At 67.2% G+C, this 230686-nt stretch carries 202 protein-coding genes and 1 riboswitch (1 of these 203 cut by a window edge); of the genes, 88 read left to right on the top strand and 114 right to left on the bottom strand.

The annotated features are described in order from the left end of the window. Positions 1-767, bottom strand: the 5' portion of a protein-coding gene (locus AC5P56_RS16030; protein WP_262093374.1) for an ATP-binding protein. Its footprint begins 2833 nt before the window's first position; 767 of the gene's 3600 nt are visible here — the first part of the coding sequence; its start codon is at positions 765-767; its stop codon lies beyond the left edge, outside the window. A gap of 75 nt (positions 768-842) precedes the next feature. Between AC5P56_RS16030 and AC5P56_RS16025 the strand changes: the two genes are divergently transcribed. The 7 genes from AC5P56_RS16025 (at position 843) to pnuC (ending at position 9661) form a co-directional block, all read left to right on the top strand. Further along, a complete protein-coding gene (locus AC5P56_RS16025; protein ID WP_495231797.1) occupies positions 843-1481 on the top strand; it encodes a response regulator in 639 nt (212 codons plus the stop codon). A 375-nt stretch (positions 1482-1856) separates the two neighbouring features. Next, positions 1857-2627, top strand: coding sequence for a hypothetical protein (locus tag AC5P56_RS16020; protein ID WP_262093377.1), 771 nt, complete (start codon positions 1857-1859; stop codon positions 2625-2627). A gap of 112 nt (positions 2628-2739) precedes the next feature. Further along, positions 2740-4728: a peptidoglycan-binding protein gene (locus tag AC5P56_RS16015; RefSeq protein ID WP_032959398.1), complete on the top strand. Its 1989-nt coding sequence runs from the start codon at positions 2740-2742 to the stop codon at positions 4726-4728. A gap of 247 nt (positions 4729-4975) precedes the next feature. After that, positions 4976-5383, top strand: a complete 408-nt coding sequence (locus AC5P56_RS16010) for a glycine zipper 2TM domain-containing protein (RefSeq protein ID WP_014645533.1) — start codon at positions 4976-4978, stop codon at positions 5381-5383. Between the two features lie 121 nt (positions 5384-5504). Continuing rightward, on the top strand, positions 5505-6629 hold the full coding sequence (locus AC5P56_RS16005; protein WP_053494681.1) for a phosphotransferase enzyme family protein: 1125 nt from the start codon (positions 5505-5507) through the stop codon (positions 6627-6629). A 98-nt stretch (positions 6630-6727) separates the two neighbouring features. Continuing rightward, a riboswitch (TPP riboswitch) is annotated at positions 6728-6823 on the top strand. A gap of 70 nt (positions 6824-6893) precedes the next feature. After that, the gene (locus tag AC5P56_RS16000) at positions 6894-9083 is read left to right on the top strand and encodes a TonB-dependent receptor (protein WP_227864430.1); all 2190 of its coding nucleotides are present in this window, start codon (positions 6894-6896) and stop codon (positions 9081-9083) included. Between the two features lie 8 nt (positions 9084-9091). Beyond that, positions 9092-9661 (top strand): nicotinamide riboside transporter PnuC, encoded by a 570-nt coding sequence (gene pnuC / locus AC5P56_RS15995; RefSeq protein ID WP_046427881.1) that lies wholly within the window; start codon positions 9092-9094, stop codon positions 9659-9661. A 106-nt stretch (positions 9662-9767) separates the two neighbouring features. On the opposite strand, the gene AC5P56_RS15990 is transcribed toward pnuC, so the two are convergent. From AC5P56_RS15990 to AC5P56_RS15965, 6 genes are all read right to left on the bottom strand, one after another. Then, the gene (locus AC5P56_RS15990; RefSeq protein WP_046427870.1) at positions 9768-10187 is read right to left on the bottom strand and encodes a hypothetical protein; all 420 of its coding nucleotides are present in this window, start codon (positions 10185-10187) and stop codon (positions 9768-9770) included. A gap of 119 nt (positions 10188-10306) precedes the next feature. Next, entirely contained in the window at positions 10307-10612 is a 306-nt protein-coding gene (locus AC5P56_RS15985) for a hypothetical protein (RefSeq protein ID WP_180834766.1), read from the bottom strand. A 69-nt stretch (positions 10613-10681) separates the two neighbouring features. Beyond that, positions 10682-11656, bottom strand: a complete 975-nt coding sequence (locus AC5P56_RS15980) for a Dyp-type peroxidase (RefSeq protein ID WP_495231796.1) — start codon at positions 11654-11656, stop codon at positions 10682-10684. Positions 11657-11779: 123 nt separating this feature from the next. Continuing rightward, positions 11780-12148 (bottom strand): VOC family protein, encoded by a 369-nt coding sequence (locus AC5P56_RS15975; protein ID WP_032959386.1) that lies wholly within the window; start codon positions 12146-12148, stop codon positions 11780-11782. Between the two features lie 68 nt (positions 12149-12216). Further along, the gene (locus tag AC5P56_RS15970; RefSeq protein WP_262093382.1) at positions 12217-12984 is read right to left on the bottom strand and encodes a helix-turn-helix transcriptional regulator; all 768 of its coding nucleotides are present in this window, start codon (positions 12982-12984) and stop codon (positions 12217-12219) included. Positions 12985-13107: 123 nt separating this feature from the next. After that, the gene (locus tag AC5P56_RS15965; protein WP_005411880.1) at positions 13108-13683 is read right to left on the bottom strand and encodes an OmpO family porin; all 576 of its coding nucleotides are present in this window, start codon (positions 13681-13683) and stop codon (positions 13108-13110) included. Between the two features lie 161 nt (positions 13684-13844). Here AC5P56_RS15965 and AC5P56_RS15960 point away from each other — a divergent pair, with 161 nt between their 5' ends. The 4 genes from AC5P56_RS15960 (at position 13845) to AC5P56_RS15945 (ending at position 16705) form a co-directional block, all read left to right on the top strand. Continuing rightward, a complete protein-coding gene (locus AC5P56_RS15960; protein WP_495231795.1) occupies positions 13845-14849 on the top strand; it encodes a DUF2268 domain-containing putative Zn-dependent protease in 1005 nt (334 codons plus the stop codon). A gap of 211 nt (positions 14850-15060) precedes the next feature. Beyond that, complete coding sequence (locus AC5P56_RS15955; RefSeq protein ID WP_010487149.1) at positions 15061-15333, top strand: hypothetical protein; 273 nt, start codon at positions 15061-15063, stop codon at positions 15331-15333. A gap of 167 nt (positions 15334-15500) precedes the next feature. Further along, positions 15501-16187, top strand: a complete 687-nt coding sequence (locus AC5P56_RS15950) for a L,D-transpeptidase (protein WP_014645514.1) — start codon at positions 15501-15503, stop codon at positions 16185-16187. A 185-nt stretch (positions 16188-16372) separates the two neighbouring features. Next, positions 16373-16705: a hypothetical protein gene (locus tag AC5P56_RS15945; RefSeq protein WP_227864434.1), complete on the top strand. Its 333-nt coding sequence runs from the start codon at positions 16373-16375 to the stop codon at positions 16703-16705. Between the two features lie 28 nt (positions 16706-16733). Here the strand turns inward: AC5P56_RS15945 and arsH are convergent, their stop codons facing one another. Further along, positions 16734-17462 carry an arsenical resistance protein ArsH gene (gene arsH / locus AC5P56_RS15940; RefSeq protein WP_049441739.1) on the bottom strand — a complete coding sequence of 243 codons (729 nt, stop codon included), beginning with the start codon at positions 17460-17462 and terminating at the stop codon, positions 16734-16736. Positions 17463-17479: 17 nt separating this feature from the next. Between arsH and AC5P56_RS15935 the strand changes: the two genes are divergently transcribed. From AC5P56_RS15935 to AC5P56_RS15920, 4 genes are all read left to right on the top strand, one after another. Further along, complete coding sequence (locus AC5P56_RS15935; protein ID WP_014645511.1) at positions 17480-17809, top strand: ArsR/SmtB family transcription factor; 330 nt, start codon at positions 17480-17482, stop codon at positions 17807-17809. Between the two features lie 37 nt (positions 17810-17846). Continuing rightward, positions 17847-18350, top strand: a complete 504-nt coding sequence (locus tag AC5P56_RS15930; RefSeq protein WP_495231794.1) for an arsenate reductase ArsC — start codon at positions 17847-17849, stop codon at positions 18348-18350. 13 nt (positions 18351-18363) lie between these two features. Further along, a complete protein-coding gene (gene arsB, locus AC5P56_RS15925; protein ID WP_014645509.1) occupies positions 18364-19395 on the top strand; it encodes an ACR3 family arsenite efflux transporter in 1032 nt (343 codons plus the stop codon). A 486-nt stretch (positions 19396-19881) separates the two neighbouring features. Continuing rightward, positions 19882-20256: a hypothetical protein gene (locus AC5P56_RS15920; protein WP_495231793.1), complete on the top strand. Its 375-nt coding sequence runs from the start codon at positions 19882-19884 to the stop codon at positions 20254-20256. A gap of 60 nt (positions 20257-20316) precedes the next feature. Here AC5P56_RS15920 and AC5P56_RS15915 read toward each other — a convergent pair whose 3' ends face one another. After that, positions 20317-20982, bottom strand: coding sequence for an Ivy family c-type lysozyme inhibitor (locus AC5P56_RS15915; protein WP_495231792.1), 666 nt, complete (start codon positions 20980-20982; stop codon positions 20317-20319). 135 nt (positions 20983-21117) lie between these two features. Here AC5P56_RS15915 and AC5P56_RS15910 point away from each other — a divergent pair, with 135 nt between their 5' ends. After that, positions 21118-21573: a YybH family protein gene (locus tag AC5P56_RS15910; RefSeq protein WP_495231799.1), complete on the top strand. Its 456-nt coding sequence runs from the start codon at positions 21118-21120 to the stop codon at positions 21571-21573. Between the two features lie 124 nt (positions 21574-21697). Here AC5P56_RS15910 and AC5P56_RS15905 read toward each other — a convergent pair whose 3' ends face one another. The 5 genes from AC5P56_RS15905 to AC5P56_RS15885 all read right to left on the bottom strand — a co-directional run bounded on the left by AC5P56_RS15905 (position 21698) and on the right by AC5P56_RS15885 (position 24782). Continuing rightward, positions 21698-22723 carry an NAD(P)H-dependent glycerol-3-phosphate dehydrogenase gene (locus tag AC5P56_RS15905; protein WP_005420929.1) on the bottom strand — a complete coding sequence of 342 codons (1026 nt, stop codon included), beginning with the start codon at positions 22721-22723 and terminating at the stop codon, positions 21698-21700. Between the two features lie 20 nt (positions 22724-22743). Beyond that, complete coding sequence (gene secB, locus AC5P56_RS15900; protein ID WP_005407596.1) at positions 22744-23262, bottom strand: protein-export chaperone SecB; 519 nt, start codon at positions 23260-23262, stop codon at positions 22744-22746. A gap of 99 nt (positions 23263-23361) precedes the next feature. Further along, the gene (locus AC5P56_RS15895; protein ID WP_014645505.1) at positions 23362-23799 is read right to left on the bottom strand and encodes a rhodanese-like domain-containing protein; all 438 of its coding nucleotides are present in this window, start codon (positions 23797-23799) and stop codon (positions 23362-23364) included. A gap of 57 nt (positions 23800-23856) precedes the next feature. Further along, positions 23857-24282, bottom strand: coding sequence for a hypothetical protein (locus AC5P56_RS15890; RefSeq protein ID WP_014035526.1), 426 nt, complete (start codon positions 24280-24282; stop codon positions 23857-23859). A gap of 32 nt (positions 24283-24314) precedes the next feature. Beyond that, positions 24315-24782, bottom strand: coding sequence for a YiiD C-terminal domain-containing protein (locus tag AC5P56_RS15885; RefSeq protein ID WP_005407593.1), 468 nt, complete (start codon positions 24780-24782; stop codon positions 24315-24317). Between the two features lie 35 nt (positions 24783-24817). Here AC5P56_RS15885 and AC5P56_RS15880 point away from each other — a divergent pair, with 35 nt between their 5' ends. From AC5P56_RS15880 to AC5P56_RS15870, 3 genes are all read left to right on the top strand, one after another. Further along, the gene (locus AC5P56_RS15880) at positions 24818-25627 is read left to right on the top strand and encodes a uroporphyrinogen-III synthase (protein WP_014645504.1); all 810 of its coding nucleotides are present in this window, start codon (positions 24818-24820) and stop codon (positions 25625-25627) included. Between the two features lie 104 nt (positions 25628-25731). Continuing rightward, positions 25732-26709: a uroporphyrinogen-III C-methyltransferase gene (locus AC5P56_RS15875; RefSeq protein WP_032959352.1), complete on the top strand. Its 978-nt coding sequence runs from the start codon at positions 25732-25734 to the stop codon at positions 26707-26709. A 6-nt stretch (positions 26710-26715) separates the two neighbouring features. Further along, on the top strand, positions 26716-28011 hold the full coding sequence (locus tag AC5P56_RS15870; protein ID WP_049418860.1) for a heme biosynthesis HemY N-terminal domain-containing protein: 1296 nt from the start codon (positions 26716-26718) through the stop codon (positions 28009-28011). A 226-nt stretch (positions 28012-28237) separates the two neighbouring features. On the opposite strand, the gene AC5P56_RS15865 is transcribed toward AC5P56_RS15870, so the two are convergent. Next, positions 28238-29533, bottom strand: coding sequence for an acetyl-CoA C-acetyltransferase (locus AC5P56_RS15865; protein WP_111206060.1), 1296 nt, complete (start codon positions 29531-29533; stop codon positions 28238-28240). A 93-nt stretch (positions 29534-29626) separates the two neighbouring features. Between AC5P56_RS15865 and AC5P56_RS15860 the strand changes: the two genes are divergently transcribed. Further along, positions 29627-30514, top strand: coding sequence for a hypothetical protein (locus tag AC5P56_RS15860; protein ID WP_495231791.1), 888 nt, complete (start codon positions 29627-29629; stop codon positions 30512-30514). Between the two features lie 111 nt (positions 30515-30625). Here AC5P56_RS15860 and AC5P56_RS15855 read toward each other — a convergent pair whose 3' ends face one another. The 14 genes from AC5P56_RS15855 to glnA all read right to left on the bottom strand — a co-directional run bounded on the left by AC5P56_RS15855 (position 30626) and on the right by glnA (position 45289). Continuing rightward, positions 30626-31252: a superoxide dismutase family protein gene (locus AC5P56_RS15855; protein ID WP_495231790.1), complete on the bottom strand. Its 627-nt coding sequence runs from the start codon at positions 31250-31252 to the stop codon at positions 30626-30628. Positions 31253-31284: 32 nt separating this feature from the next. Next, on the bottom strand, positions 31285-31854 hold the full coding sequence (locus AC5P56_RS15850) for a superoxide dismutase family protein (RefSeq protein WP_495231789.1): 570 nt from the start codon (positions 31852-31854) through the stop codon (positions 31285-31287). 93 nt (positions 31855-31947) lie between these two features. After that, entirely contained in the window at positions 31948-33396 is a 1449-nt protein-coding gene (ntrC, locus tag AC5P56_RS15845; protein WP_014645497.1) for a nitrogen regulation protein NR(I), read from the bottom strand. Further along, positions 33389-34450: a two-component system sensor histidine kinase NtrB gene (locus AC5P56_RS15840; protein WP_032959394.1), complete on the bottom strand. Its 1062-nt coding sequence runs from the start codon at positions 34448-34450 to the stop codon at positions 33389-33391. The genes ntrC and AC5P56_RS15840 overlap by 8 nt, the downstream gene beginning before the upstream one ends. Positions 34451-34565: 115 nt before the next feature. Continuing rightward, a complete protein-coding gene (locus AC5P56_RS15835) occupies positions 34566-36611 on the bottom strand; it encodes a TonB-dependent receptor (protein WP_262093394.1) in 2046 nt (681 codons plus the stop codon). 103 nt (positions 36612-36714) lie between these two features. Continuing rightward, positions 36715-37029, bottom strand: a complete 315-nt coding sequence (locus AC5P56_RS15830; RefSeq protein ID WP_005411860.1) for a hypothetical protein — start codon at positions 37027-37029, stop codon at positions 36715-36717. A gap of 108 nt (positions 37030-37137) precedes the next feature. Then, a complete protein-coding gene (gene mltA, locus AC5P56_RS15825) occupies positions 37138-38304 on the bottom strand; it encodes a murein transglycosylase A (RefSeq protein ID WP_032959393.1) in 1167 nt (388 codons plus the stop codon). Between the two features lie 67 nt (positions 38305-38371). After that, a complete protein-coding gene (locus AC5P56_RS15820; protein ID WP_262093395.1) occupies positions 38372-39118 on the bottom strand; it encodes an N-acetylmuramoyl-L-alanine amidase in 747 nt (248 codons plus the stop codon). A gap of 462 nt (positions 39119-39580) precedes the next feature. Next, on the bottom strand, positions 39581-40048 hold the full coding sequence (locus tag AC5P56_RS15815) for a hypothetical protein (protein ID WP_262093397.1): 468 nt from the start codon (positions 40046-40048) through the stop codon (positions 39581-39583). Continuing rightward, the gene (locus tag AC5P56_RS15810) at positions 40045-40422 is read right to left on the bottom strand and encodes a VENN motif pre-toxin domain-containing protein (RefSeq protein ID WP_053495712.1); all 378 of its coding nucleotides are present in this window, start codon (positions 40420-40422) and stop codon (positions 40045-40047) included. The genes AC5P56_RS15815 and AC5P56_RS15810 overlap by 4 nt, the downstream gene beginning before the upstream one ends. Before the next feature lie 563 nt (positions 40423-40985). Continuing rightward, positions 40986-41519, bottom strand: a complete 534-nt coding sequence (locus AC5P56_RS15805) for a hypothetical protein (RefSeq protein ID WP_126411577.1) — start codon at positions 41517-41519, stop codon at positions 40986-40988. A gap of 247 nt (positions 41520-41766) precedes the next feature. Beyond that, the gene (gene amt, locus AC5P56_RS15800) at positions 41767-43197 is read right to left on the bottom strand and encodes an ammonium transporter (RefSeq protein WP_014645492.1); all 1431 of its coding nucleotides are present in this window, start codon (positions 43195-43197) and stop codon (positions 41767-41769) included. Positions 43198-43219: 22 nt separating this feature from the next. Next, a complete protein-coding gene (locus AC5P56_RS15795) occupies positions 43220-43558 on the bottom strand; it encodes a P-II family nitrogen regulator (protein ID WP_004134334.1) in 339 nt (112 codons plus the stop codon). A 321-nt stretch (positions 43559-43879) separates the two neighbouring features. Beyond that, a complete protein-coding gene (gene glnA / locus AC5P56_RS15790; RefSeq protein WP_014645491.1) occupies positions 43880-45289 on the bottom strand; it encodes a type I glutamate--ammonia ligase in 1410 nt (469 codons plus the stop codon). A 222-nt stretch (positions 45290-45511) separates the two neighbouring features. Between glnA and AC5P56_RS15785 the strand changes: the two genes are divergently transcribed. The 3 genes from AC5P56_RS15785 to AC5P56_RS15775 all read left to right on the top strand — a co-directional run bounded on the left by AC5P56_RS15785 (position 45512) and on the right by AC5P56_RS15775 (position 47820). Beyond that, positions 45512-46306 carry an undecaprenyl-diphosphate phosphatase gene (locus tag AC5P56_RS15785; protein ID WP_012478726.1) on the top strand — a complete coding sequence of 265 codons (795 nt, stop codon included), beginning with the start codon at positions 45512-45514 and terminating at the stop codon, positions 46304-46306. A 73-nt stretch (positions 46307-46379) separates the two neighbouring features. Continuing rightward, on the top strand, positions 46380-47207 hold the full coding sequence (locus tag AC5P56_RS15780; RefSeq protein ID WP_049420290.1) for an META and DUF4377 domain-containing protein: 828 nt from the start codon (positions 46380-46382) through the stop codon (positions 47205-47207). A gap of 79 nt (positions 47208-47286) precedes the next feature. Next, positions 47287-47820: an NADPH-dependent FMN reductase gene (locus AC5P56_RS15775; RefSeq protein WP_046427768.1), complete on the top strand. Its 534-nt coding sequence runs from the start codon at positions 47287-47289 to the stop codon at positions 47818-47820. Positions 47821-47921: 101 nt separating this feature from the next. Here AC5P56_RS15775 and AC5P56_RS15770 read toward each other — a convergent pair whose 3' ends face one another. The 9 genes from AC5P56_RS15770 to AC5P56_RS15730 form a co-directional block, all read right to left on the bottom strand. After that, a complete protein-coding gene (locus AC5P56_RS15770) occupies positions 47922-48533 on the bottom strand; it encodes a YbhB/YbcL family Raf kinase inhibitor-like protein (protein WP_032961630.1) in 612 nt (203 codons plus the stop codon). Positions 48534-48543: 10 nt separating this feature from the next. Next, complete coding sequence (locus AC5P56_RS15765; RefSeq protein WP_032961627.1) at positions 48544-50613, bottom strand: tetratricopeptide repeat protein; 2070 nt, start codon at positions 50611-50613, stop codon at positions 48544-48546. Positions 50614-50669: 56 nt separating this feature from the next. Further along, positions 50670-51659 (bottom strand): YheT family hydrolase, encoded by a 990-nt coding sequence (locus tag AC5P56_RS15760; protein WP_046427777.1) that lies wholly within the window; start codon positions 51657-51659, stop codon positions 50670-50672. Between the two features lie 52 nt (positions 51660-51711). Continuing rightward, positions 51712-52503, bottom strand: a complete 792-nt coding sequence (locus AC5P56_RS15755; RefSeq protein ID WP_032961622.1) for a lysophospholipid acyltransferase family protein — start codon at positions 52501-52503, stop codon at positions 51712-51714. A 118-nt stretch (positions 52504-52621) separates the two neighbouring features. Continuing rightward, entirely contained in the window at positions 52622-53056 is a 435-nt protein-coding gene (locus AC5P56_RS15750) for a hotdog fold thioesterase (protein WP_014035502.1), read from the bottom strand. Between the two features lie 10 nt (positions 53057-53066). Beyond that, positions 53067-55124, bottom strand: coding sequence for a phospholipase D family protein (locus AC5P56_RS15745; protein ID WP_075075903.1), 2058 nt, complete (start codon positions 55122-55124; stop codon positions 53067-53069). Continuing rightward, a complete protein-coding gene (locus AC5P56_RS15740; protein WP_014645483.1) occupies positions 55121-55738 on the bottom strand; it encodes a YceI family protein in 618 nt (205 codons plus the stop codon). The genes AC5P56_RS15745 and AC5P56_RS15740 overlap by 4 nt, the downstream gene beginning before the upstream one ends. A gap of 4 nt (positions 55739-55742) precedes the next feature. Further along, positions 55743-56219: a SixA phosphatase family protein gene (locus AC5P56_RS15735; protein WP_014035499.1), complete on the bottom strand. Its 477-nt coding sequence runs from the start codon at positions 56217-56219 to the stop codon at positions 55743-55745. Between the two features lie 49 nt (positions 56220-56268). Beyond that, the gene (locus tag AC5P56_RS15730; protein WP_262093401.1) at positions 56269-56898 is read right to left on the bottom strand and encodes a nucleotide-binding protein; all 630 of its coding nucleotides are present in this window, start codon (positions 56896-56898) and stop codon (positions 56269-56271) included. Between the two features lie 123 nt (positions 56899-57021). On the opposite strand from AC5P56_RS15730, the gene AC5P56_RS15725 reads away from it, so the two are divergent. Further along, positions 57022-58506 (top strand): AAA family ATPase, encoded by a 1485-nt coding sequence (locus AC5P56_RS15725; protein ID WP_014645482.1) that lies wholly within the window; start codon positions 57022-57024, stop codon positions 58504-58506. Positions 58507-58978: 472 nt separating this feature from the next. On the opposite strand, the gene AC5P56_RS15720 is transcribed toward AC5P56_RS15725, so the two are convergent. After that, entirely contained in the window at positions 58979-59614 is a 636-nt protein-coding gene (locus tag AC5P56_RS15720; RefSeq protein ID WP_046427754.1) for a tetratricopeptide repeat protein, read from the bottom strand. A gap of 169 nt (positions 59615-59783) precedes the next feature. Between AC5P56_RS15720 and AC5P56_RS15715 the strand changes: the two genes are divergently transcribed. Then, positions 59784-63470, top strand: coding sequence for an indolepyruvate ferredoxin oxidoreductase family protein (locus tag AC5P56_RS15715; RefSeq protein ID WP_495231788.1), 3687 nt, complete (start codon positions 59784-59786; stop codon positions 63468-63470). A gap of 73 nt (positions 63471-63543) precedes the next feature. Here the strand turns inward: AC5P56_RS15715 and AC5P56_RS15710 are convergent, their stop codons facing one another. Then, positions 63544-64158: a DUF938 domain-containing protein gene (locus AC5P56_RS15710; RefSeq protein ID WP_032961616.1), complete on the bottom strand. Its 615-nt coding sequence runs from the start codon at positions 64156-64158 to the stop codon at positions 63544-63546. Positions 64159-64924: 766 nt separating this feature from the next. Between AC5P56_RS15710 and AC5P56_RS15705 the strand changes: the two genes are divergently transcribed. From AC5P56_RS15705 to AC5P56_RS15665, 9 genes are read left to right on the top strand one after another with little or no spacing between them, the layout of a single operon-like run. After that, a complete protein-coding gene (locus AC5P56_RS15705; protein ID WP_032957606.1) occupies positions 64925-66556 on the top strand; it encodes a TldD/PmbA family protein in 1632 nt (543 codons plus the stop codon). Between the two features lie 30 nt (positions 66557-66586). Continuing rightward, positions 66587-68221: a TldD/PmbA family protein gene (locus AC5P56_RS15700; protein WP_014645477.1), complete on the top strand. Its 1635-nt coding sequence runs from the start codon at positions 66587-66589 to the stop codon at positions 68219-68221. Between the two features lie 21 nt (positions 68222-68242). Further along, entirely contained in the window at positions 68243-69577 is a 1335-nt protein-coding gene (locus tag AC5P56_RS15695; RefSeq protein ID WP_014645476.1) for a TldD/PmbA family protein, read from the top strand. Continuing rightward, on the top strand, positions 69577-70284 hold the full coding sequence (locus tag AC5P56_RS15690; RefSeq protein ID WP_495231787.1) for a DUF4159 domain-containing protein: 708 nt from the start codon (positions 69577-69579) through the stop codon (positions 70282-70284). Before AC5P56_RS15695 ends, AC5P56_RS15690 begins: the two co-directional genes overlap by 1 nt. 16 nt (positions 70285-70300) lie before the next feature. Further along, positions 70301-71284 (top strand): AAA family ATPase, encoded by a 984-nt coding sequence (locus AC5P56_RS15685; RefSeq protein ID WP_014645475.1) that lies wholly within the window; start codon positions 70301-70303, stop codon positions 71282-71284. Positions 71285-71291: 7 nt separating this feature from the next. Then, positions 71292-72188 carry a DUF58 domain-containing protein gene (locus tag AC5P56_RS15680; RefSeq protein WP_046427741.1) on the top strand — a complete coding sequence of 299 codons (897 nt, stop codon included), beginning with the start codon at positions 71292-71294 and terminating at the stop codon, positions 72186-72188. Then, positions 72185-73306, top strand: a complete 1122-nt coding sequence (locus AC5P56_RS15675) for a BatA domain-containing protein (protein WP_495231786.1) — start codon at positions 72185-72187, stop codon at positions 73304-73306. Before AC5P56_RS15680 ends, AC5P56_RS15675 begins: the two co-directional genes overlap by 4 nt. Next, on the top strand, positions 73303-75471 hold the full coding sequence (locus AC5P56_RS15670; protein WP_495231785.1) for a hypothetical protein: 2169 nt from the start codon (positions 73303-73305) through the stop codon (positions 75469-75471). The genes AC5P56_RS15675 and AC5P56_RS15670 overlap by 4 nt, the downstream gene beginning before the upstream one ends. Then, complete coding sequence (locus tag AC5P56_RS15665) at positions 75468-77276, top strand: hypothetical protein (RefSeq protein WP_495231784.1); 1809 nt, start codon at positions 75468-75470, stop codon at positions 77274-77276. Before AC5P56_RS15670 ends, AC5P56_RS15665 begins: the two co-directional genes overlap by 4 nt. A 58-nt stretch (positions 77277-77334) precedes the next feature. On the opposite strand, the gene AC5P56_RS15660 is transcribed toward AC5P56_RS15665, so the two are convergent. Both AC5P56_RS15660 and AC5P56_RS15655 read right to left on the bottom strand, forming a co-directional pair. After that, entirely contained in the window at positions 77335-78009 is a 675-nt protein-coding gene (locus AC5P56_RS15660) for a hypothetical protein (RefSeq protein ID WP_014645470.1), read from the bottom strand. Positions 78010-78049: 40 nt separating this feature from the next. Next, positions 78050-78568: a hypothetical protein gene (locus AC5P56_RS15655; RefSeq protein ID WP_032957598.1), complete on the bottom strand. Its 519-nt coding sequence runs from the start codon at positions 78566-78568 to the stop codon at positions 78050-78052. 212 nt (positions 78569-78780) lie between these two features. On the opposite strand from AC5P56_RS15655, the gene AC5P56_RS15650 reads away from it, so the two are divergent. From AC5P56_RS15650 to AC5P56_RS15640, 3 genes are all read left to right on the top strand, one after another. Continuing rightward, positions 78781-81270 carry a DEAD/DEAH box helicase gene (locus tag AC5P56_RS15650; RefSeq protein ID WP_126411570.1) on the top strand — a complete coding sequence of 830 codons (2490 nt, stop codon included), beginning with the start codon at positions 78781-78783 and terminating at the stop codon, positions 81268-81270. Continuing rightward, positions 81267-82289: a ribonuclease H-like domain-containing protein gene (locus AC5P56_RS15645; RefSeq protein WP_495231783.1), complete on the top strand. Its 1023-nt coding sequence runs from the start codon at positions 81267-81269 to the stop codon at positions 82287-82289. The genes AC5P56_RS15650 and AC5P56_RS15645 overlap by 4 nt, the downstream gene beginning before the upstream one ends. A 78-nt stretch (positions 82290-82367) precedes the next feature. Beyond that, the gene (locus AC5P56_RS15640; protein WP_495231782.1) at positions 82368-82688 is read left to right on the top strand and encodes an I78 family peptidase inhibitor; all 321 of its coding nucleotides are present in this window, start codon (positions 82368-82370) and stop codon (positions 82686-82688) included. A gap of 66 nt (positions 82689-82754) precedes the next feature. Here AC5P56_RS15640 and AC5P56_RS15635 read toward each other — a convergent pair whose 3' ends face one another. From AC5P56_RS15635 to AC5P56_RS15615, 5 genes are all read right to left on the bottom strand, one after another. Next, positions 82755-84743: a M56 family metallopeptidase gene (locus tag AC5P56_RS15635; RefSeq protein WP_495231781.1), complete on the bottom strand. Its 1989-nt coding sequence runs from the start codon at positions 84741-84743 to the stop codon at positions 82755-82757. Between the two features lie 3 nt (positions 84744-84746). Continuing rightward, positions 84747-85133: a BlaI/MecI/CopY family transcriptional regulator gene (locus tag AC5P56_RS15630; protein ID WP_014645465.1), complete on the bottom strand. Its 387-nt coding sequence runs from the start codon at positions 85131-85133 to the stop codon at positions 84747-84749. Positions 85134-86209: 1076 nt separating this feature from the next. Beyond that, positions 86210-87553 carry a hypothetical protein gene (locus AC5P56_RS15625; RefSeq protein WP_495231780.1) on the bottom strand — a complete coding sequence of 448 codons (1344 nt, stop codon included), beginning with the start codon at positions 87551-87553 and terminating at the stop codon, positions 86210-86212. After that, positions 87550-88710, bottom strand: a complete 1161-nt coding sequence (locus AC5P56_RS15620) for an ATP-binding domain-containing protein (protein ID WP_495231779.1) — start codon at positions 88708-88710, stop codon at positions 87550-87552. Before AC5P56_RS15620 ends, AC5P56_RS15625 begins: the two co-directional genes overlap by 4 nt. Positions 88711-88712: 2 nt before the next feature. Beyond that, entirely contained in the window at positions 88713-90068 is a 1356-nt protein-coding gene (locus tag AC5P56_RS15615; protein ID WP_495231778.1) for a serine/threonine protein kinase, read from the bottom strand. Positions 90069-91115: 1047 nt separating this feature from the next. On the opposite strand from AC5P56_RS15615, the gene AC5P56_RS15610 reads away from it, so the two are divergent. After that, positions 91116-92237, top strand: coding sequence for a serine hydrolase domain-containing protein (locus tag AC5P56_RS15610; RefSeq protein ID WP_495231798.1), 1122 nt, complete (start codon positions 91116-91118; stop codon positions 92235-92237). Here AC5P56_RS15610 and AC5P56_RS15605 read toward each other — a convergent pair. The 3 genes from AC5P56_RS15605 to AC5P56_RS15595 form a co-directional block, all read right to left on the bottom strand. Further along, positions 92172-92984 carry a hypothetical protein gene (locus AC5P56_RS15605; RefSeq protein ID WP_075075917.1) on the bottom strand — a complete coding sequence of 271 codons (813 nt, stop codon included), beginning with the start codon at positions 92982-92984 and terminating at the stop codon, positions 92172-92174. The genes AC5P56_RS15610 and AC5P56_RS15605 overlap by 66 nt on opposite strands. A gap of 3 nt (positions 92985-92987) precedes the next feature. Next, positions 92988-94403, bottom strand: a complete 1416-nt coding sequence (locus AC5P56_RS15600) for an XVIPCD domain-containing protein (RefSeq protein ID WP_495231777.1) — start codon at positions 94401-94403, stop codon at positions 92988-92990. A gap of 114 nt (positions 94404-94517) precedes the next feature. After that, positions 94518-95624 (bottom strand): SDR family oxidoreductase, encoded by a 1107-nt coding sequence (locus tag AC5P56_RS15595; protein ID WP_495231776.1) that lies wholly within the window; start codon positions 95622-95624, stop codon positions 94518-94520. A 217-nt stretch (positions 95625-95841) separates the two neighbouring features. Between AC5P56_RS15595 and AC5P56_RS15590 the strand changes: the two genes are divergently transcribed. Next, positions 95842-96150 carry a putative periplasmic lipoprotein gene (locus tag AC5P56_RS15590; protein WP_049442524.1) on the top strand — a complete coding sequence of 103 codons (309 nt, stop codon included), beginning with the start codon at positions 95842-95844 and terminating at the stop codon, positions 96148-96150. Here AC5P56_RS15590 and AC5P56_RS15585 read toward each other — a convergent pair. After that, positions 96138-97196 carry a DNA topoisomerase IB gene (locus AC5P56_RS15585; protein WP_014645460.1) on the bottom strand — a complete coding sequence of 353 codons (1059 nt, stop codon included), beginning with the start codon at positions 97194-97196 and terminating at the stop codon, positions 96138-96140. The two genes, AC5P56_RS15590 and AC5P56_RS15585, sit on opposite strands and share 13 nt — an antisense overlap. 111 nt (positions 97197-97307) lie before the next feature. On the opposite strand from AC5P56_RS15585, the gene AC5P56_RS15580 reads away from it, so the two are divergent. The 3 genes from AC5P56_RS15580 to AC5P56_RS15570 all read left to right on the top strand — a co-directional run bounded on the left by AC5P56_RS15580 (position 97308) and on the right by AC5P56_RS15570 (position 103833). Next, on the top strand, positions 97308-97697 hold the full coding sequence (locus tag AC5P56_RS15580) for an I78 family peptidase inhibitor (protein WP_014035471.1): 390 nt from the start codon (positions 97308-97310) through the stop codon (positions 97695-97697). A gap of 174 nt (positions 97698-97871) precedes the next feature. Next, positions 97872-102326, top strand: coding sequence for a glutamate synthase large subunit (gltB, locus tag AC5P56_RS15575; RefSeq protein ID WP_495231775.1), 4455 nt, complete (start codon positions 97872-97874; stop codon positions 102324-102326). Positions 102327-102387: 61 nt separating this feature from the next. Beyond that, positions 102388-103833: an FAD-dependent oxidoreductase gene (locus tag AC5P56_RS15570; RefSeq protein WP_032962391.1), complete on the top strand. Its 1446-nt coding sequence runs from the start codon at positions 102388-102390 to the stop codon at positions 103831-103833. Here the strand turns inward: AC5P56_RS15570 and AC5P56_RS15565 are convergent. Then, positions 103819-106227: an ATP-binding protein gene (locus AC5P56_RS15565; protein ID WP_053496117.1), complete on the bottom strand. Its 2409-nt coding sequence runs from the start codon at positions 106225-106227 to the stop codon at positions 103819-103821. The two genes, AC5P56_RS15570 and AC5P56_RS15565, sit on opposite strands and share 15 nt — an antisense overlap. Positions 106228-106393: 166 nt before the next feature. On the opposite strand from AC5P56_RS15565, the gene AC5P56_RS15560 reads away from it, so the two are divergent. Then, a complete protein-coding gene (locus AC5P56_RS15560) occupies positions 106394-107260 on the top strand; it encodes a methylglyoxal synthase (RefSeq protein ID WP_049404244.1) in 867 nt (288 codons plus the stop codon). A 321-nt stretch (positions 107261-107581) separates the two neighbouring features. Here AC5P56_RS15560 and AC5P56_RS15555 read toward each other — a convergent pair whose 3' ends face one another. From AC5P56_RS15555 to ttcA, 3 genes are read right to left on the bottom strand one after another with little or no spacing between them, the layout of a single operon-like run. Then, positions 107582-108361, bottom strand: a complete 780-nt coding sequence (locus tag AC5P56_RS15555) for a M48 family metallopeptidase (RefSeq protein WP_032962385.1) — start codon at positions 108359-108361, stop codon at positions 107582-107584. Positions 108362-108420: 59 nt separating this feature from the next. Beyond that, positions 108421-109326 (bottom strand): recombination-associated protein RdgC, encoded by a 906-nt coding sequence (locus AC5P56_RS15550; RefSeq protein WP_005411825.1) that lies wholly within the window; start codon positions 109324-109326, stop codon positions 108421-108423. A 36-nt stretch (positions 109327-109362) separates the two neighbouring features. Continuing rightward, positions 109363-110283 carry a tRNA 2-thiocytidine(32) synthetase TtcA gene (gene ttcA / locus AC5P56_RS15545; protein WP_032962383.1) on the bottom strand — a complete coding sequence of 307 codons (921 nt, stop codon included), beginning with the start codon at positions 110281-110283 and terminating at the stop codon, positions 109363-109365. Between the two features lie 91 nt (positions 110284-110374). Here ttcA and AC5P56_RS15540 point away from each other — a divergent pair, with 91 nt between their 5' ends. Beyond that, positions 110375-110578 carry a YdcH family protein gene (locus AC5P56_RS15540; protein ID WP_032962381.1) on the top strand — a complete coding sequence of 68 codons (204 nt, stop codon included), beginning with the start codon at positions 110375-110377 and terminating at the stop codon, positions 110576-110578. 100 nt (positions 110579-110678) lie between these two features. Here AC5P56_RS15540 and plsB read toward each other — a convergent pair whose 3' ends face one another. The 5 genes from plsB to AC5P56_RS15515 form a co-directional block, all read right to left on the bottom strand. Continuing rightward, on the bottom strand, positions 110679-113315 hold the full coding sequence (gene plsB, locus AC5P56_RS15535) for a glycerol-3-phosphate 1-O-acyltransferase PlsB (protein ID WP_032962379.1): 2637 nt from the start codon (positions 113313-113315) through the stop codon (positions 110679-110681). Further along, positions 113315-114268 carry a hypothetical protein gene (locus AC5P56_RS15530; RefSeq protein ID WP_014645453.1) on the bottom strand — a complete coding sequence of 318 codons (954 nt, stop codon included), beginning with the start codon at positions 114266-114268 and terminating at the stop codon, positions 113315-113317. Before AC5P56_RS15530 ends, plsB begins: the two co-directional genes overlap by 1 nt. A gap of 316 nt (positions 114269-114584) precedes the next feature. Continuing rightward, positions 114585-115406 carry a S1 family peptidase gene (locus tag AC5P56_RS15525; RefSeq protein ID WP_032962376.1) on the bottom strand — a complete coding sequence of 274 codons (822 nt, stop codon included), beginning with the start codon at positions 115404-115406 and terminating at the stop codon, positions 114585-114587. 218 nt (positions 115407-115624) lie between these two features. Further along, positions 115625-116350: an orotidine-5'-phosphate decarboxylase gene (pyrF, locus tag AC5P56_RS15520; protein WP_049442530.1), complete on the bottom strand. Its 726-nt coding sequence runs from the start codon at positions 116348-116350 to the stop codon at positions 115625-115627. Further along, entirely contained in the window at positions 116347-117270 is a 924-nt protein-coding gene (locus AC5P56_RS15515; protein ID WP_032962372.1) for a 5'-nucleotidase, lipoprotein e(P4) family, read from the bottom strand. The genes pyrF and AC5P56_RS15515 overlap by 4 nt, the downstream gene beginning before the upstream one ends. A 101-nt stretch (positions 117271-117371) precedes the next feature. Between AC5P56_RS15515 and AC5P56_RS15510 the strand changes: the two genes are divergently transcribed. Continuing rightward, the gene (locus AC5P56_RS15510; protein WP_046427683.1) at positions 117372-118022 is read left to right on the top strand and encodes a YceH family protein; all 651 of its coding nucleotides are present in this window, start codon (positions 117372-117374) and stop codon (positions 118020-118022) included. A 131-nt stretch (positions 118023-118153) separates the two neighbouring features. On the opposite strand, the gene AC5P56_RS15505 is transcribed toward AC5P56_RS15510, so the two are convergent. Both AC5P56_RS15505 and AC5P56_RS15500 read right to left on the bottom strand, forming a co-directional pair. Continuing rightward, the gene (locus tag AC5P56_RS15505; protein WP_032962369.1) at positions 118154-118678 is read right to left on the bottom strand and encodes a GNAT family N-acetyltransferase; all 525 of its coding nucleotides are present in this window, start codon (positions 118676-118678) and stop codon (positions 118154-118156) included. An 84-nt stretch (positions 118679-118762) separates the two neighbouring features. Continuing rightward, entirely contained in the window at positions 118763-120739 is a 1977-nt protein-coding gene (locus AC5P56_RS15500; RefSeq protein ID WP_288496449.1) for a UvrD-helicase domain-containing protein, read from the bottom strand. Positions 120740-120838: 99 nt separating this feature from the next. On the opposite strand from AC5P56_RS15500, the gene AC5P56_RS15495 reads away from it, so the two are divergent. The 3 genes from AC5P56_RS15495 (at position 120839) to AC5P56_RS15485 (ending at position 122908) form a co-directional block, all read left to right on the top strand. After that, positions 120839-121510, top strand: a complete 672-nt coding sequence (locus AC5P56_RS15495) for an SEL1-like repeat protein (protein ID WP_014645443.1) — start codon at positions 120839-120841, stop codon at positions 121508-121510. A gap of 198 nt (positions 121511-121708) precedes the next feature. Then, on the top strand, positions 121709-122278 hold the full coding sequence (locus AC5P56_RS15490; RefSeq protein WP_014645442.1) for an SEL1-like repeat protein: 570 nt from the start codon (positions 121709-121711) through the stop codon (positions 122276-122278). A gap of 9 nt (positions 122279-122287) precedes the next feature. After that, positions 122288-122908 carry a thymidine kinase gene (locus tag AC5P56_RS15485; RefSeq protein ID WP_008264720.1) on the top strand — a complete coding sequence of 207 codons (621 nt, stop codon included), beginning with the start codon at positions 122288-122290 and terminating at the stop codon, positions 122906-122908. Between the two features lie 530 nt (positions 122909-123438). On the opposite strand, the gene AC5P56_RS15480 is transcribed toward AC5P56_RS15485, so the two are convergent. The 5 genes from AC5P56_RS15480 to AC5P56_RS15460 form a co-directional block, all read right to left on the bottom strand. After that, complete coding sequence (locus tag AC5P56_RS15480) at positions 123439-125043, bottom strand: OpgD/OpgG family glucan biosynthesis protein (protein WP_014645440.1); 1605 nt, start codon at positions 125041-125043, stop codon at positions 123439-123441. Positions 125044-125148: 105 nt separating this feature from the next. Then, positions 125149-125961: a bifunctional DNA-formamidopyrimidine glycosylase/DNA-(apurinic or apyrimidinic site) lyase gene (gene mutM, locus AC5P56_RS15475; protein WP_288496446.1), complete on the bottom strand. Its 813-nt coding sequence runs from the start codon at positions 125959-125961 to the stop codon at positions 125149-125151. Between the two features lie 76 nt (positions 125962-126037). Next, positions 126038-126856 carry a hypothetical protein gene (locus AC5P56_RS15470; RefSeq protein WP_423179714.1) on the bottom strand — a complete coding sequence of 273 codons (819 nt, stop codon included), beginning with the start codon at positions 126854-126856 and terminating at the stop codon, positions 126038-126040. 198 nt (positions 126857-127054) lie between these two features. Next, on the bottom strand, positions 127055-127387 hold the full coding sequence (locus AC5P56_RS15465; protein ID WP_014645437.1) for an EF-hand domain-containing protein: 333 nt from the start codon (positions 127385-127387) through the stop codon (positions 127055-127057). Then, positions 127384-128586: a DesA family fatty acid desaturase gene (locus tag AC5P56_RS15460; protein WP_014645436.1), complete on the bottom strand. Its 1203-nt coding sequence runs from the start codon at positions 128584-128586 to the stop codon at positions 127384-127386. The genes AC5P56_RS15465 and AC5P56_RS15460 overlap by 4 nt, the downstream gene beginning before the upstream one ends. Before the next feature lie 151 nt (positions 128587-128737). Between AC5P56_RS15460 and AC5P56_RS15455 the strand changes: the two genes are divergently transcribed. Beyond that, the gene (locus AC5P56_RS15455) at positions 128738-129559 is read left to right on the top strand and encodes an ABC transporter ATP-binding protein (RefSeq protein WP_423179715.1); all 822 of its coding nucleotides are present in this window, start codon (positions 128738-128740) and stop codon (positions 129557-129559) included. A gap of 130 nt (positions 129560-129689) precedes the next feature. Here the strand turns inward: AC5P56_RS15455 and AC5P56_RS15450 are convergent, their stop codons facing one another. After that, a complete protein-coding gene (locus tag AC5P56_RS15450) occupies positions 129690-130892 on the bottom strand; it encodes a DUF4785 domain-containing protein (protein WP_046427650.1) in 1203 nt (400 codons plus the stop codon). Positions 130893-130903: 11 nt separating this feature from the next. Then, on the bottom strand, positions 130904-131782 hold the full coding sequence (locus AC5P56_RS15445; RefSeq protein WP_032962353.1) for a hypothetical protein: 879 nt from the start codon (positions 131780-131782) through the stop codon (positions 130904-130906). Positions 131783-132040: 258 nt separating this feature from the next. On the opposite strand from AC5P56_RS15445, the gene AC5P56_RS15440 reads away from it, so the two are divergent. Continuing rightward, entirely contained in the window at positions 132041-132880 is an 840-nt protein-coding gene (locus AC5P56_RS15440) for an acid phosphatase (RefSeq protein WP_049408886.1), read from the top strand. 133 nt (positions 132881-133013) lie between these two features. Here AC5P56_RS15440 and AC5P56_RS15435 read toward each other — a convergent pair whose 3' ends face one another. Next, positions 133014-135284: a TonB-dependent receptor gene (locus AC5P56_RS15435; protein WP_014645431.1), complete on the bottom strand. Its 2271-nt coding sequence runs from the start codon at positions 135282-135284 to the stop codon at positions 133014-133016. A 157-nt stretch (positions 135285-135441) separates the two neighbouring features. Between AC5P56_RS15435 and AC5P56_RS15430 the strand changes: the two genes are divergently transcribed. Together AC5P56_RS15430 and AC5P56_RS15425 are read left to right on the top strand one after the other, a co-directional pair. Beyond that, positions 135442-136461, top strand: a complete 1020-nt coding sequence (locus AC5P56_RS15430; protein WP_014645430.1) for a TIGR00266 family protein — start codon at positions 135442-135444, stop codon at positions 136459-136461. A gap of 203 nt (positions 136462-136664) precedes the next feature. Further along, positions 136665-137657, top strand: a complete 993-nt coding sequence (locus tag AC5P56_RS15425) for a patatin-like phospholipase family protein (RefSeq protein ID WP_032958418.1) — start codon at positions 136665-136667, stop codon at positions 137655-137657. Positions 137658-137696: 39 nt separating this feature from the next. Here AC5P56_RS15425 and AC5P56_RS15420 read toward each other — a convergent pair whose 3' ends face one another. After that, positions 137697-138182, bottom strand: coding sequence for an Lrp/AsnC family transcriptional regulator (locus AC5P56_RS15420; protein ID WP_049446786.1), 486 nt, complete (start codon positions 138180-138182; stop codon positions 137697-137699). Positions 138183-138307: 125 nt separating this feature from the next. Here AC5P56_RS15420 and phhA point away from each other — a divergent pair, with 125 nt between their 5' ends. Continuing rightward, positions 138308-139201, top strand: a complete 894-nt coding sequence (gene phhA, locus AC5P56_RS15415) for a phenylalanine 4-monooxygenase (protein ID WP_288496444.1) — start codon at positions 138308-138310, stop codon at positions 139199-139201. Positions 139202-139307: 106 nt separating this feature from the next. Here the strand turns inward: phhA and AC5P56_RS15410 are convergent, their stop codons facing one another. Then, complete coding sequence (locus AC5P56_RS15410; protein ID WP_134808379.1) at positions 139308-140363, bottom strand: LacI family DNA-binding transcriptional regulator; 1056 nt, start codon at positions 140361-140363, stop codon at positions 139308-139310. Positions 140364-140603: 240 nt separating this feature from the next. Here AC5P56_RS15410 and AC5P56_RS15405 point away from each other — a divergent pair, with 240 nt between their 5' ends. The 4 genes from AC5P56_RS15405 to AC5P56_RS15390 all read left to right on the top strand — a co-directional run bounded on the left by AC5P56_RS15405 (position 140604) and on the right by AC5P56_RS15390 (position 143595). Further along, positions 140604-141194, top strand: coding sequence for a cysteine dioxygenase family protein (locus AC5P56_RS15405; protein ID WP_014645425.1), 591 nt, complete (start codon positions 140604-140606; stop codon positions 141192-141194). A gap of 117 nt (positions 141195-141311) precedes the next feature. Next, positions 141312-141950, top strand: coding sequence for a bifunctional 4-hydroxy-2-oxoglutarate aldolase/2-dehydro-3-deoxy-phosphogluconate aldolase (gene eda, locus AC5P56_RS15400; RefSeq protein WP_014645424.1), 639 nt, complete (start codon positions 141312-141314; stop codon positions 141948-141950). A gap of 96 nt (positions 141951-142046) precedes the next feature. Further along, a complete protein-coding gene (gene adhP / locus AC5P56_RS15395) occupies positions 142047-143075 on the top strand; it encodes an alcohol dehydrogenase AdhP (protein ID WP_014645423.1) in 1029 nt (342 codons plus the stop codon). Between the two features lie 127 nt (positions 143076-143202). Then, complete coding sequence (locus AC5P56_RS15390) at positions 143203-143595, top strand: hypothetical protein (protein WP_014645422.1); 393 nt, start codon at positions 143203-143205, stop codon at positions 143593-143595. Positions 143596-143670: 75 nt separating this feature from the next. On the opposite strand, the gene ligD is transcribed toward AC5P56_RS15390, so the two are convergent. The 3 genes from ligD to AC5P56_RS15375 all read right to left on the bottom strand — a co-directional run bounded on the left by ligD (position 143671) and on the right by AC5P56_RS15375 (position 147650). After that, positions 143671-146163, bottom strand: coding sequence for a DNA ligase D (gene ligD, locus AC5P56_RS15385; RefSeq protein ID WP_014645421.1), 2493 nt, complete (start codon positions 146161-146163; stop codon positions 143671-143673). 3 nt (positions 146164-146166) lie between these two features. Next, positions 146167-147087 (bottom strand): non-homologous end joining protein Ku, encoded by a 921-nt coding sequence (gene ku, locus AC5P56_RS15380; RefSeq protein ID WP_032958403.1) that lies wholly within the window; start codon positions 147085-147087, stop codon positions 146167-146169. Positions 147088-147251: 164 nt separating this feature from the next. Then, the gene (locus AC5P56_RS15375; RefSeq protein ID WP_014035432.1) at positions 147252-147650 is read right to left on the bottom strand and encodes a hypothetical protein; all 399 of its coding nucleotides are present in this window, start codon (positions 147648-147650) and stop codon (positions 147252-147254) included. A 145-nt stretch (positions 147651-147795) separates the two neighbouring features. Between AC5P56_RS15375 and AC5P56_RS15370 the strand changes: the two genes are divergently transcribed. Then, a complete protein-coding gene (locus AC5P56_RS15370) occupies positions 147796-148140 on the top strand; it encodes a hypothetical protein (protein WP_014645419.1) in 345 nt (114 codons plus the stop codon). Between the two features lie 79 nt (positions 148141-148219). On the opposite strand, the gene AC5P56_RS15365 is transcribed toward AC5P56_RS15370, so the two are convergent. After that, a complete protein-coding gene (locus AC5P56_RS15365) occupies positions 148220-150313 on the bottom strand; it encodes a TonB-dependent receptor family protein (protein ID WP_262224393.1) in 2094 nt (697 codons plus the stop codon). A 171-nt stretch (positions 150314-150484) separates the two neighbouring features. Between AC5P56_RS15365 and AC5P56_RS15360 the strand changes: the two genes are divergently transcribed. From AC5P56_RS15360 to AC5P56_RS15350, 3 genes are all read left to right on the top strand, one after another. Beyond that, positions 150485-151687: an amino acid aminotransferase gene (locus tag AC5P56_RS15360; RefSeq protein ID WP_495231774.1), complete on the top strand. Its 1203-nt coding sequence runs from the start codon at positions 150485-150487 to the stop codon at positions 151685-151687. 259 nt (positions 151688-151946) lie between these two features. Next, complete coding sequence (locus AC5P56_RS15355) at positions 151947-152963, top strand: class 1 fructose-bisphosphatase (RefSeq protein ID WP_032957939.1); 1017 nt, start codon at positions 151947-151949, stop codon at positions 152961-152963. Between the two features lie 108 nt (positions 152964-153071). After that, positions 153072-153779: a 2OG-Fe(II) oxygenase gene (locus AC5P56_RS15350; RefSeq protein WP_032957940.1), complete on the top strand. Its 708-nt coding sequence runs from the start codon at positions 153072-153074 to the stop codon at positions 153777-153779. A gap of 56 nt (positions 153780-153835) precedes the next feature. Here the strand turns inward: AC5P56_RS15350 and AC5P56_RS15345 are convergent, their stop codons facing one another. The 15 genes from AC5P56_RS15345 to dnaA all read right to left on the bottom strand — a co-directional run bounded on the left by AC5P56_RS15345 (position 153836) and on the right by dnaA (position 170825). Then, complete coding sequence (locus AC5P56_RS15345) at positions 153836-154927, bottom strand: PA0069 family radical SAM protein (RefSeq protein WP_241887643.1); 1092 nt, start codon at positions 154925-154927, stop codon at positions 153836-153838. A gap of 142 nt (positions 154928-155069) precedes the next feature. After that, the gene (locus tag AC5P56_RS15340; protein WP_495231773.1) at positions 155070-155813 is read right to left on the bottom strand and encodes a pyridoxine 5'-phosphate synthase; all 744 of its coding nucleotides are present in this window, start codon (positions 155811-155813) and stop codon (positions 155070-155072) included. A gap of 9 nt (positions 155814-155822) precedes the next feature. Then, complete coding sequence (locus tag AC5P56_RS15335; RefSeq protein WP_014645412.1) at positions 155823-156092, bottom strand: hypothetical protein; 270 nt, start codon at positions 156090-156092, stop codon at positions 155823-155825. A 40-nt stretch (positions 156093-156132) separates the two neighbouring features. After that, positions 156133-157593, bottom strand: coding sequence for a cardiolipin synthase (cls, locus tag AC5P56_RS15330; protein WP_032957944.1), 1461 nt, complete (start codon positions 157591-157593; stop codon positions 156133-156135). Between the two features lie 173 nt (positions 157594-157766). Next, positions 157767-158180 (bottom strand): ExbD/TolR family protein, encoded by a 414-nt coding sequence (locus AC5P56_RS15325; RefSeq protein WP_005411740.1) that lies wholly within the window; start codon positions 158178-158180, stop codon positions 157767-157769. A 3-nt stretch (positions 158181-158183) separates the two neighbouring features. Beyond that, positions 158184-158609: an ExbD/TolR family protein gene (locus AC5P56_RS15320; protein WP_005421196.1), complete on the bottom strand. Its 426-nt coding sequence runs from the start codon at positions 158607-158609 to the stop codon at positions 158184-158186. Between the two features lie 61 nt (positions 158610-158670). Further along, positions 158671-159432 carry a TonB-system energizer ExbB gene (gene exbB, locus AC5P56_RS15315; protein ID WP_005411738.1) on the bottom strand — a complete coding sequence of 254 codons (762 nt, stop codon included), beginning with the start codon at positions 159430-159432 and terminating at the stop codon, positions 158671-158673. Positions 159433-159526: 94 nt separating this feature from the next. After that, a complete protein-coding gene (locus AC5P56_RS15310; RefSeq protein WP_049408447.1) occupies positions 159527-160195 on the bottom strand; it encodes an energy transducer TonB in 669 nt (222 codons plus the stop codon). 143 nt (positions 160196-160338) lie between these two features. Then, positions 160339-161532, bottom strand: a complete 1194-nt coding sequence (locus AC5P56_RS15305; RefSeq protein ID WP_495231772.1) for a tetratricopeptide repeat protein — start codon at positions 161530-161532, stop codon at positions 160339-160341. 132 nt (positions 161533-161664) lie between these two features. Next, entirely contained in the window at positions 161665-162471 is an 807-nt protein-coding gene (locus AC5P56_RS15300) for a M48 family metallopeptidase (protein ID WP_014645409.1), read from the bottom strand. 71 nt (positions 162472-162542) lie between these two features. Then, positions 162543-163391, bottom strand: a complete 849-nt coding sequence (locus AC5P56_RS15295; protein ID WP_046433405.1) for a CPBP family intramembrane glutamic endopeptidase — start codon at positions 163389-163391, stop codon at positions 162543-162545. Positions 163392-163458: 67 nt separating this feature from the next. Next, positions 163459-165918 carry a DNA topoisomerase (ATP-hydrolyzing) subunit B gene (gyrB, locus tag AC5P56_RS15290; RefSeq protein ID WP_014645407.1) on the bottom strand — a complete coding sequence of 820 codons (2460 nt, stop codon included), beginning with the start codon at positions 165916-165918 and terminating at the stop codon, positions 163459-163461. A 112-nt stretch (positions 165919-166030) separates the two neighbouring features. After that, positions 166031-167125, bottom strand: coding sequence for a DNA replication/repair protein RecF (gene recF, locus AC5P56_RS15285; protein ID WP_014645406.1), 1095 nt, complete (start codon positions 167123-167125; stop codon positions 166031-166033). Between the two features lie 992 nt (positions 167126-168117). After that, entirely contained in the window at positions 168118-169218 is a 1101-nt protein-coding gene (dnaN, locus tag AC5P56_RS15280) for a DNA polymerase III subunit beta (protein WP_100554271.1), read from the bottom strand. A gap of 275 nt (positions 169219-169493) precedes the next feature. Then, complete coding sequence (gene dnaA, locus AC5P56_RS15275) at positions 169494-170825, bottom strand: chromosomal replication initiator protein DnaA (RefSeq protein ID WP_014645405.1); 1332 nt, start codon at positions 170823-170825, stop codon at positions 169494-169496. A 255-nt stretch (positions 170826-171080) separates the two neighbouring features. Between dnaA and rpmH the strand changes: the two genes are divergently transcribed. From rpmH to AC5P56_RS15245, 6 genes are all read left to right on the top strand, one after another. Next, positions 171081-171221, top strand: coding sequence for a 50S ribosomal protein L34 (rpmH, locus tag AC5P56_RS15270; protein ID WP_005411729.1), 141 nt, complete (start codon positions 171081-171083; stop codon positions 171219-171221). 5 nt (positions 171222-171226) lie between these two features. Then, positions 171227-171721, top strand: coding sequence for a ribonuclease P protein component (gene rnpA, locus AC5P56_RS15265; RefSeq protein WP_080053031.1), 495 nt, complete (start codon positions 171227-171229; stop codon positions 171719-171721). Next, the gene (yidC, locus tag AC5P56_RS15260) at positions 171721-173436 is read left to right on the top strand and encodes a membrane protein insertase YidC (protein WP_014648955.1); all 1716 of its coding nucleotides are present in this window, start codon (positions 171721-171723) and stop codon (positions 173434-173436) included. Before rnpA ends, yidC begins: the two co-directional genes overlap by 1 nt. A 115-nt stretch (positions 173437-173551) precedes the next feature. Further along, a complete protein-coding gene (locus tag AC5P56_RS15255; RefSeq protein WP_053494814.1) occupies positions 173552-176224 on the top strand; it encodes a polysaccharide deacetylase family protein in 2673 nt (890 codons plus the stop codon). Between the two features lie 3 nt (positions 176225-176227). Next, complete coding sequence (gene mnmE, locus AC5P56_RS15250; RefSeq protein WP_288496434.1) at positions 176228-177577, top strand: tRNA uridine-5-carboxymethylaminomethyl(34) synthesis GTPase MnmE; 1350 nt, start codon at positions 176228-176230, stop codon at positions 177575-177577. Positions 177578-177714: 137 nt separating this feature from the next. Next, on the top strand, positions 177715-178821 hold the full coding sequence (locus tag AC5P56_RS15245) for a glycerophosphodiester phosphodiesterase (RefSeq protein ID WP_197605461.1): 1107 nt from the start codon (positions 177715-177717) through the stop codon (positions 178819-178821). 153 nt (positions 178822-178974) lie between these two features. Here AC5P56_RS15245 and AC5P56_RS15240 read toward each other — a convergent pair whose 3' ends face one another. Together AC5P56_RS15240 and AC5P56_RS15235 are read right to left on the bottom strand one after the other, a co-directional pair. After that, positions 178975-179745 (bottom strand): rhomboid family intramembrane serine protease, encoded by a 771-nt coding sequence (locus AC5P56_RS15240; RefSeq protein WP_032958447.1) that lies wholly within the window; start codon positions 179743-179745, stop codon positions 178975-178977. A gap of 106 nt (positions 179746-179851) precedes the next feature. Continuing rightward, a complete protein-coding gene (locus AC5P56_RS15235; protein WP_014648950.1) occupies positions 179852-180814 on the bottom strand; it encodes a TerC family protein in 963 nt (320 codons plus the stop codon). 386 nt (positions 180815-181200) lie between these two features. Here AC5P56_RS15235 and AC5P56_RS15230 point away from each other — a divergent pair, with 386 nt between their 5' ends. Continuing rightward, entirely contained in the window at positions 181201-182370 is a 1170-nt protein-coding gene (locus AC5P56_RS15230; protein WP_014648949.1) for a class I SAM-dependent rRNA methyltransferase, read from the top strand. 135 nt (positions 182371-182505) lie between these two features. Next, positions 182506-183747 carry a dipeptidase gene (locus AC5P56_RS15225; RefSeq protein ID WP_049442541.1) on the top strand — a complete coding sequence of 414 codons (1242 nt, stop codon included), beginning with the start codon at positions 182506-182508 and terminating at the stop codon, positions 183745-183747. 82 nt (positions 183748-183829) lie between these two features. Here AC5P56_RS15225 and AC5P56_RS15220 read toward each other — a convergent pair whose 3' ends face one another. Together AC5P56_RS15220 and AC5P56_RS15215 are read right to left on the bottom strand one after the other, a co-directional pair. Further along, complete coding sequence (locus AC5P56_RS15220) at positions 183830-185257, bottom strand: amino acid permease (protein ID WP_049442542.1); 1428 nt, start codon at positions 185255-185257, stop codon at positions 183830-183832. 175 nt (positions 185258-185432) lie between these two features. Next, positions 185433-186428, bottom strand: coding sequence for an aldo/keto reductase (locus tag AC5P56_RS15215; RefSeq protein WP_126411549.1), 996 nt, complete (start codon positions 186426-186428; stop codon positions 185433-185435). A 121-nt stretch (positions 186429-186549) separates the two neighbouring features. Here AC5P56_RS15215 and AC5P56_RS15210 point away from each other — a divergent pair, with 121 nt between their 5' ends. Continuing rightward, a complete protein-coding gene (locus tag AC5P56_RS15210) occupies positions 186550-187452 on the top strand; it encodes a LysR family transcriptional regulator (protein WP_032958441.1) in 903 nt (300 codons plus the stop codon). Between the two features lie 23 nt (positions 187453-187475). On the opposite strand, the gene AC5P56_RS15205 is transcribed toward AC5P56_RS15210, so the two are convergent. Genes AC5P56_RS15205 through AC5P56_RS15195 form a run of 3 tightly spaced genes read right to left on the bottom strand, consistent with a single transcriptional unit; the run spans position 187476 to position 189526 of the window. Next, complete coding sequence (locus AC5P56_RS15205; protein ID WP_288496428.1) at positions 187476-187913, bottom strand: hypothetical protein; 438 nt, start codon at positions 187911-187913, stop codon at positions 187476-187478. Next, positions 187910-188539 (bottom strand): leucine efflux protein LeuE, encoded by a 630-nt coding sequence (gene leuE / locus AC5P56_RS15200; protein WP_005411716.1) that lies wholly within the window; start codon positions 188537-188539, stop codon positions 187910-187912. The genes AC5P56_RS15205 and leuE overlap by 4 nt, the downstream gene beginning before the upstream one ends. 15 nt (positions 188540-188554) lie before the next feature. Beyond that, positions 188555-189526, bottom strand: coding sequence for a LysR family transcriptional regulator (locus AC5P56_RS15195; protein WP_288496427.1), 972 nt, complete (start codon positions 189524-189526; stop codon positions 188555-188557). A 91-nt stretch (positions 189527-189617) separates the two neighbouring features. Between AC5P56_RS15195 and AC5P56_RS15190 the strand changes: the two genes are divergently transcribed. After that, a complete protein-coding gene (locus tag AC5P56_RS15190) occupies positions 189618-190625 on the top strand; it encodes a zinc-binding alcohol dehydrogenase family protein (protein ID WP_014648942.1) in 1008 nt (335 codons plus the stop codon). Between the two features lie 67 nt (positions 190626-190692). Here the strand turns inward: AC5P56_RS15190 and AC5P56_RS15185 are convergent, their stop codons facing one another. Next, positions 190693-191298 carry a glutathione S-transferase family protein gene (locus AC5P56_RS15185; RefSeq protein ID WP_111205872.1) on the bottom strand — a complete coding sequence of 202 codons (606 nt, stop codon included), beginning with the start codon at positions 191296-191298 and terminating at the stop codon, positions 190693-190695. Between the two features lie 55 nt (positions 191299-191353). On the opposite strand from AC5P56_RS15185, the gene AC5P56_RS15180 reads away from it, so the two are divergent. From AC5P56_RS15180 to AC5P56_RS15170, 3 genes are all read left to right on the top strand, one after another. Further along, complete coding sequence (locus AC5P56_RS15180; protein WP_069118218.1) at positions 191354-192922, top strand: DNA recombination protein RmuC; 1569 nt, start codon at positions 191354-191356, stop codon at positions 192920-192922. Between the two features lie 61 nt (positions 192923-192983). Then, complete coding sequence (locus tag AC5P56_RS15175; protein ID WP_423179725.1) at positions 192984-193373, top strand: hypothetical protein; 390 nt, start codon at positions 192984-192986, stop codon at positions 193371-193373. Positions 193374-193499: 126 nt separating this feature from the next. Continuing rightward, positions 193500-194045 carry a glutathione peroxidase gene (locus AC5P56_RS15170; RefSeq protein ID WP_014648938.1) on the top strand — a complete coding sequence of 182 codons (546 nt, stop codon included), beginning with the start codon at positions 193500-193502 and terminating at the stop codon, positions 194043-194045. 84 nt (positions 194046-194129) lie between these two features. Here AC5P56_RS15170 and AC5P56_RS15165 read toward each other — a convergent pair whose 3' ends face one another. From AC5P56_RS15165 to AC5P56_RS15140, 6 genes are read right to left on the bottom strand one after another with little or no spacing between them, the layout of a single operon-like run. After that, positions 194130-195140 carry an MlaA family lipoprotein gene (locus AC5P56_RS15165; RefSeq protein ID WP_049442549.1) on the bottom strand — a complete coding sequence of 337 codons (1011 nt, stop codon included), beginning with the start codon at positions 195138-195140 and terminating at the stop codon, positions 194130-194132. A 1-nt stretch (position 195141) separates the two neighbouring features. Further along, entirely contained in the window at positions 195142-195453 is a 312-nt protein-coding gene (locus AC5P56_RS15160; protein ID WP_049442550.1) for an STAS domain-containing protein, read from the bottom strand. Beyond that, positions 195443-196111, bottom strand: a complete 669-nt coding sequence (locus tag AC5P56_RS15155; protein ID WP_014648935.1) for an MlaC/ttg2D family ABC transporter substrate-binding protein — start codon at positions 196109-196111, stop codon at positions 195443-195445. The genes AC5P56_RS15160 and AC5P56_RS15155 overlap by 11 nt, the downstream gene beginning before the upstream one ends. Beyond that, the gene (gene mlaD / locus AC5P56_RS15150; protein ID WP_014039020.1) at positions 196108-196632 is read right to left on the bottom strand and encodes an outer membrane lipid asymmetry maintenance protein MlaD; all 525 of its coding nucleotides are present in this window, start codon (positions 196630-196632) and stop codon (positions 196108-196110) included. The genes AC5P56_RS15155 and mlaD overlap by 4 nt, the downstream gene beginning before the upstream one ends. A 59-nt stretch (positions 196633-196691) precedes the next feature. After that, positions 196692-197441, bottom strand: coding sequence for an MlaE family lipid ABC transporter permease subunit (locus tag AC5P56_RS15145; protein WP_005414955.1), 750 nt, complete (start codon positions 197439-197441; stop codon positions 196692-196694). Next, positions 197441-198229, bottom strand: coding sequence for an ABC transporter ATP-binding protein (locus AC5P56_RS15140; protein ID WP_014648934.1), 789 nt, complete (start codon positions 198227-198229; stop codon positions 197441-197443). Before AC5P56_RS15140 ends, AC5P56_RS15145 begins: the two co-directional genes overlap by 1 nt. 189 nt (positions 198230-198418) lie before the next feature. Between AC5P56_RS15140 and recC the strand changes: the two genes are divergently transcribed. Genes recC through recD form a run of 3 tightly spaced genes read left to right on the top strand, consistent with a single transcriptional unit; the run spans position 198419 to position 207314 of the window. Beyond that, positions 198419-201763 (top strand): exodeoxyribonuclease V subunit gamma, encoded by a 3345-nt coding sequence (recC, locus tag AC5P56_RS15135; protein WP_126411547.1) that lies wholly within the window; start codon positions 198419-198421, stop codon positions 201761-201763. Further along, the gene (gene recB, locus AC5P56_RS15130) at positions 201760-205437 is read left to right on the top strand and encodes an exodeoxyribonuclease V subunit beta (protein WP_197606689.1); all 3678 of its coding nucleotides are present in this window, start codon (positions 201760-201762) and stop codon (positions 205435-205437) included. The genes recC and recB overlap by 4 nt, the downstream gene beginning before the upstream one ends. Further along, on the top strand, positions 205434-207314 hold the full coding sequence (gene recD, locus AC5P56_RS15125) for an exodeoxyribonuclease V subunit alpha (RefSeq protein ID WP_197574247.1): 1881 nt from the start codon (positions 205434-205436) through the stop codon (positions 207312-207314). The genes recB and recD overlap by 4 nt, the downstream gene beginning before the upstream one ends. A gap of 220 nt (positions 207315-207534) precedes the next feature. Here recD and AC5P56_RS15120 read toward each other — a convergent pair whose 3' ends face one another. From AC5P56_RS15120 to AC5P56_RS15095, 6 genes are all read right to left on the bottom strand, one after another. After that, complete coding sequence (locus AC5P56_RS15120) at positions 207535-207933, bottom strand: hypothetical protein (protein ID WP_049405551.1); 399 nt, start codon at positions 207931-207933, stop codon at positions 207535-207537. A 94-nt stretch (positions 207934-208027) separates the two neighbouring features. Continuing rightward, complete coding sequence (locus AC5P56_RS15115) at positions 208028-210067, bottom strand: FUSC family protein (RefSeq protein WP_014648929.1); 2040 nt, start codon at positions 210065-210067, stop codon at positions 208028-208030. A 3-nt stretch (positions 210068-210070) separates the two neighbouring features. Further along, entirely contained in the window at positions 210071-211531 is a 1461-nt protein-coding gene (locus tag AC5P56_RS15110; protein WP_100450825.1) for an efflux transporter outer membrane subunit, read from the bottom strand. Beyond that, entirely contained in the window at positions 211528-212445 is a 918-nt protein-coding gene (locus tag AC5P56_RS15105; RefSeq protein WP_049442557.1) for an efflux RND transporter periplasmic adaptor subunit, read from the bottom strand. Before AC5P56_RS15105 ends, AC5P56_RS15110 begins: the two co-directional genes overlap by 4 nt. Continuing rightward, positions 212442-212651, bottom strand: a complete 210-nt coding sequence (locus AC5P56_RS15100) for a DUF1656 domain-containing protein (RefSeq protein ID WP_134809457.1) — start codon at positions 212649-212651, stop codon at positions 212442-212444. Before AC5P56_RS15100 ends, AC5P56_RS15105 begins: the two co-directional genes overlap by 4 nt. Before the next feature lie 113 nt (positions 212652-212764). Next, positions 212765-213220: a MarR family winged helix-turn-helix transcriptional regulator gene (locus AC5P56_RS15095; RefSeq protein ID WP_012481667.1), complete on the bottom strand. Its 456-nt coding sequence runs from the start codon at positions 213218-213220 to the stop codon at positions 212765-212767. A gap of 696 nt (positions 213221-213916) precedes the next feature. Here AC5P56_RS15095 and folE point away from each other — a divergent pair. The 4 genes from folE (at position 213917) to AC5P56_RS15075 (ending at position 220195) form a co-directional block, all read left to right on the top strand. After that, positions 213917-214528: a GTP cyclohydrolase I FolE gene (gene folE / locus AC5P56_RS15090; protein WP_134809454.1), complete on the top strand. Its 612-nt coding sequence runs from the start codon at positions 213917-213919 to the stop codon at positions 214526-214528. Positions 214529-214640: 112 nt separating this feature from the next. After that, on the top strand, positions 214641-216110 hold the full coding sequence (locus AC5P56_RS15085; RefSeq protein WP_032960145.1) for a DUF3375 domain-containing protein: 1470 nt from the start codon (positions 214641-214643) through the stop codon (positions 216108-216110). Continuing rightward, positions 216097-216798 (top strand): DUF4194 domain-containing protein, encoded by a 702-nt coding sequence (locus AC5P56_RS15080; RefSeq protein ID WP_005421303.1) that lies wholly within the window; start codon positions 216097-216099, stop codon positions 216796-216798. The genes AC5P56_RS15085 and AC5P56_RS15080 overlap by 14 nt, the downstream gene beginning before the upstream one ends. A 16-nt stretch (positions 216799-216814) precedes the next feature. After that, positions 216815-220195 (top strand): ATP-binding protein, encoded by a 3381-nt coding sequence (locus AC5P56_RS15075; protein WP_032960149.1) that lies wholly within the window; start codon positions 216815-216817, stop codon positions 220193-220195. Positions 220196-220349: 154 nt separating this feature from the next. On the opposite strand, the gene AC5P56_RS15070 is transcribed toward AC5P56_RS15075, so the two are convergent. Continuing rightward, on the bottom strand, positions 220350-221129 hold the full coding sequence (locus AC5P56_RS15070; protein ID WP_032960169.1) for a sulfite exporter TauE/SafE family protein: 780 nt from the start codon (positions 221127-221129) through the stop codon (positions 220350-220352). 102 nt (positions 221130-221231) lie between these two features. Between AC5P56_RS15070 and AC5P56_RS15065 the strand changes: the two genes are divergently transcribed. Further along, positions 221232-221624 (top strand): YchJ family metal-binding protein, encoded by a 393-nt coding sequence (locus AC5P56_RS15065; protein ID WP_049442558.1) that lies wholly within the window; start codon positions 221232-221234, stop codon positions 221622-221624. Between the two features lie 3 nt (positions 221625-221627). Here the strand turns inward: AC5P56_RS15065 and AC5P56_RS15060 are convergent, their stop codons facing one another. Further along, positions 221628-222908, bottom strand: coding sequence for a diguanylate cyclase (locus AC5P56_RS15060; protein WP_049442559.1), 1281 nt, complete (start codon positions 222906-222908; stop codon positions 221628-221630). 151 nt (positions 222909-223059) lie between these two features. Between AC5P56_RS15060 and egtB the strand changes: the two genes are divergently transcribed. From egtB to AC5P56_RS15030, 6 genes are all read left to right on the top strand, one after another. Beyond that, positions 223060-224331 carry an ergothioneine biosynthesis protein EgtB gene (gene egtB / locus AC5P56_RS15055; RefSeq protein WP_049442560.1) on the top strand — a complete coding sequence of 424 codons (1272 nt, stop codon included), beginning with the start codon at positions 223060-223062 and terminating at the stop codon, positions 224329-224331. Further along, positions 224328-225302: an L-histidine N(alpha)-methyltransferase gene (gene egtD / locus AC5P56_RS15050; RefSeq protein WP_142235475.1), complete on the top strand. Its 975-nt coding sequence runs from the start codon at positions 224328-224330 to the stop codon at positions 225300-225302. Before egtB ends, egtD begins: the two co-directional genes overlap by 4 nt. 83 nt (positions 225303-225385) lie before the next feature. After that, complete coding sequence (locus AC5P56_RS15045; RefSeq protein WP_014648917.1) at positions 225386-226633, top strand: lytic murein transglycosylase; 1248 nt, start codon at positions 225386-225388, stop codon at positions 226631-226633. A 61-nt stretch (positions 226634-226694) separates the two neighbouring features. Next, a complete protein-coding gene (locus tag AC5P56_RS15040; protein WP_049442562.1) occupies positions 226695-227585 on the top strand; it encodes an aldose epimerase family protein in 891 nt (296 codons plus the stop codon). Positions 227586-227611: 26 nt separating this feature from the next. Continuing rightward, positions 227612-228382: a GYF domain-containing protein gene (locus AC5P56_RS15035; protein ID WP_032960164.1), complete on the top strand. Its 771-nt coding sequence runs from the start codon at positions 227612-227614 to the stop codon at positions 228380-228382. 71 nt (positions 228383-228453) lie between these two features. Continuing rightward, the gene (locus AC5P56_RS15030; RefSeq protein ID WP_014648914.1) at positions 228454-228999 is read left to right on the top strand and encodes a DUF2628 domain-containing protein; all 546 of its coding nucleotides are present in this window, start codon (positions 228454-228456) and stop codon (positions 228997-228999) included. A gap of 23 nt (positions 229000-229022) precedes the next feature. Here the strand turns inward: AC5P56_RS15030 and AC5P56_RS15025 are convergent, their stop codons facing one another. Next, complete coding sequence (locus tag AC5P56_RS15025; RefSeq protein ID WP_032960167.1) at positions 229023-230210, bottom strand: benzoate/H(+) symporter BenE family transporter; 1188 nt, start codon at positions 230208-230210, stop codon at positions 229023-229025. Positions 230211-230686: the final 476 nt, after the last annotated feature.

Here is a 230686-nt window from a genome sequence, read left to right as displayed (position 1 = left end):
TCACGCTGGGCCTGGCTGGTGGCCGCCAGCGCCAGGTCCAGGGCTTCAGCCAGGGGTTGCTTGCTGTTGGGAATGCCGAAGTGCAGCCGTTCAGGGGGCAGGTCGCTGGGCCGCAACAGCGCCACGCCCTGCAGGCGCCGGCTGGCAATCAGCTCGGTGGCGACAAAGGCATTGCCGATGTAGACGTCGGCCTTGTCGTCTCTGACCATCTGCAATGCGCTCAACGTGTCGTTTACGACAAGCTGGCGGGCACGCGGGAATCGGGCGCGCACCTGCGGACCGGTCAGGAAATCCTGCTCGACCACCACCCGCAGACCCTCCAGGTCGGGCATGTCGGAGGCACGCAGGTCGTCCGGCCGGCCCACCAGGGCCAGCGGCGCTTCGCTGTAGGCCGCGGTATAGACCATGCAGCGGGTGCGGTCGGCACTGAGGCCGACATTCATCACCACGTCGATCTCGCCACGACATGCCGCATCCAGCACGGATGTCCAGTCCGGATAGCGGCGCGCCTCGACCTTCATGCCGAGCTGGCGTGCAAGATGCGACAGGTAGTCCGGTCCCAGACCGACCTGCTGGCCGTCACGGAGGGACTCGAACGGCGGCCAACCGCTGTCATACTGCCCGACAACGATGGTCGGATGCGCCACCAGGTATTCGCGCTGCAACGGGCTGAGCGGCAGCAGCCCAGGGGCCGGCTGTGCCTGGGCCACGGGCAGGGCCAGCACCGCCAGCAGCAGGAGCAGCCCGCGAACAGCCCACCTACGCATCTGCGTCGATCTCCTAGAATCCTGCCAGGGACCGCGATGGTCGCGGCCCGGCGTGCCCGATGGCCATACTAGAGCATGAGCTTGCGCATCATCATCGCAGACGATCACCCGGTGGTCCGCATCGGTACCCGCGCCGTCATCGAGTCGAGCGGCGTGGGCCGCGTGGTCGGCGAGGCCGACAGCGCGCAGGCGCTGATGACCCTGCTCGCCAACCAGCCCTGTGACCTGCTGGTCACCGACTACTCCATGCCGGGCAGCCCGCAGGCCGATGGCTTCGCCATGATCGGCATGATCCGCCGCCGGCATCCGGACCTGCCGGTGCTGATGCTCAGCGTCTCCAGCAACCTGGCGATCCTGCGCATGGTGCTCGACAGTGGCGTGCTCGGTCTGGTCGAGAAGAGTTCGTCAATGGACGAGCTGCCGCAGGCCATCCAGTCGGTGTACCGCGGCCAGCCCTACATCAGCCGCAGCCTGCGCGAGCGGGTGGACGCGGCCGGCAGCTGGCGCATGCGCGAGGGCGACGGCAAGCCGTTGTCACCACGCGAAGTGGAGGTGCTGCGACTGCTCGGCACCGGCATGACGGTGAAGGAGATTTCGCTGCAGCTGCACAAGAGCGTCAGCACCATCAGCCGGCAGAAGGGCGACGCCATGCTCAAGCTGGGGTTGAAGGGCGACGCCGAATTGTTCGACTACCTGCGTGATGGCAAGATCTGAGACGCACTTCACATCACAGACCCGGCTGCCGCCCCCCTCTTTGACGGCCTGCGGATCTGTGCCAAGATGGACAGGCATGAGTTCTCAATGCGAGGTCGAAGGAATCGACCGGCTCATGTCCTCGCTCCCGTCCGTGGTGGATGGGGTGCGGCTTCCTGCCGGCCGTCTGGCCCGGCAACGCTGACCATGGAGAGGCGCATGCAGTCCCCCCCCGAGCTACGTTGGACCCTGCCGTTGCGGCCCCTGCGCGCATTCGCGGCATGCCTGCTCGTCTCTCTTTCCGCTGCCGCCTGCAGCGCCGCCGATCCGGCCCCCTCGTCCTCCCAGCCTGCGCCTGCGCAGGCTGCCAAAGCGCCCCGACAGGATGTTGCCCCGATGCAGAACCCCTCCCCCGATGCCGCCGTCACCCCGCCCGACGCGCCGACCGTGATGTATTTCATCTACCAGGTGGATGGCGACGGTGCGACGTCCTATGAGGTCCAGAACGGCAGCGTGGCGACCTTCTGGTTCGGCCACCGCTTCACCCTGGACGGCACCACCTACTACACCGGCTTTTCCTGGGATACCCGCGAGCATTACGGCAAGCCGGGCGAACAGCAGCCGGCCGGCCCCGACGACCGCGCCAATCTGGCCGAGGCCACCTTCGTACTGGCCGGCGGCGACGCGAAGAAGCCGTGGAAGTTCCGCGGCCAGGAATGGACCATCGGTGCGCTCGGCGCCTACGACAAGGCCGACGACGTCGATACCCGGCGCAAGCCGATCGAACACCGCACCGCCGACGGCCGCCTGCTGCTGGCGGTGCCGACCAGCAGCTTCGACCGCGGCATCAGCAGCAGCGGCTACGCCCTGCTGCTGTTCAACCCCAAGCGCAGCGAGGACGACCTGGACAGCAAGGTCTGGCGCTACGTCGGCTCGGTGCGCACCGGCGAAGACAACAGCGCGGCCTGCGACGACGGCAACGTGATGCCGTGCACCGACAGCGATGGCGAACTGGCCTTCGTGGCCGATGGCAACGGCCTGCCGCAGCTGACCGTGACCTTCAAGGGCACCACCATCGAAGCCCCGGGCAAGGCCCGCGCGCTGGGTGCCGGCGACACCGTGCACTACCGCTTCGACAGCAAGGCCCAGCAGTACATCGCGCCCTGATTTCCATCCGCCGCAGGCGGGTTACCTGTTGACCGACATGTTCTTGACTCACGGATGAGTCCGGTTGGCGATTCGCGGCATCGGCCGCTCCATCAACCCCGAGGAAAACGTCATGGCACAGCATGACTACAGCAAAAAGGAAGTCCTGGACATCGTCGAGCAGGTCGCCCGGCAGAAGGGCATCCCGGTCGATGACTTCATGCGCTTCGCGCACATCGAGACCGGCGGCACCTTCAACGAGCGCGCCCACAACACCTCGACCGGCGCCAAAGGCCTGTTCCAGTTCGTGCCCGGCTCGGCCCGCCAATACCACCTGACCGGCCACGAATTCGACCCGACCCGCAACACCGAAGCCGCCGCGCAGATGTACCAGGACAACCTGGGCTCGATGGCGCGCCGCAATGAGCGCACCGGCCACCCGTACCTGTCCGGCGGCGACACGCCGACCGGCCTGGACCTGTACCTGGCCCACCAGCAGGGCAGCGCCGGCTATGGCTCGGTGCAGACCGCGATCGCCACCGGCACCTTCGGCGTGGTCCGCAACGGCCATGGCGAAGAGATCAACATGCGCCGCAACGTGCTCAACCAGATCGGGTCCGATGCCAAGGCGCTGACCGGCCACACCCTGGCCGAAATGCGTGGCATGAACGACGGCGACCTGGCGCGGACCTTCTCCAGCTACTACATCCACAAGTACGCAGCGATCAGCATCCCGGAAAAGCACATCACGCCGCAGACCGTGGCACCGGGCCAGGCCCAGGCTCCAGGCACACCTGCGCAGACCGCCGCAGTGGGTGCCGCTGCGGCCACGCTGGCGGCGACCGCAACGGCTCCTGCTGCGCCGAAGCCGGGCATCGAACTGCACGCCGCGTACGACGCTGGCGTGAAGTACGACGATGTGAAGTACGCCATCAACATCCCGGGCCACGCGCTGTACGTGCCGGGCAAGACCGGCAAGAACGTGGACCAGGGCTACATCGATTGCTCCGGCTGGGTCGGCACCCTGCAGAACCGGACCATGGACGAGATCAACCAGAAGGCCGGGCACGCTGTCTTCAGCAAGGCCGACCGCATCGACCTGGGCAACCTCGGTTCCGGCGGCATCGTGCACAAGGCCGTCGAACAATCCGGCGTGCTGCTCGAGCGCGACGCCATCCTCAAGCCCGGTGCGCTGAAGGAAGGCATGGTCATCGGCCTGGATACGGCCAGGACCCGCCACGAGCACTGGAATGGCATCGACCACATCGTGATGGTGGTGCGCGACCCGAACACCGACAAGCTGCTGATCAGCCAGTCCACCGGCAGCAAGGGCGTGCACACCATGCCGGTGGAGGATTACCTCAAGCAGGTGAAGGACCACCCGCACTGGAAGCTGTTCGCGTCGGACCCGTTGTCCAAGGCGCGCGACCTGCTGGAAAGCCGCACCCAATCGCATGAGCAGACCCAGGGCAAGCCTGCGGCCGAACACAAGGCCGCTGCCGCCCCGCACGCCGAGCTGTACAAGCCGGGCGCGCACAGCGAGGGCGTGCGCAAGGTGCAGGAGCAGCTGGGCCACCTCGGCTATGCCGGGGCCGACGGCAAGCCGCTGGCCGAGGACGGCCGCTTCGGCCGCAATACCGAAGCGGCGGTACGCCAGCTGCAGAAGGACAACGGGCTGGTTGCCGACGGCATCGTCGGTGCAAAGACGCTGGATGCGATCAAGGAGGCCCGCGAGCGCCCGCTGCTGAACGACGAGCGGCACCCGCGCAATCCGATGTACCTGCAGGCCACCGAAGGCCTGGAGCGGATGCCGGCGGGCACCTTCAAGGACCGCCACGCGCTGGAAAGCGCCGCAGCGGCCCTGACCAGGGAGGCGCATGCCGCCGGCCTGCAGCGCATCGACGCGGTGGTGCCCAGCCCGAACGGTGAGCGCCTGTTCGCCGTGCAGGGCACGGTCGGTGACCCGGCGGCCAGCCGCGTTGCGGTGGAAACCCGCACCGCCAGCGAGCAGAGCATGGCGCTCAGCAGCGGCGCGGTGCAGGGCGCGCCGAACGTGCTGCACCAGCAGCAGGACGCGCAGCAGGAACAGACCCGCCAGGCGCAGAAGGCCATGGGCGTCTGAGCCCGCAGCGCCTTGCAGACCGGGAGGGGCCGCGCGATGCGCGGCCCTTTCCCTTTCTGCCAGCTGAGCGGTAAAAGCCACTTTCAGCCTTGCTTCATGCCGCCTGACGCTAGATGAATGCGCAAGCCGCCCGGTAGGCCAGGCAATGTTCCGGCAATGTCGGAACGCCAGCGTGGTCTCCACGGCAGCCGGGGCGCCCCGCGCCCTCCCTGCCCAGCGTGGCATGCACCTCACAGGAGAACCGAACATGCTCAGTACTTCCACACTCAGCTTCCGTGGTCTGGCGATGGCCCTGGCACTGGTTGCCGGTGTCGCCGTGGTCAGCGATGCCAGCGCGATGTCGAGGAAGGACAAGCGCACCCTGGTCGGCGCCGTGGTCGGTGGCGTGGCCGGCAACCTGCTGTCCAACGGCGACCCTGCGGCCACCGTCGGCGGTGCCGTGGCCGGCGGCGCGATCGGCAACCTGACCACCTCCGACCGCCGCGACCGCCGTTACTACGACAATCGCCGTTACGACGACCGCTACGATCGCCGTTACGACCGTGGCTACTACCGCAGTGGCTACTACGACCGTGGCGATGACCGCCGCTGGCAGCGTGAGCGTTACTACGACAACCGCTACTACCACGACCGCGGCCGCCATCGCGGCTGGTAAGCAGCGCCGACATACCGATGACGCGGAGACGGGCGGGTCGATGACCCGCCCGTTTGCGTTGGCCACGCGCATGGCGTTGAATGCGCAGCCTTGGATGTGACTTTCCCGATCGGACTGTGGCATGACGTCTTCCTCCCACCGCGTGCAGGGCCTCAACAACGACGAGGTCGCTGCCGACTGGCCACCGATCAGCGCGGCGGACATCGCGTGGCTGAGTACGCGTTACCCGCAGCTGGGCGGGCACAGCCAACCGCGCTGGCACAGCCCGCGGCCGCTGTCTGCCGCCGCCATCGTCGACGGCACGCGCGGCGCGGTGTTCATCAAGCGCCACCACCACAGCGTGCGCAGCGCGGCCTGTCTGGAAGAAGAACACCACTTCATCGCCCATCTCGCCGCCGCCGGCGTGCCAGTGGTGCAGGTGCTGCCGGCCACCGATGGCCACACTGCGGTCGAACACGGCGAATGGACGTTTGAACTGCACGATGTCGGCGTGGGCGACGACCTGTATCGCGACGCGGTGTCGTGGTCGCTGTTGACCGATGTCGCGCAGGCCCGCGAAGCAGGGCGCACGCTCGCACAGCTGCACCGTGCCGCCGCCAGCTACCACGCGCCCCAGCGCAGCACCCATCTGCTGGTGGCGCGCGACGACCTGATCCGTGCCGACGATCCGATCGCCGCCATCAAGGCAGGACTGGATGAACGTCCCGGGCTGGCACGCTATCTCGCGCGCATTCCATGGGAAGCACAGCTGCAGCGCGACGTGCTGCCGTGGCACGCCGGCCTGGCCGAGCGCCTGCGCGCCGAGCCCCGGCTGTGGGCGCACAACGACTGGCATGTCTCCAACCTGCTGTGGCGCAACGGCGAGGTCAGCACCGTGCTGGATTTCGGCCTGGCGTCGCCCACCAGCGCGCTGTTCGACCTCGCCACCGCGATCGAGCGCAACGCAGTGGCGTGGCTGGAACTGGAGCGCGGCATGGAGGCGGTGCGCATCGATATCGCGCTGGCCCTGCTCGACGGCTACCGCGAGGTGCTGCCGTTGTCGGCGGCACGCGTGCACCTGCTGGCCGACCTGCTGCCAATGGTCCATTTCGACTTCGCACTGTCCGAAGTGGAGTACTTCGAAGGTGTCACCCGCTCAACCGCGAATGCCGACGTGGCCTGGCAGCCCTTCATGCTGGGCCATCCGGCGTGGTTCCACAGCGCGCCGGGGCGGGCACTGCTGCAGGCCCTGCACGCCGTCGCGTGATCCGGTTGACGCAGCGTTGCGGTCAGATCCCTTTCCGCAGGAAAGGGATCTGACCCCGGCTGGCGCTCGCAAATCCGTACCATTTGTAGTGAAATGGTCACCTGAAGCGGGGGTGCCTGGATCTGCCAGGCTGAGAGAGTCCCTTGGAACCTGATCCGGTTTGCACCGGCGTAGGGAGCTTTGAGCCGCAGCCACACCCCCATCATGGGCCGGTGCACCTGCGCGCCGTCGCTTCGTCTCCCTTGTTGTCCGAAGACGAACCGAATGAACCGCTGCCTGCGCCCCACCCTGCTCTCACTCGCCCTCTGCGCCGCGCTGCCGCTGCATGCCAGCGAGGCCGAGGCCACCACCGATGCGGCTGCCACTGGTGCCGAACGCTCGCCGACCGAACTGGCGGCGGTGCGCGTGGAGGCCGGCAAGCCGAAGGCCGATACCTCGCGCGTGAATGCCTTCGGCGGCGGTTCGTGGAAGGACACGCCGGCTTCGGTGAACGTGCTCGAGCGCGACTATCTCGAACGTCGCCAGGTACGTTCGCTGTCCGAGCTGGCCAGCAACGATGCCTCGCTGGGTGATGCGTATGCACCTGTGGGCTACTACCAGAACATCGCCATCCGCGGCTTCGCGCTGGACGCCGCCACCGGCTACCGCTTCAACGGGCTGTCCATCGCCGGCGAGCAACGCTTGGCGCTGGAGAACGTGCAGTCGGTCGAGATCCTCAAGGGTGAAGCCGGCCTGGCGGCAGGGGTGATGGCGCCGGGCGGGATCATCAACTACATCGGCAAGCGCCCGGCTGAAGTACGCACCGCCACGCTCGGCACCGATTCGGAAGGCTCACGCTACGTCGCCGTCGATGTCGGCCACTGGATCACCCCGCGTTTCGGCCTGCGCCTGAATGCCGCATGGGACTCCAGCAATTCCTACGTCGCGCACGCCGATGGCCGCCGCAACTTCTACTCGCTGGCCGCCGACTGGCTGATCGGCGAGCGCGGCAAGCTGGAAGTGGATGCCAACTACCAGACCAGCTCGCAGCGCTCGGTGTCCGGCTACCAGCTGCTGGGCGCGCGTGACCTGCCGCGCGGTGTCGACCGCGAGCACCTGCTCGGCTACCAGCCGTGGCAGCGCCCGGTGGATATCGCCAGCACCAACATCACCGCGCTGCATACCTACGACTTCAACGATGCCTGGCAGTCGCGCGTCTCGGTCGGCCACAGCCGCTCGGTGATCGATGACAACGTCGCCTTCGCCTACGGCTGCTACTACGCCGTGCAGTGCGCCGATGGCAGCGTGCCAGGCAACTACTTCGCGCCCAACGGCGACTACGATGTCTACGACTACCGCAGCCCGGACGACACCCGCCGCAACCAGCAGGCCCGTGCCGAGCTGCGTGGCCACTTCGAGACCGGCAGCGTCGGCCATCAGCTGACCCTCGGTGCCGACTACTTCCGCCGCACCGTGGACAAGCGCCCGAGCGTCAACGAGTACGTCGGCACCAGCAACATCCACGACCCGCAGGTGCCCGTGTTCGCGCCGTCGCCGAAGATGCCCGGCCCCTCCGCACGACGCCTGGACAGCCGCCAGACCGCGTTCTTCGCGCTGGACCGGATGAGCTTTGGCGATGACTGGCAGTGGTTGGCCGGTGGCCGCTTCGTGCGCCTGGACGAGCGTGCCTACGACAAGCGTGGCGTTCCGCAGCGGCACAGCCGCCTGTCGCGGTTCCTGCCGCAGACCGCGGTGGTGTGGAAGGCCACCGATCAGCTCAACGCCTATGCCAGCTACGTGCGCGGCATTTCGCTGGGACAGGAAGCGCCGTTCTGGACCAGCAATGCCGACACTTTCCTGCCGTCGGTGCAGTCGCGGCAGCTGGAAGTGGGCGTGAAGTACGTGCCGGTCGAAGCACTGACCTTGGGCGCGGCGGTGTTCCGCATCTCGCAGCCGTACCAGTACGCCAGGCCCGACAGCAGCGACGTCGGCTACACCTTCGTCGAGGAAGGCACGCAGACCCACACCGGCCTGGAGCTGACCGCCAACGGCCAGCTGACCGACACACTGCAGATCGTGGCCAGCGCCAGCGTGCTGCAGGCGCGCGCGCGCGACACCGGCACGCCGGCCTATGAAGGCCATCAGCTGGTGAACGTGCCGAAGGTACGCGCCAGCGTGCACATGGCCTACGCGCTGCCGTTCGTGCAGGGCCTGGACGTGACCGGTGGCTGGCGCTATGCCGGTGCCAACGTGGCACGCGCCGACGGTGGCGTGCGCGCGCCGGACTACTCGGTGTTCGATGCCGGCCTGCGCTTCCAGCATCGCCTGCACGAACGCGCGGTGACCTGGAACCTGTCGGTGGACAACGTATTCAACCGCTTCTACTGGCGCGATACCGGCAGCAGCGGCGGTGACTACTACCTGTTCCCCGGTGCACCGCGACAGGCCCGCCTGTCGGTGACGTTCGCGCTGTGAGCGGTGTGATGCTCGAGTGGACCGCCGCGCTGTGCAGCATCCTCGGCGTCTGGCTGATGGCCAGGCGCCGGCTGTCGGCATGGCCGGTGGGCCTGCTGTCGGTGGCGCTGTATGGCCTGGTGTTCGCCGAGGCCAAGCTGTACTCGGACACCCTGCTGCAGGTCGCCTTCGGTGGCTTCCTGGTCTATGGCTGGCTCAACTGGCGGCAGCACGCCGCCGATGAGGGCAGCATCCGCATCGTGCCACTGGCACGCGGCACGCTGCTGCGCGACCTGGCCTTCGGCCTGTGCGGTGGCGTGGCGCTGGGTGCGGCCATGCACACCTTCACCGATGCCGCGCTGCCCTGGCTGGACGCGATGCTGACCGCGCTGAGCCTGGTCGGCCAGTGGTGGCAGGCACGCCGCCACGTGGCCTGCTGGTGGGTGTGGATCGCGGTGGACGTGGTCTATGTGGGTGCGTACCTGTTCAAGTCGCTGCACGTGACCGCGGCACTGTACGTGTTCTTCCTCGGCCTGGCCGTGTTCGGCCTGCGCGCATGGAGCGCCGCCGCGCGTGAACCGCAGGTGGCAACGCGGTAGCGCCACGCCATGCGCGGCCGGGCTACCGGTAGTCGCCAACCTGGGTTGGTGCGCGCCTGCCGACCAAGGTCGGCATCTACCCACCACATCCACGCATGGCGTGGATCTACTTCGGCTCCAGCAACAGGCCCAGGCGCAGCGGTTGGCGCATGTCGGCCGGCGGTGCCGCCTGCAACGGCGCGGCCTGCAGCGTCGCGCGCAGGTCGGCGTCGACCTGGGCATCGCCCAGGCTGTCGAATTCCAGTTTCGAAATACGGCCATCCGCCGCGATCCACACGCTCACCGGTAGCGGCGTCGGCGTGTCAGCGTGTGCCTGCAGCCATTCCAGCACGCGCTGTGCCTGCGGATCGTGCTCCTGCTGCAGGCGCTGCTGCAGCTGGCCTCCCACGGAGGCGGCGTAGGCCATCCAGTGCGCAGGGGCTTCCTGTGCGGACACTGCGGCACTCCCCAGTGCCAACGCGCCGAATACTGCAGCCAGAGGCCGCCACCAGCGGCGCATGCCGGTCCTGTTCCCTGCCATGGCCATCACCTGCCTCCTGCGCTCCCATCCAGCGCGCCATGGTCGGCGCCCTAGATGACAGGCAGATGGCGGCCGGCGATGGCCCGGCGCTTCGAGCTTGCCCGATTGCGAGGGATTGCCTTCGATCAGTCCAGACAAGCCTTCAGATCATCACGTGTCCAGCCGGTGAGGCCTGCACCCTTCCAGTAGCGTGCAGACGTACCAGTCGGGACAGGGGCAAGCTCGACAATGGCAATCACCCCATGGTTCACAGGGTTGTCGATGACAATGCGCTGCCCGGATTCAGTGGGCAGCACGCGCACGACCTTGTTGCGTTGTGTCCACGTCTGGGACAGGCAGACGGTGACCTGCTGTACCGATTTCGAAGAAGCAAATGACTCGGGTGCTTGTTCAAGCAGACCAGGTGCTGTCGAACAGCCGGCGATGCCCATGAACAATGCCGCCAGGAATGGGGCTCTCAAGACAGACATACGTCCTCCAGATGCATACGCGTGCGTTGATCACTCGCCCAGGTCGGCCAGCACTTTGCGCGAGGGCGCGAAGAAGGTCACGCCGGTGGTGGCGGTGGAGAAGTCGAGGATGCGGTCGTGCAGCGGTGCAGGATTACCGATGAACATGCGCTCGAGCATCTTCTCGATCACCCACAGGCGGCGCGTGTAGCCGATGAAGTAGGTGCCGTACTCGCCGCGGCCAGGGTTGGCGAACGGCATGTTGTCGCGCAGGATCTCGTGCTCGCCGTCGGCATCCTCGATGGTGCATAGCGTCTTGTGCGATTTCTGCTCATCGGCCGGCGCATCATCCAGCTCGATGTTGTCGTGCTTGGTACGGCCGATGATCGCCTCCTGCGCCTCGGTCTTCTGCGCGCGCCAGGCATCGAGGTTGTGCAGGTACTTCTGCACCACCACGTAACTGCCGCCGGCATGTTCCGGGTCTTCCTCACCCACGATCGTGGCTTCCGGCAACGACAGCCCTTCTGGATTGGCCGTGCCATCGACGAAGTCGAGCAGGTCGCGGCCATCGAAGTAGCGGAAACCGGCGACATCATCGACCGTTTCCACCGCGTCACCGAAGGCCATCAGCAGGTTGCGCTCGAACGCCACGATCAGGTCCATGGTGCGTGCGCGGATGTGGTACAGCAGGTCACCGGGCGTGGACACGGCGGTGTGGGTCGCACCCTTGATCTCGCGGAACGGCTTCAGCTCGCGTGGCGGCGTGGAGCCTACCAGCGGCTGCCACACGCGATGGCCAATGGCAACGTTGCAGGTGAAGGTGCGCTCGATCTCGCGGATGGCGGTGTTCTTGATCAGATCGTCGGTACTGGCCAGCACCTCGCGCGCCTTGGCGATCGACGCCTCGTCATCCTTCACCTTCAGCACCAGGAACGCCGCCGAATGGGTGAGCGGCGCAGTGATCTGCTGCGGCTCGTTGTCGAGCGTGTGGTTGACGGCGGTGATCGGTGCGGGCTGGGAGTTCACGGCGGTTCCTGCTGGCTTGAGGCGGACGCATCGCGTGTGGCGATGTGCGGGCGATCATAGCGGAACCGCCTGACCGGGGACGGAGCGGTTCTCGTTCCGTCCACCAGCGAAGGTACGAAGACCTCAGTCCACATCACTCCAGACCGCCAGTTCGTAGCCATCCAGATCGCGGAAGTGGAAGCGGCGGCCCCCGGGAAAGGCGAACACCGCCTGCACCACTTCGCCACCGGCGGCGACCACGCGCTGCTGTGCGTCGGCCAGGTCCGCGCAGTACAGGATCACCAGCGGTCCTCCGTGAGCACGCAACGGCGCGTCAGACACGAAGCCGCCCTTCAGCCGGCCATCGTCGAACTCGGTGTAGGACGGACCATAGTCGGTGAACTGCCAGCCGAACACCTCGCCGTAGAAGCGTTTGCTGCGGGCGATGTCGGCGACGTTGAATTCGATGTTGTCGATGCGGCGTTCGGCTTCGTGGGTAGCTTCGTGGCTCATGAGGTTGCTCCGTGATTGGAACCCCAGCTTCGGTCAGCGCGGCGCTGCGATCTTGAACGAAACGGCCATCAGTGGCCCCACTCCAGGCGCAGTTCGCTGGCGGTCATGCCAGTCAGCTCGCGCGCCTCGCGGCTGAGATGGGCCTGGTCGGCATAGCCGGCATCAGCGGCCAGCATCGCCAACGAATGCTGTGGCAGCGCGCGACTCTGGCGCAGGAAACGTTGCAGCCGCAGGATCCGCTCCAGCGTCTTGGCGCCGTAGCCGAACTGCGACTGGCTGAAACGCCGCAGGCTGCGCGGGCTCAGGCCCAACTGCGCCGCCAGCGTATCCAGCGTGGCATTACCCGCGGCGAGCGCTTGGAACAGGACATGGGCGCGCTGCGCCGGCGTATCGAGCGCGGCCGCACCCATGTGCTGTTGCAGGCAGTGCGCCATTCGCTGCAGGCGCTGTGCAGGCGCGGTGTCGCCGATGGAGGCCGCCGCCTTGTTCGCCCACGCGCCCTTCAGATCAGCCAGTGGCACGGCCTGGCCGATGATCCCGGCCAAAGGCAGGCCCAGCGCGGCCAATGCCTGGCCGGGGCGGAAGCGTGCGCCCAGCACCTGCGCACCGGGTGCCAGCGCCGGGTGCGCGGCCACACGGTCCGGGCCGACGACGAACAGCGCACCGTCGCGCCAGAGGATATCCACGCAGCCATCGGGCAATACGGTGATGTGCCCATCGGCATCGGCAGGAAGCTGGCTCTGCCACAGCTGGCCAAAGTGGCCGCGCAGCGGCGCAGGCGTCAGATGTTCCTGGTAGGTCGTGCCGGTGCCTGCAAGAGAGGAAGGGTCGCCCATGCCGCATTGTGGCGCCACGGGGCCCATAAAAGTGAAGCCCGGCGCGAGGCCGGGCTTCGGTTGGCGTGTGGGAGAGAGAGAGAGTCACACGCCAGCACAACACGCACTAACGACAGGCGTTTGTTACCAGGTGAAGCGCGGGCCCACGAACCACTCGCGGTCGCCGGCCTTGGCCAGCTTCACTTCGCCACTCAGGCCCCAGTTCTGGTTGAACTTGGCGGTGGCGCCGACGCGGCCGTAGAACTCGCCGTCCGGGTTGATGCCGTGCTTCTTGGTGTAGTCCTCGTAGCCGGCCATCACGTAGCCTTCCACGTACGGGTTGAACGCGGTGCGCACGCCGACTTCGGTCGAATAGCCGTTGAAGTCCAGGCCATGCTTCATGTCGAACTTCTGGTACGCAACGCGGGCCACCAGGTCGGTGTTCGGTGCGATGCCGTAGTTGTAGCCGGCACCGATGCGCCACTGGTCGACGTCATTCTTGAACTTGTCGGTCTCCTGCGCGCTGTAGTCGCCGAAGATGTGGAAGTTCGGGTGCACCGCCACGGAACCCTTCACCTTCCAGCCATCGGCGTCGCCGCCCTTGGCATCGGTGTTCACGTAGCCGCCTTCAACGTAGTTGTACGACAGGCCGTCGGTTGCCGATGCAGCGAACGGCAGGGCAGCCAGGAGACCCAGGGCGAGCAGCGAATTCTTGTTCATCGGGACACACCTTTAATTATTTTGGTTTCGTCGGCCGCCTCCCGGGAGGGGGAGAGAGAGGAGGCGGTCGACAGGTGTGAATTATCCGTTAGGGGGTCTAATCGACCCTGAATATTGAACTGACTGGTGTATAAATAAGGCTGGCGTTCAGGGAACTCCACATGCAGCACGCGTCCGTCGCATCACTGCTGTTTCCGCCCCATGCGCGCCGCGCGGTGCGGGTGCTGCTGCTCGTCGCCCTTCCGATGATGCAGCTGCCAGCCAACGCGGCCGAGCGCGCCCAACCTTCTGCACGCATCGTGGTACAGACAGACGATGTCACGCGTTTCTTCAGCGTGCTGGATGCCACTGGAGGAAAACCCAGTGCCGAAGACCTGCAGCGCGGCTATCTGGACACCGGCACGGAGGCATTGCGCAGCTTCACCGACAGCCGCATCGGATCAATGGAGCGTTTGGCCAGGGCCATCCAGGACAAGCCGGCGTTGTTCGCCAGGGCGCGGACCTGTGCAGCGGCATTGCCGGCGATCCGCGCGCGGGTTGCCGACGCACTCGATCGGTTGGGCACGCTGCTCCCCACTGCACGTTTTCCTCCGGTCACCGTGCTGGTCGGGCGGGGTAACAGCGGCGGCGTCACCACCGAAGATGGTGTGGTGATCGGACTGGAAGCACTGTGCAACGCCGACTGGATGCAGCCTGACGTCGGCGATCGTTTCGTGCACCTGATCGCCCATGAGTACGTGCACGTGCAACAGCCCGGTGCGAGCGTCGATGTCACGCAGCCCACCCTGCTCTATCAGACGTTGCTTGAAGGCGGCGCCGAGTACGTGGGTGAACTGATCTCGGGGCAACCGGCCAACGCGCATCTGCGTCGCTGGGCCCAGGGCCGCGAATGTGCGCTGGAGCGCGCGTTCGTACAGGACAGTGGGGGCACCGATCTTTCGAAGTGGCTGTACAACGGCCCCGGCGATGAAGCACGACGTGGAGATCTCGGATACTGGGTCGGCTACCGCATCGCGCGCAGCTATGTTTCCCGCGCGCCAGACAGGACCAGGGCCATCGCCACGCTGCTGGATGTGCGGCCCGACACCGCCGCGACCGTGTTCGAGGCGAGTGGATGGACGCCTGCCTGCACTGCTGCCAAAGGCATGGAAACGCAAGTGCTGTGAGAGCCGCTTCATACTGATGAATTGGCGACCTTGAACAGGCACAAGGCACGCCGCCGACGTAGATCAGCTCGCCTCATCCCGCTTGTTAATCCTGGGTCAGAAGCCGGCTTCACAGTGCTTCCACGTATTCAAATTCCAGCTGAAAGCGCTTGGTAGCGGCGGGAACAAACGCCGCTATATTCCAGCTTCCCCAGACGAAGGAGGGAGTGCAATGAACCTGAACCCGCAACACATGAAGACGGCCCGCGCACTTGCTGTAGCGCTCATCGCCACCGTAAGCCTTGGCGCCTGCGCCTCATACAAGAACGAGTTTGCAACCATCAACTCGCGTCTCGATCAGCTCGACGTCAAGGTGCAGGGTGCTGCGCAGAGCGCGGAGTCCGCCAACCAGTCCGCACAGCAGGCCAATCAGCGCCTGGACCAGATCGAAGGTCGCGTGCAGCAGCTTGAAAGGGCACCTGCCGGCCGCAAGCCGCGCGGGTAATCGCTCCCTCACCTTTTGAATTGATCCACCTCTGTATCGGGTGTATCGGGGACCCAGTGGCCTTCGCCGGCCACTGGCATCCTTCCACCCACGATTGCATTGCAAGGAGCCGTCCCATTCGTACTTCCCCCTCCCCTGCACGCCGCGCCCTCCATGCCTCCCTGGCCATGGCACTGGCCGTTGCGTGCAGCGGCGTAGCCAACGCCAGGGACAAGGACGCACCTGCACCATCGGTCGCCGCCGTTGATGAACTTCCGCCCGACCAGAGCGTGTCCGAGACAGTGATCGAGCTGGCCGGCTGGGTGGTCGCCAGCAAGGACAACCAGGGCTATCCGTTTGCGGTCATGGACAAGGCGGCGGCGCAGGTTCTGGTCTTCGGCGGTGACGGCAAGCTGCGCGGCGCCGCACCGGCGCTGTTTGGGTCGGCGATCGGCGACCATTCCGCACCGGGCGTCGCCAAGCTCGCACTGAGCGCGATTCCCGGCCACGACCGCACCACGCCTGCCGGCCGCTTCATTGGCGGTTACGGCCCGTCCGACGATGCCGGACGCGTGCTGTGGGTGGACTACGATTCCGCCGTGTCGATGCACCCGCTGCCGCCGGGCAGCCCGAAGGAAAAGCGCGCCGAGCGGTTGGCATCGCCCTCGCCGGACGACAACCGCGTCACCCACGGCTGCATCAATGTCTCGCCCGCGTTCTACGAGCAGATCGTGCAGTCCACGTTCGAGAAGGGCGGTGTGTTCTACATCCTGCCGGACAAGGATTCGATCGCGAAGACGTTCCCGGAGTTCGCGCAGAGCCGTGCCGTCACAGATGGCAACCAAAAGAAGACCGCACAGCACGCTGGCGAGTAGTGCGTTTGTGCGTCCGCCCTGGGCGTTGTGGGCACATGCCGCCCGCCGGGCGGCTGCGATGCACAGTCTGCTCATGGAGAGTCGCCTGCGTGTGAGGCGTGGTGCCCCCGAGGCCCGGCACGCTGGCATACTGCGCCCGTAGACGATCCTGCGAGGCAATGTCTGCCTCGTCCATGAGGCCGCCGGTGGACCCACTCTTCCAGTTTCTGCTGAGCACGATGGGAGGCGTATTCGTCTTCCTGTTCTTCGTGGCGCGCGACTACCTGCGTGGCTTGGGGTGGCTGCTCGGTTCCTGGGATCCGAACATGGGGCACGCGACCGAAGATGCGCTCATTTCGAAGGCCAATCGCAGCGCCTTGCTGATTGCGGCGGTGCTTCTGGCGTGGGCCTTCATGGGCCCTTCTCCCTACCGCCGCAACTGGGAAATCGAAGTAATGGGCATCGGCACCGGCATGTTGCTGGCCTATGTGGTGATCATCCGCCTTGCAGCTTCAAGGGTGAAGAGGCTGCTTGGGTGAGCGTGCCTCACATCGGCACCAATGAGGATCAGGAAGCCGTAGCCTCTGCAGCCCGCGCCAATGCCGCGGCGTGGGCGTCGCCCTTCCGCTCGCTGTAACGGTCTACCAGGTAGTCCGACCGGCCCCGCGTCAGCAGCGTGAACTTCACCAGCTCTTCCATCACATCCACCACCCGATCGTAGTACGGCGAGGGCTTCATCCGGCCGTCGTCATCGAATTCCTGCCAGGCCTTGGCCACCGACGACTGGTTGGGGATGGTCAGCATGCGCATCCAACGACCAAGCACGCGCAACGCGTTGACCGTGTTGAACGACTGCGAGCCGCCGCTCACCTGCATCACCGCCAACGTCCTGCCCTGCGTGGGCCGCACGCTGCCATCTTCCAGCGGCAACCAGTCGATCTGGTTCTTGAACACGCCGGTGACCGTGCCATGCCGCTCGGGGCTGACCCATACCTGGCCTTCCGACCACTGCGACCATTCGCGCAGTCGCTGCACTTCAGGGTGGTGCGGGTCCACGCTGTCCAGCATCGGCAGCGCATGCGGATCGAACACCCGGGTTTCGCACCCCAGATGGCGCAGCAGTCGCTCGGCTTCCAGCGCCAGCTTGCGGCTGAACGACTGGGGCCGCAGCGAGCCGTAGAGCAGGAGGATGCGCGGCGGCCCCAGATCTGCCGCGGCGAGCTGGTGATGATTGGGCTGGGGCAATGACGATTCCACCAGGTTGGGCAGGTCCAGGCTTGTGATTGGCTCATTCATTCGATTATTCTAGAAATATGGAAACATCGAATGCAATCTCCGCCCTGACCGCCCTCGGTCATGCCACCCGCCTGGCTGCCTTCCGCCTGCTGGTGGAGGCCGGCCCGGCAGGGCGCATGGCGGGCGACATCGCTACGGCCCTGCAGGTGCCGCCGGCCACGCTCAGCTTCCATCTGAAGGAGCTGGTGCAGGCCGGGCTGGTGGAGAGCGAGAACCAGGGCCGAAACGTCTGCTATCGGGCCAACTTCGATGCCATGAACGGCTTGATCGAGTACCTCACGCACAACTGTTGCGCGGGCTCACCCAGCAACCAGTGCGTCCCCGCCGAACCCGCCTGCAAGTGCTGATACCGCACACGACCCACCCCATCGAAGCGATTGCCACATGACCCGCAATGTCCTGTTCCTCTGCACCGGCAACAGCGCGCGCAGCGTGCTGGCTGAAGCCACCCTGCGCGCCTGGGACAGCGATCGCTTCAGGGCATTCAGTGCGGGCAGCCAGCCCACCGGCCAGGTCAATCCGTTCGCGCTGGCACAACTGCATGCCGAAGGAATGCCCGTTGAAGGGCTGCGCAGCAAATCATGGGACGAGTTCGTGGATGCAGCGCCCATGGACCTGGTCATCACCGTGTGTGATGCGGCCGCTGCCGAAGCTTGCCCAGTGGTGTTCGGTGACTTCATCCGCAGCCATTGGGGCCTGCCCGATCCGGCCGCCGTGGCAGGCAGCGATGCCGACAAGGCCGCAGCCTTCGCGCTGGCCCATGCCATCGTGAAAGTGCGGCTGCGTGCGCTGCTCGCACTGCCCGAATCGGTGTGGTCCGAACGCGAAGCGCTGCAGCACGCGCTGGACCGGATCGGCCAGCTGTTGCCGACCGACGGCGCGCAGTGACGGTGCCACTGCCATGAGCCTGTTCGAGCGACACCTGACGCTGTGGGTTGTGCTGTGCATTGCGATGGGCACGCTGCTGGGCCACGTCCTGCCCGGTGCCTTCGCGGTGCTGGCGTCCGCCGAAGTGGCCAAGGTCAATCTGCCGGTTGCGGTGCTGATCTGGCTGATGATCATCCCGATGCTGCTGAAGGTCGACTTCCGCGCGATGCGCCAGTTGCAGCAACACTGGAAGGGCATCGGGGTAACACTGTTCATCAACTGGGCGGTCAAGCCGTTCTCGATGGCGCTGCTGGGCTGGCTGTTCCTGCGCCATGCCTTCGCCGACTGGCTGCCCGCAGCACAGATCGACAGCTACATCGCCGGGCTGATCCTGCTGGCAGCCGCACCCTGCACCGCCATGGTGTTCGTGTGGAGCAACCTGTGCCGCGGTGATGCCAACTTCACCCTGAGCCAAGTGGCGTTGAACGACGCGATCATGGTGGTTGCCTACGCGCCGGTGGTTGCACTGCTGCTCGGCCTGTCGGCGATCACCGTACCGTGGGATACGCTGTTGCTGTCCGTTGGTCTCTACATCGTGGTGCCGGTGCTGGCTGCTGCACTGCTGCGGCACTGGATCCTTTTGCGCAGCGGCGAGGCGGGCCTGCAACTCACGCTTCGAAGGTTGGGGCCGCTGTCCCTGTCCGCGCTGCTGCTGACGCTGGTGGTGCTGTTCGGGTTCCAGGGCCAGCAGATCGTGAAGCAACCGCTGGTAATCGCGCTGATTGCCGTGCCGATCCTGATCCAGGTCTATTTCACCTCGGGCCTGGCCTACCTGCTCAACCGTCGGCTGGGCGTGGCACATTGCGTGGCCGGCCCGTCAGCGCTTATTGGTGCCAGCAACTTCTTCGAACTGGCGGTGGCGACTGCGGTGGGACTGTTCGGCGTGCATTCCGGGGCGGCGCTGGCGACGGTGGTGGGCGTGCTGATCGAGGTGCCGGTCATGCTGTCCGTGGTGCGCATCGTCAACCGTACTCAGGCGTGGTACGAAAGACCCCAAGAGCGCTGACAACCAGAGTGGGGCGAGTTCGATTTACGTTCTTCGCTCCGCACTGTCGTCATCGGCTTGGTGGGGTACCCATATCCCTGTCATCAAGTTCGAACCATGTCGCATATTCCCCATGCTGCTACGGCCGTTGCGGCGCCTGCGTCTGCGACGACTTAACAGCATGCAAGAATGCTGAAAGCGTCTTTGATCGAACGCTGTTTGCAACTCGTCTGATTGGCGTTTCGCAGCGACGGCGGTACAGATGGCGTGCCACCGGAAAAAGGTGGCCGGGCCTCGAAAACCCGTGGCAATGCGTACGTTGTATGCGCCTGCCCGTCGGCGTCACCCAGTGTGGCGCCGGCGGGCAATTCGTCTGCCGACTATGGCGGGCGGAGCGTGGAGGCCTTGTGCCTGCCGGCCTTGTACGCACTGTCCCGGTTTTCGAGCCACGTCTCCGCCCGCCACCTTTGCGTGGCGGCTACCGTCTGTCCTGCACGGGGCACTGCCATGACATCACCGGACTTCCCACGCCTGCATCCGCATCGCTCATCCGCCACTGGCGGTGGGCCGCCAGAGCACGCGGCTGCGACCGATCCGAATGCCTTCATCGCCACGCTTCACCGCATCGGCAAAGGCGCGGCCGCCGACGGCCAGCCCTGGCCAGAGCGTCACCAGATGCCGGGCCGCTGCATGGCGCTGGCCGATGCGGACTGTGCACTGGCCGGCCAACGCGTGACGCTGGAGCTGCTGCTGGCGGCCGAGCGCGTGCGTCAGAACGGCACGGAGGCCGAGTACGTGGGCGACCGGGTGATGGAAGGGCTGATCCTGGCGTGCCTGACCATGAACGCACAGGCCAGCGCGCGTATGCGCCCGGAAGGGTGACGCGGGCGACAACGCCCGCGATTCCGCCGGGTAGGATTCGGCGCTGCGGAGCGCGTCACATCACTCGCAGAGCGCGCTGTCTTCTTTCAACGCGGCATCCTGCAGTGGCTGGCGCTGTTCGATCTGCGCACGTTGTTCCGCCGTCGGCTCGCCCAGCCACCACACACGACAGCGCGCGGTAAGACGGCCGACCATCCTCGCTTCCGTCGGCGAATACAGCATCGCCAACGCGGTGCCGGGGCAGTCGTGGGCCTGGCAGGCGGTATAGAACCACCACGGCTCGCCCTGCAGCACCAGCGGCTCACCAGGACCGCTGGGCCCGCTCAACAGGCGTTCGCGCAGCGATGGAATCTCCCTGTCAGCGGATTCGGCTGCGGCTGTGTCCTTCATCAGGGCGTTGAACGCGGCCAGCACCTTCGGGTCCTTGCGGCCGCAGTCGTCCACGGTATTGCCGCCCACCAGGGTGAAGAAATGCGTCGCCAGCGGGTTGTCCACGCAGGTGAGTTCGCCGCCGGCACTCGGGTCTTGCGGTTCGCCTTCGTTGTCCCACACCGAGGGATCCACGCCATCTTCGATGGATGGCGCCTTCTCGCCCACCGTTGCCGTGGCCGCAGGTGCTTCTGTGGCCGGTGCTGGTGCGGCTGGTGCTGCATCGGGTGCCGGTGCCTGCCCGCAGGCGGCCAGCAATGCGACCGTCAGTGCCATCCCTGTGATTCGAATCTTCATTCCCCGTCCTTGTCTGATCTGCGCTGCATCCACCAAATCGGCGGCCGCGTGATTCTAACCAGCACCGTGCCAGGATGCGTTCGTAGCGTCCCGTCATCGCCTGGAGCCGGACGCATGCGCCGTACACGACTCGCCATGATCTTCTGCAGTGCCCTGCGGCTGGCATCGTCGGCAATCGCCCACGATGCAGAAGGCGCGAAGCCTGCACGGCCTCTCCCGGGCGCAGCCCTGCCCGCACCGCTGGAGCGCGTACTACGCGATTACGAGCGGGCGTGGCGCTCGGCTGATGCCAAGGCATTGGCTGCGCTGTTTGCCGAGGATGGTCTTGTACTGCAGAGCAACCAGCCGCCGGTGCGCGGCCGCAGTGCGATCGAGGCCGCGTATGCCGGTCAGGGCAGCAGTCCGTTGCGGCTGCGTGTCTTGGCGTATGCGGTGGAGGGGAATACGGGCTACATCATTGGTGCGTATCGCTACGGCAGCAACGAGGGGGACACCGGCAAGTTCACGCTGACGCTGAAGCGCGTGGGCGACGGGCCGTGGTTGATCTTCTCGGACATGGACAACACCAGCGCGCCGCCACGGGCGCGGTGATTGCCGCCGTCGGGCGCCAACCAAGGTTGGCAGCTACCAGAAGCGGGTTCGGCAGTAGATCCACGCCATGCGTGGATGGCTCGCGCACATAAAAAACCCCGGCACGTGGCCGGGGTTTTTCGATTCACTTGAACAGCGTGTCCGGGTATTCCGGTTTCTGTTCCCGCGCCAGCAGTGCGCGCAGGCCTTCTTCCGGGGTCTGCTCGCCGTGCAGCACGGCACGCACGCCGTCGGAGATCGGCAGGTCGATGCCATGGCGGCGTGCCTGTCGCATCACTTCGTCGGCGGTCTGCACCGACTCGACCACCTGGCCGATTTCGCGCACGGCATCCTGCAGCGTCTGGCCACGGCCCAGGGCCAAGCCCAGGCGACGGTTGCGCGACAGGTCACCGGTGCAGGTCAGCACCAGATCGCCCAGGCCGGCCAAGCCCATCAGCGTTTCCGGCTTGGCGCCGATCGCCGCAGCCAGGCGCAGCATTTCATTGAGACCGCGGGTGATCAGGCCGGCACGGGCGTTGAGGCCCAGCTGCATGCCATCGGCCACGCCGGTGGCCACCGCCAGCACGTTCTTCATCGCACCGCCCAGCTCGGCACCGACCATGTCGTCGCCGGTGTAGGCGCGGAACGCCGGGCCATGCATCGCCTCGGCCACCGTCTGCGCGAACTCGGGCACGTCGCCGTGCACGGTGATCGCGGTGGGCAGGCCCTGGGTTACTTCCTTGGCGAACGATGGCCCGGTGACGACGGCCAGCGGCACGTCCTCGCCCAGCACTTCGCGCGCCACTTCATGCAGGAAACGGCCCGAACCGGGTTCGAAGCCCTTGGTGGCCCAGGCCACGCCGGCACCGGCCGGACGCAGCGGCGCCAGCGCGCGCACGGTTTCACCGAAGGCATGCGACGGGGTCACCACCAGGATCCAGGCCGCGCCTTCCACCGCCGACGCCAGGTCGGTGGTGGCACGCAGGCTGTCCGGCAGCGGGATGCCCGGCAGGTAACGCGGGTTCTCGTGGCGCTGGTCGATGGCCTCGACCACGGCAGCGTCGCGCCCCCACAGCACGGTCGGATGACCGTGCCGTGCGAGCAGGCTGGCCAGCGCGGTTCCCCAGGAACCGGCGCCCAGCACGGCGATCTTGTCAGCGGGAGTGCTCATCCGTGACGTCGCGGCAGGAATCAGGCGTTGCCAGCCGGCTCGGAGTCAGCCAGCGACGGTGCGTCGCCCTGCTCCTGGCGCTGGCGCAGGGTTTCTGCGTACAGGCCTTCGAAGTTGATCGGCTGCAGGAAGAACGGCGGGAAGCCGCCGGCCTGGATCAGGTCGCTGATCAGCTGGCGCACGTACGGGAACAGGATGTTCGGGCACTGGGTGCCAAGCAGCACGTCGATCGACTGCGGGTCCAGGCCGACCAGGCCGAACACGCCGGCCTGCTTCACTTCGGCCACGTAGGCGGTGCGCTCACCGGCCTGGCAGGTCAGGGTCACGGCCAGCACGACTTCGAAGGCGTTCTCACCCAGGCGCTGCACCTGCTGGTTCAGGTTCAGCTGCAGCTCCGGCTGCACCTGATCATTGAAGATGGTCGGGGCGTTCGGCGACTCGAAGGAGACGTCCTTGACGTAGATCTTCTCGACGGTGAAAGCGGGGCCGGTGGCGGCATCGACCGGCGCAGCAGCGCCGTTGGTGATCTCTTCGGACATTTCCAGTAACTCCAATGAATGCAATGAAAACGATGGTCGAATTACTGCGATGGGGGCGGGATCAGGCCCATACAAGGCCGGATCCGCCACCTGCGGCAATCAGTTGCGGCCCTTGACCAGCGGCAGCTCGGCCTGCTGCCAGGCGGGAATGCCGCCGTCGAGCACGTAGACCTTCTCGAAGCCGGCCTTCTTCAGCGCCTTGGCGGCGGTTTCCGAGGCGTTGCCGCTGCGGCACACCAGCACCACCGGCGACTGCTTGGCGTTGGCCACCAGCTTGTGGTCCGGGCCGAAGGCACTGGCCTGGGCGTTGCGGCTGCCGGCAATGTGGCCCTTCTCGAAGTCACCGCTGGCCGACAGGTCGACCACCACCGTGCCGCCCGCGTTGATCAGCTGGGTCAGTTCGGCGGGCTTGATGCCCTTGAAGCCCCGGAACAGGCGGCGGATCTCGGTGACGATGATGGCCACGGTCAGGCCGACCAGGGCCGCGGACAGCATCGGGTTTCGGCCTGCAAAGGCCAGCAACTCTTCGTAATTCACTCAGGTCACGGGTCGATTAAGCGGGCGCCGATTGTCGCACAAGCCGGACGCGGCCCGTCACTGCCCCTTCCACAGGTCCGGCAGGCCGGCGGTCTGCCACCAGCGCTTGGCTTCCGGGTCCCAGCGCCAGCGCTCGACCACGACCACCGTGCGCTCGGCCTGGGTGTTCTGGTTGATCACCCCGATTTCGACCCGCCGCTCGACCAGTCCCCCGTCCAGTGAGGCACTGCTGCGCTCGCGGTAGGACGACACGCGCAGCTGCGCGTAACGGTTGAGCTCGAACTCGGTGGGCGGCTTTTCCTTGCGCAGCTTGGGGTCGAGGTAGCCGATGGCATCGTCCATGCTGCCCCAGCGGATGGTCGCCCCGTAGGCGATCTGGGTCTCTTCCAGCAGCTTGCGCTGCTTGCGGCTGAGGTCGTCGGCCGAGGCCACGGCACTGGCCAGCAGCAGGGAACAGATCAGGAACTGGATCAGGCGGCGCATCAGTGGTTTCCCCAGAACGTCAGCCTGCCATCCTACCCTTTGGCGAAGGCAACGAAGCGACCGCTGAATTCGGCGGCGGGCTTGCCATCGGCGCCGGGCTGGGTGGCGATGATGCTGATGCGGGCCTTGCGGCGCTGCCGGAAGGTGTTCAGGAAGGCATCCCAGCCGGTGGCCTCGGCCGCTTCGGCGTGGGCGTGCAGGTCTTCGTAGACCGGGGCCAGGTAGCGCAGGTTGCTGTCGGCCACGTAGACCTCGGCATCGTGGCCGGCCAGGCGCAGGCGCAGGCTGACCAGCGCCCAGCCGGACAGGGTCAGCACCGAGGCCAGGCTGCCGCCGAAGGCGTTGCCCTTGTCGTTGACGTTGGCGGCCAGCGGCGCGGTGATGCGCAGCACGCCATCGGCATAGCCGTCGAGCTGGATCTGCATGGCGCGCACCGCCGGCATGCAGTCCAGCACGTCCTGCAGGGCGGCCAACGAGGAAGTCAGGGCATCAACGGACATCGGAGCAGCGACCACGACAACGAAGGGCCCGCATAATGCAGGCAATGGCCGACCATACGATACCCACTGGCGCCACCCGTTCCGGCGCGCGCTGGACCCTGATCTCGCTGCGCCCGCGGGGCCAGAATGTGGCGCTGCGCCGCGCCGTTGCTGGGCTGGGCGGGGATGTCCTGGCCCTGGCGCCCTGGCGCCTGCAGCGCCTGCATGGCACGCCTGTGGTGCGTCAGCTGCAACGCGCGCTGAACTGCGATCGGGTGGTGTTCACCAGCCCGGCCGCCGTGACCGCGGCCGCCACCCTGCTGCCGCTGGCCGAGGCCCAGCGCAGCCCGTGGCTGACCGTCGGCGAAGGCACCGCGCGCGCATTGCGGGCACACGGCATCACCGAGGTGCACGCGCCGCAGCGGATGGACAGTGAAGGCCTGCTGGCGCTGCCGGTGCTGGCTGACGTACAGGGCCTGCGCATCGGCCTGGTGACCGCGCCCGGCGGGCGTGGCCTGATTGCCGCGCAGCTCCAGGCGGCCGGCGCCACAATCGAACGTGCCGACATCTACCAGCGTCGCCTTCTGCACCTGCCGCCCCGTGCGCTGGCCCGATTGGCGCATTCAGCGCAGCCGTGGATGCTGGCGGTGAGCAGTGGCGAAGCGCTGCAGCATTTCTGGCAGCAGCTTCCGCCGCCCTTGCAGCAGCGTCTGCAGGCGCACGCGACTGCCGTGGTGGCCAGTGATCGCCTCGGCGAACAGGCCCGGGCACTGGGCCTGCAGCATGTCGTGCGCGCGGCAGGCCCCACCAGCGCGCAGCTGGTGGCGGCCGCACACGCCACGCTCACCGTCCCGGCAGCGACCTGAACAGGGACGTGGGTCACGCTTGCCGCTGTCGTCGGCAACAGTGATGCTGTGCACAACGCGGCCTGCCGGCCCCCGACCGGCGACGTTGCCGACAAGGAAGCCCGATGAACGACACTCCGCCCGTTTCCCCGCCCCGTCGACCCGTGCGCTGGCTGCTGCCGCTGGCCGGTGTGGTCGTGCTCGGCGTGGGCGGCTATGCCGGCTGGTATGTCTGGCAACAGCAACAGAACGAACAGGCAGCGCAGGCACAGACCACGGCTGTCCAGCTGAAGGGCCTGGAGGCCACGCTGGATGCGCTGCGTCGTGACCAGCGCGCGACCAGCCAGCGCCTGCAGGACGCGGCCGCCACCAACCGCGTGCTGCGCGACGAGATGCTGGGCCTTTCCCAGCGCAGCGCATTGCTGGAAGAGAACCTGGCCAAGCTGGCCGACAGCGCCAACCAGGGCCGCCAGGCGGTACAGCGCGATGAGGCCGAACTGCTGCTGACCCAGGCCGCGCAGCGCCTGAACTACGCCGACGATGTGGAAGGCGCACGCCGGTTGTACGCCCAGGCCGCGACGGCACTGGCCGAACTGCCCGACAGTGATGGCCTGAACCTGCGTCAGGCGCTGGTGCAGGAGCGCGAGGCACTGGATGCGCTCGGCAGCGGCCCACGCGTGCAGTCGCTGCAGCGTCTGGATGCTGTGGGCAGGGCACTGCAGGGCCTGCCTTCGCAGATCACCGGCACAACCGGCAGCAGCACCGCCAAACCCTGGTGGCAGGCAGCTCTGGCGCCGTTCGTGGACATCACCCCGAGCCGCCAGAACGGCCCGCTGACCGCCGCCGAACAGCGCAATGCCGACGACGCGCTGCAGCTGGAACTGACATTGGCACGTGCGGCAATCGAGCGCGGCGACCGCGCGGGGCGCAATACCGCATTGGACCGCGTGGAGCACTGGGCACAGCGGCGCTGGCCGGATTCACCAGCCCTGCGCGCGCAACGTGCTGAACTGAAGGCCTTGCGCGAACTGCCGCTGCAGGCCAACGACGCTGTCCTTGGCAGCACCCTGCAACAACTGCGCACCCAGACCGACCGGAGGTAAGCCCGCATGAAACCCCTGCAATCCCTGGTCGTGCTGTTGCTGGCCGTGGCCATCGGCGTGGTCGCTGCGCAATGGCTCGGCGCCGATGACCTGAACCGCTTCGGCGAAGTGACCCTGCGCTACGGCGGCTACGACTACCACAGCAACCTGCCGAAGGTGGCGCTGCTGGCAGTGATCGCGGTGCTGGTGCTATGGCTGCTGTGGAGCCTGATCGCCGCACCGTTCCGCGCCTGGGGCCGCTACCGCCGCAAACAGGGCCGGGTGCGCCTGATCGACGGCCTGCAGGCCTATGAGCACGGCCAGTGGCAGCGTGCCGAGAAACTGCTGGACGGTGCCGCCAAGGATCCGGAAGTGAGCGCGGTGGCGCTGGCCAACGCCGTGCGCAGCGCGCAGGCACGTGCCGACGGCCCGGCTGGCGAGGCGCTGCTGCAGCGCCTGGGCGAAAGTGATGCCACCCTGCAGGCGCTGCTGCGCGCCGAACAGCTGCTGGCGCGCGATCTGCCGGTGGATGCGATCAACGCATTGGACGTAGCGGCGATCCAGCCGCTGCCGCCACGTGGCCTGTGGCTGCGCACCGAGGCACTGGCACAGGCCGGCCGCGCCCACGAGGCGTATGGCCAGCTGGGTGCACTGCGCCAGAGCAAGGTGCTGCCGGCCGAGGCCAGCAGTGAACTGGAAGCACGCCTGGCTGCACAAGCGCTGCTGGAAGCGGCCGACGTCAACGCACTGGCCGCGCAGTGGGAAGCCACGCCGAAGGCACTGCGACCGACTCCGGACGTGGTTGGCGCCTATGCCAGCCGCGCGGTGGCGCTGGACTGGGACGAGCCGGCGCTGCTGGCGCTGGAACAGGCCCTGGACCAGCGCTGGGATGACGAACTGGTGGCGCTGTATGGCCGTCTGCCGGCCGAGCGCCTGGCTACCCGCCAGGCCAACCTCGCACGTTGGCGCAACGTGCATGACGGCTCGGCCGCGTTGCGCCTGGCGCAGGGCCGCGTGGCCCTGGCCCAGCAGCAGTGGGAGGCCGCCGATGCGTTCCTGCACGAGGCCATCGCCGCGGGCGCCGGTGCACCGGCGTGGGAAGCGCTGGGTGAACTGTTCGCCCAGCGTGGCGAACACGCGCTGGCCGCGCAGTGCCTGGCCAATGCGCTGCGCCTGCAGCGCGGCGAGGACAGCGTGGCGCTGGTGCGCGGCGGCGAGACGCCACTGCGTGCCACGGTGGAAGAACAGCCGCTCGCGGTGCAGCCGCCGGTGTATGACGCCAACGAAGAGCGCGACGAATTCGGTAATCCGCGGTTGCCGTGACCGCTGCTGAAATAGGCCGACCAACGGTCGGCACCCACAGGAGCAAAAAACGCCGCCCAATGGGCGGCGTTTTCATGTGCGGGACCCGTTAGTCGCCAACCCTGGTTGGCGCGTGGCCTTTCCGAGCGATGCCGTTTCACGGCCGACCAAGGTCGGCATCTACCACAGCAGATCCAGCACGCATTTTTGGTAGTCGCCAACCTTGGTTGGCGCGCGGTCGCAGCGATCAGCGTTCGACGATCGCCACCACGCCCATGCCGCCGGCGGTGCAGATCGACACCAGCGCGCGACCACCGCCGCGTTCGGCCAGCTGCTTGGCGGCGGTGGCGATGACGCGGGCGCCGGTGGCGGCGAACGGATGACCGGTGGCCAGCGACGAACCCAGCAGGTTGATCTTGTCCGGGTCGATGCGGCCCAGCGGTGCGTCCAGCCCCAGGCGGTTGCGGCAGTAATCCTCGCTCTCCCACGCACGCAGGGTGCACAGCACCTGCGCGGCGAAGGCTTCGTGGATCTCGTAGATGTCGAAGTCCTGCAGGGTCAGGCCATTACGCTTGAGCATCTCCGGCACCGCGATGGTCGGCGCCATAAGCAGGCCTTCGCCATGCACGAAGTCCACCGCAGAGACATGCGCGTCGCGCAGGTAGGCCTGCGGCTCATGGCCGTGCGCGCGCGCCCACTCTTCGCTGGCCAGCAGTACCGCAGCGGCACCGTCGGTCAGCGGGGTGGAATTGGCGGCGGTCAGCGTGCCACGGCCGGAAACCTTGTCGAACGCCGGCTTCAGCGTGGCCAGCTTTTCCAGCGAGGTATCCGGGCGCAGGATGTTGTCACGCTCGACGCCACGGAACGGTGCGATCAGGTCGTTGAAGAAGCCACGCTCATAGGCGGCGGCCAGCTTCTTGTGCGAGGACACCGCCCACTCATCCTGCGAGTCGCGCGAGATGTTCCATTCCTTGGCCATGTCCTCGCAGTGGTCGCCCATGCTCTTGCCGGTGCGCGGCTCGGCCACGCCCGGGAACTCGGGCTTGAGCTCGGAGAACTTGAAGCCGGAAGTGAGCGCGCGGATCTTGTCGCCAGTGCTCTTGGCGCGGTTGGCGGCCAGCAGGCGCGCGCGCAGCTTCTTGCCGTAGACGATCGGCACGTCGGAGGTGGTGTCCGAACCGCCGCCGATGCCCGATTCGATCTGGCCCAGCGCGATCTTGTTGGCGACAGTGATGATGCTGTCCAGCGAGGTGCCGCAGGCGCGCTGCAGGGTGATGCCCGGGGTCAGCGGCGACAGGCCGGAGGACAGCGTGGCTTCACGGCCCAGGTTCCAGTCGCTGGAGTGCTTGATCACCGCACCCATCGCCACTTCACCCAGTTGCTGGCCGTGCAGGCCGAACCGTTCGACCAGCGCGCCCAGCGTACGGACCGACATGCCGAGGTTGCCGACATCCGAATACGCGGTGTTCTGGCGGCAGAACGGAATGCGGACGCCACCGAGGATGGCGACGGGACGAGCGTTGGGCATGGAGATACCTGGCATGGATGAGGGTGTCTGCAACATGGCCTGCACGGCGGAGCAGGCATAATGGAGCCAAGTGTAGCTGCCGCCCTGTGATGGGCCAACCGTGGAACCATGAGCAAACCCGACCCCGCGATGAATGCCCTTGGCGTGCTGGCCCTGGAACTGGCCGGCGGCGAAATCCCCCGCCAGGCGGTGCTCAGCGCTGAACAGGCCGGTGAACTGGCCGAACGCGTCGGCCGTGACCTTTCCAAGCTGGTGCCGCAGGTGGCCGAGCTGGACCTGGTGTTCGCGGCCGCCCATTTCGACCCGGCCGAAGTACTGCGCCCGGGCTGGCCGATCCATCGCCGCCTGGAAGAACTGCAGATGCGTGCCCCGGGCCGCAACCAGGGCCCGCGCCTGCTGGCCTTCGGCACCGATGCCGCAGGCGATGTGCCGCTGCCGTTCCAGGCCGATGCGACCCTGGTGGGGGGCGGCCTGCGCGTGGTGCCGTTCCTGCTGACCGGCAGCGACGTGGCCACCACCAACGCGGTGGCCAATGCGCTGGAAGAAACACTGCTGGCCAACGGCATGGCGCATGCCGACACCGCGTTGATGGCACAGAACAGCTTCGGTGCCCGCATCGAACACGCGCGCTATTTCACCGCGAACGACCTGGCCGCGATGATGTCGATGCAGTACGACAACCAGGGCTTGGCGGCGCTGTGGCCGCTGATCGAGACCGCGATCATGGCGCCGGGCGAAGACGAGTGGCTCAATGCCGCGCCCGAGCCGCTGCTGCGCTATACCCATGGCGAGGCACGCATGGCGCTGTTCGATCCGGCCGGTTGGTGCGCGTACTACAACCACAGCAAGAACGATTGCGACCGCCTGCAGGGCATCTACGAGCAGTTCCTGATGCGCCAGCGGCAGATGGCCGCGGTGCTGGAAGCGCACGGCGTGCCGGTGCTGTTCGTGCACTGCGAGGCCGGGCAGGACGCGCGCGAGCTGCTGGCGCGCTGAAGACGGGTAGTGCCGGCCGCTGGCCGGCAACGTCCGGATCTGCGATTGCCGGCTAGCGGCCGGCACTACCGATAATGAAGAACGCCGGCTTGCGCCGGCGTTCCTTGATTCTTACGGGGCGTTCTGGATCACCGCACACGCCAGGCGTGCGCCGGCGTTGCCGGTCGGCTGGGTCTTGTAGTCGTCCGCATCGGCGTGGACGATCAGGCCGCGGCCGATGATGTCGAAGTCATCACCCTTGCCGATGTTGACATTGCTCGACACCGGGCCGTCGATGGTGGCCACTCCCTTGTCGTCGGCCTTGATGTTGGGCATGTCGCCGCCGTGGTGCGGATCGGTGGCGACGTTGCCGTGATCCTGCTTGCCCGGGTTGAAGTGGCCGCCGGCGCTCATGCCGTCCGGCGCGCTGCAGTCGCCCTTCTCGTGGATGTGGAAGCCGTGCTCGCTGCCCGGCTTCAGGCCAGTGATCTGGCCGGTCACGTGGACCTTGCCATCAACCACCTTGAAGGTGACGCTGCCCTTGGTCTCGTTGCCCTGGGTCGGTGCCAGTTCGGCGGTGGCCGAGGCATCGGCAGCCGGTGCAGCCGCCGGGGCTGGCGTTGCGGCCGGTTCGGTGGTGGCGCCGTCAGCCGGCGCGGCCGGCGGAGTCTCAGTCTGCGGCGCGGCGGGCTGCTGGTTACAGGCCGCCAGGCCCAGCGCGGCGATGGCCGCAAACAGCGAAGTGTGGATCAGACGCATTGGAATCTCTCCCTGGATGTTGCCTGCAGTGATCAGCGGACGACCCGGATCACGCCACAGGCGATGCGGACGCCGGCATTGCCGGCGGGCTGGCTGCGATAGTCGTCGGCGTTGGCATGCACGACCAGTGCACGTCCGGCGATATCGGTGGCGGCGCCTCCGCCAAGGGTAACGCCCTTGAGGTGGATATCGACGTTGGCGCGGCCCTGGGCATCGGCACGCAGGTTGTCCATGTCGCCCAGGTGGTGCTTGCCGGTGCCGGCGCGGCCATGCGCGGCGCCACCGGGATTGAAGTGGTTGCCGGCGCTGCTGCCATCCACCGCGCTGCAGTCGCCACGCTCGTGGATGTGGAAACCGGCCTGCTGCAACGGCTGCAGGCCACCGATCAGGCCGGTGATGTGGATACCGCCGGGCTCCACCATCAGTGCGATGCGGCCACTGACGATGCTGGCCGAGGCCGGCGACAGATTGGCCTCGCCCTGCTTCGCTGCGCTGACCACGGTGGGCGGCGGCGGGGTGGGCTCGGTCTTCTTCGGCGCGCTGCCACAGGCAGACAGCAGCACGGCGGCGGACAACGGCAGGATGGCAAAGGACAGACGCATCGAAGACTCCTTGCAGGTGACACTAAGCATTGCATCGTCCATGAACGATCAACGGTTCGGCAAGCGGGCGCGAGGATCGCGTGCAGGGACCGTTCAATGGCCCCCGCGGCGGCGCCCGGCGCCCAGCTTGCGGGTAAGGGTATTGCGGCCGAGGCCGAGGCGGGCAGCGGCTTCGGCGCGGCGACCGTGGGTGATCTGCAGCGCAGCCTCCAGCAGGGCATGGTCGACCCGCTCGCGCACCTGCGCGTGCAGCCCTTCCACGCCTTCGGCCAGCTGACGGCGCGCCCATTCGGCCAGCAGCGCTTCCCATTGGCCCGGATCGGCTGCGCTGGCGCTGTTGCGGCGGCCGCGCGCGCGGTTCAGCGCGGTATCGACATCGGCCACGCCGATGGTGTCGGCGGCGGCCAGCGCGGCCATCCGCCAGCACACGTTCTCCAGTTCGCGCACGTTGCCCGGCCAGTCGTGTTCGCGCAGCGCCTGCAGAGCCGCGGCGGTGAGGCGCTTCGGCGGCGTATCCAGCCTGCGTGCGGCGGCGGCCAGGAACGTGCTGGCCAGTTGCGCGATGTCCTCGCGGCGCTCGCGCAGCGGCGGCAACTGCAGGCGCACCACGTCCAGGCGATGCAGCAGATCGGCGCGGAACTTGCCCTGCGCGACCAGGCCTTCCAGATCCTGGTGGGTGGCGGCCACCACGCGCACATCGACGCGGATCAGCTCGCGGCCACCGACGCGGAAGAACTCACCCTGCGCCAGCACACGCAGCAGGCGGGTCTGCAGCGGCAACGGCATGTCGCCGATCTCATCCAGGAACAGCGTGCCGCCGTTGGCCTGCTCGAAGCGGCCGACATGACGGCGCTGCGCACCGGTGAAGGCGCCAGCTTCGTGGCCGAACAGCTCGCTCTCCAGCAGTTCGGCCGGGATCGCGGCGGTATTGAGCGCGACGAACGGGCCCTGCGCACGCGGCGATTCGCGGTGCAGCGCATTGGCCACCAGCTCCTTGCCGGTGCCGGTCTCGCCGGTGATCAGCACCGCCAGCGGTGCCTGCGCCAGGCGACCGATGGCGCGGAACAGCGCACGCATCGGGGGGGTATCGCCCACCAGTTGCGGCGGCTGGTCGCCGGGCGTTTCGGCGGCGGGGCTGGGGGCGGCCAGCGCGGGCGCCACGGCCGGCAGCACACGCTGCGCCAGCGCCACGGCATCGTCCAGGTCGAACGGCTTGGACAGGAATTCATGCGCGCCCCCGCGGAACGCACCGGCGGTGCTGGCGACATCGGTATAGGCCGACATCACCACCACCGGCAGCTGCGGCAACGCGGCCTTGAGCTTGTCCAGCAGTACCAGGCCATCGTCGCCGGGCATGCGCACATCGGTGAACAGCAGCGCCGGTGGCGGGCCCGCGCTCAACGCCTGCAGGGCGGGAGCGGCACTGTCGAAATCAACGACCTGGTACCCCGCCTCGCGCAGCGCGGTGCACAGTACGAAGCGCACCGCACGATCGTCGTCGACCACCCAGATGCGCTGTGCGGTGGTGGGGGACTCAGACATCGCGCGGGGCCTCCTCGGCAGGAGCGGCGCCGTTGCCGATCGGCAACAGCAGGGTGAACACGGTATGGCCCGGACGCGAGCGGTAGGTGAGCGTGCCGCGATGCTCGCGCGCGACCTGCTGGGCCAGTGCCAGGCCCAGCCCGGTGCCTTCGGCACGGCCACTGACCAGCGGCAGGAACAGGTGTTCGGCCAGCTCCTCGGGCACGCCACGGCCGTCGTCGGCGATTTCCAGGCGCAAGGCCAACGTGTGCAACTGCTCGGCGATGCGCACCCCATGCTCCACGCGGGTGCGCAGGGTGATGCTGCCGGCACCGGCCTGGATCGCGTTGCGCACCAGGTTCCACACCGCCTGGGTGAGGCGGTCGGCGTCGCCGTGGAATTCGGGAATGCTGGGGTCGTAGTCGCGCTGCAGGCGTACCGCCCAGCCGGCCTCGTTCTCGGCCAGGCGCAGCACACGTTCCAGCGCGGCATGGATGTTCAGTTCCGCATGCGGCGCGGCCGGGGCCGGCGACAGCAGCTGGTCGAGAAGGCCGTTGAGGCGCTCGATCTCCGAGCCGATCAGTTCGATCAGCTCACGTTCGCTGGCGTCGCGCTGCGCCGCGCGGCGGGCCAGCAGCTGGGCCGCGCCCTTCAGCCCGGCCAGCGGGTTGCGCAGCTCGTGGGCCAGGCCCTTCAGCGCCGCGCTGAGCGCACTGGGCAGCGCCTGGGTTGGGTCCAGCCCGGGGAATTCATCGACCGGATGCGCCTCCAGCAGCCAGCCACCATCGTCGCGGCGGCTCATCCAGCCCTCGGCGAAGCGCGGCGCCTCGCCGGGCACCGCCAGCGCCAGCCGGTTCAGGCGCAGGCTGTCGCGCTCATCGCGGGCCAGGAAATGGGCAAGTGCCTCGCCCTGCACTTCCAGTGCGGCCAATGGCCGACCCAGCAGGCGCCGGACGCTGACGCCCAGCCAGCGGGCGAAGGCCGGATTGCAGCCGGCAATGCAGCCATCGGCCCCGGCCCAGGCCAGCGGCGTGCCCAGGGCATCAAGGGACGGCGGGGGTGCGGGGTCGGACATTGCACCAATGTAGTGCAAAACGCGGGGTTCGGGGTCAGAGCCCTTTCCTGGCGGAAAGGGATCTGACCCCTGCTGCAGGTCGAGCACGCTCGACCATTGCCAGATGCGTGGCCGGCTACAGCTTCATGTTGAGGCCGACGAATACGCTGCGGCCCGGCGCCGGCGAGAACATCGGGCGGGCGCTGTCCCAGAAGAAGCTGTCGTACCAGGCGTAGGCGTACTGGCGGCCGGTGACGTTCTTCAGTTGCAGGTCCACGCTGAAACGCGGGGTGAGCTGATAGGCAGCACTGAGGTCGAGCACGGCGAAGCCACCGAACTTGCCGGCCACGTTGCGCTCCTCAAGGTAGTAGTCGCCCTGCGCGCGTGCCTGCAGGCCGAGGCGCAGCGCGTCGCTGGCGCGGTAGTCCACACCCAGATTGCTGATGTGGCGCGGGGTGGCGGCCACTTCGCGGCCGTGCAGGGAGATGCCGGCATCGCGGTCGTCGCGGGTGATCTTCGCTTCCTGGTAGGCGTGCGACGCCCATACCGTCCAGTCATCGCCCAGCTGCAGGCTCAACTGCGCATCCACGCCGCGCCGGCGGGTCTTGCCCAGGGTGACCGTGGTGCCGGTGGCAGGCATGTTGGATACCTCGTTTTCCGCGTCCTGCTGCCACACCGCCAGGCGCGCCTGGGCGCCCTGGAACGGCTGGAACTTCAGGCCCAGCTCCATGCCCGTATTGGTGGACGGCTGCATCGGCGCCTGCCCCGGGGTGAGGTAGGCCGGTGCGGTGGACCCGGTCAGCACCTGGAAGGTGCGGCCCCAGTTGGCGTAGACGTGGGTGGTCTGGCCCAGGCTGTGGATGATGCTCAGCTTGGGCTGGCCGATGCTGCCGTAATCCTGCAGCCGGGCGGTGATGCCGTTCATCAGGTGCGTGCTGCCACTGAAGCGATCGATACGATAGGCCGGCACGATCTTCCACGCCTCGGCGGGCTGGTAGATCGCCTGCACGTAGGCGCCCCAGTTGTCGAAGCTGTGGCGGTCGTCGTTCTGCACGCGCGCCGGCGGCTGGCTGTAATCGGTCGGTTCGGCGTAGGCATAGCGCTCGCGGATATAGCCGTTGTCCTGCTGCTCGTAGTTCAGGCCGCCCTCGACAGTAAGCGTGGAGCTGGCCTGCCAGGTCAGCGTGCTGAGCAGGCCAGTCTGGCGTTCATCCCACACGCGGCGCTGGCGCGGCAGGTTGCCGGTGGGCAGGTCGCTGAAGGTCACGCGGCGGTCGTCTTCATAGCGGTTGTAGTAGAGCCGCGTGCCGAAGGTGAGTGCGTCGGACAGCTTCAGGTCGACGTGCGCGGCGATCTGGCGCATGTCGCGGTCATCGCCGTCGTTGCCGTTGCGCAGCTCGCTGCCACGGCGGTGCGTGCGCAGTTCCTCGGCGGTCATGAAGCCCGGTTCGTCGGCCTCATGGTGGTAGGCGCGCGCGGTCAGGCCCACGCGCAGCCCTTCGTCCAGCGTGCCGAAGAACCACTTGCCGCCCAGCGAGTACTTCCTGGAGGTGTCGTGGTCGCGATAACCATCGCTGGCCTGGGTGCCGACAAAGTAGTTCTGCGCGAAGCCATTGGCTTCGCGGCCAATCGCCAGCTGCGCATCACGGGTGTTGTAGCTGCCGTAGGCCAGGCGCGCATCGGTGTAGCTGCCGCCCTGGCGCGTACCGAAGTTCACGTTGCCGCCGATGTTGTGCAGGCCATAGCGCGGATCGTTGGTACCACGCACTACTTCGATGTAGCTGATGTCCAGCGGGAACAGCATGTCGATGAAGCGCTGGTTGCCGCTGTTGACGTTGCTGGGGATGCCGTCGATGAGGGTCTTGATGGCATTGAGGTAGCCCTCGCCGTTGAAGGCGCGGAAGCTGACCTTGCCCGATTCGGCACCCTGCCGGGTTTCGGTGAGCTGGATGCCGGGCATCTGCCCGAGCAGTTCCCAGCTGTGCGAAACGTTGCTGTTTTCGATCTGGTCTGCACCCAGCACGTCCACCGAGGTCAGCACCTGGTGCGCACTGAGCTGGCCTTCGCCGTGCTGGTGCACCTGCACCTTGCCGAGGGTGAGCGCGGCATCGGCGGCCTGTGCGAAAGCTTCAGGGGCGAACGGCGCGGCCGCCAGGGCGGCCACAAGGGTGGGAGTCTTCATGGGAAGGGGCGGTTACGGTGAAATGTAATTATATAACATTTCACATGCCCGCTTTTGCAGCGTCGAGCAAGGCTCGGCGCTACAAGGGCGGGAGCCGGGAGGATTACACCGGGTAGCCGGTGGCTTCCCGTGCCTTCTTCCAGGCGGCTTCGAATTCACGCGCGGAGATTTCGTCGTCCTCGTCGAAATCCAGGAACGACACCGGCTGGTCGGCCAGCAGGAAACGGTCATCGCTGTGGGCGTGCTCGTCGGCCCAGACCATCTTGGTGCCGTAGATTTCCACCTGCCGCACGATCTTGTCGCCGCGCGCTTCCATCAGCACGTTGCCCTTGCCCAGGCCCGATTCGGCCCAGTGCTTGTAGTACTTCTTTGCGGCGGATTTCGCGCCGGGTTTTGCGTTGTGCTTTGCGTAGGTCATTGCAGGGGTCCTGGCCGCAGGCGCGGCCGGAAAGTTCGGAATGGCGCCATTATCAGGCATCCGGGGCCAGAGCCCTTTCCTTTGGAAAGGGATCCGCCCCCTGCTGGTTCAGTTCGGCAGGGGCACGCCCTTCGGCCACAGCATCCAGATGTTGCCCTTCTGCTTCATGTCGCCGGCCAGCTTGCCGGCGGCATCGCCACTGCCCCAGTACAGGTCCGCGCGCACCTCGCCGGCGATGGCGCCGCCGGTGTCCTGCGCAGCCACCGGGCGTACCACGGGCGTGCCATCGGGGCGCGTGGTCGACAGCCACAGCAGGCTGCCCAGCGGCACCACGGTACGGTCTACCGCCACGCTGTAGCCCGCGGTGAGCGGCACGTTCAGTGAACCACGCGGGCCTTCCGGGCTGTCCGGATTGCGCACGAAGAACACATAGCTGGGGTTGCTGCGCAGCAGTTCCGGCACGCGCGCGGGATTGGCCCGGGCCCAGGCGCGGATCGCATCCATGGTGACGTCTTCCTTCTTCAGCTGGCCCTGGTCCACCAGCCAGCGACCGATGGCGCGGTAGGGGTGGCCGTTCTGTTCCGCATAGGCCAGCCGTACCTGCTTGCCATCGGCCAGGCGCACGCGGCCGGACCCCTGGATCTGCAGCAGCTGCAGGTCCATCGGATCGGTCAGCCAGGCCAGCACCGGCGCCTTGGCGCCCTTGGCCGCGATGGTACCGGCGTCGTCATAGGGCTTGAGCACCTTGCCTTCGACGCGCCCGCGCAGGCGCTTGCCCTTCAGTTCCGGGTAGAGGCTGTCCAGCTGCACCACCACCAGATCATCCGGCGTGCCGTAGACCGGCACCGTCGCCTTGTCGGTGCGGGTCAGGCTGCCGGGGTAGATCGGCTCGTAGTAGCCGGTGATCAATCCGTCGGCCTGATGGCCACCGGCACGCAGCGCATAGGCATCGAGGTCGCGCTGCAGGAACTGGCGGATCGCGGCCGGGTTCTTGTCTGACACCGCTGCGGCGGTGGCGCAGGGCTTGGCCCAGACAGCGTCGTTTTTCAGGCGGGCGCAGCTGCTGCGCCAAGCCACGAAGCCGGCCTGCAGATCGCTGTCCGAGACCGCTGGCAGGGCTTTCCAGCCGACCTTGGCGTAGGTGGCCGCCGGCGGCGAGGTCGGCGTGGGCGCTTCGGAGCCCGTGCGGGGAGCGGTGGTGGCGCAACCGGCGAGCACGGCCGCTGCCAGCAGGGTCCAGTGCTTGCGCTTGAAGAAGGTGGCGGAATCGATCATGCCGCCATGGTGGCGGGCCGGCCGCTGGGCGGCAACCCAGCGCGGGGCCAAGCGTTCATGCGCGGAGTCACGGCGTCTGCAGCAGCAGCGAGTGCAGGATGCGGGCGTCCTCGGCATCCAGCGTCTTCGGCAGGTCGTCGCGGCCACGGAAGCGGCGGTGGAACGCAGCGACGGTGGCGTCGCGGTTGTCGAGCGGATAGCCGAAGCGGGCCAGCGCATTCCACGCGTCGAATCCTTCCGGTGCCGCGCCGTCGGCCGCGCGCGGCCACACGCCGAAGCCGGCCTCGGCCAACTGCTGCCATGGGAAGAAGCGGCTCGGATCCTGCTTGCGCGTCGGCGCCAGGTCGGCATGGCCGATCACCTGGCGCGGCGGGATGTTCAGGCGCGTGGTGAGATCGCGCAGCAGCACGATCAGCGATTCGATCTGTGCCGCACTGAACGGGCTGCGGCCATCGTTGTCGAGCTCGATACCGATCGAAGCCGAATTGAGATCGGTGATGGTGCCCCAGCGCCCGGCGCCGGCGTGCCAGGCACGGCGCTCATCAGCCACCAGCTGGTAACGATGGCCATCGGCGCCGATCAGGTAGTGCGCACTGACCGGCCCACCGCTGTTGGCCGTGCGCAACGTATGCAGGCTCTGCTGCACCGATTTCTGCTCGGTGTGGTGGATGACGATGATGACCGGGGTGCGCGCGTTCTGGTTGGGTGATGGGACCCAGGTGGCGAGCGGGTTGTACTGCACAGGCGCGGTGGCGGTGCAGGCCGAAAGGGCCAGGGCCAGCAGTGTGGAAGCCAGAAGGCGGGGGCTGATCATGGACGAATTGTAACCATGACTGCAGCCGTGGTTCTTCGCTTCGTCCGGATCGCTGGAGAACTGGGGAGCTGTCATGCAAAAAACTCAATAACGCCCCCACCTCATGCCCAAATCTCAAACTCCAATTTGAATAGCCAAACGCCCAAGTTCCTCATCACCTACCTTCAATCCTCGAAACGGACCCAGCCATGCCGCCGAATCGATTCCAACACCGTGGACACGTGAACCCAGGGAACAACCGTCATAACAACTTAAACAAAATGATTCATCAACGGCCCCTCAGATCCCGCCAGTGGCCGATTTGGTCAATCCCTCCGCGCCCGCATTGCGAAGAAATCTACCTTGGCGCGTCACCACTGCTTCGACCGGTGACATACAGACTGGCAACACCGTCAAGCCGAGCAACTTCATCGAGGCGGCCGTTAACCCCAACTTCCATTGAACAAGCAACCGCCCAGAACCCTATGCCCTCACCTTCCTAACCGACTTCACCCACTCAGCCCAGACAGAGGAATCATCAAGACAACCGGAATCACCTAGAGGCGACATAAGGCGAACAACAACTTCGAACAGCGGAAGATCCTCACCAGATCGATCAAAAATCGACTCAAGGAATACCATCATTACCGAGAACGCATCCAGCAACGCCAAGTACTCGCCCGACGAATTAATTTGTGCGCTACAAAATTCAGAATTAAGAGCACTCCCCACGGTGACAACCTCTGCAAATGCATCACACCAGTCATCCCACATTGCCGGATCGTTGGGCAAGCCATTCGCCCATAGAAATGACCCTCCCGAAGATAACAGGTCAACAAGAGTGTCCTGCCCCTCCCCCCTCTCCATATACTTCTGAAGGAACACGCACATCAATACATATGCAGCCTGAACGGAAATTCTTCCAGCATCTTTCACATCACTAGCACTCATTTCGTGACCTTCTTTTGCTCCGACAGCCCGCCCGCCAGTGCGCCAACTGCCTGCGACAACGCCAGCACCATCTCTTTCTGCTCCGGGCTCAGCTTGGAGGGGTCTCCGCCGGTCAATGTATTAGTCAGTACCTTCGCGGCCAACTCGCCGCCGGCCGCGGACACGGCTCCGGTTCCCGCACTGCCACCATCGGCTTCCGCCAGCAGCGCACCCAACACCGCATGCGACAGCAGTTGCAGAGTCGCATTGGGGTCGCTGCCTTGGTTCGGGTCAAGCGTGCTGCCGATGAAGTGAGCGGCATAGGGCGCCAGTGCATTGGACGCGGCCTGACCAGCGCCCTGTCCCGCCACACCGCCCACCAGCGCCGTCGTCACTGCGTTCAGTGCACGGTTGTACTCATCGATGCCCCCTACTTCCCCGCGCCGCTGTATGCCTGGCTATTTGCCGCCGCCACCTTGCTGCGCACAGGCACCCGATTCCATCGCCCTCAGTCACAAGGCCGTGTTGACCTTCATCATTCGTCCAATCCGCGGCCAGATCAACATGTAGAAGGCACCCACGGCCAACCCGATGAAAAGCATGATGCCAGCGCGCCTGGGAGCCCACCCAAACCAAAAGGAAGGACTGGTCCAGACCTTTATCCAAGCGCCAGGAGAGAAGGCACCCTCGAACGCGAGCCACGCCAACAAGGCACAGATTGGTGCAGCTACAACATAACGAGCTTTGAACCGCGGAAGAAACTTGTCCACAAGCATAACCCCGGGCACACCGAAGATGAGGCCCAACACAGCGGCTATGGCGCAAACCAGCGATGTGAAAATTGCAGCCTGCGAAAAGCTGCCTATCCGAGAACTCAGCGGAATGCCTATGAATAGAGCCGCTCCAAGCACGGAGCTGGCAATCACAGACACAATCTTTGCCTCCAACTCACGCTCACTCACTGGCAGATCTCCACCATCTTTCCATCAGAGCCCCGGTAGCTCATGCATTTCTGCCTTGAGGGAAAAGTACTCCAAGGCCACCGCAACTTGCCAACTTCGCCACCAGTATCGCGCGTATTGGAGCTCCACACTTGGCCCACCAATTCGAGTTGAACATTGGACGCGAACCCGTACCCCAGCCTCTGGTTGAGACTGAGAGTCCACCGAATCCATCCGGAAGCACCTGTCGGATCACAAAGCCCGGATCCAATGCATGTGCTCCAGGCACCGTGATGTTGATCAGACTGCTGGTGCTCGGATCGACGATCGATGCTGGAAAGCCCCAGCTCCGGAGGCAGGCCGTAGGAGAGTCGCCACAGACCGGAGGAAAGGCAGCGATAGGTGAGCTCCACAGCGAAGCTCCAGTGTTCTCGATCTCCTGCGCCGGCCAAACTACGCACCAGCGCATGCGGACTGTAGTCGTCCAGGGTCAGCAGGTAGACATACCATTCGATGTCTTCCATCACTGCTGCGGAAGTCGCCTGGATCACGCCTACTCCGTTCTGTAGTCCATCGAGGTCGTTGGAGGCGTGTACACGCCCACCTGCAGACAGCCATTGGAGCAGGAACGGTAGAGCCACGCCATGCGTGGATGGGCTACCCGCTGTGCCGACCAACGGTCGGCACCCACCAGAGCAGACCCAGACCCCGTGCCAAGCAAGCTTGGCACCTACCAGAACAAGGACAGTGGAAGTGCCGACCAACGGTCGGCACCCACCACGTCAGTGCGCCGCCACGTCAGGCCTCGTAGGCGGACTCGCCGTGCGAAGTCACATCCAGGCCGGTGCGCTCTGCTTCTTCGGTCACGCGCAGGCCGACCACGACCTTGACCACCAGCAGGATGACCGCGGTCATCACCGCCGACCACACCACGGTCAGGCCGACGCTGACCACCTGCACCCAGACCTGATGGGCGATATCCAGATCGGCCTTTGTGCCGCCCAGCGACTGCGCACTGAACACGCCGGTGAGGATCGCGCCGACGATGCCGCCGACACCATGCACACCGAACACGTCGGCGGTGTCGTCCACCTTCAGCAGGCGCTTCAGGCCGGTCACGCCCCACACGCAGACCACGCCAGCGACAAAACCGATCACGATCGCGCCAAGCGGCCCGACGGTGCCACAGGCCGGGGTGATGCCGACCAGACCGGCCACCGCACCCGACGCAGCGCCCAGCGCCGACGGCTTGCCCTTGCCGATCGCCTCCACCAGCGTCCAGCCAAGCACGGCGGCAGCCGTGGCCAGCACGGTGTTGAGGAAGGCCAGCGAGGCCACGGTGTCGGCCGCTGCTGCCGAGCCGGCGTTGAAGCCGAACCAGCCCACCCACAGCAGCATCGCGCCGATGTAGGTAAACGGCACATTGTGCGGCTTCAGCGCGGTCTGGCCATAGCCCAGGCGCTTGCCGACGAACCACGCGCCGACCAGGCCGGCGACGCCCGCGTTGATGTGCACCACGGTACCGCCGGCGAAGTCGATGGCACCCAGCTCACCCAGGTAGCCGCCACCCCAGACGATATGTGCCATCGGGATGTAGCTGAGGGTGAACCACAGCGCCGAGAACAGCAGCACCGCGCGGAACTTGATGCGCTCGGCGAAGGCACCGACGATCAGCGCGGTGGTGATGCCGGCAAAGGTCGACTGGAACGCGACGAACAGATAGTCCGGCAGGCCCTTGATCGGCGTGTTGCCCACCGACTCCGGGGTGAAGCCCTTGAGGAAGGCGAATTCGGTGAACGAGCCGAAGAACGGATTGCCGGCGCTGAACACCGCGCTGTAGCCATAGGCCACCCACAGCAGCAGCACCAGCGAGAACACCACCAGGATCTGGCTGAGCACCGACAGCACATTCTTCGAACGCACCAGGCCGCCGTAGAACAGGGCCAGGCCCGGTACCACCATCAACAGCACCAGCAGGGTCGAGGTGAGCATCCAGGCGACGTCGCCACGATCATAGGCGGCGGCCGCTTCGGCCACGGCCGGCGCCGCGGCGGTGGCGGCCGCATCGTGCAGCGGCTCGACCGCCACGCTTTCGCTCGGCAACGGCGATACCTGGGCCTGGGCATGGGCGCTGCCCGGCCAGGCACCGGCGGCCAGTGCGCTGAGCAGCATCAACAGGCACACCAGATGGAACCGGGCTTGCCACCCGGTGAGAAGGCGCATCTTCATGGGGGGAATCTCCGGAAGGGGGTTACAGCGCGTCGGCACCGATTTCGCCGGTGCGGATGCGGATGACCTGTTCGACGGCGGTGACGAAAATCTTGCCGTCACCGATCTTGCCGGTGCCTGCCGACGACTGGATCGCTTCGATCACCGCGTCGGCACGCTCGTCGGTGACCACCGTTTCGATCTTGATCTTGGGCAGGAAATCGACGACGTACTCGGCGCCGCGATACAGCTCGGTGTGGCCCTTCTGGCGACCGAAACCTTTCACTTCGGTCACGGTGATGCCCGACACGCCTGCATCGGACAGGGCCTCGCGGACCTCGTCGAGCTTGAACGGTCGGATGATGGCGGAGATCAGTTTCATGCGCATGTCCCGAGGGTGGATGGGGCCAGCGCGCCAGCGCGCGTTGGCATCAGGCAACCACGGGTCATCAGGATGATGACCGTGGCTGTTGCACCGGACACGTACAGGGCCGGGACGGCCGTGCCTCTCTCCTTGCACGACCGACGCGGGAGGGAGGGCGGCCCTGGTCGCGTATCCGGTCTCTCTCTTGCCCCTGGATAGGGATCAGCGCCCATTCGTAAACGAATGGGATCCGACCCCGATCTGACCGCGGCTCCCCAGCCGCGAAAACGGAAGCGATGGCGGCGGGTGGGAGGGGGAACCCACCGCCATCGCATCCGGTCAGCTGGCGTAGTACAGCTGGTATTCCAGCGGGTGGGTGGCCGCGCGGAACTTGGTCACTTCCTGCATCTTCAGCGCGATGTAGCCGTCGATGAAGTCATCGCTCATCACGCCGCCGGCCTTCAGGAACTCGCGGTCCTTGTCCAGCGCTTCCAGCGCCTGGTCCAGCGAGGAGCAGACCTGCGGGATCAGCTTCTCTTCCTCCGGCGGCAGGTCGTACAGGTCCTTGTCGCTCGGTGCACCCGGGTCGATCTGGTTCTTGATGCCGTCCAGGCCGGCCATCATCAGTGCGGTGAAGGTCAGGTAGCCGGACTGGATCGGGTCCGGGAAGCGCATTTCGATGCGGCGCGCCTTCGGGTTGGACACCCACGGAATGCGGCACGAGGCCGAACGGTTGCGGGCCGAGTAGGCCAGCATCACCGGCGCCTCGAAGCCCGGCACCAGGCGCTTGTAGCTGTTGGTGCCCGAGTTGGCGAAGGCATTGATGGCCTTGGCGTGCTTGAAGATGCCGCCGATGTACCACAGCGCCAGCTGGCTCAGGCCACCGTAGCCGTCACCGGAGAACAGGTTGGTGCCGCCCTTGGACAGCGACTGGTGCACGTGCATGCCGCTGCCGTTGTCGCCCACGATCGGCTTGGGCATGAAGGTGACGGTCTTGCCGTTGCGGTGCGCGACGTTCTTGATCACGTACTTCATGCGCAGCAGTTCATCGGCCTTCTGCACCAGGGTGCTGAACTTGGTGCCGATCTCGCACTGGCCGGCGGTGGCCACTTCGTGGTGCTGCACTTCCACTTCGATACCGACCTGTTCCAGGGTCTTGCACATCTCGGCGCGCAGGTCGTGCAGGGTGTCGGTCGGCGGCACGGGGAAGTAGCCGCCCTTCACGCCCGGACGGTAGCCGCTGTTGGCGCCGTCGTACTTGGCGCCGCTGTTCCAGGCGGCTTCTTCGGAATCGACCTTGAAGAAGGTGTTGCCCATTTCATTGGCGAAACGGACCGAGTCGAAGATGAAGAACTCCGGCTCCGGGCCGAAGAACGCGGTTTCGGCGATGCCGGAGGACTTCAGGTAGGCCTCGGCGCGCTTGGCGATGCCGCGCGGGCAGCGGCCGTACGGCTGCATGGTGGCCGGATCGAGGATGTCGCAGCTGATCACGATGGTCGGATCTGCGTAGAACGGGTCGACGTAGGCGCTGGTGGTGTCGGGCAGCAGGACCATGTCCGATTCGTTGATGCCCTTCCAGCCGGCGATCGAGCTGCCGTCGAACATCTTGCCTTCTTCGAACAGCGACGGTTCGACAATGCTGACCGGGAAGGTGACGTGCTGCTCGACGCCACGCATATCCACGAAACGCAGATCGACGAACTCGATCTGGTTGTCCTTGATCAGCTTCTCAACGTTTTCCACGGACATCGGTACGACCTCGGATGGGGATGAATGCCTGCTGAGGTAGAGCAACGACCGTGCCAACTTTTCCCTGGCCGCAAGTCATTGATTTCAAAAAGGGCGCTCCGTGGCGGTGCAGAACGGTGCGCACCAAACGGGTGCACCCGCCACCAGACGCACCCGTTTGGTGCGGCAGGGATCGTCTATCCTCTCGACCTTCTTCCTTCCGCCGCGCGTCACGCACCGTCCATGTCCGACCTGCTCTCCGCCCTGCTGCTGGGCATCCTCGAAGGCTTGACCGAATTCCTGCCGATCTCCAGCACCGGCCACCTGCTCATCGCCCAGCACTGGCTGGGTGCCCGCTCGGACTTCTTCAACATCGTCATCCAGGCCGGCGCGATCGTGGCCGTGGTGCTGGTGTTCCGCCAGCGCCTGCTGCAGCTGGCCACCGGCTTCAACCAGCGCGGGAACCGTGAGTACGTGTTCAAGCTGGGCGCCGCCTTCCTGGTCACCGCCGTGGTCGGCCTGGTGGTGCGCAAGGCCGGCTGGTCGCTGCCGGAGACGGTCAGCCCGGTGGCCTGGGCATTGATCATCGGTGGTGTCTGGATGCTGCTGGTGGAGGCCTACACCGCGCGCCTGCCCGACCGCGACCAGGTGACCTGGACGGTGGCGATCGGCGTGGGCCTGGCACAGGTCGTGGCCGGCGTGTTCCCCGGCACCTCGCGCTCGGCCTCGGCGATCTTCCTGGCCATGCTGCTGGGCCTGAGCCGCCGCGCCGCCGCCGCCGAGTTCGTGTTCCTGGTCGGCATTCCCACCATGTTCGCCGCCAGCGCCTACACCTTCCTGGAAATGGCCAAGGCCGGGCAGCTGGGCAGCGAGGACTGGGCCGACGTGGGCGTGGCCTTCCTTGCCGCGGCCATCACCGGCTTCGTCGTAGTGAAGTGGCTGATGGGCTACATCAAGTCGCACAGGTTCACCGCCTTCGCGATCTACCGCATCGCACTGGGCGCGGCGCTGCTGCTGTGGTTGCCCTCCGGCAGCTGAACAGCGCCGGGGTACGGTAACCCCGTTGCCGGCCCCACCCCGTTTCCCCCACGGTTCCCCAAGGAGAATCACCATGAACCGCAAGCTCACCCTGCTCCTCCCGCTGGCCCTGATGGCCGCCTGCAGCCAGACCCCGGCCCCGGCCGGCACCGGCGGCGACGACGTGGCCCCGGCCGCGGCCAAGGCAGCAGACCAGCAGACGCTGGCGCACCTGGATGCGCAGCGCCTGCAGAGCCAGCACTGGCTGCTGCAGCAGGCCACCGGCGCCGACGGCAAGCGCATCGACGCGCTGTTCGCCCGCGAAGACAAGCCGGTCACCCTGGACTTCGCAGATGGCCGACTGTCGGTCAGCAACACCTGCAACCGCATGGGCGGCGGCTACACCCTGGCCGACGGCAAGCTGACGGTCAGCGCGATGGCCTCGACCATGATGGCCTGCACCGACAAGGCGCTGATGGCGCTGGACGAAGCCGTGTCGAGCCGCCTGCAGGGCGAGCTGAAGGCCGAGCAGGATGCCGATGGCAAGCTGACGCTGACCAACGCCAAGGGCGACGTGCTGGTGTTCAACCCGGAGCCGACCGCTGAAACCCGCTACGGCGGCGCCGGCGAAACCGTGTTCCTGGAAGTGGCCGCCAAGACGCAGAAGTGCTCGCACCCGCTGATCCCGGACTACCAGTGCCTGCAGGTGCGCGAAGTGAAGTTCGACGACAAGGGCCTGAAGCAGGGTGAGCCGGGCAAGTTCGAGAACTTCTACGGCACCATCGAGGGCTACACCCACGAAGACGGCGTGCGCAACGTGGTGCGCGTGAAGCGCTACGAAGTGAAGAACCCGCCGGCCGATGCGCCGTCGCAGGCGTACGTGCTGGACATGGTGGTCGAGTCGGCCATCGAGAAGAAGTAAATAAACAGAAGGGCGGCCACGAGGTCGCCCTTCTACGTTCTGTAGCGTCGACGCAGCCCCACGTGCCAGCCTTGCCACGATGAAGATTCTCGCCATATCCGGCAGCGCGCGCCGGCAGTCGACCAACACCGCTCTGCTGGTGGCCCTGAAAACCATCGCGCCGCCCGGCATGGAGATCGAGGTCTACGCCGGGGTCGGCGAACTTCCGGTGTTCTCCCCCGATCTGGAAGGCACCGATGAACCCTGCAGCGTGACGCGCTTCAAGGCGGCCATCGCCCGCAGCGACGGTGTGCTGGTGTGCAGCCCTGAATACGTGCGTGGCATTCCCGGCGGATTGAAGAATGCGATCGACTGGCTCGTATCCGGCGACCAGATCGTCGGTCGGCCCATTGCGTTAGTGCATGCGTCCCATCGTGGCGAGGACATGCTGCAGGCACTTCGCGCGGTGCTGTCCACGGTCAGTGCCGCGTTCAGTACAACACTGTTCCTGCGTGTACCGGTGCTGGGCCTGGAACCGGAGGAGATCTTCGAGGTGCTTCAGTCGGAAGTGCATCGCGCCGAAGCGGATGCGTTCCTGGCAGGGTTTGCTGTTTACTGCAGGTCCATTGCGTAGCAGAAGCAGCCGAGCATGGGCTCGGCCCTACAAGGCAAAGTCGAGCATGGCTCGACTCTGCAGAAAGCAAAACCGGGCATGCCCCGGCCCTACAAGGGCTCTCAGCCCAGCGCCGGGTTCAACGTGTAGGTGCCGTGCAGTGCCGCTTCGGCGAGCACGTGGCCGTGCATGGCGCGGTAGGCGTCGGCGGCGGTGAAGCGTGCCGGCAGCTGCAGCGATGCCACGTCCAGCGCGAACACGCGGAAGAAGTAGTGGTGCAGGCGTTCGTCGTTGAACGGCGGGTACGGGCCGTCATAGCCCAGGTAGTCACCGGCCATGTCCGGATTGCCTGCGAACCAGCCGGTGAAGTCGTTCAGGCCCTGGCGGCTGCCGGCCGGGCCGGCCGGTTTGGACTTGCCCTTCACCACGAAGCCGTCGCTGCAGCTGCCTGCGGCGATCTCGCGCACCGAGGCCGGAATGTCGGCCATTACCCAATGCACGAAATCACAGCGCGGCTGGTCGCGCGGCACGCTCATGTCGGTGCGGCCGACCGTCTCCGGCACGGTCGGCACGTCCGGATCGACACACACCAGCAGGAACGAACGGGTGCCCTCCGGCACATCGCTCCAGGCCAGGTGCGGATTGCGGTCCGGTGCGAAGCCCGCGGCATCGCCGGCGGCGAATTCGCGGTCGATCGGAGCACCGTTGGTCAGGCTGTGGCTGCTCAGTTGCATCGGCGTGTCCTCACTCTTCCGGGTAACCCAGGCGCACCGCGATCGGGGTGAGCTTGGCGAAGGCGGCGCTCATCACGTCGCGGTAGTTGCGCCAGTGGCCCGGCGGGAAGCGCGGCGCACCCAGTTGCGCGGCTGGCGGCATCGGCCGCTCGAACAGGCGGCCCAGCAGTTCGGCCATCGCCTGCGGATCGTTGCCGATCTGGTCGATGCGCAGCAGCACCTGCGGGTACAGATCGTCCTCGTGCAGGGCGGCGACCTGGGCCAGCGCGCGCGCCAGCCATTCGCTGGCTTCGGCCAGCGAGGTCATTGCCAGCGGTGCGGCGGCACCGTAGGCCACCCAGTCCAGCAGCATGTCGCGCGGATCGCGCAGCACCACCAGCAGGCGGCCCTGCGGCAGCTGCGGGCGCAGCGCCCACAGCAGCGCGTTGTCCCACCACAGCAGCCAGTCGATGATCGCGTCGTCCTGCACGCCGCGCGACGGCAGCTGTTCGCGCCAGCGCTGCACCAGCCGCTCCGGGGTCAGCACGCCCGAGGCAAGGTCCTGCAGCGTGTGGTAGTTCTGGAACGCGTCGTCGGGTGCGTTGGAGGTATAGCGGTCGCTGCGCAGCACCGGGCTGGCGGCGGCCAGGCCGGTCGCCACGCGCTCCACGCCCGAACCCGGCGCGCCCCACAGGAAGATCGGCGCGGAAGTGGCATCACCGTCGATCTCGCCCTTGTCCGGCCAGCTCGGCGGCGCCTTGGCCTGCGGCGGCAGCGGCAGGCGCTGCGGTGCCTGGTCGGCCTGCAGTGCCAGCCAGGTCTGCAGCGCGTCTTCGTGCTGCCCGGCGCGATCCTGGATCTCACCCAGCCAGGTGCGCAGGTCGGCGCGGTGGCCTTCCGGTGCCATGTCGATCAGCGCCTGCACGCGGGCGACCGCGGCGGCCGGATCGCGCTGCAGCAGGCCTTCGACCAGGCGGGTTTCGCCGCTGACGCGGCCCGGTTCGAGGTTGACGATGCGCTCGGCGATCGCTTCGGCCTGGGCGTGTTCGCCCACCATGTCGTGCAGGCGCAGGCGCGCTTCCAGCGCCGGCAGGTGGCCCGGCATCGCGTCCATCCAGCGCTCGACCGTGGCGGCGGCGGTGGCACTGCCGACCTCTTCCACCGCCAGGCGTGCCAGCCACAGGTCGTGCAGCTGCGGGTGCTGCTCCAGGGCGGCATCCAGGCGTGCGCGGGCCTCGTCTTCGCGGCCCAGGCGCTGCCAGGACATCAGCAGCAACTGCAGTACGTCGCGGTCGTCAGGCAGCGATTCCAGCAACGGCAGCAGGTGCTCCAGCGCCTGCAGCGGCTGGCCGCTGCGCAGTGCCAGTTCGCCGGCCAGGCGGCGCATCGATGGCGTATCCAGGCCCTGCTGCTGCAGCGCAATCTGCATCGCTTCGGCGGCAGCGTCCAGGTTGCCCTGGCGCATGGCCAGCTGCACCACCAGGCCATGCAGCGAGGCGATGGTCGGGTTCAGTTCCAGCACGCGGCGGAACGCCTGCTCGGCGAAGGCCAGCATGTTCTTGCCCAGGTAGGCGAAGCCCAGTGCGTAGAGCACGCGAATGTCGTTGGGCTGGGCCTGGTTGGCGGCCGACAGCAGCGTCAGCGCGCGATCGGCATCATCGCGGCGCAGCGCGATCATGCCGTCGATGGTCAGCAGTTCCGGGTGGTCCGGTTCGACACGCGAGGCCAGGGTGGACAGGCGCTGCGCTTCATCGAAATCGTTGCGGCCGATCGCCAGGTGGGCCTGCATCAGGTAGGCAGCGAAGGCGTTCGGGTCCAGCCCGGTGGTGCGCGTCAGTGCTTCGCCAGCGCCGTCGAACTGGCGCAGGGCCAGCAGCAGGCCGGCGTGCTGCAGGTGCAGCTGGGCATTGTCCGGGGCCAGCTGCAGCGCCTGCTGCAGGGCCTCCATCGCGTCCTCGGCCTTGCCCTGCTGCTGCAGCGCAAGCGCCAGCCAGCGGTGGGCCTCGGCCTGGCCGGGTTCATCACGGGTCCACGCCTGGGCCAGCTGCACGGCCTGGTCGGCCTCGTTCTGGCGCAACGCTTGGATGATCTGGTCTTGCATGGCGGTCCGGTTCAAGGGCAAACCCGCATTGTAGCGGCCTGCGCGCCCGTGCCGGTTCAGCCTTGCAGCACGCGCTGCAGGCGCTGCGCCACCCAGCGCTCGGAGAAGCCGTCACCGCGCCAGTTTTCCAGGAAGCCACAGTGGCCGCCCCAGCAGGCGGTTTCCAGGTGCGCGTTGCGCGGCAGCTGCCAGTCGCTGAAGGTCGCGTACGGGATCACCGGGTCGTCCTGTGCCATCAGGATGTCGGCCGGCACCTGCAGCGAGGACAGGCGATCGCCGGCAATCGAGTAGCCGTCGAAATAGGCCTGCAACGAGCCGAAACTGGTGTGGCGCTCGACCAGCCAGGCGGTCAACGCGCGGATGTCCAGCTTCAGCACGCGGTCGTCGCAGTCGCTCAGTTCGGGGAACAGGTCGCGCTTGCGCCGCAACGAACCGGCCCACTTGCGCCGGAAGTACCAGTCGTACATTGCCGGGCCGTTCTCGATGCTCTCCATGGTCAGCGCCGGGTCCAGCACCGGGCATACCGAGGCGACGCGCAGCAGCGGCACGCCGGCCGCCGGCGCACGCAGGGCCAGGCGCAGCACGAAGTTGCCGCCCAGCGAGTAGCCGGCGGCCACCAGCGGCAGCTGCGGCCAGCGCTGGGCGATATCGCCTGCGGCATGCACCACTTCGTCGATCAGGTTGGAGTGGAAGATGCCGGGGTTGAGGTGATGGGTATTGCCGTGGTCGCGGAAATTCAGCCGCACCACGTCGAAGCCCTGTTCGAGCATGCGCGCGGCCGCCATGCGCATGTAGCTGGATTCGGCACTGCCTTCCCAGCCATGCAGCAGCAGGGCCATGCCCTTGGGTTCGCGGCCTTCGACATGGCTGTGCCAGCCCTGCAGGCGCACGCCGTCGCCGCCGTCGAGGATCAGTTCTTCGCTGATCGCGCCGGTCGCGGCCAGCAGCAGCAGGCCGCGCTGCAGGCGCATGCGGCTGGAGCTGAGCATCGACTGCAGGTGCGGATTGCGCAGCCAGCGCGGTGGCTGGTAGTCAGCCGCGTGCAGCGTCGGCGTGCCGGCGTCCAGGACGGGTGGCGGGATCAGGGCCACCGCACCCTCACTGCGTGCTCATGGCCGCCACGATGCGCGCGCGCGACGTCTCCGCGATGCGCCGACGGCCTTCCAGGTCCTGCGCACCGATCGGTGCCAGGAAATGCACTTCCGCACGCCGCGCCGGCTCACCGAGCAGGCGCAGGAAATTGGCGAAGAAACTCTCGCCGGGGCCGAACGCGACAATGGTCTGCGCGTCGCCCTTGAGCCCGTACACCAGAGCCACCGGCTGCACCGGCACGCCGGTCTCAACCGCCGCCTGGAAGATGCGGGCATGGAACGGGCCCACTTCGTGGCCACCGCGGGTACGCCCTTCGGGGAACACGCCCACTGCCTTGCCTTCGCGCAGGCGATCGGCCATCACCTGCATCACGCCACCGAGCGATTCGGTGTTGCCGCGCTGGTGGAAGATGGTCTGCCCGCGCGCGGCCAGCCACCCGACCAGCGGCCAGCTGGCGATCTCGCGCTTGGCGACGAAGCCCATCATGCGCTGGCTGTGCAGGATGCAGATGTCGACCCAGCTGACGTGGTTGGCGACGAACAGCACGGCGCCGGGCAGCGGCCTGCCGATCTGCACCAGGCGGAAGCCGAAGATCCACATCAGCCCCCCCTGCCACCAGTTGACCACTTTGGCCCCCAGGGTCGCCTCGCCCACGCGCAGTTCGCCCCACGGCCGAAGCATGCCGATCAGGATGAGCGGCAGGAACACGATGATGTGGACCAACAGCAGCGGTACGCGGTACAGGTAACGGCACACACGCGCCACGCCGCCGCGGGGGGCCGGAGTGGGGGAAGTCATCCGCGCACGATACCGGAGGGCCGTCATCGCTGCCAGCCGATTTAGGCCATAACACCCATCGACCGGGGCAATCGGCAGGGAACGCTGGGTTCCGCTGCCGTCACCGCCCGTCCGGGGCTCAGCCGTGGCCGGCCGCCACCACCGCCAGGGTCAGCCGCGAGATGCACACCAGCCGGCCCTGCTCGTCCTCGATGCGGATCTCCCACAGCTGGGTGCTGCGGCCCACGTGCAGCGCGCGGGCGGTGCCGGTGACCGTGCCCGAACGCACCGCACGCACGTGGTTGGCGTTGATTTCCAGCCCCACGCAGATCTGCTTGGCCGTATCCACACACAGGTTGCCGGCGCTGCTGCCCAGGGTCTCGGCCAGCACCACCGACGCGCCGCCATGCAGGATGCCGTAGGGCTGGCGGGTGCGCTCGTCCACCGGCATGGTGGCCTGCAGCCAGTCGTCACCGGCCGCGCTGAAGACGATGCCCAGCGACGCGATCGCGGTGTTGCGGCTGAGCGTATTGAGCTGCTCGAGGGAAACGGCTTCGCGGAACACCTGGGTCATGCGGGCACCTTCAGAGGATGGGAACGAGGCCGGCGCCGAATGCGGTCAGCATGCGTACCAGCAGCCACTTCGGGCCGACATTGACCTCGGGGAAATCACCCACGGCGACATAGCAGCGGTGGAAGCCCGGGTCCTGCCGGGGCAACGGCTGCGGGCAGTCCGGGCCGGGCTTGAACTCGTAGTCGGTGGCATAGCGCCACGGCCAGAAGTCGAGGATCGGCAGTGCTTCGGAGGCCTTGCCGACGCTGTAGTTGAGCCCGGACAGCACCGGCGGCTTGGCCCGCGGCGCCACCGTCCACGAGTTCTGCGGGTGGGTGTCGCGCAGGATGCTCTCGGCCAGCTGCTCGGCGAAGGCCGGGTCATCGATGATCACCGCGCCTTCGGTGTTGTAGTTCTCGCTGCGCGGGTCGAAGTTGTGGGTGCCGACCACGCCGATGCGGCGATCGACCACCAGCGACTTGGCATGCAGGCCCATGCGCGCGCCCTTGCGGGTGACCGGCAACGGCTTGTTGACCGCCTTGCTGCCCAGGAACGAGGGCCGGGTCTCGGTGCGCAGCAGGCGGGTTTCGACCTCGCTGCCGGCCGCACGGCGGCGCTCGCGCGCGTTCTGGTAGGCACTGCCGGTGCGCGGATGGTTCACCGCCCCCTGCTTGCCGGCGGGTGCCGGGTGCTCATCGCGATCGCGACGGTCGCCGGCATTGCTGCCGGCAGCACTGCCGCCGATCAGCGGGTTGCGCCCGCCGTCGTCGTCGCCTTCCGGCGCGGCGATCGGGTCGGGCAGCAGGTTGCGGTAATCGACCGGTGCATCCAGCGGGAACGGCTTGTATTCGAAGATGTTGAAGCCCAGTTCACGCATGTTGCGCCGCTTGTACTTGTACGACAGCGCATAGACGATCGGGTTGTCGGTCGCCGCCAGGCTGTTGCTGGACACCACCACGCGCGGCGGCTGCGGTCGCTTGCGCAGCTCGCGGAACAGCTTCTGCGCCGGTTTGGACAGCACCAGGTACGGCGTCTGCAGGATCACTTCCTTCTGCGCGCCGGCGATCAGCGCATCCAGCTGCGGCTCGGTCACGTGCTGTCCGGCCAGCGGCGCATCGGCCTTCTCGCGCCGGTGCTTGCGCGGCAGGTCGGCGACATAGCGCACCGAGGCCACCGGCAACGCGGTATCGACGAAGGAACGGCTGACGAAGTCCATGTCATTGGCTTCGGCACTGACCCGCTCCACCCGCTCGGGGCGGCGGAAGCTGGCCGGCGGCAGGGTCGGCACGCCCTCGCGCAGCAGGGTGCGGCCGACATCGTTCAGGCGCTCGGCCGGCACGCTGCGCCTGGCGCGCCAGAAGGCATCGAAGTTGGCCGCCATCGCCCGCGCCTCCGGGCCGGCGATCAGCACGTCGCGGTCGCGGAAGTTGTACTCGCGGTCCCAGTCGTAATAGTCGTCCTGGTAGTTGCGGCCGCCGACCACGCCGATCGCATCGTCGATCACCAGCAGCTTGTTGTGCATGCGCTGGTTGAAGCGGCGGAAGCAGCACAGCACGCTGCCGGCATAGTCGAAGTAGTTCAGCCGGGCCTTGCCGAAGGTCGGGTTGTAGACCCGCAGCTGGAAGTTCTGGTGCGCGCCGGACAGGGCGCCGAGGATCTGCAGGTCGGAGATCGCCGAGAGCTGGTCGATCAGCACCCGCACCTTCACCCCGCGCCGCGACGCGGCCAGCAGCTCGTCGATGACCAGCCGGGCACTGTCGTCCTTGTCGAAGATGTAGGTCTGCAGGTCGATGCTGCGGGTGGCGCTGCGCAGCAGGTTCAGGCGCGCGACCAGGGCGCCCTCGCCCTCGTCGAGCAGGGTGGCGTAGTGGCGTGGCTGTTCCGGGGTGGATTCGGTGAACGCCCGGCCCGCCAGCGCACGCAACGGCGAGTCCTGTGCGCAGCGGTCGGCGCGCTGGCAGTCGACGTCGGTCGAGCGCGCCTGCACGGCAATCGCTTCGGCACGGTCACGCTCGGCATGCGAGAGCGATGCACAACCGCTGCCCAGCAACACGGTTGCCAGCGCCAGTACGCGCAGCAGGAGGTTCACGGTTTCGGCGCCTCGCTCAGGCGCGCACGCAATACGAAGGTCACTCGGTCACTCAAGGCTAGCTGCCAGCTGTCCATTCCGTACCGGCCTCGCTGCACGGTACCGCGGCTGACGACGTCGCAATCATAGCCGGGTCGGGCGCACTCCGCCTTCTCGACCTGCAATGACTCGGGGTGGCTGATGCCGCGCAGGGTCAGCCGGCCGTTGATGGCGCCGCCCTGCTCCACGGTCTCCGGCCAGTAGGGCAGCGAGTCGAACTCGACCACCGGATGGCGCCCGGCATCGAAGAACTCCTCGCCGCGCATCCAGCCGGTATAGCGCGCCTTGCCGGGGATCTCCACCGAGCGGGTGAACATCTTCAGGTGCACCTGGTGACGGCCGTCGGACAGGATCTCGATACGCCCCTCGAAGTGCGGAAACACGCCTTCGATGCGCTGGCCGAATCGGGTGCGCACCTCGAAGCCGATCCGCGAGCGCTGGGTATCCAGGCGCAATACCCGTGGCGCCTCGGCGGACACGGGCGGCAACGGGGTCGGTGGGGGCGCCGCGGCCCAGGCCGGGCCGAGCGCCAGCAACGCGGGCAGCAGGAAGCGGCTGCGCCGCGCCAGGCTCATCGGATCACGGCCACCAGAACGCGTTCAGGCTGGCCACGCCGGGTTCGATCGAGGCCTCGCGCGGGAAGCCAAGCACGGCCACGCCGCCCGGCGGCATGCCGCGATAGTCACTGCTGGTGCCGTCGGTCATCAGGGCCACCAGCTGCTCCAGGCCCGGGTTGTGGCCGACGATCAGCACCCGGTCCAGGTCACGACGCTCGTCCACCAGCGCCGCCAGGGTGCCCGGGGTGGCTTCGTAGATCCGGTCTTCCAGGCGCTTTTCGACATAGCCGATGGCCGTCATCACCGCTTCCAGGGTCTCGCGGGTACGTCGCGACGGCGAGCACAGCACGCAGTCGGGCAGCAGGTTGTTTTCCTTCAACCACTTGCCGGCGGCTTCGGCCTCGGCGAGCCCCACCGGCGACAGCGGCCGGTCGAGGTCGGCCTGGCCGGAAACGGCGGGTTCGGCATGGGCATGGCGCAGCAGGATCAGTTCACGCATCGCGGGTTTCCATGGAGAAGAGGATGCAGCAGGAGAAGTGAGGCAGGCATCAAAGCTTGAGCCAGGACAGCAGCGGCTCCCAGTCGGCCTGATGTTCGCGCACCTGGGCGGAGCGATAGTCGAACAGGCTGCGGCCCAGGCCGGTCATGACCACGTAGCTCTGGCTGTCACGCAGCTGCGCGACCACCGGGTATGGCCATTCGGCCAGCATCTGCAGCGCCTGCTGCGAGGTCTGGGTCCAGGGTTTGGTGCGGTTGAGGACCAGCCCCACCGGCAGCTTGCGGCTGTGCACGCGCGGGTTCTGGGCCAGGCTGTTGAGGAAGCCGACGATGGCTTCGATATCCAGCGCCGAGGGCAGCACCGGCACCACCACGGCGTCGGCCGCGTCCAGGAAATGGGGGATATCGTCGGCCAGCGCACCGGCCGGTGCATCGATGATGACGGTATCGGTACCGTCGGGCAGCTTCTGCGCCCACTGCTTCTTCCGATACACATCGATGGGGAGCACCGCGCTTTCCAGCCCTGCACGCCGTTGTGCCCAACGGGTGCTGGAGCCCTGCGGGTCGGCATCGGCGATCACCGTGGCCTTGCCCTGCAATGCCGCGTACGCGGCCAGGTGGGTGGCGACGGTGGTCTTGCCCACCCCGCCCTTGGAACCGGCCACCAGGATCGTGTTCATGCCAGCCTCGCTTCCGGGTACGTGCCCCGAGCGTACACCGGCGGTGGTGACGGGAGGTAGCACCGTGCTGAACCAGTGGCCATCGCCTTTGCTATCGTGGCGCCCCCGAAGGATCGAACCGGCATGAGCGAACTGCAGGACCTGAGCGCACTGATCCGCGCCAATACCCCCCTGATCGTGATCGAGACCCAGGATGAGGCCCGCATCGTCGAGCTGTTCCGGCAGACGCTGATGCACGTGTGGCGGGCCCTGCACCGCTGGTCCATCACCGAGGGCCTGCGTCGCATCGACCTGGACCGCGAGGACCCGCCGGTCGGCCCGCCCGATGCCAGCGCCGCCCTGCAGATGATCCGCCAGGCCGATCAGCGGGGTGTCTACCTGCTGCTCGATTTCCACCCCTACCTGGGGTATGCCAGCCACCAGCGCGCGCTGCGCGACCTGATCCAGCGCCGCCATAGCGAGCCGCATGTGCTGGTGCTGATCGGCGCCAAGGTCGAGCTGCCGGCCGAGCTGGAGGCCCTGGCGGTGCGCTTCAACCCGCGCCTGCCCGATGCCAACGCCCTGCTGAAGATGCTGCGCGAGGAGGCCGACGCCTATGCGCGCGAACACGGCGGCCGCCGTGTCGAGGTCGACAGCGAGGCGGTGAAGAAGATCCTGAAGAACCTGCAGGGCCTGAGCCTGGTCGATGCCCGCCGCATCGCCCGCCAGCTGATCTACGCCGATGGCGCGCTGCGCGACGACGACCTGCCGCAGCTGGCACGGCTGAAGTTCGAGCTGCTCAACCGCAGCGGCCACCTGTTCTTCGAGCATGACAGCGCGCGCTTCGGCGACGTGGCCGGTGCCAACCGGCTCAAGCGCTGGATCAGCCAGCGCCGGGTGGCCTTCATCGCCGGCTCGGCACCGGCCGGCCTGGATCCGCCGCGCGGCATGTTGCTGCTGGGCGTGCAGGGCTGCGGCAAATCGATGCTGGCCAAGGCCACCGCCGCCGGCTTCGGCGTACCGCTGCTGCGCCTGGACGTGGGCGCGCTGTACAACAAGTACCACGGCGAGACCGAGGCCAACCTGCGCCAGGCGCTGGCCTCGGCCGAGCAGCTGGCGCCCTGCGTGTTGTGGATGGACGAGATCGAGAAGGGCCTGGCCAGCGGTGGCGAGGACGGTGGCGTATCCCGCCGCGTGCTCGGCTACCTGCTGACCTGGATGGCCGAACGCAAGGCGCCGGTCTTCATCGTCGCCACCGCCAACCAGGTACACGAGTTGCCGGCCGAACTGCTGCGCAAGGGCCGCTTTGACGAGATCTTCTTCGTCGACCTGCCCACGCCTGAGGTGCGTGTGGAGCTGCTGCGGCTGCACCTGGGGCGACGCCAGCTCAACGGCGACGACTTCGCGCTGCCGGCGCTGGCGGCCGCGGCCAATGGCTTCTCCGGCGCCGAGATCGAGCAGGCGATCGTGGCCGGGCTGTATGCGGCGCACGCCGAAGGCCGGCCGTTGGATACCGAGCTGCTGATGAACGAGATCCGTGCGACGCGGCCGCTGTCGGTGCTGATGGCCGAGCAGGTAGAGGCACTGCGGGCATGGGCGTCGGGGCGGACGGTTTCCGCGGACGATTGAGGGGTTCCGGCGAACGGCGCAGCCCCTCGTGGCTGGTTGCTGAAAGCAACAGCTGCGGTTGGCGATCAGCCACGTGGAAGAAAGAAAAAGAGCAGAAGCAAAAGCAAAAGCGGTTGGCTGGCTGCTCTTGAGGCCCTGGGGTCAGATCCGTTTTCCAGAGGAAAACGGATCTGACCCCAGTTCGATTTCTATCCCTGGCAGATCTCATCCACGCATGGCATGGACCTACCGTGTCGACCAAGGTCGACACCTACCAACAGCCGCCGGAACCTGTCGAAGGCGGGGCACTGTGAGTTTGCGGGGTGTGAGCCGCATGGATGCGGCGACCAAGCCCCCATGGATGGGTTTACGGCGGCCCCGCAAACCCACAGTGCCCCGCCATCCCGCAGGAAGCCCCCTGTTGCAACGGCTGCTGCAGTTGCTCCAGCCGTTGCCTCTGCGGGTGCCGGGTGCAACCCGGCCCCCCCCTCCCTCAGGGCCAGGCCGGCGGCGCGGCCGCCCAGGCCTGCTGCACTTCCGCCAGCGAGGCGCGCTCGTCGTCACGCCACAACGGCAACAACTGCGCAAAGCGGCTGCTGTCGCTCCATTGCGTCGGCTCGGTACGCACCGCTGCGGCATACCACTGCACCGCCTCCTGCTTCTGCCCGGCCCGCCACAGCGCCAGCGCATAGGTGGGTGGCAGCCAGCCCGGCTTGCTCAGCGAACCACCGGCAGCGGCCTGCCATTGCTCCAGGGCGGCTTCGGGCTGGCCCTGACGCAGCAGGTCCCAGCCGTAATTCCAGCGCACGCTACGGCCCAGGCTGCCCTGCACCGGCGCATCCTTCAGTGCTTCGCGATACAGCTGTTCACCCAGCTCGGTGCGGCCCTGCGCAATGGCCACCGACGCCAGCTGCACGGTGGCCTCCACGGTACGCCGGCCGCGCTCGCGCTGTTTGAGCAGCTGCGCCACCAGCGCATCCCCGTCGGACTGGACCACGATCATGGGCACGGCGGCCGCATCGCTGTCGAAGTAGAACTCCTGTGGTGCCGGCACCGCCGGCGCGGCCCACACGGGGGCCGTTCCCGAGACCAGCAACATGCTGCCCAGGATCTTTGCTGCAACTGACATCCCTTCTCCCCAGGCCGCAACCGCAGCCTCCCTCTCTCTCCCCGATCCTAACCCCAGCATGGCCGCCGGCGCGAGTGCCGGGGCGGTCGGGCCTCGCTGCTACAATTCGCGCCTTTCCCGCCGCGTGCCTGCACGCGGCCGGTGCCAGCCGATCCTGACCGGGCCAGCCATGACCAGTACCGCGCAACTCACTTCGCCCTCTTCCGCCGACCTGATCGACCGTGACTACACGCTCGACCACAAGTACACCCGCAACGAGGGGCGGATCTACCTGAGTGGCGTGCAGGCGCTGGTGAAACTGCCGTTGATGCAGCGGCTGCGCGACGCGCACGAAGGCATCGACAGCGCCGGTTTCGTCAGTGGCTACCGTGGCAGCCCGCTGGGCGGCTTTGACCTGGAGCTGTGGCGCGCGCGCAAACACCTCGACGCGGCCAAGGTGAAGTTCACCCCCGGCCTGAACGAGGACCTGGGCGCCACCATGGTGTGGGGCACCCAGCAGACCAACCTGTTCCCCGGCGCCAACGTGCAGGGCGTGTTCGGCATGTGGTACGGCAAGGGCCCGGGCGTGGACCGCTGCGGCGACGTGTTCAAGCACGCCAATGCCGCCGGCACCTCGCGCCATGGCGGCGTGCTGGCGCTGGCCGCCGATGACCACGCCTGCCGCAGTTCAACCCTGCCGCATGGCAGCGAGGACGAGTTCGTCAGCGCCATGATGCCAGTGCTGAACCCGGCCGGCGTGCAGGACATCCTGGACATGGGCCTGCTGGGCTGGGCGATGAGCCGCTACACCGGCCGCTGGGTCGGCTTCAAGACGATCGCCGAGACGGTGGAATCGTCGGCCTCGGTCGAGGTCGATCCGATGGCGCGCCGCATCGTGCTGCCGGAAGACTTCGAAATGCCTACGGGCGGCCTCAACATCCGCTGGCCGGACCCGCCGCTGGACCAGGAAATGCGCCTGCACCGCTATGCGGTGAAGGCTGCACAGGCGTTCGCCCGCGCCAATGGCATCGACAAGGTGGTGATGGATGCGCCGCGCGCGCGGCTGGGCATCGTCACCACCGGCAAGAGCTACCTGGACGTGCTGCAGGCGCTGGAATACCTGGGCCTGGACGAAGCCGCCTGCGCCGACATCGGCATCCGCGTGTACAAGGTCGGCATGACCTGGCCGCTGGAGCCGCAGGGCATCGCGCGCTTCGCGCAGGGCCTGGAAGACATCATCGTGGTGGAGGAGAAGCGTGCCTTCATCGAGCGCCAGATGAAGGAACAGTTCTTCAACTGGCCGGCCAGCTGGGGCCAGCGCCCGTCCATCGTCGGCAAGTACGACGAGAGCGGTGAGTGGATCCTGCCGTCCACCGGTGAACTGACCCCGGCCACCATCGCCGGCGTGATCGGTCGCCGCATCCAGAAGTTCTTCAACAACGCATCGATCGAGCAGCGCCTGCAGTGGATGCAGGAGAAGGAAGCCGAACTTGCGTTGCCGCGCGCCAGTTTTCCGCGCGTGCCGCACTACTGCTCCGGCTGCCCGCACAACACGTCCACCAACGTGCCGGAAGGCTCGCGTGCGCTGGCCGGCATCGGTTGCCATTACATGGTGACCTGGATGGACCGCAGCACCGATACCTTCACCCACATGGGCGGCGAAGGCGTGACCTGGGCCGGGCAGGCGCCGTTCACCGATACCCCGCACGTGTTCCAGAACCTCGGCGACGGCACCTACTTCCACAGCGGTTCGCTGGCGATCCGCCAGGCGGTCGCTGCCGGCGTCAACATCACCTACAAGATCCTCTACAACGATGCGGTGGCGATGACCGGCGGCCAGCCGGTGGACGGCCCGCTGAGCGTGCCGGACATCGCAAAGCAGATGCGCGCCGAAGGGATCCACACCATCGTGGTGCTGTCGGACAACATCGGCAAGTGGACCGGCCAGCGCGAGCACTTCCCCAGCGACGTCGAGTTCCATGACCGCAGCGAGCTGGACGATGTGCAGAAGCGCCTGCGCGAAGTGAAGGGTGTTTCGATCCTGATCTACGAACAGACCTGCGCCACCGAGAAGCGCCGCCGCCGCAAGCGCGGCAAGCTGGAAGACCCGCAGAAGCGGGTGCTGATCAATTCGCTGGTCTGCGAAGGCTGCGGCGACTGCGGCAAGAAGAGCTTCTGCGTGTCGGTGCTGCCGAAGGAAACCGAGTTCGGGCGCAAGCGCGAGATCGACCAGTCCAACTGCAACAAGGACTATTCCTGCGTGAACGGCTTCTGCCCGAGCTTCGTCACCGTGCACGGTGGCCAGCCGCGCAAGGGCAGCAAGCGCGATGCGTCCACGCTGCTGGACAACCTGCCGGCACCGACCCTTCGCGACAGCCTGGAACAGCCCTGGAACATCCTGATCACCGGCGTCGGCGGTACCGGCGTGGTGACCATTGGCGCGCTGCTGGGCATGGCCGGCCACCTGGAAGGCAAGGGTGCGACCGTGCTCGACCAGACCGGCCTGGCGCAGAAGGGCGGCGCGGTGACCACGCATATCCGCATTGCCCGTCGCCCTGAAGACATCCACGCCGTGCGTATCGCCGCCGGTGAGGCCGACCTGGTGCTGGGCTGCGACATGGTGGTGGTCAACGATTACTGGGCGCTGTCGAAGGTGCGCGCCGGCCGTTCGCAGGTGGTGCTGAACACCTACGAAGCGATGCCGGGCACGTTCACCACCCGCCCGGACATGCAGTTCCCCGCCGCCGACATCATCGCCGGCGTGCGCGTGGCACTGGGCGGCCAGGAACCACTGCTGCTCGATGCCACCCAGCTGGCCACCGCGCTGCTGGGCGATGCCATCGCCGCCAACCTGTTCATCCTCGGCTACGCCTGGCAGCAGGGCCTGGTGCCGCTGTCGTTCGACTCCCTGATGCGCGCCATCGAGCTCAATGGCGCCGCCGTGGCGATGAACCAGCAGGCCTTTGCGTGGGGCCGCCTGGCCGTGGTCGATCCGCAGGCCGTGCAGCAGGCCGCCGGCCTGGTGCGCAACCGCCACACCGATGCCGAATCCACCCCGGGCCCGCTGCATCCGCTGCCGCCAGGCGAGTGGGAGGGCAATGAATGGGGTGCCACTGCGGCACCGCGCAACACCGGCGACGAACGCGAACTGCGCAGCCTGCCCTCGCACGGTGGCGACGTGGCGTTCCTGCCGCTGGATGACGCCCGCCTGTCGCGCTCGCTGGATGAAATGATCGAGCGCCGCGCCGCGTTCCTGGTCGAGTACCAGGACACTGCCTACGCCAACCGCTACCGCCGCCTGGTCGAGCGCGTGCGCACCGCCGAAGCCGAGCGCATCGGCGGCTCCACTGCGCTGACCGAGACCGTGGCCCGCTACCTGTTCAAGCTGATGGCCTACAAGGACGAGTACGAAGTGGCCCGCCTGTACACCAGCGGCGACTTCCAGCGCCGCCTGCAGCAGCAGTTCGAGGGCGATTACCAGCTGCGCTTCCACCTGGCGCCGCCGCTGTTCGCCAGGAAGGATGAGCAGGGCCGGTTGCTGAAGAAGGAATACGGCCCGTGGATGTTCAAGGCCTTCGGCCTGCTGGCCAGGCTGAAGTTCCTGCGTGGCGGCCGCTTCGACGTATTCGGGCGCACCGCGGAACGCCGCATGGAGCGCAAGCTGATCGGCGATTACGAGGCCACCGTGCAGGTATTGCTGGACGGCCTGGATGACGACCGCCTGGCCCTGGCGGTGGAGATTGCCAGCATCCCCGAGCACATCCGCGGCTTCGGCCACGTCAAGGAAGCGCATTTCGAGCAGGCCAAGGCGCGCGAAGCGGCCCTGCTGGCGCAGTGGCGCAATCCGAAGGCGCTGCATATCGTGCAGGTGGCCTGAAGGGAGTGCCGCCCGCTGGCCGGCATTCATCCCGGCAATCGGTTGCCGGCCAGCGGCCGGCACTACCGATGGTTTACCCCAACCGCCACAGCAGCAGGCGGTTGTTGGCCGGCATCGCCACATCCCCCAGGCGGGTGAATCCGTGGTCGGCGGCCAGCGCCTGCACCGCTTCGCTATCGCGGATGCCGCTGCGCGGGTCGCGCGCCTTCAGCCAGGCATCGAACTGCGCGTTGCTGTCGCTGCTGTAGCGGCCGCCGTAGTTGAACGGGCCGTACGCCGCCAGCAGCGCGCCGCGACGCAGCACCGATGGCAGCGCGGCGAACAACGCCTGCACGTGCGCCCAACTCATGATGTGCAGCGTGTTGGCGCTGAACGCGGCGTCGAACGTGCTGCCCTGTGGCAGGCTGAGCCCAGGCGCCGGTGGCAGTTCCACCTGCAGCGCCACCGGCGGCAGCAGGTTCAGAAGCGCCGCTTCCGCGCGCCAGGCCTCGATGCCGGGCAGATGGTCCGGATGGTCGCTGGGCTGCCAGCGCAGCCAGGGCCAACGCTCGGCGAAGAAGGCCGCGTGCTGGCCGGTGCCGCTGCCGATTTCCAGCACCCGATGGCGGTCGCCCATCCACGGGTCGAGTGCGGCGGCGATCGGTTCGCGGTTGCGCTCGCAGGCTTCTGAATGCGGCTTGCTCGACATCAGGACGGTGTCCAGGCGGGGTCGGCCCATTGTGCACGAGGGGGGTGTTCCGAGCAGGGCTGCGCCCTGCACCTGCTTCAAGCCACAGCAACGGCAACAGCCAAAGCAACAGCAACAGCGGGCTTCCTGAGGGATGGCGGGGTGGATCCGGTGGCAGGGGACGCCGTAAATCCGTCCATGGAGGCTCGGTCGCGCCATCCATGGCGCTCACGCCCCTGCCACCGGACCCACCCCGCCTTCGACAGTTGGCCGCGATCTGTCGGAAACACTCTTGGGGTCAGATCCGTTTTCCGCAGGAAAACGGATCTGACCCCGAATTTCATTCGATATCTGACAGATGTGTCGACCAAGGTCGACACCTACCAGCAGCGCACGGAATCTGTCAGAGGCGGGGCGGTGTGGGTGGGCAGGACCGTTGGCGCCATGGATGGCGCCATCGAGCCCCCAGGGGTGAGGGCGCTTTGCTTGCGAAGCACTGCTTCGCAAGCGCCCGAACGCACAGCCGCCAGCGGCTGGGCCGGACCCCGGAGGGGGGTTTACGGCGTGTCCTGCCCACCCACACCGCCCCGCCATCCCTCAGCAAGCCCGCTGTTGCTGTGGCTGTTGCTCCGGCTCTGAGCAGGTGCAGGGCTGCAAGCCCTGCCGAAACACCCCCAACCATGACTGCAGTCACTTGCCCGGATGCCCCGCGCTGGCGAAAGTCGAGTGGTTGACGTGATCGGCTCGGCCCGTTGCCGGCCGCACGCAAGCGAGAGAGAGAAACGCTGTGCAACGACGTGAGTTCCTGGCTTTTTCCGGTCTGGGCCTGGCGGGCCTGCTGCTGCCGCATTCCCGTGCCATCGCCGCCGAGCAACTGCTCGCCCCGGTCGACACCCTCCAGCGCAGGCGCCTAGCGGACGTGGCGCTGGCCACCGCACGCACGGCCAAGGCCAGCTACTGCGATGTGCGCATCGGCCGCTACCTCAACCAGTCGGTCATCACCCGCGAGCATCAGGTCGGCAACGTGACCAACCGCGAATCGTCCGGCGTGGGCGTGCGGGTGATCGTCAACGGGGCCTGGGGCTTCGCCGCCACCCACCAGCAGACCGAGGCCGCCGTACGCGCTGCGGTCGAGCAGGCGGCCGCGATCGCCCGCGCCAACGCCAGCATCCAGACCCGGCCGGTGCAGCTGGCGCCGACGCCGCCGGTCGGGGAGGTGCGCTGGCAGACCCCCGTCCGCAGGAACGCGATGGCGGTGCCGATCCAGGACAAGGTCGAACTGCTGCTGGCCCTCAATGCCGCCGCGCTGGATGCGGGCGCCGACTACATCAATTCCACCCTGTTCCTGGTCAACGAACAGAAGTACTTCGCCTCCAGCGATGGCTCGTTCATCGACCAGGACATCCATCGCATCTGGCTGCCGTTCACCGCCACCGCCATCGACAAGGCCAGCGGCAGGTTCCGCACCCGCGCCGGCCTGTCCTCGCCGATGGGCATGGGCTATGAGTTCCTCGATGGCGATGCGCGCGGCAAGGTGCACCTGCCCGGTGGCATCACCGCTTACCGCGATTCCTACGACCCGGTCGAGGACGCCATTGCGGCCGCCCGCCACGCGCGCGAGAAACTGAAGGCGCCGTCGGTGAAGCCCGGCAAGTACGACCTGGTGCTGGACCCGTCCAACCTGTTCCTGACCATCCACGAAAACGTCGGCCACCCGCTGGAGCTGGACCGCGTGCTCGGCTACGAAGCCAACTACGCCGGCACCAGCTTCGCCACGCTGGACAAGCGCGATGCGGGTTTCCGCTGGGGCAGCGACATCGTCACCTTCTTCGCCGACAAGACCCAGCCGGGCAGCCTCGGTGCGGTCGGCTACGACGACGAGGGCGTCAAGACCCAGCGCTGGGACCTGGTGCGCGACGGCATCCTGGTCGATTACCAGGCCACCCGTGATGAAGCCCATATCCTCGGCCGCGATGCATCGCATGGCTGCAGCTACGCCGATTCCTGGTCCAGCGTGCAGTTCCAGCGCATGGCCAATGTCTCGCTGGCGCCGGGCAAGCAGCCGCTCAGCGTCGAGGACATGATCAAGGACGTGGAGAACGGTATCTACATCCACGGCCGGGGGTCGTACTCGATCGACCAGCAGCGCTACAACGCGCAGTTCGGTGGCCAGCTGTACTACCAGATCAAGGACGGAAAGATCGCCGGCATGGTCGAGGATGCGGCCTACCAGATCCGCACGCCGGAATTCTGGAATGCCTGCACGGCCATCTGCGATGAACGCGATTTCCGCCTGGGCGGTTCGTTCTTCGACGGCAAGGGCCAGCCCGGCCAGGTCTCGGCGGTCTCGCACGGTTCGTCCACCACCCGCTTCAACGGCATCAACATCATCAACACCGCGCGCAGTCTCGGCGCTTGAGCCACCCATCCTTCGACATGGAGAGCAGCCTTGCAAAGACGTGACTTCCTGGCCCTGACCGGGCTTACCGCGGGCGGGCTGATCGTGCCCTCCTTCTTCGGCAAGGTGATCGCCGCCGAGCAGCTGCAGTCCAGCCTCGACCCGGCATTGAAGAAGCGCCTGGCCGACGCGGCGCTGCAGGCGGCGCGCAGCGCCGGCGCCACCTACTGCGACGTGCGCATCGGCCGCTACCTGCGGCAGTTCGTGATCACCCGCGAGGACAAGGTGCAGAACGTGGTGAACACCGAGTCCACCGGCGTGGGCATCCGCGTGATCGTCAACGGCGCCTGGGGCTTTGCCGCCACCAACGCACTGGGTACCGCCGACGTGGCCAGGGCCGCGCAGCAGGCGGCGGCCATCGCCAAGGCCAATGCCGGCGTGCAGACCGCACCGGTGCAGCTGGCCAAGGCGCCGGGCGTGGGTGAGGTGAGCTGGCGCACGCCGATCCGCAAGAATGCGATGGAGGTGCCGATCAAGGACAAGGTCGGCCTGCTGCTGGACGTCAACGCTGCCGCAATGGGCGCTGGTGCCAGCTTCGTCAACTCGATGCTGTTCCTGGTCAACGAGCAGAAGTACTTTGCTTCCACCGATGGTTCCTATATCGACCAGGACGTGCACCGCATCTGGGCGCCGATGACGGTCACCGCCATCGACAAGAGCAGCGGCAAGTTCCGCACCCGTTCGGGCCTGTCCTCGCCGATGGGCCTGGGCTACGAGTACCTGGACGGCGCCGCCGCCGGCAAGGTGGTCAGCCCGAATGGCGTGGTCAACTACAGTTCTTCCTACGACATGAAGGAAGACGCCATCGCCGCCGCCCGGCAGGCGCAGGAAAAGCTGAAGGCCCCGTCGGTGAAGCCGGGCAAGTACGATCTGGTGCTCGATCCGTCGCATACCTGGCTGACCATCCACGAGTCGATCGGCCACCCGCTGGAACTGGACCGCGTGCTCGGCTACGAAGCCAACTACGCCGGCACCAGCTTCGCCACCCTGGACAAGCGCGAACAGCATTTCCAGTACGGCAGCGAGCTGGTCAACATCTTCGCCGACAAGACCCAGCCCGGCAGCCTCGGCGCGGTGGCATACGACGATGAAGGCGTGAAGTGCAAGCGCTGGGACCTGATCAGCAACGGCAAGCTGGTGGACTACCAGACCATCCGCGACCAGGCCCACATCCTCGGCAAGACCGAGTCCGACGGCTGCTGCTATGCCGACTCGTGGTCCAGCGTGCAGTTCCAGCGCATGGCCAACGTGTCGATGGCACCGGGCAAGACGCCGCTGAGCGTGCCGGACCTGATCAAGGACGTGGAGAACGGCATCTACATCATCGGTGATGGCTCGTTCTCGATCGACCAGCAGCGCTACAACGCGCAGTTCGGCGGCCAGCTGTTCTACGAGATCAAGAACGGCCAGATCACCCGCATGCTGGAAGACGTGGCTTACCAGATCCGCACGCCGGAGTTCTGGAACGCCTGCACCGCCGTGGCCGACGAACGCGACTACCGCCTGGGCGGTTCGTTCTTCGACGGCAAGGGCCAGCCGGGACAGGTCTCGGCAGTCTCGCACGGCTCGTCCACCGCGCGCTTCAACGGCATCAACGTCATCAACACCGCACGCAGCCTCGGCTGACCGGTCAGGAGCCCTTACACCATGAGTATCTTCACCGAAGCCCAGGCCAAGGCCATCCTCGACAAGGTCATCGCCCTGTCCAAGGCCGACGAGTGCACCGCCGTGCTGGCCGGCGCGATCAGCGGCAACATCCGCTTCGCGCTGAACAATGTCTCCACCAGTGGCATCGTCGACAACACCGAACTGGCAGTCACCGTCGCCTTCGGCAAGCGCGTCGGCACCGCCTCGATCAACGAGTTCGACGATGCCGCGCTGGAACGCGTGGTGCGCCGTGCCGAAGACCTGGCCCGCCTGGCCCCGGAGAACCCGGAGTTCATGCCGGCCATCGGCAAGCAGAGCTACCGCGCCAGCCCCACCTTCAGCGAATCCACTGCTGCCATCGATCCGGCGTTCCGTGCCAAGGTCGCCGCCGATTCGATCGCCCCGTGCCGTGGTCACGGCCTGATCGCCGCCGGCTTCCTCGAGGACGGCCAGGGCTTCCAGGCCACCGCCAACAGCAACGGCAACTTCGCCTACCAGCGCACCACCAACTTCGATTACACCTGCACCGTGCGCACTGAAGATGGCCGCGGCTCGGGCTGGGTCGGCCGCAACCTGAAGGATGCGGCCGACTTCAAGGCCGACCAGGACATCCGCATCGCCATGCGCAAGGCCACCGAGTCGGCCGAAGCCAAGGCGCTGGAACCGGGCAAGTACACGGTGATCCTGGAGCCGGCCGCAGCGGCAGGCCTGATCAGCTTCATGATGAACTTCTTCAGTGCGCGCTCGGCCGATGAAGGCCGCAGCTTCCTGTCGAAGAAGGGTGGTGGCAACAAGCTGGGCGAGCAGGTCTACGACCCGCGCGTGACCATGATCGCCGATCCGTGGCATCCGGACGCACCGGTGCTGCCGTGGGACAACGAAGGCCTGCCGCGCGAGCGCATGGCCATCATCGAGAACGGCAAGATCGCCAACCTGGACTACTCGCGCTTCTGGGCGCAGAAGCAGGGCAAGACCGCCAAGGCCTCGCCGGGCAACCTGCTGATGAGCGGTGGCGACAAAAGCACCGCCGAGCTGGTGCGTGGCACCCAGAAGGGCATCCTGGTCACGCGTACCTGGTACATCCGCATGGTCGATCCGCAGACGGTGCTGCTGACCGGCCTCACCCGCGACGGCACCTTCTACATCGAGAACGGCCAGATCAAGCACCCGGTGAAGAACTTCCGCTTCAACGAGTCGCCGGTGATCATGCTCAACAACATCGAAGAGCTGGGCAAGCCGGTGCGTGTGGCCGGTGATGAGTCCAGCTACGTGATGATGATCCCGCCGATGAAGCTGCGCGATTTCACCTTCACCTCGCTGTCCGACGCCGTCTGATGGATCGCCGGGCCTGCCTGCGCTGGTTGGCCGCTGCCGCTTCGGCGGCGGCGCTGCCGGCCTGGGCACAGGCAGGCCCGCGCAGTTCGCGCTACGACTTCTGGTTCACCCGCCTGCAGTACGACTCCGGTGACTGGGACGTGGACGCGCGCATGCCGTCCAACCTGATCACCTCGCTGATCGACTACACCTCGCTGCGCGTGGACCCGCAGGAGCACGTGGTGGCACTGGCCGACCCGCGCATGCTGGCAGCGCCGTTCTGCTACCTGGCCGGCCACACGCTGGTGGAGTTCAATGCCGCCGAGCGGCAGAACTTCGTGCGCTATGTGCGCAATGGTGGCTTCGTCTTCGTCGACGACTGCAACCACGATATCGATGGGCTGTTCGCCACCTCGTTCGAGGCACAGATGGGCCGCCTGTTTGGTTCCAGGGCACTGCAGAAGCTGCCCAACAGCCACCCGCTGTACCGCAGCTTCTTCCGTTTCCCCGATGGCCCGCCGGCCACCAGCTTCGAACTCAACGGCTGGGGCGACGACCTGGTGCACGACTACCTGAAGGGCATCGAGATCGATGGCCGCCTGGGGCTGCTCTACAGCAACAAGGACTACGGCTGCGAGTGGGACTACGACTGGCGCAACAAGCGTTTCCTGGCCGAAGACAACACCCGCTTCGGCGTCAACATCGTGATGTACGCGTTGAACAATTGATAGGACCGGCACGCCCATGACTTCCCCCGACCTCGATTCCCTGTTGCCACGCCTGGATGCGCTGCGCGCCGCGCTTGCACGCGCCGTGGTGGGCCAGCACACCGTGGTCGAGCAGCTGCTGATCGGCCTGCTGGCCGGCGGCCACTGCCTGCTGGAAGGCGCGCCCGGGCTCGGCAAGACCCTGCTGGTGCGCTCGCTCGGGCAGGCGCTGGAACTGCAGTTCCGGCGCGTGCAGTTCACCCCCGACCTGATGCCCAGCGACATCCTCGGCACCGAGCTGCTGGAGGAAGACCACGGCACCGGCCATCGCCATTTCCGTTTCCAGCAGGGCCCGATCTTCACCCACCTGCTGTTGGCAGACGAACTCAACCGCACCCCGCCCAAGACCCAGGCCGCACTGCTGGAAGCGATGCAGGAACGCACGGTCAGCTACGCCGGCACCACCTACGCACTGCCGGCGCCGTTCTTCGTGCTGGCCACACAGAACCCGATCGAGCAGGCGGGCACTTACCCACTGCCGGAAGCGCAGCTGGACCGCTTCCTGCTGCACGTGCTGGTGGATTACCCCAGCGAGGACGAGGAGCGGCAGATCCTGGAACAGACCACCGGCGGCGCCACCGACGCGGTGCCGAAGGTGATGGATGCAGAGGCGGTGATCGCGCTGCAGGCCGCCGTACGCCAGGTGCATGTCAGCCCGGATGTGCTGGCCTGGATCACCCGCCTGGTGCGCGCCAGCCGCCCAGGCGAAGGCGCACCCGCCGCGATCAACCAGTGGGTGAAGTGGGGCGCGGGCCCGCGCGCCGGACAGTCGCTGGTGCTGGCGGCAAAAGCGCGCGCATTGCTGCAGGGCCGCTTTGCCGCCACCCGCGAGGATGTGCAGGCGCTGGCCGCGCCGGTGATGCGCCATCGCCTGCTGCTGTCGTTCGCCGCCGAGGCCGAGCAGAAGCGTGCCGACGACGTGGTCGCCGCCCTGCTGCAGGCCGTGCCGTTCCCGGGTTGAGCCACCCGTGAACGCCGGTACCCCGCTGACCTTGCCACCGGAACTGCGTGCGCGCCTGCGCACGCTCCGCGTGCGGCCACGCCTGGCCAGTGGCGCCAGTGGCATCGGCCAGCACGCCAGCCGCAGCCGCGGTGCCGGCCTCGAATTCGCCCAGTACCGTGCCTACGAACCAGGCGATGAGCTGCGCCAGATCGACTGGAAGCTGTATGCACGCTCGGACCGCTTCTTCGTGCGCGAATCCGAACGCGAAAGCCCGATCACGGTCTGGCTGCTGCTTGATGCCACCGCCTCGGCCGGCCAGGCCGATCGCGCGGCACCGCAGCGCACCCGCCTGGACCACATGCGCGGTGTGGCCGCCTGCGTGGTGGAACTGGCCCTGCAGCAGGGCGACCGTTTCGGCCTGCTGGCGATCAATGGCGATGGACTGCAGTTGGTGCCCGCAGCGAACGGCGCACGCCAGCGTGATCGCGTGCACCTGCAACTGCATGCGCTGCAGGCGCGTGGCGGCTGGCCTGTGGCCGATCGCCTGCGCCCGCTGTGGGAGCGCGTGCGCCCGGGCGACCTGCTGCTGGCGATCGGCGACGGTTTTGACGAGGCCGGCATTGTGCTGCTGGAACAACTGGCCAGCGCACGCCGCGAAGTGGCACTGCTGCAGATCCTCACCGCCGACGAGCGTGACTTCCCGTTCGGCGCAGGCCATCGCTTCCGCGATCCGGAGACCGGCGAGGAACTGCTGGGCGATGGCGCGGCGATCCGCACCGACTACCTGCAACGCTTCGCTGACGCACGCAACGCATTGCAGTCGCGCCTGCAGGCCAGCGGCATCGCCAGTGCCACTGGCTGGCTCGACCAGCCGCTGGACCAACCACTGCAGGCACTGTTTGGCCGCAGGGGCGGCGCATGACCCTGCTGTTCCCGTTGGGCCTGGCCGCGCTCGCTGCAGGGTTGCTGCCGCTGCTGATTCATCTCGCCCGCCGCCATCCGTACACACCGCTGGATTTCGCCGCGCTGCGCTGGCTGCGTGCACAGATCCGGCCGCGCCAGCGCATCCGCTTCGATGACTGGCCGTTGCTGCTGGTGCGCCTGCTGTTGCTGGCCGCGTTGGCCTTGCTGCTGGCACGACCTGCATTGACCGGGCCTGCGCCAGCCCCCACTGCGTGGACGGTCGTAGCCCCAGGGCTGGACGCGACCGCACTACGCGGCACCGCCGAAGCGGGCAACTGGCATTGGCTGGCGCCCGGCTTCCCGGCCATTGATCAAGTGCCACCCGCGTCCACGGCTTCCCTGCCCAGCCTGCTGCGCGAACTGGACGCACAGCTGCCTGCGGGCACCGCATTGACCGTGCACGTTCCCGATCCCCTGCCCGGCCTGGACGGCGCACGCCTGCAGCTGTCGCGCGAGGTGCAGTGGCGTCCGCAGGCGATACCGGTGAGTGAGCAACCGAGTGCCGCAACGTTGCCGCGCCTGCGCGTGCACAGCGATGCTTCGGCCGCCGTCCAGCACTGGTTGAATGCACTGCAGCGCGCGTGGGGCAGGCAGGCGCCGCTCGCGCCTCTGGTGGCGGATGCGCTGCCCGAACGCGGCGAGATCGGCGTGTGGAGCCGCACTGGCGCACTGCCGGCGAACTGGCAGGCGTGGCTGCAGGACGGCGGACGTGTAGTGACTGCCGGCAAGCCTGCCGCCGAGGCCAGCATCCTGCTGCGCAACACCGAGGGCTCCCCGCTGCTGTGGCAGCAACGCATCGGCCACGGTGTCCTGCTGTCTCTGCCCGGCGACTGGGATGCCTCAGGCAACGCTGCGCTGCGCGATCCACAGTTGCCACGCGCGCTGCTGCTGGCTCTGCAGCCGCCTCCGCTGCCACGCCTCGGCGATGCCCGGGACCAGGCCCCCCGCCAGGCAGCACTGCCTGCGGCAACGCCGCCGCTGCGCAAGCTCACTCCGTGGTTGCTGCTGGCCATCGTGCTGCTGTTCGCGCTGGAACGCTGGATGGCCAGCAGTCATCGACGCAGGGGGCCCGCATGAACACCCTGCAGCTCGCCTGGCAGCACGCGCGCCGCCGCCGTGCGCTCGTCACCCTGCTGCTGGGCCTGCCGTGGGCGCTGGCCGCAACGGTGCTGGCGCTGCGCCTGGCGGGCTTCGATATCGCCTGCGTGATCGGCACCATCGGCCTGCTTGCCTGCGCAGCGCTCGCCACGGCGCGCTCCCGCCAGCTGGACCCGCAGTGGTTGCAGCGCCAGCTCGATGGCAGCGGCGCCAGTGAGGACAGCGCCGACCTGCTGTTTGCCGATGCGCTTACCCTCAATCCGCTGCAGCAGCGCCAGCGCGCGCATGTGCTGGCCACGCTGGAACGCGCGATGCCGGAACTGCGTCCGCGCTGGCCGCGTGGAGCATTGGCGCTGTGCTGGATCGCAGGCCTGGCCATCGTTGCGCTGGCATTCGGCTGGCCACGTTCCAGCCCCGGCTCCGCGCCGGCCCGTGCGTCGGCGCCTGGCAGCACGGCTGCCGCGGGCCCACTGCACCTGCAGTCCACCCGCATGCGCATCGACGCGCCGGCCTATACCGGCCAGGCCACGCTCACCCAGAACGCACTGGATGCCAAGGTCGCCGCCGACAGCCGGCTGTCGTGGTCGTTGCGCTTCGATCGCGCACCGGACAAGGCATGGCTGCAGTTCCACGATGGTCGCCGGTTGCCGCTGAACGAACACGATGGCCAGTGGCAGGCACAGGATGTGGCGCGCACGCCGGTGCTGTACCGCGTGGTGAGCGAGCCGGCGTTGGCCGGAACCGACCTGCATCGTCTGGACGTGGTCGCCGACCGCGCGCCCGGCGTACGCGTGCTGGAGCCGGCCGCCAGCCTGGTGCTGGGCACGCCCGGGCAACGCCAGTGGTCGTTGCGCTTCGAGGCCACCGACGACTATGGCGTAGCCGCGCAGGCAACGCTGTCGATCACCACCACCCAGGGCAGCGGTGAGAACATCACCTTCGTGAAACGCAGCGTGACGCTTGCCGGCAGCGGCGAAGCCACCGCGCGGCGTTTCGCCCACACGCTTGATCTGGCTGCGCTGGGCGCGCAACCGGGCAACGATGTCATCGCCCAGCTGGAAGTGCGCGACAACCACGCGCCAACGCCGCAGACCGGGCGCAGCAGCAGCGTGATCCTGCGCCTGCCCAGCGCCGAGGTTGCACTCGGTGCCGAACTGGAAGGCCGCATCAAGAAGACCCTGCCGGCCTATTTCCGCAGCCAGCGGCAGATCATCATCGATGCCGAAGCGTTGATCCGGCAGCGACGCAGCCTCGCCACCGAGGACTTCGTGAAACGCAGCGATGCGATCGGTGTCGACCAGCGCATCCTGCGCCTGCGCTATGGCCAGTTCCTGGGCGAAGAAAGCGAAGGTGCACCGAAGCCACCGCCGACCAGCGACCTGCCCACCAGCGATGCGCCGGCTGCAGACAGCCACGACGACGATCACGATCACGGCCATGGCGGCGAGGCCGGAGCGCACGACGCGCATGGCCACGACCACGGCGGCAAGGCGTCCAATGCCGATGCGCCACCGGTGTTCGGCAGCGCCACCGATGTGCTGTCGGAGTACGGCCACACCCACGACCATGCCGAGGCCGCGACCCTGCTCGACCCACAGACCCGCGCCACGCTGAAGGCCGCGCTGGACCAGATGTGGTCGGCCGAAGGCGAGCTGCGCCAGGGCCGTCCGGAGCAGGCACTGCCGTTCGCCTACAAGGCACTGGGGTTCATCAAGCAGGTGCAGCAGGCCGAACGCATCTACCTGGCGCGGGTGGGGCCGGAGCTGCCGCCGATCGATGAAGGCCGCCGTCTGGGTGGCGATCGCGCTGGGCTGGCCAGCCGTGAACTGCCGCTGGCCGCACGCACGCCGCCCGACCCGGCCATCGTCGAAGCGTGGCAGCGCCTCGGCGATGACACCAGCGTGCCCGACCTCGACGCACTCGCCAGCTGGCAGCAGCGCAATGCCGCCTACCTGCCCGACGCACTCGATCTGGCTGCCGCCATCGAGCAGCTGCGCATCGAACCCGATTGCCGCGACTGCCGCCAGCGCCTGCGCGCGCAGCTGTGGCGGGCGCTGCAGCGTCCATTGCCGCAGGCGATGCGGCGCAGTGCCGCCGATGCGATGGGGCAGCGGTACCTTGATGCGCTGGAGGCACAGCCATGAACGCCTCCGCTGTGAACCTGTGGATTGCGCTGGCACTCGCCCTGATCGTGGTCATCGCCAGCGTGCGCCAGCTGCGTGGCAATGCCGCGCGTCGTGGCCGCCAGTGGATCGTGATTGCGCTGCAGCTGATCGCTGCCACGCTGCTGTACTTCTGCCTGGTCCCGCCCACCGGCCAGCAACCCGCGGTCGGCCTGGTCGTGCTGGGAATCGATGCCGACAAGGCCGGCGCGCTGCCGGCCAGCGCAGGCCCGCGGCTGCTGTTGCCGGAGGCTGCCGATGTGCCCGGTGGCCAGCGCGTGCCGGACCTGGCCACGGCGCTGCGCCAGCATCCGGCTTCCACGTTGACGCTGGTCGGTGCCGGCCTGGTCGCGCGTGACCGCGACGCGGTACTGCCACGCGACGTGCGCTGGCAGCCGGTAGCTCCGACGCGCGGGTGGATCGCGCTGCAGCCACCCGTCGACACCGCGCCCGGCGCACGCTTCGACGTGCATGCACAGGCGCGCGGCGTCGCCAAGGCCAAGGCGGAACTGCTTGACCCCGCCGACAGCGTGGTCGATCGCGTGGACGTTGCCGAGGACGGTCACGTGCAGCTCAGCGGCATCGCCCGCGCCGAGGGCCGCAGCGTGTTCCAGCTGCGCCTGCTCGATGCCGGCGGTCATGTGGTGGACAGCGCGCCGGTACCGCAGCAGACCCTGCCGGCGGCACCGCTGCGCATGCTGGTGCGTGCCAGTGCGCCGGGCCCGGAGCTGAAGTACCTGCGCCGCTGGGCCGCCGATACCGGCATCCGCGTGCAGGTACAGGCCGATACCGGGGCAGGTGTCAGCGTGGGGGATGGCGCGGTCGCGCTGGATGCAGCGTCACTCGCGCGCAGCGATCTGTTGCTGCTGGACGAGCGCAGCCTGACCGCATTGAGTGCCGGCCAGCTGGCTGCCGTGCGGCAGGCGTTGCGTGACGGCCTTGGCGTTCTGTTGCGCAGTGCAGGCGCACCTGCAGCCGGCGCGCGCCAGCGCCTCCGCGATCTGGGCCTGCCAGTGCAGGGCGATGGCAGCAGCCACGCCCTCGAACTTCCCGGCGATGGCGACAGCGCGGTCCTCGCCGCACGACGCGGCCCGCTCGCCGCCGGAACGCTGCCAACCGGCTACGGCGAGGAGGCTGACCGCAGCTCGCACAGTGCGCCCCTGCCCGCGCTGGAAGCACTGGCGCTGCAGGCGCCAGGCAGCAACGCCCTGCTGCGGGATGGGACGGGCAAGGCCGTCGGCGGCTGGCGCGCTGCCGGCAAGGGTCGCATCGGCCTGCTGCCGATCACCGACAGCTGGCGCTGGGTGCTGGCCGGGCGCGATGATCGCCACGGTGAACTCTGGAGCAGCGTCGTCGCCACGCTGGCGCGTGCGCAGGGCAGCGGTGATGCGCTGTGGTCGCCGCAGACGCTCGGCTGGGCGGGCGAACGGCAGGCGCTGTGCGGCGTGCAGGCGCCACTGCAGGTCTTCAACGCGCGCGGAGACAGCGTGCCCCTGATCGTCGACGGCGCAACATCGACCCTGCGCTGCGCCGGCTGGTGGCCGCGCGAGGCGGGTTGGCAGCGCCTGCAGCACGGCGACACGACGGTCTGGCGCTATGTGTTCGACCCGAAGGCCGCACCTGCACTGCACCAGCAGGCGATGATCGATGCAACCACGCGGGCGCTGGCCGTCAGCGGGCCGACGAACACGGCGATGATGCAGCCCGTGCCGGGCTCGCGCTGGCCCTGGTGGCTGGCGTTCACGGTGTGCGCTTCGCTGCTGTGGTGGCTGGAGCGGCGGCGCTGACCCGGGGTCGGATCCCTTTCGCCCACGAAAGGGCTCTGACCCCTCCGTCATGCGTCCTTCAGCGTTTCCCCGCGCGCCGGTACACGCCGTTGAAGCGCACGTTCATGCCACCGCATTCGCTGTTGTCGGCCACGATCAGCACCTCGCCCAGCGAGTGCACGCGCACCCGGCACGTGTCCTCGACGAACTCGACATCAGCACCACGCGGCGTCGCGCGCGCTTCCACCTGGCCCATGTTCGGGCCATACGGGCGCTGTTCCGGCGTGGGGTTGGCAGAAGGCCAGTAGGCGTCGCCATCCACATGCAGTTGTCCACCCTGCACGGTGATGCGCAGGCCGTTGTCGCCGTCTTTCCAGTGGCCCACCCAGTCCTGCAGCGTTGGCACGGCCACCGGCAACGGCTGCAGCTTGCTGCGGTCCACCCAGCCGGCGCTGCCACCCACCTTGTTCGGGAAGAACGCACAGCGGTAGCGGCCAAGGTCGCGACCGGTCACCACCGTATCGCCGTTGACCACATAGCTGCGCTGGCGGCAGGCCGGTTCGCCCTTGGCGGGGCACCCGTCCATGTCGCCGAGCAGATACAGGCGCGGTGCGTCGACCACCCGCGCCAGCGCGAACCGGCTCTGTTCGGAGGGGAACGCGCCATTGCGGCACGCGCCATCACCGGCGATGCCGGCAGCAAAGGCGGACGCGGGCAGCAATGCAGCCAGCAGGCAGAACGAACGCAGGAACATGGCAGCGCTATCGGTTGAGGAACCGGCAGGATATACCGGCCTACTTCACCGGCGGTGCATCACCGGCATCCTGCTGCTGGGAGAACCGCAGCGCACGCTGCCGCTGTTCGGCACTGAGCTCAGGCGGTGGCCGGGCGATGGCGGACTGGATCTGGTCGGGGCCACCGGTGAGCTTGTTCAGGCCCCGGCCCGCCGCCAGCACGCCCTTGACCACGCCCATCATGATGTAGCCGCCGCCCATGCTGACCTGCTCCGGTGACGGTGGCTCGCTCCAGTCGCGGCTGAAGCGGTTGTCGCCGAACTTCACCGGGTTCTTGAAGCGGTACAGGTCCAGCGGCTCGTCGTCGGGCTTGAGTGCACGCACCTCGCCGAGGGTGGTGACGTTGTCCTGCGGCAGGGCGGTGGAGATCGGCGCGGTGGCTGCTGCCGGGGCATCAGCAGGGGGGACGGGTGCAGGATCGGGCACCGACACCGGCGCGGCCTGCTGCGCCTGCGCGATGCCGGCCAGCAGCATGCCGGCCAGGAGTGCTCCCTGCGTTCCACGTCGTGCCACAGCCATCCGCCCTGTTGGTTGCGTCCAGCGCCCAAGGATACGGATGCCGGCTTCAGATTTCGTTGCTGCACTGGCAGCTGTTCAGCCAGGGGAGATGCGGCGGCGCCACGGGACGCGAGCACTGAACGGTTCACGCCCTCCGTGTGCGATGTCTCACATCCTGAGACGTGGATGTGGTGCCATGTGACCCCTCGCAATCCGTCCCGGCTCCACTTTCCATGGCTTACGAACTCGCCAAGCGCACCGCCGATGCCGAGCAGAAGCTCGCCACCCGCGATGGCCTGCCCGCCCGTGACGGCGCCCTGCTCAGCGCGCGCCTGCAGCGCCGCTACCAGGACCGCATCACCGGCAGCTTTGCCATTCCCGGCCGCGAGGGCCGCTATGCCCCCATTCCCGATGCGGTACCGCCGGCCCTGGCCGCGGCCCTGAAGGCACGCGGCATCGAGCAGCTCTACAGCCACCAGGCCGAGGCCTGGGAGGCCAGCCAGCGTGGTGAGCACGTGGCCATCGTCACCCCCACCGCCAGCGGCAAGTCGCTGTGCTACACCCTGCCCGTGGTCAGCGCGGCGATGCAGGACAAGGCCAAGGCGCTGTACCTGTTCCCGACCAAGGCGCTGGCACAGGACCAGGTGGCCGAGCTGCTGGAACTCAACCGTGCCGGCGATCTGGGCGTCAAGGCCTTCACCTTCGATGGCGATACCCCGGGTGATGCGCGCCAGGCGATCCGCCTGCATGGCGACATCGTGGTGTCCAACCCGGACATGCTGCACCAGGCGATCCTGCCGCATCACACCAAGTGGGCGCAGTTCTTCGAGAACCTGCGCTACATCGTCATCGACGAAGTACACACCTACCGCGGCGTGTTCGGCAGCCACGTCACCAACGTGCTGCGCCGGCTCAAGCGCATCTGCGCGTTCTACGGCGTGCAACCGCAGTTCATCCTGTGCTCGGCCACCATCGGCAATCCGCAGGCGCATGCCGAGGCGTTGATCGAGGCACCGGTCACCGCGATCACCGAATCCGGTGCGCCCAGCGGACCGAAACAGGTACTGCTGTGGAACCCGCCGGTGATCAATCCGGACCTGGGCCTGCGCGCCTCGGCACGCTCGCAGAGCAACCGCATCGCGCGCATCGCGATCAAGTCCGGGCTGAAGACCCTGGTGTTCGCGCAGACCCGGTTGATGGTCGAAGTGCTGACCAAGTACCTGAAGGACATCTTCGACCACGACCCGCGCAAGCCGCCGCGCATCCGCGCCTACCGTGGCGGCTACCTGCCCACCGAGCGCCGCGAGACCGAGCGTGCGATGCGCGCCGGCAACATCGACGGCATCGTCAGCACGTCGGCGCTGGAACTGGGCGTGGATATCGGCAGCCTGGACGTGGTCATTCTCAATGGCTATCCCGGCAGCGTGGCCGCCACCTGGCAGCGCTTCGGCCGCGCCGGTCGCCGCCAGCAGCCCGCGCTGGGGGTGATGGTGGCCAGCTCGCAGCCGCTGGACCAGTACGTGGTGCGGCATCCGGACTTCTTCGCCGAGGCCTCGCCCGAACATGCACGCATTGCACCTGACCAGCCGCTGATCCTGTTCGACCACATCCGCTGCGCAGCCTTCGAACTGCCGTTCCGGGTTGGCGATGGCTTCGGCCCGATCGATCCGGAAGTGTTCCTGGAAGCGCTGGCCGAAACCGAAGTCATCCACCGCGAAGGCGAGCGCTGGGAATGGATCGCCGACAGCTATCCGGCCAACGCGGTGAGCCTGCGCGCGGTGGCCGACGGCAACTTCGTGGTGGTCGACCGCAGCGACGGCCGCCAGCAGATCATCGCCGAGGTCGATTATTCCGCCGCCGCACTCACCCTGTACGAAGGCGCCATCCACATGGTGCAGTCCACGCCCTACCAGGTGGAGACGCTGGACTGGGACGGCCGCAAAGCCTATGTCACCCGCACCCATGTGGATTACTACACCGACAGCATCGACTTCACCAAGCTCAAGGTGCTGGACCGTTTCGACGGTGGCGTGGCCGGCCGTGGCGATTCGCACCATGGCGAAGTGCACGTGGTGCGTCGCGTGGCCGGCTACAAGAAGATCCGCTATTACACCCACGAGAACATCGGCTATGGGCCGGTGAACCTGCCCGACCAGGAACTGCACACCACTGCGGTGTGGTGGCAGCTGCCGCAGGCGCTGCTGCTGCGCGCGTTCGCCAGCAAGCAGGATGCGCTGGATGGCTTCCTTGGCGCCGCGTATGCCCTGCACATCGTCGCCACCGTGGCGGTGATGGCCGATGCGCGCGATCTGCAGAAGTCAGTCGGCAACGGCGATGGTGCCTGGTTCGCGATCGCCGACCAGAGCGGCCGTGGCCAGCTGCGCGGCAGCGAAGGCGACCCTGGCGCGGTGGAGCTGCTGCAGGAGTTCGTGCCGACCGTTTATCTGTACGACAACTTTCCTGGCGGCGTTGGCCTGAGCGAGCCGCTGTGGCAGCGCCAGGCCGAGCTGGTGCAGCGCGCGCGCGAACTGGTGCAGCGTTGCGACTGCAAGGCCGGTTGCCCGGCCTGTGTCGGCCCGGTGCTGGCTGCACAGGAGGAAGATGAAACCTCGCCGCGCGCGCTGGCGCTGCGCGTGCTCGACCTGTTCGACGCAGAAGCCTGCCAGCACGTGCGCGACCTGGTGGTGACCACGCGCGAGCCGATGGAGCTGCTGGCACCGTGAGCCTGAGCCTGGACAAGCTGCGCCTGCTGCGGAAGCAGGCCGGCGACCCGAAAGCAGTCACGCCGGTGGCACCCGAACCGCCCCCTCCGGCGCCGGCCCCGGTAGCCGCCAACGATGCACGGCAGCCACCGGCAGAGCGCTCGGTGTTCGCCTGGGTCGAACAGGAAATCCGCCACAAGCCGACCGGCGCTGCCGCGCCTGTGACGGCCGCCGCACCGTTGCGTCGACCGGAAGTGGGCAGCCTGCACCGCCTGCTCGGCCTGCGCTCGCGTGGTGGAGCCGCACCGGCACGCGCCAGTGCCCAGGATCGCCAGCTCCCCGGCGAGGAAATCGCGCCGGGGCTGTTCCTGATCGAGTCGCTGCAGCCGCAACCGATTCCCGCAGAACCGCTTTCCCTGGCTTTCGCCAGGCGCGAGCACGAGCACGTCGCCGCGCGCGACCTGCTGTTCTTCGATACCGAGACCACCGGCCTGGCCGGCGGCACTGGCACCCGCGCCTTCATGATCGGCGCCGCCGACTGGCATGTGTGCCCGCAGCGTGGCGAAGGCCTGCGCATCCGCCAGTTGCTGATGTCGACGATGGCCGCCGAGGACGCGATGCTGGACACCTTCGCCCGCTGGCTGCAGCCGTCCACCGTGTTCTGCAGCTACAACGGGCGCAGCTACGATGCGCCGCTGCTGAAGACGCGCTACCGGCTGGCCCGCCAGCGTTGCCCGATCAGCGCGCTGGATCACGTCGACCTGCTCTACCCGACCCGCCGCCGCTATCGCGGCACGTGGGAGAACTGCAAGCTGTCCACCATTGAGCGCCAGCTGCTGCGCGTGGTGCGCGAGGATGACCTGCCTGGCTCCGAAGCCCCGGGCGCATGGCTGCGTTTCCTGCGCGGCGGCGATGCGGTGAACCTGCGTCGGGTGGCCGACCACAACCATCAGGACGTGGTCACCCTGGCCCTGCTGCTGCAGCGACTGGTGCGCGAGGAGCAGCGCGAGCGCGAAACACTGGCGCTGGTCGGGCGGTAATGGCCCAGGGCCGCGTTGACATGCCCTGACGGTGGCAGCGGTGACACTGCCGCCACCATCCACGCCTGGAGCCCGACGATGCGCCTCAATCCGCTTGCCCTGCTCGCCATCCTGCCGCTGGCCGCCTGCAGCCACGCCGGCAGCAGCACCACCCACGATGCCGCACCGGCACCGGCACCGGTGGCCGATGCCGCCCACGAATGCAGGCCGGAAGCGCTGGAAGCCTTCACCGGCAAGACCGCCGACGAGGCCACCATCAAGAAACTGGTCGCCGATAGCGGTGCCCGCAACGCGCGCGTGGTCAAGCCGGGCATGGAGGTAACCATGGACTTCCGCCAGGACCGCGTGACGGTGCAGGTGGACGGTCAGAACCGGATCGAGCGCGCCAGCTGCGGTTGATCAACCCAGTGGGTGCCGGCCACTGGCCGGCACCCCACATTGCCGGCCAGCGGCCGGCACTACCAGTCAGAGTCGCTCGGCCTTGCCGCTGGCCAGTGCGCGTGCGATCACCTGCTGCGCCTGCCGCGACGCCTGCTCATGCACGCGTGCCTGACGCTCACCCAACGCAGCCTGCCGGCTGCCCAGCGCCGCCTGGCGGCTGGCCAGTTCAGACTGCTGGCTGGCCAGGCGCTGCATGCCGCGGGTGTGGGTGGCCCGCGCGGTTTCGTTGTCCACTTCCTGCATCGCACGACGTGCCTCTGCAGCAGCCTCACGTGCAATGGCCGCATCGTTGGTCGCGCCCCGCGCCGCCTTCGCCGCTTCTGCCGCCGCTTCGCGGTTGATGTCATGCGCGGCCACCGCGCTGCGCGCAGCCTCGGCAGCGGCCAGTGCCATGCGGCGCGCCTCCTCGCCCTGCAGGCGGCCCATCTCGCCCATCTGCCTGCCGAGTTCGCCCTGCTGGCGACCCAGCGCACTCTGTTGGCGGCCCAGTTCGCTCTGCTGGCGGCCCAGATCCGCCGCGCCGCTGTAGGCACGCTGCAGGCTCTGGATCATCATCGGGTCTCGCACCACGTAGCGCTTGTCGCCCTTGCGGAACCACAGCGCCGGACCCTTGCCGAGCTGTCTGCGGGCCACCGTCACGTCGTCCATGCCGCCGTTGGCGAAGGTCGAATCGCCATCTACCAGCACGAAGGCCTCCGGCGGCGATTTGCCCAGGTCCAGGCGGCCGTAGGTGGTGATGGAAGTGGTGCGGGAGGTCGTGTGTTCACTGTGCATGCCGGTATCGACATCGACATCCGCATCCACGTCGACCGTCACATCCGCATCGTCCGGACCTGACAACGCCTCGACATCAGCCGGCTCGGCGGGCGGCGCGGGCGCCACCGGCACGGCCGGAACGCGCGCGGACGAAGGCGGTGCGGGCGGCGCTTTCGGAGCCTTCGGCGGCGGCGGCGGCACGACCTTCGGCGCCGCAGGAGGCGCGGGCGGTGCCGGCGGCACCGGCGCTGCGACCAGCCGCATCGGCGCCACGCCCACCACCAGCACCACCGCAGTCAACGCCATCGCCAGGATGCGCGGGCAGGACCGGCGCGACTGCAGCGAGAGCAGGCGGCGCTTGAGGCTGGTGGTATCCGGTGCGGCACTGGCCACGCCCAGATGCGGCTGCGGTGCCACGCCCAGCTGCAGCAGCAGACGGCCATAGGCCTGGCGGCTGGCACCGTGCTGGCCAACCACCGCTGCATCCACCGCTTCCTCGCGCGCCTGTGCATATTCACGCACCGACAGGCGCAGCAGCGGGTGGAAGAAGAACAGGTGCTGGGCCAGTGCAGGCAGCAGGCCCCATTGCAGGTCACGCCGCTGCAGGTGCTGCAGTTCGTGGGTCAGGGCCAGGTCCAGCGCGTCGCCCTGCAGGGCGTTGTCGCCCGCCGGCAGCAGCAGCACCGGGCGGAACGGCCCGACCAGCTGCGGTGCGTCCACCTGCGTGCTCATCCACAACCGCGGCGCAGGACGCACGCCGTGCGCATCGGAGGCCAGCTGCAGGGCCTGCACCAGCGCCTCGTCCTCGCAGGGACAGGCCGCTGCCAGCAGCGCGCGGCAGCGACGCCACTCACCGAAGGTACGCAGGGCCATCAGCAGCACGCCGGACATCCACAGCGTGGCCAGTGCGACGGCCCACCATGCCACCGCCGGCACGTCCGCGGCGGGCATCGGCATTGCGGCCAACAGCTGTGCCGAGGCCTCCGGGGCCAGCGGGTAGACCATGTCGGCGGCCACATCGGTCGCGCTCATCGCCACCGCCTGCGGCGCCGGCAACCAGGCCAGCTGCAACGGCTGGCTCCAGAACAGGCCGAGCACAGCCTGCAGCGAGACCAGCCACCACAGGCGGCAGCGGGTTGCCGCCGACAGCGACGGCAGCGCGCGGCATACGCCATACACCAGGGCCACCAGCAGCACGGTCTGCAGGCTGGTCCAGCCCAGCCGTTCCAACATCGGGATCAGCATCGTGGTGTCCATGGCTCAGCCCTCGTGGCGGCGCGATTGGAGTTGGGCAACCAGCGCTTCCAGTTCGGCCAGCTCGTTGTCGCTGACCTGCTGGCGCTGCGACAGGTAGGCCACGAACGGCGACACCGAGCCCTGCAGGGTGTTGTCGACGAACTGCGCCACCGCGCCCTGCAGCACGCTCTGCGGGCCACGCGTGGCCTGGTAGCGGTAGACACCGTCCTGCTGCTGGCGCTGAAGATACCCCTTCGCCCGCAGTCGCTCCATCATCGTCAGCACGGTGGAGCGGGCCAGCCCACGGGCCTCCCCGTAGCCACTGGCGACCTCGCCGACCGTGGCCGGCGCATGTTCATCGATGTACTGCAGCAGGGCCAGCTCCTGGTCCCCGATCGTCTTGCCACGCATGACACCACTCCCTTGACTACACGTGTCGCCACTGTCTGCGTGACGACAACTGTAGTCAACCCCCCGGAAGTCATGGGCCGACGAACGGTAGGCACCACCGAGCGCCTTATGCAGTGGCGTAAAGATTGTCGGTTGCGACAAATCGACAAGAATTCTCGGAAAAGTTTGTCGCTCGGCGGCCTGATACCCACTGCCGGACGCGCTAAAGCGACAAATTTAAGAAAAAGGGGGCTCCTCTAACCGCAACAGAGATGAGGGGTGACTGAGACTGACCCAAAGGCGTCGGCTAGTCCCGCACAGTCCCAGCAGCGCCGACTACTTAGCGAGGAGACCTGCCTCGCTTCTTAGAGCGGTGACACTGCCGCTCACCGAATCGCTTGTTCTGTCGATATGCCACCCACAGCGCAATCAATGTGAGCGCTATTGCACCAAAAATGAACAGACTCGCGAAAAGCGTCACTGTTGATATGTGGACAACGAATCCAGGTAGTTCATTGGACGCTCCAAAGCAGAATCATCAGGTACGCATCTGCACTCGTGATCGGGCTGCCGATCGTGCCTAGGCGGCAAGACTAACCCTATTCTTGACCCATGTGATCACGCTCGGTAGCCCAGATTTTTCTCAAACGAAGCATGGCTGCGGGCGCCGTAGCTGCAAGGTGCGTGCACCATAGCTACATTGTGGTGCGAAAGCCTTCCTCGAATTCCCACGCGCAGCGTTGGCTGGCCTGAGGGTCGATCCTGGCCTGTTCCTATCCAGTTCTGTCCAGACCTCTAACGATAGCCAGTCGCTTGTGTTTGCTTATGCCTTGCCACGCCCGTCGCTCGTTGATTGGCAACGACGAGGTGACGCAAGGTTGCTGCCTGCTTCTGGCCGCAGAGAGCCATGGGCCCCAAATCGGACCTCGACCGTCTAGGAACGAGTGGGCGATTCAGGGGGAGCTCGCCCGGGTCCTAGCCAGTTCACGGACAAGCACCCGCCGCATCACCACTCGTGTGTCCGCCTGGTTGGTTGCTCGCTACAAGCTCTCTGGCAGCCTTGCTTTGGCTACCCTCATCCGATGAGGAGCGGCCACTTACTTGCGTAGCCCCTTACGGGAATAAAGGTCCTCAATGTGACCTACAGGGTCCTCAGGGGATAGAGCGCTATAGGCCTCTTCAAGTGCGCGGACTGCGGTCTGAAGCCTCCTTTTCACGAGCTGCTCTCTCCGTTGACGATGTGCAGCCTCATCTCTTTGCGGGCTCACGCTCGACCCTTGTGGCGTGGTCCGAAATGCGCCAACCACCATTGGCGCTAGTTCCACATCCACAGCGGTCCTAGAGCGCGTCCGATAACGAATAGGCTCAAATTTGTGGCTATGAAGCACTCGGAGCTCGGCAAAACCCATATCCGAGAATGAATCCTGATCAGGGCGGAGCCCCTGATTCAAGACGGTGATGCCAAACCCGCTATATTTTCTCAAAGTCTCGGAGGCGCCCAGGATTGAGGTGCACATGAAGTATGCTGCAGAAACCAATCTCCCCCTTGAGTCGTAGCGCCTGGATAAACCATCAAAATCAAAGGAGCCGGGCTCAATCAAACTTATCAAAAAGCCGCCGAGAATAGGGTTCAAATTTCCGGACATCGAGATACTATCAAGAGCCCCAGTGACTATATCGAAGCGGCGCTCTCGACTCTTGGCGTTGGTCGTTCCCCTGACAATTTCAACAAGAGGGTCGGAAAGCAAGTCGAGCTGATGTTCCTGCTCAAGACGGACCCAGCTTTGTATGTACTTACCCAGGTCTTGAGGGGAGATATCGCGTTCACCGTGCATACGAAGCGATTGAACAAACGCACACATCCCCGCTATCCCCACTGCAAAAGACGGATCGATCTGATTATTTAGCAATGCATTAGCTTCAAGCCACCTCTGTGTAATCGTAGCTAGCGCGGCGTCATGCCATCCGAAGTTCGTTGCGCGAGCGCAAACAAACGACAAAGTCTGCCGTACGCTATCAATACCAACGGCACGCAGATCCGAACCTTCTTGGGAAGAGGTAATCTCAAACATCATAAGCCCGACGAAGCCAAGCTCGGCGGCCGGGGCAAGGCCTGAATGCTCGACCCTAAGGATAGATTGAAGGTCAGAGGAGTACCATGTCTTCGTGTTTGAGGTAGCAGGGATCGGCGCTCCTGGAACTGCTAGCATCCGCGGCACGAGGTCTGCTAGATCACGTTCTGACCCAATGATTAAGGTTGGTGTTAGCGGGGCGGCCGCGGTGTCGGCACGCCAGGCAACATACATCTCCCCTTCTCTAAGTGGCATCCGCAAGTCATCTAAAGTACTAAGCCGAGCCTTTTGGTAAAGCTCGTCGAGCCGCCCCATAGAGCGGAAGAAGTCCTTGTAGCTGATATTGACGAACTTAAGGGGCTCAATCATGGGTCGCTTTTTCCGAAGAGATTGTGAATAGCTATCTTTTTCCCGCTTTTCTTAGCTAAGGCAGCAGCGAAGAATGGATGCAGATCTTCTCGGTGGTAGATAGAGAGGGCTGTTTTTGCGCGGGTAATTGCGGTGAAAACCGCCCTTCGCTCGTACTTGGTAAAACGTGCAAAGTCATCGGCCGTCAAAATGTGACAGCACCTAAATTCAAGCCCCTTGGCGGAATGCACAGTACTGACCCATACAGGCTTAGTAGAGTCGAAGTCCGAAGCTAAGCAATTGGTAACTAAGCCTGCCAGTTCGGTCTCTTCGGACAGGGCATCGACAATGGCGCCCACATTATCTCTCAGCGGAACCATCACTCCCACCAACTGTCCCGGGTAGACATTGAGTTGCTTGGCGATACGAGTGGCTGCAGCCTCAATCTGTTCGTTGAAACCGATGCCGGCCTGAACCTCAACGTCACCCGTGTCCCCCTTGTACTGATGAGTTTCCAGCATTGGCTCGTGCCCAAATTTTCCATTCATGACCTTGTCGGCCACTTCAAGTACGGCTGGAGCGACTCGATGATGGTACTTCAAAGCTATGGAGCTGCCCCAATTGTGGTTGGCGAGCCATGCTTCCCCAGTAGCTCCCTCCCCGTAAATGCTCTGCCGAAGATCGGCGGCGCAGTTGAGGTGACGGGCAAGATATCTAAAGATGGAAAGGTCCAGCTCTGAGTAGTCCTGCGCCTCATCAATAAAGAGCACTGGATAGGCGCCTTTCCCTGCGTTCGTGCTCATAAGTTGGCACATTGCCTGTTTGAGAACCTTGTTGCGCTCATCATAGGTTTGGCCGGGGATCCGGGAAGGAAGAGTCCCGTAGTCGGCCAAGACCTGTTCAAACAGCTTTTGCTGAGTCACTATCCTATTCGCCGGATAGTGATATTGATGAGCGCCAAGTCTGATGAAATTCTGAAGAAGCTTCGTAAAACAGACGATATAGAACTCAGTGTCTGGCGACGCGATGAAGAGGTGATTAGCGCGAAGGAGAAGAATATTCGTTTTCCCGCTACCCGGGGGGCCGGAGAGCAACACGTCCTGCTCGACCTCCTCGCCGAGCACTTCAAGTTGCTCGTCCATTAACTGCCCTTCGTTGACCCACCATGTATCGGACATGCCTAGCGATCCCTCTCAGCGAAGAACTCTTCGATGACGCCGATGATCCACTCTTTGAACACGATGTCAAAGCCCTCTAGAGTTCTTAGAGCTGGTCCCAAATGGCTCCATCCTATCCCCGTATCCTCAACCCCCTTAGAAGCGCGAACGTATACATCAACTGTGTCCCGAGAGTCGTGTAGTTGTATCGCGATTTCAATGCGAATCTGAACGTCAAATCCCTTCTCGGGAGCGCGCTCAAAAGTGTAGATGACCCCCGGCTCTGGGTGGGCAGCTGGTAGAACCGAGGTTCTGCGTGAGGGAACGAGTGCGCCTAGATCGCATAACACCTGGTCAAACCTCCCCCTTGCGGCCCGGACAATCTGTTCAACCTGAATCCCTTTGAGGCGTTGCTCTTCTCGAACTAGAACTAGATCCCCCCTATTTGACCTGCCAAGGCCTGCGCGACGCGACAGCGAGGCTGCTCGGGCCTGCAAAGAAAGGCTCGCGTCATTTGCCTCGGAGAACATGAAGTCCTGCCAAGCCAAAAGATTAAGTCTGTCGCCAGGCACCTTCAGAAGGCACCTAGTAGCGACACTGCAAATCGAAGATGGTATATCGTCGGCATGCACTACTACTTGATCATTATCGATAGCGCGGACAAGGTCGGCATTGCGTGACGTTGCGCCCTCGAAGATCGGGGTGCCGGTAATCAGATCATGCATAACGGCGCCAATCTGATAAAAAGTCACCGCACGCCATCCATCTATTGTGTCCTCCTCTTGCCCGTGGATCATTTCGGGGGGGCTGTACTGATGGGTCCCAACAAACGGCTTGTTGGTGAAAAGTGATGTCGCTGAGTCATTGCCGTGCGGCTTAATTACTCCGAAGTCAAGCAAGGTCAGAACATTACACTCATCGTCAATATGTATGTTGTCAGGCTTTATGTCTCGATGCGTGAATCCCCAATCCTCCAGCTGCATCGCCGCGCGTGCCAGCTGTTCCACCAGCATCGATATCCGATCTCTGGGAACGTGTGCCAACCGCTTTGATAGGGGGTCGCCTGCGGCCTTCTCCATCACGACGTATAAATGCCCGGTTTTCTCGCACGACCCCGCGTCAAGCACTCTGACGATGTTCGGGTGATACTTCCCGACAAGTTCACGTTCCCGATTTACCCTGACAACTTGCGACTCTCTTCCGTAGGCTTCAATTAGCCCAGGATGAAAGACCTTAACGATTGCTGATGCGGCGCCGGAATGGGCAGAGAACAGGACCGCTGATTTCCCGTGGGCGACATATTCTTCAATAATCCAGCCCGCAATCTCGCCTTGCCGAATAATGTCTTGCGAAAAAACCTGTGCTTGAGCGGTATCCATAACCCTTAGTATCCTTCTTTCATGTTGCGTAACGAAACCGCTCGGCGTAGATCATGGCCTCATTGTTGGTTCTAGCAGCCTCCTGCAGCCCTGTGTTACTCAGCTGAATATAATTGAAGGACTCGAGGTCAGAGCGTATGACTTCTGCGCTAGCGCCATTCGGGATCCATCTAAACTGGCAGTGTGCAAATAAGTCCTTGCAGACTTCGCTATAACAGACAGAGAAGTCACCAACTGGTTCAATACGTATGAGAGTTGAGGTGGGTTTAACGTAACCCTTCGCGACCTCGCGATCTCCAGTACAAAAAAGCCCGAGCTCTCGATAGCTCATACCAAACTCTTCTGAGAACCATGCACATAGAGTTTCGTGGATATGGAGTGGAGTATCCCGCGGGCGCCTTGTCCGGCCAATGTTCGGGTTACCTATCAGCCCTGAGGTTCCCGAAAGGTATTTCGTGGAATGGGCCCGGTATAGGCCGAGCTGGCCTGGTGGTAGTCCGTAGTTGTCACCGTTCGCCATCGGAAATCTCTTGGTTGTCGCTAGATGTAATGCGCGATGTTAGTTCAATCGGGTCTCTTCGTGCCTTTGTGCTGATCTTCGAGTTGCCGGTTTTCATCAAGGTATCGAGTGCCTCGACTTGAGCAATAAAGGAGTCTATCGCATCCCTGTTTCCTCCCGCCGCGCTTGCGGTTGGCACCCGCCACGTTGATCCTCTTTCACTCTTCCTCACACTACGTGAAGTGATGGAGCCGGGTGGGCTTACCCTTGTTCAGCGGTCAATTTTGAATCTTTGGCCGCCTTCTGGCTCCCAAGTCCGTGAGACAGGGCATTGCCGTACGCGTTGAGGCGCTCACAGATTTCCTGTCCAATCAATCACTTATGCGACCAAAGTGGGCTGCAACTCCTGCGGCGACAAACTTTTTCGAAATTCAGCGTCAATCTTTAATCAACTGCACACGCCTAAACCTTTGACCCGCCCGCTGCATCCGATCTGCAACGCCCCGCTGGAATTCCACATGTCCCGCCCAATGCTCCGTGCCCTGCTCATGCTCATCAGTGCACTGCCCTTCGCCGCCGTTGCTGCCAGCCAGGACCAGGCCAACGACCAGACCCGCCGCCTGATCCGCCAGATCATGCTGGAGCAGCGCATCCCCGGATTGCAGGTCGCGGTGGTCAAGGACGGGCAGATCGTGCTGTCCGAGGCCTACGGTCTGGCCAATGTCGAGAACGGTGTGCGTGCCTCGCGCGACACCCGCTTCCCGCTCAACTCGGCCACCAAGGCATTCACCGGCGTGGCGGCTGCGCAGCTGGCGCAGGAGGGACGACTGGATCTGGACGCGCCGGCCTCGCGTTACCTGGATGATCTTCCGCCAGCATGGAGAGACGTGCGCGTACACCAGTTGCTGGCGCATGCCTCAGGCCTTCCGGACATCCTTGATGCGAACGGACTGCTGGGCGGTGGCTCCGAAGCACAGGCGTGGACGGCGGTGACAGCTCGGCCGCTGGAAGCGGCGCCCGGGCAGCGCTTCGCCTACAACCAGACCAACTATGTCCTGCTGGCACGGATCATCGCGCAGCAATCCGGTATGTCCTCCGAACGTTTCCTGGCCACACGCCAGTTCAGCAGCGCGCGCATGGCCCGCACCACCTTCGGCGACAGCTACGACCTGATTCCGGATGCGGCGACGATGTACAGCCTGGCCCCGCGTGCCACCGATGCTGTGGATGCACCGTCCCGCCTGTCGCACTGGTTCTACGACATACCGCCTTCGCTCTGGGCCGGTGGCGGCATCCTCACCACCGCCGACGACACCGCGCGCTGGCTCGTCGCACTGACCGAAGGCCGTTTGCTGCCGGAGACGGCACTGCGGCGGATGTGGAGCGCAGAGCGCCTCGCTGATGGCCGCGCCGGCCCGTGGGCGGGTGGCTGGGCGGTACTGCGCGCATCGCCCGACCTTCAGGTGGCCGGTATCGGCGGTGCGCGCTCGGCCTTCGTGGTCTATCCCGAGCGCGGCGTGGCGGTCGTGGTGCTGACCAATCTTGTCGGTGCCAATCCGCAGCAGTTCATTCCGCGCATTGCCGACTTCTATGTGCGCGATGCCTCAACGCCCCGTCACGAACGGGTCGGCCTTGCACGGCAGCAACGGGCTGTCATCGCAGGGCCATAGCGCGGCGGGAACGGCCCTGGCCACTTCGAAGTGATCCTGGTTCCAGTGCAGGAAACCGCCGTGGATGGCATTGCCATGGTCGAAGCTGCGTGCATCGGCGGCCAGTGGCTGTTCGGGGTCGGCTTCGGCCACCCAGCGCAGCACTGGCACTTTGTCCAGCACGCCGATGAAGGCGAACAGATCGCCCGCGCCCTTTTCCTGGTAGGCCGTCATGGTCGCCGCATCGGGCAATCCGGCCTGCGCCAGGATGGATGCGGTGACATCCTGCAGCGGTGCGGCTCCCTGTGCGATGTAGGCGCGCATGCCCGTGGTGGTTGCCGGGCAGCCCTGCAGCTGCACCAGATAGCCGGTGGTACCGCCACTGCCGGAGAACGACCGCATCCAATAGCGGAAACGCGGCCCGCTGCGATCAGTAACCATCAAATCCTGCTGGCCATCCTGCGCGGGAATGGAGAGTACCTGCACCTTGCTGGCGCTCTCCACGTTGCACTTCAACTGCGCCAGCACCTGCCTGGCAGGTTCGGGCAGCGTAGCGTAGCGGCCGCCGGGATGGCCGCTGCCGGAAGCCTTCGGCAATGCGGGCAGTCCGCGATCCGTGGGAAGGGTCTGCGCAGGCAGGGCCTCCGGTTTCGCGGCCGAGCTGGCAGTGGGCGCCACCGGCGCGACGCGCTCTCCAGCGGGCGCGCAGGCACTGCAGGCCAGCAGCAGCATCAATGGAACGCTCGGCGTCAACTGCGATCGGATCATCGATCAACGCCCTCCCATCGCCGGCGCGTCCTGCTGCTGTGCCGGCGCGGGCGCAGGTGCAGCCTGTTCGCGCGATTGCTGCTGCAGCTGGCGCAGGCTGGATTCCACCGCGGTCTCGCGCACCTCCGCCGCATTGACCCCTGCGCGCAGCGCCGCAGGATCGCCCGGGCTGCCCTGCACCAGGAACAGTGTCTCGCCAGCCGCACGGCCGGCGCTGGGATTGCTGGCCACGATCTGGTCGACCCGGGTGATGCCCGCGGCCTTCGCTTCGCGCAGCATCACCAAGCTGTAGTCCTCGGCATGCTCGGCGTAGCGTCCGCCCAGGGCCTGCAGGCGCGTACTGATCTGCTGCTGCAGGGCATGATCGCGATGCTGCGGTTGACGGGGGTCATCGTTGGCCGCGAGCGGCACGTCCTGCCCCAATTCGCGCGTCTGGCCGGGTGCAACCGAGGTCAGCACGTACTGCCAGCGGTTCTGCCCAGGCGTGCCGCGCACCGTCGACACGAAGTCGTCATACTCGCCGCCACCGATGGTCTGGCAACCGGCCGAATCGGTGTTGGAATGGCTGCCACGATGGATCTTGAAGGTGTCGTTGAGGTCCTGCACGCCCTGGGTATCACGCGCATCGAACCAGCCATCGCCATTGCTGTCGCGCTCCACCCGTCCGGCGCCCGCAGTGATCGCGTCCTGCGAAGGACGCAGCGCGAACTCATCGGGATGCCCATTGCGCGGATGGGTGGTCGCGCGCATCTCGATGGTGCCCTCGCCCAGGCGCCCCAGATCCTTGACCCGGTCGCCGTTGACGTCCTCACCCTCGGTCTTGGTACGCGGCGCCACATTGCCAAAGCCCGGGCTGCGCGGCGCGGTCTTGGCATGTCCGTCGTACTGGGCGGTCGGCTCGGTCGTGGCCTGGTTGAACTCGCGCACGTGGCCGCGGCCCTGCGCATCCTTCCACAGCACCACGATGCGGTCATCGTAGACCCCACGTCCGCGCGCCTCGGTGGTGCGGTTCTCATCGCGCAACCCCAGCACCACGCGGTCCTGGGTTGCAATTGCATCGTTCGCTGCGATGTTGCCGCGCTGGGCCACGATGCTGCCATAAACGTCGTACTGCTGGGCCTGACTCAATCCCGCTGTCTCGGCAGCATCGGGCATCCGCGGCGGGCGCGTCGCCTCGCCCAAGCGATCCAGCATCGGATTCACCGTAGCTGCATCCGCTGCGGCCACGCCCCCGTTCCGGCGCAAGCCCTCAAGCTCGGCGGCCGCACGCGCCGAGATATAGCGATCCAGCGATTCCTGCACCACTGCGCTCTGTCCGTCGTGCAGGGCCTGGAGGCGGGTGGCGGCAGCACGCGCATCGTTCCGCCGCAGCAGGGCGACGACCTCGTTGGCTGCGGCATTGATATCCATTTCGGGCATGGTCGGTCCTTGAACATGGTCGGTACAGGATCAGCCTACCAATCGCACGGTGTGGGGCCTTTGACAGGCCGCACACCTTCGCTGCCGCCGGATCCAGGCGGGAACCGACACGACTCAGCCGCGCGGCCCACCCATCACCGGCAGGATCGCCCCGCTGATGTAGCTTGCACAGACCGGCGAGGCCAGGAACACATACGCCGGTGACAGCTCTTCAGGCTGTGCAGGCCGGCCCATGTCACTGTCCCTGCCGAACTCGGCGACATCCCCGGCCTGCTTGTCGGCCGGGTTCAGCGGCGTCCATACCGGCCCCGGCGCCACGCAGTTGACCCGGATGCCGCGCGGCAGCAGCTGGCTGGCCAGGGCCTTGGTGAACGCATGGATCGCGCCCTTGGTGGCCGAGTAGTCGATCAGCGCCTTGCTGCCGAAGAGTCCGGTTTCCGAGCCGGTGTTGATGATGCTGGCGCCCTCGCCCAGATGCGGCAGTACCGCACGCGCCATCTGGATGTAGCCGCCGATGTTGGTCTGCAGCGTCTCCTGCAGGTGCGCGTCTTCCAGATCCTCCAGCCGCTCGCAGTGCAGCTGGAACGCGGCGTTGTTGACCAGGATATCGATGCCACCGAAGGCCTTGGCCACCTGCTTGACCGCCTTGTTGCAGAAGCGCGGGTCGCGCACGTCACCGGCGATCACCACACAGCGGCCACCTTCGCGCTCCACGTGCTGGCGGGTGATGTCGGCATCTTCGGCCTCGTCCAGGTGCAGGACCGCCACATCGGCGCCTTCGCGTGCGAACAGCACGGCCACAGCACGGCCGATGCCGGAATCACCGCCAGTGACGATCGCGCGCATGCCCTGCAGCTTGCCGCTGCCGGTGTAGTCCGGCGCGAGGAAGCGCGGTGCCAGCTCCAGTTCGTGTTCGCGCCCCGGCTTTGCCAGCTGGCGGGCCGGCATGGCCTCCGGCTGGCGGCGTGCGCCGGCCTGGGTCGCGGTCTTTTTCGTGGCCTTCTTGGCTGCGCGGGCGTCCTTGGCCTTTTCCTGGTCCTGCAGGCGCCGCTGCCGGGCGGCAACGCGGGCGGCGCGGGGATCACCAGCCGCCGCCTTGCGGGTTGCGGTCTTCACCACCCGCGGGCGAGCGGGGTCGGCAGCGGTCTGGGGCGCGGTGCTGCCTTTGCGCACCTTGGGTGAGGCTTTGCGGCGGGCGGGGGTCTTTCGGGTGGTGGCCATGCAGGTCTCCTCGGGGGGGAATGGGATCGGCGGCCAGCGGCCGGCACTACCGGGCGCATGCGCCGCAGTACCGGGGGCGGCATCCGCCGCGACTGCAGTGTCTCCACCCAGGCTGTTGGCGGGGGTGAGCGCACCGTGTCCACGATGTGCACGGTGTTCATTCCGCCACCACGTGCGCCGTCGCACGCTGCACGCAACCACACCAAGGAACCCTTCCATGAAGCATGCCATCGCCACCGCCACCGTCTGTCTCGCCCTCGCCGCCTGCAGCAGCACGCCGGTGGCCCAGGTGCAGCCGATCGACGGCGTGATTTCCGGCCAGTGCCACAGCGACAGGGTGCGTGGTGCGCTCGGCCTGGCCGCCTCCGCCGCAACCGTCGAGCGCGCGCGCGTGGACAGCGACAGCCTGCACGTGCAGGTGCTGCGCCATGACGGCCCGCGCGTGCCGCCGGCACACGAAGGCGGTGACCGCCTGACCATCGAGAAGGGCCGCACCAACAACATCACCGCGATCTATTGCGGCTGACGTCTGCGGCTGAGCCGGCGCGCCCTGCGCAGCACGCGCAGGGTGGCCTGTTCCCACTGGCGCGGCCCACGCAGGCCGGCCAGTTCCGCCAGTTCGCCGCGCTCCCAGCCGGCGAACACGCAGGGGTCGATGTAGGCCTTGCGGCACACCGCAGGGGTATTGCCCAACTGGGTCGCCACCTTGCACACCACCTCACGCTGTACCTTGGCCAGCGCACGCTGGCTGGCCGGTTCGGGCAACTCGGTGGCCGCGAACGCTTGCACCGCGGCCAGGGTGCCGCCCCAGGTGCGGAAATCCTTGGCGGTGAATTCCTCGCCCATCACCTCGCGCAGGTAATCGTTGACCGCACCGGAGTCGACCGGCTGGATGGCACCGTCGTCGTCGCGATACTGGAACAACGCCTGGCCCGGCAACTGCTGCACGCCGCGCACCAGCGTGCCCAGCCGGCGGTCACCTACCGTCACTTCGTGCAGCTGCCCGGATTTGCCGCGGAAGCGCATCCGTACGCGCCCGCCGCGCAGCAGGTCGAGGTGCCGGTTGCGCAGCGTGGTCAGGCCAAAGGATCTGTTTTCCTTGGCATAGGACTCATTGCCTACCCGCACCAGGGTGTCGGCCAGCAGCGCGACCACGACCGCCAGCACCTTTTCGCGGGGGAAGCCGCTGTGCTTGAGATCGCGGCTGAGCCGGCGCCGCAGCGCGGGCAGTGCTTCACCAAAGGCGATCACCCGGTCGAACTTGCCGGCGTCGCGCACTGCGGCCCAATCGGCGTGGTAGCGGTACTGCTTGCGCCCGCGGGCATCGCGGCCGGTGGCCTGCAGATGGCCATTGGCGTGGGCGCAGATCCATACGGCGGTATAGGCCGGCGGGATCGCCAGCGCGCGGATGCGCTGCAGGGTGGCGGCATCGCGCACCGCATGGCCATCGGCATCGCGGTAGCTGAAGCCCTTGCCGGCGCGGCGCCGGCTGATGCCCGGCTGGGTGTCATCGACATAGCGCAGGCCCGCAGCGCGCGCGGCCTGTCGTTCGGGGGTAGAGGGGGTCGGCATGCGTGCAGTGTCGCTGCCGCGCTGCCGCGATCCTGTCGATAACACAAGACAAACACGTGAGGATCGGTTCGCCGCTATGCTCGGGCTTTCACAATCCCTTCCGGAGTCATGATGTCGTTCCCGATTCGCGCCCGTTCGCTCTCCGCCCTGCTGCTGCCGGCCGTGCTGGCCCTGACCGCCTGCCAGGCACCGGCGCTGGATGAACAGGATTCGGCCACGGCCCATGCCCAGCAGGCTGCCGAAGCCGCCAAGGCACCGGCCGACGAAGCCGGCAAGGCCACCGAGGCACCGCCGGTCGGCACCTGCGATGCCAGCCAGGTGCAGAGCCTGGTCGGCCAGGCCTACGCCGACGCGCTGGGCAAGCAGGCGCAGGAAGATGCCGGTGCCCACCAGCTGCGCGTCATGAAGCCCAACGACGTGGCCACGATGGAATTCCTCGGCGACCGCCTGAACATCGAAGTGGACGACAAGGGCCTGGTCAGCGGCGTGCGCTGCGGCTGAGGCCGACCCCGCGCCGGCACGGGGTTGCCGGCGCGTTCTGTTGCACCTGCAACCGTGTATTGCGGCGCTGCAGCAACCTGTGATCTAGTCGAGGCATCCGGTGGCCTCACGATGCGCTCCAGGGAATGAGCGGGGACGAGTGTCGCCGCCAACCCTATACGCATCGAGGTAGAGATGGCCCCCCGCAACCGCCAAGGGCTTTACGACCCGCGCTCCGAGCGCGATGCCTGTGGATTTGGCATGGTCGCCCAGCTCGACGATCAACCTTCGCGCCTGTTGGTTGATACCGCCATCGCCGCGCTTTCGCGCATGACCCACCGTGGCGGCGTCGCCGCCGATGGCCTGACCGGCGATGGCTGTGGCCTGCTGCTGCGCCGCCCCGATGCATTCCTGAAACTGCTGGCCAGCGAAGCCGGCATCACCACCGCCGCGCGCTTCGCTGCCGGCCTGGTGTTCCTGCCGCACGACACCGAGGCCGCCGACGCCTGCCGTACCCAGCTGCAGGCGCAGGTGGAAGCGGTCGGCTGCAAGGTCGCCGGCTGGCGCGAGGTACCCACCGATGACAGCGTCTGCGGCCAGCTGGCGCGCGATACCCTGCCGCGCATCGAACAGGTGTTCGTCGATGCCGGTGTCGGCCAGGACGATGCCGGCTTCGCGCTGGCGCTGTTCCTGGCCCGTCGCCGCAGCGAGCAGCAGCTGCGCGATCACGCTGATTTCTACGTCACCACGCTCACCCCCGATGCGATCAGCTACAAGGGCATGGTGCTGCCGGACAAGCTCAGCCGCTTCTATCCGGACCTGCAGCGGCGCGAACTGGCCTCCAGCGCGATCGTGTTCCACCAGCGCTTCTCGACCAACACGCTGCCGCGCTGGCCGCTTGCCCACCCGTTCCGGATGCTCGCCCACAATGGCGAGATCAACACCATCGAAGGCAACCGCCGCTGGGCCCAGGCGCGCAGCAAGGTGTGGAAGACGCCGCGCTTCGACATCGCCGAATTCGACCCGGTGATCTCCATGCATGGCTCGGACTCGCAGAGCCTGGACAACATGCTGGAACTGATGGTCGCCGGTGGCATGGAGCTGATCCAGGCGCTGCGCATCCTGGTGCCGCCGGCCACCCAGTCGCTGGAGTTCAAGGACCCGGACCTGGCCGCGTTCTACGAGTTCCACGGCCTGAACAGCGAGCCGTGGGATGGCCCGGCCGGCATCGTTGCCTGCGACAGCCGCTACGCCGTCTGCACCCTCGACCGCAACGGCCTGCGCCCGGCACGCTGGATGCTGACCGCCGACCGCCACTTCCTGGTTGCCTCTGAAGCGGGCGTGTGGGAAGTGCCCACCGAGCGGGTGGTGCGCAAGGGCAAGCTCGGCCCCGGCGAAATGATCGCGATCGACCTCAAGCGCGGCGACCTGCTCGACTCCGATGCGGTCGACCGCATCAACCGCGGCCGCGCGCCCTACAAGCAGTGGCTGCAGCAGGGCGTGACCTACCTGCAGACCGAACTGATCGACCCGTCGCTGGTGGAAGAGCCGTTCGACGAAGCCACCCTGCGCAGCTACCACAAGCTGTACCAGCTCAGCAGCGAGGAAGTGGAGCAGGTGCTGCGGCCGCTGGCCGAGACCGAGCAGGAAGCCACCGGCTCGATGGGCGACGACACGCCGATGGCGGTGCTGAGCCAGCGCAGCCGCCCGCTGTACGACTATTTCCGCCAGGCCTTCGCGCAGGTCACCAACCCGCCGATCGATCCGCTGCGCGAAGACTGCGCGATGTCCCTGTCCACCCAGCTCGGCAAGGAGACCAACATCTTCCATGCCGGTCCGGAGACGGTGAACCACGTCATCCTCAATTCGCCGGTGCTCAGCCAGCGCAAGCTGCGCCAGCTGCTGAAGATGGACCAGTACGCGCAGGCCAACCGTCTGCTCGACCTGTCCTACAGCGAAGACGAGGGCCTGCGTGCCGGCATCGAGCGCATCTGCGCCGAGGCCGAACAGGCCGCGCGCGAAGGCATGGTGATGCTGCTGCTGTCCGACCGCTACCCGGTGGCCGGGCGGCCGATGGTGCATGCGCTGCTGGCCACCAGCGCCATCCACCACCACCTCTCGCGGCTGGGCCTGCGCTGCGACGTGAATCTCATCGTCGAGACCGGCACCGCGCGCGACCCGCATCACATGGCCTGCCTGCTCGGCTTCGGCGCCACGGCGGTGTATCCGTACCTGGCCTACCAGACCCTGTTCGACCTGGGCCGCCGCGGCATCCTCAAGCTCAGCAAGGGCGGTGAGCAGTCGCAGATCGGCCGCCGCTACCGCAAGGGCGTCTACAAGGGGCTGTCGAAGATCATCTCGAAGATGGGCATCTGTACCGTGGCCAGCTACCGCGGCGCGCAGCTGTTCGAGATCATCGGCCTGGAACCGGAGGTCGTCGATCTGTGCTTCCCGGATACCGCTTCGCGCATCGGTGGCGCGGGTTTCGCGCGCCTGGATGCCGACGCGCGCGAGCTGTGCGCGCAGGCGTGGGACGCGCAGCAGGACGTGGATGTCGGCGGCCTGCTGAAGTACGTGCACGGCGGCGAGTACCACATGTACAACCCGGACGTGGTCACCACCCTGCAGCACGCGGCGCGCAGCGGCGATCCGCGTGCCTGGCAGCAGTACTGCGATGCGGTGCATGCGCGCCCGCCCTCGGCACTGCGTGACCTGCTGGAACTGGTCCCTGCCGCCACGCCCGCACCGCTCGATGAAGTGGCCCCGGCCAGCGAACTGTTCCCGCGCTTCGATACCGCGGCGATCAGCCTCGGCGCCCTGTCACCGGAAGCGCATGAAGCGCTGGCGATTGCGATGAATCGCCTGGGTGGCCGCAGCAATTCCGGCGAAGGCGGTGAAGACCCCGCACGCTATGGCACCGCCAGGCGCAGCAAGATCAAGCAGGTGGCCTCCGGGCGCTTCGGCGTGACCGCCGAGTACCTGGTCAATGCCGAGGTGCTGCAGATCAAGGTCGCGCAGGGTGCCAAGCCCGGCGAGGGTGGCCAGCTGCCCGGGCACAAGGTCAACGAACTGATCGCGCGGCTGCGCTATGCGCGCCCGGGCATCGGCCTGATTTCGCCGCCGCCGCATCACGACATCTATTCGATCGAGGACCTGGCGCAGCTGATCTACGACCTCAAGCAGGTCAACCCGACCGCGCTGGTGTCGGTGAAGCTGGTCAGCCATGCCGGCGTCGGAACGATTGCGGCGGGCGTGGTCAAGGCCGGTGCGGATCTGATCACCATCTCCGGCCATGATGGCGGCACGGGTGCCTCGCCGGTCAGCTCGATCCGCTATGCCGGCGTGCCGTGGGAGCTGGGCGTGGCCGAGGCGCACCAGGCGCTGCTCGCCAACGACCTGCGCGGCCGTACCCTGCTGCAGACCGATGGCGGCCTGAAGACCGGGCTGGACGTGGTCAAGGCCGCATTGCTGGGCGCCGACAGCTTCGGCTTCGGCACCGCGCCGATGATCGTGCTGGGCTGCAAGTACCTGCGCATCTGCCACCTCAACAACTGTGCCACCGGCGTGGCCACCCAGGACGAGCGCCTGCGCGAGAACCACTTCACCGGGCAGCCCGAGCGCGTGGAGAACTTCTTCCGGCTGCTGGCCGAAGAAGTGCGTGGCTGGCTGTCCTACCTGGGCGCGCGTTCGCTGGAAGAGATCGTCGGCCGTACCGACCTGCTGCGCCAGGTCGAATCCGCGCCGCGCGACGGCGTGCGCGTGGACCTGTCGCGCCTGCTGGCCGACAGCCGCTACGAGGGCAGCCACTGCGCCGCGCAGCGCCTGTACGAATCGCCGGACAGCCTGGCCACGCAGATGGATGGCCTGCTGGCCCCGGCCATCGAGCACAAGCGCGGCGGCGAGCATCGCTTCCTGATCCACAACACCGACCGCAGCATCGGTACCCGCCTGGCGGGTGCGGTGGCACGCGCGCACGGCAACCAGGGCATGGCCGAGGCACCGCTGGAACTGCGCTTCCGTGGCAGCGCCGGGCAGAGCTTCGGCGCCTTCAATGTCGGTGGCCTGCACCTGGAAGTGGAAGGCGAAGCCAACGATTACGTCGGCAAGGGCATGGCTGGCGGCCGGCTGGTGGTGCGGCCGCCGCGTGGCGCGCGCTTCGAGGCACGCAGCACCGCCATCATCGGCAACACCTGCCTGTACGGTGCCACCGGCGGTGAGCTGTTCGCTGCCGGCCGCGCCGGCGAGCGCTTCGCGGTGCGCAATTCCGGCGCGCTGGCCGTGGTCGAAGGTGCCGGTGACCACTGCTGCGAGTACATGACCGATGGCGTGGTGCTGGTGCTGGGCAAGGTCGGGCTGAACTTCGGCGCCGGCTTCACCGGCGGCCTGGCCTACGTACTGGACGTGGACCGTGATTTCGTCGACCGCTACAACCACGAGCTGATCGACATCCATCGCGTGTCCGCCGAAGGCTTCGAGAACTACCGCCAGCACCTGCACCGCCTGATCGGCCGCCATCGCGAGCTGACCGGCAGCATCTGGGCACAGCAGATCCTGGACGAGTTCCGCGATTACATCGGCAAGTTCTGGCTGGTCAAACCCAAGGCCGCCAGCATCGAGTCGCTGACCGAAACCCTGCGACGCGCCGCGTGATGTTTTCCGGTAGTGCCGGCCGCTGGCCGGCAACGTTCCCCCCCGCATTCCAGAGCCCGCCATGAGCCGCAAGCACGCCTTCCAGTTCCTCGACCTGCCCCGCACCATGCCGCAGCGCATCCCGGTGGAACTGCGCACGTCCGGCGACTGGGGCGAGCTGTACGGAAAGTTCGGCAAGGAGGACGCCCAGTACCAGGCGGGCCGCTGCCTGGACTGCGGCAACCCGTACTGCAGCTGGAAGTGCCCGGTGCACAACGCCATTCCGCAGTGGCTGCAGCTGGTGCAGGAGAACCGCATCCACGAAGCCGCCACGCTGTGCCACAGCACCAACCCGCTGCCGGAGGTGTGCGGCCGGGTCTGCCCGCAGGATCGCCTGTGCGAGGGCAGCTGCACGCTGGAAGAGTTCGGTGCGGTCACCATCGGTGCGGTGGAGAAATACATCGTCGATACCGCGCTGGCCAGCGGCTGGCGCCCTGACCTGGGCGCGGTGCAGCCGACCGGCCGCAGCGTTGCGGTGATCGGGGCCGGTCCCGCGGGCCTGGCCTGCGCCGACCGCCTGGCCCGCGCCGGCATTGCCGCGGTGGTCTATGACCGCTACGAGCAGATCGGCGGCCTGCTGCAGTTCGGCATTCCCAGCTTCAAGCTGGACAAGGACGTGATCCACCGGCGCCGCGACGTGCTGGAGGGCATGGGCGTGCAGTTCCGCCTCGGCGTGGAGATCGGCCGCGACCTCAGCGTGCAGCAGCTGCTGGACACCCACGATGCGGTGTTCATCGGTACCGGCGCCTACCGCTACACCGATGGTGGCCTCGACGGCCAGGACCTGAAGGGCGTGCTGCCGGCGCTGCCGTTCCTGGTGCAGAACAGCCGCATCGTCGGCGGCGATGACCCGAAGGGCCGGCCGATTGCCGGCTGGGAAGACACCATCGCCCTGCCCGACCTCAACGGCAAGCGGGTGGTGGTGCTCGGTGGTGGCGATACCGGCATGGACTGCGTGCGCAGCGCGGTGCGCCTCGGCGCGGCCAAGGTCACCTGCGCCTACCGGCGCGACGAAGCCAACATGCCCGGCAGCGCTCGCGAAGTGGCCAATGCGCGCGAAGAGGGCGTGCGCTTCCTGTTCAACCGCCAACCGCTGTCGATCGAAGCCGGCGCCGACGATGAAGTGATCGGCGTGACCGTGGTCGAAACCCGGCTGGGCGAACCCGATGCCAATGGCCGCCAGAACGCCGTGCCGATCGAAGGCAGTGAATCCCTGCTGGAAGCGGACGTGGTGATCATCGCCTTCGGCTTCTCGCCGAGCGTGCCGGCGTGGCTGGCGGACCTGGGGGTGGAAGGCCAGCCCAACGGCCGCATCGTCGCCGGGGGCAAGGACCGCCTGCCGTTCCAGACCGCGCATCCACGCCTGTTCGCCGGTGGCGACGCGGTACGCGGTGCAGACCTGGTGGTGACCGCCGTGGCCGAAGGCCGCGATGCCGCTGCCAGCATCGTCCGCCTACTGGCGCACTGAGTCCGGCAACAGCAGCTCCTCCAGCAGCGCGCGCAGTTCGCACGGCGCCACCGGCTTGGCCAGGAAATGGTCGATGCCCGCATCACGGCAGGCCTCGCGTGTGCGTTCCAGCACACTGGCAGTCAGCGCGACGATCGGCACCTGCGCACGGATGGCACAGGTATCGCCACGGATCGCCCGTGCCAGCGCGAAGCCGTCCATGTGCGGCATATGGCAGTCGGTGATGACCAGATCAAAGGGCTGCGCCTGCCAGGCCTCCCATGCCTGCTGGCCGTCGTCGCAGGCGTGTACCTGCAGCCCCAGCTCGCGCAGGCGCTGCACCAGCAACTGCAGGTTGGTCGGATGGTCTTCAACAACCAGTGCCCGCGCCGGCGGCAGCGGCCGTTGCACGGCCGTCGTGAGCACCGGTACCACCGTCGGTGCCGCACAGGCCGCCAGCACGAGTTCCAGCCATACGGTGGTTCCCTTGCCCGGCGCGCTGCGCAGGTGCAGCTGGCCCCCCATCGATGCCGCCAGCTCGCGGCAGATCGACAGGCCCAGCCCACTGCCACCAAAGCGGCGCGTGGTCGAGGTCTCGGCCTGCTCGTAGGCAGCGAATACCGCCTGTTGCCGCTCCATGCTGATGCCCACGCCCGTATCGGTCACCTGCAGGCGCAACCGCTGCCCGCCATCGCGCTGCTGCAGCACATGGGCCTGCAGCACCACGCTTCCCTGCAGAGTGAACTTGAGTGCATTACCGGCCAGGTTGAACAGGACCTGGCGCAGGCGCAGCCCATCGGCCAGCGACCACTGCTGCAGCATGGGGTCGATCTCGCTGTGCAGGTGCAGGCCGCGGCTGGCCGCGACGGGCATCAACAGCTGCTGCACCGCGCGCACCAGCGCCGCAAGATCGGTCGGCCGCAGCTGCAGTGGCGCTGGCTGCAGGCGCTGGCTGTGCAGCACATCGTCCAGGATCTGCCGCAGCATCTGCGCGGCATCACCCACGGTGGTCAGCACCTGCCGCTGGCCCGCATCCAGGTCACTGGCAGCCAATCGCTCCAGCATGCCCAGCAGGGTACTCATCGGCGTGCGGATCTGGTGGCTCATGGTCGCCAGGAAATGGCTCTTGGCCAGCGCCGCCTGCTCGGCCGCGCGGCGCGCCTCGGCCAGCGCTACTGCACGCGCCTGTGCTTCACTGACATCCAACCAGTAGCCGCTCCACTCCACGCTGCTGTCATCGCACTGCAGCGGTCGTCCCTGTGAGCGGACCCAGCGCCAGCCCTGCGCCGACCGGGTGCGGAACGTAACGTCGATGGGACCGCGCACCAGCGCGGCCGCTTCGATGCACGCCATCACCCGGCTGCGGTCGTCGGCATGCACCGCGGCCAGCAGTTGCAGATGGTCGATCCGCGCAGTCTCCACGCTTACGCCGAACAACGCCTGCACGTCACCGGCGATCTGCGCCAGGCTGTAGTGGCCGGTTGCCGAACGGCGGGCCTGGTAGACCACCGCCGGCAGGTTCGCGGTGACGTCGTGCAACCGCTGCTCCAGCACGCGGCGGCGCACGCTCTCGCGATGCACGCGCCAGTAGCCGAAGGCATGCAGCAGCACGAGCGCGAGCAGGATCAGCGACGCCGGCACCAGCCAGCGCAGCGCCGAACCGGTGAGCCGCGCGCGTGGCCGGTCCGGCAGCCAGGCGCTGCGGCTCGACGCGCGACGTGCATCGCTCTCCTGCAGGAGCCGCTGGTCGAAAGCAGCGACCACCTCGGCACAGGCCGGCACGGCCGCGAGTACCAGTGCATCGCCGAAGCCTGCGGGTGCCGCGATCACCACAGCATCACCTGGCTCCGCGCGGAGCGCGGCCTCCAGTTCAGCGAGATTGGCGACCACGGCGTCGACCAGCCCGGCACGCAGCAGTGACAGCGCGTGGTCCAGCGGCGCAGGGGCCAGCAGCTGCGCCCCCGGGGCCTGCTCGGCCAGCAATGGCTCCAGCGGCAGCCGGTCCGGGCTGGCCACGCTGCGGCCACGCAGGCCCTCCAGCCCCAGCACCGCAGCGGCGCCCTCGCGCCGCACGATCACCTGCGGCACCTCCAGGTAGGCCCTGCTGGCCACCCAGCCTGTCGGCAGCTGTGCGCGCGGCCAGCCCAGCAGCACCTGGGTGCCGGCCGGCAGTGCTCCCTCGGTAAGTACCGTCGCAGGCAACGGCTTCGCATGCTGCGCCGCCTGCATGCCCAGCAGCGGCAGGTAATCCGCGGCCAGTCCCGCAACCTCGCCCTGCTGGCTGTATGACAGGGGCGGCCGGTCGGAGCGCCATGCCACCTGCAGGGGGCCCGTACAACCGGATGCAGCGGCGATGCCGGGCAGCAACAGCGATGCCATGACGGCGGCGACGGCGCGGCGGCCGGCGACATTCACGGTAGACGTCCTCATTTCGCGGGCAGGAACCACGGCCGCGCAGCGGTACCGCTGCCAGCCACGCTAGCGAGGCAGGCTTCCGCGACAATGAGAAAAATTGGAAAAGCATCCGCATCGGCGAATGCCGACATACACTGCCGCTTCTACCCGTCCTACGGAGCGCTCGATGCGTATCGGCCTGGCCGCCAACCGTCTCCATCACCACGATGCGCGCGCGGCGCTGTTCCGCTGGCTGCGTGCCAGCGAGGCAGGCCTGCGCGAACTGGGGGCGTCACTGCATGCGGTCGGGCGCACCCACGATGCGATCGAACGGCAGGGATTCCTGGCCGGCTACGGCGGCCTGCACCGGTATCCCTACGGCCGCGAGGGAGGCCTGATGAAGCTGGTGGCCGAAGTGGTCGGCATGGGGCCGGAGCGGACACTGGACGGTGCGATCTACCTGATCGACCCGGTCGATCCGTCCTCGGTGTTTCCGGAAGCAACCGCGCTCAAGCGGCAGTGTGTGATCCACGGCAAGCCGTTCATTTCGACCGTGGCCACTGCACGCGACTGGATCGAGGTGGAGCGCATCCACGCCGGGCTGGCTGCCGACACCGGTGCCGACGACCTGCATGCCTTCCAGGGGCAGACGCTGGCGCTGATCGCGCATGATGCGATGAAGCCGGCGATGCTGGCCTTCGCTGACGAGTACTTCGATGTGCTGGCCCGGTTTGGCCAACGCGTTGCGACGGGCACCACCGGGCAGCGCTTGAACGAGCTGGCCTGGAGCCGGGGTTGGCCCAGCGATACGCCGTGGGTGACGCGTTACCAGAGTGGCCCGATGGGCGGCGATGCACAGATTGCCGACCGGGTGCTGGAGGGGCGCTGCCAGCGCGCGATCTTCTTCGAGGACCCGCATGTGGCACGCCAGCACGAGGCCGATATCCAGCTGCTGGAGCGCGCGGTGACGACGGTGACCGACCAGGCGGTGTGCATCACGGCGCCGCGGGTGGCGGCACGCTGGGCGGCAGCGGCGGCGTTGCGGGCGGGGTGAGGGTTTCGGCCAACGGCTGAGCCCCTCGTGGTGGGTCGTTCAAATCAGAAGCCGTGCTCGGCCGGGCGGGGTGGATTGCGCAGGGGTCGCTGCAAGTACGTCCTTTGTAAGCTCGGTCGCCGCATCCATGCGGCTCACGCCCCTGCGCAACCCACCCCGCCCGGCCACGGACAGTTTCCTGTGTGCCCATCACGGAAGGAAGAAGGAAGAGCAGGAGCGGGTCGCGCGCTGCGCGCGCTTTTGTAGAGCCGAGCCATGCTCGGCTGCTGTCGATCGCGAGGGCTGGATATCCGCGCCACGCGCGTCAGCCGAGCATCGGCTCTACAGCAGCTGGCGAAGCATCGCCTTCAGCCTGCGCCCTTCCAGCTGGAAGTAGTCGCGCTGCTCGCGCCACGCGGGGAAACGTTGTTCCACTTCGTGCCAGAACGCGGGCGAATGATTCGGCTGGATCAGGTGGCAGAGTTCGTGCACCAGCACATACTCGAATGCTTCAGGGCGCCCCAGCACCAGTGCCAGGTCCAGTGCCATGCTGCCATCCGGCGCCAGCGAGCCCCACTGCGAAGACATCACCTTCAGCCGCAGGCGGCTGGGTGCACGTGGCAGGGTGGGCAGGTACTTCGGCAGCCAGCGGCCGACATCGGCGCGGGTCTGTGCTTCGTAGAACTCGCGCAGCAGGCGGCGCAGGGTGGCATCGCCGGCACGGGTCGGCCACTGCACGCAGGCGCCGTGTTCGTCGATCTCCAGCCGCGCATAGCGGCCTTCCTGCCAGCGCAGCGGCAACAGGTCGCCGCGCAGTGGCAGCACGCCGTCCTCGCCCGGCTGCAACGGGGCGGGCAGGCCCTGGCTCTGGTACTGGCGCAGCTGCAGCGCCAACCAGTCGCGGTGCTGTTCCAGGAATCGCTCGCCCATCACCAGGCTGGCCCGCGGCGGCAGCGTCAACCGTGCGCCGCGCTCGTCCACGCTCAGCTTGATCCGGCGCGCGCGCGGATCGCGCACGCGCAGCACCTCGATCTCGGCATCCTCCAGGCGCAGGCGAACGGTGTCGCGCTGCACGGTAGCGGGCGGGGTCGGGCTGATCAGGCGGCGCAGCAGACGGCTCATGCGCCCAGCATAGCGCTGCTTCGGGCCGCCGGATGACCGGCGGCCCACAGGGTGCCTGTTCAGTCAGCCTTGCTGAGCTTGAACGCTTCTTCCAGCAACAGGAACAGGCGGCGGATCTCGGCGCTCTGCAGGGCGAAGCGGGCGTCGAACTCGGCGCGGCGGCCGTCTTCGTCGGCATGCTCCAGCTGGTCCAGTGCGCCGTCGAGGAACTTCAGCTTGCGCACGATCAGGTCGTCGCCGATCACGAAGGACAGGTTGTCCTCGAAGATCAGCGCCAGCTTGGTCACCTGCTTGCCGGCGTCCAGATGCTTGTCGATCTCGTCGCAGCGCAGTTCCTGGTGCTGGCACTTGACCACGGCGCCGCCTTCCACCGGATCCTTCATCTCGCACTCTTCGCCCAGGCTCAGCCCGGTCGGCAGCGGCTCGCCGGCGATCCAGCCGGTCAGGATCGAACGCGGTGCGACTTCGGCGTTCAGCGGCATCGCCGGGAAGCTGCCGAGCAGGCCGCGGATGTCGGACATGAAGTACTCGCCGGTCTTGCGGCTGGAGGTATCCACCGCCACGTAGCCGTGCTGCAGGTCGATGAAGGCATCATTGCGCGAGGACTTCACGAAGGCGCGCGGCAGCAGTTCATGCAGCAGGTCGTCCTTCATCCGCTTGCGCTCGCGGCCACCCGGGCGGCGGCCTTCCTTCTCCTCGATCTCCTCCAGCTTGCGCTCGAGCAGGTCGTTGACCACCGCCGCCGGCAGGATCTTGTCCTCGCCGCCCACGGTCAGCCACAGGTGTTCGGCGATGCGGTGGGAGAGCAGTTCCTTCTCCTCGCGGCCGAACGGCGAGATGAAGCCGCGCGAATTCATTTCCAGCGCGCCGACCGGCTTCAGCAGGGCGTGCGGCAGCAGGGTGTCGACTTCGGAAAAATCGGTGGTGGTCGGGAAACGGAAGAACGTCAGGTTGCGAAAGAACATGGAATTCCGGATGGCGAAGAGGAAGGGCGCCCGACCTTAAACGGTGGGCGTCTCGGGATCTGCGTCGGCGTCGGCCGGGGAGCCGGCCAGCCAGGCATGGGCGTCGGGCAGCGGCGCGTCGTCGCGACGGCCCAGCGCCATGAAGTCGAACAGGGTGGTGTCGGCCAGCTGCGAGGGCCGGACTTCACCCATGGCGCGCGCGATCTGCTCGATGCGGCCCGGGTGGTCCTTTTCCCATTGCTTCAGCATCAGGCCGACCTGGCGGCGCTGCAGGTTCTCCTGGCTGCCGCACAGGTTGCAGGGAATGATCGGGAACCGGCGTGCCTGCGCGTACTCGACGATGTCACTCTCGCGCACGTAGGCCAGCGGCCGGATCACCACGTGCCTGCCGTCGTCGCTGCGCAGCTTCGGCGGCATGCCCGACAGCTTGGCGTGGTGGAACAGGTTCATGAAGAACGTGGCCACCATGTCGTCGCGGTGGTGGCCCAGCGCGATCTTGGTGAAGCCATGGGTCTCGGCGTAGTTGTACAGCGCGCCACGACGCAGGCGCGAGCACAGCGAACACATGGTCTTGCCTTCCGGGATGACCCGGCTGACCACCGAATAGGTGTCCTGCTCGATGATGTGGTACGGCACGCCCAGGCCTGCCAGGTATTCCGGCAGCACGTGCTCGGGGAAGTCCGGCTGCTTCTGGTCCAGGTTCACCGCCACCAGCTCGAACGGCACTGGCGCCTTCTTCTGCAGCTGCAGCAGCACGTCCAGCAGGGTGTAGCTGTCCTTGCCGCCGGACAGGCACACCATGACCTTGTCGCCGGCCTCGATCATGCCGAAGTCGGCAATCGCCTCGCCGACCTGGCGGCGCAGGCGCTTGGCCAGCTTGTGCTGCTCGCGCTCGGCCACGCGCGGATCGCGGGCGGCGCGCGGTGGGGGATCGGGAAGGGAAATCACGGCACTCATGGGTTCCATTCTAACGGCTCGGAGCCGCCCCGGCCGGGGATCGGGATTCCCCTCTCCCGGCGGTCATCATCGCTGTGTATGCTCGGAGGCTGTGGACACCTACAGCCCCGCCGAGATCGTCGAGCGCCTCGTCGCCCTGCGCGCCGAGCACCGCCTGCTGGATGAACAGATCACCCGCATGGCCGCCAACGGCGAGGACGAGCTGGAGTCCAAGCGCCTGAAGCGGCGCAAGCTGCAGCTGAAGGACTGCATCGCCAGGCTGGAAAGCCTGCAGATTCCCGACGAGCCGGCCTGAGCGGTGGCCCATCCACGCATGGCGTAGACCTACTGCTTCGCCCCGGTAGATGCCAACCTTGGTTGGCATGTCGTTCGCCGGGCAGGACCCGGCGCTGCCTTCAATCCTGCGGCGCAGGCTCGTCCGGGCGGGCCGCTTCCGGGCTGACCCGTTCGATGGTGTGGCGCAGCTCACGGCCCAGGATGAACTTGGCATCCTTGGCCCAGGCATCCAGGCGCTCGTCGAACAGCAGCTTGCTGTTCTCGTCCGGCCACACCAGGCGCAGTTCGCGCAGCTTCTGGATGAAGCCACGGAACAGGGACTTGTCGAAGAACTCCGGCGCGGCCGGCGCATAGAGCAGGCTCAGCCGCTGCGCGGCCTGCTGGCACAGGCTTTCCAGCTCGGCAGCGCCGAGCACGCCGGGGCCGTTCTTCACCAGCACCGAGATGGCAATGTAATAGCGCTCGAACGCCTGCTGCAGCGAATGGCCGATCGCGCGCAGGCGGAACACCTCGTCGGTCTGCCCGGTATTGCGCGCCAGGATGCCGCCGTCGTCATCGTTGACGTTCTGCAGCAGGCCCTCGCGCACGAACACATCGATGGTCCGGTCGATTCGCTGGGCGAACTCGTCCTCGCTCCACGGCAGGAACAGCTCGGCCTGGAGGAACGGGTACACCGTACGGCCCAGCTGGACCAGGCCGGTGCGGCTCATGCGGCGGTTGTTCTGGAAGCAGCAGGCCACCCACGACGAGGCGGTGAACAGGTGCACCACGTTGTTGCGGAAGTAGCTCAGCAGCACTGCGGTGTCGCCACTGACGCTGAGCACATCGCCCAGCGGGTGCTTGATGCGGGTGAGGACGTTGATTTCCTCGGCGTGGGCGATGATCCGCTCCGGCGAGTGCGGCGTCACCGTCACCCGGTCCGAGTACGGCATCTCCACCAGCAGGGTCTTGCACAGTTCGATCTGCGCGATCAGGTCGGCCTCGCCCATCGCGTGCTTCGGCGTGGACAGCAGGGCCAGCGCCAGCAGGTTGATCGGGTTGACGTCGGCGGCGCCATTGATGCGCACCTGGATGCGTTCGGCCAGCGTGTCCACCGTGGTCGACAGCCAGGCCGGCTTTTCGTCCTCGGACACCGCCTCGCCCTTCCACTCCGGCGCCTTCTCGGCCAGCACGTCGTTCAGCGCGATCGGCTCGCCGAAGTTCACCACCACCTGGCCATAGTTCTGCTTGAGCACCTTGGGGATGCCCCATAGCAGCGACCAGATCGATTCCTTTTCCTTCGGCCGGCCGGACAGTTCGTCCAGGTAGCTGCCGCCTTCCATCAGCTTCTCGTAGCCGATGTAGATGGGCTGGAACAGCACCGGCTTGCGCGGCTGGCGCAGGAACGCGCGCAGCGTCATCGAGATCATGCCGCCCTTGGGCTGCAGCAGGCGCCCGGTACGCGAGCGGCCGCCTTCGACGAAGTACTCCAGCGAGTAGCCACCGGCCACCAGTTGCGCGACGTATTCGCTGAGCACCGCCGAGTACAACGCGTTGCCACGGATCGAGCGGCGGATGAAGAATGCACCGCCCTTGCGCAGCAGGGTGCCGACCACCGGCAGGTTCAGGTTGATGCCGGCCACGATGTGCGGCGGCACGATGCCACGGTCGTACAGCAGGTAGGACAGCAGCAGGTAGTCCATGTGGCTGCGGTGGCTGGGCACGTAGACCACTTCGTGCCCCGGCGCGGCGGCCTTGAACTTGTCCAGGTGGTGCACCAGCACGCCCGCATAGATGCGGTTCCACACGTGGCTGAGCATGAAGCTGGCCGAGCGCACTACCGGGCTGGAATAGTCCGCAGCGATTTCCCAGGCGTAGGCGTGTGCCTTCTTCCAGGCATCGGCCGGCTTTGAGTTGTCGCGCTTGGCCTGTGCGGCGATCGCTTCGCGTACCGGCTCGGCGGCCAGCACCTGGTCCACCAGCAGGCGCCGGGTCGACAGGTCGGGGCCGATCACCGATTCACGGATGCGTCGGAAGTGCGTACGCAGCACGCGCTGCAGCTTGCGCACCGTGCGCTCCGGCTCCAGGCCTTCATCCACGGTGTTGCGCAGGGAGATCGGCGGGGCGAAGCGGACGATGGTGCTGCGGCCGTTGAGCAGCACCGCCAGCAGGCGACGGAAGCGGCCGACCAGTGCCCAGTTTTCCGAGAACAGCACCGCGAACCAACCGCTCTGCTTGTCCGGGGCGCGGCCGACGAAGATCGACACCGGCACCAGGTGCACGTCCAGGTCATCGCGCACGCGGTGCGCCTGCAGGACCTTGGCCAGCGAGTCGGAGTGGGTCTTGGCGCCGCGCTGCTCGGGAATCAGCGAGTTGCTGGAGCTGCGCCGCGACAGCGCCAGGTAGGCGCGCTTGCGGCCGGTCGGGTCACCGGCCAGCGGCACCAGAGGCGACGGCAGGCCGGCCTGGCGGCAGGCCTTGTCCAGGATCAGCGCGTTGGACAGGCCGTAGTCTTCCAGCACGTACATGACCGGGCGGCCATCGTTGTACTGGCCCGGGTCTTCCGGTTCGATCTTCAGCGACAGCCACGGCTCGACCAGGCGGCCGAGCAGGCGAGCCCACAGCGGGCGACGGCCGGCCGGACGCGCGTGCGCGGGCGGCGGTACCGGGTTCGGGCCGGTACCGGTCGAGGGGGACGCCGGCACCGTATCGGCGGGCGTCGACTGGGATTCTTCGCCGGGGAACGGCAGCGGGTTCTGTTTCGACATCGGCGCCATTATGGCTTAGGCGGCGGCGTTGCCGCTTCCCCACCTTCGGCGGGGGCTTCAGCGGCTGCCGGCGACGCGGCCGCGCGGGCCGCGTCGGCCTTGCGCAGCAGCGCGTCGGTGTCGGCCAGGGTACGGGTCAGGTACCAGTGGCCCTCGCGCCGGCTCAGTGGCAGCTGCAGGCTCATCTCGCGGCCGGCCAGGTCGTAGTGCAGGCGTACCAGCGCATTGTCGCCTTCCACCGAGAGCAGCTCGCCCCGTACGCTGCGAAGCGCGTCATCCACGCCCAGCCCGTAGCTGCCAAGCACCGCCTTGAGGGTGTGGATGAACGGCGCCAGCTGCTGCAGGCTGCCCTCCATGCCAGCCGCCTGCAGGCCAGCCTCGTCATCGAAGCCGACCTTGCCGGCCGCGCCGACCAGCGCGGCGATGGTGCTGCGTGCACGGGCGCGGTCACTGATCGGCGCGCCCTGCGCCCAAACGGCAAGGGTTTCGACCAGGGCGATGTAATGGGCCTGCTGGCCGGGCGTGTAGCCCTTCTGATGGCGCAGGTACTGCACCCCGAAATTGCCCATCGACTGCGCGGCCTGGCGCACGGCGCTGGCCTGGCCGGCCAGCTGGCGGTCGAAGCTGCGCTGCAGTTCGGTGCTGGCATCGGGCTTGCGCAGCGCGGCCAGCATCGGCAGCAGCTGGTCCCCCAGCGGCAGCTCGGTCAGCGGCCACTGGCTGTGTCCCTCCGCCCAGGCCTGCTGCAGCCGCTGATACTGGCCTGGCGGTACCGACAGCTTTGCGTAGCCGACCAGATCATCTTCGGCCAGGCGCAACGCCATCGCCTGCACCGCAGCCACCGGCTCGGCCGCCGGCCTGGCCGGATCGTTCACAGACTCGCGGCATGCCGCAACGGCCAGCAGCAGCATGGCCGCCAGCCCCCATCCACGCGCAGACCTTCCTCGCACCGCCACGCTCATGCACTCGGACTCCCCGGACCGGCCCGCATCTTGCGGCCTGCGACGTGACAGCGGCAAGCCGTGCGGTCACGTTTCCAACCAAGGGGGTCAGATCCCTTCTGCCGGCAGGCAGAAGGGATCTGACCCCAGAACCACCAGCGGGATAAAAAAAGAGCCCGGATCACGGGGATCACAGGCTCTTCAAACCGGCACGGGGCCGGAGGACAGTGTTGTGGCACATGTCCGGTCCGAGGACCGGATGGCGGCGATCCTACGCTGCCCTTCAAGTTAAGGCAACACTTCACGTAATACCATGTATGTATTTGATTTTATTGAATCAATCGTGCTGCCAGACGGATTCAATGAAATCTACGGCGTGTTTTTCGGCGATTCGGGCATAAATCCCCGGATAGCCGGCCAGCGCGCAGCCCTCGCCCCAGCTGACGATGCCGAACTGGGTCCAGCCCTCACGCAGGCGCAGCAGCAGCGGCCCGCCGGAGTCCCCCTGGCAGCTGTCGATGCCCTCGCGGCCGGCGCAGATCACCTTGCCGCGCGACAGTTCCCCGCCGTAAGCCTGCTGGCATTCATCGAATGCCACGAACGGCACCTGCACGGTCTGCAGCTGGGTCGGGTAGACCCGGCCATCGCCGATGTCGGTGTCGCCCCAGCCGATCACGGTGAATTCGCGGCCCGGCTTGAGATAACTGGCGTCGGGCCGCAGCCGCAGCGCCACCGGCTGTGCACCGTCCAGGGGGGCGTTGAGCTGGATCAGGGCCACGTCGTGCTCCAGCGAGTTGCCGCTGTTGAATGCCGGATGCACGTGGATCGCCTTGACGTTGGAGGCGCGGGGCGAGGCTTCGGTGGACAGGGCCGCGGCGTTGCCGACGACGGCGATGCCGCCCGGCGCTTCCCCCTGCATGCAGTGCGCGGCGGTCAGCACCCACGAAGGCGAGATGAGGGTGCCCCCGCAGAAGTGGCGGTCATGATCCGAATCGCCGTCGAAGATGCCCTGGATGCTGACCATGAACGGGTACTCGCCAGCCGGCGCTGCTTCACCGCCGATGATGCGCGGTGCTTCGCGCACCTGTGGCGCAGCGAAGGCGGGTACGGCGGACGCGGCCAACAACAGGCCGATGAACAAAGAGGTGCTGCGATACATATCCCTGTACTCCTCTATCAATGGTTGGAACCAGCGCGGCCGCGGTCCGTGCCGGTGCATCGATTGGGAAGCAGGGATGAAGCCTGCAGCGCGAACGCGCGCACAGTTTCGGTGCAATGCGCTGCCTGCGACAGTCGCAGGCCAACAATTGCGAACGCCATCCCGCATGGATCGGAATGGCGTTCGTGGTGCCGGCGTGACCGGCGTCAGCGGTGGGCTCAGCGTGCAGCCAGAGCCGACGCGATTTCCTGCTGGATTGCCCGCGCAGCGGCCTGCGGATCAGCCGCCAGGCGGATCGGGCGTCCGACCACGATGGCGTCGGCGCCATCGGCGAAGGCCTGGGCCACGCCAACGGTGCGCTTCTGGTCATCGCCGACCGGACCACCGGGACGGATGCCCGGACAGACGATCGAGAACCCGCTACCGGTCGCGGCACGGATCGGTGCAGCCTCCTGGCCCGAGGCGATCACGCCATCGACGCCCGCTGCCTGGGCGGCCAACGCGCGTTCGACCACCACGTCCACCGGCTCGCGGTCGACGCCCATCTGCGCCAGATCGGCGCGCCCCATCGAGGTCAGCACGGTCACCGCCAGCAGGCGCATGTCGCTGCTGTTGGCGGCCGCGCAGGCCTCCATCATCGCCGGGTGCCAGCCATGGATGGTGGCGTAGCTGACCGGCCACTGCGACAGGCCCTTGATCACCGCTGCAGCGGTCGCCGGGATGTCGAAGAACTTCAGGTCGACGAACACGCGCTTGTCGCGGCGGGCCAGCTCATCCAGCACCTGGAAGTACTCGCCGGAGGCGAGCAGTTCCATGCCGATCTTGTAGAACGCCACGCTGTCACCAAGGCGATCGACCCAGTCCAGTGCCTGCACGCGATCAGGCACGTCCAGCGCGAAGATCAGGCGCTCATCGGCGCGCAACGGCAGCGGTGCGCGGCTCACGGGGCGTAGTCCAGGGCGGCGCGCTTGGCGTCGTGGCGGGCCTGGCGCGACTGGCTGTAGTCGTTGTTGAACTGCGCCGGCTCGAAGCCGCCGTAGGTCGGGTTCGGCAGCATCCACCAGCGCTCGCCGAACCAGTCGTGGTACTGCTGCAGCAGCGCGTCACGGCCGTCGTTGGTGTTGGCGGTCACTTCGACGAAGTCACCCAGCTGGTCGCCGAACTGCATCAGCACGCGGTACTTCTGCCCTGCCAGGCGGCGGCGGCAGTTCTTCTCGCTGCCGGCCTGCTCGCAGCCCGGCACCACCGTGCCCAGGCCAAGGAACACGCTGTCGTCGGCCACCGGCAGGCCCTGCTCGCGCAGGTTGGCCAGGGTCGCGTCCTTCAGGTGCACGGCGCGGTTGGAGATGTAGAGCAGGGTCACGCCCTTGGCATTGGCAGCCTTGGCGAAGTCGACCACGCCCGGGATCGCCTTGGCCTTCTTTTCGGCTACCCACTGGTCCCAGGTCAGTTCGTCGTATTCCTTGCCGTCGCGCACCAGGCGCGCCTGGTAGGGCGAGTTGTCCAGCACGGTCTCGTCCACGTCCAGCACCACGGCCGGCTTCAGGCCCTTGGCGTCGTTGCCGCGCTCTTCCGGCACCAGCGCATCCCAGTGGGCTTCCTTCAACGCCGCATCCAGGTGGTCGGCGGCGGCGCGGTAGGTCTGCTCGGTGATCGCCCTGTACTCCTGCGCGCGCTGCATCCACAGCACTGCGTTGAGGTTGTCGTTGGCGGTGGCATCGAGCGCGCCGTCGGCCTTGGCGGCGGCAGCGGGCGCCTGCGGGGCCGCGGCTTCGGCGGCGGGCGCCTCCACGCGCTTGCAGGCGGACAGGCCCAGCGCCGCAGTGGCGAGCAGGGTCAGGGACAGGGAAACGGGACGACGCATGGATTCACCGGCAATCAGATATACCGGCGCATTTTACCGGCAAAGCCGGCCCCGGGACGGCTATGCTTGGCGGTTGACCCGTTGCCCTTCCGGAGGCCGCCATGACCGATTCCGCCCAGACCCCTGACGTCCCCCTGCTCGACGCCGTGCAGGCCCGCCTGCTGGGCTGCCTGGTGGAGAAGGAGGCGACCACCCCGGACACCTACCCGCTGACGGTCAACGCGGCCCAATCGGCGGCCAACCAGAAGACCGCGCGCGAGCCGGTGATGAACGTGGACGCTGGCAGCGTGCAGCACGCGCTGCGCCAGCTGGAGGCGTTGGGCCTGGCCCGCCAGCACTTCTCCTCGCGCGCCGATCGCTACGAACACCGCCTGCAGGCCGCGCTGGACCTGACCCGGCAGCAGACCGTGCTGCTGGCGCTGCTGCTGCTGCGCGGTCCACAGACGCTGGGCGAGCTGGTCACGCGCAGCGAGCGCCTGCACCGCTTCGCCGACACCGACGAAGCCCGTCATGCCATCGAGCGCCTGCAGCAGCGTGCCCTGCTGGTGGTGCTGCCGCGTGCCAGTGGCCAGCGCGAAGACCGCTACATGCACCTGCTGTGCGGCGAGGTGGATGGCGCGGCGCTGGCGGCGAAGTACGCCAGCAGCAGCGGCAGCAGCGATGCGGCCGACCCGGGCCTGGCCGAGCGCGTGGCCCAGCTGGAAGCGGCCGTGGCCGAGCTGCAGGCACAGCTGGCCGAACTGCGCGTCTGAAGCAATCTACTGGGGTCGGATCCCGCAAGGCGGGCTCTGACCCCAGTGCTATCCCGGGTTGCCGGCCAGCGGCCGGCACTACCGGATGTCCTGCCGATGCAGTGCAGACCAACTGTCGGCACCCACCATGATCAAACCTCGGCCGCGCCCGGCGTGGCATACAGCCGGCTCGGGCTGTCCACGCCCGGTAGCTGGATCACCCCACGTTCCTGCATGCCCAGGCCCAGCAGGATCTTTCCGGACACCACGTTGTCCAGGTCGGTGATGCCATACAGATCGTGCAGGCCCAGCGCTCCGCGTGCATGCGCGAACACTGCCCGCGCCGCCTCGCCGGCATAGCCCTGCCCGGCAAATTCCGAAAGCACCGCATAGCCGATATCCGGCCCCGGCAGGCCATCACGCCGCACCAGCCCGGCGTTGCCCAGCCAGGCACCATCGGACAAGCGCTCGATGGCATACATGCCGAACCCGTTCAACGCATAGCTGTGCAGCACCCGCAGCGCGATGTACTCCCGCGCCTGCGCCTCACTGCGCACATCACGGTCGCCGATGAAGCGCAGGAAACCCGGATCGTTCAACAGCGCCAGCATCGGCACCGCATCGCGATCAGGTTCGATCGCACGCAGGCGCAGGCGTTCACTTTCAATCGGATGCACGCGCAGACCTCCAATGGAAAAACCGATTGTAGAGCCGTGAGCTGGGATCGGATCCCTTCCCATCGGGAAGCGGTCCGGCCCCGGTCAATCGAACAACGCCTCGATCGCCGCCAACCCGGCACTTGCCCGCTCCTTCTTCCGCGCCGCATCGGCCACCGGGTCCGCACCATCGCGCTGGATCTCCTCGGCCGGGATCTCATCGAAGAACCGGCTCGGCTTCAGCCGCACGTGCTCGCCAAACTTGCGCGTGAGCTTGCTGTAGCTCATCCACAGCTGGATCTTGGCGCGGGTAATGCCCACGTACAGCAGGCGCCGTTCTTCCTGCAGGTTGCCCTCGTCCAGGCTGACCTGGTGCGGCAGCACGCCGTCCTCGCAGCCGACGATGAACACGTACGGGAATTCCAGGCCCTTGGAAGCGTGCAGGGTCATCATGCGCACCTGGTTGCCGCCCTCGTCCTTGTCGCTGCGCGACAGCAGCGCCAGCTGGCCGGCCAGGTCGGCGGCGGTTGCACCGCGCGGGCCGCCCTCGAACCACTGCGCCAGTTCCTCGATGTTGTTTGCGCGGCGCTGGTAGCTGGCCTCTTCCTTGGCCTGCTGGCGCAGCTCGCTCAGCAACCCGGATTCCTTGGCCACCTTGCGGATCATGTCGCCGGACGTCACCTGGCGCATCTGTGCACGCAGGTCGCGCAGGATGTCGGTGAAGCGCGCCAGGCTGTTGGCCGCGCGCGGTGGGAGCTGCTGCAGGGCACCGATGGTTTCGGCCACATGCGCCATCGGCATGTCTTTCTCCTGCGCCAGTTCGGCCAGCCTGGCCAGCGTGCCGGCACCGACATCGCGCTTGGGTGACTGCACCGCACGCATGAACGCGGTGTCGTCGTCCGGGTTCACCAGCAGGCGCAGCCAGGCCAGCGTGTCCTTCACTTCCTGGCGCTCCAGGAACATGGTGCCGCCGGTCAGGTGATAGGGAATGCGCAGTAGCTGCATCGCCTTTTCCAGCGGGCGCGACTGGAAGTTGCCGCGGAACAGGATGCAGAAGTCACTCCACGGCACGTTGCGCGATTGCGCCACGAAGGCGATCTCGGCGGCGACCTTCTCCGCTTCATGTTCGCTGTTGCGGCATTCCCACACGCGGATGCGTTCGCCGTCGGCCTGGTCGCTCCACAGCTTCTTCAGGTGCTCATGCGGATTGTTGGCGATCAGCGCGTTGGCGGCGCGCAGCACGCGGTTGGAGCAGCGGTAGTTCTGCTCCAGCTTGATGATTTCCAGCGTGGGGTAATCGCGCCCCATCTGCTGCAGGTTTTCCGGGTTGGCGCCGCGCCAGGCGTAGATCGACTGGTCATCGTCGCCGACGCAGGTGAAGTTGCCCTTCTCACCGGCCAGCTGCTTGAGCAGGCGGTACTGCGCGTCGTTGGTGTCCTGGCATTCGTCCACCAGCAGGTAGCCGATGCGCTCGCGCCAGGCCAGCGCGATCTCCGGGTTCTCTTCCAGGATCTGCACCGGCAGGCGGATCAAGTCGTCGAAGTCGACCGCATTGAACGCGGTCAGCCGCAGCTGGTAGCGCTCGTAGACGCTGGCCGCTTCCTTCTCGCGGTTGCTGCGCGCGGCGGCCATCGCCTGTTCGGGCGACAGGCCAGCGTTCTTCGCGCGCGACACCAGGTTCTTCATGTCCTCGATGTCATCGGGCTTGGCGCCGTACATCAGGTCCTTGATCTGCGCGGCGGCATCATCGGCATCGAAGATCGAGAAACCGCGCTTCAGGCCCACGGCGGCATGTTCGATCTGCAGGAACTTCAGGCCCAGCGCATGGAAGGTACAGATGGTCACCTCGTCGGCGTCCTGCTCGCGCAGGCGCTTGGCCACGCGCTCGCGCATTTCCTTGGCCGACTTGTTGGTGAAGGTGATCGCAGCGATGCGGCGGGCCGGGTAGCGGCCACAGCCGATCAGGTGGGCAATCTTCTCCACGATCACGCGCGTCTTGCCGCTGCCGGCGCCGGCGAGCACCAGCAACGGGCCTTCGATGTGCAGGACCGCGGCAGCTTGGGGAGGATTCAGACCGTGCATGGGGACAGGATTGTAGCGGGGTGCCGGCAGGCCCACCTGACTTGCATGGCGCCCGCCCGTAAGGTATTGAATCGGCACCGGAACACAGGAGCGTGGTCCATGTCCCCGACTGTCATCGCCCGTCCGCTTGCGGCCGCCCTGCTCGGCCTGCTGGCCCTGCCTGCGGCCGGGTCCGGCCCGCCGCCGCGCACGGATGCCTATGAAGCGATCGTGCTGCAGTCGCACGAGTTCCTCGTCTACCATCCGGACCTGCGCTTCCGTGGGCTCGGCATGCAGGCCCGCGAACGGGGCCGCCACGAAGAAGCCCGCATCGACTTCCGCAATGCCGCGCGCTACGGCGACAAGCTGTCACAGGCAGCGCTGGCCGACATGCTCTGGAACGGGCAAGGCGGCCCGGCTGACCGCGCCCTGGGCTACGCGTGGATGGACCTGGCGGCCGAGCGCGGCACCGAGTGGCTGGTGGTGCAGCGTGAACGCTTCTGGGAGGCGCTGTCCGCCGACGAACGCGAGCGTGCGGTGCGCGAGGGCCGCGCGCTGTACGCCGAGTTCGGTGACCCCGCCGCCACACCGCGGCTGGAACGCGAGCTGCGCGCCGGCAGCATGCAGCAGACCGGCAGCCGCGCCGGCTGGAGCGGCGCCATGCGCAGCCAGGGCCGCGGCGATGCCGGGCCGCGCGTGCTGCAACCGGAGAAGCACCAGCTGGCCCGTTACTGGGATCCGGTGGCCTACCGGCAATGGCAGGACGAGGCGTTGGCGAAGTCGGGGCGATGACGTTGGTTTTTTTCCATGGCCATGGCCAGGAGGGCGATCATGAAGGCGAAACACGCTCCACTCTGCCTGTTGCTGCTTCTGTCGACGGCCGCTGCCGTCGCCGCAAAGGAATGTCCGGTTGAGGCCCCGCGACGGATTCCGCCCACCGTCCTGACCGGAGGGTTTTTCGATTCGCACCCGGACCTCTTCTGGCGAAGCATGGCCCAACGGGCCGAACAGGATAAACAGCCCGCCAGGGCCCTGGTCTACTACAAACGCTCGGCACGCTACGCCGACAAGTTCTCCCAGGCAATGGTGGCAAGGCTGTACCAGGAGGGTATCGGCACTGCGCCGGACCCGGTGATGGCCTACATCTGGATGGACCTGGCCGCCGAGCGCATGTACCACGACTTCCTGGTCCTGCGGGAACACTACTGGGCACGCCTTGATCCGCTGCAGCAGGCACAGGCGATCGAGCGCGGCCAACAGGTGTACGCCGACTATGGCGACCGCGTAGCCAAGCCCCGCATGGAACGGGCGCTCAGCGACGGGCGCCGGCAGATCACCGGCAGCCGCGTCGGCTACGTGAGCTCGGCCCTGGTCGTCGTGCAGCGCCGCGGCGACGAGCAGGGCATCGCAACACCAGGCAACATCGTCTACGACAACGACTACTGGAAGGCCGCCGACTACTGGTGCCTGCAGGACAACTACTGGCGGCCAGCGCTTGCGCCCAGCATCGAGATCGGTGCACCGCAGCAGATCCGCGACGGCGGGCCGGGTGGCGACTAGAATTGGCCGATGGCCAAGCTCTACTTCTACTACTCGGCGATGAACGCCGGCAAGACCACTACCCTGCTGCAGAGCGCACACAACTACCGCGAGCGTGGCATGCGGGTGGCGATCCTGACCCCACGCCTGGACGATCGTGCCGGCGCCGGCGTGGTCGCCTCGCGGATCGGCCTGCGCGCCGATGGCATGGCCTTCGACCGCGATACCGACCTGCAGCGCTGGGTGGAGCAGGATCTGGCGGCCAACGGCCCGATGGGCTGCGTGCTGGTGGACGAGGCGCAGTTCCTGACCCGCGCCCAGGTCTGGCAGCTCAGCGAGGTAGTCGACCAGCTGCGAATTCCGGTGCTGTGCTACGGCCTGCGTACCGACTTCCGCGGCGAGCTGTTCGAGGGCAGCCAGTACCTGCTGGCCTGGGCCGACGAGATGCAGGAGATCAAGACCATCTGCCACAGCGGCAAGAAGGCGACCATGACCGTGCGCGTGGACGAGCATGGCCACGCCGTGCAGGATGGCCCGCAGGTGGAGATCGGTGGCAACGACCGCTACGTGTCGGTCAGCCGTGCGGAGTTCAAGAAGATCACCCGCGGCGAAGGACGGATCGATCCGGCGCAGGCACCCCTGCCGCTGTAAGGGGTGTTCTTTTGCAGGGCTTGCAGCCCTGCACCCGCGGTAGTGCCGGCCGCTGGCCGGCAACAGCAACAGCAAGAGCTGGCATTGCGTGTGATGGCGGGGCGGTGTCGGAGTGCGGGGACGCTGCAAGTACGTCCCTGTAAGCTTGGCAGCCGCATCCATGCGGCTGACACCCCGCACTCCGACACCGCCCCACCTCTGACAGTTGGCCGCGGCTGTTGGTAGGTGTCGACCTTGGTCGACACATCTGTCAGATATCGAATGAAATTCCGGGGTCAGATCCGTTTTCCTTCGTAAAACGGATCTGACCCCATGAGCAATTCCGACAGATCGCGGAGGTCTGTCGAAGGCGGGGTGGGTCCGGTGGCGGGAGTGTTCGCGGCATGGATGCCGCGACCAAGCCCCCAGGGAAGGGTTTACGGCGTCTCCCGCCGCCGGACCCACCCCGCCGTCCCACGGAATGCCCGCTTTTGACGTTGACGTTGATGTCTGCAGGTGCAGGGCTGCAAGCCCTGCAAACCCAACCCCTCTTAGTACAGCGTGCGCTCCGGCGCACCCGCCGGCGGCGGGGTGTACTGGTACAGCCAGGTTTCCGTAAGCGTCTTGCCGCCACTGCGCAGGAACAGGCGGATGTCGATCTGCTCGGTACTGCCTTCCGGCGGCACCAGGTCGAACATCGCGCGATAGCCGTTGATCTCGCGCAGCGGGCGCGCCGACACGATCTCGACCCGGCCACGGCTGGCTTCCACCACCGCCTCGACCTCACCCTTGTCGATCAGGCTGGCCAGCTCGCCCCCTTCGAAGTCCACCGCGAAGCGCCAGCTGAAGTACTCGCGCTTCTTGCCGACCACACCGCCCAGGCCGGTGCGGCTGGCCACGCAGTGCGCCAGCGGCGGGCGCGCCGGCGGTTCGGCGCCCCAGTACAGGCGGTAGCCGACCAGCAGCTCCTGGCCCGGCTGCGGCTTTTCCTTCGGGTTCCAGAACGCCACGATGTTGTCGAACGTCTCGTCCACGGTGGGAATCTCCACCAGCTGCACCGAGCCCTCGCCCCATTCGCCCTTCGGCTCCACCCACAGGCACGGGCGCTTCTCGTAGAACACGCCGTCGTCCTGGTAATGGTCGAAATTGCGGTCGCGCTGCAGCAGGCCGAAGCCGCGCGGGTTGCGGTCCACGAACATGTTGAAGCGCAGGTTGCGCGGGTTCAGCAGCGGCCGCCAGATCCATTCGCCAGCGCCGGTCCACAGCGACAGGCCATCGGTATCGTGGATCTCCGGGCGCCAGTCCCATGCCATGCGGCGGTCGTTCTCGCCCACCTGGTACATGCTGGTGCACGGTGCGATGCCGAGCCGCTCGATCGGCTTGCGCGGGTACAGCGCGCTGTCGATGTCCATCAGCAGCACGTCGCCATTGGTGATCGCGAAGCGATAGGCGCCAGCCACGCTGGGTGAATCCAGCAGGCCGTAGACCACGATCGTGTCCGAATCAGCCGATGGCTGTTCCAGGTAGTAGGCGATGAAATCCGGGAATTCCTCCGGCTTGCCCATCCCGGTGTCGATCGCCAGGCCGCGCGCGGACTGGCCGTACTGGCCTTCCTTGCCGACCGCGCGGAAGTAGCTGGCGCCGAGGAAGGCGGCGAAGTCGCGGTCAGTGTCCTTGCGGGTGTTCAGGCGGAAGCCGGCGAAGCCGAGGTCGGCCGGCAGCTCGCCATCCTTGATGCCGCTCTTGCCGTAGTTGAACGCCGCGCCGTCATAGGCCAGCTCCTGCGCCTTGCCGTCGACCACGTCGAACATGCGCACCGGCGAATGGAAGTACAGGCCCAGGTGGAAGAACTTGGCCTGGAACTTGCCGGGCTGGTCGGCCCACAGCGCATGGTCCTGGCGGTAGCCGATCGACTGGTACTGGTCCCAGTCCAGTCCTTCCAGACGGCCCGGCAGCACCCGCTTGTGGCTCTTGTAGGGCGCCTGCGCCAGCGCGCGCGCCTGGCCCTTCAGGGTAGCGAAGTCGAACGGTTGCGGCTGGCCGAGGCGGCGCAGGCCCATCTGGCCGCTCCTGCTGGCCGCGCACGCGGGCAGGGACGGCAGGCCGAATGCAGCCAGGGCGAGGGAGGCATTGCGGATGAAGTCGCGTCGTTGCATGCAGGCGCGTCAGGCACAGGGAGGAAGGTCGGCCATCATAGGCAGACAAACGTTAACGGGCAGCGGAGACGCGCCCTGCCCGTTCAGCTGCCGCTGGCTGCCGGCTCAGCGCTGGCAGTGGCTGCACCAGACGCTGGCGCGCTGGCCGATGGTGGCGCGCTTCAGCGCGCGGCCACAGTTCGGGCAGGGCAGCCCGTCACGGCCGTACACCAGCAGTTCCTGTTCGAAGTAGCCCGGCGCGCCATCGGGGCTGATGAAATCGCGCAGGGTGGTGCCGCCACGGGTGATGGCATAGCCCAGGATCTCCTTCACCGCGTCGGCCAGCCGCTGGTAGCGTTCGCGCGAGATCTTCCCAGCCTCGCGCAGCGGACTGATGCCGGCCTTGAACAGGCTCTCGGCGGCGTAGATGTTGCCCACGCCCACCACCACCGCCTGGTCCATCAGGAAGGTCTTCACCGGCGCACTGCGGCCACGGCTGCGCGCAAACAGGTAGTCGCCGTCGAATCCCTCGTCCAGTGGCTCCGGGCCCAGCCCCTGCAGCAGCGGGTGGATCTCACCGGCGGGCTGCCAGAGCAGGCTGCCGAATCGGCGCGGGTCGTTGAAGCGCAGCAGGCGGCCGTTGTCCAGACTGATATCCACATGGTCGTGGGCGCGCAGCGGTGTGTCACCGGGCAGCACGCGCAGGCTGCCGGACATGCCCAGGTGCAGCACCGCGCTGCCGATGGCGGTATCCAGCAGCAGGTACTTGGCGCGCCGGCGGATGTCCTCGATGCGCTGCCCCGGCAGCAGCTCGGCCACTTCCGGTGGAATCGGCCAGCGCAGGTCGGCGCGGCGCAGGATCACGCCATGCACGCGGCGGCCCTGCAGGTGCGGCGCCAGGCCGCGGCGGGTGGTTTCGACTTCGGGCAGTTCAGGCATGCAGGGATTCTATCCCCGCTCTGCGGCCGGCACCTGGCCGTCGATGCCGGGGAATGATCCCCGGCATCGACCGGTGTCAGGCGCCCTGGCCGGCGCGCACGGGCTCCGCCGGAACCGGTGCCGCAGCGGCGGAACGGTCCGGGAACAGCGACGGCAGCGTTTCCACGAACCGGGCCAGGCACTGGTCGCTGTAGCGCTCGGCCGTCTGCTTGACCAACGCATAGTCGCCGGCCTGCCAGGCTTCCAGGGGTGCGGCCACCGGTGCGTCGACCTGGCACTGCACGCCTTCGCCACCGACCAGGCGCAACAGCTTGCGGGTATACGGGAAGCCGACGTGCTGGGTCTGGCGCAGCTCGTACTGGGTATCGGCATCGCCCAGTTCCTTGTAGATCAGGGTGAAGCCATCGGCGGTGATCTGCACCGGCCGTACCTCTGCCGGCACAGCGCCCGGATGCGCGGTGAAGTACTCGGCCAGGCGCATGCGCACCTGGTCCTGCAGGTAACCGAAGGCCGGGTTCGGAACGGTCTCCACCCGGGTTCCCTTCAGCTGGTCCTTCTTGAACGAGCTGCCGCCGAGCGTGCCGGAAAACAATGACACGGCAACCTGCGCGGCCACCAGCTTGCCGGTGGTGGAACGCTGCACCAGGCGCAGCGTCTTGTCGCCGACTGGCTGGCCATCCGCGCCCATCTGCAGCTTTACGCTCACCGGCACCCGGCTTTCCCAGGCAGGCAGCTCCGCCACGGCGGCGACAACGCCGGCATCAGCGGCGGGAACGTCTGCAGCCGTCGCCGTGTCGGACGGGGCGGTCGGGGGTGGCTCATTGGCCAGCACAGGCGAGGCGATGACGAGGCTGCCGAGCAGCGCGGCCGCCAGCAGGGGTGGGTTCGATTTCATGGGGGATCCTTGGGTCGTGTCGGGCCAGTGCAGGCGATTCCGTTCGGCATCGATCATCGCAATGGCACCGCACTCCCTTCCATGTCCTTCCCCCTACCGCGATCCATCGCGGTCGACATGCCAGATCGCCTTACCCGTGCGGATCGACCGGTACCCGGGATCGCGTCGAACCCACCATCGGCAGCACGCCGGGAATCTTTAGCGCGGAGGCGCCGCCAGTTCGCGCGCATCCAGGAAACCATCACCGTTGGCATCCTGCTTGTGGAAGCGCTGCACGATCACCTGCCGCTGCTGCTCGCGGCTGATCGCCCTGCCCTTGCCACCGGGCAGCTCCTCGGCCGTCAGCACACCATCACCGTTGCGGTCCATGCGGTCGAAGGCATACAGCATCCACTGCACGTACTCGGCCTCGCTGACCCTGCCGTCGCCATCGCTGTCCATCCGCTGCAGATAGCTGGCGGTGTCGGTGACCTGGGCCAGCGCCGCGCCCGGCAGCAGTGCCGCCAGCAGAAGCCCGTACCCTGCCCTCATGCGCCCACCAGGCTGTAGCCCTTCAAGCGTGCGGCGTAGGCCTGCAACGCCGCAATACCGCTTTCCTCGGCCTCGCGGCACCACGCCTGCAACTGGTGCAGGCGCTCGGCGGCGTCGTGGCCTCGGGCTTCCAGCAACGCCGCCAGCCGCGCGCGGTACTCAACCAGGGTGCGGATGCGCGGGCGCTGTGCCACCCATGCGCTGAGCTGGGCACGGCTGTCCGGCTTCAGCCAGCGACCATCGTTGACCAGTCCACGGCGCAGCCGGCGCGGCAGCAGGCGGCGCAGCTTGGCTCCGGCCTGGGCGGCTTCCTCGCGCAGGGCCGGCATGAACACATTGCGCTGGTAGTCGGTCATCGCCTGGAAGCGATGCGACAGCAGCGCCTTAAGGGTCTCGGCATCGGGCACGGCGATGTTCGGACGCACGTCCATGGCCGGTGCCACCCGCAGCACCTTGGCCAGGCGCAGCGCCTGCAGCAGGCGGATCGCACTCCAGCCGATGTCGAATTCCCAGCGCCGCATCGCGAAGCGCGCCGAGCTGGGGAAGGCATGGTGGTTGTTGTGCAGCTCCTCGCCACCGATCCAGAACCCCCACGGCGTGAGATTGGTGGAGGTATCGGCAGACTCGTAGTTGCGGTAGCCCCACCAGTGGCCCAGGCCGTTGACCACGCCGGCTGCCCAGAACGGGATCCATGCCATCTGGATCGCCCACAGGGCCACGCCGGGCAGGCCGAACAGCACGCTGTTGATCACCAGCAGCAGCACCGGGCCCAGCGTGGCGTGCGGGGTATACAGGTGGCGCTCGATCGCATCGTCCGGGGTACCGCGCCCGTACTGTTCGATGTCCGCGCGCATGCCGCGTGCCTCCCGGTACAGCTCCACGCCGTGCCAGAACACCCTGCCGATGCCGCGGGTGACCGGGCTGTGCGGGTCGTCCTCGGTCTCCACCTTGGCGTGGTGCTTGCGATGGATGGCCACCCACTCGCGGGTGATCATCGAGGTGGTCAGCCACAGCCAGAAACGGAACACGTGGGCCAGCGCCGGGTGGAAATCGACCCCGCGATGGGCCTGGCTGCGGTGCAGGTACAGGGTCACCGAGAAGATGGTGATCTGGGTGAAGACCAGGAGCACTGCCAGCATGGCCCACCACCCCAGGCCGAGCACACCACCGGTCAACAGGGACATCAGGGCATCAGGCATGACGGCTCTCCGGATCGACGCGGGGATGGCAGACATGATGGCCGCTTGCGTTGCAAACTGCATCCCTGCGGCGATGTATCGCATCGCCATCCGTGGCACCGTTCACAGTTGGGGACCTGAGTTGTCGAGCCTTGATCCACGCGCCAGCGCCATGACCGCCGCCCCGCCCGTCGCGGAGCTACCCCCCTTGATCGAACTGGACCGCGCCACCGTGGTGCGCGGCCAGGTGAAGGTGCTGCACGGGCTCAGCCTGCGCATCGCGCAGGGCCAGCACACCGCCCTGCTCGGCCCCAACGGCTGCGGCAAATCCACCTTCATCAAGCTGATCACCCGCGAACTGTATCCACTGGCGCAGGGCGACGGCACGGTGGCGGTGAAGGTGCTGGGCCAGAACCGCTGGCAGGTGGACCGGCTGCGCTCGCAGCTGGGCATCGTCACCGGCGACCTCAGCAGCAACCTGGCCGACATGCCCGGCCTGACCGTGGAACAGGCGGTGCTGTCCGGCTTCTTCGCCAGCTACGTGGTGCCGGCCTTCCGCGAGGTGACCGCCGACATGCGTGCACGCGTCGGCGAAACGCTGGCGATGACCGGTGCCCTGTCGCTGCGCGAGCGCGCCTATGCCGAGCTGTCGGCCGGCGAGACCCGCCGCGTGCTGATCGCCCGCGCGCTGGTCAATCGACCGCAGGCACTGCTGCTGGACGAACCCTCCACCGGGCTGGACCTGGTCGCCCGCGAGCAGCTGGTGGCGACCATGCGGGTGCTGGCGCAGCAGGGCATCACCCTGGTGCTGGTGACCCACCACATCGAAGAGATCATTCCCGAGATCGAGCGCGTGGTGCTGCTGCGCGATGGTCGCGTACTGGCCGACGGCACCCGCGCCGAGCTGCTGCGCAACGAACCGCTGTCGGCGGTGTTCGGCGGCGCGATCACCGTATGCGAGCAGGAAGGCCGGCTGACCGCGTACGCGGGGTGATCGACATGCCACTGTAGAGCCGAGCCGATGCTCGGCTGCTCCTGATCACGGCAAACAGCAGCCGGGCATCGGCTCGGCTCTACAGGATGCAATGCAGCGGGCCGGATATCCCGGCCCGCCACCGCCGTGCTCAGAACCGCAACGCCAGCGCGCGCGACTCGATCGGTGCCATCCGGCTCTGGTCCTGCAGCTGCAGGTCGCGCAGTTCGTACGGCGCACCGAAACCGGCCGGCAATGCGGCCTGGTCGAACGGCAGCACCAGCTGGCCTGCACCGGGGCCATCGAACCACGCCGCCGCATGTGCCTGCGCGACCGGCTTCAACTGGCCATCGCGGGCCGTGGCGTACAGCGTGCCGCGTGCTTCGTAGCGGCCAGCGGCGGCCACCTGCAGCGGCAGTGCCACCTGGCGGCTGGACGGGTCCGGTGCCGCCTGGCCACTGAAGCGCGCGGTCGGCCGTGCCACCGCGAAAGCCACCTTGCCGTCGCGCAGCACGCCATCGGCCTGGGCGAACACCTGCAGTTCCCACAGCCCCTGCACGCTGCCGAGATCGGCGGGGATGCGCACCTGCGCGCGCAGGCTGCCGTCGGTGGTGCGCAGCAGGCGCTGCGGCCAGCTGCGGCCATCCGGTGCGACCAGCAGGGCTTCACCGCCCAGGCCGCCACGGCGCGATGCCAGCTGCGCGGTGGTGGCGCCGTCTTCCAGCAGGCGTGCCTGCAGCTGCACGTTGCCACCAGCCAGCACCTGCGCCTGGTTGGCCTGCACTTCCAGCCGCAGCGGGCTGTTCGGCTCAAGCACCTGCACCACATAGCGGCCCTGCGCCTGCGTGCTCTGCAGCGTGTACGCACCGGCCGAACTGGTCGCGCCGGTGCGCAGCATGCTGCTGCCATCACTCACCGGCATGCCGGCATCCTGCAGCGCGCGCGCATCGACACTGCGGGCCACGCTGCTGCGGCCGGCCGGGTCGCGCACCTGCAGGGTGTTGGCCGGCAGCGCGCGGGCACCTGCGGCCGGGCTCAGCTGGATCACCGCATCGGGCGCCGTCAGCGGCAGGTCCAGGCCGCGTTGCAGCTGCGTGCCATCGACCTGCTGCCAGTAGCTGCGGCTGACCGAGGCATACGGCGTGGCCGCCTGCAGCGGTTGTGCCGGGTCCAGCGCCCAGGCAAAGGACAGCGGCGCGTGCTCGCTTTCATCGGCGGGCAGCGGCGCGGCCACCAGTGCGGCAGGCACCTGATCGCCCGCGCGGGCGGCCTGCAGCGGCTGCGCGGCCTGCGCTGCGGAAAGGGACAGCACGGCCAGCAAAGCACTGGCCAGCAGGGTGGAATGGTTCGTCATGGTCATCTCCCTCACTGGTTCAGGTCGTTGCGCAGCAGGGTGCCGAGGCCGAAGCACTCGCGCCGGCTCTGGTTGTGGCTGAGTGGTTCGGCGCCCTGGGTGCGTGCCTTGTCGGTGAACCAGGTGGTGCCGGCAGCCTTCTGGCTGCTGCACTCCAGGAAGCCATCGGAGCAGGACGACAGCCAGTTCTGGGTGAACTCCAGGCCGACATTGGCGGCGTAGCCACCGCAGTAGCTGTTGCTGTCCCACACCGCCGATTCCACATCGCTGCCGACCACCGCACGGAACGGTTTGGGCAGCGCCGGGCGACCGGCCGTGCCGTACAGGTTCTGCGCGTTGTAGGTGGCCATGCTTGCCACCTGCTGCTGGCGTACCGCGTCGTTCTTGTAGCCCAGCAGCCAGCCCAGCGACGTTTCGAAGGTATTGCCGTTGAGCACTGCATCGGCCAGCGGTGTACCGGCCGAGGACGGAGCCAGCGCATTGACCTTGCGCACCGTGCGGATGATCTTCGGATAGCGGCTGTCGTAGGTCGGGTTGGACAGGATCCAGCGCATCACGTTGCCGCCGTTGGAGTGGGTGATCACCACCAGCTGGGTGATGCCACGGCTGTCGATGAAGCCGGTCAGCTGGTTGGCCAGGCAACCGGCCGCTTCCGGTTTCCACATGTACTGGGTGAAGTCACAGTTGATGACGACGTAGTTGCTGCTGTTCGGCAGACCCTGGCGCACGGTGTCGATGATCGCCGGCTGCCAGTAGTCCTGGGTGGCATTGGTCTGCGCGCCGGTGCCATGCACGAAGGCCACGCCGACCACGTCGGCGGCCTGCGCCGGGGCGGTTGCCAGCCCGAGGAGCAGGGCCAGGACGGTACTTCCTGTTGCGGTGCTGCGCATCGCTTCTCTCCCTCTGTCAGTGGATCCCCCCGACCCGGCTGGAACTGGACGGCCTCTCGACCCCGTTGTGTCGATGCTCGCGGCGCAGGCGCGTGAAAGTCCGTGCGCTGCGCCCGGATTCAGGAGACTGACGACACTCGATGACGTTTTTCATACTGCCCCGATGACCATGCCGGGTCTGGCCGTATGACCGATGGCCACTGCGGTGTCGCATACGGGCTGCGATCATGACGCGATGTTTTTCCTCTGGAGCCGTCCATGTCGCTGATTTCCCACACTGCCCGCCCACTGCTCGGTCTCACCGTTGTCGCGGTCCTGGCTGGCTGCGCAGCCACCGCCAGCAAGCCGACCGCCGTCGAAGCCAACATCACCACCAAGGCGGTGGGCTATCTGGACACGAGCGCGGTTCCGGCCAGCCTGGACCTGGTGCCGGCACCACCGGCGGCCGGTTCGGCCGCCCTCGCCCTGGACGAACAGGTCAGCCGTGAAGCCCGCGCGCTGCGTGGCAGCCCGCGCTTCGCCCAGGCCGGCGTCGATGCGGAACTCGGCTTCCCCGAAGGCGCCAACCACTTCTCCTGTGCCGCCGACATCGACGTCGATGCAGTGAAGACCCCGGCGCTGTACCGACTGCTGGAGCGCAGCCGGATCGACGCCAGCGCCGCCACCAAGGCGGCCAAGAACCACTACCAGCGCCCGCGCCCGTTCATGGTCAACGGTGAGCCGACCTGCTCGCCGAAGGACGAGGACGGCCTGCGCAAGAACGGTTCCTATCCGTCCGGCCACACCTCGATCGGCTGGGCCTGGGCCCTGATCCTGTCGGAGATCGCGCCGGACCGCGCCGATGCCATCCAGGCCCGCGGCCGCAACTACGGCGAGAGCCGCCTGGTGTGCAACGTGCACTGGCAGAGCGACATCCTCGAAGGGCGCTTCATGGGCGCGGCCGCCGTGGCCCGCCTGCATGACAACGCTGCCTTCAACAAGGACCTGCTGGCCGCACGCAAGGAGATCGAGGCGGCGCGCAAGGCCGGTCGGCACTCCAGCCGCGACTGCGCCACCGAGAATGCGGTGCTGAAGGTGCGCCCGCAGAGCGCGCTGTAGGCCATGCCTCTGTAGAGCCGAGCCATGCTCGGCTCAGAGCAGCCGAGCGCAGGCTCGGCTCTACACGAAGCAGGAAACCAGAAGGGCCGGCATTGCGCCGGCCCTTCTGCATTGCATCAACGCAGCCACCGCATCAGAACTTCGCGGTGAACTCCACGCCCCAGGTACGCGGCTCGTTGAGGAAGCCGGTCAGGTTGTTGAAGTCGATCGCGCCGACCACGCGGGTCTGGTTGGTCAGGTTGCGACCGAACACCGCCACGTCGTACTGGCCGTAATCCCAGTTGTAGCCCAGGCGCAGGCCGCCTTCCAGCGAACTGCGGCCGCGGAATTCCGGCGACTCGTAGATGAAGAAGTTCACCGCACTGCGGTAGGCCCAGTCGGTGTAGGCGTACAGCTCGCTGCCATCGCTGAGCGGGAAGCCCACGCGCAGGGTCGCGTTGTGGATCCACTTCGGCGCCTGCGGCAGCGGGTTGCCGTTCACCAGCGCATAGGTCTGGCCGTTGATCACCGTGGTCGGGTCGGTGATGGTGCAGCCACCGCCGCAGATCGCCACCGCCAGGTTCTTGTCCTTGATCTCGGTGTCGTTGTAGCTGCTGCCGAAGGTCAGCAGGACGTTGTCGGCCAGGTAGGCCTCCAGGTCCAGCTCGACGCCCTGGCCGATGGTCTTGTCGGCGTTGAGCAGGGTGGCGGTGTTGTTGCTGCCGCCCACCGCGATCAGCTGCTGGCCATCGACGTTGTAGCGGAACACGCTCAGGCCCAGGCGCGCGCGGCGCTCGAACAGGTCGGCCTTGATGCCGGCCTCGTACGAGATCACCTTCTCCGAATCGGCCTGCGACAGGCCTGGCGCGAAGGCCAGGCGGCCCTGGATCGACGGCGCGCGGAAGCCCTTGGCCACGCGGGCATAGGCGTTGATGTCGTCGGTCAGCTTGTAGACGCCGCTGACATCCCAGCTGACGTCGTTGACGTCGGTGTTGGCCAGGTACGGGCCACTGACCGGGGTGCCGAACGGAACGGCCTGCAGCACGCTGGCGCTGAAGTCCTTCTTGTCCTGGGTGTAGCGCACGCCGGCACGCAGCTTGAAGCGGTCGGTGACATCGAAGTCACCCGAGGCGAACACCGCCCAGGCCTTGTTGCGCTGGTTCTGCACCACGTGGCCGGTCTGCGGATTGCCCGGGGCCAGCGAGTCGTAGTTGAAGTTGTTGATGGTCACGTCTTCATCGAAGTAGAAGACGCCGGCCTGCCAGTCGAAGCGGCCCCACTCGTTGGACTCGATGCGGACTTCCTGCGTCCACTGGCGGTGATGCGGCAGGCCGTCGGCCGACTCCGACGAGAATGGAATCAGGCCGGGGCCGTAGTTGCCGGCGCCAAGGAACGCCGCGCCGTAGCCACCGTCGATGTCACCGCGGTTGAGCGATTCGGCGGTTTCGTAGCCGGTGATCGAGTGCAGCGTCACCGAGCCGAGGTTCCACTGCAGGCGCGCGCTGCCACCCCAGGTCTTCAGGTCGGAGAAGTTGACGCCGTCGTTGGCCACCTTGTCGCGGTCGAAGTTCTCGACCAGCGAGTTGCCACCCTTCTCGATGATGTTGGCGCGGAACAGGCGGGCGGTGCCATTGAGCTTGCGCTTGTGCAGGTTGAACAGCGCTTCGAAGTCATCGCCTTCGTACAGGAACTGTACGCGGCCGGCGGCTTCGTCATAGCCTTCGAAGCCACTGTTGGGAGCGCCGACGCGGGTGTTGTCGACCCAGTCATCGCGGCGCTGGTAGATCGCCGAGACGCGTGCCGACCAGCGATCGGTCAGCGGGCCGCCGTAGGCGCCCTGCACGTTCCAGCTGTTGTAGCTGCCGTAGCCCACGCGCACGTAGCCGTCGGCATCCTGCGACGGTCGCGCCGAATCGAACTTGACCACGCCGGCCGGGGTGTTGCGGCCGAACAGCGTGCCCTGCGGGCCACGCAGCACTTCCACGTTGGCCAGGTCGAACAGCGGGAAGCCCTTCAGCAGCGGGCTTTCCTGCACCACGTCGTCATACACCAGCGACACCGGCTGCGACGCATTGAGGTCGAAATCGGTGTTGCCCAGGCCGCGGATGTAGAAGCGCGGGAAGGCACGGCCGTAGGACGACTCGATGTTGAGGCTGGGCACGCGTGCGGCCAGGAAACGGATGTCATCGCCGGCCGAACCGAGCACATCCAGCTTCTCGCCCTGGATCGCGGAGAGCGCGACCGGCACGTCCTTGGCGTTCTCGACACGGCGCTGCGCGGTCACCTGCAGGGCGTCGAGGGCAACCGGATCCTTGGCAGCGGGGGTTTCCTGGGCGGCTGCTACCAGCGGCAGCAGGGCGGAAAGAGCGGCAACGAGGGGGCGCGCGACCGGAAATCGGCCACGGGAAGTGCGGGTCGGGGACATGGCGGTAGGCTGTGTTTGGAGGGGTGGTAAAACGGCGCTACCAGATAATTGTTGCAATACAGCACCTACGCCGCAAATGCCCGCCGTTCATGGCCCCGTCGCCGGCACCCCCGGGCGCTCGCTAGACTCGGGGTTTCCACGCGACGGACCCGCCGCCATGACCCAGTGGTACTTCCATGCCTCCGCCCAGGCCGAGCGCATCGGCCCGCTTGATGACGGGGCCGCACGCCGCTACGCGCAGGCCAATCCACGCGCCCTGGCATGGTGCCAGGGCATGAGCGGGTGGACGCCGATCGCCGAGGTGGCCGAGCTGCAGGCTCCGGCCCCGGGCATGCCCAACACACCGCCGCCGGTCCCGGTCGCCGCCGGCGCCAGCGGCCGCGCCGACGACATCGAGTTCCGCATCGTCGGCCATGAAATGCAGTTCGTGGAGCTCGAGCTCGACCCCGGCGAGAGCGCCATTGCCGAGGCCGGCGCCTTGATGTTCAAGGACGCCACGGTGCAGATGGACACGGTGTTTGGCGCTGCCAACGGTGACCAGGGCGGCTTCATGGGCAAGATGATGGCCGCCGGCCGCCGTGTGCTGACCGGCGAGAGCCTGTTCGCCACCGTCTACACCCAGAGCGGGCATGGCAAGGGCAAGGTCGCCTTCGCCGCGCCCTACCCCGGCACGGTGCTGGCGATGAAACTGGACCAGCACGGCGGCCGCCTGATCTGCCAGAAGGACAGCTTCCTGGCCGGCGCGCGCGGCGTGCAGATCGGCGTGCAGTTCCAGCGCAGGATCATGACCGGCCTGTTCGGCGGCGAGGGCTTCATCATGCAGAAGCTGGAAGGCGACGGCTGGGTGTTCATCCACGCCGGCGGCTGCGTGATCGAGCGCGAGCTGGCCGCCGGCGAGCGCCTGGACGTGGATACCGGCTGCGTGGTGGCCTATCACTCCAGCGTGGACATGGACGTGCGCCGGGTGGCCGGCATCAAGAGCATGCTGTTCGGCGGCGAAGGCGTGTTCCTGGCCACGCTGACCGGCCCCGGCAAGGTCTGGCTTCAGTCGCTGCCGTTCTCGCGCCTGGCCGGCCGCATGTGGATGGCCGCACCGCAGGGCGGCGGCCAGAGCCGCGGCGAAGGCTCGGTGCTGGGCGGCCTGGGCCGGATGCTGGATGGTGACAACCGGTTCTGACCCACTCATTTGGTAGGTGCCAACCTTGGTTGGCACATTCCTTCAGCGCGCGACCAGGCATTTGTGCGGACCAAGGTCCGCACCCACCAGAAGCGATTCACGTTTTTTTGCTGAATAGGGAGTTCCCCCCACCCTGCCCGCCCCGCCACGGCTTCGGTATGCTGGCGCCCTTTCCTGAATCCAGCGCCGCGAGCGCACTGCCGATGAGCCTGTTCCGCCCCCGCATGCTGCTGTCCGTCGCCCTGATCGGCCTGCTGGCCGGCTGCGGTGGCGACCCGGTCCGCCCCACGCCGCCGCCGGCGCCGACCGTGGTGCCGCAGGCCAAGCCGATCAGGATCGGCATCGCCCTCGGTGGCGGCGCGGCCAAGGGCTTCGCGCACATCGGCGTGATCAAGATGCTGGAAGCCAACGGCTTCGAGCCGGCCGTGGTCTCCGGCACCAGCGCCGGCAGCGTGGTCGGTGCGCTGTATGCCAGCGGCATGGACGCCTTCCAGATGCAGAGCAAGGCAGTCGCGCTGGACGAAGCCAGCATCCGCGACGTACGCCTGTTCTCCGGTGGCCTGGTGCAGGGCCAGAAGCTGCAGGACTACGTCAACGAGCAGGTCGCCAACCGTCCCGCCGAGCGCCTGAAGAAACCGTTCGCCGCCGTTGCCACCCAGCTGGAAACGGGCGAGCGCGCGATCTTCGTGCGCGGCAACGTCGGCCAGGCGGTGCGCGCGTCGAGCAGCATCCCCGGTGTGTTCGAGCCGGTGAAGATCGGCGGCCGCAATTACATCGACGGCGGCGTGGTCAGCCCGGTGCCGGTGGATGCCGCGCGCCAGCTCGGCGCCGACTTCGTGATCGCCGTGGACATCTCCAGCAAGGCCAGCGGCAAGGCACCGACGGACATGCTGGGCATCGTCAACCAGTCCATCTCGATCATGGGCCAGCGCCTGGGCGAGCAGGAGCTGGCGCGCGCCGACATCGTCATCCGTCCGAAGGTACTGGACATCGGCGCCGCCGATTTCAGCCAGCGCGGCACCGCGATCCTGGAAGGCGAGAAGGCCGCAATGGCGGCCATGCCGCAGATCCGCGCGAAGATCCAGCAGTTGCAGCGCGCGCGCGCCGCCGCGGCGGCACCCGCGCCGGTGGCCGCACCAAAGTGCGAGGAAGCCTCGCGCCTGGGCAAGCTGATGGGCCGCAAGGACAAGTGCTGATCCATTGATGCCAGGCCACCGGGCACGCCTGGTGGCTGCTCAGGGCTCCAGCTGCGACAACGGCAACGCCTGGAAACCCTTCACCGTGCGCAGCACGAAGCTGGAATTGGCATCGGCCACGCCGCCGGCGTTGAGCAGCCGGTCCAGCAGGAAGTGCGAGAAGTGCTCCAGGTCGCGCACGTAGACGTGCAGCAGGTAGTCCATGTCGCCGGTCAGCGCATGGCAGGCCACCACTTCATCCCAGCCCTGCACGCTATCCACGAAGTGGCCGATGGCGGCCTGGTCATGCTTTTCCAGCTGCACGCGCACGAAGGCCTGCAGGCCCAGGCGCAGCTGGCGCGGTTCCAGCCGCGCGCCATAGCCGACGATCACGCCCTCGCTTTCCAGCCGCTGCAGGCGGCGCAGGCAGGCCGAGGGCGAGAGGTTCACCCGTGTCGCCAGCTCGGCGTTGGTGGCGCGCCCATCCCGCTGGATTTCAGCCAGTAGACGTATATCCGTGCGATCGAACTGGACTTCTCCGGCCATTGTTGCCCCGCAACATGGTGAGTACGCAAGGATATTGCGCCAACCAGGCTAATCGACGCAACTTTTGCAACCCTGTTGCGCGCGCCCTGCCCTAGCATCGTGGGTATCCCGTCAAGGAGTGCCCCATGGACCTCGTCCAGCCCCGCCGCGTCGAACACCAGCAGACCGACAAGGGCTACGTGCCGGTGTATACCACCGCGCTCGTCGAGCAGCCGTGGGACACCTACAGCGCCGACGACCACGCCACCTGGAGCACGCTGTACCAGCGCCAGCGCGAACTGCTGGTCGGCCGCGCCTGCCAGGAGTTCCTGGACGCGCAGGACGAGATGGGCATGAGCGCACACATGATTCCGCGCTTCGACCAGCTCAACGAAGTACTGGGCGCCGCCACCGGCTGGACCCTGGTCGGCGTTGAAGGCCTGCTGCCGGAACTGGATTTCTTCGACCACCTGGCCAACCGCCGTTTCCCGGTGACCTGGTGGATCCGTCGCCCGGACCAGATCGACTACATCGCCGAACCGGACCTGTTCCACGATCTGTTTGGCCACGTGCCGCTGCTGATGAACCCGGTGTTCGCCGACTACATGGAGGCGTACGGCCGTGGCGGCGTCAAGGCCCACGCGATCGGCCCGGATGCACTGCAGAACCTGACCCGCCTGTACTGGTACACGGTGGAATTCGGCCTGATCGATACGCCCGACGGCCTGCGCATCTACGGCGCCGGCATCGTGTCGTCGAAGGGCGAGTCGCTGTACTCGCTGGAATCGACCGCGCCCAACCGCATCGGCTTCGACCTGCAGCGGATCATGCGCACCAAGTACCGCATCGACACCTTCCAGAAGACCTACTTCGTCATCGACAGCTTCGAACAGCTGATGCAGGCGACGTCGCCGGACTTCACCCCGATCTACGCGGCACTGGCCGACCAGGCGCATCTGCCGGCCGGTGATGTGCAGGGCGATGACCGCGTGTTCCAGAAGGGCACGGGTGAAGGCTGGGCCGACGGCGGCGACGTGTAAGCGCGTAACGCACACCGCTCCGCAGTGGAAACGGCGCACCCTGGTGCGCCGTTTTCGTTGTTGCCTGCACCGTTCTGTCGCGACGGCGCAGGCGAGGGCAGGACACTCAGCCGTCCACGGCCCGGCAGGAACCGCGCACCATCAGCTGCGGATGCACGCTGGCCACAGCCGGCGCCTCCGGTACGTCGGTCTGCACCAGCATCGCGGCAGCCATGCGGCCGATGTCGGAGACGTGGCGGCGTACCGACGTCAGCGGCGGCCACAGCCGCGACGCCAGCGGGCTGTCGTCGTAACTGACGATCGACAACTGCTGCGGCACCGCGATGCCCGCACGCAATGCCACCTGGTAGACGCCCGCGGCCATTTCGTCGTTGCCGGTGAAGATCGCACTGGGGCGTTGTCCGCCCATCAGCAGGCGTTCGGCGGCATGCACGCCGGACTCGAAGGTGTCGCCCGCTTCCAGCACGCGCTCGCCCGGCAGGGTCACGCCGACCTGGGCCAGCCGATCAAGGAAGCCGTGGGTCCGCTCGCGGGCAGCGCGCCGGTCACCGGGACCGGCAATCACCGCGATGTCGCGGTGGCCGAGCGAGAGCAGGTAGCCCGCAGCCGCCGCCGCACCATCGCGATCGTGGGTGACCACCGCCTGCACGTCTTCTTCCGACGCATGCGCGTTGATGCGGATGTGGCGGCAGTCGATCGCGTCGAGCATCTGCGCCAGCGCCATCGATTCGGAGGCGCGCGGGCCGAGGATCACGCCATGCAGTTTCTGCTGCTGCACGAAACGGCGCACGCCGTCCGCACAGTCCGGATCCTGGCTGTTGCACGGGTGCACCACCAGCTCATAGCCGGTGCCGCGCAGCGCTTCCAGCGCGCCGTGCTGCAGGTCGACAATGCATTGGGCGCCGGGGTCGTCATACACCAGGCCGATCAGGAAGGAGCGGCGGAACGCGAGTCCGCGCGCCAGCGGGTCGGGCACGTAACCGACCTCGCGCATCAACGCCTCGACCTTGTCGCGGGTGTCTTTGCGCACCAGCGGCGAGTTGTTGATGATTCTTGAAACCGTTTTCTTGGAAACTCCCGACAGTCGTGCGATGTCGTTGATCGTGGCAGCCTTGCCTTTCGATGCCGGCAACGCGGCATCGCTCATATTTCGCACTGACATGTATAGAACCAGGTAAGTCGGAGAATTCTAGCCTTGCACCCGTCGGATGCGAAGTTGCGGAACGTCGCAGCGGATCTGAATCGCGTCGTGTTCGACACGTTTTGCTTCGCGAGGTTCCCTTGTGATCGCTCTAGTGCCTCTGCATCTGAACCGTTCTTCTGCGCGTGTTCACCCTGAATGCGGACGCGACGCGCGCGAACGCCAACATTCCCTTAACCATGCTCCGCTACAGTCAGGTGCATGGACCTGCAGACCTCTCCGTTTCCGCCGTTCCGTGGCCGCGACCGGTTGATCGCTGCGGTCGATGCGGCGGTCACCGCCGGTGATGCCGGGCGCATCACCGCCGACCTGCAGCTGGCGCTGCAGGAAGCCATAACCGACAGCCGCATCGAATTGCCCGAATGCGTGCATCGGCCGGTCAGTGATCATTACGCGCGACGTCCGCTGTACCACAGCCGCGAACACGGCTACAGCGTGATCGCCATGAGCTGGGGCCCAGGGCAGGGCACGCCGCTGCACGACCACGATGCCATGTGGTGTGTGGAGGGAGTGTGGTTGGGCGAACTGGAGATCACCCGTTACGAGCTGCTGGAGCGCGCCGGCGAGCGCTGGCGTTTCCACCGCCACGCCACGCTGCGCGGAGGCTGCGGCAGTGCCGGCAGCCTGATCCCGCCGCACGAGTACCACACCCTGCGCAACGCCAGTGACGACGCATTGGCGATTTCTGTGCACGTGTACGAGTCGCAGATGGAGCGCTCGGCGGTGTTCGATCCGCTCGGTGGCGACTGGTACCAGCGCCGCATCCAGGCGCTGCAGGCCGACCCGGCCTGACCGGGGCAGGGCGGGGCGACGCTGCCAGCACCTTCGTGAGCCACGTGGCATCATGCGCCGCTGCGCTGCCGTACCCGGCGGCGATCCGCGATGCCCCGTCGGGCAAGGAGCAAGACCATGTCCAGCGCTGATCCGCGCCTGCGCGCGCTGTTGAAGCTGGCACCGGTGATCCCGGTGTACACCCCCGAAGATGTGAATGAAGCGGTCGACGTCGCCCAGGCACTGTTCCGCGGCGGCCTGCCGGTAATCGAGGTGACGCTGCGCACGCCGCAGGCGCTGGATGCGATCAAGGCGATGGTCGAGGCCGTGCCGGACGCGGTGATCGGTGCCGGCACCGTACTCGACGCCGCGCAGATGCAGGCAGCAAAGCAGGCCGGCGCGCGATTCGCGGTGTCCCCCGGTGCCACGCCGGCGTTGTATGCGGCCGCGCGTGATGCCGACCTGCCGTACCTGCCCGGTGCCGCCACCGCCTCGGACCTGATCCTGGGCCTGGAGCATGGCCAGGACACCTTCAAGTTCTTCCCGGCGGTACAGGCCGGCGGCGCCGCGCTACTGGCCGCCTGGCACGGTCCGTTCGCCGATGTGCGCTTCTGCCCGACCGGCGGCATCAGTGCGCAGACCGCACCGCAGTTCCTGCATCTGCCCAACGTGCTGTGCGTGGGCGGTTCGTGGCTGACCACCCCGGCACTGCTGCAGACCCGCGACTGGGAGGCGATCGAACGCCTGGCCCGCGAGGCGTCCGTGCTGGCCAGCTGAACCTGCTCCGCGAATCTTCAAAGGTTTGATCGTGATCAAAGCGCCGGCCTCGTGCCGGCGTCATTCTGTGGGCAAGCGCACTACGGAGATCCGAACATGAATTCGACCATGAAGGCCGCTGTCGTGCGTGAGTTCGGCAAGCCACTGGTGATCGAGGAAGTCTCGGTACCACGCCCGGGGGCGGGCGAGGTACTGGTCAGGATCGAGGCCTGTGGCGTCTGCCACACCGACCTGCACGCCGCCGAGGGCGACTGGCCGGTGAAACCGAACCCGCCGTTCATCCCCGGCCACGAGGGCGTGGGGCACGTCGTGGCCGTGGGAGGCGGGGTAGGGCACGTCAAGGAAGGCGACAGGGTCGGCATCCCCTGGTTGTACTCGGCGTGTGGCCATTGCGAACACTGCCTGGGTGGCTGGGAAACGCTGTGCGAGACACAGCGCAATACCGGTTACTCGGTCAACGGCGGCTTCGCCGAGTACGCACTGGCCGATGCCAACTATGTCGGCCTGCTTCCGAAGGACGTGGGCTTCGTCGAGATCGCACCGGTGCTGTGCGCCGGCGTGACCGTCTACAAGGGCCTGAAGGTCACCGACACCAAGCCCGGCGACTGGGTGGCGATTTCCGGCATCGGTGGCCTGGGCCACATGGCGGTGCAGTACGCCCGTGCGATGGGCCTGAACGTGGCTGCGGTGGACGTGGACGACAACAAGCTGGCATTGGCCCGGCAGCTCGGCGCGCAGATCACCGTGAACGCGCGTACCACCGATCCGGCCGCCTTCCTCAGGAAGGAGATCGGCGGCGCGCACGGCGCCCTGGTCACGGCGGTCTCACCGAAGGCGTTCGAGCAGGCGCTGGGCATGGTCCGCCGTGGCGGCACCGTCTCGCTCAACGGCCTGCCGCCCGGCAATTTCCCGCTGGATATCTTCGGCATGGTGCTCAACGGCATCACCGTGCGCGGCTCGATCGTCGGCACCCGGCTGGACCTGCAGGAGTCGCTGCAGTTCGCCGCCGAAGGCAAGGTCGCGGCCACCGTCAGCACCGACCGCCTGGAGAACATCAACGACGTGTTCGCGCGCATGCACGCGGGCACCATTGAGGGCCGCGTGGTACTCGACTTCGCCGCCTGACCGCCTGTGCATGGCCGTCGTCGCTCCGTCCCCCTCTCCCACGGACGCGGCGGCCATGCCGATCCATCGGTAGTGCCGGCCGCTGGCCGGCAACGCGGGCACTCTGTGGCCGCCGTACAATGCGCGCATGCCCGGCCTGCTCAAGACCCTGTTCCTGTCCATCGTCGCCCTGATCGGCGGCGTCCTGTCGCTTGCGCTGGTCAGCAGCGTCGCCAGCTGGCTGCCCCCGTTGCTGGGCCTGTCGCCGGACAACAACAGCGTGCAGCTGGGCTGGGACCTCACCTTCAGCGTTCTTGGTGGCATCGCGGGCGTTTCCTTTGCCACCTATTACGCCCCCTGCTGGCCGCGTTCGCATGGCTTCTCGATCTGGTCGCTGATCGCGCTGGGCTGTGGCTACGCGATGTGGACGGCCGGTGCGGATTTCCCGTTCTGGTTCGTCATTTCGCTGCTGGCATCGCTGCCGCTGCAACTGCTGGCCGGTTGGTGGTTCGGCCGGCGCGCCTCGCGCGACGCAGGGTAACGCCGCCTTTGTAGAGCCGAGCCCATGCTCGGCTTTCATGCACATCGACACAGGCAGCCGAGCATGGGCTCGGCTCTACAGGTCCATGCGCGGCAGCGTCTGCTTCAACTGCGCGATGCCCTGCCATGGGTCACTCTTCAGGCGTTGCGCCCTCGCCAGCGCCTTGCCCATGGGAAAGGCGTCGGCAGCACTGATACGCGCCAGTTCCTCCCAGCGCAGCGGCACTGCCACACCGGCGGAATCGCGCGCGCGCAGCGACCACGAGCACACGCTGGTGGCCCCTCGGGTGTTGCGCAACCAGTCGATGAAGATGACGCCACTGCGCTTGGCCTTGCTCATCGTCGCCACATAGCGATCAGGTTGCTCCTTTGCCATTGCCTGCGCAAAGGCCTCGCAGAACGCCTTCGCCTCGTCCCAGCCAGCCTTGGGCTGCAGCGGTACCACCACATGCAGCCCCTTGCCGCCAGACAGCCGCACGAAGCTCTCCAGGCCCACCTGCTGCAGGCGGTCACGCACATCGCGTGCACCCGATTTCACCTGTGCCCAGCTGACGCCGTTGCCAGGATCGAGATCGAATACCAGTCGATCCGGATGCTCGGTGTCTGCTACGGTCGCACCCCACGGATGCAGCTCCAGCGTGTTCATCTGCACCAGCTGCAGCAGGCCCCGTGCGTCGTCGATATAGACATAGTCCTCGCGGCCGCTCTTCTGCTGCAGGGGCACCGCGTGCACCGCGTCGCCCAGGCCGGGGCCATGATGCTTCTGGAAGAAACAGGCCTTGCCCACCCCATCGGGGCAGCGCAGCAATGACAGCGGCCGTCCGGCAATTTCGGGCAGGATCCAGCGCGCCATGCGCCGGTAATAGTCGGCCACGTCGCCTTTGCCCAGTCCCTGACTGGGAAACACCACACGCTCCGGATGCGTGATCTGGACCTCACCCCCGGCTTCAGCAACTGCTGTTGCGTTGCTCATTCCCAGGTCCTCCTTCTGCTTGTCGCTGCGCAGCCGCTTGAAACTGGCCTGGCGCAGCAGGCCTTCCTTGCCCCAGCCACGGAACGCCACTTCCGCCACCGTCACCGGCTTCACCCAGCGCACGCTGGCGGCGCGGAACGGCACATGCGCCGGAAGCTGCAGCACGGGCGTCTTTACTGCCAGTGGCTGCAATGCCTTGAGCAGCGCGCGCAGGTTCTCGTCGTCGAAGCCGGTACCGACGCGGCCCACATAGCGCAGACCCTCCTTGTCCGGCGTTGCCAGCAACAATGATCCGAAACCCACCCGCGAGCCCCTGGGGGCCGTGTAGCCGACAATCACGAACTCGTCGGTGTCTTCGTGCTTCACCTTCACCCAGCTGCGCGCGCGGGTATTCACGTACGGGGCATCCACCTGCTTGCTGACGATTCCTTCGAATCCGGCCTGGCCACTGGCATCGAACACCTGCGGGCCCTGGTCGATCACATGTTCGCTGAAGGCCAGGATGCCGGGCACGGGTCCGATGAGATCCTTCAGCAGCGCTTTGCGTTCCAGCAATGGCGCACGACTGATGTCCGCGTTGGCCACACCCGGAAGATCGAACACGATGTAGCGCAGCGGATGCTTCGAGCTTCCATCGATCACGCGCTGCAACGCTGCGAAATCGCTGCGCCCTTCCTTGTCCAGCACCACCAGCTCACCGTCCAGGCGCGCATCGCGCACCGGCAGCGCCTGCACGGCCTGCACGACCTCGGGGAAGTCATCGGTCCAATCCAGGCCATTGCGGGAGCGGAGCTTCACCTCGCCGTCGTGTAGATCGGCCAGCAGGCGATAGCCGTCCCACTTGATCTCGTGCAGCCAACGCGCGCCGTCCGGCGCGCTGTCGCGATGATCGGTCAATTGCGGTTTGAACCCATGCGGGTAGGGCGTGTCACGTGCGCCGTCCAGTTTCAGCGCGCGCGCATGCCAGCGTGCATCGGCCTTGCGGGTAGCCGTGCGTGCGGCGGGCACAGCACGCCCTGCCTTCCCCCCAGTGCGCTTCATCACGGTGGATGCGCGCTTGGGCACGTGCGCGTCCAGCAGATCGTCTGCTTCGGCATCGCGCGCCTGCTCGTCGTCGCGCTTGATCAGCAGCCACTGCACCTGGCGTCCCTTCATTGCCGTGCGCACCAGCTTCCAGCCACCGGCCAGGCGTTGTCCATGCAGTACGAAGTCGATCTTTCCAGCTGCCAGCGCCTGCAGTGGATCGCCTTCGCAGGCCCAGGTGCCCTGATCGAACACCTCCACGTGCCCCGCGCCGTAGTGGCCTTCGGGAATGTCGCCTTCGAAGCCAGCGTAGGACAACGGGTGATCTTCCACTTCCACGGCCAGCCGCTTCTCGCCGACGCGAAGCGAAGGACCTTTCGGCACCGCCCAGCTCTTCAGCACGCCGTCCATCTCAAGGCGGAAGTCATAGTGGCGCGAACTGGCATGATGCAGCTGGATGACGAAGGTTGGCCGCCGCTGCGGATCACCGCGTGCGGGTGTGTCGTCAGGCTCCGGCGTCTGCCCTGTGCCTCCGCCAAGCCGGCGCTTGCGCCGGTACTGGTGCAGCGACATGGTTCAACCTGCCTTGCGCCGTGGTGCGGCCTTCTTCGCAGCCTTCTTCGTTGTCTTCTTTGCGGCCTTCTTCACCGTCGACTTTGCAGCTGCCTTGCGCGTTGCGGCCTTCTTCGCCGGCGTGCGCTTGTTCGCATCCAGGCTCTTCTGCAGCAACGCCATGAAGTCGACAACGTTCGTTGTCGCATCCTCGTGTGGTGCGGGCTCATCTTCCACCCGCGTGGTGCCGCCCTTGGACTTGATGCGCTTGTTCAGCACCTGCTGCAGGCGCTCGCGGAATTCATCGTGGTAGTGCGATGGGTCCCAATCGCCGGACATCGACTCGATCAACTGCTCGGCCATCGCCGTTTCCTTGCTGGTGATGCGGTAGTCGGACAGCTTGCCGGCAGGCAGCTTGTAGTCCTCGGGATCCACCAGTTCCTGCGGATAGCGCAGAATCATCAGCACCAGCGCGTCCGCATGCGGCATCACCGCACACAGGTACTCGCGCGTGCGCACCACCACCCGGGCAATGCCTACCTTGCCGGTACTGCGCAGCGTTTCGCGCAGGAGCACGTAGCCCTTTTCGGCCTTCTTGCCGGGCACCAGCAGGTACGGCTTCTCGTAGTAGCGCGGGTCGATCTGCGCTGCGTCCACGAAGGATTCCACCTCCACCGCTTCGTGGCTTTCCGGCGCCGCCGAGCGGATGTCGCCTTCCTCCAGCACGACATAACTGCCCTTGTCGTACTCATAGGCTTTGACGATGTCCTTCCAGGGCACTTCCTCGCCGGTGTCGGCGTTGACCCTTTCGAAACGGATCGGCTTGCGATCGCGCGAGTCGAGCATGCGGAACTGCAGGTCAACCTTGCGTTCGCCGGACATCAGCGACACCGGCACATTGAGCAGTCCGAAGGACAGCGTACCGGTCCAGATCGGGCGGGCCATGGACGCACCTTTGATGGGGCAGGGCACCCAGCTTCGGATGGGCGGTGTAAACCACCCGTGTCGATACCGTGCACGTGGGTTCCACGCAGGTGCGGTAGTGCCGGCCGCCGGCCGGCAGAGCTCGCGGCCTCAAGTGTCCTGGGGTTGCCGGCCAGCGGCCGGCACTACTGCAGCAACGGCCTCACCGCCGCCGCCGGAATATGGTCCAGCGCGCGCCAGGCGTCCTCCACCACCGGCCGCGCCTGCGACCAGCCCAGCCGCGACTGCCCGCGCATCTGTTCCCAGTGCTCGGCCAATTCCTCGCAGGTATCGGCAGCGTCGCCGCGCGGCCAGTCGGCAGCATGGGTTGTCAACGCGAAGGCATAGACCGGGCACAGGTCACGCCAGTTGCGATGACTTTGCCCGCGACGTTCCTCGTAGTCACTGAGCATGTACTGCAGATAGTCCTGGGCCACCGCCTGCGGATCCTCATGGCGGCGCGTGCGGCGCTGCGCGGTACGTTGGCCGAGCGGATCGAGCAGGGCGTTGAACACGGACGGTGCGGGTCGTTCAAGACGGGGCATGGCCGGCTCCTGCAGCGGGGCGGGTGGGCAGGAATACGCGCGGTGCCGTTACCAGCGGGTGAGCGAGATGTTCATGACGCCAGGTTCGCGGCGGCTTTACCTGCGTCGCGGTGTAGTGGGAACCCCGAGCGCAGGTAGCCAGACCATGAGCCGAGAGACCTCCCGCGACCCGCTGCGCGCAAACCACCCGCCCATTCCGGGCGAGCAGCGCGGCAAACGCGATGCCGACAACGCCGACTACCGTGGCACCGGCGCACCGTTCTTCGATGCCGAGCACGGGAGCGACCATCTGCCGGTGAAGCACGAGGCTGAACAGGCGGCGCAGGACCGCAAGGATGGCGGTGACCGCCATCGCGGTGGCCAGGAAAGCCCGCTCAAGCGCCGCGAACGCAAGCAGCGCGCCAGCGACAACCAGGACGAAGCGCTGGAGGAGACCTTCCCGGCCAGCGACCCGACATCGCCGTTCGTGCCAGCCAAGGCCCCCGACTGACGGGTAGTGCCGGCCGCTGGCCGGCAACCTCCTGACGTCCTGCACGGCGCGATGCCGGCCAGCGGCCGGCACTACCCCTTCAACGCCACGACCATTGCAGGCCGACGTTGGCCCGCCGTCCCGGTCCCGGTTCGTAGAAGCGCCCGTTGCCATCGTTGACGATCACCGAGCCTATGTAGGCCTGGTCCAGCACGTTCTCCATCCGGGCGAAGGCGCGCAGCTCGCCACCCGGCAGGGCCCAGCGACGGCCGCCTTCCAGATGCAGCAGGGCGAAGCCGGGCGCGCGTTCGGTCGCCACGTCGTTGACTACGGTATCACTGCTGGCGGAGGCCTCCAGCGCCCACTGCCACTGGCCGGGCGACCATTGCAGCCGGGCAAAGGCCTGCTGGCGCGGTACCCCGGGCAGGCGGCTGCCGGCGGCAACCAGGGTGTTGGAGGTGAGGTACGGCGAACGCGCCTGCGCCTGCAGCCAGGTCCACGCCAGCTGCAGCTCCAGCTGCTCGGCCAGCGGCTGGCGATACTGCAGTTCCACACCCTGGCGGCGGGTGCGGCCGATGTTGCGATAGGTGCTGCGACCGCCGATATTGCTGGCAACTGCCAGCTCATCGTCGGTATCTGCACGGAACAGGCTGACATCGAGCTGGGTTCCATCCTGTGCGTGCCACTTGCTGCCTAGCTCCAGGCTGCGGCTGCGGGCGGCCGCCAGATCCAGCGCCAGACCCGCCTGACCATCGGCGCGATACCCCAGCTCGTTGAAGGTGGGGGTCTCGAATCCACGCCCCACGGCGGCATGCAGGCGCCACTGCGGGCTGGCCTCGAAGCTGACGCCTGCCACCGGCGTGGTCGCCTGGTAGCGCCGGTGGCCACTGTCATCCGGGTTGCGGGTGGTGATGTAGCGATCGTCCGAGTCGAAACGCACCGCGCTGTGGCGCACCCCGGCCAGCAGCGACCAGCGCGGACTCCATTGCCACCAGGCCTGGGCGAACTGGTCCACGTTCTGCACGGTATCGATCTGGTCACGACGCAGGCGCCCGCGCACCCCGAGGGCGCTGCCCACGAAGTTCTCGTAGCCGGTGCGGTGCTGGCGCTGGCGGTCGGCGCTGAGCCCGGCCACCAGGTCCAGCGGCCGGCCGGCGAGGTCGCCGTGCCAGCCCCAGCGCGCGTCCAGCCCGCCATACCCGCCCTGCAGATCGATCACGCCGCCGGCATGCAGCGGGCTGTTGGTCTGGGGTGCCGGCGGAATCGGCAGGTATTGGGTCACCGTGCGTTGGCCGGCATAGCCCATCAATTGCCAGCGCTGTGCCCCGGTCTCCCAGGTCCAGCGCAGGCCAGCCTGCTGCTGGCGCACCGATTTGCGGGTGTTGTACTGGTGCGCGACTGCCGTGGCCTGGCGCGGATCAGCCGCCACCTGGGCACGGCTCAGGCCCAGCGGATCCTGCGCATCGGGGGCATCCAGCGCATTGAGCAGCAACTCCAGCCGCCCACCGCCCAGATCACCACCAACGCGTGCGTTGAGCGATTCGCGGCGCGCACGGCTGTGGTCCCGCCAGCCATCGGTGCGGAAGTGGTTGGCCGCGATGTTGTAGTCCAGCGCTGGGCCGGCACCCTTGAGCTGTGCGCCGACACTGAGCGTGTTGTCGGCGCCGGCATTCACGCGCAACCGCCACGGGTCACCGGCCTGGCCCTGCGCGCTCCAGACCTGCAGCACGCCACCGGAGGAATTGCCGTACAGCGCCGAGAACGGCCCGCGCAGCACCTCGATGCGCTCGGCGCCCAACAGGCTGGCATGCGACAGCTGGCCCTGGCCGTCAGGCATGGTGGCCGGCACGCCGTCGATCAGCACCCGCACCCCGCGCACGCCGAAGGTCGAGCGTGCGCCGAAGCCACGAATCGACAGCTGCGTGTCCTGGGCGAAGTTCTGCCGGTCACGTGCCAGCAGTCCGGGGACCCCGGCCAAGGCCTCAGACAGCTGCGCACCGGTGCCCGCGCGGCTGGCGTCCATCCAGACCGTGTCCTGGCTGGCCGGCAGCGCGAACGGATCGATGCCCGGCACCCGGGCGGCCTGTACCTGCACCGCAGGCAGGGCGGTGGGCGCAGGCTCGGCCACCGCCGTCCAAGGCGACAGCAGCAGGGCGGACAGCGGCAGGCAACGGCGTCGTGCGGCGGGATTCATGATTCAGGTTGATGGATCGGGCGGCAACGCACGCCATGGTACGGGGCCGCGGATGACGATGGCGGCGGCCAGCCCCGGCAGGCTTTGTTACGATGGGCTGTTTCCGGCCGAAAAGCCGCGGACCGCGTAGCGCACTTCCTCCCCCTTTCCGTCTACCGAACGAGTACCGCCGTGTCCTTCTTTGCAAACGTGGAACTGGTCCCAGGCGACCCGATCCTGGGCCTGACCGAGGCGTACAACGCCGACGGCCGCCCGACCAAGGTCAACCTGGGTGTGGGCATCTACTACGACGAGAGCGGCCGCATTCCGCTGCTGCGCGCCGTCAAGCAGATCGAGCAGCAGCTCGCCGCTGAAGCCAAACCGCGCGGCTACCTGCCGATCGATGGCCTGCCGGCGTACACGCAAGCGACGCGTGAGCTGGTGTTCGGCAAGGATTCGCCGCTGCTGGCCGCCGGCCGCGTGACCACCGCGCAGACCGTTGGTGGCAGCGGTGCGCTGCGCGTCGGCGCCGACGTGCTGAAGAAGCTGCTGCCGCACGCCACCGTTGCGCTGAGCAACCCGAGCTGGGAAAACCACCGTGCGGTGTTCAGCGCCGCTGGTTTCGAGGTGCTGGATTACACCTACTTCGACCCGGGCACCCATGGCGTCGATTTCGACGGCATGCTGGCCGACCTGGGCAAGCTGGAAGCCGGCACCGTGGTGCTGCTGCACGCCTGCTGCCACAACCCCACCGGCGCTGACCTCACGGTCACCCAGTGGAAGCAGGTCGCGCAACTGCTGAAGGACAAGCAGCTGTTCCCCTTCATCGACATGGCCTACCAGGGCTTCGACAAGGGCATCGAGCAGGACGGCGCAGCGGTGCGCATCATCGCCGAAGCCGGCATCGACAGCTTCATCGTCGCCAACTCGTACTCCAAGTCGTTCTCGCTGTATGGCGAGCGCGTGGGTGCGCTGTCGATGGTGGCGCCGACCGCCGCTGACGCCAAGGCCGTGCAATCGCAGGTCAAGCGCGTGATCCGCACCATCTACTCCAGCCCATCCACCCACGGCGCTGCACTGGTGGCCGGCGTGCTGACCAACCCGGAACTGCGTGCGATGTGGGAGCAGGAGCTGACCGAGATGCGCGAGCGCATCCACGCCCTGCGCCACGGCCTGGTCGAGAAGCTGGCCGCTGCCGGTGCACCGCAGTTCGGTTTCATCAACGAGCAGGCCGGCATGTTCTCCTACTCCGGCCTGAGCCGTGAGCAGGTCGAGCGCCTGCGCGACGAGTTCGGCATCTACGCCGTCGGCACCGGCCGTATCTGCGTGGCCGCGCTGAACCAGAACAACCTGGAATACGTCGCCAAGGCCGTGGCCACCGTCGCCAAGGGCTGAAGCAACGCTCCAGTAGCTTGAGGACAAAGGCGCCGAAAGGCGCCTTTGTTTTTTGCGCCCTGGTCTCTGTAGAGCCGAGCCTACGCTCGGCTTGTGCGGCATGAAGGACGAAGAGCAGCCGAGCGCGGGCTCGGCTCCACGGAAGGAAGGCGCCACGAGCGCAACGCATCTGGAAACGATTACGCCTTCCCGCGCTCACGCACGCCCCCGCCAGACGGGCGACAATAGGCGTTTTCCCGCTGCCGAGACCTGCCCGCTCATGTCCCGTACTTCGTTGACCCGCTTCCTGATCCAGGAACAGCACGCCGGCCGCATCAATGCCGACCTGCGCCAGCTGATCGCGGTCGTCGCCCGCGCCTGCACCAGCATCTCCATTGCCGTCAGCAAGGGCGCCCTCGGTGGCGTGCTCGGCGACGCCGGTACCGGCAACGTGCAGGGTGAAGCGCAGAAGAAGCTCGACGTCATCAGCAACGAGATCCTGCTCGAAGCCAACGCCTGGGGTGGCCACCTCGCCGCCTGCGCCTCGGAGGAAATGGACCACAGCCAGCCGGTGCCGGACATCTATCCCCGCGGTGATTTCCTGCTGCTGTTCGATCCCCTCGATGGCAGCTCCAACATCGACGTCAACGTCTCCGTCGGCACCATCTTCTCCGTGCTGCGCTGCCCGACCAATGTCGAGCTGCCGGGCGACGACGCCTTCCTGCAGCCGGGCAGCAAGCAGATCGCCGCCGGCTACTGCATCTACGGGCCCAGCACCCAGCTGGTGCTGACCGTCGGCCATGGCACCCACGCCTTCACCCTGGACCGCGAGAAGGGCGAGTTCGTGCTGACCACCGAGAACATGCAGATCCCGGCGGCCACCCAGGAATTCGCGATCAACATGTCCAACCAGCGCCACTGGGAAGCGCCGATGCAGGCCTACGTCGGCGACCTGCTGGCGGGCAAGGAAGGCGTACGCGGCAAGAACTTCAACATGCGCTGGATCGCCAGCATGGTGGCCGACGTGCATCGCATCCTTACCCGCGGCGGCATCTTCATCTACCCGTGGGACAAGAAGGACCCGTCCAAGGCCGGCAAGCTGCGCCTGATGTACGAAGCCAACCCGATGGGCCTGCTGGTCGAGCAGGCCGGCGGCGCCGCCTGGACCGGCCGCGAGCGCATCCTCGACATCCAGCCCGACCAGCTGCACCAGCGCGTGCCGGTGTTCCTCGGTTCGCGCGAGGAAGTGGCCGAGGCCGTGCGCTACCACCACGCACACGACGACGCACAGGGCTGACAACCGATCGCCTGACAGCGGTCATGGCAGATCGATGACATGACCGTGGGGTGACACCGAGGGCGGCAAACGGCACCATCAAGCCGTTGCCGCCGAAGGAACGCACGCATGCACGAGCAGGGCCCGGTCGATTTCATCGAAGTCATCCACAACGCCGTCCCCAGCGAGGTCTGCGCGGCGATCGTCGAGCGCATGCGTGCGACGCGTGGCCTGCTGCCCGGTGCGGTGGGCAGTGGCGTGTTCCCGGAACTCAAGCACAGCAAGGATCTGCGCATCAGTGGCCTGGACGGCTGGCAGGATGTTGATCAGCAGCTGCAGATTGCGGTGTTCAACGGCCTGCTGACTTATCTACGCCGTTATCCACAGGCGTTGATCGCCCCACTGATGTTGCAGATCCAGGACAGCAACGGCCAACCGCGACGCCTGTCTGCCGAGGACTTCCCCGACATGCCGCAGCAGCAGCTGGCCGACCTGGCCCGCACCTGCCTGCGCCCGGGTGCGATCAACCTGCAGTGGTATGCGGCGGGCGAGGGCGGCTACCCGTACTGGCACTGCGAGCTGTACCCGAAGGATGCGCAGGCCGAGACCCTGCACCGGCATGTGCTGTGGACGCTGTACCTCAACGACGACTTTGACGAAGGTGAAACCGAGTTCCTGTTCCAGGGCCGCAAGATCGCGCCGCGTACCGGCAGCCTGCTGATCGCCCCGACGGCGTTCACCCACACCCATCGTGGCAACCGGCCGCAGGGTGGCGACAAGTTCATCGCGACGAGTTGGATCCTGTTCCAGAGCGCGCAGAAGTTGTTTGGAGGGTAATGCCGAGCTGCTCGTCAGCCGCGTATGTAGAGTCGAGCCATGCTCGACTGATGGACTCAGAACAACGAGCCCTGCGGCGACTCCTTCTTCGGCGGCAGCGGCTTCTGGAAACGGCTGCAATCCAGCTTCGGCCAATGGCTGTTCTGTGCATTGAAGCCCAGACGCTTGCGTGCCAGCTTGAAGCGGTTGTTCAACAGATCGGCATACACGCCCTGGCCACGCATACGCGTGCCGAACTGGCTGTCGTAGTCCTTGCCACCGCGCAGCTGCTGGATGGTGCTCATCACGTGCGCAGCGCGATCGGGATGGTGCGTATCCAGCCAGTCGCGGAACAGCGGTGCCACTTCCAGCGGCAGGCGCAGCAGCACGTAACCGGCGGTGCTCGCACCTGCGCCGTGCGCAGCCTCCAGCACGGCTTCCAGCTCGCTGTCGTTGATCCAGGGAATCACCGGTGCCACCATCACACCGACCGGAATGCCGGCGTCATGCAGGCGCTTCATCGCGCGCAGCCGTGCATGTGGCGCTGATGCACGCGGTTCCAGCTTCGCGGAAAGATGCGGGTCCAGCGAGGTCACCGAGAAGTGCACGCTGACCAGGTTCTCCGCGGCCAGCGGCGCGAGCAGATCGATGTCGCGCTCGACCAGCGCGTTCTTGGTGATCAGCGAGAACGGATGCCGGGTCTCCAGCATCACTTCAATCAGCTGGCGGGTCAGCTTGAACTTGCGTTCGATCGGCTGGTACGCATCGGTGTTGATGCCCAGTGCGATCGGCTGCGGCACATAGCCCGGTTTCGACAGTTCCTTGCGCAGCAGCTGCGGCGCATTGGTCTTGGCGAACAGCTTGGTCTCGAAGTCCAGCCCCGGCGACAGGTTCAGATAGGCATGCGAAGGGCGGGCGAAGCAGTACGAGCAGCCGTGCTCGCAACCGCGGTAGGGATTCACCGATTGACTGAAGCCGACGTCGGGCGAGTTGTTGCGGGTGATGATGCTGCGCGCGGTTTCGGCGCGTACTTCGGTGCGCAGGCGCGGGGCGAGGAACTCATCGCTTTCGTCGACCGCCCAGCCGTCGTCCACCGCCTCGCTGACGGTGCTTTCAAAGCGCCCGGCAAGGTGGGACGTGGAACCTCGGCCCTTGATCGCAATACCCATTGCGGCAGGGTACGTCGTGGCCGTCTCAATGGCTGCGACGGCCGCCTGAAGGGTTCAGGGCGAGGCTGAGCCGAGCATGGACTCGGCTCTACAGTTGATGCAGAGACCTTGTGGAGCCGAGCCTACGCTCGGCTGCAATGCATCAGAGCAGCGCCAGGTACCCGCGCACGGTGGCATCCAGCCCGTCATACAGTGCCTCGCCGATCAGCGCGTGACCGATCGACACCTCCAGCACCTCCGGCACGTGGGCCAGGAAGTCGCGCAGGTTGTCCTGCGACAGGTCGTGGCCAGCATTGACACCCAGGCCGACGGCCTGCGCTCGTCGGGCAGCAGTGGCGAACAGCGCCAGCATCGCATCGGCATCGCCCGCCGCATGCGCCTCTGCATAGGGCCCGGTATACAGCTCGATGCGGTCCGCCCCCACCTCAGCTGCCTGCTCCAGCAATGGGTCGCCCGCGTCAACAAACAGGCTGACCCGACACCCCATGGCCTTCAGCGCAGCCACCAGCGGGCGCAGGCGCTCGGCATCTCGTTCGAAGTCGAAACCGTGGTCGGAGGTGATCTGGCCGTCATCATCGGGGACCAGGGTGGCCTGCGCCGGACGGGTCTGTTCGCACAGCGGCAGCAGCCCCGGGTAGCCCTCGCGCGGCGGCGCGAACGGATTGCCTTCGATGTTGAATTCAACGCCACGCGCGCGGGTCAGCGTGGACAGGGCCAGCACGTCCTCGGCGGTGATATGCCGGCGGTCCGGCCGTGGATGCACGGTGATGCCATGCGCGCCGGCATCCAGGCAGGCCTGGGCGGCACGCACCACGTCCGGTTCGGCGCCGCCGCGCGAATTGCGCAGGACGGCGATCTTGTTGACGTTGACGCTGAGCTGGGTCATGGAACGGGACTACTTGGAAAGAGGGGACGGGTCGTGGTCGTTGTGGTCGTCAGTGCGGCGGGCCTGGGCCTGTTCGCGCAGGCGGCGCAGCTCCTCGGCATCGATCAGCGTGGCCGGGTCGCGCTGCAGGTCGCCGAAACGGGCCACGTAGCGGCCGCGCACCCAGGCCAGCAGGAAGCCGAGCGCCGCCAGCAGGCACAGGGTCATCAACCCCGCGCTCGGGGTCTTCAGCGCGAAGGCAAAGCAGCCCAGCGCCAGCAGCAGGTACAACCAGTACATAGTCGGGCTCCCCGGATGATCGCCGCAGTGTAGCGCTGCGTCAGAGCAGCGGCGAGGCCAGCCGGGCGAAGGCCTCGGGCAGGCGGTGCAGCCACAGCGAGCGGCCGGCCTGGTCGTGCACCCGCGTGGAACGGTCGAATTCGCCCTGCAGCAGTTCGGCCAGTGCAGCGACGCGGTCACGGTCGCTGATCATCATCGACAGTTCGAAGTTCAGCCGGAAGCTGCGGTGGTCGAAGTTGGCGCTGCCGACGATGCAGACATCGTCGTCGGCGATGAACGCCTTGGTATGCAGCATGCGCGGGCCGTACTCGTAGATCTTCACGCCCGCGTGCAGCAGTTCGTCGAAGTAGGACCGTGCGGCCTGGGTGACGAACCAGGAGTCGCTCATCTTCGGCACCAGCAGGCGCACGTCCAGGCCGCCCAGCGCGGCCGAGGTCAGCGCCATCCTCGCTGCTTCACCGGGCACGAAGTAGGGCGTCACCAGCCACACGCGCTCGTGTGCTTCCTGGATCGCCGCCACGTGCAGGCGGTGGATGGTCTCCCAGCCCGAGTCGGGCCCGGACACCAGCACCTGGGCGCTGATCGGTCCATCCGCACGCAGCGGCATGTCGGCCGGCCACAGGCGGGCGATGTCGAAACGCGAGTGGTCCTGGCCACTGGCATAGAGCCAGTCCTCGGCGAACACCAGCTGCAGGCTGCGCACCACGTGGCCGCGGATACGCATGTGCAGGTCGCGGTAAGCGTCGGGCCTGCGGCTCTCGTCTTCCTCGTCAGTGATGTTGATGCCGCCGGTGAAGGCGAGGCGACCGTCGACGATCACCAGCTTGCGGTGGGTGCGCAGGTTCAGCCACGGGCGCTTGAACGGCTTCAGCAGCTGTCGCGGATGGAACCAGATCGCTTCGCCGCCAGCGTCCAGCAGTGGCTGCAGGAAGCGCCGGGGCAGGGCGGAAGAGCCCACCGCATCCAGCAGCAGGCGCACCTGCACACCGGCCTGCGCACGTTCGACCAGGGCATCGCGCAGTGCGGTGCCGGCATGGTCGGGGTTGAAGATGTAGTACTCCAGGTGCACGTGGTCGCGCGCCTGCGCGATCGCGTCGAGCAGCGCGGCATAGGTGGCTGCGCCGTCGACCAGCCAGGTCACCTCGGTGGCACTGCTGGGCGCCAGTCCGGTGGTGGCCTGGGCAACCTTGGCCAGCTCGGTGCAGTCCGAATCGGGCGGGCAGACATCGCTGTAGTGCTCCATGCCCGAGCGTGCACGGCCACGACGCAGCCGTTGCCGCTTCACCTTCTGCGGCCCCAGCAGGTAGTAGATGAAGAGCCCGAGGTAGGGCAACAGTGCCAGCGAAAGGATCCAGCTCAGCGTGGCCACCGGCTCGCGCTTCTGCAGCATGATCCAGCCCGCCAGCGCGAACAGGTAGAGCAGGTAGGCCACCGCCAGGATCGTGCCGAGGTGGGCGATGCCGTCGAGCCAATGGCGCAGGGAGTCGAAGAGGGCGAGCATCCGCCGATCATAGCGGCGCCTGCTGCCGGATGGGGTCGGATGGGCTCAGATCCCTTTCCTCAGGAAAAGGGATCTAAGCCCAACCCGTGCGCCACGACGAGAACACAAAAAAACGCCCCTGTTTCCAGGGGCGTCTGCAGTCGCGTCATGACTGTTGTATTGCGGTGTAGCGTTTACTGCTGCACAAATCCGATCTTCTTCATCTGAGCATTCTTCGCGGCGGCCAGAACCTTGGCCATCACGTCGTACTCGGAATCCGGGCTGGCGTCGATGCGCAGTTCCGGCTGGTTGGTCGGGTCACGCTGGACCTCCTGCTCCATCCGCTGCTGCAGCTCGCTGGTATTGATCGGGCTGTTGTTCCACGAGACCTGGTTGCTGGCGTCGATCTTCAGTTCGATCGGCGGCGGCGGTTCGACCAGCTGCGGCGGTGGGTTGAGCACGCGCTGCGGCAGGTCCACGGCGATCGGGTACGTCATGATCGGCGCGGTCACGATGAAGATGATCAGCAGAACCAGCATCACGTCCACGAGGGGCGTGACGTTGATGTCTGCCATGGGGCCCTTGCCACCACCACTACTGAATGCCATGGCTTATTGCCCCTTTTCTTTGGTCGCAACGAAGCCGACGTCCAGCATGCCCTGTTCCTGCGCGACCTTGGTCAGGTCGTTGATGACGCGCATCTTGGTGGTGCGGTCACCACGCAGGTTCAGCGGCGGCTGCGGGGTCTGCTGTGCGGCGGTCGCCAAGCGGGACTCGAGAGTCTGCTTGTTGATTTCTTCGTCGTTCCAGTAGATCGAGCCGTCTTCCTTGACTGCCAGCGTGATCGGGTTCGGACGCTTTTCAGCATCTTCCGGCTTCTGGATCAGGTTGGCTTCCGGCAGATCCACCTTGACCTTGTGGGACATCAGGGGCGCCGTGATGATGAAGATGATCAGCAGCACCAGCATCACGTCCACGAGGGGCGTAACGTTGATGTCGGCCATGGGGCCGCCGCTGTTACCACTACTGAAAGCCATAACGGGCTCCGTCTAGATCTTGGTGACTACTTACTTCGTCGCTGGGTGACGCGCGCCGCAATTAGCGGACGCGCGAACCGGTGGCGAAGAAGTCGTGCAGGTCGTGCGCGAAGGTATCGAACTTGCTGATGGTCGCGCTGTTGATCTTGCTGAAGAAGTTGAAGGCGAACACGGCCGGGATTGCGACGAACAGACCGATCGCGGTCATGATCAGCGCTTCACCCACCGGGCCGGCAACGGCGTCGATCGAAGCGGAGCCGGTGGCACCGATCTTGATCAGCGCGCCGTAGATGCCCCACACGGTACCCAGCAGACCGACGAACGGAGCGGTCGCGCCGACGGTGGCCAGCAGGGTCATGCCCGACTGCAGCTTGTTGCTTTCGCGGGTGACGGCCTGGCGCAGAGCGCGGTCGACGAACTCCGAACGGCTCAGGTTCTCACCGACGCCGCCGGTAGCACCGCCTTCAGCGCGCTGGTGGTGGGCAGCGGCCTGGGCAGCGTCCAGGGCGATCTTCGAGAACGGCTCCGAAGCCGGCTGCTCTTCCATCGCACGGATGGCGTCCTGCGCGTTCGGGGTGTCCCAGAACAGGCTGACGACGCGGTCAGCGGCGCTCTTCAGGCGGGTGGCACGGAAGATGTTGATGACGGTCCAGTACCAGGACATGGCCGACATGGCGATCAGGGTCAGCAGCACGACCCAGGAAACCGCGAAATCACCCGGCTTGGTGGTCATTTCGTGGATCAGGTGCTCGAAGCCCATCTGCGACAGGGCGTTGGACGGATTGCCCCCGGCAGCAGCGGCGATGAAAATTTCCTGCAGCATGACGCTTACCTTTGTTGTGTGTGGTGATAAAGGGTGTAGCTAAGCTAAACAATCGAACCGGGAGCGGGGGTGGCCGGAGGGCCACCCGGACGCATCAGTTCAGCGCAAAGTTGACCGGGACGCGAACGCGACCTGCCGCCTTCTTACCGCCAGATTCAGCGGCGTTGAAGCGCCACTTGCGAGCTGCTTCCATCGCAGCACGGTCCAGGTCGCGGTTACGGCTGGACTTTTCCACCGTGACATTGGTGACGTTGCCGTTGGCATCGACATCAATGATCAGGATCACTTCGCCCTGGATACCCGCGCGGAAGGCGGCCGGCGGATAGCGCGGCGGATTCATGGCCTTCGACGAGATGTCAACGCTGGCCTCGATCGAGGTCGGCGGAGCCGGCGGCGACGGGGGCGACGGCGGGGTGACGATATCGTTCGGGCGCGGCTCCGGCACGTCCACGACCGGCGCCTGCGGCGGCGGCGGTACGGGCGACGGCTTCGGCGGCGACAGATTCTTCACCGGCGGTGGCGGAGTATCCTGCGGCGGCGGCGGCGGCGGCGGCGGTGGGGGCGGCGGCGGCGCGTCGACGATGGTCACCATGACGTTGCGCTCCTTCTCCGCGACGGCCTTGGGAGCCACGGCGGGAATGAGGAGCATCATGAAGGCGGCCAGATGCAGGGCAATTACAAACGCGATGCCGACGATGCGAGGCCAGCTCAGCCCCTTGTCATCGGGTTGTTCGTACCGGTGAACGACTAGTTGTTCCGTCATGCGCCAAGAGCTCAATAGTGGGGCCGGAATCCCGGGGGCGGGATCCCTGATCAGCGGTGCATGACACCGCAGGAACCTCCAAGCTTATACCAATCCTGAGCGCCTGCGCATCAACTGAGCAGGCATTCAGGCGTTATTCCTACTTACTTCAGGTTGATGATTTTTTTGGCATCCGCCTGGTTCTTCACGCCCTTCGCCAGCGCCTGCTGGGCGGCCTGCTTGGCCTCGGGGACGCGACCTTCGGCATGCAGGACGCGTGCCAGGTTCAGGTAGGTCTCACCGTCCTTGGAGAGCGGGGCAGCCTTCTGCCACGCATCGATCGCCTGCGGCACCTGGTCGGAGTAGTAGTAGGACTGGGCCAGCGCCAGGTAGACCTGGTAATCCGGCTTCAGGATGCCCTTCTGCAACCCTTCGTTGATGACCGCGATGACGTCCTTTTCCTTGTTCTCGGTGTTGGCATAGATCGAGTACAGCTGCTTGTACTCGCGCTCTTCAGTGAGCTGGCCGCTGCTGCGCAGCTTGTCCATCACCGCGGCGGCCTTCGGCATCTGGTCAGCCTGCATGTACATGTTGGCCAGATTCAGCTGGGCCTTCTTGTCCGTCGGGTTCTTGGCCGCCAGCGCTTCTGCGGCCTGCACGGCCTCACCGGTCTGGCCGGCTTCGGACAGGGCCGCCATCAGCAGCTGGTTCCAGTTGTCCTTCGGCTCGGCGGCGCCGGCGATGGCCTGCTTCAGCACCGGGATCGCTTCCTGATAGCGCTCCAGCTGGTACAGCGCCTGGCCCTTGGCGATCAGCTCTTCCGGCTTGGTCGACTTGCTCTCTGCGAAGTACTTGTCCAGGGTGGCCAGGCCTTCGGCGGTCTTGTCTTCCTGCAGCTGCAGCTGGCCCAGCATCAGCATCGACTGGAAGTGGCCGTTGTTGTCCAGGCCGTTGAACTGGATCACCTGCTTCAGATACGCGATGGCGCCCGGCACGTCGTCGGTCTGGTAGGCGGCCTGCGAGGCCAGCTGCGCGGCCAGCGACTTGTCGTACTCGTTGGAAGCGCTGTCGGCCAGGATCGCGTCAGCCTGTTCGCGCGTCTCCGGGAACTTTTCCTTGTTGTAGTTGTCGATCATTTTCTGCAGCTTGCTGCCCATCTTGGCCGAGGCCTTGGCGGTCGGCTCCTGGCGGGTCGCATTCGGGTACAGCGGTTCGGCCTTGGCCTGCTTGCTGCTACCGCCGCGGCTGCCACGGTCGGAGGAACGCGAGGACTGCGCAAAGGCATCGGTGACCACGGCGCCGGTCAGGGCGGTCGCGACGAGGACGGAAAGCACAGCTTTGTGGTTACGGAAAATCATCGTTCACCTCGATCGAACCGCCGGATAGCGGCAAAGTCGGACTGTCAGAAAAATCTGAGCCGCCAAACGTATCAGAAACAGATGGCGTGAGAAATCGTTTTATGTGCTGCAATACAGCATAGAACTGCGCACTCATCCGCACTTTGGCCGCAGCCCGGCCGCCTGCGCCTGCTGGTAGACCGGCGTCAGGCCCGGTGCATCACGTCGCAGCTCCTGGATCCGGTTGGCCGGATCGGGGTGGGTGGACAGCCATTGCGGGCTGCGACCGCCGCTGGCGGCCATCATGTTCTGCCACAGGTCCACGGCCTGGGCCGGGTTGAATCCAGCCTGCGCCATCAGCCGCTGGCCAATCACGTCTGCCTCGCTTTCCTGCGTGCGCGAACCCGGCAGCAGGAAGGCCGCCTGCGCGCCCATCCCACCCAGCTGGTTGACCGTGCTGGCGGCGCCATCGCCATAGGCGGCACCGGCCAGCGCGCCCAGCACGGCCAGGCCGGTCTGCGCGCCCATCTGCCGGGTGATGCGTTCTTCGTGGTGACGCGCGATGACATGGCCGATCTCATGGCCGATCACGGCAGCCAACTGGTCCTGGTTCTTGGCGACGGTGAAAATGCCGGTGTTCACGCCCACTTTTCCGCCGGGCAGGGCAAAGGCGTTCGGTTCCTTGTCGACGAACACGGCGGTCTCCCACCGTACGCCACGGTACTGAGGCGGCAACTGCGCGACCAACGCGTTGACCACGCACTGCACGTAGCCGTTCTGGCGGCCATCGGTGCTGATCTTCTCTTTCTGCTTGGTCTCGGCAAACGCCTGCGCGCCGAGCTGGTCAAGCTGTGCCTGCGATACGCCGCCCACCATCTGCCGTCTTCCGGTTGGCGAGGTGGTGGTCGCACAGGCACTGACCACGGTGGTGATGACTAGAGCCAGCAGCAGTTGTTTCATGGGTCCGCCCCCGTGTTCATGTGCGCAGTGTGTAGCGTACCTGCTTAATCTTTCGTCAAGCGGGCACGGCGTTACGTTGACCCCAGGAACACCATTGCGGCGAGCGCCACCGCGTTGTTCAGCGCATGCGCCGTGATCGCCGCCCACAGGGTGCCGGTGCGGCGGTACAGCCAGCAGAAGGCGGCACCCATGCCGCCGTAGACCAGCCACAGCTGCGCCATGCCCAGCAGCGAGTTCTTGCTGACACCGGGCACTTCATGGACCAGGGCGAACGCCAGGCTGCTGAGGATGAGGCCCAGCCAGGGGCGGCCGGCCTGCCACAGGCGCCCGAACAGGACACGACGGAACAGCAGCTCTTCGTAGGCGGGGGCGAGGACGACCGCAAACAGCACCAGGAACAACGGGAAGCGCGCGATCGCGCTCTGCATCAGTTCCACGTTGGTCGGCACCGGCTCGATGCCGAACTGCTTGGAAAGGAAGGCGACGCCGTTGCTGCCAACCACGATCAGCGTGGCCACCAGCAGGGTCCAGCCCCAGGTGGAAGGACGCTGCAGCGCCTGTCGCGAGGCCAGGCGTTCGCCGGCGTTCGCCGGGCGCCGCCAGAAGTACAGCAGCAGCGCGGCACCACCGGTGGCGATCAGGGCCATCAGGATCTGGGCCAGGGCCCCGGGCTGGCCCACTGCCGCGCCGGCGCTGTCAGGTGTGAGTGCACCGCCATTGGCCGCGACGTTGGCGCGGCTGACCACGATCGCACGGTAGAAGCCCCAGAACAGTCCGGTGACCATGCTCAGGCCGACCAGGGTGACGGCGGCGATGCCCAGGTCGATGAAGAAACCTGCCAACGGTGCCACGGCGCGCGGCGGGGTAGACGGCGGCGGAACCGGAGGCGGAGCGGCGGAGACCGGGGCGGATGCGGACATCAGGTACCTGCGTTCAAGGGACGAAGGCCGGTGCAGCTCCCCGCGCACCGGCCAGGTCCCGATTGTGTCAGATATCCAGGTTGGCGACCTTCAGCGCATTGTCTTCGATGAAGTCACGACGCGGTTCGACCACATCGCCCATCAGGGTGCTGAAGATCTGGTCGGCAGCGACCGCATCCTCGATGCGCACCTGCAGCAGGCGACGGGTCTCCGGGTTCACCGTGGTATCCCACAACTGCTCCGGATTCATTTCACCCAGACCCTTGAATCGCTGGATCTGGCGGCCGCGCTTGGCCTCCTCGAGCAGCCAGTTCTGCGCTTTCGCGAAGCTGTCGACTTCGATCGACTTGGCGCCGCGGGAAATCGTTGCACCTTCGCGCACCAGCCCGTGCAGCAGCTTGGAGGCCTGGTGGATCGCGCGCAGTTCGCCACTTTCGAACGCCGACAGCGGCAGCACCTGGATGTGCTCCTCGCCCATGTGGCGACGGGTCACCAGCACGGCGGCGGGGCGCTCCTCGTTGGCCTCCTGCAGTTCCAGGCTGAAACGCGGGCTGCCCAGGCTGCCCTGGTTGAGGCGCTTGGCCAGCGCATCCAGGCCTTCGCCTTCGCCCGCATTGCGCAGGCTGTCCATGTCCATCGGCACGAAATCGACCAGCGCTTCGAGCAGATTGCGGTCATAGCGGTGGGCATTGCGTTCGATGGAATCGAGCGCGGCGGCATAGGCCAGCAGCAGCTTTTCCAGCGCCAGGCCTTCGATGCCCGGTTCGCCGGTGGCCGGCACCAGCGCGGCGTTTTCCACCGCACTGCTGGCCAGGTAACTGTCCAGCGCCGGGTCGTCCTTCAGGTACAGCTCCTGCTTGCCCTGCTTGATCTTGTACAGCGGCGGCAGGCCGATGTAGACGTAACCGCGCTCGATCAGCTCCGGCATCTGACGGTAGAAGAAGGTCAGCAGCAGGGTGCGGATGTGGGCGCCGTCGACGTCGGCGTCGGTCATGATGATGATCTTGTGGTACCGCAGCTTGTCCGGGTTGTACTCGTCACGGCCGATGCCGGTGCCCAAGGCCGTGATCAGCGTACCCACCTGGTCGGAGGACAGCATGCGGTCGAAGCGTGCGCGTTCCACGTTGAGGATCTTGCCGCGCAGCGGCAGCACCGCCTGGTTCTTGCGGTTGCGGCCCTGCTTGGCCGAGCCACCTGCCGAGTCACCCTCGACGATGAACAGTTCGGACAGCGCCGGGTCCTTTTCCTGGCAGTCGGCCAGCTTGCCCGGCAGGCCGGCGATATCCAGCGCGCCCTTGCGGCGCGTCAGGTCGCGGGCCTTGCGCGCCGCTTCGCGTGCACGCGCAGCGTCGACGATCTTGCCGGCGATCGCCTTGGCTTCGTTCGGGTTTTCCTGCAGGAACTCTTCCAGGCGCGCGCCGAAGGCGTTTTCCACCGCCGGGCGCACGTCGGAACTGACCAGCTTTTCCTTGGTCTGGCTGGAGAAGCTCGGGTCCGGCACCTTCACCGACAGCACCGCGATCATGCCTTCGCGCATGTCATCGCCGGTCAGGTTGATCTTGGCCTGCTTGGCGATGCCGTTCTGCTCGATGTAGTTGTTGAGCACACGGGTCAGCGCACCGCGGAAGCCGGCAAGGTGGGTGCCGCCGTCCTTCTGCGGAATGTTGTTGGTGAAGCAGTACATCGTCTCCTGGTAGGAGTCGGTCCACTGCAACGCCACATCCACGACGATGCCGTTGTGCTCGCCGGTGACCGAGATGACGTTCGGGTGCAGCGGGGTCTTCAGCTGGGCCAGATGCTCCACGAAGCTGCGGATGCCGCCTTCGTAGTGGAAGTCATCACGGCGGCCATCGCCACGTTCGTCGGCAAGGACGATCTTGACGCCGGAGTTCAGGAACGACAGCTCGCGCAGGCGGCGAGCCAGGATGTCGTAGTGGAATTCCACGTTGTCGTGGAAGGCGACCGTCGACGGCCAGAAGCGCACGGTGGTGCCGCGCTTGGTGGTGGTTTCCAGCTTGGCCAGCGCGGTCACGGCGGCGCCGTTGCTGAATTCCTGCTGGTAGTGGAAGCCGTTCTGGAACACGTCCACCAGCAGCTTCTGCGACAGCGCGTTGACCACGCTGACGCCGACGCCGTGCAGGCCGCCGGACACCTTGTAGCTGTTGTCGTCGAACTTGCCGCCTGCGTGCAGGACGGTCATCACCACTTCGGCAGCCGACACTTCGCGACCGAGCTTGGCGCTCATCTGCTCGTGCTTGCCGGTCGGAATGCCGCGACCGTTGTCGGATACCGAAACCGAGCCATCGGCGTGGATCGTCACTGCAACGTGATCGGCGTGGCCGGCCAGCGCTTCGTCGATCGAGTTGTCGACAACCTCGAACACCATGTGGTGCAGACCGGTGCCGTCATGCACGTCGCCGATGTACATGCCGGGTCGCTTGCGGACAGCCTCCAGGCCTTCCAGGGCGGTGATGCTGTTGGCGTCGTAATTGCCGTTGTTTGCCGGGGTGTTCTGTTCGTCGCTCATTGCGCTTGCCGTAGGCTCCGCAGGTCGGCCACCGCTTGGAGCGATGCGCCGAGAATGAAAGGATTTCAACCCGAATTATACCAGCCGGGGTCGAGCGGCCCTGGTGTGCCCACTATGGCACAGCCACGATCTGTGCATGTTCCACGTGGAACCGGGCGATGTGGGTCAGTTCCTGCAGCGCCGCCGGCGTTTCGGTGGCGGTGATGAAGATCTGCGCCGGCCCACCGAGCAGGCGCTGCAGAACCCGCGCCTGGTGGGTGCGATCCAGCTCCGAGCCCAGATCGTCCAATGCGATCACCGGCCATTCGCCGCGCTGTTCCGCGTAGTCCTCGGCCTGCGCCAGCAGGCAGGCCAATGCCGTCAGCTTGGCCTGGCCGCGGGACAGCGCATCGCGACCCGGAATGCTGTGGAAATCCACGCTCCAGTCTGCCCGGTGCGGACCGACCGAGGTGTATCCGGCCTGGCGGTCACGTTCCCGGGCCAGAAGCAGCGCATCGGCCAGAGGGAGCTCGTGCCGACGCCAGCCCGGGCTGAGTTCCAGTGCCTGGATGCCGAGCTGCGGGGCCAGGCTGGAAGCCAGCGCCACGGTGCGCTGCTGCAGACGCTCCAGGTAGTGCTGCCGACGGCTGGTCAACGGTTCGCCGGCTTCAGCCAGTTCGTGATCCCAGGTATCCAGCATCCGCGACGGGCCACCTTGCTTGAGCAGGGCATTGCGCTGTTTCAGTGCCCGCGAATACCGGCGCCACAGGGACAGGAAATCAGGTTCCACGTGGAACAAGCCCCAATCGAGGAATCGGCGGCGGGGTTCACCACCACCGCTGACCAACGCATGGCTGCCTGGCTCGAATGTGACTACCGCAAGCGCTGCGCACAGATTGCCGAGCTGGGCCACGTCTTCGCCGTCCAGGCGCCCCTTCCAATCCTGACCACTGTGCCGCAGGCCGGCCTTTCGGCGGTGCGGCGGGTGATTGGCACGTTGTTCGTCCCATTCCACGAAGATTTCCAGCGCTTCCTGGCCCTGGCGCACCAATCCATCGCGGACACGACCACGGAAGCTGCGCCCATAGGCCATCAGGTGCAGGGCCTCGAGCACGCTGGTCTTGCCGGCACCGTTGTCGCCGGTCAGCAGGTTCAATCCCGGCTGGGGCGACAGCTCCACCGCATTGAAGCGACGCAGTTGGTGCAGGGCGAGGCGGCGGATAAGCATGGGGCGCGAAAGACCATCCGCACGGGGCGGCAGAGGGGCAGGGAATTCATCAGCTTACTGCATCGGTCAAGCCGGACGTGCCCGGCCAGCTATCCGGCCAGCTATGGAGCAGTTACCGCAGGTCTGCCTGCGCCCTGACCGCTGGTTCCACGTGGCGCTGTTTCCTCATCCCAGCAGATGCGGGTCTCGGCAAGCCCGGAAATCCTTCGATTCTGCGAAGGGTAGCGGGGGTGTGAGCCTTGGATTTCGCCGATTTCAGGCGATGCCGTGGACAGCGCTTGCCTCGTCGCCGACGAGTACCAGCGGATGAACCTGCAGATTCCTTGAAATCTACGGTCCCATGCCCTGGGCGGTTCCACAGATTTCAAAGAATTCAGACCGATCGTTCCACGCTGTCCACAGCTGCCCTGTATGACTTATACACAAGGTATGGGCAATCTGTGGATAAAAAAGCCCTTTTGCCATGCCTTCGAAACTATCCACAGGTTCCCCCCCAGGCTGGGAGGCCGATATACAGGGGGTTTCAGGTGCATAAATTTCTTTTAAATCAGTCAGATAAGGTGTTTTTCCACGAGATCTGGCTCTACCATCACCACCATGCTTTAGATTTATACCCAGATTTAGAAGCTAGGCTTGCCCCAATCTGCATCGAATCTTCCCTGTGGACAGCGGCGTTTGCAGAGGGAAGTCCATCACGCCGCGATGCAGGATCATCGGTCCCTGTCTGGCCAGATCTGGGGACAGGCGACGGGTATCGGATCCTGCACCTGGACTTTCGATCAATCGCGACTCGTCATTGCTACGATCCAGCGATCCTGTTTTCAACGATCGAGACGAACATCCCGGAAAGGCAACGGATTTCAACCGAGCCCATCGACGGAAGTGACGTCGTCCCCAGAACTGCGTCTTCTCGATGCTCCACGTGGAACCTGCAAAAAAAAACGCCCGGGAAGATCCCGGGCGTCGTTCGGTTCCACGTGGAACAGCAGCTGTCAGAGACGCAGCGGCATCACCACGTGGCGCGACTTCTCGCTGCTGGATTCACGCACCAGTGCCGAGGAGTTGGAATCGCGCAGCTGGATGATGACTTCCTCATCGCGCAGGGCGGAGAGGGCATCCAGCAGGTAGTTCACGTTGAAGCCAATGGCCAGATCGCTGACCGAGGTATCGGCTTCGATCTCTTCCTGGGCTTCTTCCTGTTCCGGGTTGTGCGCGCTGATCTTCAGGTTGCCCGGCGAGACTTCCACGCGGATGCCGCGGTACTTCTCGTTGGACAGGATCGCGGCGCGCTGAAGCGAGGCGCGCAGCGCTTCGCGATCAACCTTCACTTCACGGTCGGCACCGATCGGAATCACCGCTTCGTAGTCCGGGAAGCGGCCGTCGATCAGCTTGGAGGTAAAGGTGACATCGTCGCGCTTGACGCGCACGTGGCTGCGGCCGACTTCCAGCTCGATCTCGCGATCGCCGCTTTCCAGCAGTCGCTGCAGTTCGGTCACACCCTTGCGCGGCACGATGATCTGGCGCTTGGACCCGCTGGGCTTGGCCAGATCGGTTTCACACAGCGCCAGGCGGTGGCCGTCGGTGGCAACGGTACGCAGGGCATCGCCGCGCAGGTCGAACAGCAGGCCGTTGAGGTAATAGCGCACGTCCTGCTGGGCCATCGCGAACGCGGTGCGCTCGATCAGCTCCTTCAGGGTCGCCTCACCGATGGCCACGCGCTCGGTGGCTTCCACTTCATCCACCGACGGGAAGTCGTTCGAAGGCAGCGTGGCCAGGGTGAAACGGCTGCGACCGGCCTGCACGGTGATCTTGTCTCCGGTCTGCGAGACGGTGATCCGGCTGCCGTCGGGCAGGGCGCGGATGATCTCGAACAGCTTGCGGGCGGGAATGGTGGTTTCGCCGTCCTGGGCATCTTCAACCGCGATCCGCGACACCATCTCCACTTCCAGGTCGGTACCGGTCAGCGACAGCTGGCCGTTCTGCACCTGGACCAGGAAATTGGCCAGAACCGGAAGGGTCTGGCGGCGTTCGACCACGTTGACGACCTGTGCCAACGGCTTGAGAAAGGCTTCGCGCTGCAGTGTGAAACGCATGTGGTTCCGTGCCCCTATGCTTTAAAAAATGTGGAATAAATCAAAAGCTTGGTGGTGCTGGTAGAGACAGAATCGCTGGAAAACAATGCTAAGTCTTTGTAATTAAAGGTATTTCAGACCTCGAAACCCTCTGCATTACCGACCCCCAAGGGGTGGGGAAAGCTGTGGATAAATCTGGCGCGATTTCAAACGGCATTTTTATCCACAACGTGTCCCGCGCTTGCTACCGGATTCTGCACCGTTTTGTGCGATGACGCCTCATCGGCATCCGTGCATCATTCGCTCAGCTTCCGGATCAGCTTGTCCCAGTCCTCACGGAGCTTGCCGTCGGTCTCCATCAGGGTCCGGATCTGGCGGCAGGCATGCAGCACCGTGGTGTGATCGCGACCGGCAAAGGCGTCGCCGATCTCGGGCAGGCTGTGCTCGGTCAGTTCCTTGGTCAGGGCCATGGCGACCTGGCGGGGACGGGCCAGCGAGCGGGTCCGACGCTTCGACAGCAGATCCTTGATCTGCAGGCCGTAGTAGTCGGCAACGGTTTTCTGGATGTTGGGAATGCTGATCGCCTGCTGCTGGGCGCGCAGCAGGTCACGCAGGGTTTCCTGGGCGAATTCGGTGGTGATCGCGCGGCCGGTGAAGTTGGCGCGGGCGGTCAGGGTATTCAGCGCGCCCTCGAGGTCGCGCACGTTGGAGCGCATCTTCTTGGCGATCAGGAACGCAACATCATCGGGAATCTCGGCACCGCGTTCGCGCGCCTTGGCCAGCACGATCGCGGCGCGGGTCTCGAAGTCCGGCGGTTCGATCGCGACCGACAGGCCCCAGGCAAGCCGTGACTTCAGGCGCGCTTCCAGGCCCTCGACTTCGCGCGGATAGCGGTCGCAGGTCAGGATGATCTGCTGCTTGCCATCGAACAACGCGTTGAAGGTGTGGAAGAACTCTTCCTGGGTGCGGTCCTTGCCGGCGAAGAACTGGATGTCATCGATCAGCAGCGCATCCACCTGCTGGAACTGGCGCTTGAACTGATCCATGGTCTTTTCCTGCAGGGCCCGGATCATCGCGCTGAAGAACTGTTCCGAACGCAGGTACAACACCTTTGCACCTGGATTGGCCTGGCGCATGGCGTTGCCGGCGGCGAACATCAGGTGGGTCTTGCCCAGGCCCGTACCTCCGTACAGCAGCAGCGGGTTGTGCGCCCGGTCGCCCGGCTTCTGCGCTGCCTGGAAGGCGGCGGCCAGGCCCAGCTGGTTGCTGCGGCCTTCGACGAAGTTGGCGAACGTGTAGTGGCTGTCCAGATTGCCGGCGAAGGGCACCTGCGGTTCGCTGGACACATGCGCCGACGGCGTGGAAACCGGCGCGTTCTGCGCCTCCACAGGGCGCGGGCGCGAGCCGATTTCAAGAAAAACGTCGCTGAAACCGGCGAAATGCGCCAGCAGCTCGCGGATCCGGGCCAGGTACAGCTCGCGGACCTGGTCGACGATGAAGGCATTCGGTGCATACAGCACCAGGCTGTCCACGCGCAGATCGGCCTGCAGCGGCTTCAACCAGGTATGAACGTCTTCCGGCGGGAACTCCGCTTCGAGGCGCTCGAGACTACGGGACCAGGCATCCATCAGCAATAATCGTCCGGTGGCCGGGGCATGGACGCGACAAGGCGCCCAAACACAGGCCGGAAAGGGGGGAAATGGATGGCTCAGACTACCACCGAGCGCCCGCCTTCGGAATGCTTGTCCCCTACTTATTCACAAAAACATCCACAGCTATTGCACAGCCCGGTGAATTCGCGTAGCTGCCAGGGGTTGACGCGGGGTAGGGTACCTCTCTAGAATTTCCGGTTCTTTCCGTCCCATTCATACGAGAGGCCCCCAATGGCCACGAAGCGCACCTACCAGCCCAGCAACCTCAAGCGTAAGCGCGACCACGGCTTCCGTGCCCGTATGAAGACCGCTGACGGCCGCAAGATCCTGTCGCGTCGCCGCGCCAAGGGCCGCAAAGTCCTGAGCGCCTGATTGCCATGCCGCACCCCGCGGCAGACGCAATCCCTTCGACAGTGAATACTGCAGACCCGCGCAAGCGATTCCCTCGCTCTGCGCGGGTTCGCACGCGTGCCGAATATTCAACGGTCTTCAACGGCGCCCGCCGTGTGTCCGATCCGCTGATGACCCTGCACTGGCTGCCGGCTGACCGGCCGGCCAGGCTGGGTCTGGCGGTTTCCCGCAAGGTTGATCCGAACGCCGTGGGGCGTAACCGGATCAAGCGCGTCCTGCGCGACATCCTGCGTCAGACACGTACCGAAATCCAGCCAGGCGACTTCGTCGTCGTGGCGCGTAGTGCTGCGCGTTCCGCCAGCAACGACGAGATCCGCCAGGCCTTCCTGCGCCTGCTGCGTCGCCTGCGTGCATTGCCCGCGCCGGGCGTGGACGGCACAATGCCGCCGCCTGATGGCATCGCAACTCCTTCTTTGACCGAGCCGGCATCGCGTCCCGGCCCCGCCGAGCCTGTCCGCTGATGAACCAGACCCGCGTATTCCTCATTTTTGCCTGGCTGATGGTGGCCGTGCTGCTGTGGATGGAGTGGAGCCGTGAAAAGGCTGCTCCGACCCCGGCACCGACGACCACGTCGGCCCCGGCTGCTGCACAGAGTGTTCCGGGCGCGACCCCGGGCAGCATCCCCAGCGCGCAGGTCCCGGGTGCGCCGGGCCAGGCCGCTGTGCAGGCCCAAGCCAGCGCCACCCCGGCCAGCCAGCGCGTGACCGTCACCACCGACGTGCTGCGCCTGGTACTGGACGGCGGCCGTGTGCTCGATGCCGAGCTGCTGCAGTTCCCGCAGACCAAGGACGAAGGCAGCCCGCCGGTTCGCCTGCTGACCGAAGACCCCGCGCATCCGTACAGCGCGATCAGTGGCTGGGCCAGCGAAGACAAGAACACCCCGGTTCCCGGCGCTGACGGCTTCAAGCTGGTCGGTGATACCAAGGACTTCGTGCTGGCCAAGGGCCAGAACGAACTGCAGATCCCGTTCGTGTGGACCGCCGACAACGGCGTGACCATCAAGCGCACCCTGACCGTCTCGCGCAACGAGTACGCCGTGCGCTTCAAGGACGAAGTCAGCAATGCCGGCGCCGCACCGTGGAACGGCTACGTCTACCGCACCCTGGACCGCACCCCGACCATCCTGTCGCGGAGCATGACCAACCCGGATTCGTTCAGCTTCAACGGCGCCACCTGGTACGACAACGACAAGAAGTACCAGCGTCGTGCGTTCAAGGATTACCTGGACGACGGCGCACTGAACCAGAACATCACCGGCGGCTGGCTGGCGATGCTGCAGCATCACTTCTTCACCGCCTGGATCCCGCAGAAGGACCAGACCGCGCACTACGTGCTGTCGCAGGTGGCCGGTCGTGACCTGATTGAAGCGCGTGGCCCGGCCTTCACCGTGGCCCCGGGCCAGTCCACCAGCACCGAGGCCCGCCTGTGGGTCGGCCCGAAGCTGGTCAACCTGATCGCCAAGGAAGACGTGCCGGGCCTGGACCGCGTGGTCGACTACAGCCGCTTCTCGATGATGGCGGTGATCGGCCAGGGCCTGTTCTGGGTGCTGAACCAGGTGCACAAGCTGGTCGGCAACTGGGGCTGGGCGATCGTCGGCCTGGTGGTGCTGCTGAAGCTGGTGCTGTACCCGCTGTCGGCGACCCAGTACAAGAGCGGTGCCAAGATGCGCCGCTTCCAGCCGCGCATCGCGCAGCTGAAGGAACGCTATGGCGATGACCGCCAGAAGTTCCAGACCGCGATGATGGAGCTGTACAAGAAGGAAAAGATCAATCCGATGGGCGGCTGCCTGCCGATCCTCATCCAGATGCCGATCTTCTTCGCCCTGTACTGGGTGCTGGTGGAATCGGTCGAACTGCGCCAGGCGCCCTGGTTCGGCTGGATCCAGGACCTGACCGCACGCGACCCCTACTTCATCCTGCCGGTCATCAACGTGGCAGTGATGTGGTTCACCCAGAAGCTGACCCCGGCACCGGGCATGGACCCGATGCAGCAGAAGATGATGCAGTTCATGCCGCTGGTGTTCGGCGTCATGATGGCCTTCATGCCGTCCGGCCTGGTCCTGTACTGGGTGGTCAACGGTGGCCTGGGCCTGCTGCAGCAGTGGTGGATGACCAAGCGCCATGGCGGCGAGCCGGTTGCGGCCACCACCGCTCCGGCCCCGGTCAAGAAGAAGTAATCGGTAGAGCCGGCCGCTGGCCGGCTGACCCCAGCAAAAGCCCGCCGCAAGGCGGGCTTTTCGCATGCGGCGGTAGAATCGCCGGCACACCGTTCCTCCCACCTTCGAGTCCGCCATGCCGCGTGCGTCGTCGTTCCGCCTGTTCCTGCCCTCGCTGTTGTTGACCCTGGTTGTTGCCGGCTGCGGCGACAAGGACGCGAAGGCGCCGGCGACCACCGTCACCCAGCCAAGCGCGCAGGCCGCGGCCGCCGCCGATCCGGCCGCCGCGCCGTTGCTGGCGGCGCTGCAGAAGCAGCTCGACGGCTACCGCCGGATCATCGTGCTGCTGGCAGACGAGGAACAGCAATCGGCCGCCGACCGCGGCACCTCCACGCGTGTGGGCCAGCAGCTGTTCCACGATGGCCTGGAACAGCGCACGGCGATCGCCGCGCAGTTCGACACCCTGCTGCGCGGCTCCAGCCCGCAGCGCTTCGCCACCCTCGGCACCGTGCTGGACTACATCGAGTCGGCGCCGGAACTGTTCGACGCCGACCGCCTGGCCTTCCGCGAAGTGCTGCGTGATCTGCATGAGCGGGTCGGCACTGATTCGTCGCTGCCGGCGGTGAAGCTGCACCAGCGCATCGGCGAGGACCTGGAGGCACTCGACGAGATCGAGCGAAACTACAACCAGGAACTGACCCGCATCTTCAGCCGCTTCGAGCGCACCCGTGCCATCGAGCTGAAGCGTGAGAAGTGGGACGACTACATCGCCCACCTGCACAAGGACTACAGCCGCGAAGCGATCCTGCGCGACTACGGCGTGATCGAGCCCTACCCGATGTCGATGAAGGACAGCGACCGCGAGATCTTCGGCCGCGACCTGCCGGCCAAGACCGTGGTGCTGACCTTCGACGATGGCCCGCACAAGGCCTATACCGATGAAGTGGTGGCCATCCTCAAGCGCTACGACGTGCCGGGCGTGTTCTTTGAAGTGGGCCGCAACCTTGGCAAGGTCGAGGCCGATGGCAAGGTCAGCCTCGGCCCGATGGCGAAGATCAGCCGCAACCTGATGGAAGAGGGCTATGCGGTCGGCAACCACAGCCTGACCCACGCCCAGCTGTCGCGCACCACCGGTGACGCGCTGCGCCAGCAGGTGCTCGACACCGACACGCTGCTGAAGGATGTCGACAGCAAGCGCGCGCCGCTGTTCCGTTTCCCGTATGGCGCGCGCAATGCCGAAGGCCTGCAGCTGCTCAACGAGGCCGGGCTGAAGTCGATCATGTGGAACATCGACTCGATGGACTGGGCCGACCCGGTACCGGAATCGATCGTGCAGCGCGTGCTAGACCAGGTGAACAAGGAACAGCGCGGCATCATCCTGTTCCACGACATCCACGATCGTGCGGTGAAGGCGCTGCCGCAGATCCTCGACCGGCTGATCGCCGATGGTTACCAGTTCGCCGGCTGGAACGGCCGTGACTTCACTGTCGCCCGTGCGCGCAAGGGTGAAGCCGGTGCCGCCACGGTCACCACCGGCTACGAGAAGTCCTGGGCGATCGTGGTCGGCATCGACAACTATGCCAAGTGGCCGAAGCTGGAGTACGCCAGCCACGACGCGCAGGCGGTGGCCGATACCCTGACCGGGCAGTTCGGCTTCCCGTCCTCGCAGGTGATCGTGCTGAAGAACGAGCAGGCGACCCGCAACAACATCCTCGCGGCCTTCCACGATCGCCTGGCAGATGACCGCACCGGCAAGAACGACCGCGTGTTCGTGTTCTTCGCCGGCCATGGCGCGACCCGCCAGCTCGCTTCCGGGCGCGACCTGGGCTACATCATTCCGGTCGATTCGGACCCGAAGGAATTCGCCACCGACGCCATCGCGATGACTGACATCCAGAACATTGCCGAGAGCATGCAGGCCAAGCATGTGATGTTCGTGATGGATGCCTGCTACAGCGGCCTGGGCCTGACCCGCGGTGGCCCGTCGTCGTCGTCGTTCCTGCGCGAGAACGCGCGTCGCAGCGCGCGGCAGATGCTGACCGCCGGTGGTGCCGACCAGCAGGTGGCCGATGCTGGCCCCAACGGCCATTCGGTGTTCACCTGGGTGCTGTTGCAGGCGCTGGCCGGCAAGGGCGACCTCAACGGCGACGGCCTGATCACCGGTACCGAGCTGGCCGCCTACGTGGCGCCGGCCGTATCGGCGGTCTCGCACCAGACCCCGGCCTTCGGCAGCCTGCCCGGTTCGCAGGGCGGCGAGTTCGTGTTCCAGGTGCCGGACAGCCAGGAATTCCTCAACGCCGATACGCGCCAGCTGACCGCCGATGCGATCGCGCTGAACAACAAGGTGGATGCGGCCAGCGAGGCCAAGGGCAGCCAGGCGCCGGTGACGGTGGCCGACCTGCAGGGTGGCAAGGCCAAGCTGGTGGTGCCCACCGCTGGCCCGGCGTCAGACCGCCAGCGCGCGCAGCAGGCCAACGACCGCGGCCTGCAGCTGTACCGCGAGAAGCAGTACGACGAGGCAGCCGCGCAGTTCGCCGAAGCGCTGAAGCTGCGTCCTGATTTCGCCCAGGCCGCCAACAACCTCGGCTTCGTCTACTACCGCCAGCAGCGCTATGCAGAAGCCGCGCGCTGGCTGGAGAACACGCTGAAGATCGACCCGTCGCGCGCGGTGGCCCATCTGAACCTGGGCGATGCCTACTTCAACGCCGGCGACAAGGCCAAGGCGAAGCAGGCCTACACCACCTACCTGGCGCTGCAGCCGCAGGGCAGCGGCGCGGCCCAGGCGCGCGCGCAGCTGGAGAAGCTCTGAGCCATGAACGACGCGATCCGCACCGACACCATCGTGGCCATCGCCAGCGCCCCCGGCGCCGGCGGTGTCGGCCTGTTGCGCCTGTCCGGTCCGCGCGCTGCGGCGATTGCCAATGCGCTGGGGGCGCCTGCACTGCGCCCGCGCCACGCGCACTACGCGCGCCTGCGTGATGCCGACGGCGAGGTCATCGACGATGGCATCGTGCTGTGGTTCCCGGCACCGAACAGTTTCACCGGCGAAGAGGTGGTGGAACTGCAGGGCCATGGCAGCCCGGTGCTGCTGCAGCAGCTGGTCGCGCGCTGCATCGCGCTCGGTGCGCGCCAGGCGCGGCCGGGTGAGTTCAGCGAACGGGCGTTCCTCAACGGCAAGCTGGACCTGGCCCAGGCCGAGGCCATCGCCGACCTGATCGCCGCGGGCGACAACCGTGCCGCACGCGCGGCGCGTCGTTCACTGGATGGCGTGTTCTCGCGCCGCATCGATGCGGTGGTCGAGCAGCTGGTGCTGCTGCGCATCCACGTGGAAGCGGCCATCGACTTCGCCGACGAACCGCTGGATACCCTCGGTGGCGCGCAGGTGCGGCGTGGGCTGGAACAGGCGCGCAGCGATCTGGCCATTCTGCGCCGCGATGCCGAACGCGGCCGTCGCCTGCGCGATGGCCTGCACGCGGTGCTGATCGGTCCGCCGAATGCGGGCAAGAGTTCACTGCTCAACGCGCTGGCCGGCAGCGAACGCGCCATCGTCACCGACATCGCCGGCACCACCCGCGACACCCTGCGCGAAACCATCCGCCTGGATGGCCTGGAGCTGACCCTGGTCGACACCGCCGGCCTGCGCGACGGCGGCGACGCCATCGAACGCGAAGGCATGCGCCGCGCCCACGTGGAAATCGAGCGCACCGACCTGGCGCTGATCGTGCTGGATGCGCGCGATCCGGCGGCCGGTGAAGCGGCGCTGGGCGAGGCCGTGGCGGCGGTACCGCACAAGGTCTACATCCACAACAAGTCGGATCTGCTGGCGGCGTTGCCGTCGCTGGCTGATCCGGATCGGGTGTTCGTTTCGGCCGCCACCGGCGCCGGGCTCGACGATCTGCATGCGCGCCTGCGTTCGATTGCTTCGGCCGGTGCCGGTGAGCAGGTGGACGGCGAGTTCTCCGCGCGCACGCGCCACGTGGATGCGATTGAACGCGCGCAGGAACATGCGCAGCGCGCCGATGGCGAGCTGGCGCACGAGCACCTGGAGCTGGCCGCCGAGGAACTGCGGCTGGCCCACGATGCGCTGGGTGAGGTCACCGGGCAGATGAGTGCCGATGATCTGCTGGGGAGGATCTTCTCCAGTTTCTGCATCGGCAAGTAACTGTAGAGCCGAGCCCATGCTCGGCTGTTCTGCCCGTCAGCCGAGCATGGGCTCGGCTCTACAGGGACTGGCTTCCCCCACCTGTCACATTGCCGCCGCATACTGACGCCCATCACATACCGCTTGGGGAAGTCGCAGTGAAGTCGTGGGGTTGTGCGTTGCTGTTGTCGCTGGCCGTGGCACCATCGGTGGCCATGAGTGCTGAATCCTCCACCCCGGCCGTGCCCAAGGTGTCGGTCTACGGCCATCGCGGGGCAAGCGCACTGCTGCCCGAGCACACCCTGGCCTCGTATGCGCAGGCCATCGCCGATGGCGCCGACTACATCGAACCGGACCTGGTGATGACCAGGGACGGGGTGATGGTGGCCCGCCACGAGAACGAGATCGGCGGCACCACCGACGTCGCCTCGCATCCGGAGTTCGCCAGCCGCCGCACCCGCAAGGTGATCGATGGGCAGCAGGTCGAGGGCTGGTTCACCGAGGACTTCACCCTGGCCGAGCTGAAGACCCTGTACGCCCGTGAGCGCCTGCCGGAACTGCGCAGCACCGCCTACGACGGCCAGTTCCGCATCGCCAGCCTGGACGAGATCCTGGCCTTCCTGGTGCAGCAGGCCGGGCGCGCCAACCGTGGCATCGGCCTCGTGCCGGAGATCAAGCACCCGACCTATTTCCAGTCCATCGGCCTGCCGATGGAAGACAAGCTGCTGGCCGCACTGCGTGGCAACGCGTACACCAATGTCGGCCCGGTCACGATCCAGTCATTCGAGACTGCCAACCTGCGCTACCTGCATGGCAAGATCGGCCGGGGCAGCAACATCCGCCTGCTGCAGCTGCTGTGGAAGGGCGATACCCAGCCGGCCGACATCGCCAAGGCCGGCGGCACGCTGACCTACGCACAGATGATGACCCCGGCCGGGCTGAAGGACATCGCCGCCTACGCCGATGGCATCGGCCCCGAGCTGCGCTCGATCATTCCGCTGGATGCCAAGGGCGCGCTGGGTACGCCGACCTCGCTGGTACATGATGCGCACGCGGCCGGCCTGATGGTGATTCCGTACACCTTCCGCCCGGAGAACCATTTCCAGCCCAGCAACCTGCGCAAGGGCGCCGACAACGCGCGCAACGTCGAAGGCTCGATCGCCGAGATGCGCGCCTACCTGGCGACCGGCATCGATGCCTTCTTCACCGATGATCCGGCGCTGGGCCGGCAGGCGGTGGATGGGATGGGCACAGCGGGGAACTGAGCGATCAACGCGCCGGGCATGGCCCGGCGCTACCCGGGGGCCGGTGTGCTCTGGTAGGTGCCAACCTTGGTTGGCACGCAACAACCGCGCCGACCAAGGTCGGCCACTACCGGTTCATGAGGTTGCCGGCCAGCGGCCGGCACGACCGTCCCCTCAACCGCGCGGCTCGTCCGGCCGGCGGAACGGGATCACCACGTAGTCCTGGCCCTCGCGCGGCTGCCACAGCACCGGCACGCGCTGCGGTGACGGCGGCTCCAGCTCGTCGTCGGCCAGCGGCTCGGCCTCGTCTTCTTCGTCTTCCCAGCTGTAGCGCTGGCGCGGCGGCAGCGGATCGGCGTTGCGGAACAGCAGCGCGGCGATGATGCCGGCGAAGGCGCCGCCCATGTGCGACTGCCAGGACACGCCATCGGCATGCGGCAGGATGGTCATCAGCATGCCGCCATAGAACAGCATGCCGATCAGGCCGGTGGCGATTGCCGCACGGTCGCGGCGCAGCAGGCCGAGGCTGGCCAGCAGGAACATCAGGCCATGGGTCACGCCACTGGCACCCAGGTGCACGCTGCCCGGATTGCCCAGCATCCACGCGCCGAGGCCTGAACCCAGCCACAGCAGGGGCAGGGCGCGCACGGTGGCTTTGGGATACACACTGCCGGCCAGGGTGCCGAGGATCAGGATGGCGATGCTGTTGGCGGCGATGTGCTCGACCGAGGCATGCAGCATCGGGCCGCCGATCAGGCCGAGCAGGCCCTTGGCTTCCAGTGGCGCAACCGCCCACGGTCGCCAGTCGAACGTGCCCTGCAGGGCGAACACGGCCACCAGCACCAGCACGGCCGCCAGGCTGACATTGAACGCCCGCAGGATGCGCGAGCGGTCATTGCGGGGGGCCGGCACGTCGCCGGCGGGCAGGGGCGTGTTGTTGTCCATACCTCAGCAATGGCGGTGGCTGGCGCGAAACCAAGGCCACTGTTGCGGGAGAGTGGGTGCGGCCGGCGGGACAATCCCGCCGGCCGCGCCTTCCCACCGCTCAGGCTCAGGCGTGGCCCGAGCCTTCCTTCGGCGGGTACTTCAGGCTCAGCACCACGGTGGCGGCGATGATCACCGCGACCACGCCCAGCGACACCGGGGTCGGGATCTTGAACAGGTCGATGATCATCATCTTGATGCCGATGAAGGCCAACACCAGCGCCAGGCCGTACGGCAGCAGGTGGAAGCGGTCGGCCATGCCGGCCAGCAGGAAGAACATCGCACGCAGGCCCAGCACCGCGAACACGTTGGAGGTGAGCACGATGAACGGGTCGGTGGTGATCGCGAAGATCGCCGGGATGCTGTCCACGGCGAAGATCACGTCGGTGACCGCGATCAGGATCAGCACCGCGAACAGCGGGGTGAACCAGCGCACGCCATCGCGCTTCACGCTCAGCGCATTGCCGGCGTAGTCCGGCAGCAGGCGCAGGTGCTTGCGCATCCAGCGCAGGGCGGGGTTGGTTTCCAGATCCGGTTCCTGGCCGGCGGCGAACCACATCTTCCAGCCGGTGAACAGCAGGAAGGCACCGAACACGTAGAGCAGCCAATGGAACTGGCTGATCAGCACGCTGCCGGCGAAGATCATGATCGTACGCAGCACGATCGCACCCAGGATGCCGATGATCAGCACCTTCTGGCGCTGCTCCTCCGGTACTGCGAAGTAGCTCATGATCATCAGGAACACAAAGATGTTGTCGACCGCCAGCGCCTTCTCGACCAGGTAGCCGGTCAGGAATTCGAGGCCGACCTTGTTGGCCACCACCTGGCCGGCGGTCTCATTCAGGTAGTACCAGAGGCCAGCGTTGAACAGCAGGGCCAGCGCGACCCAGCCGATCGACCACCACAGGGCTTCCTTGAAGGTGACCTTGTGCGGTCCACCATGGCGCATCAACACGAGGTCGACCAGCAGGGCGATGACCACCACCGCTGCGAAGCCGCCCCACAACCACACGTTACCGATCGTCTGCATTGGGAATGTCCGTTGGAAAGATGAATGCCAGGCCGGACGGCGAGGATCTGCAACGGAGGATCGGGAGGGGGATCCAGGGACAGAGCTTCGCCAGTACGGCGAAGGTCTCGCTCGCAGTTCCAGTCGGCTGGAACTGCCGTTGCACCGGAGCCTGCGGGCTCGAAATGACGGCGACAACGTCTGGGAGCTACTCCCCTTCTGGCGCCGATTCTGCCGTCTGGCTGGGCCGACGTCAAATGGGGGACGAGGGGTCGGATCCCCGTAGGGGCTCTGACCCCATTCCCGAGCCCGTTCCGGCCTGGTGGGTGCCAACCTTGGTTGGCACGCCGGCGGGGGTCAGAGCCCCTTCGGGGATCTGACCCCGGCGCCCGGTTTACAATGGGTGGATGAATACCCCCCTTCCGATTGTCCGCCTCAAGAATGCGTGGCGCTCCAGCCACCCGTGGATCTTCCAGAAACTGGTCGAGAAGCCGACCGTCCGGCCCAAGCCCGGTTCCATCGTCGACGTGGTCGGCATTGATGGCGAGTTCGTTGGCCGCGGGTTCTACAACGGGCATTCGCGTATTGCCGTGCGCATCCTTGAGACCGACCAGAACGTGCCGGTGGATGCCGGCTGGTTCTCGCGCAAGATTGCCCAGGCGGTGTCGCTGCGCCGTGAGGTGCTCAAGCTCGACGCGGTCTCCGACGCCTGGCGCGTGGTGCACAGCGAAGGCGACGGCCTGTCCGGCCTGGTGGTGGATCGCTACGGCGACCTGGTGGTGGTCGAATTCTTCGCCGCCGGCATGTTCCGCCACCGCGAGTGGATCTACGACGCCCTGCGCGAGCAGTTCCCGGGTTGCCGCTTCCACAGCTTCGCCGATGAGCACGTGCAGAAACAGGAAAGCTTCGATTTCCACGGCAATACCACCACCGAAGCGTCGGTGATCACCGAGTACGGCATCAAGTTCCGCGCCGACCCGGCAGGTGCGCACAAGACCGGCTTCTTCGCCGACCAGCGCGAGAACCGCGAGTGGCTGAGCCAGCAGGTGGAAGGCAAGCGCGTGCTGGATCTGTGCTGCAACACCGGCGGTTTTGCGGTGTACGCGGCGGCGCGAGGCGCCTCGGAAGTGGTCGGCATCGACATCGATGAAGACGTCATCCAGATCGCCAAGGGCAATTCGCGCCTGAACAACGTGCGCCCGAAGTTCGTCCAGTCCGACATCTTCCCGTGGCTGCGTGATGCGGCCAATCGTGGCGAGCAGTACGACGTGGTGATCCTGGACCCGGCGAAGATGACCCGCGACCGCGACCAGGTCATCACTGCGCTGAAGAAGTACCTGGACATGAACAAGCTGGCGCTGGGCGTGGTCAAGCCGGGCGGCCTGTTCGCCACGTTCTCCTGCACCGGCCTGGTGGCCGAGGACCAGTTCCTCGACATGCTGCGCCGCGCGGCGTATTTCTCCGGCCGCACGATCCAGATCCTGAAGGTGGCCGGCGCCGGTCCGGACCACCCGTTCATGGCCCACGTGCAGGAATCGCGTTACCTGAAGGCCGTGTTCTGCCGCGTGGTGGACTGACCGCGTCACTGCCGATCTCTGTAGAGCCGAGCCCACGCTCGGATGATCTGTCTGGCAGCCGAGCATGGGCTCGGCTCTACAAAAAGGCCGGGTGCAGCGCTATGGTCGGGCTCTTCCCATTGCCGGTGAGAGCCCATGCCATCGTTGCGCCACCTGTCCGTCGTGCTCGCCGTGGCGCTGTGCGCGCCGCTTTCGGCTCACGCCATCGAGTTCAGCGCCGAGGAACTGGCCCGTGCCAAGGCGCTGCAGCAGCGCCTGGTCACGCTCGACAGCCACCTGGATACGCCGGCAAATTTCGGCCGGACCGGCTTCGACATCGAGCAGCGCCACGACCGCAACGCGCTTTCGCAGGTGGACTACCCGCGCATGGTCGAAGGTGCGCTCGATGGTGGTTTCTGGGCGATCTACACCGACCAGGGCGATCGCAGCGCAGCGGCCCACCTGGTCGAGCGTGACCACGGCCTGCAGCGACTGCTGGAAATCCGCGAGATGCTGGCGGCCAATCCCGCGCGCTTCGCGCTGGCACTGACCGCCGATGATGCTGCGCGGATCAAGGCCGCCGGCAAGCGCGTGGTCTACATCAGCATGGAAAACGCCAGCCCGCTGGTGGAAGACCCGAGCCTGCTCTCGTTCTACCATCGCGCCGGCCTGCGCCTGCTCAGCACCGTGCACTTCGCCAACAACGAGTTCGCCGATTCGGCCACCGACCCCAAGGGCGCGGAGTGGAAGGGCCTGAGCCCGGCCGGCAAGGAGCTGGTGCGGCAGGCAGTGAAGCTGGGCATCGTGATCGACCAGTCGCATGCCTCGGACGCGGTGTTCGACGACCTGCTGGCGATGATGCCGGTGCCCTTCGTGCTGTCGCACAGCTCGGCCAAGGCGGTGTACGACCACCCGCGCAATCTTGATGACGCGCGGCTGCGCAAGCTGGCCAAGGCCGGCGGCGTGATCCAGGTGAACGCCTATGGCGGCTACCTGATCGACACGGCGAAGACACCCGAGCGCAAGCAGGCCGAAGAAGCGCTGAGCAGGCAGCTGGGCGGCTGGGAAGGCATGGGCATCGAGCAGGGCGTGGCCCTGCTGAAAGCCGAACAGGCACTGGACCATGAACACCCCGTGCGGCATGCCAGCCTGGACGACTTCTTCGCCCACTTCGAGCACATCCTCAAGGTGGTCGGCCCCGAGCACGTGGGTATCGGCCTGGACTGGGATGGCGGCGGCGGCCTGAGTGACCTGCCCGATGTCAGCCAGCTGCCGAAGATCACCGCCTGGCTGCTGCGCAAGGGCTATACCGAGCAGCAGATTGCCGGCATCTGGGGCGGCAACCTGCTGCGGGTGATGCGCCAGGCGCAGGATTACGCCGCAAAGCAGGGCGGTTGACCGCCCTGCGGTGGTGCCGGCCGCTGGCCGGCACAACAGGATACGAGTTGCCGGCCAGCGGCCGGCACCACCGGCGAGCCGGTTATTTCGCGATCAGTGCGTGGCGGCGGCTGTACAGGAAGTACAGCACCAGGCCGGCCACGTTCCACAGCAGGAAGTACAGCTGGGTGCTGTGCGGCAGGCTGAGGAACAGGTAGATGCAGCCCAGCGCGGCCAGCGGGCCGACCACGAAAGCAGCCGGCGTACGGAAGCTGCGCTCGCGGTTCGGTTCGCGCAGGCGCAGCACCACCAGGCAGACGCCCACTGCAGTGAACGCGGCCAGGGTACCGGCATTGGCCAGCGCGGCGATCTCGTCCAGGCGGGCCACGCCGGCCAGCGCCGACACCACCACCGCAGTGAACAGCGTGGTCGCCACCGGCGTGCCGGTACGCGCGTTGACCTTGGACAGGCCACGCGGCAGCAGGCCGTCGCGGCTCATCACGAAGAAGATGCGGCTCTGGCCGTACAGGAAGGCCAGCAGCACGGTCGGCAGCGCGATGATCGCAATCACGCCGATCACCATCGCCGCTGTCGGATGGCCCAGCTGGCGCATGATCAGCGCCAGCGGCTCGGCGCTGTGCCCGAACACGGCGTAGCTCATCGCACCCACTGCGGCCAGCGCCACCAGCACGTAGACAATGGTGCAGCCGATCATCGAACCGATGATGCCGATCGACAGGTCACGGCCCGGGTTCTTGGTCTCCTCCGCAGCAGTGGAGATCGCATCGAAGCCGTAGAAGGCGAAGAAGATGATCGCCGCTGCCGCCATCACGCCGTGCTCGACGCCATCGGGGCCCATCGACTTGGCAAAGCCATACGGCATGAACGGCTGCAGGTTGGCGCTGTCGAACGCAGGCAGGGCCACGGCCACGAAGATCGCCAGCGCGATCAGCTTGAACACCACCAGGATGGCATTGAGCGTGGCGCTTTCCTTGGTCCCGGCCATCAGCATGCCGGCCACCAGCCAGGTGATGATGATCGCCGGCAGGTTGATCATGCCGCCTTCCACGTGCGGGCCGGCTGCCAGCCAGGCCGGCAGGTGCACGTTCCAGCCGAACTGGGTGTGGACCCATTCGAGGAAGCCGACGAAGTAGCCGGACCAGCCCACCGCCACCGTACTCACCACCAGCGAGTACTCCAGGATCAGGCTCCAGCCCACCACCCAGGCGAACACCTCGCCCAGCGCACTGTAACTGTAGGTGTAGGCGCTGCCGGCGGCCGGCATCATCGTCGACAGCTCGGCATAGGACAGCGCCGCACAGGCGCAGACCGCACCGGCGATGGCGAAGGAGATCAGCACGGCCGGGCCGGCCAGGTTGGCACCGACGCCGATCAGCGTGTAGATGCCGGTGCCGACGATGGCACCGATGCCCAGTGCGATCAGGTGCGGCCAGCTGAGCGTCGGGATCAGGCGCCTGCCGGCTTCGTGGACGGTGACGGAATCTAGGGACTTGCGCCGGAACAGGGACATGCAGGCCTCGGAAGGGGTGACTAAGAACGACAAGTTCCCGAGTGTGACCGAACGCAGCGCAGCATTACCACTGACGGGGGTCATGCATGGCGGGGCACGCGCTGCGCCCCGGCCAGGCTGCCGGAATCGGCATAATCCGGCGGCAGCCACCGGTGTACGTTCGTCCCGGCCCCCGCTAGGACTCGATGTTGGCCATGCCGCTGTCCGAATAGCGTTCGCCGGCCGCGGCATGCAGCGGGAAGGCCGCATCCAATGCGTCCAGCGTGGCCGCATCCAGTTCCACCTGCAGTGCAGCGAGGTTCTCGTCCAGCCGTGCCCGCCGCGTCGTGCCCGGGATCGGCACGATGTGCCCGCCGCGCGACAGCACCCAGGCCAGCGCCAGCTGCGAGGCAGCGATGCCGCGCTCGGCGGCCAGCGCCTGCACGGTGTCCACCAATGCCAGGTTGCGCTGGAAGTTTTCGCCTTCGAAGCGGGGCGAGGTGCGCCGGTAATCGTCGGCGTCGAAGTCGTCCGGGCTGCGGATGGCGCCGGTCAGGAAGCCACGGCCCAGCGGCGAATACGGCACGAAGCCGATGCCCAGCTCCGCCGTGGTGGCCAGCACTCCGTTCTGCTCCGGCTCGCGCGACCACAGCGAGTACTCGCTCTGCACCGCCGTGATCGGGTGCACCGCATGGGCGCGGCGGAGGGTGGCCGCCGAGGCCTCGGACAGGCCCAGCCAGCGCACCTTGCCCTGTTCCACCAGGCGTGCCATGGCACCCACGGTGTCCTCGATCGGCACGGTCGGGTCGACGCGGTGCTGGTAGTACAGGTCGATGTGGTCCACGCCCAGGCGACGCAGGCTGGCCTCGCAGGCGGCCTGCACATAGTCCGGGTGGCCGTTGATCTGCCGCGCCTTCGGGTCAGCCGGGTCCAGGCCGATGCCGAACTTGCTGGCCAGGAACACCTGGTTGCGGCGGCCGGCAATCGCGCGACCGACCAGCACCTCGTTGGTGTGCGGGCCATACACATCGGCGGTGTCGAGCAGGGTCACGCCACGGTCCAGCGCGTGCCGGATGACGGCAATGCCGTCATCGTCACTGCCGCGGCCGCCGTAATACGCGCTCATGCCCATGCACCCCAGGCCGAGGGCGGACACGGTGGGGCCGGCGGGGCCGAGAGTACGGGTCTTCATGTGGATCTCCTTGGGGAAGGCGCCACGTCTGGATGGGCAGTGGCGAGGGGCACAGCATCCTCCACGCCATCATGTGGATAAACTGCGTGTCACCGGACTTACCTTGAAGGCTGCCTTCACAATGGATGCCTCCGTCCCGCTCACTGCTGTGGTCGCTTTCGTCCACGTGGCCGAGCACGCCAGCTTTACCCGCGCCGCCGATGCCCTGGGTGTGTCGACCTCGGCGCTGTCGCAGAGCGTGCGCGCGCTGGAAGCGCGGATGGGCGTGCGGCTGCTGCAGCGGACCACGCGGCGGGTCAACCTGACCGAGCACGGCGCGCGTTTCCTGCAGCGCGTGCGCGGCGGCCTGGACCAGATCGACCAGGCATTTGCCGAACTGGACAGCGCGCGCTCGGTGCCTGCCGGGCGGCTGCGCGTGACCCTGCCGCGCATCGTCGCCGATCGCATGGTGCTGCCGCGGCTGCCCGACTTCCTTGCGCGTTACCCGCAGGTGCAGGTGGAACTGTGCGTCGACCCCGCGCTGACCGATCTGGTGGCCGAGGGCTTCGACGCCGGCATCCGCCTGGGCGAATCACTCGCACAGGGCATGATCGCGGTGCCGGTCGGGCCACCCGAGCGGCAGGTGGTGGTAGCCACGCCGGCCTATTTCGAACGCCATGGCGTGCCGCAGACCCCGCATGACCTGCAGGGCCACGCCTGCATCGTGCACCGGCTGGCCAACGGCCGGCTGATGCCCTGGGAGTTCAGCCGCGACGGCCACGACCTGGACGTGCAAGTGAGCGGGCGGCTGGTGTTCAACGATGCCGGCGTCGCCCATGGTGCCGTGCTGGCGGGTCTGGGAATGGCCCAGGGCTTCGCCTCGTTGATGGCCGACGACATCAACGCTGGGCGACTGCAGAGCGTGCTGCAGGACTGGCAGCCGCCATTCCCCGGCTTCCACCTGTACTACCCCGCGCGTGAGCAGATGGCGCCCAAGCTGCGGGTGTTCATCGACCACCTGCGCGCGGAGATGCACGACCGGTAGATGCCAACCTTGGTTGGCATGCTTCAATCGACCACGCGCGCCGCTACGCCTCCCGGCCAATGGCAGCCATCCTCCTGCCACGCCTCGCCGTCATCGTGGAAGGTGGTGCGACGGCCATCACGGGCGCGTTCGTAGCTCAGATCCAGTACCAGCGCGCCCTGCGTGCTCAGCAGGTAGCGGCCGTTGAGGCGCCCGTCGATGCGCTCTTCCCACACGCTGTCGAACTGGTACGGGCGATCCTCGGCCAGCACCGTGGTCTCCATCGAGATCCGGTGCAGGGGCAGGCGCTCGCGCTGGCCGGCGTAACGCACGTCGGCCCGGCCGTCTTCCAGCCAGCGCCATTCCAGGTGGATGTTGTCGTTGCGACCGCCCGTCAGGCAGCGATGGTCCTGCACGGTGCCGGCAGAGGCGGCACCGGCCAGCAGCAGGGTCATGCCGAGCAGTGGCAGCCGCCCGTTCATCCGTTCAGCCCCAGGCGGATGCCGAACCCCACCAGGAACAGGCCGGCCACGCGGCGCAGCGCATCGCTGATCCGCGGGTGCTGGATCAACCGGCGGCGGGCCAGGTTGCCCACGCCGATCAGCATCGAGCAGTAGGCGATGCTGACCACCAGGATGATGCCGGCCAGCGCGGCGAAGGTGGCGATGCCCTGGTGCGCCTTCGGATCGATGAACAACGGCAGGAAGGCCATGTAGAACAGGATCGCCTTCGGGTTGAGCAGGCTGACCAGGATCGCCTGCTGGAAGTAGCGGCCGGGTTGCATGCGGATCGGGCCGGCGTCGCCGCCCTCGTGCTTGGGCGTGCGCAGCAGGCTGATGCCGACCCACACCAGGTAGGCCGCACCGAGGTACTGCACGGCGTGGAATACCAGAGGATTGGCCTTGAGTAGCGCCGCCACGCCGGCCAGCGCCAGCCACATCAGGATCTGGTCGCCGACCAGCAGGCCGGCCAGTGCGGTGTAGCCGCCGCGCACGCCGCCACGGCCGGTGGCAGTCAGCAGCGTGAAGGTACCGGGACCGGGCAGGGCGAGAAACACCAGCACGGCGACCAGAAACGTCCACAGGTCCTGGATGCCCATCCACGGCATGGCGGTGCTCTTCTGTTACGGGGGGCCGCCATTGTCGGCCAGCGCTGCGGCGGGCGACAGGGGGCCGGTGGGGCCAACCGGCATCCCGGACAGCAGCGGTTGCAGGTGCTGGCGCAGCTGCGCGTGCAGCTGCCGCACGGCGGGTGAGAACTGCTTGCGATGCGGGCACACCAGCTGCAGCGGGATGCTGCTGCCAACGCCGTCCAGCAGCACCTGCAGGCGCCCGGCCAGCACATCCTCGCGCAGGTCCAGCCAGGACTTGTAGGTGATGCCTTCGCCGGCCACGGCCCAGCGCCGCACCACGTCGGCGTCGTCGCAGACCAGCGGGCCGCGTACCGGAACCACGCTGCGGCGCCCGTCCACCTCGAACGACCAGCGATCGTAGGCGCGGCCATTGAGTTGATAGAGCAGGCAGTCGTGCTCGCGCAGATCCTCCAGGCGCGTGGGCGGGCCACGCCGCTGCAGGTAGCCGGGTGAGGCGGCCAGCACGCGCCGGTTGCCTTCCAGCAGGGGCAGGGCTACGTAGTTGGCGTCATCGAAGTGGCCGATGCGGATGGCCACGTCGACCGGTTCGCGGAACACGTCGGCGACCTCGTCGGACAGGCGCAGGTGCAGGCGCAGCCGCGGGTGCGCGGCGCGGAACGCGCTCAGCCAGGGCAACAGCAGGTTGCGGCCGAAGTCCGACGGCGCCGACAGCTGCAGGATGCCGTGCAGCTCGGTGTCCTCGCCCTGCACGCGGGCCTGGCCTTCGCGCAGGGTGGCCAGCACCTCCTGCGCATACGGCAGGTAGAGCGCGCCCTCGCCGGTCAGGCGCAGGCTGCGGGTCGTGCGCACGAACAGGCGCAGGTCCAGCTCGCGCTCCAGCCGTGCCACCGCCGCAGCGACCTGCCCGGGCAGCAGGTCGGCCTCGCGGGCGGCCTGCGAGAAGCTGCCCAGCGCGGCAGTGCGGACGAACAGCTGCAGATCGTCGATGCGGATCATCTTCATCGCCAGAGTGAAAGTGCTGCCCGATTCTGCGCCTTTCCGAGGGAGCGCGCGCGGCGCAACCTGTCGCCTCCTTCCCCACTGGACCGCTGCCATGCGCGCCATTGCCTATACCCACGCCGGCCTGCCGATCGATGATGCCCGGGCCCTGATCGACATCGAACTGGAGCTGCCGCAGCCCGGCCCCCGCGACCTGCGCGTGGCGGTACGCGCGGTGGCGGTGAACCCGGTCGACACCAAGGTCCGCCGCGGCGTGGCCACCGATGGCCCGCGCGTACTGGGCTGGGACGCGGTCGGCATCGTCGACGCGGTGGGCAGCGAGGTGACCCTGTTCCAGCCCGGCGACGCGGTCTACTACGCCGGCGTCATCGACCGCCCGGGCAGCAATGCCGAGTACCAGCTGGTGGACGAGCGCAGCGTCGGGCGCAAGCCGGCCAGCCTCGATGATGCCGCCGCCGCGGCGCTGCCATTGACTGCCATCACCGCCTGGGAGCTGCTGTTCGACCGCCTGCGCATCCCCGAGGGTGGTGGCGAGGGCCAGACCCTGCTGGTGATCGGTGCTGCCGGTGGTGTCGGTTCGATCCTGGTGCAGCTGGCGCGGAAGCTGACCAGGCTGACCGTGATCGGCACCGCCTCGCGTCCGGATACCCAGGACTGGGCATACGCAATGGGCGCGCACCACGTGATCGACCACCGCCTGCCGCTGGCCGAGGGACTGGCGCGGCTCGGCATCAGCGAAGTGCAGCATGTGGCCAGCCTGACCCACTCCGACCAGTACTACGCGCAGATCGTGGAACTGCTGGCGCCGCAGGGCCAGCTGGGGCTGATCGATGATCCTGGCCAGGTGGACGTGATGGCGCTCAAGCGCAAGGCGTTGTCACTGCACTGGGAGTCGATGTTCACCCGGCCGCTGTACCGCACCGCCGACATGCAGCGCCAGCACGACCTGCTGAACCGTGTGGCCGAGCTGATCGACACGGGCGTGCTGCAGACCACGCTGGGCGAGCACTTCGGGCGCATCGACGCGGCCAACCTGCGGCGCGCCCACGCGCTGCTGGAGAGCCACCGCGCCAAGGGCAAGATCGTGCTGGAAGGCTGGTAAGGCCGGATCGTTCCCGCACCCTTGGGGTCAGATCCCTTTGCCCCGGGAAAGGGATCCGACCCCTGCCTCAGGCCACGCCGTTGTCGACGTGGGTGGTGAAACCCGGCTGCTGTCGCAGGCGCTCGAACCACGCCGCGAGGTGTGGCAGCACGGGCTTGTTGCCGGGCGTGCTGCGCCAGCGTTGGGTCGACAGCCCAAGCACGATGTCGGCCAGAGTGAAGGTGTTGCCCGCCACGTAGCCGTCGGTAGTGGCCAGCTGTGCATCAAGGACAGCCATCAGCCGGTTCCACTGCGCCAGGCTGGCTGCGGCGCGGGCGTCATCCGGGTAATCCGGATGCTGGCGCACGCGCGCCATGAACACGTGGCGCCAGGCACTGTTGAGGTCGCTGGCCTGCCAGTCCATCCATTGTTCGACCCGCGCACGATCCTGTGCCGCGCGGGGCAGCAGGTCATCACGGCCAGCGCGTACGGCCAGGTAGCGGCAGATGCTGTTGGATTCCCACAGCACGAAGCCGCCATCGCGCAGCACCGGCACCTGCCGGTTCGGGTTCAGTGTGGCCAGCAGGTCCGCCGGCGGCGCTGGCTCGTGGTGAAGTGGCAGGTCGAGGCCGGCGCACAGCCAGAGCACCTTGCGCACGTTGATGGAGGTGGGTTTTCCGTACAGAGCGAGCATGGGGGCTTCCGGGGCAGACCGACCCAGCCTAGCGCAGCGGGGCTAAACTGGTCGCATGAATATCGAAGTCCTCATGATCCTGGCAGTGGTCCTGCTGCTGGCGACCCTGGTCGCGCTGGTGCTGCTGTGGCGTCGCAGTGCTGGCGGTGCACCCTCCGACGAACTGCAGCGGCTGCTGGACAGCGAACGCGAACAGCATCGCCTCGCCCTGGTCGATGCCGGCCAGCTGCGCGGCCGCCTCGATGCGCTGAGCGCTGAACTGGAGAACGAACGGAGCCGCAGCCAGCAGCACGCACAGGCCGTAACTACGCTGACCGCCCGGGTGGAGCGCGAAGCAGCGCTGTCGGCCAGTCGCGAAGCACAGCTGGCCGAACGTGAAGCGGCCCTGGCGCAGGCGCGCGCTGCCGTTGCGGAGACCAGCAGCGAGCTGCAGCAGGTGCAGCAGCGCTACCAGCAGTTGCACGGTGAACATGCCCGCGCGGTGGCCAATCTGCAGCACTCCGAACGGGCCAGTGCCGAACTGCGCAGCTATCTTGATACCGCCAAGGAAAAGCTGTCGGGCGCCTTCGCCGAACTGGCGGGCAAGGTGTTCGACGAACGCGGACAGCAGTTCGAGAAGAACGTGCGGCAGGCGACAGTGCAGTCACGCGCGGACATCGAGGGGCTGCTCAAGCCGTTCGCCGACAAGCTGGGCGATTTCCGCACCCGCGTCGATACGCTGTATGGCGAGGAAGCGCGGCAACGCGCCAGCCTGCTGGGTGCGGTGGGCGAACTGAAGACGCTCAACCAGGACATGGCGGCGCAGGCATCGGCGCTGACGAATGCGCTGAAGGGCAATGCCAAGGTCCGCGGCGACTGGGGCGAGCTGATGCTCGACAACGTACTGCGCGGATCGGGGCTGGAAGAGGGCGTGCACTACCAGCGTCAGAAGCATGCCGTGGATGACGAAGGTGCGCGCCTGCGACCGGACGTGGTGGTGCAGTTCCCCGACGAACGCAGCGTGGTGATCGACAGCAAGGTGAACCTGATCGCCTGGCAGGAAGCCATGAATGCCACTACCCCGGAGCAGTCGGAAGACGCGTTGCGCAGGCACGCGGTTGCGCTGCGCCAGCACGTTAAGGACCTGGGCGAGAAGAATTATCCGAAGGCGTTGGGCAGCGAGACGCTGGACATCACCATCGCCTTCGTTCCCATCGAGGGTGCCTTGTCAGCCGCACTGGGCGCCGATGGCAGCCTGCAGGCGTTCGCCTTCGACAACCGCGTGGTGTTCGCCTCGCCCAACACCCTGATGGCGCTGCTGCGCGTGGCCGAGCGCCTGTGGACGCGCGACAAGGTGCAGAAGCAGGCGCTGAAGATCAGTGAGGCCGGCGGTCTGGTGCTGGACGCCCTGACCGGGTTCCTGCAGGACTTCACCGCCATGGGCAAGAAGCTGGACGATGCCGGCAAGGCCTACGCCGATGCGCGCAATCGCCTGATCGATTCGCCGCAGTCGGCCATCAGCCGCGCCCGTCGGCTTGCCGAACTGGGCAGCAAGGCCAAGCGCGCGCTGCCCCCGGAGCTGACCCCGGACCCGATGCAGCAGCTGGGCGCGCCGGAGGACGACGAGGACGGCAATGCGGGTTGACACGTCCCGTGCACCTGCGCCTGGCTATGCTGGGCACCCTGAGTCCGTGGCGGGTATCGACATGTGCTTGCGCTCCTGTGCCGTTCTTGTCCTGGCTGCGTTGCTGGCTGCGTGCAGCAGCACGCCCCCGGTCGCCGACACGGCTACGGCCGCTCCTGCGCCGGAAGCCAGCGAGGCCTACCGCGAAGCACGTGACGTCGACTGCCAGGCCGCTGGCGGCACGCTGCAGCGGCTCGGCCGCCTGCAGCGCGAGCAGTGCGTGATTCCCTATGCGGACGCCGGCAAGGCCTGCAGCCGCAAGAGCGACTGCACGGGCCAGTGCCTGGCCGGAGCCGAGGTGGCCGCCGGCAGTGCCGCCACCGGTACCTGCCAGCGTGATGTGCGCCAGAACTTCGGGTGCCGCCAGCGCATCGATGATGGCAAGGCGCAGGGCACGATCTGCGTGGACTGAATCCTGCCTGTAGAGCCGAGCCCACGCTCGGCTGCCATACCATCAGCCGAGCATGGGCTCGGCTCTACAACAGCGCGCGCGGCGCTATGCTGGTGGGCCATTCCCCGCCGTAGCCGGAGCCCCCGCGTGAGCACCCCGATCCAGGACATTCCCCTCACCACCATCGACGGCCAGCCGTCCTCGCTTGCCGACTACCAGGGCAAGGTGCTGCTGCTGGTCAACGTCGCCTCCAAGTGCGGCCTGACCCCGCAGTACGAAGGCCTGCAGGCGCTGTATGCGGAAAAGCACGCGCAGGGCCTGGAAGTGCTGGGCTTCCCCGCCAACAACTTCCTTGGCCAGGAGCCGGGCAGCGAGGCCGAGATCCAGCAGTTCTGCCAGCTCACCTACGATGTCAGTTTCCCGATGTTCTCCAAGATCAGCGTGGCTGGCGAGGACACCCACCCGCTGTACCAGCAGCTGACCGCCGCGCAGCCGCAGTCGATCGGCGAAGGCCCGCTGCGTGAGCGCCTGGCCAGCAAGGAGATCCCGATCCATCCGGCACCGGCGGTGCTGTGGAACTTCGAGAAGTTCCTGGTCGGCCGTGATGGCAAGGTCGTCGCACGCTTTGCCCCGGACGTGGCCGCCGATGACGCGCGCCTGCGCGAGGCCATCGAGGCCGCGCTGGCGGCCTGAGCACGGCGTGCCAACCAGGGTTGGCACCCACCGGAAAAGAAAAACCCCGCCGAGGCGGGGTTTTTCATGCACCGTCGCGCGGCCTCAGTGGGTCCACTGCGGCATCGGCATCGCATCGACGGGGATCGGCGAATTGGCATCGTCATGGCCGCGGTCGCGCTTGCTGCGCAGATCGTTCTCGATCTGGTAGTTGCGGCGCTGCATCCAGGCATCGCGGACCAGGGCGTATTCGTCCACTGCGGTGTCGCGCAGATCGTCGATCGCCAGCAGCTGTGCGCGGGTGTCGACCAGCTGCAGGCCCTGCAGGCCGATGCGGATCTTGTCTTCCTCGACGCGCCGGATCGGCGACAACGGGATGTCACCGGCCAGGCCGAACACGTCGCGTACGGTACGCGGGCCGAAGAACGGCAGTTCCACGTAGCGCGAACGACGCCAGCCCCAGGCACCCAGGGTCTGGCCGAAGTCTTCATTGCGACGCGGCACCATCGCCTTGCTGGCTGGATCGAACAGGCCACCGATGCCCAGCGTGCTGTTCATCAGGAAGCGGCCGAGGCTGTCCCACGCATCGGCACCACGGCCCTGCAGCAACTGGTTGGTGATGGTCACCGGCGCACGCAGGTTGCTGAAGAAGTTGCTGACGCCGGTGCGCGCGAAGCGCGGCACCACATGGGTATAGGCGGTGGCCAGCGGGCGCGCCACGCCGCGGTCGACCGCATTGTTGAAGGTGTGCACCTTGCGGTTGAACGGTTCCCACGGATCGTAGGCCGCCGCGTTGCCGGTGTTGCCGGTACCACCATAGAGGGCGTCGAAATCATCGTCGCCGGCGGCGGCGGTGGACGCTGCGGCCTTCGGTGGCCTGGCCTCTGCGCCCTGCGGCGCAGCCGTCGGCGCTGAAGCGGTGGGCGCGGCAGAGTTGGCCACGGAGGCGACCGGAGCAGCGTCGACCCCGCCGGTATCGGCCGTTGCGGCCGGAGCAGCAGGGCCGGGCGCAACCACGGTGCTGGCGACCGGTGCATCGCTGCGCGCGGGCTTGCCGGCACAGGCGGTCAGGGCGGTGGCCAGGAGGATCAGGGGGAAAGTGCGTACGACGTTCATGTCAGCTCGCAGCAGAAGTAGCGTTGAAATCCAGGTTGGGCGACAGCCGGTAGGCTGCGCTCAGCTCGTTGAAGCCGGCGGGCGCGCCGGAAATGGCCAGCGCATGGCCCGCCTTGCGTGCACGGGCCGCCAGCTCGGCCAGCAGCGCCAGGCCGGCGCTGTCCACGCGCTCGACCTCACCCAGCTCCAGCCGCGCCAGCTTGGCCGGCAGGGCCTGCAGCTGCGGCCACAGTGCGATCACCGCGGCACGGTCAAGCACCCCGCGCAGGCGCAGGGTGTCGCCTTCCAGCAGCGCAAGTGCGTTACTTGCCATTGCCCGCGGGCCCGGCCTGCATGCTGCCGCTGTGCAGCTCGCTGGCCACCTGCTTGATGCCCTTCTGGCGCAGCGGGGTATCGAACTGGTTGCGGAAGGTCTGCACGTAGGAGATGCCTTCGATGTTGACGTCGAAGATCTTCCACTGGCCGTTCACGTTGCGCATCCAGTATTCGACCGGGGTCGGTTCGTTGCCGGCGCGCACCAGTTCGGTGCTCACGCGCACGCCACGGTTGCCCGGCAGCGGGCTTTCACCCTTCAGGCGGAAGCTCGGCTTGCCCTGGATGTTGAGCAGGGTCGAACCGTAGCGCTGCATCAGGCTGTCGGCCATGGCATCGGCGAACAGCTTGATGTCGGCATCCGAGGCGCCGCGGGCGTGCGGGCCCAGCACCAGGCGCGCGGCATAGTCGCGATCGAAGGTGCGGTTCAGTTCGCTGTCGATGTAGCTGCGCAGGCTGGCCGGGTTGCTGCTGAACTCGCTGCGGCGCTGCTGCAGGGTGGTGAGGATGCGCGTGCTGGCATCGATCACCACCTTGCCGGCCTGGCCCTGCGCCGCGGCAGCGGCGGGGGCGGGAGCGGTGGCCTGGGCCTGGGCGAGGAATGGAGTAGCCGCCAGCAGCGCCGAGGCGAGCAGGGCCGGGATCAGTTTCATCTTCATGGTTGCGGTTCCGTTGCAGGCGCCTGCGCGCCATCGTTGGGCTTCTGGCCTGCGCCACCACCGGCGCCGCCACTGAACATGTACTTGCCGACCAGCTGGATCAGGTCCACCGCCGGCTGGGTGAAGACGATCTCGTCACCGGCCTTGAGCACGTCCGGGTCACCGCCCGGCTGCAGACCGATATAGCTCTCGCCGAGCAAACCACTGGTGAAGATGCCGGCCGAGGTGTCCGCCGGCAGGTCCTTGACCTTGCTGTCCATGCGCAGGGTGACGATGGATTCGAACTTCACCGGATCCAGGTCGATCGAGGCGACCTGGCCGACGGTGACGCCGCCGATCTTCACCGGCGCCTGCTTGCGCAGCTGGCCGACCTGGGAGAAGCGCGCCTTCAGCTCGTAGCCCTGGCTGCCCCAGCTCCAGCGCTGGTTGGTCGAGGCCACGGCCAGCACCATCAGCGAGGCCAGGGCCAGCAGCAGGAAGGCGCCGACGGAGAATTCGAGTCTGGGACCGCGGATGGCCATGTGGATTACCTGATCGAGTCGTGGTGGCCGCGCGCGCCTGCGCACCGCCGGTGGAGGGGTTAGGTGAACAACATTGCCGACAGCACGAAGTTGAACATCAGTACCAGCAGCGAGGCGTTGACCACCGCACGGGTGGTCGCCACCGAGGTGCCCTCGATGGTCGGCTCGGCGTGGAAACCAACGTAGGCGGCGACCAGCGCGGCGGTGCCGCCGAAGATCGCCGACTTCAGCATCGCCACGCCGAAGTCATCCCAGAAATCGACGCTGTTGCGCAGCGCCGACCAGAACACGCCATTGTCCAGGCCCAGCACGTGTACCGCTTCGAAGTAGCTGGCACTGATCGCCAGCGAACAGAAGATGCCGGTCAGCAGGGGCACGGTCAGCACCGCCGCCCAGAAGCGCGGCGCCACGGCCTTGGCCACCGGGTCGATCGCCATCAGCTCCAGTGCCTTGATCTGGTCGGTGGCGCGCATCAGGCCCAGTTCGGCGGCGATCGAGCTGCCGGCGCGGCCGATGAACAGCAGCGCGGTCAGCACCGGCGCCAGTTCGCGGTACAGCGACAGGCCGAGCAGGGTCGACAGCGCGTCGGCCGCACCGAAGGTGGTCAGCGTGCGGTAGCCCTGCAGCGTCAGCACCAGGCCGACGAAGGCGCCACCGACGGCGATGATCGGCAGCGAGCGCGCGCCGATCTTGTAGATCTCGCGGGTCAGTTCGGCCAGGAAATCACGGGTCGGCAGCGAACCACGCAGCACGGTCAGCGAGAACAGGCCGGCGCGGCCGAGCGAGCGGGTGGCTTGGACGAACGGCATCAGGCGACCCTCGCGCGCGGTGCGGCATCGAACGGGATGGGGCCGTCAGGCTGGCCGTGCAGGAACTGCCGCAGCAACGGGTCCTGGCTGGACTGCAGCGCCTCGGGCGTGCCCTGGAACACGATGCCGCCATTGGCGATGGCGATCACCTGGTCGCAGATCGGCAGGGTCTCGTGCACGTGGTGGCTGACGATGATGCTGGTCAGGCCCAGGCTGTGGTTGAGGCGCTGGATCAGGCTCATGATCACGCCAGAGGCGATCGGGTCCAGCCCGGTCAGTGGCTCGTCGTAGATCATCAGCGGCGGGTCCAGCGCCAGCGCGCGGGCCAGCGCGACGCGGCGCGCCATGCCACCGGACAGCTCGCGCGGCCAGGCATCGGCAGCGGCCAGCAGGCCCACCGCATGCAGCTTCATTTCCACAAGGCGGCGCAGCACGGCGGTCGGCAGGCGGGTATGCGTGCGCAGCGGCAGCGCGACGTTTTCGGCCACAGTGAGGTCGGTCAGCAAGCCGTTGCCCTGCAGCAGTACCCCCACACTCTTGCGCATTTCCAGCAGCGCGCCGCTGTCCTGCGGAATCGGCTTGCCGAACAGGGTGACCTCGCCAGCCACCGGGCGCAGTTCGCCGGTCAGTGCCGCCAGCAGGGTCGACTTGCCGCTGCCGGACGGACCCAGCACGGCCGTGATGCTGCCCTTGGGCACCTGCAGCGACACGTCGCGCAGGATCGTGCGCCCGCTCCGGTCGATGCGGACGTTGGATAACTGCACCAGACTGGAGGTGGAAGCCGACATGGGCACCATTAACGTTTTTTAGACATCGAAGGATCGGGCCCGTCGGCTGAACATAAGCAGACTGGACGGTCCAGTATTGTGGCACGGCAAGATCCCTGCCAGGCCGGGATAATCGGCCGGCAGCCCGGAACAATCCGTACCGGCGATGGGCCGGCCATTGAATACTGCCTGCCGTGCTGCACACTGTGCATGATGAGTGACCCGGGCAGCGATTTCCGCCTCTACCATTCCAACTCCCTGGACGTGCTGGCCGCGCTGCTGGCGCGCAACGTGCGTGCGCCGGTTGCGGGTCAGCCGCTGCTGGCGCCGGAGGTGGTGCTGATTCCGCAGGTGGCGATGCGGCGTTGGCTGCAAGCAACACTCGCTGCCGAATATGGCGTGGCCGCCAATCTTGAGTTCCTGACCCCGGGCGAGTTCGTTGCCCGTGCACTCAACGCCAATGTGCCCGGCGAACGCGACGACCTGGACGCGGCCGCCCTGCACTGGAAGGTGTACCAGGCACTGCGCGACCCGGCGTTGCTGGCGCAGCCACCGATGCGCGCGCTGCAGTCCTATCTTGCCGGTAGCGATGCATTGAAGCCGTGGGCGTTGGCCGGTGAACTGGCGTCGGTGTTCGAGAAGTACCAAGCCTGGCGCCGCGACTGGCTGCTGCGCTGGGAGGCCGGCGCCGACCCGGCCGACCCGCAGGCCATCCTCTGGCGCAGCATCGCCGCTGGCCACGACTACCGCGCGCGCCGCATCCAGGCTTACCTGGACCGCTTCGAGGGCGCCGGCCAGCCGTTGCCGCAGGGCCTGCCACCACGCATGTCCGCGTTCGCGACGCTCAACATCTCGCCCGATGTGCTGCGGGTGATGGCCACCCAGGCGCGGGTGGGCGAGCTGCACTTCTATATGCCCACGCCGGTGCAGTCGTACTGGGGTGACCTGCAGACGCTGGCCGAGCGCCTGCGCAGCGGCGCGCCCGATCCCTTCGGTGAAGCGGCCGGTGAGAACCGCCTGCTGGAAGCCTGGGGCGCGGCCGGGCGCGATTTCATGGCGGTGCTGGGCAGTTACGAGGTGGTGCACCCGGCCGGCGAGATTGCCGCGTATTCGGATCCGGAGGACGACACCCGGCCGACGCTGGCCGAAGGTGGACTGTCCGACAGCCTGCTGCATCGCCTGCAGCGCGATCTGTTCCACCGCCGTGCGCTGCCCTCGGGCGAGCTGCGCGACGGGCTGCGCAGCGACGATCCCAGCCTGCAGGTGCATGCCTGCCATACCCGCCTGCGCGAACTGCAGGTGCTGCACGACCAGCTGCGCAGCCTGCTGCAGGACCCGCGCTTCGACCCGCCGCTGCAGGCGCGGGAGATCGCCGTGCTTGCACCGGACATCGACCCCTATGTGCCGTATCTGGAAGCCGTGTTCGGCGGCCGTGGGGGCGAGGACGAGCACATTCCCTATGCGCTGGCCGACAGCAGTCCGCTCGCCGGCGAGCCACTGGCCGACGTGTTCGTGCACCTGCTGGGCCTGCCGGTCTCGCGTTTCGGCCTGAACGAAGTGCTGGACCTGCTGGCCAGCGCGCCGCTGGCCGAAGCGGCCGGCCTGGAGGCGGTGGACTTTGATCGCCTGCATGGCTGGCTGCAGCAGGCTGGCGCACGCTGGGGCCTGGATGCGAAGCACCGCAACCAGCACCAGGCCCCGGCCGACGACGCCTACACCTGGCAGTTCGCGCTGGATCGCCTGGTGCTCGGTCATGCCACCGGCAGCGAGGCCGACCTGGCCGGTGTTGCCCCGTGGATCGAGCTGGAGGGCGGCGCATTGGACGCCCTGGACCGGCTGCTGCGCCTGTTGCGCGTGTTGGCGGTCTACCAGCGCCGCCTCGGCGAACTGCTGACGCCGGCGCAGTGGCGGCAACGCCTGCTGTCGCTGCTGGACGCGCTGCTGCCGACTGCGCCCAGTTCGCCCAACAGCCAGCGTGCCCTGGAGCGCCTGCGCAAGCTGCTCAACCAGTTCGCCGATGATGCCGCCAAGGCCGGCTTCACGGACGGGGTGCCGCCGGAGGTCGTGCGCGCGCACTTCGCCGGAGCACTGGGCGAGGCCGATACGCGCGCGCCGCTGCTGACCGGTGGCATCAGCTTTGGCCGCATGGTGCCGATGCGCCTGCTGCCGTTCCGGGTGATCTGCGTGCTCGGTCTCAATGATGGCGATTTCCCGCGCCGTGACCCGGCTGCCGGTCTCAACCAGCTCACTGCCGAGCTGGACACGCCGCGCCGCCGGCCCGGCGACCGCTCCACCCGCGAAGACGACCGCTTCCTGTTCCTGCAGCTGTTCGCCGCCGCGCAGGAGGTGTTCTACCTGAGCTACCTCGGTGCTGATCCGCGCGATGGCAGCGCGCGTGAGCCGTCGGTGCTGGTCAGTGAACTCATCGATGCCGCCGCTGCGTATCACCTCGATCCGCCTGCGGCGGTCCGCGACTTCACCGTGCGCCACGCACTGCAGCCGTTCTCTCCGGCGGCGTTCGGTGACGGTGATCCACGCCGCTTCAGCTATCGCCGCCAATGGCATCCGGCCGCCGGTCGCCTCACCGGCGCGCGCGGAGGCCTGCAGCCGTGGTTCGATGCCGCGTTGCCGCCGCTCGACGATGCGGTGGAAGACGACGTTGCACTCGATACCCTGCGCCGCTTCCTGTGCGATCCGGCCGGGCAGTTCCTGGCGCAGTCGCTGGGCCTGCGCCTGGCCGACGATGTCGAGGAGGTCGATGACCTGGAACCGCTGGTGCTGTCCTCGCGCGGGCCGGAAAAGCGCAGCGTGCAGGCGGCGGTGGTACGCGCCACGCTCAGTGGCGATACCGAGCCGTTGTATCCGCGGCTGCGCGCGCGTGGCCTGCTGCCGTCGGGCCCCCTGGGTGAGCGCCAGTTCGAGGTGGAGCAGTTGAAGACCCGCCCGTATGCCAGTGCATTGCTGGGCTGGATGCGGGGCGAGCCGCTGGAAAGCCGCCGCTATGAAGTGGAGATCGATGGCGTGCGCCTGCATGGCCGTGTGGCCGATCGACACCCCGACGGGCTGGTGCGCCTGCGCGCTGGCACCCTCAATGGCACTGCGGTGATCCGCCAGGGCCTGGATTGGCTGCTGGCCAACGCTGCCGGCGATGCCCTGCCGCTGGTGCAGTTCCATGATGGCGGCGACGCCGGTCCCGGCCCGCATGTACTGCCGGCACTGAGCGCTCCTGCTGCACGCGCGGCATTGCGCGCATTGCTGCAGTTGCGCCAACGCGGACTGCGTGAACCGCTGCGCTTTGCCCCCTACACCGGCTGGGTGCTGTACAACGCGCCGGCCGAAAAGCAGCGCAGCGAAGGCTGGAAGCAGTGGCACGGCAGCGACCGCAGTTGGGGTGAATCCAGCAGCGACGCCTGGCAGCTGCTGCTGCGCGGTGCCGATCCATTTGCCACCGACGCCGGCTATGCCGATCTGCTGCGCAACAGCCAGGTGGTCTTCAGCGCGGTGCGCGAAGGCCGCACCCTTGGCGCCGATGCACGCCAGGAGGGCAGCACATGAGCACCGCCATCGTCGATGAGGACTCCCAGCGCATGGCGGGCGATCCCTATCTGGCCCTGCCGCTGGATGGTATCCGCCTGATCGAGGCCAGCGCCGGTACCGGCAAGACCTTCACCCTGGCCACGCTGTTCACCCGCCTGGTGGTGGAGCAGGGCCTGCGCATCGGCCAGATCCTGGCGGTGACCTTCACCGATGCCGCCACCCAGGAACTGCGCAAGCGCATCCGCGAGCGCCTGTCGCTGGCCGCGCGCCTGGTCGATCTGGAACCGGCCGAGGGCGAAGCACCGGACACGAGGCTGACCCGCCAGGTGCTGCAGCGCCATCTGCAGGGGGGCACCGAGAGCGCCGCCGCACTGAAGCGCCGCCTGCAGGTGGCCGCCGATGAGATCGACCTGGCGTCGATCTTCACCATCCACGGCTTCTGCACCCGCGTGCTGCGCGAGCATGCGCTGGAGAGCGGCCATACCTTCGATCCGCCGGAACTACTGGCCAGCGACCGTGAGCTGTTGGAGGAACTGGCGGCCGATCTGTGGCGGGTGCACGCCAACGACGCGGCCACGCTGGAGCCGCTGACCTGGCTGTGGTCCAACCCGGACGCGCTGGCCACCGATCTGCGCGCGTTGCTGGCTGCGCCGCCTCTGCGCCCGTTGCCACGGCCGGTGGCGCTGGCCGATCCACAGCCGGCATTGCGGGCCGCCGCCACCGAACTGCAGCAGGCGCTGCGCGGGCATGGCGAGCAGTTCTTCATCGACCTCTGCGATGCCGTCGACAACAAGTGGATCAACGGGGTGTCCTACAAGCTGGGTTGGCTGCACACGCTGGGCCGGCAGCTGCTGGCCTGGGCCGAGCGGGGCGACCCGCGCGAGCTGCTGGCCAGCGAGCGCCTGCCGGCACTGCTGCCGGAGGTGCTGGCCGACAAGACCAACAAGAAGTTCCCCGACCGCACGCCGTCGTCGCCAGTGCAGGTGCCGTTGGCGCGCTATGTCGCGCTGCTGGCCGAACGCGATGCCTGGCTGCGTGGTACCGCGCTGAATTTCCTGCACGCGCTTCGCGCCGAAGCCATGCAGCGCCTGCAGGCGCTGAAGCGCACGCGCCGGGTGCAGACCTATGACGATCTGATCGATGGCGTGGCACTGGCCCTGGAAGGCCCGCAGCGGCTGCCGCTGGTAAGGCAGCTGCGCGCGCAGTACCGCATTGCGCTGGTCGATGAGTTCCAGGACACCGATGATCGCCAGTGGAACATCTTCCACACCGTGTTCGGCAATTCGCCGGAGGTGCGCGAACTCGGCCTGGCACCGGCGCTGTTCCTGATCGGCGATCCCAAGCAGGCGATCTACGGGTTCCGCGGCGGCGACATCCACACCTACCTGAAGGCCAAGCAGGTGGCGCAGCAGGCGCCGGTGCTGGACCAGAACTTCCGCTCGCGACCGTCAGTGCTGCGCGCGTTGCAGGCGCTGTACGACAACGGGGGTGAGGACGCCTTCCTCGAGCGTGACATCCAGTTCGAGCCGGTGCGTCCCGGTGGCGTGCGCACCGATGAGGACTATCTGCACGACGGCCACGCCGCCAAGGCACTCACCCTGCGCGTGCTGCGCAGCGGGGGTGACAAGGCGATGAGTGCCGATGCCTCGCGTGAGGCAGCGACCCAGGCCTGCGTGGCTGCGATCCACCAGGCCCTGGTCGAGGCGCGTGCGGGCAAAGCGGTGTTGCGTGGGCGCCCGGTGCAGCCTGGTGATATCGCGGTGCTGGTGCGCTCGCATCGCGAGGCGACGCTGGTGCAGCGCGCGCTGGCTGCGGTTGGCATACCCGCAGTGGCGGCGGGCAAGCAGAGCCTGTTCGCCACCAGTGAGGCACGTGATCTGCGCGCGCTGCTGCTGGCGCTGCTGCAACCGGCAGACGAAGGCCGCCTGCGTGCAGCGCTGGCCACGGTGTTGCTGGGCCAGCGGGCCAGTGCGATCGCGGCGATGGAGCGCGAGGGCGACCTGCAGCGCGGGTTCCAGGCGCAGCTGCTGCACTGGCGCGAGCGCTGGCAGCGCGGTGGTCCGTTCGCGGTGATCGCCGATGTCTGTGCCGCGCACGGCGAACGCCTGCTGGCGCTGATCGACGGCGAGCGCCGCCTGACCAACTACCTGCAGCTGGGCGAACTGCTGCAGGAAGCCTCGGCGCAGGCGCTGGGCATGCATGGCCTGCTGGACTGGCTGCAGGGGCAGATGGCCAGCGCCGACCAGGATGACGAGCAGCAGTTGCTGCGCCTGGAATCGGATGCGCGCCGCGTGCAGATCATCACCCTGCACAAGAGCAAGGGCCTGGAGTATCCGCTGGTGTTCCTGCCCTTCGTCGGCATCGACGGCGGCGCACCGAACACCGCCTCGCACTGCACCGTGCACGTCGATGGCCAGCGCCAGCTGCACTGGAAGCTGGACAGGGACGAGGCCTGGGAAGCGGCCAGCACACAGCGCGAGCGTGAGCAGCGGGCCGAGGATGCGCGCCTGCTGTATGTGGGACTGACCCGCGCCGAGCATGCGCTGTGGATCGCCGTGGGTGATCTGGCCGGGCTTGGCAAGACGCGCCTGGCGCCGCTGCTGGGCGACCTGCAGGCGCTGCGCGCGCACGCCGACGTGCACATCGATGACAGTGAGACAGTGGCCGCGCTGCCGCAGCTGGCGGCCGAAGTGGAAGGGGATCTTCCGGCAGTGCGTGCACTGACCCGGCGCGTGCCGCACGACTGGTGGGTATACAGCTTCACCCAGCTGGCGCATGCCGACGCGGGCGCTGGCAGTGATATTGAAGCCGCCGCCACCGAGCTGCCGGCGCCCGCCGCCGACGAACCCGCGGGCCCGGAACTGCCGCTGGAGCCCGCGCTGCCGGAACCCGCCGCCGTCGAAGACAGCCCGCCGGTCGACCCGCGCTTCATGGGCAGCCGCTTCGGCAACGTGCTGCACGAGGCGATGGAGAACGTCGACTTCGCTGCGTGGGGGGGCTGGCAGCCGGGCCTGGAAGCGCCCGAGGGCCAGGCCGAGGTGCTGCGCAAGGCGCTGCACGATGAAGGCTATGCCGACGTCGACCTGGACGATGGCGTGGCGGTGCTGGTGCCGTTGGTCGGCCACACGCTCACCGTGCCACTGCCCGAGGGCGGTGCGCTGCACAGCCTGGGCGAAGGCGAGCGGCGCGCGGAAATCGACTTCCATTTCGCCATCGAACCGACCACGGTACCGGCGCTGTTGCAGCTGCTGCATGCACATGGGGTTTCCAGTGCGCGTCGCGGCTTCGGCCAGCGCCGCCGCCTGGAAGGGCTGATGACCGGCATGATCGACCTGACCTACGTGCGCGACGGGCGCTGGTACGTGCTCGACTACAAATCCAACCGGCTGCCCGGCTACAGTCCGGACCTGCTGGCCATTGCCATGCGCCACAGCGAGTACGACCTGCAGGCGCTGATCTATACCGTGGCCCTGCATCGCTGGCTGCGCTTCCGTCTGGGCGCGGCCTACGATTACGAGCGCGACATGGGGGGCATCCGCTACCTGTTCTGCCGCGGCCTGGATGCTGCCGGCAACGGCGTGCATGTGGACCGCTTCCCGTTCGCGCTGGTGGATGCACTCGACGCACTGTTCGCAGGTGGCGAACAGGCCCAGGCCGAACTGGCCGCACGTGCCCGTGGGGCCAGCGCATGAGCCTGCTGAAGGAACTGCACCAGAAGGGCCTGCTGCGCACCCTCGATCACGCGTTGGCGACCAGCCTGCAGCGGTTGCGCGGCGACACGCCGGACAGTGTGGCGTTGGCGGCCGCGCTCGCCTCGCTGGCGGTGTCGCAGGGCCACGCCGGGTTTGATCCGGCACAGCCGCAGCGGTTGCTGGACGGCGTGCCCGAGTGGCCTGCCGCGCAGGACTGGCTGGCGCAGCTGCGCGCATCGCCCTGGGTAGCGACGCCGGAGCAGGCCGATGCCATCGCCGAGGATGCGCCGCTGGTGCTGGAGAACGGCCTGCTCTACCTGCGCCGCTATCGCGAGTACGAGCGGCAGTTGGCGGCCGGGCTGCAGCGCATCGGCCGGCATCCGCTGCCGGCACCGGACATGGCCGCGCTGGCACCGTTGTTCGCGCAGCTGTTCCCGCAGGCACTGGGCAGCGAGGATCACCAGGCACGCGCCGCCGGCGTGACCCTGCGCCATCCGCTGGCGCTGGTCACCGGCGGTCCCGGCACCGGCAAGACCACCACCATCGCGCGGCTGTTGCTGCTGCTGGCCGCACAGGCCCGGCACGCTGGCCAGCCGCTGCCCGAGGTGGCGCTGGCCGCGCCCACCGGGCGCGCCGCCGAACGCATGGCCGAGAGCCTGCGGCTGGCCGTGCAGCGCCTGCAGGAGCACGGCGTGGACCCGGCGCTGTGCGCGGCACTGCCCAGTTCCGGCACCACCCTGCATCGCCTGCTCGGCGTGATCCCGGATTCGCCGCGCTTCCGCCACCACGCCGACAATCCGCTGCCGGTGGACGTGGTGGTGGTCGACGAAGCCTCGATGATCGATCTGCCGATGATGGCCAAGCTGGTCGATGCGATCGCCAGCGGCACGCGGCTGATCCTGCTCGGCGATCCCGACCAGCTGCCGTCGGTGGAGGCCGGCGACGTACTCAGTGCGATCCTGCGTGCCAGCGGTGATGGCATCGGCACCCGCGCCGATGACGCGCAGGCGCTGCGTGGATTGCTGGCGCCGTCCACGCTGCAGCCCCAGGCCGAACCGAACACCTTCGCCGGCCGCCGCGTGCAGCTGCAACGAGGGTACCGGCAGAGCGATGCACTGGTGCTGGCCCCGTTGGCAGATGCCGTGCGCGAGGGTGACGCCGTCGCCGCTTTGCAGCTGCTGCGCGGCGGTGAACTGGCAGGCGTGCATTTCAATGAAGGTGAGGCAGACCCGCTGCGCGGCCAGCGCGAGCACCTGCTGGGCCATTGGCGTGCGTTGGCCGACGCCGCCGATCCGGTGCTTGCCCTGCAGCAGGCCGGGCGACTGCGCGTGCTGACCGCGCTGCGCGAAGGCCCGCAGGGCGCGCGTGGCCTCAACAGCCGTATCGAGCAACTCCTGGCCGGCAACACCCCGGGCTACTTCCAGGGCCGCCTGCTGCTGGTGACCGAGAACAGCTACCGGCACCGCCTGTTCAACGGCGATATCGGCATCTGCCTGCGCGACCGCAGCGGCGCGATGGTGGCCTGGTTCCCCGGCGACACCGTCGAGCAGCCGCGCGCCTTCCACCCCGCAGCACTGCCCGCGCACGAAAGCGCCTTTGCGATGACCGTGCACAAGGCACAGGGCTCGGAGTTCGATGAAGTGTGGTTGCAGCTGCCACGCCAGGACAGCCGCGTGCTGTCGCGCGAACTGGTCTACACCGGCCTCACCCGCGCCCGCCAGGTGCTGCATGTGGCGGGCAGCGCAGAGGTGCTGCAGGCCGCATTGAAACGCCACGCCAGCCGGTTGGGTGGCCTGGCCTGGCGGCTGGGTGCGGAAGCGGTGGCCGAAGCACCGGCGCGCCTCGAACAGCCCACGGTGCAGGGCCAGTTGTTCTGAATCGGGGTCGGATCCCGTTCCCACCGGGAACGGGTTCTGACCCATTCACCTGATCGCCAGGCAAAAGCAGTCGAGCATGGCTCGACTCTACAAATGCGTACTTCGATCATTCCGACGTTCATCCACGCATGGCGTGGACCCGCCCCGCCAACCCACGGATAGCGCGCATTTGACGTTGCCGTTGATTCGGCAGGTGCAGGGCGCAGCCCTGCCGCCGCACCTATTCCGCGATCAACACCAGCCCATCCGGGAACACGATCGCCGCTTCATCGGCACTCACGTCGAAGAAGCCCACGCCGTGCTTTTCGGCCAAGTCCTGCACGCGGCCATGCGCACGCTCGGCCACCGAATAGGCAAACGCACCGTAGATCACCTGCTGGCCGATGCTGTACTCGGTCACCTCGGCGCGGTCGTCATCGTCGTTGCTCAATGGGCCGTTCAACGGCGGGAAGTCCTGCGCCATCTCCGCGAACCACGCCTGCAGCGCCGCGCTGCTGACTGCCGGGTCGTCGTACTCGTGGCGCTCGTTCCACTGCGTCTGCTTTTCGAACCAGGCGATGAACGCTGCCGCCTCGCGTGGCGCGGCGCTGGCCTCGAACACCATCATGTCGTAACTCATTGGAGCTTCCTGGGCAGAGCAGGGGTCAGAGCCTTCGCTCGCGGCGAAGGATCCGATCCCGGCAACGGGGTCTGTGGACGCACAGGGTATCGCGCTACGGCTGTTCGGCTGCACTCATGGCCAGGCCCGGCGCCAGCGCCTTCGCCTCCGGAAACAGCGCGAAGCGCAGGCCGATCAGGCCCATCAGCGCCTCGTCGCGTGCCTTGCAGGCGGCTACGCTGCCGACCCGTCCCAGCGAGGTATCCAGCCGCTCGCGCAATGCGTCGGCCGCCACCATCGGCTTGCGTGCGGCAATCTGCCGCCGGTAGTGCGCGGCGATCTCCTCAAGAATGTGCTCGACCGCTTCGCGGCTGCGCTCGGGCAGTTCCAGCCGCGCGCGGCGCAGCTGCAGGATGTTCAGGCCAATGCGCGCTTCGTTGAGCATATCCACCGAGGCGATGTCGCTGCCCTCCGGGGTTGCCGCCAGGCGCGGCGCGAGCAGGCCCAGCAGGTCGAGCATGCGTGCGGCGAAGCGCTGGCGGTCCTGCTGGCCGCGCCCTTCGGCGGCCTCGGCCAGCGTAGTCCAGCCCTGCCGCACCAGCCGGCGCGCGGTCCACTCGGCACCCACCGAACGGAACAGGCGGGTCATCACCACCGCAAAGCCAATGCCGATGAACATCGCGATCGACGAGTTGAGGAAGGTCTGGATGTTGGCGCTGTAGGTGTTCTGCAGGCTCAACAGCGCGGCCAGGTTCACCGTCAGCGGCAGTGCGAACAGCGCGCTCTTGGGGTGGTGCAGCATCAGCCCCAGCGGCAGGAACGCCACCGCCAGCACCAGCGCCAGCAGGCCGAAGTCGTGCACGGCCGGGAACACGCCGAACAGGTACACGCCTGCCACCACCGAGGCGACCATGGCCCACACCAGGAACGACACCATGCTCGGTGCCGGGTCGTCCTGCGCGGCGAAGAACGCCGCGGTCACCGCGGCCATCATCGCGCCGTTGCCACCGCCCTCCCAACCCAGCGCGATCCACAGCACGCAGTAGCTCATCAGTGCCACGCCGGCACTGAGCGCGGAGAACAGCGCCATGCCGTAGTCGACGTGCTTGTCGGCGGCCACGCGTTCGGTACGGATGCGGTAATGCGCGCGGTCCAGCGGCGCGGTGCCGTGGTCGATGGCGTGCTGCAGGGTGCGGCAGTCCTGCCACAGGTCCACCAGTTCCTCCAGGCGCAGCAGCAGGCTGGCCAGCTGCAGATGCTGCAGGTCGCGGTCCACCTGCGGCTTCAGCGCGCTGATGCGCGCGCGCAGGCGGGCGTATTCACTGGCGTTGGTCGGGCCATCCAGCCAATCGTGGATGTCATCGACCAGCGCCGGCAGCCCTTCGGGCAGGGCTTGGCCGTCGCTGCGCAGCGCACTCAGGCGATCGGCAATCGAGGACAGCACTGGCAACAGCAGCAGCATGCGCTCACGCAGGCGCTCCATCGACACCGCAGACCCGGCATGGCGCGGATCATCGCGGCGCAGGAATTCGATCAGTGCCTCGAACTGCACCAGGTCGGCGGCCAGCCGGTTGCGCGGCGCGTGCGCGCGTCCACGTTCAAGGATCTGCCGGCACCACTGCGCGGCGTCCTCCATCCAGTTGCCGATGCGCGCGCGCAGCATCGGGCGTACCGAGGCCGGGAACAGCAGCGAAGCGGCCAGCACCGCCACGACCGTGCCGAGGATGATCTCCTCGCTGCGTGCCACCACCGTGTCGAAGATGGTCTCCGGCGAAGTCACCGCAGGGAAACCGATGAAGGCGGTGGTGTAGCCGGCCAGCAGGAACGCGTAGCCGCGCGGGCCGCGGTTGAGCAGGGCCATGAACAGGCAGCCGGCCAGCCAGATCGACATGGCCGCGCTCAGCACCAGCGGCGTCTCCACCAGCGCCGGCAGCACCAGCAGGGTGGCCAGGCCGGCCACCAAGGTGCCGACGATGCGGTACACGCCCTTGGCCCGGGTCGGGCCCAGCAGCGGCTGGCTGACGATGTACACCGTGCCCATCGCCCAGTACGGGCGCGACAGGTTGCCGGCCATGGCGATGTACAGCGCGGCCACTGCGGCCAGGTAGGTCTTGATCGAGAACAGCCAGGCCTGGCGGTCGGTCAGCGCGTTCATGGTTTACTTCGCTGCGGTCGAGGCGTTGGGCGCGGTGGCGCTTGCCTGCCAGCCACCGCCCAGCACCAGGAACAGGTGGATCTGGTCGCGCGAGACCTGCGCTTCGGCGGCCGCCAGGGTGGCATCGCTGGTGGCCAGGCTGCGGTCGGCATCCAGGCTGGACAGGTACGGCGTGCGGCCGCCCTGGTACAGCCGGCGGTTCTGCTCGGCGGCCAATGCGGCCTGTTCCTGCGCAGTGCGCAGCGACTGCAGCCGGCGCAGGTCCTGCGCATAGCGGTCCAGCGCGGTCTGGGTCTCGCGCAGCGCCTGCAGCACGGTGTGGTCGAACTCGGCCAGCGCGGCATCGGCGCCCGCCTCGGCGGCGTGGATGCGTGCGTGCGTGCCGGAGGACGGCAGCGTCCACGAGATCAGCGGGCCGATCGACCACTGCTGGGTCATCGGCGTGCCGAAGTCTTCCAGCAGGCCGGCGGCACCCACCGAGGCACCCAGGCGGATGTCCGGGTACAGCTCGGCGGTGGCCACGCCGATCCGCGCGGTGGCCGAGGCCAGCTTGCGTTCGGCCTGGCGCACGTCCGGACGGCGCTGCAGCAGCGCACGCCCATCACCGACCGGCAGCGGCTGCGCCAGGCTGGGCGCGTGCGCGCAGTCGATCACGCCGGCCGGCAGCTGGCCCGGGGTCTGCCCGAGCAGGGCGGCCAGCGAATAGGCGGCCGCCGAACGCTGCGCGCGCAGCGGCGGCAGCGCGGCTTCCAGCAGCGCGACCTGGGCATTGGCGCGGGCCAGTTCCGGCGGCGTGCCACGGCCAGCCGCGATCAGGCGCTCGGTGACCGTACGGCTGCGTTGCTGCAGCTGCAGCGAATGTTCGGCCACGTGCAGCTCGTGGTTGGCGTGGCAGATTTCCAGATAGCTGTCGGCCACCTGCGCGACCACGCTGACCTGGGCCAGGTCGCGCGCGGCAGCAACGGACTGCTCGTCGGCACGCGCTGCCTCGGCGCCGCGCTTGAGCTTGCCGAACAGGTCGAACTGGTAGCTGACCGCGAACTTGCCATCGGCCAGGTTGATCACCGGCAGCTCGTGCTCCTGCAGGAACGATTCGGCCGACAGCTGCGCGCGGCTGACCCCGGCCTCGGCCTCGTACTCGAAGCCACCGGCGTCCAGCGCCTGCTCGTACACCGCCGCGGCACGGCGCAGATGTGCATCGGCGGCCTTCAGCTCGACGTTGTCACGCAGCGCCTGCGTGATCAGGCCGTCCAGCACCGGGTCGTTGTACAGCGACCACCAGCGGTCGGGCAGCGCCTGGTTGGCGGCCACCTGCGGGTTCTGCGTATCGATGAAGGCCGCATTGGCCTGCGGGCGCTTGAAGGCCGAGCCTTCCGGCAGGGCGTAATCCGGGCCGACGGTCTTGCAGGCCGCCAGGCTGGCCAGCGCAACGATCAGGCCGAGACGGGGCAGGGCGGCGTTCACAGGCCCGCCTGTGTCGGCGCAGTGCCGGCCTTGTCGTTGTGCGGATGGCGGCCGGTGTCCACGGTCACCGTGGCGGTACGGCCGGCGATCAGTTCCACGCCCTTGGGTACTTCGTCGATGGCGATGCGCACCGGAATGCGTTGTGCCAGCCGCACCCAGTCGAAGGCCGGGGTCACGTTCGGCAGCAGGGTGCTGCCGTTGCTGCGGTAGCGGTCTTCGATGCCGGCGGCGATGCTCTCCACATGGCCACGCAGCGGGGCCGACTCGCCCATCAGGCGGATGTCCACGCGCTGCCCCGGGGCCACGCCGCGCAGGCGGGTTTCCTCGAAGTAGCCATCGATGCGGAACGAGCCGGTATCCAGCAGCGCCAGCACCGGCTTGCCGGCTACCACGTAGTCGCCCACGCGCAGGGTGCGGTCGTTGACCCGGCCATCGGCCGGTGCGCGCACTTCGGTGCGGCCCAGGTTGAGCTCGGCCAGGTCGACCGCCGCCTGTGCGGTGGCCAGCGCAGCCTGTGCGGCCTGCAGCTTGGCGCGGCGCACTTCGGCGTCCTCGGCGGCGACCAGGTCCTGCAGGCTGCGGTCACGGCCGATCTCGCGGCGCAGCTGCGCCACCGATGCCTGGCGCTCGGCCAGGTTGGCGCGGGCCTGCTCCAGCGCGATGCGGTAGCGGGCGCGGTCGACCACGAACAGCAGGTCACCCTTCTTCACCGCCTGGTTGTCGGCCACCTGCACCGTTTCCACCAGCCCGGACACGTCCGGCGCCACCTGCACCACGTCGGCGCCGACATGGGCATCGCGGGTCCACGGCTCATCCATGTAATAGACCCACAGCTGGCGCAGCACCAGCAGGGCGATGATCACGGCTGCGCTGGTGAGCAGCACCGGCAGGGTCTTCTTCACGATCTTGTTCACGATTGCATCCGACGCAGGAGGTGGAACAGCAGGCCAAGCACGATCCCGTACAGGGCCAGGTTGAACAGCGCCGGGTGCCATACGTGGCGATAGGCGCCGGCACGCTGCAGCAGCGCGTGCAGGCCGCTGTTGACCAGGTAGGCCAACAACATCAGCCCGAGCAGGGTCGGGACGAACACTCCGTGGAGACTGAATTCACCGGGCATCGGTAGGGGCGGGGGCGAGGTGGGGGAGGGGAGGGGAGGAACAACGAAACAACGGCAACGGGTAAAAGCCGCTGGCGTGTGCACGGCAGCGGCGGTATTCGGGGGCAGCGGTCTTACGTGATGCGGTCGGCGGCCTCGGCCAGCAGGCGCCATGCCTTCAGCACGGCGTGCAGTTCATCCATGGAAAGCTCGCCGAACACGTCCTGGCGCAGGCCGATCAACTGGTCTTCCAGCTCGCTGACCAGCGCATGGCCCGCGTCGGTCAGCCACAGCAGGTTGGCGCGGCGGTCGCTGGCGTCGCTCTCGCGGCGGACCAGGTCGCTGGCGCACAGCTTGTCCAACAGGCGCACCAGGGAAGGACCCTCCATGCCCAGCTGCTGGGCCAGCGCCACCTGGCGGATGCCACCGCCGGAGCGGCCGATCATCAGCAGGGGCATGGTGCAGGCGGTGGAGATGCCGTAGCTGCCGAGCCGGCTGTCGGCCAGGCGCTGCCACTGCCGCCCTGCGTACAGCAGGCCGGAGCTGAGCTGCATCTGCAGCACGGTGCGCTCGTCGAGGGGTCGGTCCATAAGAGATAGATAGGATACTACTAATTTCATTCCTATCAATAGGTATTGCTGAATGGGTGGGTAGGAATACTGAGGAAAGCGTTGCGCCCGCTTGGTGTCGGGTGGGGCAGCGGGGGCCGGACGGTGCAGGACACGCCGTGAACCCCCCTCCGGGGTCCGGCCCAGCCGCTGGCGGCTGGGCGTTCGGGCGCTTGCGAGGCATGCCTCGCAAGCAAAGCGCCCTCACCCTTGGGGGCTCGGCCGCGGCATCCATGCCGCGGACGGTCCTGCCCCGCCCGGCCCCCGCTGCCTTCCCATCACCCCGCGAGCGCGGTGGGTTGGCTCTTAGAAGCAAGAGCAGAAGCAGTGCGGACCAACGGTCCGCACCCACCAAAGCAGAAGACACCACAGCAGCGGCGCGCTGCTTCCGAAGTCATGAACCCCCGCTTTTGCCCCCGCTTTCGGGCGGTCCGGCCGCGCCTGCGGGAAATTGTCGGAGAGGGGGAGGGGCAGGCCGGGCAGGACCGTCCACGGCATGGATGCCGTGGACGAGCCTACAGGGACGTACTTGCGGCGTGTCCTGCCCGGCCTGCCCCTTCCCCCTCTCGCTCAGCAGCAACGAGGCGCCGGAAGAACCCCCCGATGAACCGTCCCAACAGGACGACCCACCCCCCGGTCGGGTACGATGCTCGCCCCCCGTTCGGGACGCTGTACGCAATGAGCAAGAACAACGAAAAGGCCGCCCGGCAGGGCGACGTGACCCAGGACCAGGCCGAGGATGCCGTGCGCACCCTGCTGCGCTGGGCCGGTGAGGACCCGTCCCGCGAAGGCCTGCTGGATACCCCCCGCCGTGTCGCCGAAGCCTATGGCGACTGGTTCAGCGGTTACCGCGACGACCCGCGCGCCTACATGGAGCGGACCTTCGAGGAAGTGGCCGGCTACGACGAACTGATCGTTCTGCGTGACATCGAGTACGAAAGCCACTGCGAGCACCACATGGCGCCCATCATCGGCCGCGTCCACGTCGGCTACCTGCCGGCCGGCAAGGTGGTGGGCATCAGCAAGCTGGCCCGCGTTGTCGAAGCCTACGCCCGCCGTTTCCAGGTGCAGGAGAAGATGACCGCGCAGATCGCCCAGTGCATCCAGGATGTGCTGCAGCCGATCGGCGTCGGTGTGGTCGTCGAAGGTGCCCACGAATGCATGACCACCCGCGGCATCCACAAGCGCGGCGTCAGCATGGTCACCTCGAAGATGCTGGGCAGCTTCCGCGACGACGCGCGTACCCGCGCCGAGTTCCTGCGCTTCATCGAAGTGGGCGGCAAGCGCTGAGCCGCTTGACCGCACTGCGCCGGCCTCTGCGGGCCGGCATGCCCACGGCTGCCCGCGCGGCCGCCGCGGGCGGCTGCTCGTCCCCGCCAGCCCTCATGACTCCTTTCGCTGCATGAAGCACCGCGAACGCATCTCCCGTTACCGCCATCTGCGCGAACAGCCCCAGTGGAAGCTGCTTGCCGCCGACCACGCCCCGGAAATCATCGGCCTGCTGCAGGGGCTGCTGATGGACGGCGAGCGCACGCTGCCGTCGTCGGTGCTCAACGAGCGCCTGCAGCGTGCGCTGGACCAGCTCAACGGCGACGAACTGTCGCGTGAGCTGCCGCGTACCGCGCAGGCCTACATCGCGCACTGGCTGGCCCAGGGCTGGCTGGAACGCCGTCTGCCCGAAGGCGCCGACCAGGAGCAGTACGAGCTGTCGACTGCGGCACTGCAGGCCATCCGCTTCGCCGATGGTCTTGAGCAGGCGCGCGTGGCCGCCACCGAAAGCCGCCTGGCGCTGGTCATCGAACAGCTCTCGCAGTTGGCCGCGCAGACCGAGTCCGACCCGGATGCACGCCTGTCAGCACTGCGCGACGAGCGCGACCGCATCGACGCCGAGATCGCCCGCGTCGGTGCCGGCCGCGTGGTCGCGCTGGATGGCAAGCGCGCGCTGGAGCGTGCGCGCCAGATCATCGGCCTGGCCGACGAGCTGACCGAGGATTTCCGTCGCGTGCGCGACGATTTCGAGCAGCTCAACCGCGACTTCCGCGAACGCATCATCGACGACGAGGGCGAGCGCGGCGATGTGCTGTCGCAGCTGTTCGAAGGCGTGGATGTGATCGGCGAGAGCGATGCCGGTCGCAGCTTCCAGGCCTTCTGGCGCCTGCTCAACGACGCCGAACAGAGCGCCCAGCTCGATGCCGCGCTGGAAGCGGTGCTGGCGCGTGGCTTCGCCCGCCGCCTGGACCGCAATGAACGCAACTTCCTGCGTGGCTTCACCAGCACCATGCTCGAGCGCGGTGGCCAGGTGCACGACGTGCTGCAGAATTTCGCGCGCAGCCTGCGTGGCTTCGTGCAGAGCCGTGGCTATCTGGAACAGCGCCGCCTCAACCAGCTGCTGAAGCAGGCGCAGTCCGAAGCGCTGGCCCTGCGCGACGAATTCCCCGCACAACGCGGCATCGGCCGCGACCTGCAGCTGACCACCAGCCGCCTGCGCTCGTGGTCGCAGTGGAAGCTGCACGATCCGCGCAGCGCCCAGGTCGATGGCAACGTCGAGTACAACGACGCCGCAGCCATCAGCCTGGAGAGCGTCGGTGATCTGGTCGCTTCGTCTGAAATCGACTTCCGCACCCTGCGCCGCGACCTGCACGACCTGCTCGATGCACAGCCGCGGCTCAGCATCGCCCAGGCACTGTCGCAGCGCGAAGCGCCGCAGGGTCTTGGCAGCGTCATCGGCTACCTGTCGCTGGGCACGCGCTTCGGCAACGTGATCGCTGGTGAGCAGGAGCTTGCCGAATGGCGTGGTGGCGACGGCCAGGTCCGTCGCGCCCGCATCCCGCTGGTTTGGTTCACCCAGGAGAGACGCCATGAGCTGGCATGAAGATCCCATCGACGCACCGCAGGCCGACGTGGCGGAAGACGCCTACGAAGCCGAACCGGTGGCGGCCGTGGCGCAGCCCCGCCGTGGCAATGACGTGTATTACCTGGGCGACACCGGGCGCCTGCCGCTGGATGCACGCCGCGCGCTGTGCCAGCTGCTGATCGGCCCCAGCATCGACCAGCTGCGCCACGCCAAGCTGTGGCCGGCACTGATCCGCAGCGAGGCGGCCATCCGCTCCTCGCTGGCGGACCTGTTCCTGGAACTGGTGCTCGACCGTGACAGCGGCGTGGCCTTCACCCGCCAGGCCGATACCGAAGACGTGGATGCGCCGGTGCTGCTGCGCACCTCGCCGCTGACCTTCATCGATTCGGTGCTGCTGCTGTACCTGCGCCAGCAGCTGGCCGAGGCCGATGCGCGCGGCAACCGCGCGGTGGTCGCCGACGCCGAGATGGCCGAAGCGCTGGCCATCTACGAGAAGAACCTGTCCACCGACCGCGCCGGCTTCAACCGCCGTGTCGCCTCGGCGGTGCAGAAGATGAAGGACAACCACATCCTGACCCGCCTCAGCGGCCAGGAAGACCGCCACGAAGTCTCGCCGGCGCTGAAGCTGCTGTTCTCCGCCGAAGACGTATCCCAGCTTTCGGCGGTCTACCGCCAGCTGCGTGAAACCCCGGCCGCCGAGGCCTGAGAGACCCGACCATCGCATGGCTATCTCCAAGCACACTCCCGCCCTGTTCAACGAAGGCCTGCCGGACCCGCGCCTGCAGCAGTTCCGCATGCGTCGCCTGCAGGTACACAACTGGGGCACGTTCAACGGACTGACCGAAGTACCGATCGCCGAGCGTGGCTTCCTGTTCGTCGGCCGTTCCGGCTCGGGCAAGTCGACCCTGCTCGATGCCATGTCCGCGCTGCTGACGCCGCCGGCCATCGTCGATTTCAACGCCGCCGCGCGTGAAGCCGAGCGCAGTGGCCGCGACCGCAACCTGGTGTCCTACGTGCGTGGCGCGTGGGCCGACCAGCAGGACAGCGGCACTGGCGAAATCGCCACCCAGTACCTTCGCAAGGGCGCGACCTGGACTGCGCTGGTGCTGGAGTACCGCGCCGGCGATGGCCGCGTGGTCAGCCTCGTGCGCCTGCTGTGGATCTCCGGTAACGGAACCTCGGCCGGTGACGTGCGCAAGCACTACATGATCGCCGAGCGTCCGTTCGACATCGCGAAGGATCTTGGCGGCTTCGACCTGGACCTGCGCAAGCTCAAGCAGAAGCTGTCCGACCTGCACCACTTCGACACCTTCTCCGGCTACGCCGAGCGCTTCCGCGACCTGCTCGGCATCGACAACGAGATGGCGCTGCGCCTGCTGCACAAGACGCAGTCGGCGAAGAACCTGGGCGACCTCAACGTCTTCCTGCGCGACTTCATGCTCGACACGCCGAAGACCTTCGACGCCGCCGAGCGCCTGGTCAGCGACTTCGCCGAACTCGATGGCGCGCACCAGGCCGTGGTCACCGCCCGCCGCCAGGTGGAGACCCTGCTGCCGGCACGCGCCTACTACAACGACCTGAAGGAAATGCACCGCCGGCGCGGCGACGACGAAGCCCTCAAGCTTGGCGTCGACAGCTTCCGTGAAAGCCGCCGCCAGGCGCTGATCGAAGCGCGCCTGCGCGAGATGGACGTGCGTGACCGTGGCCTGCTCGGGGAAGAAGCCCAGCGCCGTGCCGCACTGGACAACCACACCGAGCGCCTGGCCGAACTGGAACTGCAGCGTCGCCAGCAGGGCGGTGAGCGCATCGAGGAACTGGAACGCGAGCAGGGCCGCGCCGAAGCCGAGCGTGACCGCCGCCAAGCCAAGCGCGAGCAGGCAAGCCTGGCCGCGCAGCAGCTGGGGGCTGAACTTCCGGACGACGCACACGGCTTCGCCGAGCTGGTCGAGCGTGCGCAGAACGAACTGCAGGACCGCCAGCGTGCCTCTTCGGCGCTGGACGATGCGATCAGCGATCGCCTGGGTGGCAAGCGCGATGACGAGCGCCGTTTCGGCGAAGTCCGTGCGGAACTCGAAGCGATGCAGCGCACGCCCTCCAACATCCCTGCGCCGATGCAGAAGCTGCGCGCGCGCCTGGCCGAGGAAACCGGCATTGCCGAGGCGGCGCTGCCGTTCGTCGGCGAGCTGATCCAGGTCCGCTCGGAAGAGCAGGGCTGGCAGGGTGCCATCGAGCGTGTGCTGGGTGGCTTCGCGCTGTCGCTGCTGGTCGATGACAAGCACTACAACGACGTCGCCGAGTGGGTGAATCGCACTCACCTGGGCATGCGCTTCACCTACTACCGTGTGCGCCGCAACGATGATGCGTTCGCGCGCGAGCCGTCGGCGAAGTCGCTGCTGCACAAGCTGGAGCTGCGCGAGCACGTATTCGAAAGCTGGCTGCGCCGTGAGCTCGGCAAGCGCTTCGACTACGAGTGCGTGGATGCCAAGCAGCTGCGCAACGTCGACCGCGGCATCACCCGAGAAGGCCAGGTCAAGCATCCCGGCGACCGCTTCGAGAAGGACGACCGCAGTGCGGTGGGCGACCGCCGTCGCTGGATCCTCGGCTTCAACAACCACGACAAGGTGGGCGCCTTCGAGCGCGAAGCCCAGGAACTGGCCAAGCGCATCGCCAGCTGCGAGACCGACATCGCGCGCCTGCGTGGGCAGCGTGACCGCGACAACGAACGTCGCCTGGCCTGCCACGAGCTGGTCAGCATCAGCTGGAACGAGATCGACATCGCCGCCCCGCAGCAGCGCCTGACCGATATCGAGGCCACCCTGCGCGACCTGCGCGAAGGCAATGCCGACCTGGCCAAGCTGGCCAAGCAGATCGACGCCGTGCGCGCCGACATCGAGCAGGCCCGCCGCACCTATGAAGACGTCCGCGTCGAGCGCGGCCAGCTGGTCAAGGAACGCGATCGCCTCGACCGCGCCCGCCAGCAGAGCCGTGCGCTGGTGCTGCCGAGCCTGGCCCAGGAGCAGGAAGCCGGGCTCGCCGAGCGCCTGCAGGAGCAGGGCCCGCTCAGCCTGGAAACGCTGGAGGCGCACATGCGCCAGGTCAGCAACGCGCTGAACGAGCAGCTGTCGACCTCGCAGCAGGACCTCAACCGCATCGAGAACCAGCTGATCGGTTGCTTCCGTCGCTTCATCCAGCAGTGGCCGGAGGAATCGGGCGACTTCACCGTATCGGTGGCCTCGGCCGAGGATTTCCTTGCCCGCCTCGAGCGCCTGGAGCGCGACGGCCTGCCGCAGCACGAAGAGCGCTTCTTCGATCTGCTGCAGAACCAGAGCAAGAACAACCTGCTGGCCCTGCAGCGCCACAGCGCCGAGGCCCGCAAGTCGATCGGCCAGCGCCTGGACGAAGTGAACGCCAGCCTGGAGCAGGTGCCGTTCAACCGTGGCACGCTGCTGACCATCGAACTGAGCGACCGCCGCCTGCCGGAAGTCGGCGAGTTCCACCTGCAGCTGCGCGAGGTGCTGGCGCAGCAGCAGACCGAGCAGCGCGAGCTGGCCGAATCGCAGTTCACCGTGCTGCGCCAGCTGGTCAACCGCCTGGGTTCGCAGGAAGGCGAGGACAAGCGCTGGCGCGAGCTGGTGCTGGACGTACGCATGCACGTGGAGTTCATCGGCGTCGAGCTGGATGCGGAAACGCGCCAGCAGGTCGAGATCTACCGTAGTGGCGCGGGCAAGTCCGGTGGCCAGCGCCAGAAACTGGCCACCACCTGCCTGGCTGCGGCACTGCGCTACCAGCTCGGCGGCGCCGACAGCCAGCTGCCCAGCTACGCCGCCGTCGTGCTCGACGAAGCCTTCGACAAGGCCGACAACGAGTTCACCGCGCTGGCGATGAACATCTTCGACAACTTCGGTTTCCAGATGGTGGTCGCCACCCCGCTGAAGTCGGTGATGACGCTGGAGCCGTTCATCGGTGGCGCCTGCTTCGTCGAGATCAGCGGCCGCCACGACTCCGGCGTGCTGCTGATCGAGTACGACGAAGAAGGCAAGCGCCTGAAGCTGCCCGAGCGCAGCCGCCAGCAGGCCAACGAACCGGAAGAAGCCGAAGCCTGACCCGGTCGATTGAATGGGGATGCCGGCCAGCGGCCGGCACTACCCATGGGCGGGGTTCACGACCCGATCGGATGGGGATGCCGGCCAGCGGCCGGCATTACCCATGGGCAGCGTTCATGACCCGGTAGTGCCGGCCGCTGGCCGGCAACCGCATTCACGCACCGCGGAAGGTATCCCACGCCATCCGCGCGATCAGTACCACCACCAGCCCCACGAACAACTTGCGGATGAACGGCGTGCCGCCCTTCAACGCCAGGCGCGTGCCCACCACCGAGCCGATGATGTTGGCCGCCGCCATCGGCAGCGCGAACAGCCACAGGATGTTGCCGGTCGGTACGAAGAACGAGATTGCCGCCACATTGGTCGCCAGGTTCACCACCTTCGACGCCGCTGACGCACGCAGGAAATCCAGGCCGAAGAAGCGCACGAACAGGAAGATCAGGAAGCTGCCGGTGCCCGGCCCGAAGAAGCCGTCGTAGAAGCCGATCGCCGCACCGATCGCCAGCGCGATCGCCAGTTCGCGGCGGCCGATCTCCTGCGGCCGGTGCAACGCGCCGAAGTCCTTCTTCCACAACGTGTAGGCCAGCATCGCGATCAGCAGCACCAGCACCAGTGGGCGCACCGCGTCCTTGGGCAGCAGGCTCACCGCGGTGGCCCCGGCGAAGGAGAAGATGAAGGCGGTACCGGCCGCGAACAGTACCGGCTTCCACGGGAAGCGCACGTTGCGCGCATAGCGCCAGGCGGCCGCACCGGTACCGAACATCGAACTGAACTTGTTGGTACCGAACAGCATCGCCGGCGTCTGCTGCGGCAGCACCGTGAACAGGCCGGGCAGCTGCACCAGGCCACCGCCACCGACGGCGGCATCCACAAGGCCGGCGATGAAGGCGATCACCACCAGCCACCACAACTCAGGGGGAACCAGTTCCAGCACGGCGATCAATCAAGGAGGGGGCGCGACAGCATACGCCTGTCCTGCTCCGGGCGACTGCGGCCCCGCGTGGATCAATCCCGGCAACCCGGCGACAATGCCGGCATGAGCCGAAAACCCGCCGATCCCTGCCCCTGTGGCCTTCCCGCCGACTATGCTGCCTGCTGTGGCCGTTTCCATGCCGGTGAAACCGCGCCTGATGCAGAGCACCTGATGCGTTCGCGCTACAGCGCCTATGTGCGTGGCCTGGCTGACTACCTGCGCCAGTCCTGGCATCCGGACACGCGTCCGGCCGAGCTGTCGCTGGACGATGCCCCCGGCCAGCGCACCCATTGGCTGGGCCTGACCGTGCACGAGCACACCATCACTGGTGCTGACAGCGCCGAAGTCCGCTTCACCGCGCGCTACCGCATCGGCGGCGGCAGCGCGGTGAGGATGACCGAGCACAGCCGCTTCCAACGCATCGACGGCCGCTGGTACTACCTCGACGCGGTCTGAGCACTACGCGCCGTGCGCTGCCAGAACGCGCTGGCCGCCGTGCGCGCGCACCTGGTTGCGGCCCCCGTCCTTGGCCACATACAGGGCCTGGTCGGCGGCCTTGACCACGGCCATCGGCCGCGGATCCACGCGGCTGTCGGCCAGCCCGATGCTCACCGTTACCTGCACCACCTGGCCGCTGCCACCGCGTCCGCGCCGCTGGCGGCCGGCTTCGTCGTCACGGCTGCGGGTGCTGCGGTCGCGAAGCTGCATGCGGGTGTCCTCGATGCTCTGCCGCAATGCTTCCACGGCATCGACACAGGCTGCCGCCGGCCGGTCCAGGAACACCACCGCGAACTCCTCGCCGCCATAGCGGAACGCACGGCCACCGTCGCCCACCCGCGCCAGCCGCGACGCCACCAGGCGCAGCACATCGTCGCCGGTGTCGTGACCATGGGTGTCGTTGAATGACTTGAAGTGGTCAACGTCCACCATCGCGATGCTGTAGGTACCGCGTGCCCGCTGCAGGGTCTCGTTGAACGCCCGTCGCCCCGGCAGGCCGGTCAGCTCATCGCGGAAGGCCATGTGGAAGGATTCCTGCAGCATCGCGCCCAGCATCAGCAGCAGGGCGGCACTGCTCAGCGCCGGCAGCAGCACCGGCTGCAGGAAGATCCGCGGCAGCATCCACCACAGGCACAGCAGGGCCAGCAGCATTGCCGTGTGCAGTGGCCGCGGATGCCGCCACGCCTGCCAGCCCAATGCTGCGGTCGCCAGCAGGAACAGCAGCGCCGGCAACTGCGCCAACGCGTTCCAGTTGGCGGGAATCCAGGCCCAGTGACGGTTCGACAGCAGATCGTGCATCCCCTGCGGCTGCTGTGCCGCCAGCAGCAGGAAGATCATCAGCGCCGCGCCGCACACTACGCTGCGCAGCAGCAGGTCCTGGCGTCGGCGTCCGCGTTCCGGCCATAGTGCCAGTCCGGCGAACAGCAGCGGCACCCACGCCGAGATCGCGTGGAAGCGCAGCGGGGTCAAGGCGTCGACATGGCCGCTGCGCAGGTAGCCACCGACGTCCCGGTGCAGCAGGGCGAATACCACCGCCACCACCAGCAGCAGGCACAACGTGCGCATCTGGTGGTAGAGCAGGGCCAGGCCTGCACCGAGACAGGCCAGCAGCCAGGGCAGGATGCGCTGCGCCGGGCTGGCGACATCCTCGGTGCCCAGCGCCATCCACAGCACCAGGACGACCAGCACGGCGGGCAGCACGAACAGGTAATGCGCAGGCTGGCGGAGCGGATGCAGGGGCACGCGGTAAGTCCAGTGCGGTGACGATGCGGCCGCAACATTGCCGTTAGCGGCGTCCCCACGCGCTTCTTGAATGCGCGTGCCCGCTGTCATGTGAACGTGGTGATGTGGTGCCATGACGTTGCGCTCACCGTCCTGCGCCGATGCTTCCGGCATGGACAGCGTACCCACCGCCGTCGCTGCCCCGCAGCGCGATCTCGCCCGCCGCTTTGCACAGGTGCGGGCGCGCAGCCTGCAGCTGGCCGCGCCGCTCAGTGCCGAGGACGCCATGCTGCAGAGCATGGCCGACGCCAGTCCCAGCAAGTGGCACCTGGCCCATACCACCTGGTTTTTCGAACGCTTCGTGCTGGCCGGTTTCGCCACCACGCCCGCGCATGACCCGGCCTGGGACTATCTGTTCAACAGCTATTACAAGAGCATCGGCCCGGCGCATGCGCGGCCGCATCGCGGGCTGCTGTCGCGGCCCTCGCTGCAGCAGGTGCGCGACTACCGGCAACAGATCGACATGCAGGTGCAGTCACGGCTGGCAGCCGGTGACCTCGACGCGCAGGCGCTGCACCACCTGCAGTTGGGTCTGCAGCACGAACAACAGCACCAGGAACTGCTGTTGACCGACATCAAGCATGCGTTCTGGTGCAATCCACTGCAGCCACCGTATCGCGAGGACCTGCGGCCCGTCGCCAGCACCGCCACGGCGCAGGGCTGGATCGAATCGCCCGAACGCATCGTCACCGTCGGTGCCGCGGCATGGCCCCGGCACGCCGCCTTCGCCTACGACAACGAATCGCCGCCACACCGCGTGCTGCTGCCCGCGCATGCCTTGGCCGAACGCCCCGTCAGCAATGCCGAGTACCGCAGCTTCATCGAGGCGGGGGGCTACCGCGAGCCGCGCTGGTGGGTCAGCGAAGGTTGGGCGCTGCGTGAAGCCGAAGGCTGGCAGCACCCCCTGTACTGGGATGATGCCCTGCAGCGCGAGTACACACTGGGTGGTTGGCGCGAGCTGGATCCGCATGCGCCGGTCTGCCACCTCAGTTACTACGAGGCCGATGCCTGCGCCCGCTGGGCCGGTGCGCGCCTGCCCAGCGAGTTCGAGTGGGAAGCGGCCGCCGCGTCGCAGCCCCTGCGCGGTCATTTCGCCGATGACGATCACCTGCACCCGCAGGCAGCCGGGGGCAGTGGGCTGCGGCAGCTGTTCGGTGATGTCTGGGAATGGACCGCCAGCGCCTATGGTGCCTACCCGGGCTTCCGCTCTTTTGACGGCAACCTCGGCGAATACAACGGCAAGTTCATGTGCGGGCAATGGGTGCTGCGCGGCGGCAGCTGTGCCACGCCCCGTGGCCATGTGCGCGCCAGCTACCGCAATTTCTTCATGCCGCCGGCGCGCTGGCAGTTCTCCGGACTGCGCCTGGCCAGGGACCTCATATGAGCACGGTGCATGACGCGCTGCAGGCGCTGACCGACCTGACCCCCAGCCGCCAGCAGATCCTGGCCGATGCGCTGGCCGGTCTGTCATGCGCATCGCGGCAGCTGCCTTCCAAGTACTTCTACGATGCCTGCGGCTCGCGTCTGTTTGAACAGATCACCCAGACCCGCGAGTACTACCCCACGCGCACCGAGCTGGCACTGCTGGCGCGGGTGCTGCCCGATATCGCGCGCGTGGTCGGCCCGCGCCTGCATGTGGTGGAGCTGGGCAGCGGCAGTGGCCGCAAGACCGCGTTGCTGCTGGCCGCGCTGCAGGATCCGGTGGCCTATACGCCGATCGAGATCTCGCGGGCCGCACTGCTGTCCAGCATCGACCACCTGGCGCCGGCGCTGCCCGAGGTCGAGATGCTGCCGGTCTGCGCGGACTTCACCCGCGCCGTCGCCGTGCCCATGCCCGAACGCGAACCCGCGCGACGGCTGCTGTTCTTCCCCGGTTCCACATTGGGCAATTTCGCCGAAGCGGAGGCCGTCGCCCTGCTGCGGGCGATGCGTCAGACGATGGGCCGCGACGGCCTGGCCCTGATCGGCATCGACCTGCACAAGGACACGGCGCTGATCGAAGCGGCCTACAACGATGCGCAGGGCGTCACTGCGGCATTCACCCTCAACCTGCTGGCCCGCCTCAACCGCGAGATCGGAAGCGATTTCGATCTCGATGGATTCCGCCACCGCGCCCGTTACAGCACCGCGCGGCTGCGCATCGAAACCGACCTGGTCAGCCAGTGGCCGCAGGACGTCCACCTCGGTGGCCGCACCTTCCACTTTGCTGCCGGTGAACCCATCCGCGTCGAGTACAGCCACAAGTACACCGATGACAGCTTCGAGGCGCTGTTGCAGCAGGCGGGCCTGCAGGTCGCACAGCGTTGGGATGCCGAAAGTCCCGCCTATGGCCTGCGCCTGCTGCGCGTTGCCTAGGGGGACGGCCAGCCGGTGCCCCTTCAGGTTCGGCCGCACTGCTGCCCCTAAGATGGCCATGCAACGGCAACACGGAGGACGCCATGCCCATTCTGACCACGCTCGGCCTGGCGGCCGCCCTCGCGTCGACCCCGACGCTGCCTGCGGCCCCCGCCGCCAGCAACGATCCGGCGTTCAGCCGCTGCCTGGCGGGCTTGCAGGCCACCGCCGCAACCCAGGGCATCGGCGCCGACCGTTTCAACGAGATCACCACCGGACTCACGCCGGACCCGAGCGTGCTCGGACTGCTGGACGCACAGCCGGAATTCACCACGCCGATCTGGGATTACCTGGCCGCGCTGGTCGACCGCCAGCGCGTCGATGATGGCCGCACCCTGCTGCAGCAACATCGCGATCTGCTCGATCGCGTCTCCGCGCAGTATGGCGTCGACCCGGCCACCATCGTCGCGGTCTGGGGGGTGGAGAGCGACTATGGCCGCGTCTTCGGCAAGCGCCCGCTGCTGCAGTCGCTGGCCACGCTGTCCTGCGCCGGCCGCCGCCAGGCCTTCTTCCGTGGCGAACTGCTGGCGCTGCTCAAGCTGATCGACCGCGGCGACCTGCAGGCCCAGGGGCTCACCGGTTCCTGGGCCGGCGCCTTCGGGCATACGCAGTTCATGCCCAGCACCTACGCACGTATCGCGGTCGATGGTGACGGCGATGGCCGCCGCGATCTGGTCGGCAGCATTCCCGACGCGCTGGCGTCCACCGCCAACTACCTCAAGCGTGCGGGTTGGCGCAGTGGCGAACCGTGGGGCATGGAGGTCCGTGTTCCCCCCGGCTTCAATGCCAGCCAGGCGGGCCGCACCCAACGTCGAGCCCTCGCCGATTGGCGCGTGCAGGGCGTGACCGCGCTGGATGGCAGCGCGCTGGGGCCGCCCAATCTGCCGGCCGACGCGCGCGCCGCCCTGCTGCTGCCGGCCGGCATCAAGGGCCCGGCGCTGCTGGTGTTCCGCAACTACGATGCGATCTACAGCTACAACGCCGCCGAAAGCTATGCACTGGCCATCGCCACGCTGGCCGACCAGCTGCGTGGCGGCACCGGCCTGGCCACCGCCTGGCCGACCGATGATCCCGGCATCGGCCGCGATGAACGCCGCCAGCTGCAGACCCTGCTGCTGGCCCGCGGCCACGACATCGGCAGCGCGGACGGCATGATCGGCACCGCCACGCGCCGCGCGATCCAGGCCGAGCAGCAGCGCCTGGGCTGGGCCAATGCGGATGGGCGCGCCGGCCAGCGCATCCTGCGCGCGTTGCAGCAGGAGGCAGCCGCAGGGACGCCTGCCACCCGCTAGACCTTGCCGATCACAGGCTGGCCGCGACATCATCGCCGCGGTCTTCAAGGAGCGTCATAGCATGCAGTCGAACCCGGACATCAGCACCGGCCTGTACCACGGGCTCGAGGCCTGGCAGATACGCACGCCCAGCGCCACCGCGGTCATCAGCGTGTTCGGCGGACAGCTGCTGTCGTTCATCCCGGAGGGGCAGCCGGACCTGCTGTGGCTGTCGCCGAAACGGGCCGGGCTGCCCACGCCGATCCGGGGTGGCGTTCCAGTGTGCTGGCCGTGGTTCGGTCGCCAGGGCCAGGATGATGACGTGCCGGCACACGGCCTGGTACGCACCGCGCGCTGGGAGCTGCTGCAGGCCCGCCAGGACGATGACGGTGAACTGGAGCTGCAGCTGGCGCCCCTGTCGATTGCCGAGTGTGGCCTGCGCCTGCAGATGCAGCTGCGCATCGGTCGCCAGCTGCGCCAGCAGTTGACCACCGAGAACACCGGCCCGTCCCCGGTGGCTTTCACCCAGGCCCTGCACAGCTACTTCCGGGTAGGCGATGCCCGTCGTGTCGAGGTTGATGGCCTCGATGGCCTGCACTATCTGGACAAGTACGAGGATTACACGCAGCTGCGCCGGCAGCAGGGGCCCTGGTCGCTGCGTGACCCGCGCGATCCGGGGCGCAGCGACCGCATCTATACCGGTGCCGGTGGCCACTACGTGCTTCGCGATCCCGTCCTGCAGCGGCGGATCGAGATCCGCAGCGAAGGCAGCCAGACCCTGGTGGCGTGGAATCCGGGCGCGGAGGCGGCGGCGAAGATGGCCGATGTCGGCGACGGTTGGCACGATTACGTGTGCCTGGAAGTAGCCAATGCCGGGCCGGAGCAGATTGCCCTTGCACCCGGCGCGCGCCACCAGCTGGTGCAGGTACTGGCCAGTGAACCGCTGCAGGCCGTGGCGGGGTGTTCGGAGTAACCATGGGATCGACAGGAATGGATGGCATGCAGGACGCACAGTGGTGGTACGCCAACAGCAAGCAGAGCGAAGGGCCGGTGGACCTGGCCGGGCTGCGCCGTCTGCAGCAGGACGGCACGGTAACCGCCCGTACGCTGATGTGGCGGGAAGGAATGGCATCGTGGCGGCCGCTGGCCGAGCTGGATCCTTCGGTGGCGCCGATGGATCCGACCCCGCCGTCGATTGAACCGGCGCAGGCCGTCAGCGCCAGCGGCGCATCGACCGCTGATCCGTCCGACCCCTATCGTGCGCCGGCAGCTTCGCCGGTGGCCGCGACCGCGCCGCAGCTGGAAGGCGACATCGCCTTGTACGCCGCCGTGGTCGGCGGCAACTTCCCGATCTATCGACAGCGCTGGCGGCTCGACCAGGGCATTGCCGACGGCAACGGCACCTGGCACTGGCCGGCGTTCCTGATCGGCGTGATCTGGATGGTGTACCGCAGGATGTACCGGCTGGCGGCGATCTGGGCCGGCGTGCTGGTGTTCTTCAGCATCGCCGAGGCGTTGCTGGGCGTTCCGGAAGGCGTGTCGACGGTCATCACCCTCGTCATCAACATCACCGCCGCGGTGTATGCCAACCGCTGGTACCTGGCGCATTGCCAGCGTGAGATCGCCCGCGCGCGCGCGTTGGTGGGAGATGACGAGGCGCGCCTGCGCAGCGAGCTGGCCAGACGGGGTGACACCAATGCACTGGCAGCGGCGGTGGTGGCCATCGCCGTCGTTGCGGTGATGCTGGTGGGGCAGGCGCTGGCAGGCTGAGGCCGGGAAGGCTTCAGATCCAGCGGTGGCTGCCGCTACCGCGGGATCATCCTGGGCAAGGAATCGCCGACATGAATCATCTGGATACTCCGCCGGTTTCCCCGGCGGATGACAATCCCTATCTTGCGCCCGCCACAGAGGTGGACGACGCGCCCGCTCCGTCCGACGCGGACTACCTGAACCTCCTCGTCGGCCCCAACGCGGCGCTCTACCGCCAGCGCTGGCACCTGGGCAGCCCGGTGCCGAAGCCGCCGCGACCGTGGCACTGGCCCGCCTTCCTGGTGCCGACGTACTGGCTGCTGCACCGGAAGATGTACCTGGCAGCCATCCTCTTCGAGCTGGTCCTGATCGGTATCGCGCTGCTGGCGGCCCGCGCCAACCCGCTGCTCACGGTGGCGTTGCTGGCGGTGCCTCGGTTCGCCATCGCGGTGACCGCCAACACCCTGTACCTGCGCTACTGCACGCGACTGCTGGGCAAAGTGAAGGCTGCCCACGCCGGGCAGCACAACCGCATCCGTGCCGAACTGCAGCGTCGTGGCGGCACCAGCGTGTGGGCGGTGGTGATCGGCATGGCGGCCAACGCGGTGATCAATACCGTCGCCCGCATGGCGGCCTGATCATGCCGGCCTGATAGGGTTGCTCAGGCCGCTGTCCGTGCCCGCAACACCAGCAGGCACAGTGCACCGGCCAGCAGTCCCCAGAACGCCGAACCGATCCCGGCCAGGGAGACCCCCGAGGCGGTGACCAGGAAGGTGACGAGTGCAGCCTCGCGGTCGCGCTCCACCGCCAGGGCGCTGGCCAGGCTGTTGCCGATGGTGCCGAACAGCGCGATACCGGCCACGCAGGCCACCAGCTCCCTGGGGAAGGCTGCGAACAGTGCGGCCACCGTGGCGCCGAACAGCCCGATGACAATGTAGAAGGCGCCGGCCGCCATCGCTGCGGTGTAGCGGCGCGCCGGATCCTCGTGCGCATCGCGGCCCATGCAGATGGCGGCGGTGATCGCCGCCAGGTTCAGTGCATACGCACCGAACGGCGCCAGCAGCGTATTGACTGCACCGATCCAGCCGATCAACGGCGACACCGGGGCGTCGTAGCCGGACGCGCGCATCACCGCCACACCGGGAATGTTCTGCGAGGCCATGGTGACCACGAACAGGGGCAGGGCAATGCCGGCCACGGCGGTCCACGACAGCGAGGGCGTCACCCACTGCGGGATCGCCAGTTGCAGATGCACCTGCTGGGCGTGCAGCAGGCCACGGCTCGCGGCGACGGCGATGCCGACCAGCAACGTGGCGATCACCGCATAGCGCGGGAACAGCCGGCGCCCGGCCAGCCAGGTGGCGAACATTGCCAGCGCGAGCACCAGCTGGGTGTTCATGGCGACGAACACATCCAGCCCGAAGCGCAGCAGCACACCGGCCAGCATGCCGGCGGCCAGCGCCATCGGTACCCGTTGCATCAGTCGCGCGAAGACCCCCGAGAAACCCGCAAGCAGGCCCAGCACGGCGGCCAGCAGGAATGCGCCCGTGGCCTCGGAGAGCGAAGCACCGCCGGCACCCACCACCAGCATCGCCGCACCCGGGGTCGACCACGCTGTCACCACCGGCACCCGATAGCGCAGCGACAGGCCAATGCAGGTCACGCCCATGCCCAGCCCCAGCGCCCACATCCAGGAGGCGATCTGCGCCTGGTCCGCCCCGACGGCCTGTGCCGCCTGGAACACGATCACGGCCGAGCTGGCGAAGCCCACCAGTACCGTAATGAAGCCAGCGACGATTGCCGGCATCGAAAGATCGCGCCACCACGCGCGCCGCACCTGCATGCTCATTGTCCTGTCTCCACTGTGCATCCCTGCATTGTGCATCCCTGCATTGATTAGGGTTGCGGCGTTGACCGCGCAACGCGCGGGCAACGCCGCAGTGATCTTCGAGCGTACGTGATGCGTGATGGCGTGGTGCTTCTGTCATCACGCTGCAAAAAAAGCCTTGACGAAATCCGCAGGATCTCTAGAATTCGCTCCCTTGCTGCAGCGCATCGCTTCCCCGGAAACGACACGCGAACAGCGACGCCACCACCGGCGAACGAATTGATCGAACGAAGGTGTTGACGGACTCGAAAAGTCCGGCATAATAGGCGGCTCGCAACGACGAAAGGCCCTCGGGTCCAACGACGAAGCGGCATCGGCAACAACGTCCACTCCGGTGAGACGGCCTTGAAAAAAGGTGTTGACGAAGCGGAAAAGCCGGCTATAATGGGCGGCTCGCTACGAAGGAAACTTCGCAGCACACGGGAACGGCGCTGAGG

Source organism: Stenotrophomonas sp. YJH_SMC_131, assembly GCF_059367975.1.
The sequence above is the reverse complement of the archived record's forward strand: the minus strand, read 5'-3'. Positions and strand labels throughout refer to the sequence as shown.

Bases quoted from the DNA above. Each gene is read 5' to 3' on its own strand.
- AC5P56_RS15215 (WP_126411549.1), bottom strand. From the start codon at position 186,428: ATGAAGACCCGTACTCTCGGCCCCGCCGGCCCCACCGTGTCCGCCCTC.
- gyrB (WP_014645407.1), bottom strand. From the start codon at position 165,918: ATGAGCGACGAACAGAACACCCCGGCAAACAACGGCAATTACGACGCC.
- AC5P56_RS15100 (WP_134809457.1), bottom strand. From the start codon at position 212,651: ATGCCCGGTGAATTCAGTCTCCACGGAGTGTTCGTCCCGACCCTGCTC.
- AC5P56_RS15695 (WP_014645476.1), top strand. From the start codon at position 68,243: ATGAGTATCTTCACCGAAGCCCAGGCCAAGGCCATCCTCGACAAGGTC.
- AC5P56_RS15950 (WP_014645514.1), top strand. From the start codon at position 15,501: ATGGCACTGGCCGTTGCGTGCAGCGGCGTAGCCAACGCCAGGGACAAG.
- AC5P56_RS15655 (WP_032957598.1), bottom strand. From the start codon at position 78,568: ATGGCTGTGGCACGACGTGGAACGCAGGGAGCACTCCTGGCCGGCATG.
- AC5P56_RS15560 (WP_049404244.1), top strand. From the start codon at position 106,394: ATGCGTATCGGCCTGGCCGCCAACCGTCTCCATCACCACGATGCGCGC.
- AC5P56_RS15815 (WP_262093397.1), bottom strand. From the start codon at position 40,048: ATGAGTGCTAGTGATGTGAAAGATGCTGGAAGAATTTCCGTTCAGGCT.
- AC5P56_RS15470 (WP_423179714.1), bottom strand. From the start codon at position 126,856: ATGAAATCGAACCCACCCCTGCTGGCGGCCGCGCTGCTCGGCAGCCTC.
- AC5P56_RS15555 (WP_032962385.1), bottom strand. From the start codon at position 108,361: ATGAGCCGTCTGCTGCGCCGCCTGATCAGCCCGACCCCGCCCGCTACC.
- AC5P56_RS15305 (WP_495231772.1), bottom strand. From the start codon at position 161,532: ATGATTTTCCGTAACCACAAAGCTGTGCTTTCCGTCCTCGTCGCGACC.
- AC5P56_RS15225 (WP_049442541.1), top strand. From the start codon at position 182,506: ATGCCATCGTTGCGCCACCTGTCCGTCGTGCTCGCCGTGGCGCTGTGC.
- AC5P56_RS15405 (WP_014645425.1), top strand. From the start codon at position 140,604: ATGGACCTGCAGACCTCTCCGTTTCCGCCGTTCCGTGGCCGCGACCGG.
- AC5P56_RS15190 (WP_014648942.1), top strand. From the start codon at position 189,618: ATGCGCGCCATTGCCTATACCCACGCCGGCCTGCCGATCGATGATGCC.
- egtB (WP_049442560.1), top strand. From the start codon at position 223,060: ATGGACAGCGTACCCACCGCCGTCGCTGCCCCGCAGCGCGATCTCGCC.
- AC5P56_RS16005 (WP_053494681.1), top strand. From the start codon at position 5,505: ATGACGTCTTCCTCCCACCGCGTGCAGGGCCTCAACAACGACGAGGTC.
- AC5P56_RS15730 (WP_262093401.1), bottom strand. From the start codon at position 56,898: ATGAACACGATCCTGGTGGCCGGTTCCAAGGGCGGGGTGGGCAAGACC.
- AC5P56_RS15840 (WP_032959394.1), bottom strand. From the start codon at position 34,450: ATGTCCGACCCCGCACCCCCGCCGTCCCTTGATGCCCTGGGCACGCCG.
- AC5P56_RS15550 (WP_005411825.1), bottom strand. From the start codon at position 109,326: ATGTTCTTTCGCAACCTGACGTTCTTCCGTTTCCCGACCACCACCGAT.
- AC5P56_RS15460 (WP_014645436.1), bottom strand. From the start codon at position 128,586: ATGCCTGATGCCCTGATGTCCCTGTTGACCGGTGGTGTGCTCGGCCTG.
- gltB (WP_495231775.1), top strand. From the start codon at position 97,872: ATGGCCCCCCGCAACCGCCAAGGGCTTTACGACCCGCGCTCCGAGCGC.
- AC5P56_RS15175 (WP_423179725.1), top strand. From the start codon at position 192,984: ATGTGCTTGCGCTCCTGTGCCGTTCTTGTCCTGGCTGCGTTGCTGGCT.
- AC5P56_RS15765 (WP_032961627.1), bottom strand. From the start codon at position 50,613: ATGCAAGACCAGATCATCCAAGCGTTGCGCCAGAACGAGGCCGACCAG.
- AC5P56_RS15480 (WP_014645440.1), bottom strand. From the start codon at position 125,043: ATGCAACGACGCGACTTCATCCGCAATGCCTCCCTCGCCCTGGCTGCA.
- AC5P56_RS15095 (WP_012481667.1), bottom strand. From the start codon at position 213,220: ATGGACCGACCCCTCGACGAGCGCACCGTGCTGCAGATGCAGCTCAGC.
- AC5P56_RS15795 (WP_004134334.1), bottom strand. From the start codon at position 43,558: ATGAAACTGATCTCCGCCATCATCCGACCGTTCAAGCTCGACGAGGTC.
- AC5P56_RS15040 (WP_049442562.1), top strand. From the start codon at position 226,695: ATGCAGTCGAACCCGGACATCAGCACCGGCCTGTACCACGGGCTCGAG.
- AC5P56_RS15035 (WP_032960164.1), top strand. From the start codon at position 227,612: ATGCAGGACGCACAGTGGTGGTACGCCAACAGCAAGCAGAGCGAAGGG.
- AC5P56_RS15630 (WP_014645465.1), bottom strand. From the start codon at position 85,133: ATGCGTGGCAAGACGATCGGGGACCAGGAGCTGGCCCTGCTGCAGTAC.
- AC5P56_RS15240 (WP_032958447.1), bottom strand. From the start codon at position 179,745: ATGGACAACAACACGCCCCTGCCCGCCGGCGACGTGCCGGCCCCCCGC.
- AC5P56_RS15710 (WP_032961616.1), bottom strand. From the start codon at position 64,158: ATGTCGAGCAAGCCGCATTCAGAAGCCTGCGAGCGCAACCGCGAACCG.
- rpmH (WP_005411729.1), top strand. From the start codon at position 171,081: ATGGCCACGAAGCGCACCTACCAGCCCAGCAACCTCAAGCGTAAGCGC.
- AC5P56_RS15455 (WP_423179715.1), top strand. From the start codon at position 128,738: ATGACCGCCGCCCCGCCCGTCGCGGAGCTACCCCCCTTGATCGAACTG.
- AC5P56_RS15920 (WP_495231793.1), top strand. From the start codon at position 19,882: ATGACATCACCGGACTTCCCACGCCTGCATCCGCATCGCTCATCCGCC.
- AC5P56_RS16015 (WP_032959398.1), top strand. From the start codon at position 2,740: ATGGCACAGCATGACTACAGCAAAAAGGAAGTCCTGGACATCGTCGAG.
- AC5P56_RS15085 (WP_032960145.1), top strand. From the start codon at position 214,641: ATGAAGCACCGCGAACGCATCTCCCGTTACCGCCATCTGCGCGAACAG.
- AC5P56_RS15485 (WP_008264720.1), top strand. From the start codon at position 122,288: ATGGCCAAGCTCTACTTCTACTACTCGGCGATGAACGCCGGCAAGACC.
- egtD (WP_142235475.1), top strand. From the start codon at position 224,328: ATGAGCACGGTGCATGACGCGCTGCAGGCGCTGACCGACCTGACCCCC.
- AC5P56_RS15905 (WP_005420929.1), bottom strand. From the start codon at position 22,723: ATGAGCACTCCCGCTGACAAGATCGCCGTGCTGGGCGCCGGTTCCTGG.
- AC5P56_RS15775 (WP_046427768.1), top strand. From the start codon at position 47,287: ATGAAGATTCTCGCCATATCCGGCAGCGCGCGCCGGCAGTCGACCAAC.
- AC5P56_RS15685 (WP_014645475.1), top strand. From the start codon at position 70,301: ATGACTTCCCCCGACCTCGATTCCCTGTTGCCACGCCTGGATGCGCTG.
- AC5P56_RS15960 (WP_495231795.1), top strand. From the start codon at position 13,845: ATGCAGCACGCGTCCGTCGCATCACTGCTGTTTCCGCCCCATGCGCGC.
- AC5P56_RS15780 (WP_049420290.1), top strand. From the start codon at position 46,380: ATGAACCGCAAGCTCACCCTGCTCCTCCCGCTGGCCCTGATGGCCGCC.
- AC5P56_RS15300 (WP_014645409.1), bottom strand. From the start codon at position 162,471: ATGAAACAACTGCTGCTGGCTCTAGTCATCACCACCGTGGTCAGTGCC.
- AC5P56_RS15830 (WP_005411860.1), bottom strand. From the start codon at position 37,029: ATGACCTACGCAAAGCACAACGCAAAACCCGGCGCGAAATCCGCCGCA.
- AC5P56_RS15955 (WP_010487149.1), top strand. From the start codon at position 15,061: ATGAACCTGAACCCGCAACACATGAAGACGGCCCGCGCACTTGCTGTA.
- AC5P56_RS15970 (WP_262093382.1), bottom strand. From the start codon at position 12,984: ATGGGCGACCCTTCCTCTCTTGCAGGCACCGGCACGACCTACCAGGAA.
- AC5P56_RS15345 (WP_241887643.1), bottom strand. From the start codon at position 154,927: ATGGGTATTGCGATCAAGGGCCGAGGTTCCACGTCCCACCTTGCCGGG.
- folE (WP_134809454.1), top strand. From the start codon at position 213,917: ATGAGCAAGAACAACGAAAAGGCCGCCCGGCAGGGCGACGTGACCCAG.
- AC5P56_RS15450 (WP_046427650.1), bottom strand. From the start codon at position 130,892: ATGACGAACCATTCCACCCTGCTGGCCAGTGCTTTGCTGGCCGTGCTG.
- AC5P56_RS15410 (WP_134808379.1), bottom strand. From the start codon at position 140,363: ATGTCAGTGCGAAATATGAGCGATGCCGCGTTGCCGGCATCGAAAGGC.
- AC5P56_RS15585 (WP_014645460.1), bottom strand. From the start codon at position 97,196: ATGCCGACCCCCTCTACCCCCGAACGACAGGCCGCGCGCGCTGCGGGC.
- AC5P56_RS15510 (WP_046427683.1), top strand. From the start codon at position 117,372: ATGACCGATTCCGCCCAGACCCCTGACGTCCCCCTGCTCGACGCCGTG.
- ligD (WP_014645421.1), bottom strand. From the start codon at position 146,163: ATGTCGCTGCACCAGTACCGGCGCAAGCGCCGGCTTGGCGGAGGCACA.
- AC5P56_RS15860 (WP_495231791.1), top strand. From the start codon at position 29,627: ATGAGCAAACCCGACCCCGCGATGAATGCCCTTGGCGTGCTGGCCCTG.
- AC5P56_RS15870 (WP_049418860.1), top strand. From the start codon at position 26,716: ATGAAACCCCTGCAATCCCTGGTCGTGCTGTTGCTGGCCGTGGCCATC.
- AC5P56_RS15615 (WP_495231778.1), bottom strand. From the start codon at position 90,068: ATGGATACCGCTCAAGCACAGGTTTTTTCGCAAGACATTATTCGGCAA.
- cls (WP_032957944.1), bottom strand. From the start codon at position 157,593: ATGCTCGCCCTCTTCGACTCCCTGCGCCATTGGCTCGACGGCATCGCC.
- AC5P56_RS15670 (WP_495231785.1), top strand. From the start codon at position 73,303: ATGAACACCCTGCAGCTCGCCTGGCAGCACGCGCGCCGCCGCCGTGCG.
- AC5P56_RS15665 (WP_495231784.1), top strand. From the start codon at position 75,468: ATGAACGCCTCCGCTGTGAACCTGTGGATTGCGCTGGCACTCGCCCTG.
- AC5P56_RS15735 (WP_014035499.1), bottom strand. From the start codon at position 56,219: ATGCGTGAACTGATCCTGCTGCGCCATGCCCATGCCGAACCCGCCGTT.
- amt (WP_014645492.1), bottom strand. From the start codon at position 43,197: ATGAAGATGCGCCTTCTCACCGGGTGGCAAGCCCGGTTCCATCTGGTG.
- AC5P56_RS15570 (WP_032962391.1), top strand. From the start codon at position 102,388: ATGAGCCGCAAGCACGCCTTCCAGTTCCTCGACCTGCCCCGCACCATG.
- AC5P56_RS16020 (WP_262093377.1), top strand. From the start codon at position 1,857: ATGCAGAACCCCTCCCCCGATGCCGCCGTCACCCCGCCCGACGCGCCG.
- AC5P56_RS15935 (WP_014645511.1), top strand. From the start codon at position 17,480: ATGGAAACATCGAATGCAATCTCCGCCCTGACCGCCCTCGGTCATGCC.
- ttcA (WP_032962383.1), bottom strand. From the start codon at position 110,283: ATGAGTGCCGTGATTTCCCTTCCCGATCCCCCACCGCGCGCCGCCCGC.
- AC5P56_RS15025 (WP_032960167.1), bottom strand. From the start codon at position 230,210: ATGAGCATGCAGGTGCGGCGCGCGTGGTGGCGCGATCTTTCGATGCCG.
- AC5P56_RS16010 (WP_014645533.1), top strand. From the start codon at position 4,976: ATGCTCAGTACTTCCACACTCAGCTTCCGTGGTCTGGCGATGGCCCTG.
- AC5P56_RS15595 (WP_495231776.1), bottom strand. From the start codon at position 95,624: ATGGCCACCACCCGAAAGACCCCCGCCCGCCGCAAAGCCTCACCCAAG.
- dnaN (WP_100554271.1), bottom strand. From the start codon at position 169,218: ATGCGTTTCACACTGCAGCGCGAAGCCTTTCTCAAGCCGTTGGCACAG.
- AC5P56_RS15865 (WP_111206060.1), bottom strand. From the start codon at position 29,533: ATGCCAGGTATCTCCATGCCCAACGCTCGTCCCGTCGCCATCCTCGGT.
- AC5P56_RS15495 (WP_014645443.1), top strand. From the start codon at position 120,839: ATGTCCCCGACTGTCATCGCCCGTCCGCTTGCGGCCGCCCTGCTCGGC.
- AC5P56_RS15490 (WP_014645442.1), top strand. From the start codon at position 121,709: ATGGCCCAACGGGCCGAACAGGATAAACAGCCCGCCAGGGCCCTGGTC.
- AC5P56_RS15740 (WP_014645483.1), bottom strand. From the start codon at position 55,738: ATGAGCCTGGCGCGGCGCAGCCGCTTCCTGCTGCCCGCGTTGCTGGCG.
- AC5P56_RS15445 (WP_032962353.1), bottom strand. From the start codon at position 131,782: ATGCGCAGCACCGCAACAGGAAGTACCGTCCTGGCCCTGCTCCTCGGG.
- AC5P56_RS15155 (WP_014648935.1), bottom strand. From the start codon at position 196,111: ATGAAGATGAAACTGATCCCGGCCCTGCTCGCCTCGGCGCTGCTGGCG.
- AC5P56_RS15720 (WP_046427754.1), bottom strand. From the start codon at position 59,614: ATGTCAGTTGCAGCAAAGATCCTGGGCAGCATGTTGCTGGTCTCGGGA.
- eda (WP_014645424.1), top strand. From the start codon at position 141,312: ATGTCCAGCGCTGATCCGCGCCTGCGCGCGCTGTTGAAGCTGGCACCG.
- AC5P56_RS15370 (WP_014645419.1), top strand. From the start codon at position 147,796: ATGAGCCGAGAGACCTCCCGCGACCCGCTGCGCGCAAACCACCCGCCC.
- recD (WP_197574247.1), top strand. From the start codon at position 205,434: ATGAGCCTGCTGAAGGAACTGCACCAGAAGGGCCTGCTGCGCACCCTC.
- AC5P56_RS15140 (WP_014648934.1), bottom strand. From the start codon at position 198,229: ATGTCGGCTTCCACCTCCAGTCTGGTGCAGTTATCCAACGTCCGCATC.
- AC5P56_RS15820 (WP_262093395.1), bottom strand. From the start codon at position 39,118: ATGATCAGCCCCCGCCTTCTGGCTTCCACACTGCTGGCCCTGGCCCTT.
- AC5P56_RS15530 (WP_014645453.1), bottom strand. From the start codon at position 114,268: ATGAGCGTGGCGGTGCGAGGAAGGTCTGCGCGTGGATGGGGGCTGGCG.
- AC5P56_RS15210 (WP_032958441.1), top strand. From the start codon at position 186,550: ATGGATGCCTCCGTCCCGCTCACTGCTGTGGTCGCTTTCGTCCACGTG.
- AC5P56_RS15465 (WP_014645437.1), bottom strand. From the start codon at position 127,387: ATGAGGGCAGGGTACGGGCTTCTGCTGGCGGCACTGCTGCCGGGCGCG.
- AC5P56_RS15065 (WP_049442558.1), top strand. From the start codon at position 221,232: ATGAGCCGAAAACCCGCCGATCCCTGCCCCTGTGGCCTTCCCGCCGAC.
- mltA (WP_032959393.1), bottom strand. From the start codon at position 38,304: ATGATCGATTCCGCCACCTTCTTCAAGCGCAAGCACTGGACCCTGCTG.
- AC5P56_RS15620 (WP_495231779.1), bottom strand. From the start codon at position 88,710: ATGTCCGATACATGGTGGGTCAACGAAGGGCAGTTAATGGACGAGCAA.
- AC5P56_RS15350 (WP_032957940.1), top strand. From the start codon at position 153,072: ATGCACGAGCAGGGCCCGGTCGATTTCATCGAAGTCATCCACAACGCC.
- AC5P56_RS15910 (WP_495231799.1), top strand. From the start codon at position 21,118: ATGATCTTCTGCAGTGCCCTGCGGCTGGCATCGTCGGCAATCGCCCAC.
- AC5P56_RS15195 (WP_288496427.1), bottom strand. From the start codon at position 189,526: ATGAAGATGATCCGCATCGACGATCTGCAGCTGTTCGTCCGCACTGCC.
- AC5P56_RS15220 (WP_049442542.1), bottom strand. From the start codon at position 185,257: ATGTCCCTGTTCCGGCGCAAGTCCCTAGATTCCGTCACCGTCCACGAA.
- AC5P56_RS15205 (WP_288496428.1), bottom strand. From the start codon at position 187,913: ATGAACGGGCGGCTGCCACTGCTCGGCATGACCCTGCTGCTGGCCGGT.
- AC5P56_RS15525 (WP_032962376.1), bottom strand. From the start codon at position 115,406: ATGTATCGCAGCACCTCTTTGTTCATCGGCCTGTTGTTGGCCGCGTCC.
- ntrC (WP_014645497.1), bottom strand. From the start codon at position 33,396: ATGTCTGAGTCCCCCACCACCGCACAGCGCATCTGGGTGGTCGACGAC.
- ku (WP_032958403.1), bottom strand. From the start codon at position 147,087: ATGGCCCGCCCGATCTGGACCGGTACGCTGTCCTTCGGACTGCTCAAT.
- AC5P56_RS15635 (WP_495231781.1), bottom strand. From the start codon at position 84,743: ATGGACACCACGATGCTGATCCCGATGTTGGAACGGCTGGGCTGGACC.
- AC5P56_RS15030 (WP_014648914.1), top strand. From the start codon at position 228,454: ATGAATCATCTGGATACTCCGCCGGTTTCCCCGGCGGATGACAATCCC.
- AC5P56_RS15755 (WP_032961622.1), bottom strand. From the start codon at position 52,503: ATGACTTCCCCCACTCCGGCCCCCCGCGGCGGCGTGGCGCGTGTGTGC.
- yidC (WP_014648955.1), top strand. From the start codon at position 171,721: ATGAACCAGACCCGCGTATTCCTCATTTTTGCCTGGCTGATGGTGGCC.
- exbB (WP_005411738.1), bottom strand. From the start codon at position 159,432: ATGCTGCAGGAAATTTTCATCGCCGCTGCTGCCGGGGGCAATCCGTCC.
- AC5P56_RS15875 (WP_032959352.1), top strand. From the start codon at position 25,732: ATGAACGACACTCCGCCCGTTTCCCCGCCCCGTCGACCCGTGCGCTGG.
- AC5P56_RS15915 (WP_495231792.1), bottom strand. From the start codon at position 20,982: ATGAAGATTCGAATCACAGGGATGGCACTGACGGTCGCATTGCTGGCC.
- pnuC (WP_046427881.1), top strand. From the start codon at position 9,092: ATGCTCGAGTGGACCGCCGCGCTGTGCAGCATCCTCGGCGTCTGGCTG.
- AC5P56_RS15605 (WP_075075917.1), bottom strand. From the start codon at position 92,984: ATGATCCGATCGCAGTTGACGCCGAGCGTTCCATTGATGCTGCTGCTG.
- AC5P56_RS15640 (WP_495231782.1), top strand. From the start codon at position 82,368: ATGCGCCTCAATCCGCTTGCCCTGCTCGCCATCCTGCCGCTGGCCGCC.
- AC5P56_RS15515 (WP_032962372.1), bottom strand. From the start codon at position 117,270: ATGCGTCGTCCCGTTTCCCTGTCCCTGACCCTGCTCGCCACTGCGGCG.
- AC5P56_RS15310 (WP_049408447.1), bottom strand. From the start codon at position 160,195: ATGACGGAACAACTAGTCGTTCACCGGTACGAACAACCCGATGACAAG.
- mnmE (WP_288496434.1), top strand. From the start codon at position 176,228: ATGAACGACGCGATCCGCACCGACACCATCGTGGCCATCGCCAGCGCC.
- plsB (WP_032962379.1), bottom strand. From the start codon at position 113,315: ATGGCGCCGATGTCGAAACAGAACCCGCTGCCGTTCCCCGGCGAAGAA.
- AC5P56_RS15390 (WP_014645422.1), top strand. From the start codon at position 143,203: ATGCCCGGCCTGCTCAAGACCCTGTTCCTGTCCATCGTCGCCCTGATC.
- AC5P56_RS15355 (WP_032957939.1), top strand. From the start codon at position 151,947: ATGTCCCGTACTTCGTTGACCCGCTTCCTGATCCAGGAACAGCACGCC.
- mutM (WP_288496446.1), bottom strand. From the start codon at position 125,961: ATGCCTGAACTGCCCGAAGTCGAAACCACCCGCCGCGGCCTGGCGCCG.
- AC5P56_RS15080 (WP_005421303.1), top strand. From the start codon at position 216,097: ATGAGCTGGCATGAAGATCCCATCGACGCACCGCAGGCCGACGTGGCG.
- AC5P56_RS15165 (WP_049442549.1), bottom strand. From the start codon at position 195,140: ATGAACGTCGTACGCACTTTCCCCCTGATCCTCCTGGCCACCGCCCTG.
- AC5P56_RS15440 (WP_049408886.1), top strand. From the start codon at position 132,041: ATGTCGCTGATTTCCCACACTGCCCGCCCACTGCTCGGTCTCACCGTT.
- AC5P56_RS15675 (WP_495231786.1), top strand. From the start codon at position 72,185: ATGACCCTGCTGTTCCCGTTGGGCCTGGCCGCGCTCGCTGCAGGGTTG.
- AC5P56_RS15435 (WP_014645431.1), bottom strand. From the start codon at position 135,284: ATGTCCCCGACCCGCACTTCCCGTGGCCGATTTCCGGTCGCGCGCCCC.
- AC5P56_RS15160 (WP_049442550.1), bottom strand. From the start codon at position 195,453: ATGGCAAGTAACGCACTTGCGCTGCTGGAAGGCGACACCCTGCGCCTG.
- AC5P56_RS15880 (WP_014645504.1), top strand. From the start codon at position 24,818: ATGCAGGCAATGGCCGACCATACGATACCCACTGGCGCCACCCGTTCC.
- glnA (WP_014645491.1), bottom strand. From the start codon at position 45,289: ATGTCCGTGGAAAACGTTGAGAAGCTGATCAAGGACAACCAGATCGAG.
- AC5P56_RS16025 (WP_495231797.1), top strand. From the start codon at position 843: ATGAGCTTGCGCATCATCATCGCAGACGATCACCCGGTGGTCCGCATC.
- AC5P56_RS15500 (WP_288496449.1), bottom strand. From the start codon at position 120,739: ATGCACGGTCTGAATCCTCCCCAAGCTGCCGCGGTCCTGCACATCGAA.
- AC5P56_RS15690 (WP_495231787.1), top strand. From the start codon at position 69,577: ATGGATCGCCGGGCCTGCCTGCGCTGGTTGGCCGCTGCCGCTTCGGCG.
- AC5P56_RS15375 (WP_014035432.1), bottom strand. From the start codon at position 147,650: ATGCCCCGTCTTGAACGACCCGCACCGTCCGTGTTCAACGCCCTGCTC.
- AC5P56_RS15115 (WP_014648929.1), bottom strand. From the start codon at position 210,067: ATGAACGCGCTGACCGACCGCCAGGCCTGGCTGTTCTCGATCAAGACC.
- recC (WP_126411547.1), top strand. From the start codon at position 198,419: ATGATGAGTGACCCGGGCAGCGATTTCCGCCTCTACCATTCCAACTCC.
- AC5P56_RS15430 (WP_014645430.1), top strand. From the start codon at position 135,442: ATGACCCAGTGGTACTTCCATGCCTCCGCCCAGGCCGAGCGCATCGGC.
- AC5P56_RS15230 (WP_014648949.1), top strand. From the start codon at position 181,201: ATGAATACCCCCCTTCCGATTGTCCGCCTCAAGAATGCGTGGCGCTCC.
- AC5P56_RS15650 (WP_126411570.1), top strand. From the start codon at position 78,781: ATGGCTTACGAACTCGCCAAGCGCACCGCCGATGCCGAGCAGAAGCTC.
- AC5P56_RS15625 (WP_495231780.1), bottom strand. From the start codon at position 87,553: ATGATTGAGCCCCTTAAGTTCGTCAATATCAGCTACAAGGACTTCTTC.
- AC5P56_RS15120 (WP_049405551.1), bottom strand. From the start codon at position 207,933: ATGAGTTACGACATGATGGTGTTCGAGGCCAGCGCCGCGCCACGCGAG.
- AC5P56_RS15985 (WP_180834766.1), bottom strand. From the start codon at position 10,612: ATGGGCATCGCCGGCTGTTCGACAGCACCTGGTCTGCTTGAACAAGCA.
- AC5P56_RS15425 (WP_032958418.1), top strand. From the start codon at position 136,665: ATGAGCCTGTTCCGCCCCCGCATGCTGCTGTCCGTCGCCCTGATCGGC.
- AC5P56_RS15965 (WP_005411880.1), bottom strand. From the start codon at position 13,683: ATGAACAAGAATTCGCTGCTCGCCCTGGGTCTCCTGGCTGCCCTGCCG.
- AC5P56_RS15580 (WP_014035471.1), top strand. From the start codon at position 97,308: ATGTCGTTCCCGATTCGCGCCCGTTCGCTCTCCGCCCTGCTGCTGCCG.
- AC5P56_RS15975 (WP_032959386.1), bottom strand. From the start codon at position 12,148: ATGAGCCACGAAGCTACCCACGAAGCCGAACGCCGCATCGACAACATC.
- AC5P56_RS15610 (WP_495231798.1), top strand. From the start codon at position 91,116: ATGCTCATCAGTGCACTGCCCTTCGCCGCCGTTGCTGCCAGCCAGGAC.
- AC5P56_RS15235 (WP_014648950.1), bottom strand. From the start codon at position 180,814: ATGCAGACGATCGGTAACGTGTGGTTGTGGGGCGGCTTCGCAGCGGTG.
- leuE (WP_005411716.1), bottom strand. From the start codon at position 188,539: ATGCCGTGGATGGGCATCCAGGACCTGTGGACGTTTCTGGTCGCCGTG.
- AC5P56_RS15075 (WP_032960149.1), top strand. From the start codon at position 216,815: ATGGCTATCTCCAAGCACACTCCCGCCCTGTTCAACGAAGGCCTGCCG.
- AC5P56_RS15990 (WP_046427870.1), bottom strand. From the start codon at position 10,187: ATGGCCATGGCAGGGAACAGGACCGGCATGCGCCGCTGGTGGCGGCCT.
- AC5P56_RS15850 (WP_495231789.1), bottom strand. From the start codon at position 31,854: ATGCGTCTGTCCTTTGCCATCCTGCCGTTGTCCGCCGCCGTGCTGCTG.
- phhA (WP_288496444.1), top strand. From the start codon at position 138,308: ATGGACCTCGTCCAGCCCCGCCGCGTCGAACACCAGCAGACCGACAAG.
- recB (WP_197606689.1), top strand. From the start codon at position 201,760: ATGAGCACCGCCATCGTCGATGAGGACTCCCAGCGCATGGCGGGCGAT.
- AC5P56_RS15255 (WP_053494814.1), top strand. From the start codon at position 173,552: ATGCCGCGTGCGTCGTCGTTCCGCCTGTTCCTGCCCTCGCTGTTGTTG.
- AC5P56_RS15185 (WP_111205872.1), bottom strand. From the start codon at position 191,298: ATGCTCGCTCTGTACGGAAAACCCACCTCCATCAACGTGCGCAAGGTG.
- AC5P56_RS15340 (WP_495231773.1), bottom strand. From the start codon at position 155,813: ATGACCCAGCTCAGCGTCAACGTCAACAAGATCGCCGTCCTGCGCAAT.
- AC5P56_RS15885 (WP_005407593.1), bottom strand. From the start codon at position 24,782: ATGTCCGTTGATGCCCTGACTTCCTCGTTGGCCGCCCTGCAGGACGTG.
- AC5P56_RS15325 (WP_005411740.1), bottom strand. From the start codon at position 158,180: ATGGCATTCAGTAGTGGTGGTGGCAAGGGCCCCATGGCAGACATCAAC.
- AC5P56_RS15715 (WP_495231788.1), top strand. From the start codon at position 59,784: ATGACCAGTACCGCGCAACTCACTTCGCCCTCTTCCGCCGACCTGATC.
- arsH (WP_049441739.1), bottom strand. From the start codon at position 17,462: ATGAATGAGCCAATCACAAGCCTGGACCTGCCCAACCTGGTGGAATCG.
- dnaA (WP_014645405.1), bottom strand. From the start codon at position 170,825: ATGGATGCCTGGTCCCGTAGTCTCGAGCGCCTCGAAGCGGAGTTCCCG.
- arsB (WP_014645509.1), top strand. From the start codon at position 18,364: ATGAGCCTGTTCGAGCGACACCTGACGCTGTGGGTTGTGCTGTGCATT.
- AC5P56_RS15890 (WP_014035526.1), bottom strand. From the start codon at position 24,282: ATGCGCCGCCTGATCCAGTTCCTGATCTGTTCCCTGCTGCTGGCCAGT.
- AC5P56_RS15320 (WP_005421196.1), bottom strand. From the start codon at position 158,609: ATGGCTTTCAGTAGTGGTAACAGCGGCGGCCCCATGGCCGACATCAAC.
- mlaD (WP_014039020.1), bottom strand. From the start codon at position 196,632: ATGGCCATCCGCGGTCCCAGACTCGAATTCTCCGTCGGCGCCTTCCTG.
- AC5P56_RS15045 (WP_014648917.1), top strand. From the start codon at position 225,386: ATGCCCATTCTGACCACGCTCGGCCTGGCGGCCGCCCTCGCGTCGACC.
- AC5P56_RS15365 (WP_262224393.1), bottom strand. From the start codon at position 150,313: ATGAATCCCGCCGCACGACGCCGTTGCCTGCCGCTGTCCGCCCTGCTG.
- AC5P56_RS15660 (WP_014645470.1), bottom strand. From the start codon at position 78,009: ATGTTCCTGCGTTCGTTCTGCCTGCTGGCTGCATTGCTGCCCGCGTCC.
- rnpA (WP_080053031.1), top strand. From the start codon at position 171,227: ATGCCGCACCCCGCGGCAGACGCAATCCCTTCGACAGTGAATACTGCA.
- AC5P56_RS15600 (WP_495231777.1), bottom strand. From the start codon at position 94,403: ATGCCCGAAATGGATATCAATGCCGCAGCCAACGAGGTCGTCGCCCTG.
- AC5P56_RS15145 (WP_005414955.1), bottom strand. From the start codon at position 197,441: ATGCCGTTCGTCCAAGCCACCCGCTCGCTCGGCCGCGCCGGCCTGTTC.
- AC5P56_RS15420 (WP_049446786.1), bottom strand. From the start codon at position 138,182: ATGGCCGGAGAAGTCCAGTTCGATCGCACGGATATACGTCTACTGGCT.
- AC5P56_RS15855 (WP_495231790.1), bottom strand. From the start codon at position 31,252: ATGCGTCTGATCCACACTTCGCTGTTTGCGGCCATCGCCGCGCTGGGC.
- AC5P56_RS15725 (WP_014645482.1), top strand. From the start codon at position 57,022: ATGAGCGAACTGCAGGACCTGAGCGCACTGATCCGCGCCAATACCCCC.
- AC5P56_RS15180 (WP_069118218.1), top strand. From the start codon at position 191,354: ATGAATATCGAAGTCCTCATGATCCTGGCAGTGGTCCTGCTGCTGGCG.
- AC5P56_RS15335 (WP_014645412.1), bottom strand. From the start codon at position 156,092: ATGTACTGGTTGTACCTGCTGCTGGCGCTGGGCTGCTTTGCCTTCGCG.
- adhP (WP_014645423.1), top strand. From the start codon at position 142,047: ATGAATTCGACCATGAAGGCCGCTGTCGTGCGTGAGTTCGGCAAGCCA.
- AC5P56_RS15750 (WP_014035502.1), bottom strand. From the start codon at position 53,056: ATGACCCAGGTGTTCCGCGAAGCCGTTTCCCTCGAGCAGCTCAATACG.
- AC5P56_RS16000 (WP_227864430.1), top strand. From the start codon at position 6,894: ATGAACCGCTGCCTGCGCCCCACCCTGCTCTCACTCGCCCTCTGCGCC.
- recF (WP_014645406.1), bottom strand. From the start codon at position 167,125: ATGCTTATCCGCCGCCTCGCCCTGCACCAACTGCGTCGCTTCAATGCG.
- AC5P56_RS15590 (WP_049442524.1), top strand. From the start codon at position 95,842: ATGAAGCATGCCATCGCCACCGCCACCGTCTGTCTCGCCCTCGCCGCC.
- AC5P56_RS15785 (WP_012478726.1), top strand. From the start codon at position 45,512: ATGTCCGACCTGCTCTCCGCCCTGCTGCTGGGCATCCTCGAAGGCTTG.
- AC5P56_RS15295 (WP_046433405.1), bottom strand. From the start codon at position 163,391: ATGTCCGCATCCGCCCCGGTCTCCGCCGCTCCGCCTCCGGTTCCGCCG.
- secB (WP_005407596.1), bottom strand. From the start codon at position 23,262: ATGTCCGAAGAGATCACCAACGGCGCTGCTGCGCCGGTCGATGCCGCC.
- AC5P56_RS15835 (WP_262093394.1), bottom strand. From the start codon at position 36,611: ATGAAGACTCCCACCCTTGTGGCCGCCCTGGCGGCCGCGCCGTTCGCC.
- AC5P56_RS15930 (WP_495231794.1), top strand. From the start codon at position 17,847: ATGACCCGCAATGTCCTGTTCCTCTGCACCGGCAACAGCGCGCGCAGC.
- AC5P56_RS15770 (WP_032961630.1), bottom strand. From the start codon at position 48,533: ATGCAACTGAGCAGCCACAGCCTGACCAACGGTGCTCCGATCGACCGC.